Source organism: bacterium (assembly GCA_020444065.1).
Taxonomy (GTDB): domain Bacteria; phylum Sumerlaeota; class Sumerlaeia; order SLMS01; family JAHLLQ01; genus JAHLLQ01.
This window is the reverse complement of the sequence record JAHLLQ010000003.1, coordinates 461,374-692,059: the sequence shown is the minus strand read 5'-3', so window position 1 is coordinate 692,059 and position 230,686 is coordinate 461,374. Positions and strand designations below refer to the sequence as shown.

192 protein-coding genes, 2 tRNA genes and 1 pseudogene (2 of these 195 running past the window's edge) are annotated in these 230,686 nt (G+C 60.5%); 93 read left to right on the top strand and 102 right to left on the bottom strand.

Translation table 11 applies throughout. The annotated features are described in order from the left end of the window. Positions 1-1,190: the beginning of a PAS domain S-box protein gene (locus tag KQI84_10575; protein ID MCB2155321.1), read on the bottom strand. The gene continues 2,026 nt to the left of window position 1, outside the view; the window shows 1,190 of its 3,216 coding nt (coding positions 1-1,190); it begins with the start codon at positions 1,188-1,190; its stop codon lies beyond the left edge, outside the window. A gap of 309 nt (positions 1,191-1,499) precedes the next feature. Then, positions 1,500-1,573 (bottom strand) — tRNA-Cys (locus KQI84_10570). 330 nt (positions 1,574-1,903) lie between these two features. Here KQI84_10570 and KQI84_10565 point away from each other — a divergent pair. Genes KQI84_10565 through KQI84_10555 form a run of 3 tightly spaced genes read left to right on the top strand, consistent with a single transcriptional unit; the run spans position 1,904 to position 11,104 of the window. Then, positions 1,904-6,070, top strand: coding sequence for a hypothetical protein (locus tag KQI84_10565; protein ID MCB2155320.1), 4,167 nt, complete (start codon positions 1,904-1,906; stop codon positions 6,068-6,070). 19 nt (positions 6,071-6,089) lie between these two features. Further along, positions 6,090-9,053: a hypothetical protein gene (locus tag KQI84_10560; GenBank protein MCB2155319.1), complete on the top strand. Its 2,964-nt coding sequence runs from the start codon at positions 6,090-6,092 to the stop codon at positions 9,051-9,053. 17 nt (positions 9,054-9,070) lie between these two features. Beyond that, entirely contained in the window at positions 9,071-11,104 is a 2,034-nt protein-coding gene (locus KQI84_10555) for a chitobiase/beta-hexosaminidase C-terminal domain-containing protein (GenBank protein ID MCB2155318.1), read from the top strand. A 69-nt stretch (positions 11,105-11,173) separates the two neighbouring features. Here the strand turns inward: KQI84_10555 and KQI84_10550 are convergent, their stop codons facing one another. Beyond that, positions 11,174-12,253: a linear amide C-N hydrolase gene (locus tag KQI84_10550; GenBank protein MCB2155317.1), complete on the bottom strand. Its 1,080-nt coding sequence runs from the start codon at positions 12,251-12,253 to the stop codon at positions 11,174-11,176. A 199-nt stretch (positions 12,254-12,452) separates the two neighbouring features. On the opposite strand from KQI84_10550, the gene KQI84_10545 reads away from it, so the two are divergent. Further along, positions 12,453-12,917, top strand: coding sequence for a hypothetical protein (locus KQI84_10545; GenBank protein ID MCB2155316.1), 465 nt, complete (start codon positions 12,453-12,455; stop codon positions 12,915-12,917). A gap of 8 nt (positions 12,918-12,925) precedes the next feature. Here KQI84_10545 and KQI84_10540 read toward each other — a convergent pair whose 3' ends face one another. From KQI84_10540 to KQI84_10530, 3 genes are all read right to left on the bottom strand, one after another. Next, positions 12,926-13,576, bottom strand: coding sequence for a hypothetical protein (locus KQI84_10540; GenBank protein ID MCB2155315.1), 651 nt, complete (start codon positions 13,574-13,576; stop codon positions 12,926-12,928). A gap of 227 nt (positions 13,577-13,803) precedes the next feature. Beyond that, positions 13,804-14,238, bottom strand: coding sequence for a hypothetical protein (locus KQI84_10535; protein MCB2155314.1), 435 nt, complete (start codon positions 14,236-14,238; stop codon positions 13,804-13,806). A gap of 3 nt (positions 14,239-14,241) precedes the next feature. Continuing rightward, positions 14,242-14,565 carry a TRL-like family protein gene (locus KQI84_10530; protein ID MCB2155313.1) on the bottom strand — a complete coding sequence of 108 codons (324 nt, stop codon included), beginning with the start codon at positions 14,563-14,565 and terminating at the stop codon, positions 14,242-14,244. Positions 14,566-14,726: 161 nt separating this feature from the next. On the opposite strand from KQI84_10530, the gene KQI84_10525 reads away from it, so the two are divergent. Then, a complete protein-coding gene (locus KQI84_10525; GenBank protein ID MCB2155312.1) occupies positions 14,727-15,410 on the top strand; it encodes a heme-binding protein in 684 nt (227 codons plus the stop codon). A gap of 70 nt (positions 15,411-15,480) precedes the next feature. On the opposite strand, the gene KQI84_10520 is transcribed toward KQI84_10525, so the two are convergent. The 4 genes from KQI84_10520 to KQI84_10505 all read right to left on the bottom strand — a co-directional run bounded on the left by KQI84_10520 (position 15,481) and on the right by KQI84_10505 (position 20,194). After that, positions 15,481-15,903, bottom strand: coding sequence for a hypothetical protein (locus KQI84_10520; GenBank protein ID MCB2155311.1), 423 nt, complete (start codon positions 15,901-15,903; stop codon positions 15,481-15,483). A gap of 86 nt (positions 15,904-15,989) precedes the next feature. Continuing rightward, the gene (locus KQI84_10515) at positions 15,990-17,369 is read right to left on the bottom strand and encodes a right-handed parallel beta-helix repeat-containing protein (GenBank protein ID MCB2155310.1); all 1,380 of its coding nucleotides are present in this window, start codon (positions 17,367-17,369) and stop codon (positions 15,990-15,992) included. Positions 17,370-17,603: 234 nt separating this feature from the next. After that, on the bottom strand, positions 17,604-19,709 hold the full coding sequence (locus KQI84_10510) for a hypothetical protein (protein MCB2155309.1): 2,106 nt from the start codon (positions 19,707-19,709) through the stop codon (positions 17,604-17,606). Positions 19,710-20,117: 408 nt separating this feature from the next. Beyond that, positions 20,118-20,194: transfer RNA gene (locus KQI84_10505), tRNA-Cys, on the bottom strand. Between the two features lie 59 nt (positions 20,195-20,253). On the opposite strand from KQI84_10505, the gene KQI84_10500 reads away from it, so the two are divergent. Next, on the top strand, positions 20,254-20,751 hold the full coding sequence (locus tag KQI84_10500; GenBank protein ID MCB2155308.1) for a YraN family protein: 498 nt from the start codon (positions 20,254-20,256) through the stop codon (positions 20,749-20,751). Between the two features lie 292 nt (positions 20,752-21,043). Here KQI84_10500 and KQI84_10495 read toward each other — a convergent pair whose 3' ends face one another. Beyond that, positions 21,044-22,180 (bottom strand): glycosyltransferase family 4 protein, encoded by a 1,137-nt coding sequence (locus KQI84_10495; GenBank protein MCB2155307.1) that lies wholly within the window; start codon positions 22,178-22,180, stop codon positions 21,044-21,046. Positions 22,181-22,273: 93 nt separating this feature from the next. Beyond that, a complete protein-coding gene (gene efp / locus KQI84_10490; protein MCB2155306.1) occupies positions 22,274-22,837 on the bottom strand; it encodes an elongation factor P in 564 nt (187 codons plus the stop codon). Between the two features lie 262 nt (positions 22,838-23,099). On the opposite strand from efp, the gene KQI84_10485 reads away from it, so the two are divergent. The 6 genes from KQI84_10485 to KQI84_10460 all read left to right on the top strand — a co-directional run bounded on the left by KQI84_10485 (position 23,100) and on the right by KQI84_10460 (position 29,619). Further along, entirely contained in the window at positions 23,100-23,465 is a 366-nt protein-coding gene (locus tag KQI84_10485) for a hypothetical protein (GenBank protein MCB2155305.1), read from the top strand. 86 nt (positions 23,466-23,551) lie between these two features. Continuing rightward, complete coding sequence (locus KQI84_10480; protein MCB2155304.1) at positions 23,552-26,515, top strand: hypothetical protein; 2,964 nt, start codon at positions 23,552-23,554, stop codon at positions 26,513-26,515. 6 nt (positions 26,516-26,521) lie between these two features. Further along, positions 26,522-26,941 carry a nucleoside-diphosphate kinase gene (gene ndk / locus KQI84_10475; protein MCB2155303.1) on the top strand — a complete coding sequence of 140 codons (420 nt, stop codon included), beginning with the start codon at positions 26,522-26,524 and terminating at the stop codon, positions 26,939-26,941. A gap of 239 nt (positions 26,942-27,180) precedes the next feature. Continuing rightward, the gene (gene tnpA, locus KQI84_10470; GenBank protein MCB2155302.1) at positions 27,181-27,636 is read left to right on the top strand and encodes an IS200/IS605 family transposase; all 456 of its coding nucleotides are present in this window, start codon (positions 27,181-27,183) and stop codon (positions 27,634-27,636) included. Positions 27,637-27,832: 196 nt separating this feature from the next. Continuing rightward, on the top strand, positions 27,833-28,891 hold the full coding sequence (locus tag KQI84_10465) for a CDP-glycerol glycerophosphotransferase family protein (GenBank protein MCB2155301.1): 1,059 nt from the start codon (positions 27,833-27,835) through the stop codon (positions 28,889-28,891). Further along, entirely contained in the window at positions 28,888-29,619 is a 732-nt protein-coding gene (locus KQI84_10460; protein ID MCB2155300.1) for a phosphocholine cytidylyltransferase family protein, read from the top strand. The genes KQI84_10465 and KQI84_10460 overlap by 4 nt, the downstream gene beginning before the upstream one ends. Here the strand turns inward: KQI84_10460 and KQI84_10455 are convergent. From KQI84_10455 to KQI84_10445, 3 genes are all read right to left on the bottom strand, one after another. Next, positions 29,598-30,128 carry a hypothetical protein gene (locus KQI84_10455; protein MCB2155299.1) on the bottom strand — a complete coding sequence of 177 codons (531 nt, stop codon included), beginning with the start codon at positions 30,126-30,128 and terminating at the stop codon, positions 29,598-29,600. The two genes, KQI84_10460 and KQI84_10455, sit on opposite strands and share 22 nt — an antisense overlap. Before the next feature lie 152 nt (positions 30,129-30,280). Further along, positions 30,281-31,582 (bottom strand): hypothetical protein, encoded by a 1,302-nt coding sequence (locus KQI84_10450; protein ID MCB2155298.1) that lies wholly within the window; start codon positions 31,580-31,582, stop codon positions 30,281-30,283. A 63-nt stretch (positions 31,583-31,645) separates the two neighbouring features. Continuing rightward, positions 31,646-32,479: a hypothetical protein gene (locus KQI84_10445; GenBank protein ID MCB2155297.1), complete on the bottom strand. Its 834-nt coding sequence runs from the start codon at positions 32,477-32,479 to the stop codon at positions 31,646-31,648. Between the two features lie 327 nt (positions 32,480-32,806). Here KQI84_10445 and KQI84_10440 point away from each other — a divergent pair, with 327 nt between their 5' ends. The 6 genes from KQI84_10440 to KQI84_10415 all read left to right on the top strand — a co-directional run bounded on the left by KQI84_10440 (position 32,807) and on the right by KQI84_10415 (position 42,134). Beyond that, the gene (locus KQI84_10440) at positions 32,807-34,603 is read left to right on the top strand and encodes a phospho-sugar mutase (protein MCB2155296.1); all 1,797 of its coding nucleotides are present in this window, start codon (positions 32,807-32,809) and stop codon (positions 34,601-34,603) included. 47 nt (positions 34,604-34,650) lie between these two features. After that, positions 34,651-36,906: a PQQ-dependent sugar dehydrogenase gene (locus KQI84_10435; protein ID MCB2155295.1), complete on the top strand. Its 2,256-nt coding sequence runs from the start codon at positions 34,651-34,653 to the stop codon at positions 36,904-36,906. A gap of 241 nt (positions 36,907-37,147) precedes the next feature. After that, positions 37,148-37,501, top strand: coding sequence for a metalloregulator ArsR/SmtB family transcription factor (locus KQI84_10430; GenBank protein ID MCB2155294.1), 354 nt, complete (start codon positions 37,148-37,150; stop codon positions 37,499-37,501). Further along, the gene (locus KQI84_10425; protein ID MCB2155293.1) at positions 37,498-40,875 is read left to right on the top strand and encodes an efflux RND transporter permease subunit; all 3,378 of its coding nucleotides are present in this window, start codon (positions 37,498-37,500) and stop codon (positions 40,873-40,875) included. Before KQI84_10430 ends, KQI84_10425 begins: the two co-directional genes overlap by 4 nt. Further along, positions 40,872-41,927 (top strand): efflux RND transporter periplasmic adaptor subunit, encoded by a 1,056-nt coding sequence (locus KQI84_10420; protein ID MCB2155292.1) that lies wholly within the window; start codon positions 40,872-40,874, stop codon positions 41,925-41,927. The genes KQI84_10425 and KQI84_10420 overlap by 4 nt, the downstream gene beginning before the upstream one ends. An 18-nt stretch (positions 41,928-41,945) precedes the next feature. Further along, positions 41,946-42,134 (top strand): DUF2892 domain-containing protein, encoded by a 189-nt coding sequence (locus KQI84_10415; protein ID MCB2155291.1) that lies wholly within the window; start codon positions 41,946-41,948, stop codon positions 42,132-42,134. A gap of 120 nt (positions 42,135-42,254) precedes the next feature. Here the strand turns inward: KQI84_10415 and KQI84_10410 are convergent, their stop codons facing one another. After that, a complete protein-coding gene (locus KQI84_10410; protein MCB2155290.1) occupies positions 42,255-42,692 on the bottom strand; it encodes a 6-carboxytetrahydropterin synthase in 438 nt (145 codons plus the stop codon). Positions 42,693-42,934: 242 nt separating this feature from the next. On the opposite strand from KQI84_10410, the gene KQI84_10405 reads away from it, so the two are divergent. Then, entirely contained in the window at positions 42,935-43,399 is a 465-nt protein-coding gene (locus tag KQI84_10405; GenBank protein ID MCB2155289.1) for a hypothetical protein, read from the top strand. Here the strand turns inward: KQI84_10405 and KQI84_10400 are convergent. After that, the gene (locus tag KQI84_10400; GenBank protein MCB2155288.1) at positions 43,393-44,109 is read right to left on the bottom strand and encodes an HAD-IA family hydrolase; all 717 of its coding nucleotides are present in this window, start codon (positions 44,107-44,109) and stop codon (positions 43,393-43,395) included. The genes KQI84_10405 and KQI84_10400 overlap by 7 nt on opposite strands. 142 nt (positions 44,110-44,251) lie before the next feature. On the opposite strand from KQI84_10400, the gene KQI84_10395 reads away from it, so the two are divergent. From KQI84_10395 to KQI84_10385, 3 genes are read left to right on the top strand one after another with little or no spacing between them, the layout of a single operon-like run. Further along, a complete protein-coding gene (locus tag KQI84_10395; GenBank protein MCB2155287.1) occupies positions 44,252-44,809 on the top strand; it encodes a DUF177 domain-containing protein in 558 nt (185 codons plus the stop codon). Positions 44,810-44,838: 29 nt separating this feature from the next. Then, the gene (locus KQI84_10390) at positions 44,839-46,593 is read left to right on the top strand and encodes an ABC transporter ATP-binding protein (GenBank protein ID MCB2155286.1); all 1,755 of its coding nucleotides are present in this window, start codon (positions 44,839-44,841) and stop codon (positions 46,591-46,593) included. Then, positions 46,542-48,098 (top strand): methyltransferase domain-containing protein, encoded by a 1,557-nt coding sequence (locus tag KQI84_10385; protein MCB2155285.1) that lies wholly within the window; start codon positions 46,542-46,544, stop codon positions 48,096-48,098. The genes KQI84_10390 and KQI84_10385 overlap by 52 nt, the downstream gene beginning before the upstream one ends. Positions 48,099-48,880: 782 nt before the next feature. On the opposite strand, the pseudogene KQI84_10380 reads toward KQI84_10385, so the two are convergent. From KQI84_10380 to KQI84_10365, 4 genes and pseudogenes are all read right to left on the bottom strand, one after another. Further along, positions 48,881-48,979, bottom strand: a pseudogene (locus KQI84_10380) (prepilin-type N-terminal cleavage/methylation domain-containing protein). Positions 48,980-49,133: 154 nt separating this feature from the next. After that, positions 49,134-49,712 (bottom strand): hypothetical protein, encoded by a 579-nt coding sequence (locus KQI84_10375; protein ID MCB2155284.1) that lies wholly within the window; start codon positions 49,710-49,712, stop codon positions 49,134-49,136. A 72-nt stretch (positions 49,713-49,784) separates the two neighbouring features. Continuing rightward, positions 49,785-50,294 (bottom strand): DinB family protein, encoded by a 510-nt coding sequence (locus KQI84_10370; protein ID MCB2155283.1) that lies wholly within the window; start codon positions 50,292-50,294, stop codon positions 49,785-49,787. Positions 50,295-50,357: 63 nt separating this feature from the next. Next, positions 50,358-51,110: a hypothetical protein gene (locus KQI84_10365; GenBank protein MCB2155282.1), complete on the bottom strand. Its 753-nt coding sequence runs from the start codon at positions 51,108-51,110 to the stop codon at positions 50,358-50,360. Between the two features lie 278 nt (positions 51,111-51,388). On the opposite strand from KQI84_10365, the gene KQI84_10360 reads away from it, so the two are divergent. Together KQI84_10360 and KQI84_10355 are read left to right on the top strand one after the other, a co-directional pair. Further along, positions 51,389-52,345 (top strand): redoxin domain-containing protein, encoded by a 957-nt coding sequence (locus KQI84_10360; protein ID MCB2155281.1) that lies wholly within the window; start codon positions 51,389-51,391, stop codon positions 52,343-52,345. Positions 52,346-52,429: 84 nt separating this feature from the next. Further along, entirely contained in the window at positions 52,430-52,969 is a 540-nt protein-coding gene (locus KQI84_10355) for a TlpA family protein disulfide reductase (protein ID MCB2155280.1), read from the top strand. Positions 52,970-53,523: 554 nt separating this feature from the next. Here KQI84_10355 and KQI84_10350 read toward each other — a convergent pair. Next, the gene (locus KQI84_10350; GenBank protein MCB2155279.1) at positions 53,524-55,209 is read right to left on the bottom strand and encodes a peptide ABC transporter substrate-binding protein; all 1,686 of its coding nucleotides are present in this window, start codon (positions 55,207-55,209) and stop codon (positions 53,524-53,526) included. A 192-nt stretch (positions 55,210-55,401) separates the two neighbouring features. Beyond that, complete coding sequence (locus KQI84_10345; protein ID MCB2155278.1) at positions 55,402-56,634, bottom strand: DEAD/DEAH box helicase; 1,233 nt, start codon at positions 56,632-56,634, stop codon at positions 55,402-55,404. Positions 56,635-57,040: 406 nt separating this feature from the next. Between KQI84_10345 and KQI84_10340 the strand changes: the two genes are divergently transcribed. Then, positions 57,041-58,654, top strand: coding sequence for a YidE/YbjL duplication (locus KQI84_10340; protein MCB2155277.1), 1,614 nt, complete (start codon positions 57,041-57,043; stop codon positions 58,652-58,654). Between the two features lie 23 nt (positions 58,655-58,677). Here the strand turns inward: KQI84_10340 and KQI84_10335 are convergent, their stop codons facing one another. Beyond that, on the bottom strand, positions 58,678-59,361 hold the full coding sequence (locus KQI84_10335) for a phosphoribosylanthranilate isomerase (protein ID MCB2155276.1): 684 nt from the start codon (positions 59,359-59,361) through the stop codon (positions 58,678-58,680). A 229-nt stretch (positions 59,362-59,590) separates the two neighbouring features. Between KQI84_10335 and KQI84_10330 the strand changes: the two genes are divergently transcribed. Together KQI84_10330 and KQI84_10325 are read left to right on the top strand one after the other, a co-directional pair. Then, positions 59,591-60,388, top strand: a complete 798-nt coding sequence (locus KQI84_10330; protein MCB2155275.1) for a hypothetical protein — start codon at positions 59,591-59,593, stop codon at positions 60,386-60,388. A gap of 15 nt (positions 60,389-60,403) precedes the next feature. Then, on the top strand, positions 60,404-62,242 hold the full coding sequence (locus KQI84_10325) for a hypothetical protein (GenBank protein ID MCB2155274.1): 1,839 nt from the start codon (positions 60,404-60,406) through the stop codon (positions 62,240-62,242). On the opposite strand, the gene KQI84_10320 is transcribed toward KQI84_10325, so the two are convergent. The 12 genes from KQI84_10320 to KQI84_10265 are packed head-to-tail and all read right to left on the bottom strand — an operon-like array spanning position 62,243 to position 76,368. Continuing rightward, positions 62,243-63,076 carry an MBL fold metallo-hydrolase gene (locus KQI84_10320; GenBank protein ID MCB2155273.1) on the bottom strand — a complete coding sequence of 278 codons (834 nt, stop codon included), beginning with the start codon at positions 63,074-63,076 and terminating at the stop codon, positions 62,243-62,245. It abuts the gene before it with no gap. Further along, on the bottom strand, positions 63,073-63,612 hold the full coding sequence (locus KQI84_10315; GenBank protein ID MCB2155272.1) for a biotin/lipoyl-binding protein: 540 nt from the start codon (positions 63,610-63,612) through the stop codon (positions 63,073-63,075). The genes KQI84_10320 and KQI84_10315 overlap by 4 nt, the downstream gene beginning before the upstream one ends. Beyond that, positions 63,609-65,138: an acetyl-CoA carboxylase biotin carboxylase subunit gene (locus KQI84_10310; protein MCB2155271.1), complete on the bottom strand. Its 1,530-nt coding sequence runs from the start codon at positions 65,136-65,138 to the stop codon at positions 63,609-63,611. Before KQI84_10310 ends, KQI84_10315 begins: the two co-directional genes overlap by 4 nt. Before the next feature lie 8 nt (positions 65,139-65,146). Then, positions 65,147-66,697: an acyl-CoA carboxylase subunit beta gene (locus KQI84_10305; protein MCB2155270.1), complete on the bottom strand. Its 1,551-nt coding sequence runs from the start codon at positions 66,695-66,697 to the stop codon at positions 65,147-65,149. A gap of 12 nt (positions 66,698-66,709) precedes the next feature. Then, on the bottom strand, positions 66,710-67,564 hold the full coding sequence (locus KQI84_10300) for a 3-hydroxybutyryl-CoA dehydrogenase (GenBank protein MCB2155269.1): 855 nt from the start codon (positions 67,562-67,564) through the stop codon (positions 66,710-66,712). A 33-nt stretch (positions 67,565-67,597) separates the two neighbouring features. Further along, positions 67,598-68,785, bottom strand: a complete 1,188-nt coding sequence (locus tag KQI84_10295) for an acetyl-CoA C-acetyltransferase (protein ID MCB2155268.1) — start codon at positions 68,783-68,785, stop codon at positions 67,598-67,600. Positions 68,786-68,804: 19 nt separating this feature from the next. Beyond that, positions 68,805-69,584: an enoyl-CoA hydratase/isomerase family protein gene (locus tag KQI84_10290; GenBank protein MCB2155267.1), complete on the bottom strand. Its 780-nt coding sequence runs from the start codon at positions 69,582-69,584 to the stop codon at positions 68,805-68,807. Between the two features lie 14 nt (positions 69,585-69,598). Further along, positions 69,599-71,230, bottom strand: a complete 1,632-nt coding sequence (locus KQI84_10285; protein MCB2155266.1) for an acyl-CoA carboxylase subunit beta — start codon at positions 71,228-71,230, stop codon at positions 69,599-69,601. Positions 71,231-71,232: 2 nt separating this feature from the next. Then, positions 71,233-73,305, bottom strand: a complete 2,073-nt coding sequence (locus KQI84_10280; protein ID MCB2155265.1) for a 4Fe-4S dicluster domain-containing protein — start codon at positions 73,303-73,305, stop codon at positions 71,233-71,235. Between the two features lie 42 nt (positions 73,306-73,347). Next, a complete protein-coding gene (locus KQI84_10275) occupies positions 73,348-74,331 on the bottom strand; it encodes an electron transfer flavoprotein subunit alpha/FixB family protein (GenBank protein MCB2155264.1) in 984 nt (327 codons plus the stop codon). A gap of 39 nt (positions 74,332-74,370) precedes the next feature. Beyond that, the gene (locus tag KQI84_10270) at positions 74,371-75,156 is read right to left on the bottom strand and encodes an electron transfer flavoprotein subunit beta/FixA family protein (GenBank protein ID MCB2155263.1); all 786 of its coding nucleotides are present in this window, start codon (positions 75,154-75,156) and stop codon (positions 74,371-74,373) included. Between the two features lie 39 nt (positions 75,157-75,195). Then, positions 75,196-76,368 (bottom strand): acyl-CoA dehydrogenase family protein, encoded by a 1,173-nt coding sequence (locus KQI84_10265; GenBank protein MCB2155262.1) that lies wholly within the window; start codon positions 76,366-76,368, stop codon positions 75,196-75,198. Positions 76,369-76,745: 377 nt separating this feature from the next. On the opposite strand from KQI84_10265, the gene KQI84_10260 reads away from it, so the two are divergent. Both KQI84_10260 and KQI84_10255 read left to right on the top strand, forming a co-directional pair. After that, positions 76,746-77,435, top strand: coding sequence for an SOS response-associated peptidase (locus tag KQI84_10260; GenBank protein MCB2155261.1), 690 nt, complete (start codon positions 76,746-76,748; stop codon positions 77,433-77,435). Positions 77,436-77,667: 232 nt separating this feature from the next. Continuing rightward, positions 77,668-80,061: a glycoside hydrolase family 3 C-terminal domain-containing protein gene (locus KQI84_10255; GenBank protein MCB2155260.1), complete on the top strand. Its 2,394-nt coding sequence runs from the start codon at positions 77,668-77,670 to the stop codon at positions 80,059-80,061. An 80-nt stretch (positions 80,062-80,141) separates the two neighbouring features. Here the strand turns inward: KQI84_10255 and KQI84_10250 are convergent, their stop codons facing one another. Both KQI84_10250 and hydA read right to left on the bottom strand, forming a co-directional pair. Then, on the bottom strand, positions 80,142-81,467 hold the full coding sequence (locus tag KQI84_10250; GenBank protein ID MCB2155259.1) for an NAD(P)-dependent oxidoreductase: 1,326 nt from the start codon (positions 81,465-81,467) through the stop codon (positions 80,142-80,144). 53 nt (positions 81,468-81,520) lie between these two features. Next, positions 81,521-82,909: a dihydropyrimidinase gene (hydA, locus tag KQI84_10245; protein MCB2155258.1), complete on the bottom strand. Its 1,389-nt coding sequence runs from the start codon at positions 82,907-82,909 to the stop codon at positions 81,521-81,523. Positions 82,910-83,213: 304 nt separating this feature from the next. On the opposite strand from hydA, the gene KQI84_10240 reads away from it, so the two are divergent. From KQI84_10240 to KQI84_10225, 4 genes are all read left to right on the top strand, one after another. Further along, positions 83,214-85,049 carry a PAS domain S-box protein gene (locus tag KQI84_10240; GenBank protein MCB2155257.1) on the top strand — a complete coding sequence of 612 codons (1,836 nt, stop codon included), beginning with the start codon at positions 83,214-83,216 and terminating at the stop codon, positions 85,047-85,049. A 59-nt stretch (positions 85,050-85,108) separates the two neighbouring features. Next, positions 85,109-85,741: a hypothetical protein gene (locus KQI84_10235; protein ID MCB2155256.1), complete on the top strand. Its 633-nt coding sequence runs from the start codon at positions 85,109-85,111 to the stop codon at positions 85,739-85,741. Further along, positions 85,738-86,145 (top strand): DUF3788 domain-containing protein, encoded by a 408-nt coding sequence (locus KQI84_10230; GenBank protein MCB2155255.1) that lies wholly within the window; start codon positions 85,738-85,740, stop codon positions 86,143-86,145. The genes KQI84_10235 and KQI84_10230 overlap by 4 nt, the downstream gene beginning before the upstream one ends. An 89-nt stretch (positions 86,146-86,234) precedes the next feature. After that, positions 86,235-87,188, top strand: a complete 954-nt coding sequence (locus KQI84_10225; protein ID MCB2155254.1) for a hypothetical protein — start codon at positions 86,235-86,237, stop codon at positions 87,186-87,188. A gap of 22 nt (positions 87,189-87,210) precedes the next feature. Here KQI84_10225 and rfbD read toward each other — a convergent pair whose 3' ends face one another. The 4 genes from rfbD to KQI84_10205 all read right to left on the bottom strand — a co-directional run bounded on the left by rfbD (position 87,211) and on the right by KQI84_10205 (position 90,662). After that, positions 87,211-88,131, bottom strand: a complete 921-nt coding sequence (gene rfbD / locus KQI84_10220; protein MCB2155253.1) for a dTDP-4-dehydrorhamnose reductase — start codon at positions 88,129-88,131, stop codon at positions 87,211-87,213. Between the two features lie 262 nt (positions 88,132-88,393). Next, positions 88,394-89,101, bottom strand: a complete 708-nt coding sequence (rnc, locus tag KQI84_10215; GenBank protein MCB2155252.1) for a ribonuclease III — start codon at positions 89,099-89,101, stop codon at positions 88,394-88,396. 13 nt (positions 89,102-89,114) lie between these two features. Beyond that, on the bottom strand, positions 89,115-90,356 hold the full coding sequence (fabF, locus tag KQI84_10210) for a beta-ketoacyl-ACP synthase II (GenBank protein MCB2155251.1): 1,242 nt from the start codon (positions 90,354-90,356) through the stop codon (positions 89,115-89,117). A gap of 72 nt (positions 90,357-90,428) precedes the next feature. After that, positions 90,429-90,662, bottom strand: a complete 234-nt coding sequence (locus KQI84_10205) for an acyl carrier protein (GenBank protein ID MCB2155250.1) — start codon at positions 90,660-90,662, stop codon at positions 90,429-90,431. 411 nt (positions 90,663-91,073) lie between these two features. Here KQI84_10205 and KQI84_10200 point away from each other — a divergent pair, with 411 nt between their 5' ends. From KQI84_10200 to KQI84_10185, 4 genes are all read left to right on the top strand, one after another. After that, positions 91,074-91,850 carry a segregation/condensation protein A gene (locus KQI84_10200; GenBank protein ID MCB2155249.1) on the top strand — a complete coding sequence of 259 codons (777 nt, stop codon included), beginning with the start codon at positions 91,074-91,076 and terminating at the stop codon, positions 91,848-91,850. Beyond that, a complete protein-coding gene (gene scpB, locus KQI84_10195) occupies positions 91,840-92,598 on the top strand; it encodes an SMC-Scp complex subunit ScpB (GenBank protein ID MCB2155248.1) in 759 nt (252 codons plus the stop codon). Before KQI84_10200 ends, scpB begins: the two co-directional genes overlap by 11 nt. Positions 92,599-92,622: 24 nt before the next feature. After that, positions 92,623-93,360 (top strand): rRNA pseudouridine synthase, encoded by a 738-nt coding sequence (locus KQI84_10190; GenBank protein ID MCB2155247.1) that lies wholly within the window; start codon positions 92,623-92,625, stop codon positions 93,358-93,360. Between the two features lie 197 nt (positions 93,361-93,557). Then, positions 93,558-94,685 (top strand): DUF4388 domain-containing protein, encoded by a 1,128-nt coding sequence (locus tag KQI84_10185; protein MCB2155246.1) that lies wholly within the window; start codon positions 93,558-93,560, stop codon positions 94,683-94,685. A gap of 26 nt (positions 94,686-94,711) precedes the next feature. Here KQI84_10185 and KQI84_10180 read toward each other — a convergent pair whose 3' ends face one another. After that, on the bottom strand, positions 94,712-95,443 hold the full coding sequence (locus KQI84_10180; protein ID MCB2155245.1) for a glycosyltransferase family 2 protein: 732 nt from the start codon (positions 95,441-95,443) through the stop codon (positions 94,712-94,714). 497 nt (positions 95,444-95,940) lie between these two features. On the opposite strand from KQI84_10180, the gene KQI84_10175 reads away from it, so the two are divergent. Then, positions 95,941-96,552 carry a rubrerythrin gene (locus KQI84_10175; protein ID MCB2155244.1) on the top strand — a complete coding sequence of 204 codons (612 nt, stop codon included), beginning with the start codon at positions 95,941-95,943 and terminating at the stop codon, positions 96,550-96,552. Positions 96,553-96,675: 123 nt separating this feature from the next. Continuing rightward, on the top strand, positions 96,676-97,200 hold the full coding sequence (locus KQI84_10170; protein ID MCB2155243.1) for a hypothetical protein: 525 nt from the start codon (positions 96,676-96,678) through the stop codon (positions 97,198-97,200). Between the two features lie 7 nt (positions 97,201-97,207). Here the strand turns inward: KQI84_10170 and rtcR are convergent, their stop codons facing one another. Both rtcR and KQI84_10160 read right to left on the bottom strand, forming a co-directional pair. Next, positions 97,208-98,809 (bottom strand): RNA repair transcriptional activator RtcR, encoded by a 1,602-nt coding sequence (gene rtcR / locus KQI84_10165; GenBank protein MCB2155242.1) that lies wholly within the window; start codon positions 98,807-98,809, stop codon positions 97,208-97,210. After that, positions 98,806-99,549, bottom strand: coding sequence for a class I SAM-dependent methyltransferase (locus KQI84_10160; GenBank protein MCB2155241.1), 744 nt, complete (start codon positions 99,547-99,549; stop codon positions 98,806-98,808). Before KQI84_10160 ends, rtcR begins: the two co-directional genes overlap by 4 nt. Positions 99,550-99,773: 224 nt before the next feature. Between KQI84_10160 and KQI84_10155 the strand changes: the two genes are divergently transcribed. The 3 genes from KQI84_10155 (at position 99,774) to rtcA (ending at position 104,245) form a co-directional block, all read left to right on the top strand. Then, positions 99,774-101,324 (top strand): RNA-binding protein, encoded by a 1,551-nt coding sequence (locus KQI84_10155; GenBank protein ID MCB2155240.1) that lies wholly within the window; start codon positions 99,774-99,776, stop codon positions 101,322-101,324. 232 nt (positions 101,325-101,556) lie between these two features. Continuing rightward, entirely contained in the window at positions 101,557-103,059 is a 1,503-nt protein-coding gene (locus tag KQI84_10150) for an RtcB family protein (GenBank protein MCB2155239.1), read from the top strand. Positions 103,060-103,219: 160 nt separating this feature from the next. Beyond that, a complete protein-coding gene (gene rtcA / locus KQI84_10145; GenBank protein MCB2155238.1) occupies positions 103,220-104,245 on the top strand; it encodes an RNA 3'-terminal phosphate cyclase in 1,026 nt (341 codons plus the stop codon). Here the strand turns inward: rtcA and KQI84_10140 are convergent. Further along, complete coding sequence (locus tag KQI84_10140; GenBank protein MCB2155237.1) at positions 104,242-105,009, bottom strand: hypothetical protein; 768 nt, start codon at positions 105,007-105,009, stop codon at positions 104,242-104,244. The genes rtcA and KQI84_10140 overlap by 4 nt on opposite strands. A gap of 245 nt (positions 105,010-105,254) precedes the next feature. Between KQI84_10140 and rplM the strand changes: the two genes are divergently transcribed. The 4 genes from rplM (at position 105,255) to KQI84_10120 (ending at position 108,559) form a co-directional block, all read left to right on the top strand. Beyond that, positions 105,255-105,722 carry a 50S ribosomal protein L13 gene (gene rplM, locus KQI84_10135; GenBank protein ID MCB2155236.1) on the top strand — a complete coding sequence of 156 codons (468 nt, stop codon included), beginning with the start codon at positions 105,255-105,257 and terminating at the stop codon, positions 105,720-105,722. Positions 105,723-105,766: 44 nt separating this feature from the next. Beyond that, the gene (gene rpsI, locus KQI84_10130; GenBank protein MCB2155235.1) at positions 105,767-106,168 is read left to right on the top strand and encodes a 30S ribosomal protein S9; all 402 of its coding nucleotides are present in this window, start codon (positions 105,767-105,769) and stop codon (positions 106,166-106,168) included. Positions 106,169-106,469: 301 nt separating this feature from the next. Then, positions 106,470-107,468 (top strand): hypothetical protein, encoded by a 999-nt coding sequence (locus KQI84_10125; GenBank protein MCB2155234.1) that lies wholly within the window; start codon positions 106,470-106,472, stop codon positions 107,466-107,468. Further along, positions 107,465-108,559: a hypothetical protein gene (locus KQI84_10120; GenBank protein MCB2155233.1), complete on the top strand. Its 1,095-nt coding sequence runs from the start codon at positions 107,465-107,467 to the stop codon at positions 108,557-108,559. The genes KQI84_10125 and KQI84_10120 overlap by 4 nt, the downstream gene beginning before the upstream one ends. A 26-nt stretch (positions 108,560-108,585) precedes the next feature. On the opposite strand, the gene KQI84_10115 is transcribed toward KQI84_10120, so the two are convergent. From KQI84_10115 to thpR, 4 genes are all read right to left on the bottom strand, one after another. After that, complete coding sequence (locus KQI84_10115) at positions 108,586-108,768, bottom strand: hypothetical protein (protein MCB2155232.1); 183 nt, start codon at positions 108,766-108,768, stop codon at positions 108,586-108,588. 354 nt (positions 108,769-109,122) lie between these two features. Next, positions 109,123-109,662, bottom strand: coding sequence for a hypothetical protein (locus KQI84_10110; GenBank protein ID MCB2155231.1), 540 nt, complete (start codon positions 109,660-109,662; stop codon positions 109,123-109,125). Positions 109,663-109,761: 99 nt separating this feature from the next. Next, positions 109,762-110,628, bottom strand: a complete 867-nt coding sequence (locus tag KQI84_10105; protein ID MCB2155230.1) for a glycosyltransferase family 2 protein — start codon at positions 110,626-110,628, stop codon at positions 109,762-109,764. A gap of 69 nt (positions 110,629-110,697) precedes the next feature. Beyond that, positions 110,698-111,336, bottom strand: coding sequence for an RNA 2',3'-cyclic phosphodiesterase (gene thpR, locus KQI84_10100; GenBank protein ID MCB2155229.1), 639 nt, complete (start codon positions 111,334-111,336; stop codon positions 110,698-110,700). 276 nt (positions 111,337-111,612) lie between these two features. Between thpR and KQI84_10095 the strand changes: the two genes are divergently transcribed. From KQI84_10095 to KQI84_10085, 3 genes are read left to right on the top strand one after another with little or no spacing between them, the layout of a single operon-like run. Beyond that, on the top strand, positions 111,613-111,933 hold the full coding sequence (locus KQI84_10095) for an HPr family phosphocarrier protein (GenBank protein MCB2155228.1): 321 nt from the start codon (positions 111,613-111,615) through the stop codon (positions 111,931-111,933). Positions 111,934-111,973: 40 nt separating this feature from the next. Further along, positions 111,974-113,773, top strand: a complete 1,800-nt coding sequence (gene ptsP, locus KQI84_10090; GenBank protein ID MCB2155227.1) for a phosphoenolpyruvate--protein phosphotransferase — start codon at positions 111,974-111,976, stop codon at positions 113,771-113,773. Positions 113,774-113,815: 42 nt separating this feature from the next. Continuing rightward, positions 113,816-114,229 (top strand): hypothetical protein, encoded by a 414-nt coding sequence (locus tag KQI84_10085; protein MCB2155226.1) that lies wholly within the window; start codon positions 113,816-113,818, stop codon positions 114,227-114,229. 10 nt (positions 114,230-114,239) lie between these two features. Here the strand turns inward: KQI84_10085 and KQI84_10080 are convergent, their stop codons facing one another. The 5 genes from KQI84_10080 to KQI84_10060 are packed head-to-tail and all read right to left on the bottom strand — an operon-like array spanning position 114,240 to position 121,278. Continuing rightward, positions 114,240-115,511, bottom strand: a complete 1,272-nt coding sequence (locus tag KQI84_10080; protein MCB2155225.1) for a peptidyl-prolyl cis-trans isomerase — start codon at positions 115,509-115,511, stop codon at positions 114,240-114,242. 40 nt (positions 115,512-115,551) lie between these two features. Continuing rightward, positions 115,552-117,108: a hypothetical protein gene (locus KQI84_10075; protein ID MCB2155224.1), complete on the bottom strand. Its 1,557-nt coding sequence runs from the start codon at positions 117,106-117,108 to the stop codon at positions 115,552-115,554. Between the two features lie 41 nt (positions 117,109-117,149). After that, entirely contained in the window at positions 117,150-118,127 is a 978-nt protein-coding gene (locus KQI84_10070; protein MCB2155223.1) for a ketopantoate reductase family protein, read from the bottom strand. Beyond that, positions 118,124-120,397, bottom strand: coding sequence for a hypothetical protein (locus tag KQI84_10065; GenBank protein MCB2155222.1), 2,274 nt, complete (start codon positions 120,395-120,397; stop codon positions 118,124-118,126). The genes KQI84_10070 and KQI84_10065 overlap by 4 nt, the downstream gene beginning before the upstream one ends. After that, a complete protein-coding gene (locus KQI84_10060; GenBank protein MCB2155221.1) occupies positions 120,397-121,278 on the bottom strand; it encodes a hypothetical protein in 882 nt (293 codons plus the stop codon). Before KQI84_10060 ends, KQI84_10065 begins: the two co-directional genes overlap by 1 nt. Before the next feature lie 639 nt (positions 121,279-121,917). On the opposite strand from KQI84_10060, the gene KQI84_10055 reads away from it, so the two are divergent. Then, positions 121,918-122,571, top strand: coding sequence for a hemolysin III family protein (locus tag KQI84_10055; protein ID MCB2155220.1), 654 nt, complete (start codon positions 121,918-121,920; stop codon positions 122,569-122,571). A gap of 51 nt (positions 122,572-122,622) precedes the next feature. Further along, on the top strand, positions 122,623-123,228 hold the full coding sequence (locus KQI84_10050; protein MCB2155219.1) for a prepilin-type N-terminal cleavage/methylation domain-containing protein: 606 nt from the start codon (positions 122,623-122,625) through the stop codon (positions 123,226-123,228). 57 nt (positions 123,229-123,285) lie between these two features. Here KQI84_10050 and KQI84_10045 read toward each other — a convergent pair whose 3' ends face one another. From KQI84_10045 to KQI84_10020, 6 genes are all read right to left on the bottom strand, one after another. Further along, positions 123,286-124,152: a hypothetical protein gene (locus tag KQI84_10045; protein MCB2155218.1), complete on the bottom strand. Its 867-nt coding sequence runs from the start codon at positions 124,150-124,152 to the stop codon at positions 123,286-123,288. Further along, positions 124,149-125,048: a hypothetical protein gene (locus KQI84_10040; protein ID MCB2155217.1), complete on the bottom strand. Its 900-nt coding sequence runs from the start codon at positions 125,046-125,048 to the stop codon at positions 124,149-124,151. The genes KQI84_10045 and KQI84_10040 overlap by 4 nt, the downstream gene beginning before the upstream one ends. 25 nt (positions 125,049-125,073) lie before the next feature. Next, positions 125,074-126,198 carry a polysaccharide export protein gene (locus KQI84_10035; GenBank protein ID MCB2155216.1) on the bottom strand — a complete coding sequence of 375 codons (1,125 nt, stop codon included), beginning with the start codon at positions 126,196-126,198 and terminating at the stop codon, positions 125,074-125,076. Between the two features lie 98 nt (positions 126,199-126,296). Next, complete coding sequence (locus KQI84_10030; protein ID MCB2155215.1) at positions 126,297-126,983, bottom strand: hypothetical protein; 687 nt, start codon at positions 126,981-126,983, stop codon at positions 126,297-126,299. Positions 126,984-127,049: 66 nt separating this feature from the next. Further along, positions 127,050-127,520, bottom strand: a complete 471-nt coding sequence (locus KQI84_10025; GenBank protein MCB2155214.1) for a RidA family protein — start codon at positions 127,518-127,520, stop codon at positions 127,050-127,052. A 43-nt stretch (positions 127,521-127,563) separates the two neighbouring features. Next, positions 127,564-128,406 (bottom strand): hypothetical protein, encoded by an 843-nt coding sequence (locus KQI84_10020; protein MCB2155213.1) that lies wholly within the window; start codon positions 128,404-128,406, stop codon positions 127,564-127,566. A 484-nt stretch (positions 128,407-128,890) separates the two neighbouring features. Between KQI84_10020 and ugpC the strand changes: the two genes are divergently transcribed. After that, entirely contained in the window at positions 128,891-130,000 is a 1,110-nt protein-coding gene (gene ugpC / locus KQI84_10015; protein MCB2155212.1) for a sn-glycerol-3-phosphate ABC transporter ATP-binding protein UgpC, read from the top strand. 81 nt (positions 130,001-130,081) lie between these two features. Here ugpC and KQI84_10010 read toward each other — a convergent pair whose 3' ends face one another. Further along, entirely contained in the window at positions 130,082-131,728 is a 1,647-nt protein-coding gene (locus tag KQI84_10010; protein ID MCB2155211.1) for a tetratricopeptide repeat protein, read from the bottom strand. 193 nt (positions 131,729-131,921) lie between these two features. Between KQI84_10010 and KQI84_10005 the strand changes: the two genes are divergently transcribed. Continuing rightward, a complete protein-coding gene (locus KQI84_10005; protein ID MCB2155210.1) occupies positions 131,922-132,926 on the top strand; it encodes a TlpA family protein disulfide reductase in 1,005 nt (334 codons plus the stop codon). 3 nt (positions 132,927-132,929) lie between these two features. Here the strand turns inward: KQI84_10005 and KQI84_10000 are convergent, their stop codons facing one another. Then, a complete protein-coding gene (locus KQI84_10000; protein MCB2155209.1) occupies positions 132,930-133,892 on the bottom strand; it encodes an aminoglycoside phosphotransferase family protein in 963 nt (320 codons plus the stop codon). 183 nt (positions 133,893-134,075) lie between these two features. Here KQI84_10000 and KQI84_09995 point away from each other — a divergent pair, with 183 nt between their 5' ends. The 3 genes from KQI84_09995 to KQI84_09985 all read left to right on the top strand — a co-directional run bounded on the left by KQI84_09995 (position 134,076) and on the right by KQI84_09985 (position 137,058). Continuing rightward, positions 134,076-134,594 carry a DUF4920 domain-containing protein gene (locus KQI84_09995; protein ID MCB2155208.1) on the top strand — a complete coding sequence of 173 codons (519 nt, stop codon included), beginning with the start codon at positions 134,076-134,078 and terminating at the stop codon, positions 134,592-134,594. A gap of 16 nt (positions 134,595-134,610) precedes the next feature. Beyond that, positions 134,611-135,213 (top strand): hypothetical protein, encoded by a 603-nt coding sequence (locus KQI84_09990; protein MCB2155207.1) that lies wholly within the window; start codon positions 134,611-134,613, stop codon positions 135,211-135,213. Positions 135,214-135,339: 126 nt separating this feature from the next. Next, a complete protein-coding gene (locus KQI84_09985; GenBank protein MCB2155206.1) occupies positions 135,340-137,058 on the top strand; it encodes a hypothetical protein in 1,719 nt (572 codons plus the stop codon). Positions 137,059-137,106: 48 nt separating this feature from the next. Here the strand turns inward: KQI84_09985 and KQI84_09980 are convergent, their stop codons facing one another. The 7 genes from KQI84_09980 to KQI84_09950 all read right to left on the bottom strand — a co-directional run bounded on the left by KQI84_09980 (position 137,107) and on the right by KQI84_09950 (position 142,854). After that, positions 137,107-138,045: a phosphatidate cytidylyltransferase gene (locus tag KQI84_09980; protein ID MCB2155205.1), complete on the bottom strand. Its 939-nt coding sequence runs from the start codon at positions 138,043-138,045 to the stop codon at positions 137,107-137,109. Next, positions 138,035-138,706 carry a 1-acyl-sn-glycerol-3-phosphate acyltransferase gene (locus KQI84_09975; GenBank protein MCB2155204.1) on the bottom strand — a complete coding sequence of 224 codons (672 nt, stop codon included), beginning with the start codon at positions 138,704-138,706 and terminating at the stop codon, positions 138,035-138,037. Before KQI84_09975 ends, KQI84_09980 begins: the two co-directional genes overlap by 11 nt. Further along, positions 138,703-139,335 carry a CDP-alcohol phosphatidyltransferase family protein gene (locus tag KQI84_09970; protein MCB2155203.1) on the bottom strand — a complete coding sequence of 211 codons (633 nt, stop codon included), beginning with the start codon at positions 139,333-139,335 and terminating at the stop codon, positions 138,703-138,705. The genes KQI84_09975 and KQI84_09970 overlap by 4 nt, the downstream gene beginning before the upstream one ends. 17 nt (positions 139,336-139,352) lie before the next feature. Then, on the bottom strand, positions 139,353-139,658 hold the full coding sequence (locus tag KQI84_09965) for a type II toxin-antitoxin system RelE/ParE family toxin (protein ID MCB2155202.1): 306 nt from the start codon (positions 139,656-139,658) through the stop codon (positions 139,353-139,355). Next, positions 139,655-139,882 carry an addiction module protein gene (locus KQI84_09960; GenBank protein MCB2155201.1) on the bottom strand — a complete coding sequence of 76 codons (228 nt, stop codon included), beginning with the start codon at positions 139,880-139,882 and terminating at the stop codon, positions 139,655-139,657. The genes KQI84_09965 and KQI84_09960 overlap by 4 nt, the downstream gene beginning before the upstream one ends. Before the next feature lie 78 nt (positions 139,883-139,960). Next, positions 139,961-141,070, bottom strand: coding sequence for an NTP transferase domain-containing protein (locus KQI84_09955; protein ID MCB2155200.1), 1,110 nt, complete (start codon positions 141,068-141,070; stop codon positions 139,961-139,963). A 131-nt stretch (positions 141,071-141,201) separates the two neighbouring features. Next, a complete protein-coding gene (locus KQI84_09950; protein ID MCB2155199.1) occupies positions 141,202-142,854 on the bottom strand; it encodes a B12-binding domain-containing radical SAM protein in 1,653 nt (550 codons plus the stop codon). A gap of 396 nt (positions 142,855-143,250) precedes the next feature. Between KQI84_09950 and KQI84_09945 the strand changes: the two genes are divergently transcribed. Both KQI84_09945 and KQI84_09940 read left to right on the top strand, forming a co-directional pair. Beyond that, a complete protein-coding gene (locus tag KQI84_09945) occupies positions 143,251-145,773 on the top strand; it encodes an alpha amylase N-terminal ig-like domain-containing protein (GenBank protein MCB2155198.1) in 2,523 nt (840 codons plus the stop codon). A 169-nt stretch (positions 145,774-145,942) separates the two neighbouring features. Then, positions 145,943-146,773: a mechanosensitive ion channel family protein gene (locus tag KQI84_09940; GenBank protein MCB2155197.1), complete on the top strand. Its 831-nt coding sequence runs from the start codon at positions 145,943-145,945 to the stop codon at positions 146,771-146,773. A 155-nt stretch (positions 146,774-146,928) separates the two neighbouring features. On the opposite strand, the gene KQI84_09935 is transcribed toward KQI84_09940, so the two are convergent. The 9 genes from KQI84_09935 to KQI84_09895 form a co-directional block, all read right to left on the bottom strand. Continuing rightward, on the bottom strand, positions 146,929-147,393 hold the full coding sequence (locus KQI84_09935) for a hypothetical protein (GenBank protein MCB2155196.1): 465 nt from the start codon (positions 147,391-147,393) through the stop codon (positions 146,929-146,931). A gap of 72 nt (positions 147,394-147,465) precedes the next feature. Continuing rightward, positions 147,466-147,957: a hypothetical protein gene (locus KQI84_09930; protein ID MCB2155195.1), complete on the bottom strand. Its 492-nt coding sequence runs from the start codon at positions 147,955-147,957 to the stop codon at positions 147,466-147,468. Positions 147,958-148,000: 43 nt separating this feature from the next. Then, positions 148,001-148,480, bottom strand: a complete 480-nt coding sequence (locus KQI84_09925; protein MCB2155194.1) for a hypothetical protein — start codon at positions 148,478-148,480, stop codon at positions 148,001-148,003. 82 nt (positions 148,481-148,562) lie between these two features. After that, a complete protein-coding gene (locus KQI84_09920; GenBank protein MCB2155193.1) occupies positions 148,563-148,712 on the bottom strand; it encodes a hypothetical protein in 150 nt (49 codons plus the stop codon). Positions 148,713-148,801: 89 nt separating this feature from the next. Beyond that, positions 148,802-149,224 carry a hypothetical protein gene (locus KQI84_09915; GenBank protein MCB2155192.1) on the bottom strand — a complete coding sequence of 141 codons (423 nt, stop codon included), beginning with the start codon at positions 149,222-149,224 and terminating at the stop codon, positions 148,802-148,804. 52 nt (positions 149,225-149,276) lie between these two features. Beyond that, positions 149,277-149,843, bottom strand: coding sequence for a hypothetical protein (locus KQI84_09910; protein ID MCB2155191.1), 567 nt, complete (start codon positions 149,841-149,843; stop codon positions 149,277-149,279). A 337-nt stretch (positions 149,844-150,180) separates the two neighbouring features. After that, entirely contained in the window at positions 150,181-151,581 is a 1,401-nt protein-coding gene (locus KQI84_09905; protein ID MCB2155190.1) for a hypothetical protein, read from the bottom strand. Positions 151,582-151,590: 9 nt separating this feature from the next. Further along, on the bottom strand, positions 151,591-152,460 hold the full coding sequence (locus KQI84_09900; GenBank protein ID MCB2155189.1) for a TerB family tellurite resistance protein: 870 nt from the start codon (positions 152,458-152,460) through the stop codon (positions 151,591-151,593). 220 nt (positions 152,461-152,680) lie between these two features. Continuing rightward, a complete protein-coding gene (locus tag KQI84_09895) occupies positions 152,681-154,231 on the bottom strand; it encodes a YifB family Mg chelatase-like AAA ATPase (protein MCB2155188.1) in 1,551 nt (516 codons plus the stop codon). Between the two features lie 288 nt (positions 154,232-154,519). Here KQI84_09895 and leuS point away from each other — a divergent pair, with 288 nt between their 5' ends. After that, entirely contained in the window at positions 154,520-157,069 is a 2,550-nt protein-coding gene (gene leuS / locus KQI84_09890) for a leucine--tRNA ligase (GenBank protein ID MCB2155187.1), read from the top strand. 165 nt (positions 157,070-157,234) lie between these two features. On the opposite strand, the gene KQI84_09885 is transcribed toward leuS, so the two are convergent. Together KQI84_09885 and KQI84_09880 are read right to left on the bottom strand one after the other, a co-directional pair. Then, complete coding sequence (locus KQI84_09885; GenBank protein MCB2155186.1) at positions 157,235-157,912, bottom strand: type II secretion system protein GspG; 678 nt, start codon at positions 157,910-157,912, stop codon at positions 157,235-157,237. Between the two features lie 327 nt (positions 157,913-158,239). After that, the gene (locus tag KQI84_09880) at positions 158,240-158,704 is read right to left on the bottom strand and encodes a hypothetical protein (protein ID MCB2155185.1); all 465 of its coding nucleotides are present in this window, start codon (positions 158,702-158,704) and stop codon (positions 158,240-158,242) included. Positions 158,705-158,845: 141 nt separating this feature from the next. Between KQI84_09880 and KQI84_09875 the strand changes: the two genes are divergently transcribed. Beyond that, positions 158,846-159,835, top strand: a complete 990-nt coding sequence (locus tag KQI84_09875) for a hypothetical protein (protein ID MCB2155184.1) — start codon at positions 158,846-158,848, stop codon at positions 159,833-159,835. A 102-nt stretch (positions 159,836-159,937) separates the two neighbouring features. Here the strand turns inward: KQI84_09875 and KQI84_09870 are convergent, their stop codons facing one another. Together KQI84_09870 and KQI84_09865 are read right to left on the bottom strand one after the other, a co-directional pair. After that, positions 159,938-163,111 (bottom strand): pre-peptidase C-terminal domain-containing protein, encoded by a 3,174-nt coding sequence (locus tag KQI84_09870; GenBank protein ID MCB2155183.1) that lies wholly within the window; start codon positions 163,109-163,111, stop codon positions 159,938-159,940. A gap of 364 nt (positions 163,112-163,475) precedes the next feature. Further along, complete coding sequence (locus KQI84_09865; GenBank protein ID MCB2155182.1) at positions 163,476-165,353, bottom strand: glycosyltransferase family 39 protein; 1,878 nt, start codon at positions 165,351-165,353, stop codon at positions 163,476-163,478. Between the two features lie 154 nt (positions 165,354-165,507). On the opposite strand from KQI84_09865, the gene KQI84_09860 reads away from it, so the two are divergent. The 4 genes from KQI84_09860 to KQI84_09845 all read left to right on the top strand — a co-directional run bounded on the left by KQI84_09860 (position 165,508) and on the right by KQI84_09845 (position 170,957). After that, on the top strand, positions 165,508-168,012 hold the full coding sequence (locus KQI84_09860; protein MCB2155181.1) for an endonuclease MutS2: 2,505 nt from the start codon (positions 165,508-165,510) through the stop codon (positions 168,010-168,012). 44 nt (positions 168,013-168,056) lie between these two features. Continuing rightward, a complete protein-coding gene (locus KQI84_09855; protein MCB2155180.1) occupies positions 168,057-168,959 on the top strand; it encodes an ATP-binding cassette domain-containing protein in 903 nt (300 codons plus the stop codon). Continuing rightward, positions 168,956-169,747: a hypothetical protein gene (locus KQI84_09850; GenBank protein MCB2155179.1), complete on the top strand. Its 792-nt coding sequence runs from the start codon at positions 168,956-168,958 to the stop codon at positions 169,745-169,747. Before KQI84_09855 ends, KQI84_09850 begins: the two co-directional genes overlap by 4 nt. Positions 169,748-169,889: 142 nt before the next feature. Then, entirely contained in the window at positions 169,890-170,957 is a 1,068-nt protein-coding gene (locus KQI84_09845; protein ID MCB2155178.1) for a hypothetical protein, read from the top strand. Positions 170,958-171,040: 83 nt separating this feature from the next. Here KQI84_09845 and KQI84_09840 read toward each other — a convergent pair whose 3' ends face one another. From KQI84_09840 to KQI84_09820, 5 genes are all read right to left on the bottom strand, one after another. Continuing rightward, the gene (locus KQI84_09840) at positions 171,041-174,295 is read right to left on the bottom strand and encodes a S8 family serine peptidase (protein ID MCB2155177.1); all 3,255 of its coding nucleotides are present in this window, start codon (positions 174,293-174,295) and stop codon (positions 171,041-171,043) included. A gap of 229 nt (positions 174,296-174,524) precedes the next feature. Further along, a complete protein-coding gene (locus KQI84_09835) occupies positions 174,525-175,646 on the bottom strand; it encodes a hypothetical protein (GenBank protein MCB2155176.1) in 1,122 nt (373 codons plus the stop codon). 5 nt (positions 175,647-175,651) lie between these two features. After that, complete coding sequence (locus KQI84_09830; GenBank protein MCB2155175.1) at positions 175,652-176,347, bottom strand: hypothetical protein; 696 nt, start codon at positions 176,345-176,347, stop codon at positions 175,652-175,654. Continuing rightward, the gene (locus KQI84_09825) at positions 176,278-177,258 is read right to left on the bottom strand and encodes a lysophospholipid acyltransferase family protein (protein ID MCB2155174.1); all 981 of its coding nucleotides are present in this window, start codon (positions 177,256-177,258) and stop codon (positions 176,278-176,280) included. The genes KQI84_09830 and KQI84_09825 overlap by 70 nt, the downstream gene beginning before the upstream one ends. Positions 177,259-177,588: 330 nt before the next feature. Continuing rightward, positions 177,589-179,337 (bottom strand): Na/Pi cotransporter family protein, encoded by a 1,749-nt coding sequence (locus KQI84_09820; protein MCB2155173.1) that lies wholly within the window; start codon positions 179,335-179,337, stop codon positions 177,589-177,591. Between the two features lie 285 nt (positions 179,338-179,622). Here KQI84_09820 and meaB point away from each other — a divergent pair, with 285 nt between their 5' ends. The 5 genes from meaB to KQI84_09795 all read left to right on the top strand — a co-directional run bounded on the left by meaB (position 179,623) and on the right by KQI84_09795 (position 187,984). After that, positions 179,623-180,654 (top strand): methylmalonyl Co-A mutase-associated GTPase MeaB, encoded by a 1,032-nt coding sequence (meaB, locus tag KQI84_09815; GenBank protein MCB2155172.1) that lies wholly within the window; start codon positions 179,623-179,625, stop codon positions 180,652-180,654. A gap of 218 nt (positions 180,655-180,872) precedes the next feature. After that, entirely contained in the window at positions 180,873-181,895 is a 1,023-nt protein-coding gene (locus KQI84_09810; protein ID MCB2155171.1) for a hypothetical protein, read from the top strand. Positions 181,896-181,909: 14 nt separating this feature from the next. Beyond that, positions 181,910-183,043 (top strand): DNA-processing protein DprA, encoded by a 1,134-nt coding sequence (gene dprA, locus KQI84_09805; protein MCB2155170.1) that lies wholly within the window; start codon positions 181,910-181,912, stop codon positions 183,041-183,043. A gap of 582 nt (positions 183,044-183,625) precedes the next feature. Then, positions 183,626-184,576, top strand: a complete 951-nt coding sequence (locus KQI84_09800) for a hypothetical protein (GenBank protein ID MCB2155169.1) — start codon at positions 183,626-183,628, stop codon at positions 184,574-184,576. 294 nt (positions 184,577-184,870) lie between these two features. Continuing rightward, positions 184,871-187,984 carry a PHP domain-containing protein gene (locus tag KQI84_09795; protein MCB2155168.1) on the top strand — a complete coding sequence of 1,038 codons (3,114 nt, stop codon included), beginning with the start codon at positions 184,871-184,873 and terminating at the stop codon, positions 187,982-187,984. 105 nt (positions 187,985-188,089) lie between these two features. Here KQI84_09795 and KQI84_09790 read toward each other — a convergent pair whose 3' ends face one another. Then, complete coding sequence (locus KQI84_09790) at positions 188,090-188,845, bottom strand: hypothetical protein (protein MCB2155167.1); 756 nt, start codon at positions 188,843-188,845, stop codon at positions 188,090-188,092. A gap of 120 nt (positions 188,846-188,965) precedes the next feature. Between KQI84_09790 and KQI84_09785 the strand changes: the two genes are divergently transcribed. The 4 genes from KQI84_09785 to KQI84_09770 all read left to right on the top strand — a co-directional run bounded on the left by KQI84_09785 (position 188,966) and on the right by KQI84_09770 (position 191,539). After that, positions 188,966-189,562 (top strand): RNA polymerase sigma factor, encoded by a 597-nt coding sequence (locus KQI84_09785; protein MCB2155166.1) that lies wholly within the window; start codon positions 188,966-188,968, stop codon positions 189,560-189,562. After that, a complete protein-coding gene (locus tag KQI84_09780; GenBank protein ID MCB2155165.1) occupies positions 189,555-190,325 on the top strand; it encodes a FecR family protein in 771 nt (256 codons plus the stop codon). The genes KQI84_09785 and KQI84_09780 overlap by 8 nt, the downstream gene beginning before the upstream one ends. Continuing rightward, positions 190,325-190,990 carry a prepilin-type N-terminal cleavage/methylation domain-containing protein gene (locus KQI84_09775; protein ID MCB2155164.1) on the top strand — a complete coding sequence of 222 codons (666 nt, stop codon included), beginning with the start codon at positions 190,325-190,327 and terminating at the stop codon, positions 190,988-190,990. The genes KQI84_09780 and KQI84_09775 overlap by 1 nt, the downstream gene beginning before the upstream one ends. A 69-nt stretch (positions 190,991-191,059) precedes the next feature. Then, complete coding sequence (locus KQI84_09770) at positions 191,060-191,539, top strand: hypothetical protein (GenBank protein MCB2155163.1); 480 nt, start codon at positions 191,060-191,062, stop codon at positions 191,537-191,539. 104 nt (positions 191,540-191,643) lie between these two features. Here KQI84_09770 and KQI84_09765 read toward each other — a convergent pair whose 3' ends face one another. Together KQI84_09765 and KQI84_09760 are read right to left on the bottom strand one after the other, a co-directional pair. Further along, positions 191,644-192,078, bottom strand: a complete 435-nt coding sequence (locus KQI84_09765; GenBank protein ID MCB2155162.1) for a hypothetical protein — start codon at positions 192,076-192,078, stop codon at positions 191,644-191,646. Positions 192,079-192,097: 19 nt separating this feature from the next. Next, entirely contained in the window at positions 192,098-192,664 is a 567-nt protein-coding gene (locus KQI84_09760; GenBank protein MCB2155161.1) for an SMI1/KNR4 family protein, read from the bottom strand. A gap of 297 nt (positions 192,665-192,961) precedes the next feature. Here KQI84_09760 and KQI84_09755 point away from each other — a divergent pair, with 297 nt between their 5' ends. The 6 genes from KQI84_09755 to KQI84_09730 all read left to right on the top strand — a co-directional run bounded on the left by KQI84_09755 (position 192,962) and on the right by KQI84_09730 (position 198,583). Then, positions 192,962-193,834 carry a deoxyribonuclease I gene (locus tag KQI84_09755; protein MCB2155160.1) on the top strand — a complete coding sequence of 291 codons (873 nt, stop codon included), beginning with the start codon at positions 192,962-192,964 and terminating at the stop codon, positions 193,832-193,834. 134 nt (positions 193,835-193,968) lie between these two features. Further along, on the top strand, positions 193,969-194,928 hold the full coding sequence (locus tag KQI84_09750) for an ATP-binding cassette domain-containing protein (protein ID MCB2155159.1): 960 nt from the start codon (positions 193,969-193,971) through the stop codon (positions 194,926-194,928). Beyond that, complete coding sequence (locus tag KQI84_09745) at positions 194,925-196,169, top strand: ABC transporter permease (protein ID MCB2155158.1); 1,245 nt, start codon at positions 194,925-194,927, stop codon at positions 196,167-196,169. Before KQI84_09750 ends, KQI84_09745 begins: the two co-directional genes overlap by 4 nt. A gap of 48 nt (positions 196,170-196,217) precedes the next feature. Continuing rightward, positions 196,218-197,330, top strand: a complete 1,113-nt coding sequence (locus KQI84_09740) for a glycosyltransferase (GenBank protein ID MCB2155157.1) — start codon at positions 196,218-196,220, stop codon at positions 197,328-197,330. Between the two features lie 124 nt (positions 197,331-197,454). Then, the gene (gene crcB, locus KQI84_09735; protein MCB2155156.1) at positions 197,455-197,847 is read left to right on the top strand and encodes a fluoride efflux transporter CrcB; all 393 of its coding nucleotides are present in this window, start codon (positions 197,455-197,457) and stop codon (positions 197,845-197,847) included. A gap of 13 nt (positions 197,848-197,860) precedes the next feature. After that, positions 197,861-198,583 (top strand): DUF190 domain-containing protein, encoded by a 723-nt coding sequence (locus tag KQI84_09730; protein ID MCB2155155.1) that lies wholly within the window; start codon positions 197,861-197,863, stop codon positions 198,581-198,583. Between the two features lie 69 nt (positions 198,584-198,652). Here KQI84_09730 and KQI84_09725 read toward each other — a convergent pair whose 3' ends face one another. The 3 genes from KQI84_09725 to KQI84_09715 form a co-directional block, all read right to left on the bottom strand. Further along, complete coding sequence (locus KQI84_09725) at positions 198,653-199,072, bottom strand: hypothetical protein (GenBank protein MCB2155154.1); 420 nt, start codon at positions 199,070-199,072, stop codon at positions 198,653-198,655. A gap of 87 nt (positions 199,073-199,159) precedes the next feature. After that, positions 199,160-200,797, bottom strand: a complete 1,638-nt coding sequence (locus KQI84_09720; protein ID MCB2155153.1) for a sigma 54-interacting transcriptional regulator — start codon at positions 200,795-200,797, stop codon at positions 199,160-199,162. A 212-nt stretch (positions 200,798-201,009) separates the two neighbouring features. Then, on the bottom strand, positions 201,010-201,678 hold the full coding sequence (locus tag KQI84_09715; protein MCB2155152.1) for a prepilin-type N-terminal cleavage/methylation domain-containing protein: 669 nt from the start codon (positions 201,676-201,678) through the stop codon (positions 201,010-201,012). 514 nt (positions 201,679-202,192) lie between these two features. Here KQI84_09715 and KQI84_09710 point away from each other — a divergent pair. The 8 genes from KQI84_09710 to KQI84_09675 all read left to right on the top strand — a co-directional run bounded on the left by KQI84_09710 (position 202,193) and on the right by KQI84_09675 (position 214,448). Further along, complete coding sequence (locus KQI84_09710; protein ID MCB2155151.1) at positions 202,193-203,668, top strand: proline dehydrogenase family protein; 1,476 nt, start codon at positions 202,193-202,195, stop codon at positions 203,666-203,668. A gap of 59 nt (positions 203,669-203,727) precedes the next feature. Further along, on the top strand, positions 203,728-205,323 hold the full coding sequence (pruA, locus tag KQI84_09705) for an L-glutamate gamma-semialdehyde dehydrogenase (GenBank protein ID MCB2155150.1): 1,596 nt from the start codon (positions 203,728-203,730) through the stop codon (positions 205,321-205,323). A gap of 176 nt (positions 205,324-205,499) precedes the next feature. Then, the gene (locus KQI84_09700; GenBank protein ID MCB2155149.1) at positions 205,500-206,351 is read left to right on the top strand and encodes a hypothetical protein; all 852 of its coding nucleotides are present in this window, start codon (positions 205,500-205,502) and stop codon (positions 206,349-206,351) included. Positions 206,352-206,508: 157 nt separating this feature from the next. Further along, positions 206,509-208,602, top strand: coding sequence for a TIGR00300 family protein (locus KQI84_09695; GenBank protein MCB2155148.1), 2,094 nt, complete (start codon positions 206,509-206,511; stop codon positions 208,600-208,602). A 112-nt stretch (positions 208,603-208,714) separates the two neighbouring features. After that, on the top strand, positions 208,715-209,260 hold the full coding sequence (locus tag KQI84_09690; protein MCB2155147.1) for a hypothetical protein: 546 nt from the start codon (positions 208,715-208,717) through the stop codon (positions 209,258-209,260). 5 nt (positions 209,261-209,265) lie between these two features. Then, a complete protein-coding gene (locus tag KQI84_09685) occupies positions 209,266-210,954 on the top strand; it encodes a tetratricopeptide repeat protein (protein ID MCB2155146.1) in 1,689 nt (562 codons plus the stop codon). A gap of 81 nt (positions 210,955-211,035) precedes the next feature. Beyond that, entirely contained in the window at positions 211,036-212,142 is a 1,107-nt protein-coding gene (locus KQI84_09680) for an acyltransferase (GenBank protein MCB2155145.1), read from the top strand. A gap of 509 nt (positions 212,143-212,651) precedes the next feature. After that, on the top strand, positions 212,652-214,448 hold the full coding sequence (locus tag KQI84_09675) for a hypothetical protein (GenBank protein ID MCB2155144.1): 1,797 nt from the start codon (positions 212,652-212,654) through the stop codon (positions 214,446-214,448). Between the two features lie 653 nt (positions 214,449-215,101). Here the strand turns inward: KQI84_09675 and KQI84_09670 are convergent. Both KQI84_09670 and KQI84_09665 read right to left on the bottom strand, forming a co-directional pair. Further along, positions 215,102-216,226, bottom strand: coding sequence for a hypothetical protein (locus tag KQI84_09670; protein ID MCB2155143.1), 1,125 nt, complete (start codon positions 216,224-216,226; stop codon positions 215,102-215,104). 82 nt (positions 216,227-216,308) lie between these two features. Continuing rightward, positions 216,309-216,767 (bottom strand): hypothetical protein, encoded by a 459-nt coding sequence (locus tag KQI84_09665; GenBank protein ID MCB2155142.1) that lies wholly within the window; start codon positions 216,765-216,767, stop codon positions 216,309-216,311. Between the two features lie 188 nt (positions 216,768-216,955). Between KQI84_09665 and KQI84_09660 the strand changes: the two genes are divergently transcribed. The 4 genes from KQI84_09660 to KQI84_09645 all read left to right on the top strand — a co-directional run bounded on the left by KQI84_09660 (position 216,956) and on the right by KQI84_09645 (position 222,214). Further along, complete coding sequence (locus KQI84_09660) at positions 216,956-218,695, top strand: formylglycine-generating enzyme family protein (GenBank protein ID MCB2155141.1); 1,740 nt, start codon at positions 216,956-216,958, stop codon at positions 218,693-218,695. A gap of 74 nt (positions 218,696-218,769) precedes the next feature. Then, positions 218,770-219,855 carry an iron-sulfur cluster carrier protein ApbC gene (gene apbC / locus KQI84_09655; GenBank protein MCB2155140.1) on the top strand — a complete coding sequence of 362 codons (1,086 nt, stop codon included), beginning with the start codon at positions 218,770-218,772 and terminating at the stop codon, positions 219,853-219,855. Next, positions 219,750-220,103: a DUF3470 domain-containing protein gene (locus tag KQI84_09650; GenBank protein MCB2155139.1), complete on the top strand. Its 354-nt coding sequence runs from the start codon at positions 219,750-219,752 to the stop codon at positions 220,101-220,103. Before apbC ends, KQI84_09650 begins: the two co-directional genes overlap by 106 nt. After that, entirely contained in the window at positions 220,100-222,214 is a 2,115-nt protein-coding gene (locus tag KQI84_09645) for a glycosyltransferase (GenBank protein ID MCB2155138.1), read from the top strand. Before KQI84_09650 ends, KQI84_09645 begins: the two co-directional genes overlap by 4 nt. Positions 222,215-222,494: 280 nt before the next feature. On the opposite strand, the gene cysE is transcribed toward KQI84_09645, so the two are convergent. The 5 genes from cysE to pheS all read right to left on the bottom strand — a co-directional run bounded on the left by cysE (position 222,495) and on the right by pheS (position 227,832). Then, positions 222,495-223,151, bottom strand: a complete 657-nt coding sequence (cysE, locus tag KQI84_09640; protein MCB2155137.1) for a serine O-acetyltransferase — start codon at positions 223,149-223,151, stop codon at positions 222,495-222,497. 424 nt (positions 223,152-223,575) lie between these two features. Continuing rightward, positions 223,576-225,984: a phenylalanine--tRNA ligase subunit beta gene (gene pheT, locus KQI84_09635; GenBank protein ID MCB2155136.1), complete on the bottom strand. Its 2,409-nt coding sequence runs from the start codon at positions 225,982-225,984 to the stop codon at positions 223,576-223,578. Between the two features lie 87 nt (positions 225,985-226,071). Further along, complete coding sequence (locus tag KQI84_09630) at positions 226,072-226,404, bottom strand: hypothetical protein (protein ID MCB2155135.1); 333 nt, start codon at positions 226,402-226,404, stop codon at positions 226,072-226,074. A gap of 24 nt (positions 226,405-226,428) precedes the next feature. Further along, positions 226,429-226,722: a hypothetical protein gene (locus KQI84_09625; protein MCB2155134.1), complete on the bottom strand. Its 294-nt coding sequence runs from the start codon at positions 226,720-226,722 to the stop codon at positions 226,429-226,431. 27 nt (positions 226,723-226,749) lie between these two features. Continuing rightward, positions 226,750-227,832 (bottom strand): phenylalanine--tRNA ligase subunit alpha, encoded by a 1,083-nt coding sequence (pheS, locus tag KQI84_09620; GenBank protein ID MCB2155133.1) that lies wholly within the window; start codon positions 227,830-227,832, stop codon positions 226,750-226,752. Between the two features lie 453 nt (positions 227,833-228,285). Here pheS and KQI84_09615 point away from each other — a divergent pair, with 453 nt between their 5' ends. Continuing rightward, entirely contained in the window at positions 228,286-228,792 is a 507-nt protein-coding gene (locus KQI84_09615; protein MCB2155132.1) for a metallophosphatase family protein, read from the top strand. Then, positions 228,793-229,365, top strand: coding sequence for an FxsA family protein (locus KQI84_09610; protein MCB2155131.1), 573 nt, complete (start codon positions 228,793-228,795; stop codon positions 229,363-229,365). 2 nt (positions 229,366-229,367) lie between these two features. On the opposite strand, the gene KQI84_09605 is transcribed toward KQI84_09610, so the two are convergent. Then, positions 229,368-230,686 carry the 3' portion of an ammonia-forming cytochrome c nitrite reductase subunit c552 gene (locus tag KQI84_09605; GenBank protein ID MCB2155130.1) on the bottom strand. It continues 121 nt past the right edge of the window, so 1,319 of the gene's 1,440 nt are visible here — the last part of the coding sequence; its start codon lies beyond the right edge, outside the window; the stop codon is at positions 229,368-229,370.

The following is a 230,686-nucleotide window of genomic DNA, read 5'->3' as shown; positions in this document are numbered from 1 at the left end:
TCCATCGCAAAGAAATCGAGGACGAACAGCCCCTGGATGTTCTCATAGAGCAGGCTGCAGAGTTCGTCGGTGCTGAGCGTCCGCGTCAGAACCGTCGACACGCGCTGCACGGCTTGCAACTGGCTGATGCGGCTGGCGAGTTGCATTTCCTGCGCACGCAGATCGCTGATGTCTCGCGTGTGAACCAGCAGCAGATCGCGCCCCCCGACTTTGATTAGCGAACGCGTCAGGCTGATCGGGATCAAACGTCCGTCGCGGTGACGGTGATGAGTCTGGACGGTTTCAGATCCGGCGCTTCGGGGACGGAGTTTGCTCAGTAGACCGGCTGGAGACGTGCCCTGTTCCGGTGCGGCCAGGTCCTGGACCGTCATGCCGAGCAGTTCCTCGCGATGATAGCCGAGAAGGCGACAGCCGCGCGGGTTCACGTCATGAATACGACCGGTCTCCGGATCGACGAGAAAGATCGGATCGCTGGCGCCCTCGAAGAACTGGCGGAATCGAGTTTCGCTGTTCGCGAGCTCTTCGCGGATTTCCTCCAGCGCCACGACGATCGTCATCGCAAAGACGATCAGCGCGAAGGGAATCTCCGCAAGGAGAACGAAATGTGGAAACTGGGGACGGAGGGGCTCGAATTCGTCCATGTGGAATGCGAACGGATAAAGAAGACGCAGGAATCCCCAGAAGAAGAACCCCGCTCCGAGCAGACCGAGGCCGAATGTCCGCGCTTCCGTCCATCGATGGAGGAACAGAACGCCGATCCAGCAGGTGGCCAGTGCGATGAAGAGATAGAGCCCGAGCGTTGTCAGGAACGGGTCCAGCCCGATCGGCCCAACGACAGTGAAGAGCAGAAGCGGGGCGGCGACCCAGAGGATGATCTCGGTTGGCGCGCGCTGTCTGAGGAAGTGGTACACGCCCGCCAGGGTCACCAGCACCCCGGTCAGGAGGAAGTAGCCGCCGATCGCCTCGACCCAAAGTTCGAACTTCGCGGCCGCGGCGGCATCGAGGCCCATGTCGCCGGACTCGCGCAGCAGGGTGATCCTCGCCAGTGACCAGACCACGAGGCACAGCCAGCCGGACGTCCAGAGGAGGAAGTAGTACCGGCGCAGCAGTGTGTAGAGATACAGGAAGACGGAGGCGGCGACGAAGTACACCGTCGTGAGGAAGACCAGCGATGGGAAGTCCGCCTGCATCAATGACCTTACTCGGCAGAGTTAACCGCTAATCTCTGTTGGGAGGTCAGGGCTCGTCAATGCGGTTTGTGCATTGAGAGGGCTTCTGGGAGTCCCAAATCATCCCTCGGCAGCCTCGCCGCGCCGCTCCAGGCGTGTGTCAGGTACTTCGAACGCGTCGATCGGGGCCTTGGATGGCGCTGGGGACACGTCAGGTGAGTCGCTATCAGTTCGAAGCGGATGCATAAGGCGTGACTGGCTACTGCGCGATCGCGGACTCCGGGGAACCGGGTGCACCGACAGGGTTAATGATTCGATAAATATAGGGAGTGGAGGTGCGGGCGGGATTCGAACCCGCGTTGGAGGTTTTGCAGACCTCTCCCTAGCCTCTTGGGTACCGCACCTTGAGGAGGCAAATGTCTGGAGGGTCGTGTTCGCTGTCAATGAGATTGCGCCACCGTCAAGCCGATCTGATGCGCGAAATACACGCATGACTTGACTTGCATCCTAACGGTCTAAAGAACGTGCCTTCTTGCACACGAGAGGGCACATTCTGTGCTTTAACCGAGTTTACCCGCACGATTTCAGCCGGTTTCCCTCCGAAACCCGAAGCCGATTGAGTCCTCAATGGGTGTGCCTTTCTCTGCCGGCCTTCCTCATTGAGGAGCTACCGGTGAGTCCGCCGCTCTTGAGTGAATAGCGCTTCCATTTCTCTCGGGAGAGACAGTGCCGCAATGGTTACGAATGCCTCTTCATCTCGGGTGGTTCTCCCACCCATTGCACTCCTAATACTGCTGCTGGGATTCCTGCCCGATCGAACGCAGGCACAGCCTTTCACCCAGTTGCAGTTCGGTGAATCCGACAAGGCCATCCTTGCGGACATCACGTCGTTCGATTCGTACCTCGGCACGACGTTCAAAGGTTCCATTTCGTGGAGCGATGCCCTGGAAAATGTGCCGGTTACACTAGAGGTCACGCACTCCGGCGTCGCCTCCGATCCGGGCAAGGTCTTCTCGGGCAGTGTGCCCTTCGATCTTCCGCAGCCCTACAAGTCGCCGTCCGGAAACTGGGCGTGGTACACGACCAAAGCAACGCTCTCGTCGCTTGGCGCGAGGGCAGACTTCGAGCTGCAACTGCCTGAAGGCGTAATCGTGAAGCGACGCCTGACGGATCCGTTGTTCCGCGAGGAAAAGCTGCCCTTCGGTTTCGGCAACTTCGACCAGGAATTGCGGTACCTTGGTATTCGGAACTTCGCCGCTGAAGAACTGGATGTCCTCAAGTTGGAGAACGATCCGTTCTGGCTGCTGACCAACGGGAATGCGTGGTTCACCGACGTTGACGGCCTGCAGATTCCCCTGGGCGCGAACGATGTCCGCTATGTCTTCAAGGACGAGTTCGACAAGTCCCCCGGCACTCGCCCCGCCAATGGCGGATGGATGTATTACGCAACGCCGGTGAATAACCTGGCCGTCGTGCATCCGGATGGCCTGCAGTTACTGATCGAGGATTATACGGCGGAGAATCATCTGCCCGGCTTTCCGCAGGGCGTTGTGGCAGGCACGGTTTCCTTTGAAGTTTCATTCCTCAATAGCCAACTGACGACCGGCACAGTGACGTCGGCCGGCGGCCTTCTGAGCTACGGCGGCGAGATTTGCACGGATCCCAACGCCGTCACGCCGCAGTTCTTCGGCCCCAGCGAACTCGAGGTCGGTCCGGATGGGGCGATACTCGGAACCATCGACAATTCGGCCGCCGCGCCGATGGAATTCCCGTTCGACGCGTACGAAGTCGGTCCGCTGGAGGAAGATGCTTCGTTGTACTTCCCCGGTTGGAAGACGTCCGGAGCGTCGCTGAATGCGTTGCCGACAGAGTACCTCCTTGCGGGTCGTACCGATTCTGCCGATGACGATGCAGCACTGGTCATGTCCGGCGAAGAAGAGTATGCTGAAGGCGATGGCTCCTATGCCGGGTACACTCTTGGACGAACCGCGATGTCGGGCGTTTCGTTCTCGGTGGATTTGGCCTGCAACTCGGCACCATTCACATCGTCCAATGGCGGCAGCAAGATCTACGTGCGCAAAGGCGGAATCAGCGGAACGCTGGACGCCTCCGAAGCAGCAGTCGCCGCGCTTCCGCCGCTGATGTTGTTCAACGAGTACGAAACCGTGCTCACGAAATTCAACAACACGTTCCTCGACAATCACCAGCACCTCGATAGCGAAATCAACGGCGCGATTATTCTGCCTTTCCCGTCGGACACACAGCTCTCGTTCACAAACCTCGAGTTAGAGCCCTGCGGCCTGCCCGGCGCGGCGCAGTTGGCCGATGTCACGGATAACGTGCTGGCTTACTGGAACAGAACGTTCGATTTCTCGTCGCTTGAGTTCGTCGACGTCTCTCCGCCCGAGTCGATCTGTGGCGGAACTCCGAAGCGTACGCTCAAGACAACCAGTACGAACACGATTCCGGAACTCGGCGTGGCGCTGCTGGCGGAGACGGAATTCGCAGGCAACGGCGACATTCGCGATGTCGAGTTGCTCGGCGAGCCGGCGAACGACCTGCAGGAGTTCACGTTCACGGTTCGTTCCGCGTATTATTCAGCCTGGGATGGAACAAACAACTTGAACGGCCTCACAGTCGTTCGCGGCGATATCAAGTTGCCCTTCTGGGGTGCGACGCCGGTGACGGCGTTGTGGGACATCGGCGCGACTCCGCGTCTGTTCGATGGCCGCAAAGCCGCCGAGACTCCCCCTGTCGACATCGATCCCGATCACAATGGTTTCCCGGCAGGCATTTCCTCGATCCAGGAATACACCGACAGCCCGACGCAGCGTCCGGTGGTCTCGTCGAGTTTCGCCGGCATCGTCGATCTCGAGTACCCCGTCGCTTACAATAACGTGGCACGCCGATTTGCAACAGCACCAGGCGAAGAAAAGGACCGCGATCTAGTCGTGCTGAGTGTTGCCTCCAGCGTTCGCGGCATCACGCGCGACGATACGGAGATCGTCTTCGGTGCCGGCTATCAGGGCTTCCCCGCGATCAACCTTTCCAGCCTGCTCGATGACTTCACCGATCCGGTGCTGCAGGAGTTGCTTGGTCCGCTGAAGGATGGGATGGGCGATCTGAACGAGGCGCTCTCCGGAAACTTCGGTGAAGCCATTCGTTCCTCGATGGCCGACGTGACGCGTCCCATCGTGACCGATCTTGTGAATCAGTTGCGCGATGTCGGCGACCAGGCCGAAGGCGCGTCTGCCGACCTGGCAGCGATGAATGCGCGCATCGACACAGTGATGGCCGATCTCGATACGTATCTCGCGACCGAGTACGCGAAGGGGACCGGCCCGCTCGTGATGCAGATCGATCGCATGCTCTCCGCCCTGGAGAACATCGAAGCGAAGATCAACAATCTTAACATCGATCAATTGCACCAGGTTCTGGCTGCACTTGTCGACCTGGCCGGGGCAGAGCCGGACGGCATCGATCAGGTCTTTGGCGATGTTGAAGAAGCGCGCGCGTATATTGTCGATAACCTGATCAACGGGCAACTCAAGCCGCAGCTTGAGGAACTCCGTAATCAGATCGGCGAAGGCGCAGAGCTCGCGAATCTGCAGGAGATCGACAATCTGATCAGCGGTGGCGACTTTACGGCGATGGTCGCGACAGTGAAGCAAGGCCTGAAGGACATGGCCAATGAGATTCACTCGAACGCTGCGACGGTTCGTAACCTGGACCCGGAAGTTGTCAATCAACTCGTCGTCGATACGATCTACAACACAGCCTTCTTCCAGGCAGTAAACCAGGTCGTCGCACAGGTCTTCGAGCCTCTTCGAATGCAGGTTCAGGAAATCCTGAACGGCCTGTTCGATACGCTCAACAATCAGGTGAAGGCTTATTTGGATATTGCGGGTTCGGCGATCAACGACGTGACGCAGCAATTGAACGATGTGGTCGGCGTTTCGGCTGCAGAGATCAGCGGCTACGCCGTCTTTGGCGGGCAAACGTTGGATCGACTGCACATTGATGCGGAGTTTGCGTTCGAGTTCTCGGACAGCTTCGAGTTCCGCGCGTCGCTCGACATGGAGCGCCATAAGAACGATTCAGACAAACCCGTTTGCGGTACGCCAGTCGGCGCGGAATCGATCAAGGTAGAAATCGCAGTCTTCGATGTGCCATTGCGTGTTCCGCGCGGCGACCTGAAGGCGGAAGAAATCCAGGTCATGCTTCGCCTGAACCAGGATGGACCTGACCTGCCGTTCTTCCTGTCCGATATGGGCGGCAAGATTGAAACGTCCGGAGCGATCGACTTCGAAGCTGTGCGCATTGTCGCGCCGTTCTTCGCGATGGCCGTTGGCCTGAACGAGATCTACGTCACGTTCAAGGGTGGCGTCGTCTTTGAAGGCGGCAGCGCACAGGGCGGTATCTTCCTCGGCAAGACGTGTAACGGCATCGAGTTGCTGACGACACTCGATCCGGAAGTCGAAGGCGCGTTCAAGGAAGATGAGATCACGGGTATCTACTCGTTCGCGGAGGCCGTGATTCCCGTGTGGGATAATGGGTGTTTCCTGCGCCTGAGCGCCAACGTGGGTGCGGGCTTCTGGTTCCTTCTGGATGGCCCGTCGTTCGGCGGCAAGCTGACGGCAGGTGTCGTTGGCAAGGCCATCTGCCTGGTCAGTGCGAAGGGCAAGATGACGCTGATCGGCGGCAAGGAAGACGGTGGCTATTTCCTGAAGGGCATCGCCTGGCTCGGCGGCGGACTCGGATTCTGCGAACCGGAAGCCTGGTTTGAGCCGAAGGACGTCCTCAACGACAAGTGGTGCGCCTCCTGCGTGATGTACGCCGATGTGCTTTACCGAACTCTCAACTTCTGGAGTTTCAACCTCGATGCTGACTGCAGCCTCTGAGAATAGACGGAGAAACCGCATGCGATTGCCGCGCTTTCATGTACTGATCATCCTCCTGGCAGGCCTGTTCCTGCTCGGTCATGGGAAGCCCCAGGCGGATACGCCACCCACGATTTCGCCGCTTGTGTTCACGGGAATCGTCGGTGGCGAAGAAGATTGGGGACAACGCGTTCTGCTGCGTTGGTACGCGGTCGACGAGATTGTCGATCCGCAAACGACGGTGCTGTTTCGCACGGGCCAGGATGGCGTGCGCCACAAGATTTCCGTGGTGAAGAGCACGCGCAACGGAGCCTTGATCGCCAGCATCTTCTATCGCCCGGGCGAAGATGCAATTCTGCTCGATGCGCGCCATATTCTGGAAGACATCTACGGCACGGCCGGTTCGTCGAAGGAAGAATTCGCGCAGCGCGTGATCGATCTGCTCGAAGGACAAGATGCTTCCGACTACGCCCAATTGCGTCGGAAATTCCTGGAGCAGATCAACTACGGATTCGCTCTGGTCGAAGGCCACGGCTACCTCGATTTCGTCGATCCTCTCGACGGACCGTTCCTGTACGAGCTTTGGGAGGGCAACGCGTCCGGCAATGCCGTGAATGCGTTGGGCAAGGTGACCATCGATGCCAGCCAGCCCGATGTGCTCGCACCGCCGCAGGAACTGAAGGAGGTCTCCCTGATCAGCCGCGACCAAGTGAGCCCCTCGGTGAACAACAACCAACGCATTTACCTCGATTGGGCCGCACCGCTATCAGTCGACGAACGCCCGCTGACGTTTGGCTACAACGTGTATCGTCTGAATCGCGCGCTGCAACCCGGCGAGTTCTTCGAGGATGTTCAGAACGAAGTTGAACGTATCAACGACAATCCGATTCTTGCTCCGTCCCCAATGCCGGACACGCCCCCCGATCAGTCCTATGTCTACGTCGATGAGGGCGAATGGAGCGATACAGCAGACGATGCGGATCTTCTTCCAGTCGGACATGTTTATACGTACTGGGTCGTCGCGCGCGATCTGCTGGGCCAGGAAGGTTACCCGAGCGATCCGCTTCAGGCGGTCGTTCGCGATACCGTACCGCCTGCCGTTCCACGCGGACTGAATGTCTTCCCGGAGCAGTTGGAGGACGGCACGCCGTACCTGCGCGCTCGCTGGCCACATCAAGGCGGCGAGACAGTACTCTATCGCCTGTATAGATTCCAGGATTACGGGCACACGGGCAAGAACACGCCGTTCCCCGACATCAATGGCCTGACTGAAGGCCTGATTGCGGAAGTGCCTTCTCCTGAAGGCGATCCGACACCGACGCACGCAATGCACGACGACAAGGAAGTTTCCTCTGCCGACTTTGCCCGTGGATACTGGTATTGCCTGTCGGCGGTTGATGACTCCGGCAACGAGAGTCCGCTCTCTCCGCCGACTTACGCCGCGATTGACGATGTCGTCGGCCCGTCTCCCGGACGCGCATCGCTGATTTGCACGTCGCTTACCTCGATCAGCGTCCAGGGCACGCGCGAAGCCGAATCGACCGGCCGCGAGGAAATCTGGCGCCCGGCGTTCTTGCTGGTGAAGGAAGATCCGATCTTCGATCGCGTTCACATCTCGCGCGTGTACCCGGGACTGCCCGGGATCGCGGATGAAGTTGTTCCGCTTGGGCCGGTTGTCTTCGGCAACGTCGGCACGTACGTTTCCGGCGACGTGATTGAAGATGTTGTGGACCAGAACGACATCCCAACCTATCGCTTCAAGGTCTTTACAATCGATGGCCGCACGGAATCCGTTGACGTTGCACCACCGCCAGATTGGATGCCAGGTTCGACGCGTGAAGTCTACACAATCACGATGACGGCGCGCGGTTCCGAACAAATCTGCGACCAGGCGCCGCTCGTTCCGGGCAAGATCATCACGGCGATCCCCGGGGGGGACATTCCACCGTTCAAACTCACGTTCCCGTGCAGTGGCGACGTCGAGTCGTTGCGACTGTATCGCAGCGTCGATGGTGGGTCGACTTATCAACTCGTGAATGAAACGCCTTGCGATGGGGCGACGTTGGATCTCGTCGATCCCTACCATCCCGAGGGCCTGGCCGACGTGAAGTACAGCGTCGTTGCCATGGACAAGCACGGCAACCCGGGTCCGCCGTTCTATCTGCCCGCCCGCATTCTGTTCCTGGGCGATATTCCGACGCCAGTTCTGAAGTCCGTCGCCGCATCCGGCCTGCCCGGAAATCCGAAAGCTTCGTTGAAGTGGACCGGCCCGAAGTCGGGCATCCTCTTCTACCGCGTGCACTTTCTGTCGAGTCCCGATGGACTGCCCGATCCCGACAAGGCCGTCGAGTTGGCCGTCAGCGATCTGACCTACAACGAATCGCTGCGCGAATACTCTGCGCTGGTCGACAGCATCGACCGCGATGGGACCGCGATCAGCACATCGGAAGACTATTACGTTCTCGTGGAAGCCGTGACGATGGCGGGAACAAGCCGCTTCGCCACGAAGTCGTTGCCGCTGAACTGGGGCGCATCCAATGCATTCCAATCGCCGGAGTTCACCGGCTTGCGTTGGGCACCGCGCCCGATGCCGCCGGTGATGGCGCGCGGCAGCTACAACAAGGCGTACTTCACTTCCGAGCATGGCGGTGCGATGCTGGTGCTCTACAGCATTCCCAGCCAGGAGGCCGGCGTGGGCGGCGGTTACTATCCCGAGCCGCCCGTGATGGTCTGGCGCAAGCGCACCGATAAGCCGAACACACCGTTCGTGGCCGTTTCACCGTTCATCACCGAAGTGAACTACGTGGCGGACCTGCTCGATGATGCATTCTTCACGATCGAGTCTGTCACGCAGGGCTTGAACGGCGTCTACTTCATTGACAACTCGGGTCTCGTCCAGGGCGCGACTTACGATTATTACTTCATGGGGTTCGACCCGGATAATAACGAAATTACGAGCCTGGTGGGGCCCATCGAGGGCATCGCCGTCATCCCGGGCCGCTGACACGGAGACGCAACGCAATGAGAAAAGCCAAACGCTCGCTTCATCGCTCCACTTGCCTGCTCGGCGCACTCTTCGTATCGGGACTTGCCGTGGCCGATTCTCCGGTTGCGAATGTCGTTTTCTACGACAGCGATCCGCTGACGACGGACGATCCGTACGCGATCGTTGCACACACGGTTCCCGGATATACGGAATCCGTCGGTGTGTACGATGGGTTTTCTGTGGAAGTTCAAACAAGCGATACGGATGCATTGCTCGGATTCCTGATGGGCACGCCTCAGACAGTGAATCAGGAACTGCCGCTGCCCGCCGATCAATATCACATCTCGGTCAACCAGGTCGATTCGCGTCGTTCGTTGGCGTTCTTCGGATCGGTCGGTGTCTACGATCCTCTCGGCGTTCGCATCGATCCGCCGCAGGGAAGTTACCAGACAACCCAGCCGGTGACTTTTGTCGCGCGCGACGCAACGGCAGTGATCAAGTTCTCCATCGATGGCGCGCCCTTCGAAGCATACACGGGACAGCCGATCTACATCACGGGCGACACGACGATTGAGTATCAGGGTGAGACCCTAAATGTTACCGGACCTTTGAAGGCCGCGACGTACGATGTGCAGTTTCCCGATTGTCTCGACCAAGACGCCGATCAGATTCCGGATCGCCTCGAGGTGGAACTGACGCTCAATCCCCTCGAACCCGAAGGCGATGCAAACGACAACGGCCGAAACGACTTCGACGAAGTGATCCGCGGTGCCACGACGATCGCCCCGATGTCGATCGCGCCGCTGTTCGTCGACACAGACGGCGACAATTGGTCGGACTACGACGAAACGCTTCGCGGAACGGCCGATGACGATGCGGAGGACTTCCCCGCGGCGCCCAGCCTGTCCACCGTCGAGATTCACCGCACCGGGACGATCTCCGACTCGGCCGCGGGTGGCACTCCCCCACCGGGCAGCCCGACACCGGGCAAGCCGACGCCCACGAATTGGAGCGTCCAGGTCATTACGCCCGGTGGCACGGCGGCCGGTTCACCGCACGATTCCGACGGCACGTTCGATCTGCGCACGTCCGGCGAGCAGTTCCGCTACTACCAGGCGCTGGCTCTCGATGGCAGTGGCCGCCAGTTGCTGGCCGTGCAATCGCCGAAGACACTCTGCATCGACACGATGTCGTTCTGCGCCGATGCATCGGACCTGAATACGTGGGTGACGTCCTATCGCACCGCCTACGAAGCCGCCATCTACGACGAGCAGGCGAACGCGCTGATCGATCCGCGGACCACGGCGGAGGCGCTGCTGCTCAATCGCTACTACGAATTGCAGGAAGGCGACGGAGCGATCTTCGTCCCGGGCGAGGCAGGCAAGGGCCCCGCCGGTTCGTTGGTTTCGACATTGGCGGCCGGACGCGATGAGGTGGCGCTTTACGCAGATGTCTCCGGCGCGGTGACGACAGAGATGATCGACCTCGTGGCCGATTACTTCCGCTTCTACACAACGCCGCAAAGCCGCTCGATGATGGAACTGCTGTCAGATCACTTTGCAGGGCGCCCGGTCGATGCAGAAGACATTCCGCAAGGCGTTCGCACGGCGAACATCGCGCCGGTGGAAACGCAAGTCGACGCCTTCTTCAATGCACTGCCCCCCGGCTGGACGGAACTGAGCGGCACAATCACGCACGACGAGTTCGGGTTCTTGCTGGATGTCGGCGGCGACACATACCGCCTGCGTGGCCTGGTCGAAACGTTTGTCGATGGAACGCCGGTTGTTCTGCGCACGATCATCGATCGCGATCATTGCGGCGGCGATCCGTTGCATGCGTTCGTGACGGAAGTCGTTAGCCGCGGCCTTGCTCCCCTGCCGCCGATCAACGATTCGGACAACGATACGCTGGATGACGATTGGGAGTTCTTCTACTTCGGCAATCTGAACCAGAATCAGTTCGACAATCCGGATGGCGATGGGTTGAACAACGGCGAGGAACAAGACAATGGCAACAACCCGCTGATCCCAGACGATGTCATCCGCGGCATTGGTTGGATGCTGTATTGACGAAGTTGCAGGCTCGGTAAGAGAACGCCCTCCCGCGAAATACGGGAGGGCGTTCTGCATTCGGTGCACTTACTCTTCAGTCGCTTCGTCCTCGGATGCGCAGGTGAAACTCTCGTAGGAACTCATCAGGCTTTCCGCATCAGCCTGTGAAACCTGGATTCCCAATCGATCGAGACAGAGGCGGAACGTGCGCAGATTCACTTGGCGATCGTACGGCTTGAAGGCCTGGTCAACGTTTCCTTCCAGTGGTGCATGAACATCCAAAATCATCGTCGGCGTATCGCATGAGAAGTCGAACGCGTCGAAGGTGAAGTACTTCAGCTTCGGATTCCGAGAAGTTCCCCACCAGACCTTCTTGTTGGCCACATCGAACACAACGCTCCACTTGGTGTTGGATGCCAGGCACGGACCGGCAAGTGTCTCGATCGCGTAATCCGGCGCGGCCGTCTGTGTCTCAGGATCGAAGGCCGTCATTCGGTTTGCCGCGGTCATGAAGCGCTCCGCCGACCCGCCCGGGTTCGACCACCACCATTTCGGGCCGCCGCGCTCCAAGGACTCGACGGCGCGGTCGTAGGCAATGTTCGTCATCGCTCGAACGGGGAAGTCGTCGCCGGTGTAGCAAACGAACTCCCCATCGTGCCACTCGAACGCGGCCCCTTGGCCCGTTCCGTCGATCACAAACAAGTGACACGGCGAATCGCCGTCATCGACCAGGCGGGTGTGCTTGTTGGCTTCGATCGCTTCCTCGACGGTGCCGCATGTATCGAGAAGATACTGCGCCCACGCACCGACATCGAAAGGCGGACGCTCGTCCGCCCCCGGGTATTCCGATCCCTTCAACTCGAGCGTCGTCAGGCAGAGTCCGGCCTCGTTCATCCCGCTCCATGCGTACTCTCGCCCGGCCATACTGAAGGAGACACTGCCACACTTCGACGTCCACTTCGCCGTCTTTCCTGTCGTACCGGGTCGATAGCTCTGTTTTGCCAGTCCGCGCTTGTTCACTACGACGAGCCCATCGGCTGGAACCATCATGTCGAAGTTGCACGCATAGACCGGCCCGTCGGGACCATCCATACAGAACGCCGTGCAGGCACGCGCCGGGGCGGTCAGCAGCAACATCCCGAGCCCGAATAAGATCATGAATTTCATGGAACCTCTCCGCCGGCCATGTTGTGAGAACCACGCACTCTCGAAGTGCGGCCCAAGGCATGCCCGGCCGTCAAGGAAAGCTCGAAGCGTCAGATGTCGAATCAGGACTGGTTCTGCTTGCTCCGCGCCGGTCTGCGGCATCAGGTTTCGGGATTCATCAAATGGATAAGTTTGCAGCAAGACACGGGGGGAGCGCGAGATGCTCTTGATTTTCTTTGGGCCCAGCTGTTCGGGCAAATCCACCGCCGCCGATGCGATTGCCGAGCGGTGCCAGGCAGAGATTTCGACGGGCAAGGACTACCTTCGCCTCGCGAAGAATGAGACCGAAGCCTGGAGGGCTTTTGTGGAGAAGCTCTGCGCGGCAGCCGATTCCCCTGCTGCAAAGGGCAGCAACATCATCTACGTCGTCACGAATCCAACTCCGGAAATTCCAGAGCTCGCTTCGAAGCCGCACGTACGTCGCTTCGGCTTCACAGCCGATATCGAGACGCTGAAGGAACGCTTCGCGCCGCGCACGGGTGGCAAGGTGCCGCCGCCGGTCGTCGGAATGCTGGAGCGCGCGAAGCAATCCATGGACACCATCGACTGCGACGCGCGCCTCGATACGACAGCGAAGTCGTCGAGCGAGATTGTTGAGGAGATTGTCAGTCTGACCGGATTGTAGGCGCCGCGTTACTCCGCGTTCTCGGGCGGCTCATCCTCGGAGTACGCGATGGGTTCGGCGCCTTCGATGGGGCCGACCTTCGCGGAGTCGTGGACATAGAGCACGACCTTGCGCTTGAAGATCAGCGACCCCTTCACTTCGCAATCCGGGCCGATGATGATTATGGGATCGTGGGTCTTCGGCTTTGTTGTGTCTTCAACGATGAGGTCACCGTTCACAACGGTGCCATTCTTCAGTTCCATCCCGCCGTTCACGTTCTTCAACCCACCTTCGACGGTGGAGCTGTCCAGCGTGATCGTCCCATTCACCGTCGTGATATCGCCTTTCACGACGGACTTCGCTCCGGTTTCGACTTCCCCGTTCACCGTCCGCAGTGATCCATTCACGACAACCCCATCGGCCAGCGTGATGTCGCCGTTCACGGTGCTCAGGCTGCCCGTCACCGACGCCTCCCCCACCTTGACGTAGCCGTTGACCGTTTCGGCATCCTGCATCGTCACAGAGGAACCAATCCGGATGTTGCCATTCACCGTTCGGAAGTTCCCCTGAGAAACGGCGGCGCTGTCGCCAATGTCGATGTTTCCATTCACGGTAGAGCTGCCCTGGGTCACCTTCGCCCCGGCGGCGATCTTGATATTGGAGTTCACGCCAACGTTCATGTTGCACCCCACAATAAAGAGAACTGGAAGGGCGATAACCGCCCAGAGGGTCGTCCTGAAACTACGCAGCCTAGATATCATCGTTTAGCCGCCTTGATTTGATGTGCTTGTGGAGTTCTACGCACCGGCGGCAGGAGCATTCACGGCAAAGCGTTAATATTGGGCATGATCCATCATGCAGCAGCATTGGCTGTGGGAAGTGAGATCACCTGCCTCGGGTCAACCGATCATTGCTGCGACGAAGACCCCTCCGGTGGTCCGTATGCGATGATCTGGGCCTTTGTGAAGATCCGCAGAATCTGAAGCTGCCGTCCATCGGCATAGGTAACAGACTCCAGGTTCCCTTCACGCAAGGCTGTCTCGAGAGACATATCCCCCCATCCGATGCTGAAGCCACGCGTCCAATCAATCCCGGGCACGCTGAAATCCAACTGATAGGACTGTGACCTTCCCACATTCAGAGTCTCCGGGATCTCCGTTGGGGCGCCCGTTCGACGATCCCGATCAATGGTCATCGGTGCCGTTGTATCGCGGTATATCATTGCGGAGGGCAATTCGACGCCCACCCGGGCGCCGGTGCACCCGACGAACAGCATCGCCGATCCCGCCATGAGAATGGCTCTCGGCAGAGGCCCGCTAAGTCGTTTCGCAAGAGCAACCATGGGTCACTCTCCATGAACGATCGTTGTATAGCGCTGATAGAAAAGCATGTAATTCTGGATGCGGTAGTCCGTGTGATTGACGCGCTGAATACCGCCGTTCTCGATTGCCCGCGCCATACCCGAGTCGCCCCACCCCACCAGAAAGAGGATATTGTGGGAGGAGGCCTTGCCGATCTTCTCGCCAGGCGTGCCGCCCGGGAACAACGGCGAAGTCTGGTCGTTGTAGAGAATACCCCGCGGCGGGACCACCGGGGCAAACACACAACCTCCAAGTAGGCTCACCAAGCCAATGGCGAGAATCAAACTCATCAGGGAACGCTTCTTCATCGAGAATCTCCTTGGTGCGATCAATATGGGCTCTAATCGAAGCCCCACCTATAGAGCGGGGCACATGAACAGAAACACACGTTTATTGCTTCCTCACGAACCGCATTGGTCTAGGCTTTGCTCTATCCTTCAAGCAAAATCCGGACACAACGGGGAGCCACATGTCATTTACTCGTATCAAATTCGCTGTGCTCATCGCCGGCGCCTTGGCGACATCCGGTTGCGCGATCGCCGCCGGCGCCCTGGGCATCCGCAGCATCTACGAAGAACCGGAGTACAAGACTCTGGCACCGCAAGAGGCGCCGTTTGAGGTGCGAGAGTACGGCGAGCGCCTGGCGATCGAAGCAACCGTTCCCGTTACTTCCGATCGAGGTGACGATAATTCGGCTTTTCGCGTTCTATTTAGATATATCAGCGGCGAGAATCGGGTTCAGCAGAAGATAGATATGACGGTGCCGGTTGAAGTCGAGGAACCAAGGAGTGAGAAGATCGCCATGACGGTGCCCGTGGAAGTCAACGAATCCGGGGAAGAGTCCACGATGACGATGAAGTTCTTCCTTCCGGCCGAGTACACAATGGAGACGGCACCGGCGCCTGTGGATTCGCGCCTTCAATTGATCACGCTGCCGCCCCAGACTGTCGCGGTCCTGCGGTTCTCCGGCGCCCCCTCTCAGGAGGACATAGATCGGCGACAAGAGGAACTTCAAGCCGCCCTGGCCGCGTCGACGGACTGGGAGCCGGTGGGCGAACCGACCATCTACTACTACGACGCGCCCTTTACTCCCCCACTGCTGCGGAGAAACGAGATCATCGTGCCGGTCGAACAGAGTCAGGAAGAAGATTAGTCACGCACTACCGAACTGGAGAAGAGAGGTCTGGCAGGCGACTTCCAACCGTTCTCCACGTGCAATCGCCTTACTCGCTTGAAAGGCTTGCCCGGTACTCCAATACGACGGCGTTGAGTTCCTCCACCGAGATCACGCCGTCCGAATTTGCATCTGCGGATGATGGACAAGGGGCCAGTCCGCGAAAAGCAACGACAGCGGCGTTCATTTCAGCCAGCGTGACGTGACCATCACGATCCTCGTCTCCGGCGGCGAGGGGATCAGAAATCGCCGTTTCATCCACGATCGCATAAGAGGAAGAAGAACTTCCGGCAGCGCCCTCGACAAGAGTTACCGAGCTCGTCACGGTGAGCGTCGACGATTCAATGGTACCTCCTCCGTAATCGATGGAAGTGTCGCTCACGGAAAGCTCTGCCATGGCCGCGCCGACGGACAAAGCCGCCACGCAAACCATGAGGGCTATTGCTCGAACCGATGGGATTAGTTGCCGCATGGATATACCTCCTCATCCTTCGTCTTCGCTGTGTTGATGATGACTAGCATCCGAGCGCGGATCCGCGAACAAGCGGGAAGCGCAGTCTAGTTGACGATAATCATCCCATCGGAGCTGGTCTGCTGATTCGTTCCATTGCCGCTGAAGATGACGCGTCCGCTATAGTACTCGATGGTTCCGCGGCTGAGTCCCTGTAGGCCGTAATTGTTTCCCGTGATATTGATGGGAGCCTCACCCAAGAGAACATATCCGCCCCGCTGGGCACAGACGCCGGCTCCATTGTTGTTGCTGGATGTCATGCGAGAGGTCGTAGCAAAAGCGTTGGAGAAGCAGTAAAGACCGTGTCCCGTTCCCGCCGTACCGTTGTTGTTCAACACGCAATCCCATAAGTGGACCCGCGAACTGTCTGTGTATATTCCGGACATCCCTGAGTTTTGCGCAGTCGTGTCGTACAGTTCCACGGTGCTGGAATACATGATCTTGATTGCGTTCTGGGTCGTGTGATCGACAATGGAGTTCTTAACAATCGCGTAAGTGCCGTTCTGGAAGTTCATGCCGATCGTATTATCATCGACTGTGCAATCAATGATCAGGAAGTCGCTTCCGCGATCGGCGAATATCCCATTCGCCAGATTCCCAAAAGTGCAGCCATAAAGCCCAACGGTTGATCCGTAAGTGACGATTCCCGCGCCAGTCCCGCTTCCCTGCACGGTGATGTCGACGAATTTGATTCGATTTGTGGCGCAACCATCTACTCTGATTGCCCTGACGGAACTGGGGTGGAGAATGACATCGCCTGTCGTGGATGGGTCCTTCTGAACGGTCAACGAAGCCGAATCCCCGGAAATCAAGATGCCGAACATCAATACAGTCTCGGTATAGGTCCCGTCAGCGATCTGGATGATCGTCTCGCCAGTAAGAACAGGTGGCAGGGCGTCAACGGCGGCCTGGATCGTCTTCTTTGCGCGCCCCGGGGTCAGACCGGAGTACATGTCATTGCCCGAAGCGTCGTCGACATAGATGACGAGCCCGTCCTCAGACTCATAGCCAAATCCGGGTCCCAGGTGAATGGCCCGGTCGGGGTTCAACTGCTCGATTCCCTCGCCGGCGTCCACCCACACGCGCATGAAGAGGTGAGCTTGCTCGTTGAAAAGCGTCGACGGGAGGGCGGACATGTTCGTGAGCGTCGTATCCCCAATGTCGAGGGAGAACTGCCCATCTTCCACGGTCACAGGGACCGCTCCGGTCGGAGGCAAAGTGCCCAAATCTCCACCGTCATTGACCCAAAGGAACGTCTCGGTCGGACCGTCCTTGCGATAGATCGCGAAGTAGAAATCGGCTGTGCCGGTGTAGTTCGCACCATCCTTCTTCAGGTGCCCTTGATAGTTGAAAATGTTCGCAGCAGGGACAACCGACGTCATGGCGAACAGAAGTAGCAGTGCAAAGAGGTAAACTCGACGCGACATGAGAATACCCTCCCTCTCCGAGAAGTAGCCTGACAAGCAGCGCTCTCTTTGTGTAGCGCGTGGATGAACGGGTGGCAAGACAAAAACATGATCACATGTCTTTTTAGCATGTCGGAGAGATTAGTCTATGCCGACATTCCGATTCCGAGGTGTCGCCTGGACGCATAAGAAACGCGCGAATTGCAGCACGGTCGCCGCATCTTCATCGCGTGTTTGCAGTCCTCTGTCCCGCTTTTACGGCGCCGGCACGGAGAACACCTCCACACGCGAAAGGTAAATCGAGTCGCCGACGTTCAGCGACTGGATTTGCGGGTCGACCCGCATGTCAAAGCAGCAGAGCAGCTCGAAGCCCGTCCCGTAACCCGCCGGGAAGTACACCGTGTACTCCCGCGGCGAATCCGGAGTCGGGACGTTCGGGGCTGTGCCCGTGGCTGCTACGCTGGTGAACTGACCGGCACGGAAACGCGACTCGGTCAGGCGCAGGCGGAATTCAGGCACCTGGCGCGGCTCGGCGATGTCCGTCTCCACCGTGAACACCGCGTAGTACATGCGACCCGCCTCGATGGCGACATTGTTCGAGGGCTCCAGCGTCGATCCCCAGAAACCGAACTGGAAGTCCGGCGACTCACCGACGCCGATTCCCAGCCGGCTGTTTGCCTGATCGTAGGAGAACGTCGGTTCCGCATACTCGCCCGGCACCGTGTAGGAATCCCAGCCGTCCTGGTCGCCCACGAAGTCGTAGACGCGTTCGGACCAGGGACTGATGAAGGTCGTGTCCGACACCGGCTCGACCGAAACGGTCTCGAGCTGCACCTGGGCCGATGGCGAATCCAGCGGATAGAAGTTCAGCATATCGAAGTGCAGGCTGAAGATCGGGCTGCTGGCCGGCGGCTGGAACATCAACGTGTAATCCGTGCCGGCCGGCGTGGCCGAGTAAGCAGCGTCGTAGTTCGATTCGATGGCCAGCACTTCCGATTGCTGAGCGTTCACGGCCGTCGCGCGCAGACGAATCTGTGGTACCAGCGTCGGATCCGCTTCATCGGTCAGCACCCGATAGGTCGCCGCAAAGACAGCGGAGCCATCAGGCACGGCCGCCGCCAACGGAATCGTGTCCCGGCGCGCAGACACAAGGTCGGGCGTAACCAACTCGAATGCCGGCGACTGCCACACACCCGCCTGATCCGTATTCGAGGTGGCCGTCATGCTCAATGTCCCCGGGTCGGCCGGCGAACTGCTGAAGTCTGGCGCCGAGTATGGCGGAATGCCGAAGGGTTCCCAGCCCTCGCGACTGCCGACGAACGTGAACTCGATCGGCGTCGGACTGGCCGTCGGCGTGGACGTTGGTGTGGGCGTTGCGTCCCCGATTGGGTCGGTCAGTGAGTTGTCGTAGGTCCCCACGGAGATCGGTGAACCGTATGGACTAAGAAGTGGAAAGTCTGGCGGATCGGGGGCAACTCTCACGCTGTAGCTGGCCGCCGGCGAGGCCGTGTTGGAGAACAGGATCCGGCACAGCACAGGATTCAGTTGCGTTGAGGAGTGATCGCCAAGCGATTCGAATCCCATATATGTTCCCTGTGCATCGGTGACCGGATCGCCACCGTGGTTGAAGACGGGTGGATAGCCGCCCAGGGCGACGTCGCTGATGGCTATCGGCAGCGTCGACGCCGGATCATAGTAGATCCTCAGCGCGTATGAGGCGATGGCGGGTCCTGTGTTTCTGGAGACCGCAACATCCACAGACCACGAGGCATTGGGGGCGTAGGGATCGCCCTGGATATTGACCGTCGAGATCGTGAGCGCCGGTGAGCCCGAGGGCGTGGGGGTGGGTGTTGCCCCCCCGACCGGGTCTGTCAGTGTGTTGTCGTAGATCCCAACCGAGATCGGCTGAAAATCCACATTAATCAGGGGGACGTTTGGCGTGTCGGGGGCAACTTCCACACTGTAGCTGCCAGCGGGCGATGCCGTGTTGGTGAATAGGATCCTGCACAGCACAGGATTCTGCTGCGTCGAAGAGTAGTTGCCAAGCGAGTCGAACCCCATATATGTCCCCTCTGCATCGGCGACCGGATCGCCACCGTGGTTGAAGCCGGGCGGATAGCCGCCCAGGCCAACGTCACTGATAGCCGTCGGCAGGGTCGATGCCGGATCATAGTAAATTCTCAGACTGTAGGCGGCAATGTTGGGGCCTGTGTTGCCGGAGACTGCAATATCCACGGACCAGAAGCCGTTGGGAGCACAGGGGTCGCCCTGGATATTGGTCGTCGAGATTGTCACCTGCCCCAAGGCCGTCAGCGGGCTGAATACAAGCAGGGTAAACAGAAGAAGATAAAGTCGGCGCATTTCATTGCCCTCCCAGCAACTGAATCGCCGCGGCCGCCAACCTCCGGCGCTACCGCAGTCATTGGAATTGTCGATCTTCCGAACTGATCCCTGGTACATCCGGAACGGTCCGGCCGCTTGAGCAGCCAAATCCCTCTCCAAGTGAACTGGCGTGACAAGCCGCGCTCCTGTTGCCTAGCTCGCAGATGAACAGGTAGCAAGGCAAAAGATAACCAGGTGTCGCTTTGGCATATTGCCGGGGACAGGTCGTGTGCCGAGTACGACTCCGAGCTGGCGGTGTAGGACTCTTCTTGGCCGGACGCAGACTGCACAAGTGAGTCGCGCATCCCGTTTGCGCACCCCAAACGAAGAACGCGACCCGGAGAAAACTGGGTCGCGTCGCATAAGCGCAGTGAAACGAATTCTGTGTGGAGGTGCGGGCCGGATTCGAACCGGCGAATAGAGGTTTTGCAGACCTCCCCCTTAAGCCACTTGGGTACCGCACCTCGGGGGCGGTTAAGGTGTTCAAGTCCCCCCCGGCCCGTCAAGCGCAAAGCGGAGGCGAATGGCTGGGCTTGCTCCGGTTTCCGAGGTCGCGTCCAATCCCGCCATGAATGTGGGGGCAATGATCGGACGCGTTGTGGAACGTCTCGGCCGGCGGCCGGGAGCGTTCGATCCGTCGTGGTCGGCTCCGCAGGCCGGCGCGTGGGGCGAAGAATGGGCCGCGTGGCATTACTTCCACCGGCGAGGCGCGGCGATCCTGTCGCGTAATTGGCACGGCGGGGGCGGTGAGCTCGACCTGGTGGTGCGCGAGAAGGAAACGTTGGTGTTCGTCGAGGTCAAGTTGCGCGATCCGAAGAACCCGGACCCGCTGGCGGCCGTTCGGGATTCGCTGCGCAAGCGCCACTTCCGTTCGGCGGCGATGGCGTACTTGCGGAGATTGCCGAAGCCGCACCCTCCGTATCGTTTCGACGTATTGTTGGTGACGCCGAATCCGATGGATCCCCGCCGGCCGCAGTTGGATTGCCTGGAGGATGTGCTGCAGAAAAGCAGCGAGGGGTAGGCGGGGGCGTCTTGGCACCCTGATGTTGCGCACTTTCAGCGCGCGGGGATTCGCGTTCGGTTACCCAGGGCGGCGCTTCCCGTTCCGCCTTATCGGCGGTACAGGCGCTTGCCCTGGGCTATGTATGTTGAGTCCCGTTGGGACTCTCTCCAATGCAAACATCAAGTTATCGTGGGGCCCGGCGAAGTCCGAGCAGGCGTCGGGCGCCAAGTTGCGCTGCTCGGTTTCTTTCGCCTTGGGCTGCTACGTTGAGTCCCGTTGGGACTCCTTGTCGGAGAATGGGGCTGGCGATCTATCGCGCGTACAGGTCGAGCATCTTGCGGCCGGCGGCAGCCCAGGTGAACTCGGCGGCGTGCTGTAGGCCAACGGCGCGCTGGGCGTCGTGGGCTTCCTGGTCGAAGACCAGCGTGCGCAGCGCTTCTGCCCAGGCGTCGACATCGGCGCCTTCGACGAAGGCAACACCGTCGCCTCCGATCTCGGCCAGTGCGCTGTTTCGTCCGCAAACGACCGGCGAGCCGCAGGCCTGCGCCTCAAGAACCGGAAAGCCGAAGCCTTCGTGCCCGGAAGTGATAAACGTGGCGATGGCGCCGCTGTATAGTCCCGCCAGGTGCTCGTCGGGGACGGAGCGCAGGACGAGGACGTTCTTGTGCAGCTCGGGGCGCTCGCGCAGTTCCTGGGGGGGGCGGCCGCGCCAGCCGAGCACGGCGAGCTTCGGCGTGCCGGGTTCAAGCTCACGCAGGCGCGCGTAAACGTCCAACATCAGTCCGATGCGCTTTCGCGGCATGTGGTCGCTGACGGCGAGGATGTAATCCGGTGGCGTTATTGCAGCGTGCCGCGCGCGTTCCACCTCGGGTTCGCTGGCCGGCCGGAAGAGCTCGCGGTCGATGCCCCAAGGGACAACTTCCACGCGATCGGCGGAAATGCCGTAGCGATCAATGACCTGCTCGCGCACGAAGGCGCTGGGTGTCGCGATCAGATCGCACTGCGGCAGAAACTTCGGGAAAGTCTCGCGGAAGTAGGCGCCGCCGAGTTTCTCCAACTGCTCCGGTGGTTCGTCGATGAACGACAGGTCGTGCACCGTAATCACGCGACGCGCTGATCTGGCGGGGGGAATGTACGACGCCGGCGCGTGGAAGAGGTCGATGTTTGGACCGAGCAAATCCTCGACGGCCGGGCCTTTGCCCTGGCGCCAGGCCTGAACGAGCATGCCGCCGGGGCGGCGTTTCCGGAGGACCTTCACGCGGGGAGTTTTGAGGAAATCGTGCTCCGGCCCGGGCGACCGGCGGAGCGAGTTCAAGAGCACGCGGAACTGAAAACGCTCGTCGTCGGCCTCGACCATGGCACGCAGGAGTTGCAGCGCCGAGCGGCCAATGCCGCTTCGGGGCGCCAGGGTGCTGGATGCATCGTAGCCGATGGTCAGTGTGCTCATAGATTAAAGGGCAAGGCCGCCGCTCTTACCAGTCGATGCAGAGATCGTACCGGCTGAAAGCGGCGGCCGCAAGGTCTGAGGGCAGAGGCGCGATCAGGCGCGCTCGACGTACTCGCCCGTCTCGGTGCTGACGACGATCTTCTCGCCGATCTTGATGAAGGGCGGCACCTGCAGGACGTGGCCCGTTTCAATCGTGGCGTCCTTGGTAATCGCGTTGGCGGTGTTGCCCTTCACAGCTTCGACGGTATCGGTGACTTCGAAGACGGCCTTCGGGGGAAGCTCCACGCCGATCGGACGGCCTTCCCAGAAGGAGACGATCACTTCGGCGTCGGGCTGCAGGAACTTGGCGCCGTAGCCCAGCATGTCCTCGGGCAGGAAGAACTGCTCGTAAGAGCCGAGGTCCATGAAATTGTAGCCATCGGGATCGCTGTAAAGGAACTGGCAGGTGTGCTTCTGGAAGTCGGCGGTTTCGAGCATTTCACCGATCTTCCAGGTCTTCTCGAGCACACGGCCGTTCTGGAGATTCTTGATCTTGCATTTGACGAACGCCTGGCCTTTGCCGGGCTTCGTGTGGGCGAATTCGATCACTTCATAGATGTCGCCGTCGACGACCAGTTTGTTTCCCGGCCGGACCTTGGCAGGTTCAATGGGCGGCATAGTAGCACCTTCTTTGTGGAGGAGTTCAAAGCGTCGGGGCGCCCCTGGCGGGCGCAACGCGCGGAAGGATATGCAGGAACGTGAGGCGGGCCTGTCAATGGAAAGGGGATTTCGAGGCGTGTCGCGGCGTACAGGACAGGAGGATTTGGGGGAATTCAGGGGTTGTGATGACTTTCTTCGATTTTTGAGTTGCCAAATTTCCACGCCTGTTCAATAGTTATGGACAGATGTCGTCGCGGAGCCCATCCCAGGGGATTGTCTGATGTTGGTCTCAGGTCTTTCAAAAGGTGCGCATATTATTGAATTCACATCGGTTGGCATCCGGGTCATGGATGATTTCGGACGCGAAAGGTTTGTCGATTTCGCGGAATGCAACCGCAACTGGAAGCGATTCCTGGTGGACTCGGAGGATTTCCCCCTGATCACGCGGGAAACGGATCTGTCGGAGAGCTTTGGCGTGGGATGGCGCCGATCAACCGGCAAACCTCCGTTCGTGGAGTTCTTCTGCGACCCCCACGTGCGGATCGAATTCCCGAGGCGGTGGCCGTTCCATGATGCCGATGCGGATTTTCGCCGCCTGCATCGCCAGGTGGCTTCGGCTGGATGGTCGACCCTGGAGTTGGGGTAGTCCGCGCGTCTCACCGCTTGACGGCTTGGGGGGTAGTCGGTTGGGGTAGCCCGAATTGACTCCAAGTCGTTGCGCGGCAAGGCATCGTGTCTGATTCCCAGGACCAGAAAAATCAAGCATTCGGCCGTTTCGACGACGGCGGTTCGACCGACGATGCGCCGCTCGAAGGGGCGCTCGCCCGGTCTGCTGACGAACAATCCGAGCCGAAGCCTCCGGCCGAGCCAACGCCAGAGCCCGCTGCCTCTCTGGAACCTGCGGAAGAACAAGTCGCTGAGCCCGTCTCGGATGAGCCCGCGACTGCTGCGGCGGAGGCGCCAAAGGTCCGCCGCAACCCAGCCGAGTTGCTCCCGCCTGCCCCGCATCCGAAGCCGCACCCCAAGGGCGACTGGGTCGAGTCGCCGCTCCGCAAGTGGTGGGCGAAGTTCCGCGGCGCACAGAAGCGCGGAGGCAAACTGTACTCGGTTCGCGATCTCGGCGTGGGTGCGCTCGAATGCTGGCGACGCCCGACGACGTGGTACCTTGGTCTCGTCTTTCTGGTCTGTGCGGGGATCTACCTGGCGGGAATCTCGTACTACTGGCCTTCGATCATCGACGATTCGTACATTACGTTTCGATTCAGCGATAATCTGATTCACGGCCATGGGTTGCGCTTCAACCCGGATGGAATGCGCGTCGAAGGCTACACGAATTTCCTGTGGATGATCTTCATCGCTATCGCGCTGGTTCTGGGCATCGGAGCCATGTTCGCAGCGAAGGTGCTCGGAATTCTGTGCGGCATCGGGACGATGTTCGTCGCATGGAGATTCGCCGCCGCACTGCGCGGTCGAGACGATGTCTTCAACCTGCTGCCGGCATTCATCTTGGCAACAAACGCACACTTCCAGTTCTGGGCGGTACAGGGACTTGAAACGCTGCTTCAAGTTCTGCTGGTCTTCTGGTCGTACTATTACTTCTTCCTGGAAATGAAAGACGGCCGGCGCTGGTTGATCAGTCCACTGCTGGCGGCGCTGGCCGCGATGACTCGCATCGACAGCTTGTTCTTCCTGTCGCCGCTCGGCCTGTGGGGGCTGTGGCAAGTGCTCCGTATGGAGACGCGTTGGGTGCGCTTCGCATGGTGGGGCGCAATCGCGGCGATCGTCTTCGGCAGCTACTTCACGTGGAAGGTTGCGTACTTCGGAGACATCTTCCCGAACACGGTGTATGCCAAACTTGGGCGCGATCAAATCAACTACGAACGCGGGCACTCGCACCTTTACAACTACTACTTCAACCAGGCGGGATGGGATCGTCCATCGACAACGCCGAAACCAATTTCTGAGCTGTCGAAAGACGATCCGCGTTACGAGTCGATGGTGCGCGATCGGTTGCTGTATCTGCTGAGTGGCGGGCCGGTGAACAACTGGGCGTGGTTCAATCTTTGGCTGGGAGCGCTGCTGCTATGCGTCGCTATCTGGCGAGCACGCGTCGCAATGCTGATCCTCGTGCCCATCGCAATGCAGGCGTACTTTATCCATCACGTGGGCGGCGATTGGATGCCGGGATTCCGGTTCTTCCAGATCGTGCTGCCGTGGCTGGCGCTGAGTGTCGCCGTGGCAATCGGCCTTTGGCAGGAGCTGATGGAACGAAACTGGGGGCGGCGCTGGCCGGCGCGCCTGGCCGTGTGGCCCGTCGGGGCATTCTTCGCCGTGATGGCTCTGTCGACGGCCTTCGAGCAGGCGAAGATCAATACGGTCTATATCTTCGGCAAGGACCCTATGTGGCTGAAGAAGAGTGGCGATTGGTATTCCTGGGATGCGATCAAGGCGAACTATGCAAAGAGCTTCGCCGGTCCGCTGGGTGAAATCGCAGACTATCTGCTGCTGAATACACAGGATGATGCGTGGATTCTGATGAGCGATATCGGCCAGCCGATGTGGTTTGCCGAACACCTCAACCTCGTCGACGTCGATGGTTTGACCGACAAATACTTGGCGGATGCGCCGAGCGTTCGCGATGAGACATTCGGCGGGGAGCCTTTGATCTCGCGCGAGGAGATCTATCGCTCGATTCTCAAGGACCGCAACATCGTCGATCCGAAACCGGATCAGGAGAAGCAACTCCACGAGGAAGCGAATCGTCGCTACATGGAGCGCATGTGGGATCGCAACACGCGCTACATCATGGAGGAAGTGAAGCCGGAGTATATCATTGTCTTCATGCTCCACAACGGCAAGGGGCCGGACGTTTGGGGACGCGCCTATCCGGACGCCGTGATGTATGCGACGCAACATCCCGGCTTCCAGGATTACGAAGAAGACTGGCGCGGAATCAAGCAGCCGGGCGACGTCTGGAACCACATCTATCGCCGCAAGGACGTTCCGAAGACGGTCTCGAAGGATACACAGATTGCGCGTCTCAAGGGCGCCATTCGACGCAATCCGCGCATGCCGTACCTGGTGATGAAGCTCTATGAAGAGACGACCAAAGACGGCGCGAAGATCGATGATGAAACGCGCAAGATGGTCGTGAAGATGGCGGAGCGATTCTACTCCGACGAAAACCTGATCCGACGCATCGTGACGTTGGCGCGTAGCCACAACGACGCCAAGCTCGCGACGGATGTGCTTGAGCAAACATTGAAGAAGAGCCCTGAGAACACGGGCCTTCTGAAGGTGAAATCCGAGCTGCACGAACAGCAAGGTGAGTTCGAGGAAGCGGCAGAGACACTCGAGCAGGCGCTACTCTACCTGGACTCGAAAGACAACTCGCTGTACTACCACTTGGCGTACCTGTACGAGCAGCGACTGAATGATTCGATGCGCGCGCAGGAAATCGCCCGCGAAGCGACGGAGCGCAATCCGGACGACCCACGTGCGTGGAGCGATTACGCGAGTATCGCCGAGCGCGCTCAGAGGTGGGAGCAGGCTGTGGAAGGGTTCGAGAAGTTAGCCAAATTGCAGCGACCGACAAGCCCGGCGCTGAAGACGAAGCTGAATGCGTTGCGCCTGAGGCTTGAGCAGGAAAAGGGGACGGAGACAAAGAAAGAAGATTCAAACTCAGAAACGGAGTAAGCAAACATGGCAGTCGAAACAACGTTGGTCTTGATCAAGCCGGATGGCGTGCGTCGCGGCCTGATTGGCGAAGTCACCGGACGCTTTGAGCGCAAAGGTCTGGAAGTCGCCGGCATGAAGATGCTGCGCATGAGCGATTCGCTCGCGGACAAGCACTATGCCGCGCACGTCGAGAAGCCGTTTTATCCCGACCTGAAGGCCTTCATGACGGGCGGCCCGATCGTGGCCATGGCCGTGCGTGGCGAAAACGCCATCGCGCACGTCCGCAACATGATGGGGGCCACGAATCCGGTCAATGCCGTGCCCGGTTCGATCCGCGGGGACTTCTGCACGTTCATGACCGAAAACGTCGTGCACGGTTCCGACAGCCCCGAAGCAGCCGAGAAGGAATTGGCCCTGTGGTTCGCAGACGGCGAGGTGTTTTGATTAGTGGCGAGTGACGAGCACGAATCAGATTCCCGCCACTCCGCCAGACCAAGCGCCACAATGGCTTCTCGATAACCACGCATGGACCAAAAGCCCGAAGGGCTTTGACATTCGATAGCCCGGGGCAAAGCGGCTCGTCCGCCGGAGCTTCAGCGAAGGCGGAAGCGGCGCCCCGGGTTCCATCCGATGGAGGCATCGAGCCCTGAAAGGGCTCAAGACAGTTCCGAAGGAGTCCCGGCATGCCTCAGTCCCTGGTCCAGAATTACGTGCACCTGGTGTTCTCGACCAAAGGACGCCGGCCCTGGTTTCAGTCGGAAGAAGAGCGCCAGCGACTCCACGCGTATCTTGCAGGCGCCTGCCGGAATCTCGAATGCCCGGCATTTCAAGTCGGCGGAGCAACGGATCACGTTCACATCTTTTTCGCGCTATCGCAGAACGCCAGACTGAGGGATCTGGTCAGAGACGCGAAGAAGGAAAGCTCGAAGTGGTTGAAGCGGGAGTTCCGCAACGCCAAGGACTTCCATTGGCAGTCGGGATATGCCGCGTTCTCTATCAGTCCTGCCCACACGGCGAAGCTGAAGGAGTACATTCGGACTCAAATGGAGCATCATAAGAAGGTCTCATTTCAGGAAGAACTGCGAAGGTTGTTGGAGTTGTATGAGGTGCAGTACGACGAAAGATACGTGTGGGATTGACGATGTTGCACCCCTTCAGGGTGCGGGGTGTTGGGACCTTTTCCCCAGGGCGTCGCTTCGCTCGCCCTGGGCTATCGGTTGTCGAATCCCTTTGGGATTCTAATCGGATAGGACGAATGCAGGTCTCGAGGCAGGCCTCAAGCCAAGCTCCCAGAGGGGAGTCGGCAGTAATCACAGCAGAGCAAGCGGCGAAACCATGAAACACATCCTCCTCTTCAGCAAAGCCCCGATGAATTACTTGATGTTCGCGCGCGTGGCGGGGCGGTTGCTCGCGGACGAGCGCGTTCGCCTCGACATCTTCGCAGTCGGCGAAGAAGGGCAGGATGTGCGCGCGCTCTATGAAGGCATGGGCGTCGATCCGCAGCGGCTCGTTTCCAAAACGACCGCGCGATGGAAGAAGTACGACCTCTACGTCAGCCCCGACATGCGTATCGTCGGTAAGCGCGCTCGCAAGAAGGTCCACGTTTTTCACGGCATCTCGTTCAAGGGCAAAGCCTACAGCGAGCAGATTCGCGACTACGATCACGCTTTCCTGATTGGCCCGTATCAGCGCAATCAATTCGTGAAACGCGGGATCCTGACCGAAGACGATCCGCGCATGGTCAATATCGGGATGCCGAAGACCGATCCGATCGTGAACGGTGAATTCGTGCGCGACGAGGTGCTTTCCTCCCGCGGATTGCCGACCGACAAGCCCGTGGTTCTATACGCTCCGACGTGGCGCAAAGAGGCGTCGCTGAACACGATGGGCGAGGAAATCCTCCGGGCTGTCGGTGGCATGGGCGACGTGACATTGCTGCTTAAGTTGCACGACTGGTGCCTGGATCCGGCGCGCAATCGACGCGACTGGGGTGCGTGGCTGGCCGATCAGCAAGAGGCCAACGCCCCGTGGACGTGGATTCGAGAGCGCGATATCGTACCGTTCCTGGCAACGGCCGACTTGTTGATCAGCGATGCTTCATCGACAGCGAACGAGTTTCTGCTGCGCGATCGACCGATCCTGTTCATGGACGTGCCGGAGCTGTTTGAAAAATACGAGCAAAGCATTGACCTTGATACGTGGGGTCGGAAAACTGGGGTTGTGGTGCAGAGGCCGGAGGACGTTCCCGCAGCAATTACCGCGGCGTTGTCCGATCCCGGCACGCACAGCGAAATCCGTCGGGCGGCGGCTGCGGATTACTTCTACAACCCCGGCCAGGCAACCGACGCCGCCCATCGGGCGATCCTGAACCTGCTGGAGCTGACCCCGCCGTGACTTCTCCCGTTATCAACAATGCGATCATCCTGGCTGCGGGCCAGGGCAAGCGACTGAGCCCAAACGATGAAGGCGCTTCGAAGGCCCTGATCGACATGGGCCCGGAAACGTTGCTCGACTTTCAGATTCGCCAGCTCGAAGCAGCCGGCATCGAGAAGATCTCGATCGTGACGGGCTTCAAGGCCGACGCGGTGAAAGAACACCTTCGCGAACGCCGCGTGGTGACGTACCACAATCCGGACTTCGCAACGACGAACAGCCTGTACTCGCTCGGGCTGGCGGAACAGGCGGCGCGCAAGGGCGCCCTGATTGTAAACTCCGACGTGCTGTTTCACCCGTCGCTGCTCAAGAAGCTACTGAACGATCCCGCACCGAATGCGATCCTGGTGGATTTCGACAGCGATCTTGGCGAAGAGGAAATGAAGGTTCAGGCAGAGAATGGGGTGGTGACCGCAATCTCAAAGGAATTGGCTCCGGGACCACAGATGGGCGAGAACGTCGGCCTCATCAAACTCAGCGCCGAGACGTCGGGGCTCTTTTTCAAGCACGCGCGCGTTCACCTGATGACGGGCGGCCAGAAGGCGTGGGCACCGAAAGGCATCGCCCTGCTCTTTGGCAAGGCGACCTTCAACGCCATCCCTGTCGATGGCACTCCCTGGACGGAAATCGATTTCCCGGAGGACCTGGATCGCGCCCGGAACGAGGTCTATCCGCTCTGCACGTCCTGAGCGGTAGCCAGAGCTTCTCGCTTTTCGCGACGTCGGCTCAGGAACCAGATCACCAACACGTACAACGCAATCCCGGCAACAATCCCAAGCCACCCGGCCGACAGGTCTCCCCAGGACGCAACGCGGTCGGGCAGATCGCGCTGCTGCCACTCGTCGAGTCCCGCCCAGCCGAGCGCGCATAGCCCCAGCACGGGGAGCGTCAGCCACCGGAGTCGATCTCGGGCGCTCCCCCGCCACCACCCGCGGGCCAGTTCGGCGCCAATTCCCGCCAGCAGCCCAAACGGCAGGTAGAAGAGGAAGTGCTGGTACTGATCCATGTTCTTGGGGCGATTGCGCAGAATCACGTCCGGCAGAACGCGGGAAGAAACTTCGCGCTCCAGATTGGCGATGGAGAGATACGGCGCGCTCGTCAGACGCTCGGTCACATATCCCCAGGACAAGGCGGCCGCCAGGAAGAAGACGGTCAGGGAGATGAGAACCCATCGGGAGCGCTTTGAGGGCGTGGCCATCCGGTTTTTCCCCAATCCTGATGCCGAATCGCAAGGTTCAGTCGCGCCCAGGCAATGTTTTCATGGCCCGGGCGCTCTGTGCGTCCTCACAACAACAAACGTTCCAGAAGTAACATGCAAGGGCCTTGTGCGGCCCCGGACCCTAAATCAGGTCATTCCCCCAGCTTTGCCAGGTCCTCCGGTTCGCCAAAGACCAGGCGGTCCGGGCCTGTCCAACGATAGGACAGGCGAGTCGTGCGAGCGAGTATTCCCAAGACCTCGCGCGCCGGCTTGTCCTTCAGGACGATGGACGCGCGAGTCAGCCCAAGGTTATCATCCACTGCGATCGTGAGCCCGGGGACCGAGTTGCCGATCACCATCAGGATCTGGCGGATTTGGGCCTCCTGAAAGATTGCTGTAACGGGTGCATTGGCGTACTTGTCCGGAAACCCGACGATCCACGCGGTCTTGTCCCCGAGGCGAAATTCCACCTCGTAGCGCTCCGGACGCACAGCAACGACTTCCGCCAGGAAAGCTCCCCCACCAATGAGCGGGATGGGGATCCTTGCACCGACAGTGACCTCCATTGGCCCCTCGATTGTGCCGATGACGGCCTTGTCGGCATCAATCGAGATCAAGGTACATTCCTGTGACAGAGCTCTATTCAGATCAGGAGCCAAGGGATAGGCTCGAAGCAGCGCGCCCCCCTCAGTCAGATCGAAAGTCCATCCTTCTTTGAGGCAGATATTGCGAAGAATCGTGCCCGTCGGCACATCCTTCTGCACCACACTGACACGTCGCCCGGCGAGCGATGGATCCACGTCGATTCTCACCCCGGCGGCATTGGCGAGAACCTGGCAAACCTGCTCGACCTTGGCCTGCCGGAACATCGCCGTCGCGGGCGGTCCCCAGGATTTTAGCTCATCCAGGTGGCGGCGGCGGATGAGATCCAGTTCGCCGATCGTCATCGGCCGCGTGGTGCCGTCGCTGGACACAATCCAACGAAAATCGCCGGCCTGAACGATGGCTTCGGCGCGGATCACATCGAGCCGCATCGGAGGCAGGCCCTCGATCTGCACATCATCCACGTACGCGGGCAAAGTGACTTCAATACCATCGATCGCAACGGGTTTTGGGACGAAGCGCACCCGATCGATCAACGCTTCGACACCGCCCTGCAGGGCTGGATCTGCCTGCAAGTCTTCCTCAGTCATCGGAAGGGGCGCCTGCGGGATCGGCCGAGGAGGCAAATCGGGCAGTACCGGTTCGGCTGTCGCGGTCGAAACGGCATCGCCTTCTGCGAGGCGCTGCAGGCGTCGCTCTTCAATGATGCCGCGCACGCGCTCCTCGTGCTCCTTGATGCGCTCTTCCCGCGTCTTGCCGTTGATCAAAGTGGCCCCCGCAGGGCTGTAGGGCATGGCCGGCGCGAGGCCGCTCAGCAGGGTGATGCACAATGCGAGAAGAACTGGACGCATGATCCGCCTCCGATCTCGGGATTGTGATTTACATGAGATGATGATCTGGGGCGGCGCAAGCCTTCACTTGCGGCGAAAACGATCCGCGATGCGAACGAGCCGAGAGCCGAGAAGGCGGTCAAGCTGACGCTGCAGGCGGGCGGCGTCGGCCTCGCTCCGCCGCGCTCGAGCCCGCAGGCAGAGGCGCTCGGCCTTGGAATCGCGCGTGGTCCAATCGAGCATGCGGAAGTTCACGGCGGCCAATTCCCGGGCCACCCGCGGCGTGATCCGGTCCGGCTGAACGGCGGCACGGAAGACGATTCCTTTGTGAAGGCCGCGCCCGTGGAGGCGACGGGCGAACTCGCTCCAGCGAGCCGGATCGCCAACCAGCCGGTCGTCCACAATGCGAATGCTCTCGGGGTTCTGGTGCTTCCGGATGGCAGCCACCTCATCCACGAGGCGCCGCGGCGAGAAGGGGTGGCCGCAATGGTGAGACTGCATGTGCGCAATCTTGGGATCGTCGTCGCCGATCAGCTCGCGATCCGCGGGCGGCAGGCTATCGACGATCTCAAGACCGCCAGTGCCAGGATTGATCACGGCCTTGCCGTCGCGTCGCCAACGAAGCCCGGGGATGCCCTCGAGCTCCTCGGGGGAGGGGCTCTTTTTGTCGTTGAAGAGCCGGACGGCTTCCAGGAGCGCCCGGGCTCCTTCCGGGCCGACGCCGACACGCGCCGCAGCATGCAGATCGTCGAATATGCCTACTTCTACGGCAAGATCGGCGGCCGGGAGATCCTCGGCTGTTCCTTGCAAGCTGGCCTCGATCCACCAGCAGTGGGCCTTGACGTAAGCGGCCAGGTGGCCCGCTTCGAGGGGCGGGAAATCGGCGGTGGATTCGGGGATGATCAGGGCCAGTCGCATGGCGGTAGTTGGTGCCGAAAGCGGCAGGGTGTCAATGGGCGGGAGACGCCACCCTCTGTCGATTTCTGGGCCGGGAGTGCGAACGCCTCTTGCTCCTGCGGCGACGATATGCTCCTATGTGACAAGTTAGTCCCGCTTGAGAGGGGAGCTGGGATTCCGAATGCCACTTGTCTATTAAGTCCATCCTGAACGGCATCCTCCCGAAAACCATTGAGGGCGCGGCGGTTGCCAAGTTTAAAGGGGTGGGTTTTCGCATTGCGGCAAATCTCGATATTGGCATCGAAGGATAGATAACCCCTCGGAATACTTAAGGATACACTGGGAACCATGACGATTCAGGAATTGAACTTTTCCAAACCCGAAATCGCGCAGCGCGTCGAGGAGTGGACGTCGGACAAGTTCGACGCAAAGACGCGCGGCGAAATCCAGGCTTTGGTCGACGCCGGCGATGTGGCGGAGTTGGAAGATCGCTTTTACCGGACGTTGGAATTCGGAACGGGCGGACTGCGCGGCGTGGTAGGCGCCGGCACCAACCGCATGAACGAAACGATCGTGAGCTGGGCCACTCAGGGCCTGGCCAACTACGTCAAAGAAAACGCAACAAAGCCCGGCCCCTTGCGCGCGGCGATCTCGCACGACTGCCGCAACTTCTCGCGGGAATTCGCAGAGACGGCCGCGGCGGTGCTGGCTGCGAACGGCATCATCGTTCACATCACGCGCGAACTGCGCCCCACGCCGTTTACTTCGTTCGTGTGCAAGGAACTGGGCTGCCACACGGGCATCATGGTCACGGCCAGCCACAACCCGAAGGAATACAACGGCTACAAAGTTTACTGGGATGACGGCTCGCAGGTCGTGCCGCCCCACGATAAGGGCATCATCGCCGAGGTCGCCAAGATCACGGACATGAGCCAGGTCCAGACGATGGACTTCCAGGAAGGCATCGCCAAGGGCATGATCAAGATTATCGGCGAGGATCTGGAAGATGCCTACCTGGCAGCCGTGAAGCGCCAGCAGTTCTCGCCCGAGCTTTGCAAAAACTCCGGACTGCGTGTCGTCTACACGCCGCTGCACGGCGTCGGGTCGACGATGGCCGTGCGCGCGCTGCGCGGATGGGGTTTCACCGAAGTCTTCCCCGAGGAAGAGCAGATGAAGCCGGATGGGAATTTCCCGACGGCGGCGTCGCCGAATCCGGAAGAAGGCGCCGCGCTCGGCCGTGCTATCGAACTGGCCAAGAAGGTTCGTGGAGAGCTCGTTCTGGCGACCGACCCGGACGCGGATCGCCTCGGCATCGCCGTGCAGCACAACGGTGAGTATGTCCTCGTCACCGGCAATCAACTGAGTGCAATGGCCTGCGATTTCGTTCTGGCTCAGCACAAGCGCACCGGCCGCATGCCGAAGAAACCGGGCACCGTGACGACGATCGTCACGTCGCCGCTGGTCCAGGAAGTTGCCGAAAGCCACGGCGCGCTTTGCCCGCTGGTGCTGACAGGATTCAAGTGGATCGCCCGCCAGATTCGCCAGTGGGAAGCCGAGGATCCGGAAGTCGAGTTCCTCTACGGAACCGAGGAGTCCTACGGTTACATGATCGGCGGTCACTGTCGCGATAAGGACGGTATCGTGGCCAGTTGCGTCGTCGCCGAAATGGCTGCCTGGGCAAAGAGTGAAGGCATGACGCTGATCGACTATCTCGAGAACCTCTACCTGCGGTTCGAGCCGCGTGTGGAGTGGCAGAAGTCGGTCGTGATGCCGGGCCAGGAAGGCGCCGGCAAGATCAAGGCGATCATGGATCGGATTCGCAACGATCCGCCGAAGGCGATCGGCTCCGACAAGGTCGTCCGCCGCACGCGCATCGACGTAGGCAAGATCTACGACGGCCAGACGGGCGAAGAGATTGGCACGGTGGATCAACCATCGAGCGACGTTGTTCTGTTCGATCTCGAAGACGGATCGAAGGCCATCGCCCGCCCGAGCGGCACCGAGCCGAAGATCAAGTTCTACTTCTTCCTGGCCGCCGAGAAGCAGCAGGACGAAGACGGCGTGCGCGCGGCCTTGAGGCAATTGAACGAGCGCAAGCCGCAGTTCCAGAAGGAGTTCTTGAACGCCATCGGCGTCGACGTCTGATCGCGCCGTAGACTCATTCACGCCACCCCGGGAGGAGGAGGCCGAGAATGTTGAGACTGAAGACTCTGCTCGCTGCATCGATGTGCTGCGTCGCCGGCTGGGTAAGCGCCCAGCCGTACGGCATCGATACGCGGGTGGAGAACACGTCTCTGCTGATCGATTCGCTTCCAAACGACAATCCCGGGACGATGCAACTGGTCGAGGCGTTCCCCGATCTTTCATTCACCTACTCGGTGCTGCTGGTGGAGGCCCCGGACGGTTCCGGTCGCCTGTTCCACGTCAGCCAGGGCGGAGTGATTTCGGTCTTTAATAAGTCCGGTAATCCCACGTCTACGACCCCATTCCTTGACATTGCCGATCGCGTACGGAACTCCGGCGAAGAAGGCCTGCTCGGTCTCGCCTTCGACCCGGACTACGCAACGACGGGCGAGTTCTACGTGTACTACTCGTGGAACGGGTCCTATCCAGGCACGTCGCGGGTCTCACGCTTCACGAACGACGATCCGACAGACAATTCGGTCGACCCCTCGACGGAGGAGATTCTGCTCTCCGTCCCGCAGCCCGCGACTAACCACAACGGCGGGATGCTCGTGTTCGGCCCGGACGACATGCTGTATGTGTCGCTGGGGGATGGCGGCGGCGGCGGGGACACTTATAACAACGGCCAGGATCCGACAACACTCCTGGGTACGATCCTGCGCATCGATGTCCTGGGGACGCCGGACGCAGGAAAGCCCTACGCCATTCCGCCGGACAATCCGTTCTACGCGGGCGCCGGCCCGGCCGGTGCGCGTGAAGAGATCTTCGCATACGGTCTGCGCAACCCGTTCCGAATGAGTTTCGATCCGGTCACGGGTCTGCTGTACGCCGGCGACGTCGGGCAGGGCGCATGGGAAGAAATCGACATCATCGAATCCGGCGCAAACTGTGGCTGGAACATCATGGAGGGCACGCACTGCTATCCGCCCTCGACAACGACTTGCGACCAGACCGGTCTGACCCTGCCGATCGCCGAGTATCCCCACGCGGACGGCGATTTGTCCGTGACGGGCGGCTACGTGTATTACGGCACGGACGTGCCGGACCTGTATGGGACCTACATCTACGCCGACTACGGCAGCGGCCGGATCTTCGGCCTGAAGTACGACGGCGAGAATGTGACCGCCGGGCCGTATACGCTGGTCGAGAACTCCGGCATCACGCCGACGGCGTTTGGCCAGGGATCGGACGGTGAGGTCTATGTGCTGGACTACTTCGGCAAAATCTACGTGCTGCGCCCCGCGACGCCCGGCGGAACCACGGACTTCCCGACGAAGCTGAGCGACATGCCTGCGCTGCTGGCCGTCGGCAGCGGTGAGGACCTCACGACTTCCGGCATCATTGCTTACGAGCCCAGCACGCGCCTGTGGTCGGACAATGCGGAGAAGGAACGCTACTTCGCAATGCCGGGCCTGGAGCAGATGGGCTATCAGCAGTACCGCGGTTGGGACTTTCCGGAACAATCGATTTTGGTGAAGAACTTTCTGCTGTCCCTGGACGAACGCGATCCAGCCGGCACGCTCCAGCGCATCGAGACGCGTTTGCTGATTCGCAATGGCGGCGCGTGGCACGGGTTCTCCTACGAGTGGAACGAGGCGGAAACGGACGCAACGCTTCTGACCGGCAGCAAGTCCCGCCCCTTCATGATTACCGACAAGAACGGCGATTCATTCGCCTACTCGTGGGAATACCCAAATCGGAACCAGTGCCTGCAATGCCACACGGATGCGGCCAATGGAGCGCTGGGGCTGAATACGCCGCAAATGAACTGGAACTTCGAGTTCCCGAACTCGGGAATCGTCGACAACCAGTTGCGGACGTACGATCACATTTCACTGTTCACGGAAGCACTGCCGGACGATCCGGCGAATCTGCCCGCCATGCCGCGGGCGAAAGGAACGGAGGGAACGCTGCAGGACCGAGCGAGAGCCTACCTGGCCGCAAATTGCTCGATGTGCCACATTCCCGGTGGCACAGCACCAACCGTGCTGGACCTGAGATGGGAGATCACAAACGCGGAAATGGCCGCCATCGACATGGTGCCGGACCGCGGGGACTTGGGCATCACCGATGCACGGATTATCGCATCCGGAGACCCGGACCGCTCAGTATTGGTCGAGCGCATGGAGACCCTGGATTCGATGAACCGCATGCCACCGCTCGGAACGAGCCGAGTGGACGAGGAGGGCGTGCAACTGATTCGGGACTGGATCGCGACGCTGGAGCCACCGGCGGGCGCGGCTGACACCTGGATGATGTACTGAGACGCGGAGGAACCGCCCCGCCATCGGGGTCATTGTGACGAGAGGGAGGACTCTCGTGGAGGAGAGAACGCCTGGGACTGTGCAAGGGTCCCACAGGCCGATTCCGACGAACCTGAACCTGAAGCCGATCCTGGCGTAAGCCAGGTATCCACGCCTGTTTTTTCGGGTATAGAGCTTTTGGCTTGACCCCGGCACGCCTGTGTAGGCAATATTGCAATATAACACTATGGGAATAACTGAGATGACTATTAACAACTGCGAAGCATTCCACATCATTGCTGCTCATCTGAAGGCCCTGGCCGATCCCCTTCGGCTCCAGATTCTGGACTTCATCCGCTTTGAGGCCCACTGCGTCAAAGACATCGTGGAGGAGACCGGCGTGTCTCAGCCGACGGTGTCGAAGCACCTTGGGATCCTGCGTCGTGCGGGTGTCGTATCAACGGAGCGTCGGGGAACGCTGGTCCTTTACCAGATTCGTGACCCGCGGCTCTGCGATCTGTGCGATCTGCTTGAGGAAACTGTCCTGAACCGGATCAACAAGGATCGTAATGCGTTCTCCGCCGAGCTGCACGCGGCGGAGGAAGCGCACGTATGAGTGAGAAGGCAGCGCCGTCTCCGGAGGGCGAGCCGCAGGAACGCCTGGATTGGGGCTCGAAAGTTGTCGCGTCATTCCTGACCGGTTTCGGTCCGGCCATCCTTGGCTTCCTTGCGCTCGCCGCCGGGATCATCGCTCTCTACATCATCCCCCGCGAGGAGGAACCGCAGATCGTGGTTCCTCTTGCGGATGTGTTCGTGACTGCACCGGGACTGAGCGCCGAGCAGGTTGAGCGCCAGATCTCGACTCCTCTCGAGAACCTGCTCTACCAGATCGACGGCGTGGAGTACGTGTACTCCATGTCACGGCCGGGCCAATCGGTCGTGACCGTGCGCTTTTACGTGGGCGAGGACCGCGAGGATTCGCTGGTCAAAATCTATAATCAGATTCACTCGAACTCGGACAAGGTTCCATCCTCTGTCTCCGGCTGGGTTGTGAAGCCATTGGAGGTGGATGACGTTCCAATTGTGATCGCGATGTTGTGGAGCGAGGACCCGGAGAAGACCGGCGACCATGAATTGCGCCGCCTCGCGGAAGAAGTGGTTCTGAAGCTACACAGCATTCAGAACACGAACCGCGTCGAGGTGACCGGTGGCCGTCCACGTGAGATCCGTGTGGAGCTCAATCCGGAAGCCCTGGCCGCGCGCCGCACGACTCCAATGGACGTGGCGTGGGCGCTGCAAGTTTCGAATGATGAATTGCCCGCCGGCCAGATTGATCGGATGGACGAGGCAATTCTGATCGAGACGGGCGAGTTCTTCCACAATGCGACAGAGTTGGGAAATGCCGTCGTCAATGTGGTCGACGGCGTGCCGGTGTATCTGAACGAAGTCGCCACGGTGATCGACGGCCCGATCGAGCCAGACAATTACACGTGGATGGGCTTCGGCGCGGCGAGTGGTGAAAACGATCCGAAGACGGGCATCTACCCCGCCGTGGCGCTGTCTGTCGCGAAGCGCAAAGGCTCCAACGCCGTTTGGGTCGCGAACGACGTCGTCGAAATGATGAAGCAACTCGACGACGAGTTGTTCCCGCCGGAAGTTCACTATCGCATCATTCGCAACTACGGCGAGACGGCGAACCAGAAGGTGAATGATCTGGTTTCGAGCCTTCTCGTCGCGATCATCACAGTCGTGATCTTCATCGGCGTGGTGATGGGCTGGCGCGCCGCGCTGGTTGTTGGCCTAGCCGTTCCGATCTGCTACGGCGCGACGTTGGGTTTGAATATGCTGACGGGTTATACGATCAATCGTGTGACTCTGTTTGCCCTGATCCTGGCGCTCGGTCTGCTCGTCGACGATCCAATCACAGGTATCGACAACATCGATCGCTACCTGACGATGGGCAAATACAAGAAGCGCAAGTCGGTACTGCTGGCAATCCAGGAAGTGCGCAACGCGCTGATCATGTCCACGATCGCCATCGTGTTGTCCTTCATCCCGATGTCATTCATTACGGGCATGATGGGACCGTACATGGGACCGATGGCGGCAAATGTTCCGCTGGCCGTCGTGATGAGTACCTTCGTGGCGTTCCTGATCACGCCATGGATGTCGATGAAGCTGTTGCGACCCAAGGCTCATGACCAGAAGTGGGATATCCGCAACACGATGCTCTACAAGATTTACAATCTCTTCGTGCGACCCCTTGTGAAGTCACGCAAACGCGCCTGGCTCTTCGTCGGCATTGTCGTCATCGCATTCTTCGCTTCGGCGGCGCTGCCCGCGTTCCGACTGGTTCCGCTGAAGCTGCTGCCGTTCGACAACAAGAACGAATTCCAGGTCATCGTTGATATGCCGGAAGGCACGACGCTGGAACGCACGCAAGCGGTGACGCAGGCCGTGTCTGACTACTTACGCGAGGTTCCGGAAGTCGTCGAGTTCGCCGGCTTCGTAGGCCTTTCCTCGCCGATCGATTTCAATGGCATGGTGCGGCACTATTACTTGCGGCATGGTGGAAACGTCGCCGATCTGCGTGTGACGCTGCTGGACAAGACGCAGCGCAAGCATCAGTCGCACGACTTGATCCTGCGCATTCGCAAGGACATCGATGCGATCTCCGAACGAGAAGGGGCGAACATCAAGCTGGTCGAGGTGCCGCCCGGACCTCCCGTGATTTCAACAGTGACCGTGGAGCTGTACGGCGAGCCGGCCACACCCTACGAGCAGATCGAAGAGGCAGCGTTCACTCTGGCGGACCGCCTGAAGAAGGAACCGCTCGTGGTGGACATCGACACGTCGGTCGAAGCCGATCAGAAGAAGCTGATCTTCGTGACTGATAAAGAGAAGGCATCGCTTTCCGGCGTGGCCACAGAGGACATTTCGGGCACGGTGAACCTTGCCATCGATGGTATGGTCGCCAGCGACCTGGAAATCCCGTCGGAAGCGAACCCGCTGCCGATTCGCCTGCAGCTCCCGGTCGATCGACGCTCGACGCCACACGATGTGCTGACGTTGTTCGTGCGCGGGCGTCCCGGCATTGTGAAGCAGCGCCAGAACGGCGGGCTCGTCGATGCGCCCCAGCCGCTTGTGCAATTGGGCGAGATCGGCGAGTTCCAACAGACGGTTGAAGACAAAACGATCTACCACAAGAACCTGAAGCGTGTTTCGTACGTATTCGCGGAACTGGCTGGTCGTGCGCCGGCCGATGCGATCCTCGACGTAATGGCCGACAAGGGCCGCACCGAGGCCGTCGACATTCCGCTGGAGGGCCGCAACTACCTCGTGCGCGGCAGCGGCATTCCTTGGGATCTGCCATCGGACGTGAATGCGAAGTGGAACGGCGAAGGCGAGTGGAAGATCACGCTGCGTGTGTTCCGCGACCTCGGCATCGCGTTCGGCGCGGCGCTGCTCGGCATCATGGTTGTCCTGATGATCCAGACGGGCTCCGGCGTGATTTCATTGATTATCATGACCGCGATTCCACTGACGATGATCGGCATCATGCCAGGATTCTGGCTGCTGAATTCCATTGGGCCGGGCCCGGAAGAATTCGGCGGATTCCCGAATCCGACGTTCTTCACGGCAACAGCGATGATCGGCATGATCGCGCTCGCCGGCATCGTTGTTCGTAACTCGCTCATCCTCGTGGAATTCATCCATCAAGCATTGCGCGAAGGTATGGAACTTGAAGAAGCACTGGTGCAAGCCGGAGCCATCCGCATGCGCCCGGTGTTCCTGACGGCCGGCACGACGTTGCTCGGCAACCTGGTCATTACGCTGGATCCGATCTTCAATGGCCTGGCGTGGTCGATCATCTTTGGCATCGCTGCTTCAACGTTGTTCACGTTGGCGGTGATTCCAGTGGTTTACTACCTGGTCTACGGACGCAAGGAAGGCCACGGCCTTCCGGTTGAAAGGAAGGAAGAAGAATGAAGATGCTCGGGCGAATCATCGTTGTACTGCTGGCCCTGGCATTCCTGGGCGCAGTGATGGGTTACCTGGCGGGCTGGTTCACGCCGTCGGTGGCGCCGGAGCACGTCGCTCCGCCAATTCGCGCCGCGGCTGACGAAACCGTCGCCGTGGAACACGTCCAGGAGCCGGTGATCGAGCAGGCGACGGGAACGATGCGGGCGAAGAACGAGACCTCCGTGTCGCCACGCATTACGGCATCGATCGTTTCCATCAACGTGCGGTCCGGCGATCGCGTGGAAGAAGGCGACGTTCTGATCACCCTCGACGACCGCGACCTTGTTGCGCGCGTTCGGCAGGCCGAGAAGAGCGTCATGGCCGCACAGGCGAAGCTGGACGACGCAAAGAGCGAGTTCGAGCGCAAGCAGGCGCTCTTCGAGCAAGGCGTTGCGTCCGAGTCGGAACTGGATCGCGCGCAAGCCGACTACAAGGCGCTGCAGGCGGAAGTCGCTCGCGCAGAACGCGGCATGGATGAAGCCGAGGCGTCGCTATCCTACGCGACAATCAAGTCGCCGATCACAGGACGTGTGATCGATCGCTATGCAGAACCTGGCGATACGGTCACGCCCGGCCAATCGATCGTGAAGCTGTACGATCCGAAGAGCCTTCGGCTGGAAGCAGACGTCCGCGAATCGCTGGCGACGAAGCTGGCAACGGGCGATCAGCTCGATGTGCGCATCGATGCGCTAAACCAGACGGCCGCCGGCGAGGTGGACGAGATTGTTCCGCAGTCGCAGAGCGGCTCGCGCTCATTCCTGGTGAAGGTCTCGCTGCCGCCGGTGGAGAACCTTTACCCCGGAATGTTCGGACGGTTGCTGATCCCCACGGGCGAAGTCGATCGCCTGTATGTGCCGCAGTCGGCGATCGCGCGCGTAGGACAGCTTGAGTTTGTGTTGGTCGAGGAGCAGGGCGACCTCGTGCGGCGGTTTGTTCGCACGGGGATGGAAGAAGACTCGCGGGTTGAGGTCCTGAGCGGCCTGACCGCGGCGGAACGCATTGCCCCGAAAGTGCAGTAGCAGAAAGAGGATCGAACCATGACCAATGAGAACATCATCCGTGCAGTTGCCGGAACATTCGTGTTAGTGAGCCTCGCGCTGGCGTACTTCGTCAGCCCGTGGTTTCTGCTCTTCACGGCGTTCGTCGGATTGAACCTGCTTCAGTCGGCCTTCACGCACTTCTGTCCGCTGGAGATCATTCTTCAGAAAGTGCGCAAGGGAGCTTGACCCGCATCCCTCACGGGGGATCACAATAGATTACCACCCCGGAACGCGTCGCAATCAACTCTGCCTGCTCAGTGCATGAGAAGTCGCGCGAATCCGGGGTGGTTGTGTTTTTAGGCGCCCTCAGACGGTCGCTGACTTCTCCATCGCGAAGAAGTTATTCTCCGTTTCCTGGATCTCGACGGTGATGGTGTAGGCAATACCGTGATCGGGGTACTTCTCGGTGATGTGCGCCACGACGCCATCGTAGATGAAGGCGGCGACGTTCTCAACGCTCGGTCCCTTGCCGGGAATAACGACGACGCCTTCCTGCTCGAAGATCTCCGGATCGTTGAAGGCCTTGTCGCCGGGGACGACGATCATCTTGTGATCGAACTGGCGCATGATCTTCTTCAGATCTCCGAAGTCCAATGCCATGTCCAGCTCGTCGCGCGGGAACTCGTCGCATTCGACGCGGATCGTTCCGCGCCAGGTGTGGCCGTGGACAAAGCGACACTTGCCCGGGTAGCCGAGTTGGCGGTGGCCGGTGTGGAATTTGGCGTGGACGACGATTCTTTCCATAACGAGTGTTCATTCCTGTCTGGTGTGTTAATACTCCTGCTGGGCTTCGTTTCTTGCCAAAGCAGTGCCATCCCGATGTGCGCTTCATCTTGCCCCGCCCGTCGGCCCCGGCGAAACCTGGAAATCATAGGATTTGTGAAGAAAGCGAAGACTTGGCCGTAGAGGGTACAAATCGCGTCGGAGGGAAATTTATGTCCGATAACCAGCATCCATCCTATCCACCGCCCCCCGAGGGAGGAGGCATGCCTCCCAAGCCCGTAGGTGGGACCGGACCTCAGCAGCCCGCCGCGCCGCCGCCTCCCGGGTATGCGAACCCGATTCCCAACGCACTGCCCCCTGCGCAAGGGAACGTGCCCCCCGCACAGTACGCAGCGGGCGCCAAACCAGGCATGGTGACGGCGATCGCCGTGCTCTATCTGGTCGGCGGCATCTTCAGCACGCTCTCGGCACTGATCTGGGCGGTCAGTTCGCTTTGCATTTGGATTCCGTGGGTTCTGGAAATCGTGGCCGGAATCTGGTCCCTCACACTCGGCATTCAGATGCTGAACAACGACAAGTTGCCACCGAACCGACTGGTCGGCGCCCTCTTGATCGGGGCGATTCTCGACTGCAATCCGGTTTCGATGACGCTGGGGATTCTGATCGTTGTCTTTGCTGGCAGCCAGGATGTGCGAAACTACTACCAGGCGCACGGGATCTACTACTGAGTCCTCTGCCACTGCTGCAGGTGCGGCAGTAAATCGGCGATCGTCGGCACAACCAGAAGACGGTCGAGTTCCTCCGGCAAGTCGTGTCCGCGGCTGATCCAGACGCAATGCCAGCCGCGTTCGTGGCTGGGCTGAATATCGCTGCTCCAAGAATCGCCCACGTAGAGGATCTGTTCGGGCTGGGGATGGCCGGCGCGCTTCTCGGCCATTTCAAAAAACTCGGGACGGGGCTTCAGGCATTGGGTTTCGTCGATCGTCAGCATCCACTCCACGCAGTGCCGCGCATCGAGATGCGAGAGCTTGATATCCTGCGTTTCGTGCGGCGCGTTGGTCAGGACCGCGACACGGCCGATGCGCGCGGCCTCGCGGAGGACTTCAGAAGCACCTGGGAGTTCGCTTTCGCGCGAGAGGTAGATGGAGAGGTAATCCTCGCTCATCTGATCGGGGCGGCCGACTTCCCCGTTTGCGAGGATTTCACGCAGCGTATCGCGAAAGCGCTGGATGCGGAGCGTCGCCACGTCGATGCTGCCGTGGGCGAGTTGTTCCCACAGGGCCCGATTCGCTTCGTGGAAGATGGGCATGAATTCGTCGAAGTCGCATCCGTGCTTCTCGCAGGCGGCGCGCAGGGCAAACTTCGACGCAGAGGAGTGATCCCAAAGCGTCTCGTCGAGATCGAAGAAGATCCACTGAATGTCATCGGGCAGGGGCATGGCGAGAGGCCTCCGGGGAGTTTGAAGAAGGACTATGCCCGACGGTGGGTGTGCCGTCAACGAAGGGACGGCGCCAAAACGTCCATTGACGGGAAGCCCCCGACTTTCCGAGCCTCCACCCAGGTTCGAGGAGGAACCGCAGATGCCTGTTCTGACGATTGAAGTCGAGCAACTTCATCACGGCCCGATGGAGCTGTCGGCGAAGATGACGCCCGCCCAGTTCGAAATTGCCGAAGATCCGGAATTCCGGTTCGACCAGCCCATCGAGGTCGCCATCACAGCGCGCCTGGTGGGTAAGGATAGCGTGGGCGTGCGCGGAACGGTTCGCACGTCCGCAGTGGCGGAATGCGTGCGTTGCCTGTACGAACTGCGCATCCCATTGGAAGCCAACGTCAACCTGGTCTTCCTGAAGCGTCCGCCGGCCGGGACGGAAGAAGCCGAGGGGCTGGATAAGGACGACGAGAAGCTGTACTACCGCGGCGAGGTAGTCTATCCATTGTCCCAGTTGCGCGAGGAATTGCTGGTCAACCTGCCTTACTTGCCCGCTTGCGAGTTGGAGGATGGCAACTTCTGTCCCGTTCGCAAAGAACGCGTGAAGCTGGGCGCCGGCGAAGAAGCGGCGGATGAGAAGTCGGAGTCCACGAACTCCTGGCAATCTCAGTTGGCAGAATTGAAGAAGAAGCTGGATAAAAGCGAGTAGTCAGCGGCCGGTCAAAGGCGCCCGCGTTCATGATCACAATTCAAAACGTCAGCAAGAAGTTTCGACTCTACCGGCGCCCGGCGGACCGCATGCTGGAGTGGGCCGGTTTCGGCCCCCGGCATCAGGAATTCTGGGCGCTGCGCGACATCGACCTTGCGGTTCCGAACGGGCGAACGTTCGGAATCATCGGGCCGAATGGCGCGGGCAAGTCGACGTTGCTGAAGCTGATTACCGGAACGCTGATCCCCACGACCGGCAGCATTGACGTGCAGGGGCGGGTGGCGGCGCTGCTGGAGCTCGGCACCGGATTTCATCCGGAATTCACAGGCCGCCAGAACATCTGGGTGAATGGTCAGATGCTCGGCCTTTCCGCGGATGAAATCCGCGAGCACGAACGCGAGATCATCGACTTCTCCGAATTGGGCGGTTTCATCGATCAGCCAATCCGGACGTATTCCTCGGGCATGATCGTCAGACTGGGCTTCTCGATCGCCGCATCTGTGAATCCGAAGGTGCTGATCGTGGACGAAGCGCTTTCCGTCGGCGATGCGCGCTTCGCGCAGAAGTGCATCCGCCGCATCCGGCGCTTTCGCGAAGCGGGCACGACGATCCTGTTTGTCAGTCACGATCCCTCCGCCGTTTCGACATTGTGCGACGAGGCGATTCTGCTCGAACAAGGTCGCGTGATCAGTCGCGGTCTCCCCTCGGATGTGCTCGACGAGTACAACGCGTTGTTGGCTTCGAAGGGTGAAGGAAACGTCGAGATGCGGATCCATCGCTCGCACGATAGTGTGGATGATGGCCCGCGGCGTTCGGGCACATTCCAGGCGCTGGTCACGCGATTGTCGCTTCTGGATTCGCGCGGCGAACCAACGGAGATCTTCACGCCCGGCAGCGCCATGTCGCTGCGCATGAGAGTTCTCTTCTTTGCGCCGGTCGAGAATCCGACCGTGGGTTTCCTGATCAAGAACCGTCTCGGGCTCGATGTGTTCGGAACCAACACGGCGTTGCAGGACTTGCAACTGGGCTCGTTCCAGCCGGGTGAATCCGTCGAAGTCACGGCCGAGATTCCATTGGAACTGGGAGAAGGCGAGTACACGCTGACGGTCGCCGTTCACCAGGACGAAACCCACCTGGAAGAATGCTACGATTGGTCCGACCGCTTTGCGCTGTTCCGGGTACGCTCGGCGGAGAAGAACAAGTGGTCCGGCATGGTGCGACTGGCACCCCAGCTTTCTGCAGAACGCTCGACCAGTTCGGCGGGCGATATTCGCGCGGCGCTGGCGGAGGTCTTCTCCGAAGTGGCCGATCCCCTGCTGCCCGGCGCGCACGTGCCGTCGCCCTTTCTGCGCGGCTTCTATGCCCTGGAAGAAGCGCCGGACGGACCGTTCCGGTGGACGGCGGACGAGGCAGTCTTCGTCTTCCGGCCGGAGCACAACCGAATGGAACTGGCGATCGGCGCGTTTGCCCGGGAAGGTGGCCCGAGCGACGTCAAGGTCCGCCTGCACTCCCAGGAATTCGGGGCGATCGGCGAGGTGCAGCTCGAGAAGGAGCGATCGGTCGTCGAATTCCTGCTGCCCCAGGAAGCGATCGGACGGTTGGGAATCTTCGAGATTGTCGTCGACCCGCCCTTCCAACCCATGGAGGATTGTGTTCCTGGACGCACACCGCGCGAGCTTGGCGTCGCCATTTACGCGATCCGTACAATCCCTGATTGGGAGGAGAATCCGACGTGGCAGACTATGATCCGCAGCAACTCGCAAGAAACATCGAAAACTTCGTAAAAGGCGACGGCTCCTCGCAGGCAGAGCCGGACGAGTCGATGGAAGAAACGCTTCTGCTGACTCCGCCTGACGGCGGGGCGGAAGAGGAAGAGCTCCCATCGGCAGCCGCAGAATTCGCCGGCTCCACACTGCCTGAAATGCGGCGTGTCCAGGAAGTCAGTCGCCCGGTCGCCGGGTCTCGGCTGCAGTTCTTCAAGAAGGTGATTCTGCGCCTGATGGCGCCGATCGCGCGCCGACAGCACACGTATAACGAACTGAACACGCTGGCAATCGAGTCGCTGGCAGATCACGTGGATCGACTGTCGCGCGACATGTCGAGCATGCACAAGCGCAGCATTCGGGAACTCGATGAGTTTCACAAGGAATTGTCAGGCACGGTCGAGCAATTGCGGGAAGACCTGCAGATGCGCCTGAACGCCGACAATCACCAGATGCGTGCGTCGCTGGAAAATTTGCAGACGCAGTTGAGTGACAACATCCAGGGTATCTGGAAGGCGTTCGAGGACATGAACGCTCGCCTCGAGCAGGCGCGAACAGAAGCGCGAGACGGCGATCTCGGCATCTGGAAGGGCATGGAGTCGATGCGCGACGAGTTAGAAGACACTCGGCAGATGGCCTGGAAGGTTCAGGAAGATCTGCGCGAAGTGCGCGCGCGTCTGATCACGAATTCGGAATCGTTGAGCAAGCTGGTCGATCATCTCGAGAAGCTGGAAGAGCGCGTCGCGAAGCAAAAGACCGCGCCGCCACTGTCGCGTCCTTCGATGTCTGCGGCCGACACGATCGTGGAACAGAAGGGGCTGTCCCCACTCGTGCAGCACCAGCTCGATCTGGCGTACTTGCGCTTCCAACGCCAGTTCCGCGGCGAAGAAGAGGATCTCCGCCGTCGCCAAACGAAGTACCTGCAATTGATTCGACGACATCTCGAAAGCCAGGACTTCGAATCTACACCGAGCGTTCTCGACGTGGCGTGCGGCGATGGAATCTTCCTGGCAATGCTTGTCGAAGGCGGATTCGCCGCGAAGGGCATCGACATTAATCCTGCGATGGCGAAATACGGACGCGACAAGAAGTTGCCGATCGAAATCGGCGACGGTATCGCCTACTTGTCCGAAGGCCCTGAAGATCATTGGAGCGCAATCACGGCATTCCAGTTCGTCGAGCACCTGGAACCGCCGACACTCCTGCTGTTCCTGCGTGCCGCACGGCGAGCTCTTGCCCCCGGCGGAATCTTGATTCTCGAGACGCTGAACCCGAACACGCTGATGGCGCACAAGTGGTTCCATCTCGACTTGTCGCACGAGAAGCTCGTCTTCCCGCAAATGCTGCAGTTGCTTTGCGAAGTCGTCGGCCTGCGTCATGTCGAGACGAAAGAGATCAGCGAAGTGCCCGAGCACGAACGCCTCGTACGCGCGGGCGATCCGGCATCGCAGGCAAACTTCGATCGGCTCAACACGCTGCTGTACGGGCCGCAGGATTACTTCCTGGTCGCGCGCAAACCCAGCTGAAAAGTGCGACCCTCCCGGCGCCTGCAAGACCGGGAGGGAGCACACGAGGGTGAAAGCGCCTGTCCCGCAGGGGAACGGGACAAACTACCTGGAGCAGAGTAAACTTACCAAACGGGCGATCCAGGCGACGTCTGGGCGCCGATTGTCTCGCCGTCCAGCATGAAGCGGCCAGAGGTATACATGCCGCCGAAGCGGTAAATGTCGCCAAGCGACACGGTGCCGTTCGTCGGATCGTAGCTGGTGTAGCAAAGGGGCTGTTCTTTGCCGGGGCGAAGAGCCGTGCTGGCCCCGCCCTCGTACATCGACATGAACGGGAAGTTCTTGTATCCCATGCGGGCGCGCGCGCCATCCGGGCCAACGCCGATCATTACGTACGCAGGCACGGGACCAGTCACGGGGAACGTCAGGTGAGAGTCCTGGTGGTCATCCTGGTTGGGCGGGGCCTGTCCACCGTCCCACGCGCCGTATGACCAGGAGCCGGAACCAATGCGGTATCCCTGCGCACCGGCGCCTTCGATAGCAACCTGCGTCACGAATGGGTCGTGCAACAGTGTCGTCATGTAAGCGATCGGCGTGGTGAGCTGCAGAGCGCCATTCGCACAACGCGGAAAGACGGCGCTGTTCGGGTTGAGAGCGTCGGGGCCGACGTCGATCTGGTCGAGCGACGAATCGCTGTCGCGTGTGTAGGAATTGTAGTCCACGAAGTACGATTCCATGGCGGTGGCCTGCGTGCGCAGATCGTTCTGCGTGCGGGCGACTTTGCTTCGCGTCTGGGCTTCGAGGAAGTTGGGAACGGCGATGGCGGCGAGGATCGCAATGATCGCGACCACGATGAGTAGCTCGATGAGAGTGAAACCTTTGGGGCTGCGGGCAGAACGCATTTCGGAGAACCTCCGGAATTGTGAGTCGGGCGCGACAATGCGCGCGGCGTTTCTCAGGCTGCGGCCGGAGGAGTAATTCGAAGTTGTTAAGAGAGAATTAGCGATCTAAAAAGAGTTCGCAAACGCAGTGTCTTAATTCGTTTGGCGATCTGTGTTAAATCGTTGAGGATGAATCGGCCTCGCGGAAGTCATGCGCGAACGCGTCCATGCGTTCCGACTGCGGATCGTACCAGCCTTCTTCATGCTGAATGCGAACGATCTCCATCAAGCCCGTCAGAAACCAATCCGGCGGAGACAGCACCGTGCATCCGCGGTTCCCATGAAAGACGATAAAGCGCACAGAATCCTGATGGCTGAGGTCGACGACCCAACTGCGCTGGTAGTTGGAGTAGGCAAGCACAACGGGCTCGCGTCCCGTCTGGTGAATCACAAGCCGATCGCGTGTGAAGCGGATCTCGCGAGCCAACGTCAGGTGGGAGATCAGAAGAAGAACGAGCGACCCGCCGGCCGCGACAATCATCAGGAGACCCGTCGTCAGCTCGGCGAGATTGGATTGCGAGAGACTGTCGCGAATGAGTGCAAGACCACCGACCATAACACCGATCGATACAAGCGGTACAATCCAAGTCAGGCGATCGATCAATGCCGGCCACCGGTACACCTGCGTGGAATCCTCGGCGACTTCGGGAGTCGCCCAACTGCGGCGGCGGGGCTTCAGGAGCAGAAAGGCCATGCGTTGGTTCTCTTGAGGCGATCTCGTTCCTCGAAGAGAACCAAAGCATGAATCCTGCCGGGGGAAGGTGGCTTACAGGAGGCCGGGAGGGGTCACGCCCAGCGCGCGCAGCACCGTGTAGAGTTGGGCGCGATGGTGGATCAGGTGCAGAAATTCCAGCATCGCCATCGTGCGGGCGGGCATGGGTCCGCGCGGACCGTTGACCGTCTCGCTCAGTTGCTCGCGGGTCAACGCATCGATCTGACGGACAGCCCAATCGGCCTTCTCGCGCCCGATGGCGGCGATCTCCTCGAGGGGCTTGGATGCCAGCTCATCGCGGCTTGTCCGGACGTTGGCGAAGCTATCCGGGGTGAGCTCCATCTCGCCATTAGCGATGGCACAGAAGAACGTCATGGCGTTGACCACGTCGGCGGCCAGTTCGGCGGGGGTCATGGCGGCCATCGGCGCATCGTTGCCCTCTGCGTCCTTGAAGGTGCCCTCCCAGATCTTGAAGTCGCGCTGCTCCTCGGGGATCAGCTCGATTGCTTCCATCATGCGTTCGGCCACGGGGCGGAACATCTCGCCGGTGATTTCCAGAGCCATACGTAGTCTCCTCGGTGGGAAAGATTTCCACCGCTCTGTGCAAGTTTTGTGCTTATCGGGGGGTCAAGGCTTCTTGCCGAGCAGGTGCCCCAGATTCTGGTCGAAATCGCCGGGGCTTTCCATCAGCTCCGCCAGGCGATTCTGCAGGCGAGACAACACGACCACATCCCCGCTGCCGGTCATGGCAATGACCATATCGAAGCGCTTTGTCATGTGGGCGATCGCGGCTTCGGACTCCATCCGCGGCAAAAGCAGCACAAGGCCGCCCTTGCAAAGACGATAGATCAGCCCGTCTGGCGGAACCGCCAGGGGCACGCGACCTTCCAGATCGGTGATGACCTTTAAAGTCGATAGGCGGCGCACAAGTTCATCGAGATCCTGGGGCGGTGCGTCGAAACGGCCCGGTCCAGTGGCTGGGGGTGTAGGCGGCCGCTCCGGGGGGTACATGGGGACCGGTTGCTCGCCGGGCTCTGGCAGGGGCTGTTCGTTCTCGATCTTGATCCAGCGTTCTTCCTCCGCCGCAGGCTCCTCCATCAGACCGAGCTGTCGCAGGACGCTTTTCTCGAAGGCCTGCTCGGCAGCCTCCATGTCGCGGTCACGGACCTCCAATTGGCGCTTCGTCTTCATCAGCACCAGGAGAATCGCGCCAATGCCGAGAAGAACGATCAGGCCGAAGGCAATGGTCAGCATGAAGTTTGTGGATGAGGAGCCCTCGGGCGGCGGATCGCCGAGGGTGGCGGCCGCAGAGGAAACCAGTGCGACAAAGGCGCCCAGCGCGAGCGAGCGGACAACAATCTTGGAGGCAATGCGACCCATCGTCGTCTCCCGGGGGTTCTGGTGAGAGAATCGCTGCCGTCCAGGATCGGACTCAAGCCTCTTTGGCGGCGAAAAGCAGGCAGCCAGCCGGTTTTCGAGCCAAAGACAAGTGTCTGTTGATGGTCGAATCGGGCGCAAGCCCCGGTTCTTAATGTTCTGATTGTTGAACTTGCGGATATAGGCATGATTCGGCCGGAATTTTGCTCCATCGTCCCCCAAGCAGAATTCTACTGCCCGGAACAGTCCGGAAGAAACACCCAGACAGAGGAGTCTAAGTGATGGTTCGGAAACTAAGCGTACTGTTGATGGCAGCCCTGATGACGATGGGCAGCGTTGCCCTGGCCGACGGCCACGGCGATGGAGAAGGGGCCGCATGCAAAGAGAAGGCAGCCCAATGTGCTGAGGGCATGAGCAAGTCGGCCTGCAGCGCGGCGTGCAAAGAAAAAGCCGCCGAGTGTGCCGAAGGCAAGATGAAGGGCGACTGCAGCGCCGAGTGCAAAGAGAAGGCGGGCGAATGTCCCGAAGGTAAGGAAAAAGGCGCTTGTTGTGCCGAGGGAATGAAGGCTGGCGAGTGTGCTGAAGGCAAGGCGAAGGCCGATTGCTGCAGCGCGGACATGAAGGCCGGAATGAAGAGCCTCGAAGGCAAGGGCGAGATGATGCGCGAGCACGCCCATCAGATGGTCAAGAACACAGCCGCCAGCCCGTACCGCCTCGGTTCGCAGGTCGAAGATTTCTCGCTGACGAACGCCGCCACCGGCGAGTCGGTTGACTTCAAGTCCGTCGCCGGCGAGAAGGCCACCGTCGTGATCTTCTGGAACCAGGAATGCCCGTACGTGAAGGAAGCCCAGGATCGCATCGCGCAGTTCCAGAAGGACTATGCAGCGAAGGGCGTGAACGTGGTCGCCATCGACTCCGGCATTAACAACGCCTCGGCTGACCTGGCTGAGCACGCCAAGTCGAAGCCGTTCCCCGTTCTGGAGAACAAGGACAGCCAGATCGCCGCGAAGTTCGGCGCTTCCCGCACACCGGAAGTCTTCGTGCTGGATGGCAACATGAATGTTCAGTACCATGGCGCGTTCGACAGCGGAAAGTTCAACGAGGACGGCGAGTTGAAGTCCTACGTCGAGAACGCTGTGAACGATCTGCTGGCCGGCAATGCACCGAGCGTGAAGGAAACCCGCGCGTTCGGCTGCGGCCTGAAGTACGCCCGCGGCGTCCGCCCCACCAAGAGCTGATTGCCGAAGGTACGTAAGTCTCTGGCGCCCGGATCGGCAATTGCCGTCCGGGCGCCTTTTCACATCTTCCCCGGAGTTCTCGATATGCTGCGCCCGCTCGCGATTCTTGCACTGGCTACGATCTTGTTCCTGCCCGGTTTGGCGCAGGCGGATGATTCGCCGACGTCGCCGACGGTGACGCTGCCCGCGGCGGGCGAATCGGCATTGATCCATATGGACGAAATCGAGGCGCTGCTGGCTGGTCACGATCACGACCTGCTGGTCGTGAACTTCTGGGCAACGTGGTGTGCACCGTGCGTCGCGGAACTGCCTGGCTTCGTGGCGGTATCGAACGAGTACAAAGACGAAGGCGTGCTATTCGTCGGCCTTTCTGCGGACTTTCCCAATGAATGGCAAGAAACAGTCCCCCCGTTCCTGAAGAAGAAGGGGATTCCCTATCCCAACTTCGTCGTCAGCGCAGATCCCGACAAGCTGATCTATGCGTTCTCGAAAGAATGGTCCGGCGCGTTGCCCGCGACGTTCATTTACGACCGCGAAGGGAACCAACTCGAAGCACGGCTCGAGCCCCTGCACGAAGAGGAACTCGAGGCGCTTGTTGAGAAGCATCTTCCCAAAAACAAATAGAGTGAATTAGACCAGATCTGACCCTGTTGCACGCCTTCAGCGTGCAGATTGACGGGCCCGGTGCCCCAGGGCGGCGCATTCGCTTGCCCTGGGCTGTCGGATGTTCAAGTCGTTCGGACTTGTCAGTAGAACAGTCCGCCCGCAGGCTTAACAGAATCCCAGAGGGATTCCACGTCACACAGCCTGGAGCCAGTTGTCCCAGGGCGGAGGGTTTGCTTGCCCATAGCTTCTGGATGTTCAAGTCCTTCGGACTTATCGACAGAGTATGCGGCCCGCCCGCAAACCGAGATCCCAACGTAACTACAAATCAGATAGCCTGGGGTACCCATCCCAGGGAGGAGCATCCACTTGCCTTGGATTTCCGGATGTTCGAGTCCATCGGACTAATCGCCAGAATGCACTTGGCGTCGCCATCTTTGAATCCCAACGGGATTCCACATCAGATAGCCCAGGGTCAGCGAACAACGTGAGCGCCACCCTGGGTGTGCGATTCGTGGAACTCAGGCACCCTGAAGGGGTGCAACAACAAGAACACGAAGGCCTCCGTCCCTCTTTTACGTCTCCCCCACTCGATAGGCGCGCGAAACGTCCAGGTCGCCAAGCGCGTTGCGCACCCAGTCCTTGACGTCTGTGCGAATCAGGAAGGGTTCGCGATAGAAATAGATCGGCGCGACGACACAATCCTCTTCGACCAGAATTCGTTCCAACTCGATCATGTACTCGAGGCGCTTGTCTGGATTCGTCTCCTGGCGCGCCTTCTCGAGCAATTCGTCGTAACGCGGATTTGAATAACCCGCATCGTTGTTGCCGCCGCCGGTTTCGAAAATATCCAGGAATGTCATCGGATCCAGATAGTCACCGATCCAACCGGAGCGCATGAACTCGTAATCCTGAGTATTGCCGCGATCGATTTTGACCTTCCATTCAACATTCACCAGATCGACGTTCGCGCCAAGCGATACCTGCCACACCGCCTGCATCGCTTCGGCAATGATTTTGTGCTCGTCCGCTGTATTATACAGGTAGGACACGCGCGGAATCGATTTGCCATTTCCGTATCCAGCCTCGGCCAGTATGCGCTTGGCCTCGGCGAGATTCTTCGCAAAATCGCCCGTCGGAATGAACTTCGGAGCAACCTCGCGATAGTCCTTCCCGTTCGGAAGAGGAATGCCCTCCGGTACGTAACCGGTGGCGGGTGTTTCGCCGCGCCGCGTCAGCTTGTTCACGATCATATCGCGATTGATTGTCAGCGAGAACGCCTTGCGCAGCGCCAGATCGTCGAACGGTGGCTCGGTCACGTTGTAGCAGACGTAGTAGCAGCCCAGGTACGGCGGAGCGGCCCACTCGGGCGTCTCGCGCAGGCGCTTCACTTCCGGCAGAGGGATGCGATCGATGATATCGAGATCGCCGGCTTCGAAGGCAGCGAGCGCGGTGGATTCGCTCTCGATCATGCGGAACACGATCTTATCAAAATTCACTTCGTCCGCCCCGTAGTAGTTCGGATTCTTCGTGACGATGATGCGATCCTTCGGCGCCCAGTCTTCCAGAATGTACGGACCGTTTCCAACATAAGTGTCTGCGCTCAATGCCCAGCGATCGCCGTTCGCTTCCACGGCGCGACGATTCAGCGCGTACCAGCTCGGGTGGTTCACAACAGTCGGGAAGAACGGCGTCGGCGCCGTCAGACGAATCTCCAGCGTGTGATCGTCGATCGCCCGAGCACCGAAGTTCTCGTCATCTTCACCGTTGGATGAATAGAACTCGCGGCCACCTTCGAGGAAACCGAAGACCATCTGCGCATACTGCGCCTGGGTCGCGGGCGTCAGAATTCGCCGCAGGGCAAACACGAAATCACCGGCCACGACTGGATCGCCATTCGTCCAGGTCATCCCGTCACGCAAATGGAACGTCCAGACCTTGTAGGCATCGTCGTGCTCCCAACTCTCCGCGACGGCAGGTTTCGGCTGCGCGTCGCCGTCCAATCGAATCAGCCCCTCCTGCAGGTGACGAATGACCTTTGAGGACGGGATGTCGTTGGCGGTGTTGGGATCGAGGCTGAAAGGCTCGGCGCCAAGATTGATGCGGATGGTGCCCTTTGGCGCAGGCGGGAACGTGCGCTCATTTTGCTGTCCGGCGTTAGCGGATTCCGAGGAGCCACCGCCATTATCACCGGCTTCCTGGGGCGAGCAGGCCACCAGCATTCCGATCATAAGTAGCCCGAAAAGGCGCGTGAGTTTCATAGATGCCCGTCCTTCAGTAGTGTTCAGTCCCCGACTCTCGGGTGCGAGGACGACTCTGAGAGTCGGACAGCGAGTCCGTGAAAGACAAGGACTTTGACCGCCACCACGCCAGTTCTCGCCGGTTCCGGGAGCCCCAAAAGAAATCCCGGCGCCTGGGTGGGCGCCGGGAGAATGATTGCGATGTTGGTCGGCTTAGTAGCGACGAGGGCGATTGTCCGAGCGGCGTTGGCCCTTGGGCTTGAAGCTCTTCCTGGCGGGCGCAGGTGCCGGCCGGCGCCTGCGAACCGAGGATGCCTGGTAATCGAGCATGGCCTCGCCATCCCACGAAATCCGTTCGATCTGGCGACCGATAGCCCGCTCGAGCAGCGCCAAATCGCGGCCTTCGTCGGGACAGACGAACGTAATGGCATTACCTGTAGCGCTTGCGCGGGCGGTGCGGCCGATCCGATGGACGTAGTCGTCCGAGGTTGCCGGAAGGTCGTAGTTGATCACGTGAGAGATGCCCTTCACGTCCAGGCCACGTGCGGCGACGTCGGTGGCGACCAGGATCTTGTGGCGCCCCTTGCGGAAGCCATCGATTGCGCGCTGGCGGCGGTTCTGCGTGTAGCCGCCGTGAATCGCGGCCGCGCGGTAGCCCTGGCGCTCCAGCGTCTTGGCAACGCGATCGGTCGAGCGCTTGGTGCGAACGAACACGACCGTCGAGGTGACATCCTTCTCTCGAAGAATATCGGCCAGCAGTTCGGACTTCTGGTCCCGGGCGACGGCGTACATCGTCTGGTGCACCGCATCCACGGGCTGAGCAACAGCGCCGATTTCAATCCGGTGGGGGTTGTTCTGCATCGACTTGGTCAGATTGGCGATTTCGTCAGGGAACGTGGCGGAGAACATCATCGTCTGGCGCTGCGCAGGCAGTTCCGCCATGATCCGGCGAATGTCCGGCAGGAAGCCCATGTCGAGCATGCGATCAGCCTCGTCCAGGACGAGCTCCGAGATCTTGCTGAAGCGCGTGTTGCGGCGCTGGATGTGATCGAGCAGCCGTCCGGGCGTGGCGACGACAATGCTGACGCCGCGGCGCAGGGCCTGCTCCTGGGGAGCCATGCCGACACCGCCGTAGATACAGGCGCTGGTCAGCTTCATGGCACGCGCAAGAGGCGCGAGTACGTCGTGGACTTGCTGCGCAAGTTCGCGTGTGGGGGCCAGCACGAGCATGCCCGTGTGGCCGCGGGGGGTGTTTTCAAGCCGAGCAAGCGCGGGCAATCCAAAGGCGAGCGTCTTGCCCGTTCCAGTTTGCGCGATGGCGATCAAGTCCCGACCACTCAAAGCGACGGGAATTGCCTGTTCCTGGATGGGCGTAGGTGTGGTGATCCCCTGCTTCTCAAGAATTCGGAGACAGCGGGGGTCGAGGTGCATTTCAGTAAACGTCATATATGTGGAAGAGTCCTTCCGGGGATTTTGTCTTCAGTGCGAATGGCGACTGGTTCAGGTGCTCGCCAGCCGCATCGCGCAGGCGCGAAGACGGAACCCGGAATTCGGGGGAGGAGAGCGGTACGCAGGAGTGAGGAAGGGGAAGAAAGCAGAACCTGCATCAATCATACGTCAGAACAACGACGGACGGAGGGTCGGCGGCCGCGGCCCCCCTGGCAAGGGAAAACATTCGCAAACGCTTAATCTGCCGATTTAGAGCGTCCGAATGGCGACAAAGCGGTGATTTTGGACCGATGATGTCCAGGTCAGGGATTGCACCCGTGCCCCGAAATGCACTATCGATACGCGTCGGCCGCGAGAAGGACAGGCCGCCGCTGAAAACCCTCTTGGAGTTTCCTCTCCTCCCTTGAACGTCATCGAGTTTTTGCAGGGCAACACCACCCTTTCTCTGTTTCTCATCATCCTTCTGGGCACCTTGATCGGCAACCTCAGCATCCGAGGTGTGTCTCTCGGCGCGTCGGGCGTTCTGTTTGTGGCGCTGGTGTTTGGGCACTTCGGGATCGCAATCCCGGGAGCGATTACGACGCTTGGCGTGGCGCTATTCGTCTACGCCGTCGGCCTGCAAGCAGGGCCGCGCTTCTTCAAGGCCTTCCGAAGCCGGGGAATCGCGTTTGCCATGCTGGCTATTGTGACGCTGGCTGCGGGCTTCGCTGCGACGGTTGCAATGGAAATGATTTTCCACTTCGGCGCCGCGCTCTCTACGGGTCTGTACACCGGATCGTTGACGACGACGCCGGGCCTGGCCGCCGCGCTTGAAGCCCTGAAGGATCCGAACGTCTCCGTCGGTTATGGTGTCGCCTATCCATTCGGCGTCGTGGGTGTCGTGCTGTTCGTTCAGTTGATGCCGCGTTTCCTGCGAATCGATCTGAAAAAGGAAGCGAAAGAGGTCGAACGCAAGATGAAGGGACCGGGCGTCAAGGTCGTGTGGCTCGAAATGAAGAACCCACAGTTGCACGGCAAAACGGTCGACGAACTGTCCTCCGCCCACCTGACGACAACGGCCATTTCACGCATCACGAAGCTCGGACACACAATCCCCGCTCGCAACGAAGCGGAACTGCAGTTGGGCGATCGCGTGCGCGCAATCGGCACCGACGACAATCTGCACAAGCTTGAGATGCTGATAGGCCCACAGATTGAGAATGTTGAAGAGCCGCCGTCGAACATCGTGTCGCACACGCTGATTGTGAGCGAAGACGCCGTGGCCGGCAAGCGCCTGGATGAACTGCACATTCGCGAGCGCTACGGCATCGTCGTCACGCGGTTGTGGCGCGACGAGATCGAGATGGTACCGACCGGTTCGTCGACCCTGGAATTCGGCGATACGATTCGCATCGTGGGCGATAGCGCTGATTGCCAGCGCTTCATGCCGCTGGTCGGTCACCAGGAGCGCCGCCTGCAGGAAACACGTTTCCTGCCGTTGTCGCTGGGACTGGCGGTCGGTGTGGCGATCGGCCTCATTCCATTGCCGTTCCCCGGCGAGTTGCGCGTTGCGCTCGGCATGGCCGGCGGCCCCCTGTTTGCAGCACTGATCGTCGGTCACTTCGGGCGCATCGGTCCGCTGTCCTTCCGCATGCCGCTGGCAGCCAAAATCTTCATCCGCGAAATGGGCCTGATCTTCTTCCTTGCGGGGGCTGGGACGAAGGCAGGGGCGAACTTCGTCGAGGTGTTGAAGGCACAAGGGGTCCAGCTCTTCATCGCAGGCGTTGTGATCGCCGCGGTTCCGCTGGCCGCTTCCTACATCTTCGCGCGCTGGGTCCTGAAACTCGACATCTTGAGCACGCTGGGCGCGATTTGCGGCGGCATGACCAGCACGCCGGGCCTCGGCGTCGCGAGCAACGCCGCCGACTCAGACGTGCCCGCGGTCGCCTACGCTACGGTGTATCCGGTGGCGTTGATCCTCGTCACGATTCTGTCACAAATTCTGGGACTCGCGTTGAAGGCCTTGGGTGGAACGTAAGTGGGGAGCGGCTCTGTTTGTGCCTACTGCAGAGCACGCTCCACTTCCGCAAAGAACTTCCGCATCTTCTCCGGCGACTTCACGCCTGGGCTTTCTTCCAGGCCGCTCGAAACATCGAATGCGTAGGGCAACGCGCCACGGGTTCGGAACTCCGAAACGATCGAGCCGATATTCTCCGGATTCAATCCGCCGGCAATGAACACTGCACCCTGGCCAAGGAATGGCTGCGCGATCGCATGATCGAACGTCTTGCCGGTTCCGCCCATCTTGCCCTTCACAAACGTATCCAGCAGCACAGGTCCGATCTTCAACGCCGTCTCAATCTCCTCTTCGTTCTCTGTCCCGCCAACTCGTACGGCTTGAATGACCGGCACGGGAACCACACCGATCTCTTCCGGCAAGCGCTCGGAGTGCATCTGCACGCCGGCCAGACCCAACGTTTCAACGAGGTCGACGATCTCTTCGATCGGTTCATGAACAAACACACCGATGGGAAGAACAGGGTTCTCTTCGGACGTGCGAAGGCCATCGAGAACCGCCTTGGCTTGCTCTCGTGTGACGCGACGAGGGCTTTCGGCGGCGAAGATCAAACCAATAAATGACGCACCCAGATCCAAGGCCAGTTGCGCATCCTCCGCTCGCGTCAGACCACATACTTTGACATGAGCAGAACCTTTCAGGAGGGGTGGGAAACTGGTTGGGAGCATGCGAAATCCTTTCAAATCAGGCCATTGGATGAATATCGGCCCGTGTGTATGCGTAGAATGGAGCAAGGGGCGCAGGTCGCTCAAGGGAAGTTCCGGGCGGTCTGTGCCATCACGCCGGAGGGCGCAATGACTCTTGCCGCCCCCTGGAGATCAGGGGTAAGGGTGTCCGAACCCTCCGAAGACTCACAGATGGTCGCACCGAATCGTGCGGCCAAGGGAGATAGAGACCATGAAGAAATTCCTGATCGGTTGCGGCGTCCTGGCGCTCCTTCTCATCGTGTTGGCTGTCGGCCTGGCTGTATTCGTCGGCGTGAAGATCAAGGGAATGGCGAACGCATACGAACAGGCCGCAAACGAGATCCACCAGGTGCAGGAGGACTATCCGTTCGATGCACCGGAGGATAGATCCATGGATCCGGATCGGTTCGAGGCCTACCTGATTGTCCGCGACAAGACGGTCGACCGTTTCCTGCAGATCCCGGCCATCGGCGAAATCGTTGCGGCGGCCCAGGAAAAGCGCAAAGCGGATCTTTCCTTCGGCGATGTGGTCAGCCTAGCGATGACGAAACTGCCCCCGGCCATGTCGGATGTGGCCCTTATCATGCGCGAGCAGGAGATGTCTCCTATCGAGTTCAATTACTACTCGGAAACGACCCTACTGACCATCAAGTACGCTGCCGACAATGGGAACGAGGAGATGATCGATCTGTGGGAGAATCTCACAGAGATGATTTACAAGGTCGACGATGAACTGCGGAACAACCAGAACGCGGACGTGAACATCAACCTGGATCGCGCTCTACGTGATCTCGATGATTCGGGTATTCCACAGGCCAACATCGACATGATTCTGCAGCATCGCGACAAACTGGAAGAGCGGCCGATGGTCATCGTCATCGAAATGGTGATTCGCGAGGCCTTCAAGGATTGGCAGCGCCAGCAACAGCGCCAGATGCAGTATCAACAACAGAATTCGGACTCATCGACGAGCGATGCCGATGCAGGCGAGCCGGCGCTTGCCCAGTAGCAGGAGGAAGAAAGCGTGAGCGAACAGCGGCGAGGATCGACTGGTTGGATTTACGCGGTGCTCGGGGTTCTGGCCCTGAGCGCCGCGCTCTACTTGGTGTTCTCCGGCGGCGGGGATGAAACGGTACGCTCCGGAGTGATATCGACGCCGCACACGCAAGCGCAGGCAGTCGCCACGCCAGTGCCGACTCCGCAGGAGCCGGCCGCTCCGACGGCCACTCCGACCGAATCCGCCACAGCAGAACCTGCGCGACGCGACGAAGAATCCAAGCCGGAGTTGAAGCCGCAAGCTCTGCGTCTGACGGCGACGCTTCTTCCTTCCGGCGGAGCCGATCGCAAATCGCTGCGCGCACAAGTGGGCATCACGGAAGTCTCTGCGGAAGATCTGGCCGAGTACAACTCCTGGGTGGAAGCCGGCCGCGAAGGCGCCGGCCCGGAGAGCGCTCTGGACCTGGCGAATGTGGTGCGCTGGATCAATGCGCCGGTCGAGATTGAGGAAGATGGTTCGGCAATTCTCGGCCCCGTTGAAGTTCCCGAAGCGCCCGCCTATCGGATTCTGGCGTGGGAATCCGATCTTCGCTACTACATGGGAACGGTCGCGTTGCCGGATGCAAAGCCGGAGGATGCACTGATCGATGCCGGCGAGTTGAAGGCTCACCTGCCGACTGGGCTGCGAGTGCAATTGATCAACAATCCGAATCCGATGCCGCACTACCTAGCGAACTTCAGCCGCGTGACCGGCGCGAATGCAGAGGAAGCATCGCGCATCGCTCCCTTGATGGAAGCCGCCTCGAAAGACCTCTACGATGCACTCCAGAACAACCTGATGTACTTAATGACGGCCGATGAGGACGCGGAGCTGATTCCGTTGTTTCCCGACGATGCCTTGCGCATTCGCCTCTCCACGCTGGAGGGCCTGGAAGCGCAGCCGATCGAGATCGAATTGGACGCCGAGTCCGTACGCACGGTGCAGTTGGATCTGAGCAAGCTGTTCTCTGAGGAGGACATGAACGTCTACGATCTACATGGGCGACTGGTGCTCGAAGCCGGCGATCAACCTCTGCCGGATGTTCCCGTTCGTTGGATCGATGCGCCCATAGCATCCGTCCAGACAACTGACGCGAATGGCGATTTCCTGTTCCAGGATCTGCCGATGGATCGGGTGGCGCGGTTCCAGGCCACCATTTCGCAGCCGGAAGGCAAGCGCCCCCTCACGCAGACGGAATTCCGATTCGACTACAACCCTTCGCTGCGCCGCGACGATCTGGAAGATCGTGATGCGTCCGCAGAATACACGGTCCCCGTCTATCGATGGCTTGTGTTGGATATCCCCGACGACTTGAAGGGCACGCTGGAATCGCAGAGCGCCGATCGCTATCCGATCTACTTGCTCGAGCGCTATATCGAGCCAATCGAGACCTGGCGTGCCGTTGGTGCGGACGAGTTTCTAGCCGAGCCGAATTCCATGGCCGTATCGATCATTACGCCTGGCACGTATCGCATCTCGACGGCGGTCTCGCCGGTCGAGGTCTTCCCCAGCGACGCCGCGGACATTTCAAAAGACGATCTTGAGAAGCACGTCGAGTTATCGCTGAACGCCGCGCAACCGCCACGAATGATTCGCGTGGAGTTGAATCCGCCTGCCGCAGGACGCCCGGCGTTCGTATCCGGCAGCTTCGGATCGTTGCCGCCGATCACGAAGCAAACCGACGCCGACGGCGCGTTTTACCTGGATTCCGTCAATGTGCCAGAGATTTCTGTCGAGATCACTCCGCCGAACGGAAAGGCGATCGAACGGCAAGTTTCCATCGAGGAAATCCCCGACGATGGGATCGTCACGATCGATTGGGAATAGTCAAACAGGCTCGGCCCAGACTTTCTTGCCCTCGCGCTTCAACCGCCCGAGCGCGGTCTTCGGATCGTGCTCGAACACGCACAGCCAATCGCCCGCAACAATCTGGTCGATGATCTTGATGCGATTTTCGATCACCCACATGGGGTACAGATCGAAGCCCATCGTGTAGTTCGGCCGCACATGGCTGGTCGTTGGGATCAGGTCGGCAAGGAAGATTGCAGCCTCGCCGCCGGATTCGACGATGATACTCTGGTGGAACATGGTGTGACCAGGAGTCATGATTGTCCGAACTCCCGGAAGGATCTCCGTGTCGCCGTCGATGATCTCCAACTGCCCACTTTCCTGCAGCGGAAGGAAGTCCTGCCCCATGTAGCTGGGTTTGCTACGGATGTCGGGATTTGTAGCAACATCCCATTCGCCCTTCTGCACAACGTAGCGCGCCTTCGGAAAAGTCGGGACGCAGGAGCCATCTTCGAGTGTCCGCGTGCTGCCTCCTGCATGGTCGAGGTGCAAATGGGACTGGATAACGATGTCGATGTCTTCGGGCTCTAAATCGAGCTTGGCGAGTTCGCCTAGCAGTCCGTCACCCGGACGGAAATCATAGATGCTGCGCATCTTGTCGTCCCACTTGTCACCCATTCCAGTGTCGACGAGGATGTTCTTCTCGCCGGTTCGAATGAGCAGACAATTGAGCCCGAGTTCGATGCGGTTCATGTCGTCCGACGGGTTTGTCTTCTGCCAGATGATCTTCGGCACAACGCCGAACATGCTTCCCCCGTCGAGCTTGAACAAACCGTCCGAGACGACGTGGATTTCGAATTCTCCCAGTTTCATTCCCCGCTCTCCTCTCCATCTGCTTCAATAATCACGAGTGGCTGATCCTTCTTCACCGGCTGGCCGGACTCAACGAGGACTTTCGTCACGGTGCCAGCGCATGGAGCCTTGAGTTCGTTCTCCATCTTCATGGCCTCGACAGTGACGACGCCTTGTCCCTCTTCGACGCGGTCCCCCTCCGCGACTTCGATCTCGAGGACAAGCCCAGGCATCGGCGAACGCACCTCGGCAACGCCCGAAAGGGCCGACTTCTTGGGCGCGAACTTTCGCAACAGCAAGTCTCGCTCGGTCGCCACATCAAGTCGCGTGTTCCGCCCGTCAAGCTCCAACACCATTTCGCCGGCGCTGCGAACGAGCACGGCGCGATGCACAACGTTGTCGATCAGCAAAGACCACAGGGGGGTCCCGCTCGTGCGCACCATATCGATCGCGTATTCGCGGCCGTTGCATTCAACCAGCCAACGTCCCTCGTTCTCGCGGATCACGACGGGGATCTGGTGCCCTTCGACCGTCACGACATAACGCGCGTCGCTCATCGAACGCCTCCCCGCCCGGACATGCGCCAGGCCAACCCCTTGGTGTCGACGGGACCCGAGTGAGTCGACTTCCCGTTTTTGCCGTTCTTCTCGTTGTGAAAGAGAAGCGCACCAGCAACCGCCAGAAGTTCCTCATCGATGTTCGTCTTGATGTCTTCAGGGTGATAGTGCTCGTCCACGAACTTTGTGCTGAGGCGCCCGCCGAGGAACTCCTCGTTCTCCATCAGCCAGCGATGAAACTCGAGGCTCGTATCCACACCATCCACCTGCAACTCGTTGAGCACGCGCCGCATTCGAGCAATCGCGTTCTCGCGGTTCGCTGCCCAGACGATCACCTTTGCAAGCAGCGAATCGTAGTAGACGCTGACTTCGCTGCCGGCACGAACAGCGCGATCGACGCGAACGCCAGGGCCATCCGGGACTTTCAGGAATGTAATCCGACCCGTTGAGGGGGCAAAATCTGCGCGCGCATTCTCGGCCGTCAGGCGACATTCGATCGCATGACCGTGTGGACGCGGGTTATTGCTGTAGTCGATCAGATTCTGACTGATCGGCAGCCCCCCCGCGATACGCAGTTGCTCCTTCAACAGGTCGGCGCCGGACACCAGTTCCGTCACAGGATGTTCAACCTGCAGGCGAGTGTTGACTTCCAGGAAGTAGAAGTTTTTTTCGGGATCGACGATAAACTCGAACGTCCCTGCATTCTGATAGTCCATCGCGCGTGCCGCATTCACGGCCGCCTCGCCCATGCGGCGCCGCAGCGCGTCGTCCACAAATGGGGACGGAGTCTCCTCAACCAGCTTCTGAAAGCGCCGCTGGACGGAACATTCGCGCTCGCCGAGATGGATGTAATTGCCGTGCGAATCGCCGAGTATCTGAATCTCGATGTGGCGTGCGGGCGAGACGAACTTCTCAAGAAAGACGCTCGGATCGCCAAAGGACTTCTGCGCCTCGCTCGTCGCCTGGCGGAAGGCCGTCGCGATGTCCTCGTCGCGGCGAACAATGCGCATGCCCTTGCCACCGCCTCCGGCTGCGGCCTTCAGCAAGACCGGATATCCGAACTCGCGCGCGAAGGATTGCGCCTCTTCGGCCGAAGAGATGCTCTCCTCCGTGCCCGGGATCGTCGGCACGCCGAACTTCTTCATCATATCGCGTGCGGAGACCTTCTCGCCCATCTGGTCGATCACTTCGGGCGATGGCCCGATGAAGATCAAACCGGCGTCCGCGACAGCGCGAGCAAACTCCGCGTTTTCCGCGAGGAAACCATAGCCCGGGTGGATCGCATCCGCACCGGATTTCTTCGCCACGTCCAAAATCGCTGCGATGTTCAGGTAGCTGCGCGCGGGAATCGCCTCGCCGATGCAGTAGGCCTCATCGGCGAACTCGACGTGCATGCTGCCGCGATCTATGTCGGAGAACACGGCGACGCTGCGAATGCCCATCTCGCTGCAGGCGCGCAGGATGCGAATGGCGATCTCGCCACGATTCGCGATCAGGACTTTGCGAATGGTTCTTTGAGCAGTCATGCGAAGTCCTAGAGCGGAATGTTGCCGTGGCGCTTTGCCGGCAAGGTCTTACGTTTGTTGCGGAGCATCTCCAGCGCCGCGATCAGCCGCGGGCGCGTATCGCGCGGATCGATCACCGCATCCAGGAAGCCTCGCGATGCCGCGACGTACGGATTCGCGAAACGATCGCGGTACTCTTCGACCTTCTGTTCAAGCATCGCATCCGGGTCGTCGGCCTCGGCCAATTCGCGGCGGAAGATAATTTCTGCGGCGCCCTTCGGCCCCATGACTGCGATCTCCGCCGTTGGAAACGCAAAGTTGATGTCGCTACGAATGTGCTTCGAGCTCATCACATCGTACGCACCGCCGTATGCTTTGCGTGTAATCACGGTTAGTTTTGGAACCATCGCTTCGCAGTAGGCGTACAACAACTTTGCGCCGTGCTTGATCAAGCCGCCGAACTCCTGGGCGGTTCCCGGCAGGAAGCCCGGCACGTCCACGAAAGTCACCAGCGGAATGTTGAACGCATCGCAGAAGCGCACAAACCGGGCCCCCTTCAGCGACGCATCGATGTCGAGCACGCCGGCCAGGTTCGCCGGCTGGTTTGCGACGACTCCAATTGACCTTCCGTTCAGCCGCGCGAAGCCGGTGACGATGTTGCCGGCGTAGTTCGGCTGCACTTCCATCAACTCGCCATCGTCCACCACGCGATGAACAACCTCGCGGATATCGTACGGCTTGTTGGGATCGGCAGGAACAACGTGAAGCAGCTTCTCATCGCGCCGATCGATGGGGTCTTTGCATTCGCTGACGGGGGGATCGTCGAGATTGTTGCTCGGGAGAAAGGAGAGCAGCCGCCGAATCGCCGCTAAGGACTCGACCTCGTTGGAGTGCGCGAAGTGCGCGACGCCGGATCGGCCCGTGTGAACATCCGCGCCGCCCAACTCGTCGAATGTCACTTCCTCCTGCGTCACCGTCTTGATGACGTTGGGTCCGGTCACGAACATGAAGCTCGTGTGCTCCACCATGAAGATGAAGTCAGTGATCGCCGGCGAGTAAACAGCGCCACCAGCGCATGGCCCCATGATCGCAGAGATCTGCGGCACAACGCCGGAAGCCATCGTGTTGCGATAGAAGATCTCCGCGTACCCGCCGAGACTCGCAACGCCCTCCTGGATGCGCGCGCCACCGCTGTCATTCAGCCCGATCACAGGTGCGCCGTTGTCGAGCGCGAGGTCCATGATCTTGCAGATCTTCTGGGCGTAAGTTTCAGACAACGCTCCACCGAAAACCGTGAAGTCCTGCGAGAAAACATACACGAGCCGGCCATCGATCGTGCCCCAGCCGGTGATCACGCCATCGCGCGGATACTGCTGCTTCTCCAAGCCGAAGTCGCGGCAGTTGTGCGTGACGAACATATCCAACTCGTGAAAAGAACCCGGGTCCAGCAGCACATCGAGACGCTCCTGGGCGGTCAGCTTGCCCTTCTTGTGCTGAGCTTCGATGCGCTTCTCGCCGCCGCCCAGGCGGGCTTCGGCTTCGCGGGCGCGCAATTGCTCCAGCTTCTCCTCGATGTTCATCGGCGCTTTTCCTTACTCGCTGTAATCGTAGAATCCCTTGCCGCTCTTCCGTCCCAGATAACCGGCGGCGACCATCTTCTTCAGCAGAGGACACGGGCGGTACTTCGGATCTCCCAGGCCATCGTGCAGAACCTCCATGATGAACAAGCACACATCAAGCCCGATAAAGTCGGCCAGCGTCAGCGGCCCCATTGGGTGATTCATGCCCAGCTTCATCACGGTGTCGATCGCCTCGGGCTCGGCCACACCCTCCATCACCGCGTAGATGGCCTCGTTGATCATCGGCATCAGAATACGGTTCGACACAAATCCGGGGAAGTCGTTCACCTCCACGGCGGTCTTGCCGAGCTTCCCCGTCAGTTCCGTGATCGTTGCGCAGGTTTCGTCGCTTGTGGCGATACCGCGGATGATCTCGACGAGCTTCATCACCGGCACGGGATTCATGAAGTGCATCCCAATGAAACGATCCGGTCGGCTGGTCGCGGCGGCCAGTTCGGTAATCGAAATCGAAGACGTATTGCTGGCGAAGATCGTCTTCGCATCGCACAACTGGTCGAGTTCGGCGAAAATCTTCTTCTTCAGATCGGCATTCTCGATGATGGCCTCGACAACCAACTGCGCATCCTTCGCGTGGCAAAGGTCCGATTCGCCATGAATGCGCCGCAGGGTCGCCGCCTTGTCATCCGTGGTGATCTTCTCCTTCTTCACCATGCGATCGAGATTCTTCTCGATGGTACCAAGCCCGCGCTTCAGCGCGTCGTTATTCACGTCAATCAGGTGCACGTCGAATCCGGCCATCGCGAACACATGCGCGATGCCGTTGCCCATTGTTCCGGCGCCGAGGACGGCGATTTTCTTGATAGTCATGTCTCTTACCTCCCGGTCGGAGAGTGTGAATCGTCAGATGAGTTCAATTGCCATGGCCACGGCACCGCCGCCACCGAGACAAAGGGACGCGAGGCCGCGCTTCTGTCCGCGGTCCTTCAGTGCATAAATGAGCGTCGTCAGAATCCGCGCGCCGGTTGCGCCGATCGGATGGCCGAGCGCTACGGCTCCGCCATTCACGTTCACTTTCTCCCGATCGAGGCCAAGTTGATCGGTGCAGGCCAGCGCGGCGCAGGAGAAGGCCTCGTTGAGCTCCACGAGATCGAAGTCGGCGGCGGTGAACCCGTTCTTTTCCATCAGCATCTTCACGGCATTCACCGGCGCCAGCATAACCCACTTCGGTTCGCGCGCGGCGGAACTGTACGCCAGCACACGCGCCAGCGGCTTCACGCCGAGTTCCTCGGCCTTCTTGGCACTCATCACGACAGTCGCAGCCGCGCCGTCCGTGATTCCGGGCGCATTGCCGGCCGTCACGGTGCCGTCCTTCACAAATGCGGGACGGAGCTTCGCCAACTTCTCTGCGGTTGTACCTTCGCGCACGCACTCATCCGTATCGAAGACGATCGGATCGGCTTTGCGTTGGGGAATCTCAACTGGGACGATTTCATTCTGGAACTTGCCGGAGGCAATTGCGGCCGCCGCACGGCGATGGCTCTCGGCCGCATACGCATCCTGGGCTTCGCGGCTCACGTTGCAGGTGTCGGCAACCAACTCCGCCGTGTTGCCCATGTGATAATCCTCGTACGGATCCCACAGGCCATCGTGCACGCAGGAATCCAGCACCTGGCCGTGACCGAGACGGAAGCCCATGCGGCCTTGCTTCAAGAGGTACGGCGTGTTGCTCATGCTCTCGCATCCGCCGGCTACCACGATATCTGCATCGCCGCAACGAATCGCCTGCGTTGCAAGCATCACCGCCTTCAGACCCGATCCGCAGACCTTGTTGATCGTCATCGCCGGAACGTTGTCGGGAATGCCGCCTTTGATTGCGGCTTGGCGCGCCGGATTCTGTCCGAGCCCTGCGCCCACAACATTGCCCATGATGACGTCTTCGACCTGGTCGGGTGCAATTCCCGCGCGCTTTACGGCTTCGCGGACTGCGATTGCTCCGAGATCCGTCGCGCTCATCGGCATCAGTGTTCCGCAGAACTTCCCGATCGCCGTACGGCATGCGCTCGCGATGACTATTTCTGTTCGTTCCATTTCTCGCCTGCCTTCCTGGCTATTCGTCCTTGAAATTCGGGCGACGCTTCTCGATGAACGCCGCGAAACCTTCCTTCATGTCATGCGTCTTCGAAATCTCGCCAAATGCGACTGATTCCATCTCGCTCGCCTCGGCAAAGGGCGCCTGAGTCCCTTCCTGCACGAGGCGAAGAATTCTCTCAACGACCATTCGACTGTAGCGCGCCATCTTGCCCGCCAGCTTCGTAGCTTCCTCGATCGCGTCGTCCGCCAACACGTCTGCGAGTCCAAGTCGGTGCGCTTCCTCCGCATCGACCTGATCGCCGGTCAGGAGAAGACGAATCGCCTGCGGGCTGCCAATCAAGCGCGGCAATCGCTGCGTTCCCGCGAAGCCGGGACAGATTCCGAGCTTGACCTCGGGCTGGCCGAATACGGCTGTCGCGTCGGCCACGCGCATGTGCGCCGCCATCGCCAGTTCGCACCCGCCCCCGAGGCAAAAGCCCTTCACCGCGGCGACGACGGGAATCGGACAATCGGCGATCCTCATGAAAGCGCGCATCCCAACGCGGCTGAACTCCGCAACGGCTTCGCCTTCTTCGAGGGCAGCGATCTCTTTGATGTCGGCTCCGGCTGCAAAGTTCTTTCCTTCGCCACATAGGACAACCGCACGGGCGCTCTTCTCCCCCGCAAGTTGCGTGAAGGCGGCATCGATCTCCTCTAGCAGTTGCCGATTCAACGCATTCACCGGAGGGCGATTCAGCTTCACAGTCGCGACGCCGTTCTCTGCGATTGCGATGTCCAAAAGTTCGAAATCAGTCATGGTCGGTCAACCTATCAGGTTTGGATCACGCCCGTGGGAAAGTCGGGACGCAGTTGCGCGTGGTTGCAGAGACGAATCAGATGCGACGCCATTTCGCGCGTTCGCCTCGGATCGATGATTCCGTCGATCCACAATCGCGACGCTGCATGGTAGGGATTCGTCGTCGATTCATAATGCTCGCGCATGTGATCGAGGAAGGCCTTCTCCTCTTCTTCGGTCATCGGATTACTTTTGCGCTTCTGCTTTTCGAGCGAAAGGAGAGTGCGGCTGGCCTGCTCGCCACCCATCACGGCAATGCGCGCCGTCGGCCAGGCGAACAGGAAGCGCGGCCCATAAGCCCGGCCGCACATGGCGTAATTGCCGGCACCGTTGCTGTTTCCCATCACGAAACTGATCAGCGGCACGCGGCTGTTCGAAACGGCGTTCACCATTTTCGCGCCGTCCTTGATGATGCCGCCTCGTTCGGCGCGCGAGCCAACCATGAACCCGGTCACGTCGTGGAAGAACAAGATCGGCAGACTCTTCTGATTGCAGTTCAGAATGAAGCGCGCCGCCTTGTCTGCGGAATCGGAGTAGATCACCCCACCGATCTGCATCTCGCCTGTCTTTGTCCGAACAAGCGTGCGCTGGTTCGCCACGATCCCGCAGGCCCATCCATCGATGCGCGCCGTCGCGCACAAGATCGTCTTGCCGTACTTGGCCTTGTATTCGACGAGACTGCCTTCGTCGACAATACACTCAAGCACATCGCTGACTTCGTATGTCGCGCTGCCATTCGCAGGGAAGTGCTTCAACACGTCGTCGGCCAGTCGTGCGGGCGCGATGCTCTCTTCGCGAAGAAGCCCGGCGCTCTCACCCTTGGGCAGGGAACGCACAATCTCTCGCACGCGCGCGAGGCAACTCTCTTCGCTTTCTTCTTCGTAGTCGCAGACGCCGCTGACTTCGCAGTGCGTTTCCGCGCCGCCGAGTGTCTCTTTGTCAACCTTTTCGCCGATTGCCGCTTCTACAAGAAACGGTCCCGCCAGAAAGACGCTGCCCGTTTGCTTCACGATCAGAATCTCGTCCGAAAGGACCGGCAAGTACGCCCCACCGGCAACGCATGGGCCGACTATCGCCGCGATCTGCGGAATGCCGAGCGCCGACATGCGCGAGTTGTTGTAGAAGATCCGTCCCGCGTGCTCGCGATCGGGAAAGATGTCTTCCTGCATCGGGAGGAACACGCCCGCCGAATCAACGAGATAGATCGTCGGCAATCGGTTCTCGATGGCGATCTCCTGCGCGCGCAGCATCTTCTTGATCGTGATCGGCAGCCACGCCCCGGCCTTCACCATCGAATCGTTCGCGACGACCAACACGTCGCGCCCTTCGATTTGACCGGCTACGGTTCGCACACCGCCACTCGTGATACCGCCACCAACTTCTTCGTACATGCCGTCGCCAACAAGAGCTCCGATCTCAACACGCGGAGCTCCAGAATCGAACAGCAAGTCGAAACGTTCCGGGATCGTCAACTTTCCCTTGCTGTGCTGGCGTGCGATCGCCTTCTCCGTCCCTGCTTTTGCATTCTCAGAGAGACGACGCTGCAGTTCCTCGCACAGTTCGAGGTACTTTGCTTCGTTCGCTTGCAGTTGGGCTTCAGTCGGCATGGCTATTCCGCGCCCTTCTTGTCGGTTGCGGCCAACATCTCGGCGATGTCCATCACCTTGACACTGTCGTCCTTGCCGCACGCCTTGACACCATCACTCAGCATCGTCTTGCAGAACGGGCAACTGGTCACGACCGTGCTGGCCCCTGTGCCCAGAAGCTCTTCGGTGCGTTCGATGTTGATGTTCTTGTCGCCGAGATTCTCTTCCATCCACATGCGCCCGCCGCCGGCACCGCAGCACAATCCCTTGTCGCGATTGCGTTCCGGATCCACGGGGAGAGCCCCGGTGGCTTCGGCCACGACATTGCGCGGCTGCTCCGTCACACCGTTGTGACGCGCCAGGTAGCACGAATCATGAACCGCGGCGACGCCCGGCACCTTCTCCGTGCCGGCTTTCAAGCGACCGGTCGCGATCAGTTCCTCAAGCAATTGGCTATGGTGAATGACCTCATAGTCGCCGCCGAGGCCCTTGTAGTCTTTCCCAAGCGTCTGGAAGCAGTGCGGGCACGCGGTGACGATCTTCTTCACGCCAAGATCGTTGAGCGTCTCGATGTTCTGCTGCGCCAGAATCTGGTAGAGGTACTCGTTGCCGGCCCGTAGAGCGGAATCGCCCGTGCAGGTTTCCATTTCGCCAAGAACGGCGTACTTCACGCCGGCCTTGTTCAGCAGACGCGCAAAGGACTGTGTGATGCCGCGCGAACGGGCATCGTACGCTCCGGCGCATCCCACCCAGAACAGGTACTCGATTTCCTTCGCATTGTCCTCATCGATGATCGGGACTTCGAAGTCGAGATCGTTGGCCCAATCGAGACGTTCCTCGGGGGATTTACCCCACGGATTTCCCGACTGCTCCAGATTATTGAACAGGATCTGCAGTTCTTCGGGGAATTCTGCCTTCATCAGCACCTGGCCGCGGCGCATGTCGACGATCTTCTCGATCTGCTCGATCATCACGGGGCATTCCTGCTCGCACGCGCCGCAGGTCGTGCAGGACCACAGCTCGTCCGCGGTAATCAACTCACCGACAAGTTCCGGGCGATCGTCTTCGCCGGGAAGTTCCTGGCCTGCCAACGCCATTTCGGCCAGCGGCCGCCATCCCTCGCGGATGGAACGCACAATCTTCTTCGGCGAGAGGGGCTTTCCTGTCGTCCACGCCGGACAAACAGTCTGGCAACGTCCGCACTCGACACAACTGTCGGCATCACGAAGGTGCCGCTGGTTGAATTGCTCCAGCGTCAGAACGCCGTACGTCTCCGCCTCCTCGATATCCTCGATGGGGGACGGAGTCGCGCCGGAGGGAATCTCCCGCGCCATAAAAACGGAGACGGCCGTCGTGAAGATGTGTCCCATCACGACAGATCCGAATGTGCACAGGAACGCGATGCTGATTGCCAGGTGGAACCACCAGAGCATTCCGTGCAGCACTGGCGCGGAGCCCTGCGGAATCGCCAGCGAGAACGCGTAACCGACGAATGACCAGATCTTCTCGTACGTCTGCTCCGGATGCGACGCGATGCGGGCTCCCTCGATCACGAATCCCGTGATCAGAATGACGAGCAGGATCCAGATCGACGGAATCCACTTCAACAGCCCACCAAGCGAATCGGGCTTGGTGACATAGCGCCGATACAGCGCCATCACACAGCCAATGATTCCCGCGATTCCTGCGAGTTCCAGAACCAGCGAGAAGATGCGATAGAAGTTGCCTTTGAAGAAATTCCAACCAAGGAGCGGACGCACGAGATCGTGCTGGATCGCAACGATGATCGTGCCGATGAAGAGCAGCAGGAAGCTGTAGAAGATCGCCGTGTGCATCGTGCCGGCATAGCGTCGCCGCGTGATGCGTTTCGTAGCGAAAACGTGCTTCAGAACGCGTTGCGCGCGCCGACCCCACTCTTCACGCGGCGGAAACTTCTCTTCGACGCCGATTGCCTGCCACAATTGCCAGCGTCGCCGCAGCGCCATCGCGATGAACACGATCGGGATGATGGACAACACGGCCATCAAGATCGTGCGATAGGGCTCTGCGATGTCGATATTCCACAGAATGTCGCGTGTTGGCACGGTCGGGTCCATGGGCTAATCCGTCGATGGGGCTGGTCGAACGGGGTGCGGCTTTCAGGAGGTTTTGACCTTCTTGATCTCCTCCGTCATGACCGGCACAACCTTGTGCAGATCTTGAACGATTCCGTAATGCGCGACCTGGAAGATCGGCGCCTCGGGGTCTGTGTTGATGGCGACGATACACTTGCTGGTGCGCATGCCTGCCTGGTGCTGGATCTGGCCGCTGATGCCGCACGCAACGTAGAGCGAAGGGCTGACCGTCTTGCCTGTCTGTCCGACCTGGTGATCCGGGTCGATCCAACTGGCATGTACGGCCGCGCGCGATGCGCCAAGAGCCGCGCCCAGTTCCTTGCACAGCGCCTTCAACGGCGCGTAGCCTTCGGGGCCACCAACGCCCATACCGCCGGAGACAACGATGTCCGCTTCGGTCAGTTCCACCTTGTCGAGGCCGGTGCTTTCGATGCACTCGCGAATGCGGGAGCGCTCCGACGCGCCGGTGGCGCTACACTGCTCCACAGCCACGTTGCCCGCGGCCGCATCTTCGGGCATCGGGAAACTGTTCGGGCGCAGCGTAATGAAAGTGGTGTCGCTCAGCATCTCGACAAACTCGGTTGCCTTGCCGGCGTAGATCGGGCGCTCCCAGTGGACGGCATCGCCGGCCTGCGCGTAACCCGTCACATCGCCAAGATAGCCGCCATCGAGCTTCTGCGCGAGGCGCGGAAACAGGTCGCGCGAAAGGCCAGTGGCACTGCCCAGAAACAGGCAGGGCGTCTTCCCGGCAAAACACTCGGAGATCAGTTTGCACCAGGTCTCTCCGAGGTAAGTCCCAAAGGCGGCATCGTTGGAGATAATCGCCTTGCCGATTCCATATCGGCCGAGTTCCTTCGAAACGTCGTGCGATGCCGCGCTGAGAACGACGGCCGCGACGTCCGTCCCTAGTTTCTTCGCCAAGTCTAATCCGACAGTCAGAGCCTGCAGCGAGCCCTTGCGGAACGCGCCGTCCTGCTCTTCCATGAATACGTAAATTGATCCCTTCATATCTTCATCCCGTTGCTGAGAGTCGATGCTGGCGCGTGCTCAGACGACGCCTTCCGTTTCGCGGAGAATGCGAACGAGTTCGGCCGCGGCCTGCTCGGGCGGGCCTTCGATGAATTTGCACGGCCCCTTCTCCGGCGGCAGCGCATAGCGCAACGTGCGCCGTGCGGGCTGCGGTTCGCCGCCCAGGACATCCCCAATCGGAACCGTTTCCATCGGCTTCTTTTTCGCCTTCATAATGTTCGGCAGCGTTGGATAGCGCGGCATATTCAGGCTCTTGTCCGCACCGATCATTGCGGGCAGATCGACTTCGACGACTTCTTTTCGTCCATCCGCTTCGCGCTCGGCGACGACCTTGTCGCCCGCCGGCTCGACCTTGCCAACCGCGCTGACAAGCGGAATGTCCAGCACTGCGGAAACGCGCCCGGGAACTTCCATCGAGTTCGAATCGACCGCGACCTTGCCGCACAGAATCAAGTCATACGACATCTTCTGCAACTGCGCAGCGAGCGCCTTCGCGACGACTGCCTCGTCGATCTTCGCGGCGTCGATATCGGTCGTATCGACGACGACGGCCTGGTCGGCACCCATCGCGAGTCCTTTGCGCACGGAATCGCGCACGGCTTTCTCGGCACCGACGCAGAGCAGCGTCACTTCATCGACGTTGCCGGCTTCGCGCCATTTGATCGCCTCTTCAATCGCGAATTCGTCGTAGGGATTCACGACGAACTTCACGCGATCCTCGGCGATCGTGTTTTCATCCTTCAGATTGATCTTCGCTTCCGTTGCGAAGGTCTGTTTCAGTAAGCAAATGACTTTCAAGCCCATGAATGGTCCTCGATCATCAAGAAAGTGGGGACGCAGTAGTTAGTGATTCAACAACTCGCGCGCGATCAGCATTCGTTGCACTTCGCTGGTCCCTTCGCCGATAGTGCACAGCTTCGAATCGCGCCAGAACTTCTCGACCAGAAAATCCTTCGTGTATCCATACCCGCCATGAATCTGGATCGCTTCCTCGCAAACCGCAACGGCCATTTCGGTCGCAAATAGCTTAGCCATATTCGCCGCCGCACGCAAGGGCTTGCCGGAATCTTTCAACATCGCCGCGTGGTGGATCATCAGGCGGGCGCCATGAATCTTCGTCGCCATCTCTGCCAGTTTGAAGCGAATCGCCTGATACTTCGAGATCGGATGGCCGAATGTTTCGCGTTCGTCGACGTATTTCAGCGACGCATCGAGGGCGCCCTGCGCGATCCCGAGGGAAATCGCCGCCACGCCGATTCGCCCGCCATCCAGAATCGTCAGAGCCTGCGCGTAACCTTCGCCTTCCTCGCCCATGCGACAGGAAACCGGCGCGCGGCAGTCCTGCATGACGAGGTCGCCGGTCTCGCTGGCACACATACCCAGCTTCTCCTCGTGCTTGCCGGGGCCAAACCCCTCGAGGCTCTTGTCGAGCACAAAGGCCGAAATGCCCTTCCCCTTCTTCTCGGGGTCGGTGGAGGCCATCACCACGGCGACATCGGAGAGGATTGCGTGCGTGATCAGCGACTTACGGCCGTTGAGGACGTAGTGATCGCCATCGCGACGGGCACGTGTCTTCAGGGCTGCCGCATCCGTGCCGCAGGAAGGCTCCGTCAGCCCCCAACAACCGATCAGCTCGCCGCTGCAGAGCTTCGGGACGAAGCGCTGCTTCGTCTCTTCGTCTGCGTACTTCAGAATGTGACTGGTAGCGAGGCCGTTGCTGGCGGAAACGGACAGCCCCACGCCGGCATCGATTCGCGAGACTTCCTCGATCACCCAGGCGAGCTGCAACATTCCGGCGCCGCCCCCGCCATATTCCTCCGGCACGGTAATGCCGAGCAGCCCCATCTCACCGAACTTGCGGAACAGTTCGCGCGGCATGCGGCCGGCCTTTTCCAGGTCCCGCGTGATGGGGAGCACTTCTTCGAGGCAGAATTCGCGCACGGCCTGACGCAGGGTCGCTTCCTCTTCGGAAGCGAACGGGTCCTGGCCGATCTGTGTATCTTCCAGATTCGTCATGGTGGTCACTCGTCGGGAGAAATCCGTGAAGCCGAACTGCCCTCCCTCGCGGGCAATCCTCCTCCCGAGCTCAACCACACCTTCACGGGCCACAACCCGCAGCAAAGCAAGCCATGGCTGGCAACACGTCTGTGGTCAAGCGCATTATGACAAAGCGAAATCTGGACCGCTCCACACCAACACCTACAGCACTGATTAGACAAGGATTAGACACTTTTCCACCCGCCGAAGCCTCGTCGTTTTGCCGCGGTTTTTCAGAGGAATTGCGACGAGAGTTCGGCGGCGCGCGGAGAAGCCAAGCCTGAGCCGATTAAGAGGCCGTTCACTGGCCCAAAACATGCACCCGCTTCTGCCATCCCCCACCGGAGCCAATCAGCATGTGCGGACGTTTCACCTGGACCGAAGACCTCGAACAAATGGTCGCGTCGATCCCCGGCTTCAAGTTGGCCGAAGGCGCACCCGCGCGGTTCAATGCCGCGCCCAGCCAGCAGGTGCCGACGATTCTGAATGACGGCTCGCGATCGGTTACGCTCAGCCAGTGGGGGCTGATCCCGTCCTGGGCGAAAGACCCCGCGATCGGAAACCGCATGATCAACGCACGGGCGGAAACGATCGCGGAGAAGCCCTCGTTTCGCGTGCCGCTGCGGCGGCAGCGTTGCCTGATCCTGGCAGATGGCTTCTTCGAGTGGTTTCAGCCCGCCGGCGAGAAAGGCAAGCAACCCGTCTACGTCCGACTGAAATCGCGAAAGCCCTTCGCATTCGCCGGCCTGTGGGATCGGTGGCAAACGCCATCGGGCGACAAATTGACGTCCTGCACGATCATCACGACGACTCCGAACGAGCTGATGGCGCGCTTTCATCACCGCATGCCGGTGATTCTGCCGGAGGAGAGCTACGAGGCGTGGCTCGCGCCTGGGGAACAGCCGGTCGAGGACCTGCTCCCGCTGCTGACGCGCTACCCGGCCGAGCTGATGGAGGCCTTTCCCGTCTCGCGCCAGGTCAACAACCCGATCCACGAAGGCCCGGATCTCGTCGAGCCGATCCAGATGGAACTGCCGCTGGAGTAGGTCTCCTCAATTCCGATTTTCCCCAATCTCTGCCTTTCCATTTGACCATCGCCGCCGAAGGTGTGCCCTATTGAGCCATCAACGTTCACGATAACGTTGCTTGTCGGGATTGGGGAGACAACGTATGAAACACCTGAAGACAATCGGGCGTTGCATGGCTGCCGCCTTGGCAGTCCTGGGATTTGTGGGATGTGCAAGCACGCCAATCAATGATGACATCGGAGCAGAAAGTATGATCGAGAAACGCGCAAATGAGATCCTCGGGCAGATGACCCTGGAGGAGAAGATCGATTACATCGGCGGCGACCGGGAGTTCTATATCCGCCCGATCGAACGGCTCGGTCTGCCGGAAATCAAAATGGCGGATGGACCTATCGGCGTTCGCAACTACGGCAAGGCGACCGCCTATCCCGCATCGATCGCATTGGCATCGACGTGGAATGTGGATCTGGCCGAGCGCTTCGGCCGCGCGATCGGGCGGGACTCGCGTGCGCGCGGCGTGCACATCCTGCTGGCGCCGGGTGTGAACATTACGCGCAGTCCGCTGTGTGGACGCAATTTCGAGTACTGCGGCGAAGATCCCTTTCTGGCCGGTCGCATAGCGACGGCGACCATCCGCGGCGTGCAAGGCGAGGAGGTGCTGGCCACCGTCAAGCACCTTGCCGTCAACAATCAGGAATACGAACGCCATCACGTCAGCAGCGAAGTCGACGAACGCACGCTTCGCGAAATCTATCTGCCCGCGTTCGAGGCCGCCGTGCAGGACGGCGAAGTCGCGTGCGTGATGAATGCGTACAACCTGCTCAACGGCGAACACTGCACAGAGAACAACTGGCTGAACAACGTGTGGCTCAAGAGCGAATGCGGGTTCGATGGCATTCTAATGTCCGATTGGGTTTCGTGTTACGATGCGATCGGCTGCGCGAACGGCGGACTGGACCTGGAGATGCCGGACGCGCGCTACATGAATCGCGAGAATCTCCTGCCCGCAATCGAGCGAGGCCTTGTGAATGAAGCGACGATCGATGACAAGGTACTCCGAATCCTGAGGACAATTATCGGCGCCGGCTTTCTCGATCGTCCGCAATTGGATGAATCGATCCCGATGGACGATCCGGTGTCGGCGCAGGTCGCGCTCGAAATCGCCCGCCAGGGCATCGTGCTGCTGAAGAACCAGAACGAGACACTTCCGCTGAATGAGAAGACGCTGAAGAAGATCGCCGTTATCGGCCCGAATGCCGGCCCGGGAGTCCCGGTTGGTGGAGGCAGCTCTCACGTCGGAGCCTTCCACACAGTCAGCATGCTCGAAGGCATCCAACACCGAGCCGGCGATGCAATCGAAGTCGTCTACGAGTCCGGCAATGTCGTTCCGAATGTCGGCGCAATGGCGAAGGCCTGCGCATTCGAACACGAAGTCGATGGATCGACAGCGCCCGGACTGATGACAGAGTACTTCGCGAACATGGAATTGAGCGGCGAACCCGCCCGTCGGGATGTCACCGAAACGCTGAGTTTCAACTGGAACCACAAGGCGCCGGAAGGCTTGCCTCGCGAGAAGTTCTCCGTGCGTTGGACGGGCCGCATTCGTCCGACCGAAAGCGGAAACCACTGGTTCGTTGCACGCGCCGATGATGGTGTGCGCGTCTGGCTCGATGGCGAGCTGATCCTCGATGACTGGTCCGACCACGCGCCGCGGGTCTGCGAAACCTTCCGGACCCTCGAGGCGAACCGCGCCTACGACATTCGCATCGAGTTCTACCAGAACGCCGGCGGAGCGAACATGGAATTCGGCTGGATACCGGTTGTCGGCGAACGCGATTCGGCGGCTGTCGCCGCGGCGCGCGAGGCCGATGCGGTAATCGTCTGCGCCGGATTCGATTGGAGTTCCGAAGGCGAAGGCTCCGATCGCGAATTCATTCTGCCCGGCAAGCAGGATGAACTGATCGAGCACATCGTGGCCGCGAATCCGAACACGATCGTCGTGCTGAACTCCGGCGGCGCTGTCGACATGACGCGCTGGGTCGATCGCGTTCCGGCCGTCCTGCAGGCGTGGTATCCCGGACAGGAAGGCGGTACGGCATTGGCGCAAATCCTCTTCGGCGATCAAAGCCCGAGCGGCAAGTTGCCCCAATCGTTCGAACGCGAACTGAAGGACAACCCGAGCGCGCCGTACTATCACTCCGAGGATGGGCGCACGACCCACTATCGCGAAGGCATCTTCATCGGCTACCGCGGTTACGAGGCGAACAACGTCGCACCGCTGTTCTGCTTTGGGCACGGGCTCTCGTACACGAGCTTCGAGTACAGCGGCTTGGAGATCGATGGAAAGCGCGTGACATTCACGATCACCAATACCGGCTCACGTCCGGGGGCTGAGATCGCCCAGCTCTACGTCGCCGATCGCGAAGCCAGTGTAAAGCGTCCGCCGAAGGAACTGAAGGGCTTTGCACGCGTGGAACTGCAACCGGGCGAATCGCGCGAAGTCTCCATTGATCTCAACGATCGCGCGTTTGCCTTCTACGATGTTGACGCAAAGGACTGGATCGTCGAGCCGGGCGACTTCGAAATCCTCGTCGGCTCCTCGTCACAGGACATTCGCGCAAAGGGCACGCTGACGATTCAGTAAGACCAACGCTCGCAGGAACAAACAAAGACCGGCGGGTGATTGCCCGCCGGTCTTCTTGTTTATCGATTGTAGGGGAATGATTATCCGCGCAGTTTCTTGTCGATCGCGCGGGCGGCAAGCTTGCCTTCTTGCACCGCGTTGACGATTTCCTTGCCGCCGCTGGTGCAGTCGCCGCCGGCGTAAAGACCGGCAACGCTGGTCTGGAACGTGTTCGGGTCGACCTCGATCACGCCCTTCTTGTTGAGTTTCAGGCCGTCGATTTCCTTCAGGAAATCCACAAGCGCAACCTGGCCGAGAGCCTTGATCGCCATATCGCACGGAACGACGAACTCGCTGCCGGCCACTGGGTTGAGGCGCGCGCTGCGCCCTTCGCCGTCGAGTTCCATGCGCTGGAATTCCACGCCGGTCAGCTTGCCGTTCTCGCCGACAAAGCGCGTTGGCGCGGCGAAGAACTTGAATTGCACGCCGAGTTCCTTCGCGTGTTCCTGCTCGTGTGCGTAGGCCGGCATGGCGTCCTGGCCGCGACGATAGACCATGATGACTTCTTCGGCGCCGAGGCTGACCGATTCGGTCGACATATCGATCGCCGTGTTACCGCCACCGATCACGACGACTCGGCGACCAACCTTGATCTTGTCGTACGGTACGGTGTGCACGGTGCGAACGAAGTCGATCGCTTCCTTCACGCCTTCCAGATCGTTGCCCGGCAGATCGAGCGATGCCGTCTTGCCCAGGCCGATGCCCAGGAACACCGCGTCGTACTCGGCCATCAGTTCCTTCAGCTTCGCGCCGTCGACGGGGCTGTTGGTGCGGTACTCGACACCGATCTTCTTCACGAGTTCGACCTCGGTCAGAGCGAACTCGGTCGAGATCTTGTAGGGCGCGATCCCGAGCGTGTTCAATCCGCCCGGGACATCGTTGGCATCGAAGATCACCGCTTCGTGACCAAGGCGACGGGCTTCGTGGGCGCAGGCCATACCGGCCGGACCGCCACCGACGATGGCGACCTTTTTGCCCGTCGATTCGCCCGGCTCGAACATCGTCACGCCGCGTTCCGTGGCCGTATCGCAGGCGTACCGCTGCAGGCGACCGATCTTCACCGGATCGTTCAGCATCGTGTTGTCGACGCATGCGCCTTCGCAAAGGACCTCTGTCGGGCAAGCACGTGCGCAGGATCCGCCAAGGATGTTCGAACTCAGGATCGTCTCCGCCGCGCCGACCGGATTGCGGTCGAGGATCTGGCGGATGAAGCCGGGAATATCGATGCGCGTCGGACAGGCGCGCATACACGGGGCATCAAAACAATAGAGGCAGCGGGAAGATTCCTTCAGTGCTTCGTCGATCGTGTACTTGGGGAACAGGTCGTCGAAGTTTTCCCGTACTTTTTCCGGTGCCGGACTGATCATGCTCATTCTGGTGTCGTTCCTTTCGGGTTTTCTGAGGGGTCCTCCCGCCTCTTTCAGTAGCTAAATGGTTTGCGGGGCAGGAACTGGCCATAGCCGTTCTTGCCGACGAATTTGCCGTTCTCGACGATGACCTTGCCGCGGCAGAGGGTGTGCTCCGCAAAGCCGGCCAGATCCCAGCCCTGCACGGGATACCAATCGCACTTCGTCTGCAGCTTCTTGTGATCGACGCGCTTCTTCGCCTTCGGATCGAAGATGGCGATGTCGGCGTCGCTGCCGGGGGCGATCGTTCCCTTGCGCGGGTACAGGTTCATCGTCTTCGCGGGAGAGGTGCAGCACAGTTCCACGAAGCGGTTCAGGCTGATCTTCTTCTCCAGAACGCCCTTCGTGTAGAGGAGCGGCATCATCGTTTCGAGGCCGGGCATTCCCATCGGAATCTTGTTCCAATCGCCCTTCCAGATCGCCTTCTGTGCTCGCGTGAACGAGCAGGTATCGGTCGAGACGTTGCAGACGGTGCCGTCCGCCAGTCCCTTCCACAGGCGCTCGCTGTCCTCGGGTCGCTTCAACTGCGGCTGGCAGGCATACAGGTGGCCGTCCTTCGTCTTGAAGACGTCATCGTTCATGACGAGATACTGGATGCAGGTTTCAGCCAGCACCGGCACGCCGCGCTCCTGGGCCGCCTTGATAATGTCGGTCCCCTGGCGCGTCGACATATGAACGACGTACAGCTTGCCGCCAGTGACTTCGCTCCACGTCACGGCACGCTGGATCGCTTCGTACTCGATGTAGTGCGGGCGCGTCATGGTGTGCAGACGGGACTTGTACTTCTTCATCAGTTCGGGTGTGTGGTGTCGCTCGACCAGCACGTCGAGCACCTTGCTCGATTCCGCGTGAACCAGCAGCATGCCGCCGAGGCGACGGCAATCTTCCAATGTCTGGAAAATTGCGTCGTCATCCGACTGCCAGCCCATGTTCGCGTAGATCATGAACTCCTTGAACGTCGGAACGCCGCGCTCGATGATGGACTTCATTTCCTTGCCGTGGCGCTTGTAGTCGGAAATCGCGGAATGGAAGGCGTAGTCGACGCATGCCTTCTCTGCGCGCTTCATCCAGTTATCCAGCGCCTTGTTCAGGCTGTCTTTTCCGTAGGGCAGGGCAAAGTCGATGGTCGTCGTGACGCAACCCTTCGCCGCGCCGCGATGGCCGGTATCGTAATCGTCGCAAGAACACGAGCCCATGAAAGGCATGTCGAGGTGAACGTGAACGTCCATGCCGCCCGGGATCACGTACTTGCCCTTCGCGTCGATGACTTTGTCGGCCTGGGCGTTCTTGGCCAGGTTGGCGCCGATGGCAGAGATTTTCTCTCCCACGATTCCTACATCGGCCTTCATCGTCTCGGCGGCTGTCACAACGGTGCCGCCCTTGATGAGCGTATCGAATTTCATGGTTGGGGCCTCCAGCCGGAAGAATTCCACTCGGGGTGACTGCAATCAACCGGACATGCTCTCCAGGCCGCAACTCGGTGTCAAGGCAGAGCAGGAAGAAAAGAATAGTCACCAGTTTCGACCACCGCATTGAACCGGGAACCGGCCTGGAAAGGACCTCTCCCAGGGGAGATTCCTCCACCAGCCGCCGGACGCGGGGTTATTTTCCCGTGACTTTCTTGTGCAGTTTCGATTGCTCAACACCATGTTACACCCCAAGGTGACTATTGGATGGGGTAAACTGTGGGGATGTTGGATCCCAGGGATGGACGATCGCCCGATTTCTGAGAATCGCAAAACCATCGCCCAGCTTCTGGGTGAAATCGATGCGTTGCGCGCTCGGCTGTCCGAGGTCGAGCAGGCCGAGATCCGCTTCAAACAGAACGAGCAGGTCCTGCGCCGCCAGAGCCAACGCACCGAGTTGATCAACTCCCTGATCGTCTTGCTGAACGGCTGCCAGTCCGAGCGGGATATGTACGCCCCTCTGGTCGACACGGCTCTGTCCCTGTCGTCGCTGGAGACGGGGTGCCTCCTGATGGTCCAGTCCGGGCGCCTGGAGCTGCTGCACAACAAGGGCATGACCGATGAGATCATCGGTTACCTGATGGGTGGGCACCTGGCGCTCAGTTGCCTGGAGCGCTTCGAGGGCCGCTCCCGCGCCCTGCCGGTGCGAGAACTGGACGAAGCCCTCGGCGAGGCCTTCGAACACGGCGAGTTCCACCAGGCCTTCGCCGTCCCGGTCCAGAGTGGCGATACTGTACTGGGCGTGCTGATCATTGCCACACGGCGCGACGAGGACGCCGACCGGCATGCCATGGTGGCCCTCAGCAGCAGCCTGCGCATGGCCGGCGACATCATGCAGCGCCGCCGCGCGGAGTTGGAACTGGCCCAGAGCGAAACGCGCAACACAGCGATCTTCGCAGCCTCGCCGGATATCATGTTTTGCACCGACCGCGATGGGATGTATCTCGATTTCCGCTGCAGTCCCGGCAATCCGTACTATGGCCCGCCCGAGTACGTTGTCGGGCACAACCTCCGCGAGCTCTTGCCGGAGCACCTGCACGACCTGCTGCTCACGGCCATCAACAAGTCGCTCGATACACAGGAACTCGTCACGATTGAGTACGACATGGAGACTCGCCAGCAAGGGCCGCGCACGTTCGAGGCCCGCGTCGTGCCGCTGGAAGACAACCAGGTCCTTTCGATCGTCCGCGACGTGACCGAGCGCCGCCGCGCGCAGATGATCCAGCGAATGACCTACGAGATCACCGAGGCCGTCAATCGCGTGGAGAACCTGAGGGAGCTCTATTCCTCGATCCGCGAATGCCTCGGCACGGTCATCGATACGGAGAACTTCCACATCTGCCTGTACGACCCGATTACGGACATCTTCGAGGTCCCATACGATACGGACAAGTACGATCAGCAGGTGCGCTTCACGGCCCAGGAACTCGGCCGCGGCCTGTCGGCCTACGTGTTCCGCACGGGCAAGCCGCTGCTGGTCAATGAAGAGGACCTGGAAGAGCTGAACCGACAGGGCGAAGTGGAACTGGTCGGCACGCCTTGCGAGCAATGGCTCGGCGCCCCGCTGATTACCGACCGCGGCACGATCGGCGTCGTCGTGGTGCAGAATTACGACAAGGGCCTGTGCTACACGCAAGGCGACGTCGAGATCATGAGTTTCATCTCCGGCCAGATTGCAAACGCGATCGAACGAAAGCGCATCCAGATCGAGCGCCGCCGCCTGGCCGCCGCGGTCGATCAGGCGGGCGAAGCGATTCTGATCACCTCGACCGAAGGTATCATCGAGTACGTCAATCCGGCCTTTGAGCGCGTGACGGGCTACACGGAGAATGAAATTGTCGGCCAGACGCTCGCCATCGTGAAGAGCGGCAAACACCCGGAAGAGTTCTGGGTCGACATGTGGAACACGATCAAAGGCGGCGAGGTCTGGAAAGGCCACATCATGAATCGCCGCAAGGACGGTACGATCTACGAAGAAGTCACCACCATCGCCCCCGTCCGCGACGCCTACGGCCACATCGACAGCTTCGTCGAAGTCCGCCGCCTGATCAGAGAGAACGTGCCGGAAGACGAGTGAGATTTCCGGGGTAAGGATTACCACGAAGGCACGAAGAAGCGAAGGAAGAGCCTCAAGCGATGCTATCTGATGAATCTCAGCACGTCGCATGCATACTGTCCGAATGCCTGAAACTCCCACAGGAACACCTGCAAGAAATGCGGGAGTGGTTGGAAAGCCCTCCACTGCATGGGTTCGACATGCAATTGCTGCAGCTCTCCGCAGCTTACCGTCTGCTGCAGAAAGATGAGAAGTCTGCAATTCGTCGCAAGATCCGAAAGACTGGTTGGGAAATGGGGATGTTCTCCGCAGCGGGCACGCGACTTCTCTTTCATGCGCTCAAGACAGGAGATCGCACCTATCTCCTGGAAGGCCTGACGCTTCAGTCTATTCCCGAAGACAGCGAGGGTAATCCCATCAGTACAGGCGCGATCTTCGCAGGTTGTCAGTTCTGTCAAGCGATGGGAATGAACTTCGAAGAGCTCATCGAGCAATCCATCGGCATTTGCCTGGATGAACAGATTGTATTCATGAGAAAGCACTATGAGGAGATGAAGGATGAATACCTGGCGAGGAAGTGGGATGGCAGGCTCGATGTCGGGAACTTGACATTCGACCAGTTGCGCATGACGTCGCCAACCTATGTTTTCCTGTTCAAGGAACTCGAGGGTCGCTTCCCGTGGAAGCCGAAACCACAGAGCGAGAAGACATGACAAACCCATTCCTCGATCCATCCGCAACACCAACCGACGAATCCCTCAAACGCGAACTCGGTCGGGCTTACAAGGCCTTCGATCAGTTGATGAGCAGCATTGTTTCCGTGAAGCCGGAGTGGAAGTTCTACAACGCCAAGACGGGTTGGACGTTGAAGGCGATTGGGAAGAAGCGTGCAGCGTTTTATGTGTCGCCGAAGTCCGGCGAATTCGCGTTGGGCATGACGGTGAATGCCAAGGACCGCGAGGCGCTCCTTGCTAATGATTCCATCCCGGAGTCCATCCGAACGCCGCTGCAGACTGAAAAGAAGATCATGGAAGGGTTCCCCATCCAGCGCACTGTTCGCACACTCAAAGACCTGCAGCCACTCCTGGTCGTCCTGAAGGCACTCGATCGCCTGTAGAGATTGGCCTCGACAATTCGCCGCCCGCGGTCCTATCAGCCGGAACTGAACCAAACAACACAGCCATCTCTTCGGGAGGAGAGGTCCCTATGAACCGAGGCAGGTACTGGCTCGCCGGTTTGACGGCGGCGATATGTGTATTGGTCGCGAGTGTTTCGGCACAAACGACGGACGACATCATGTTCATTCATCATTCGTGCGGGGAGAACTGGCTGAACGGCGGACTGCGCAATGCGCTGCTGGCCATGGATACGATCGATGAAGTGAACGAAATCACCTATGGCACCGCGGTGGACCCAATGACGGGGCGGCCGGACAGTCTCGGCGCCGTGGACGGCGACAACACGGACATGGCGCATTGGTGCTACTGGTTCAACGACTACCTCGATTCGATCGAGTCCCACGACTGCGCGACCGGACGTAATCGAATCATCATGTTCAAGAGTTGCTTCCCCACCAGTCACGTCACTGAAGAAACGGGCACGGACCCGTGGGGCTGGGGCGACCTTGGGTCCTACCAGGCGGTCTATCGCCATCCGAACGGACCGGGAAACACGTACGAGAACGAGGGCGTGATCTATCACCCCCTTGAGGACATCTTTGCGGCGAATCCGGACATTCTTTTTATTCCCGTCACCGCGCCGCCGCTGACGCCCGCGGCGACGAATCCGGAGGCAGCCGCACGCGCTCGTCAGTTCAACAACTGGCTGAAGGAAGATTGGCTGGACAACTACAACACGGCCCACCCTGGGCTCGACAACGTTGTGGTCCTGGACTGGTTCAACTTCCTTGCCTACGCCGACGACTATCCGGGCACGGAAACATACGAGCCGGTCGACGGCCCCGGGCCGGGAGAGTACTCCGTGGCGAACATGCTGAAGGCGGACTACCGCCCCGAATCGGATCCGTCGGACTCCCACCCGAACGACACGGCGAACCAGGAGTCTACACAACTCTTCGCCACGGGACCCGGGAACTTCTTCGAACTGGCAATTGAGGACTGGCTGGACGCAGGCGCGCCCAGCAGTTGGGTTGTGCAATGATCTGAACGGCAGTGTGCGCGCGCTACTCGGCGCGTTTTGCGTCCGGGCTTGGTGCGCGGGATTCAGGGCGTCGAATGCTCTCTGCCAACCGGCGGCGGCGCCAGTACTCGACCAGGCTGTCTTCCCACTCCGGCAACTGCGGAATACCGAGCTTCTCGAACCGCGTATTCGCCAACACGGAAAACCGCGGGCGGCGCGCGATGCTCTGGAACTGATCGCTTGAGATTGGGCGAACCGTCACGTCGCGCTTCGCGAGTTCGAAGATCTTCTGCGCCAGGTCGTACCAGGAGCACTGTCCCTGGTTCGTAACGTGGAAGACGCCGTAGGCCTGCACGTCGAGCAAATTGATCAAAGCAGCCGCGAGGTCGAACGTGAACGTCGGCCGGCCGATCTGATCGTTCACGACGGATAGCTGGCTGCGCGTTTCGGACACGCGAATCATCGTCTCGATGAAATTGCGGCCGTGCATCCCGCCCAGACCGTTCAGCCAGGACGTGCGGATAATCTTGTGACGCTCGCAAAGGATGCGAACGGCTTCCTCGCCCTTCAGCTTCGAGTTGCCATACACATTGATCGGACTGGGCTTGTCCGTCTCGAGGTAGGGTTTTTTCTTCTCTCCGGCGAACACGTAATCGGTCGAGACGTAGATCATCTCGGCGCCGAGTTCGCGCGCGAAGAACGCCAGGTTCTTCGTCCCGCCCGCATTCACGCGATAGGCGATCAGCGGATCCTTCTCCGCCGTATCCACCTGGGTGAAGGCTGCGCAATGCACGATGTGCGTCGGGCGAATGCTCTCCAGCGTACGTTTGACGGCCTCAAGGTCGACGATGTCCATGTCCTTCTGCGTCAGCGCGTGAAGGCGGACACCCTTGATGCGGCGCAGTTGGCGCACCAACTCGCTGCCGAGCATTCCATCGGATCCAGTTACGAGAACTTCTTTCACCGTCAATGCCTCGTGTCGGAGAGTTTAGAACGGCCGGCCGGGAGAGCGCCGACGTTGTCGCGTGCCCAAAGACGAATCCAAGGGTGGGGACGATTGCAAGGTTTTTACGACAGGGTACTCTCATTGGCCCGATCTCTTCGTTGCCCGGCCGCTCTCCGCCTCGGTCACGTACAGAGGTACGCTCCCATCGGCTCCAACCTTGGGCGCCTCGATCTCGGCACAAGCAGAGTGCCCTGTTGACATGGGCAACGCCTGCGAATTTTCACTTGTCCTGGATTCTCGACAGCGCGTCGCGGGCGGCGTCGTTCTCGGCGGCTTTCTTCCGCGGGCCGGAGCCGCGACCGGCCAGCTCGCCGGCAATCCAGACTTCCGCCATGAAGATCTTGAGGTGCTCCGGGCCTTCCTCCCCCACCATGCGATACTCGGGCACCTCCTGGCGCCTCCGCTGGCTCCATTCCTGAAGGCGAGACTTGAAATCGTCCAGGGTTCCCTCCAGCGCCAGCTCCTCGGCCGGCACGACGATGCTTTCCCGCAGGGCCGGAGCCAACGTCTCCCAGTCGTATTCCAGGTAAACGGCGCCGCAGATCGCCTCGAGGGCGGACCCGAGGTTCGAGGCGCGTTCCCGCCCGCCGGTGGTCTCCTCGCCGGCGCCCAGCTTCAGCAGTTCGCCGATCCCAAGCTGGCGTGAGATGTCGCCCAGGATGGCGCGGCTGACGATCGCCGCCCGTCGCTTGGAGAGGTCGCCTTCCGACTCGGTGGGATTCTTCTGGTAGAGATACTCGGTGGCAGCCAGCCCGATCACGGCGTCGCCGAAAAACTCAAGGCGCTCGTTGTCGCCGTCGAACTGGTGCTCGGTGCTCCAGGAGCGATGCGTCAGAGCCAGGTCCAGCTTCTCGAAAATAGAAGGGCGCGCCGGAAGCCCAAGCCGCTCCAGCAGCGAGGCAATTCCGGCGCGCCGTGATTCGTTCATCGCTGGTCCAGGCCTAGACGAGCTTCCGGATCAGGATCGAGGCGTTGTGGCCTCCGAAACCGAGCGAGTTCGAAACGACCGCGTTGACGGTCATCTCGCGTTTCTCGTTCGGCACGTAGTCCAGATCGCACTCCGGATCCGGGGTCGTGTAGTTGATCGTCGGCGGAACGACGCTGTTGTAGATCGAGAGCGTCGAGGCAATCGCCTCCACGCCGCCGGCAGCGCCGAGCAAGTGCCCGACCATCGACTTGTTGGACGAGATCGCCAGCTTGGCGGCGTGCTCGCCAAAGACCGTCTTGATGGCAGCCGACTCGTTCTTGTCGTTCATCGGTGTGCTGGTGCCGTGCGCGTTGATGTGCGAGATTTCCTCGGGCTTGAGGCCCGAGTCGTCCAGCGCCATCTGCATCGAGCGCGCAGCGCCTTCGCCTTCCGGTGCCGGCGCGGTAATGTGGAACGCATCGCCGGTCATGCCGTAGCCGGCAAACTCGGCGTAGATGCGCGCGCCACGGGCCTTCGCGTGCTCGTACTCTTCGAGCAGCAGAATGCCCGCGCCTTCGCCCATGACAAAGCCATCTCGGTCCTTGTCGAACGGACGGCTGGCGCCCTGGGGATCGTCGTTGCGAGATGACAGCGCCTTCATGTTCTCGAAACCGGCCACGCCGAGCGGCGTAATGGCCGATTCGGTGCCGCCGGCAACCATCGCTATGGCATCGCCGCGCTGGATGATCTTGAACGCATCGCCCAGCGCATGAGTCGCCGTCGCGCAAGCTGTCACGACGCAGGAGTTCGGCCCCTTCAAGCCCAGCGAGATCGAGATCTGGCCGGGGGCCATGTTGCTGATCAGGCGGGGAATCAGGAATGGAGACACACGGCCGGGACCCTGGTTGTGCAGGACCAGGCTCTGCTCTTCCATCACGCCAAGACCGCCGATTCCGGAGCCCACGAGGACACCAATCTTCGTGCGGTCTTCGTTGTCCAGATCGAGACCCGAGTCCTCAACCGCCTGGCGTGCAGCCACGATGGCGAACTGAACAAAGGTCTCGAGCTTCCGTGCGTCCTTGCGATCGAAATGCAGGGACGGATCCCAGTCCTTCACCTGGCAGGCGAACTTCGTCTTGTGCTGCGAGGTATCAAACGAGGTGATCTCGCCCGCACCCGAACGGCCAGCCAGAAGGCCTTCCCAGTAGGTGGGCACATCCAGCCCGATAGGGGTCACTGCCCCAAGTCCGGTAATGACTACGCGTTTTTTTGTCATAATGAAAACAAAGGACCGCTCGACGGCAGAGCAATGTCAGCCGGCCGTCGAACGGTAAAGGGAGTGGGGTTCTTACTGCTTGCCTTCGATGTAGCTGATGGCGTCGCCAACTGTGCGGATCTTTTCCGCGTCGTCGTCGGGGATTTCGATTCCAAACTTCTCCTCGAAAGCCATAACCAACTCGACGATATCGAGAGAGTCGGCGCCCAGGTCGTCAATGAACGACGCTTCGGGAGAAACTTCTTCCATGTTCACGCCAAGCTGCGTGACGATCACTTCTTTGACTTTATCTGCAGTCGAAGCCATGTAACACAAGCCTCCTTCAGGTTGGGGAGCTCCAATGGGAACTCCTGAAAAGGGCGGGAAGGGATTCTCCCCGCCGGAGCGGGAAGGCCTATAGCCGCCGGTCGAAAACGCGCGCAAGCGAAAAGCCACCCTCCCAGCGTACTCCAACGCCTCCGGCTTGCCTTTCGCTCGAACGCGTGTTTTAAAGGGGGCCCCCTCGCACGGGCGCAAGCGGGAATGACGCCTGGACCGCTGTGCAAGTCCCCCTCGCCGATGAAACGCTCCACCTTCCCCGGCGGTCCACATTTCTTCCGCACGGCATTTTTACCCCTTGATGCTGTTCATTGTCCCTTGCAATCCGGGATGTGGTTAGGAAGAGTTCGGAAGCTTTTCCACAGATTCGAGACTTTTCCATAGAAAGCTGTTGATAGCGTGACCGCCGAGCCCATTTCAGAGTCCCTGCCCACCATCGAGCGCATTCAGCTACCCATCTTCGAGGGGCCGCTGGACCTGCTCCTTCATCTCGTCAAAGTCAACGAGATGGATATCTATGATATTGAGATCTCTACGATTACGCAGCAGTACATTGATTACATCACGACGATGTCGGACCTGAATCTGGAGATCGCCGGCGACTTCCTGGTCATGGCGGCGACCCTGCTCAATATCAAGTCCCGTGCTCTCCTGCCGAAGCTGGAGGAAGATGCCGGCCAGGACGAGGAAGAGATCGACGAGATCCTCTCCACCCAGGAGCTCATCCGTCGTCTCGTCGAGTATCGTAAGTTCAAGGAAATCAGCTCTAACCTCCGCGATCTGGAGGAAGCCAACAGCGGCGTCTTCTATCGCGCCCAGGTGGTTCCGATCATCCCGGGATCGGAGCAGGAGATCCCTCGGCAGGACATCCGGCTGCTGTACGATGCTTTTGTCAAAGTTCTGAAACAAGTCCGCGTACGCGCCGAGCACCACGTCTACCGCGAACGCTTCACTGTCGACGAGAAGATCCTGGAGGTGCGCGAGCGCCTGCGGGGCGAACGGCAAATCAACTGCGGCCGCCTTTTCGAGCGTTGCGTTGACAAGGAAGAGGTGATTTGCTTCTTCCTTGCGCTGTTGGAGCTGGCACGGCTCCAGGAAATCACCATCGCCCAGGCGGAAACCTACGAGGACATCCTCATCGCCCCCTGGGATGAGAATGTCGTCTATGTCGGCTGAAGAAACCAAAGAGACCCCGAAAGACCAGAAACCCGAGCAGCCCGTGGAGGAAGTCCTCCCGCAGCCGCGGCCCGATGAGTTACCGGCCGTGCTGGAGGCCTTGCTGTTTGCCGCCACGTCGCCGCTGAACATGAAACGCCTCAACTTTCTGACCGGCGGCGTGGACAAGGAACTGATCGACGCCGCCCTGGGCGATCTGCGCGAGCGCTACGAATCGCGCAGCTCCGGCCTGATGCTGATGGAAGTCGCCGGCGGCTATCAGCTCGCCACACGCCCCGAGGTGGCCGACTGGGTTCTGGCCCTGCACAAGCACCGGAAGAAGAATCCGATCAGCCCGGCTGTGATGGAAACGCTGGCGATCGTCGCTTACAAGCAACCGCTCGTCCGCGCCGAAGTCGAAGCGATCCGTGGCGTCGATTGCGGCGGCGTGATGCGCGCCCTGCAGGATGCCGGCCTGATCGAAGTCGTCGGGCACAAGGAAGTCGTCGGGCGCCCCTCGCTCTACGGCACCACCGAGACATTCCTGAAGACATTCGGCCTCAAGAATCTCGAAGAGCTTCCCTCACTTGCGGATCTGCAGCGAATCATCTCCACGCAGATGAAGGGCTCCGAAGAGGAAGGCATCGAGGTCGAGGAATCCCCTGCGGAAGAAGACGAGAGTCGCGCAGAGGCCCCCGTTGAGAACGAACAGCCTCCGCAGCAAGAAGAGCCAACTGAGGCCGAGGAAGAATCGCGCAACGACGGGTAAGTTGACCGCTCCTTGCTGAAGCCTATGCCCCCCTCCACGATGAGAATCTCACGGTTTCTTGCTCGGTGCGGCGTCGCATCGCGTCGCAAGGCCGAGGAGATCGTCCAGGCCGGTCGCGTTTCTGTGAACGGCGCCGTGGAAACAAACCTCGCAACGCAAATCGATCCGAAGACAGACAAAGTCGAACTGGACGGCCAACTGCTGCAATTGGCGCAAGAGCAACTGACGCTGATGGTCAACAAGCCGCGCCGCGTGCTGGTCAGTCGAGGCGATCCGCAAGATCGCCGGACGATCTACGACGTCTTGCCGGAAGAATACGCCGACGATGCAGACCGGCTGCTCTACGTGGGTCGTCTCGACTTCTTCAGCGAAGGGCTGCTGCTGCTGACCACCGATGGCGACCTCGTGCATCGCCTGACCCACCCATCGAATCACGTCGAGAAAGAGTACCTTGCCTGGCTGAATCGCGAGCTCACGCCCGAGGAAGAAACGCGCATCCGCGACGGTATCGATCTGGAGGATGGCCCGGCGGCGCCGGCGCAGCTCGATCGCCAGGAAACAAAGCGCGGCGTCCTCTATCGAATCATCATCCACGAAGGTCGCAACCGCCAGGTCCGCCGAATGTTCGAGGCCCTCGGTGTTCGCGTCGATCGGCTGCTGCGCGTCCGGATTGGCGGGCTCAGGCTGCGCGGCATGGAGCCCGGCAAGTGGAGGCCCTTGACGGGCGCAGAAATCCGAAAGAGCTTCCCCGAAAACAACTGACATCTTGTGCAGAACGGTAAGAAACAGGTGGACACTGTGCCGTCAGGCGACTTTGCTGCTTGGGATAGATTGTGGGTAGTCCATTGACATGCGGCGCCAGGACCCCCCACAGTACGCATTACTGCTTCGGTTTCGGTGGGAAGCCGGAGCAGTCTTGATGTGTCCGACGGCATCAGTCACTCCGACCCGGGGGCAGAATGGACCACGAAGCGGAACATGATCGGATTGTCGTGCTGCTCGCCTTGGGGAATCCCAACGAGGCGGTCCAACTCGAACATCATCTGAACTCGACCTTCCCCGAATTGATGGAAGTGTACCGTGCGCCGTCCGGCTTCGATGCAATGAGCCTGGCGATGAATCGCCCGCGCATCGTGTTGTTGGACCAGCGTCTACCGGACGTGATGGGCCTGGACATGATCGACCCGATCCGCGACCAGATCGGCAGCGACAATTTCCTGATTTTCATTGGCGGATCCGGCAAGAGCGGCATGCGCCCCGGCATGCGCGACGAAGCGTTGAAGCGCGGCGCCTCCGCCATCTGCGATCGCCCCATCGATGTGGACTGGCTGACGGATATGATTCGCCAGTTGCTCTTCCCCGAAGTGCCCAAGCACCCGCACTTGCACGGTCTTGAACTCCTCGATCTGATCCAGATGTTCTATCAGAAGCGCTGCAACCGCACGATGCGGATCTTTGCGCGCGACGGACGGGTCGGATCGATCTATATGCGCAAAGGCCAGATCAGCCACATCGAAGCCGGCGCCATGCATGGCTTCTCGGCGATCCTCGATTTGATGCAATGGAGCGAGGGCCGCATCGTCGTTTACGACGCCCTGCTTTCCTCCGAGAAGACGAACGACTCGCCGACGGAATCGTTGCTGCTCGAAGCCGCTCGTGTCATGGATGAAGGTCCCGCAAACCAGGCTCAAGAACAAGTGGCAGAGGTTCCGGAATCACAGATGCCGCCAAAGGGCAGCCCCCCTCCGGGCAAAGCAAAGGCGCATCCGGTCATGGAAGAGACGCCGCTGCCGACCGGCGGTGCACTCGATGCGATGGACGCTTTCGATTCGGACGGCGATATCGTCGGCGGCGCTCTCGAGGCCATGGAGAAAATGGAAGAGGAAGACGAAGCTCCTCCTCCCCCCAAGAAGACCCCGCCGGAGTTGGAGCCGCCCATGCCGCGCTCTACTCCCCCACCGATCCCATCCGGAGACCGGATTCCTCGCCAGACTTCAAAGAAGAAGAAGTCTGCCGATCCGGAAAAGGACGGCGACGATACGCTGAGTATCCCTGCGCTGGATCTGGATCTGGATTTCGATACGTGAGAAACAGACGACTTGAAGCTCGACCTTTAGTCTTCCACTTTGCGGAAGCGCAGCTTCATCACGTCGACGAACATCTTTGCCGAGTCGGATAGCGGCGAGACGCGCGACGCCGGGCTGTTGATCCAACGCACCGGCACCTCGACGATCTTGAAGCCCTTGCGTTGAGCCAGGAAGAGCACTTCGACGTCGAAGGAGAACCCGTCCATCTGCTGGCGCGGGAAAACGTACTCGGCAGCGTCCTTTGTGAAGATCTTGAAGCCGCACTGAGTATCTTTGATTCCTCGAAGCGCAAAGAGCTGCACGATCAAGTTGAATGTGCGCCCCATCCATTCGCGATAGAACGGTTGGTGGACCTCGACGTTCGCACCTTCGATGGCGCGCGAACCGACCGCGACATCCGCGCTTTCGGCCATCATGCGTTCAACGAGTTTCCCCGTCTCCTCGATCGGCGTCGAGTTATCCGCATCGGTGAACAAACGCAACTCGCCGCGGGCTTGCATCATACCGTTGCGAATCGTGGCACCCTTTCCCATGTTGCGCGGATTGCGCACGACGCGGCATCGCGGATCGCGGAAGACTTCCTCGGCCACCTCAATCGTCCGATCCTTAGAGCCATCATCCACCACAAGGACTTCCCACTCATAATCCTGTCCTGCCAGATAATCCTGCACCTGCTCGAGGGTCGCAGGAAGACGCTTCTCCTCGTTGTAGGCGGGGATGATAACGGACAGAAAGGGGCTGGCAGTCGAGTCGCTCACAAAAACGCCCTGGGTCGAATTAGACTCCACCGAGGAAAGTGAGGGACGGCTGGGGTGTCAATGCCAGGGAAGGGAGAGTGCCACGCAGCGCCCAATGTTCTGAATTCTGATCGCACGATCCATTCGTGCTCAGCGAAGCGGTGCTCGACATCGTAATCGAGATTTCAAGAAGAGCGTATTGACTCCTCAATTAACTCATTTGCCCTCAAAAGTGTGTAATTTGGATAAACCATTCCGAAACGGCAATGTAATTTCCCGCCGGTCGGCTCCAGCATTTCCTTCAACGCTCTTTCTGCATACTGCTCATTCCAATACACTTAGGCCCAAATCAGCCCGTGGCACATGGACTGCTCCCTCAGTGGCCCGACTGAAGAAACCAATTTCAGAATGACCAACTGGAGGAATGAAACATGAAGAAGTTCGCAACGATGCTCCTGATCGCAGCCGCCATTTTCGGAACCACTGCAGTCTCCCGCGCCGAAGGCGAAAACTCCCCGATGGCCGGCGACGATGTTCTGATCGAAGCCCCCGCCAAGACCGCCGAGTCCGATTTCAAACCGGGCACAACGCTCGACAATTTGCAGGCCGCTTTCAATGGCGAGATGAACGCCCACGCGAAGTACCTGGCCTACTCCAAGAAGGCCGATGAGGAAGGCTTTGGGGCTGTCGCCAGCCTGTTCCGTGCGGCTGCTCGCGCCGAGCAGATTCACGCTGAAAACCACGCCGACGTGATCCGTTCCCTCGGCGCCGAACCGACCGCCGATGTCAAGCTGCCGGAAATCAAGACGACCGCCGACAACCTGAAGGACGCCGTGGCCGGCGAGTCCTTTGAGCGCGACGTGATGTATCCTGCCTATCTGAATATCGCTCGCCGCGACCGGAACCGCGAAGCGCTGCGCACGTTCAACTACGCGCAGAGCGCCGAGGCGCAGCACGCGCAGTACTACACCGAAGCCGGCGAGAAGCTGATGAGCTACAAGGACTCTACCGGCGTGACATGGTACGTCTGCCCGACCTGTGGCGAGACCATGCGCGAAGATGAGATGAACGGCTTGAGCAAGTGCCCGGTGTGCTTCACGCGCACGAGCACCTTCATCGCCGTCAAGTAAGCCTCCACCTGTGCACGCGTTCCAATCGCGGAACGCATTACCCCCACGCGCCCGTGCCCAACACATTCCGGGCACGGGCGCTTCACATCCACACTCGCAAACAAAGGATCAGGGAGGAATATCATGCCACAGATTCCAACATGGGATGCAATGCATCCGTTGATTATCCACTTCCCCATTGCACTGCTGATGGTTGCCCCGCTGTTCGTTATAGCCGGATTGTTTTTCCCCAAGAACGGGAAGTGGTTTCACATCGCCGCACTCAGCCTGATGGTGCTCGGAAGCATCAGCACCTTCGTCGCCGCCTCGACCGGCGAAGCCGCCGGCGAACTTGCCATGCGCACACCGGCCATCTCGGCCACACTGGAACACCACGAAGAACTGGCCGAGAAGACCGAAATCGTCTTCGCAATCCTGACATCGATCTACGCGCTGTTGGTGATTATTCCGCTCGCCATCAAGCACCCGTTGAAGTGGAAGTTCGCCATCCCGTCTCACGGCGTGTTCGTCCTGCTCTACGCCGGCTCCCTGTTGCTGCTGGTCAACACGGCCCATCAGGGCGGAATGCTGGTTCACGAGTACGGAGTCCACGCCATGCTGCCCCTGCCCGCAGATCAACAAGCGGACGCCTGGGTGGATGAGGATTAGCGGAAGCTCATCGAGCGATCTGCTTCCACTCCAGGCCGAACTTGGCCAGGTACTTCCGCAGCCGATCCGCATCGTTGGAGGACTTCCGGCGAGACAGCGAAGCCTGGAACAAGGTGCGACCGGCGTCGGACAGGCTGCGTGACTGGCGACAAACGAGGAGCACATGCTCCAGTTGCACGCGGTCGAACAGGTCGAGCGCGTCGATTTCGTCGCCACTCAGGAAGCGCGGCAAGAGTGGGTCACCCGGACTGGTTGGAGTGGCGGCATCGCGCCACTGATCGCGCATTCGTCCGATTTCCTCCTCGACAATCCGCACGTTGATGCGGCCGCCGTCGCACAACGTCGCCATGCGCATCACGGCCGCGCCAAGATCTCGAAAGCTGGCCGGCCAGAGCGCATCCGGCGATTCAGCAAAGCGCAAGAACCGCGTACGCGCTTCCTTGTTGATCGTCACACGACTGCCTTGTTCGCGGGCGAATCGTTCGAGCTCATAGTCGAGGTTCGGCGCGATGTCCTCGCGGCGTTCCGCGAGGCCCGGCAGACGAAACGTCCACAAGTTAATGCGCGCGAAGAGATCCTCGCGGAACTGGCCCTTGCGACACGCCGCGGCAAGATCGCGATTCGTGCCGGCAATCAGTTGGAAGTCGCTGGTGACCGCGCGGTCGGACCCGAGCGGATAGAAACGCTTCTCCTCGATGGCACCCAGCAACATCGCCTGCTCGTCAGACCCGAGTTCACCGATTTCGTCAAGAAACAGAATACCTTTGTTGGCGGCGAGCAACATGCCGTCGCGCGAACCGGCGGCGCCGGTGAACGCGCCTTTGGTGTGGCCGAATAGCGCCGACATCGCGCCTTCGCCGCGGATGGTCGCGCAGTTGACTTCAATCAGCGGACCGTCCAAGCGTCGGCGTTGCTTCTTCAACTCGTAGATGCGCCGCGCGAGGCGCGATTTGCCCGCACCCGTCGGCCCCATCATCAGAATCGGTGCGCGCGATGCGATCGCAACGCGTTCGATGCGCTCGATCGTTTCGTTGAAGGTTTTGCTGCGGGTCTCAATCCCATCCTTCAGGAAACTCAATCCCTCGCGCCGTACCGTTGCGAAGCGCGACGCAATCGCGTCGTACTTCGACAAGTCGAGATCCACCGTCGAAAGCGTCCCGGCAATGTTGCGCGGCTCGCTCTTCGGGCTGCTCTGCAAGAGAACGCCGGGCATGTAGCGCGCCTCGGTCAGCAGGAAGAGGCAGATCTGCGCGACGTGACTACCCGTTGTGATGTGGACGAAGTACCGCTCCTTCTCGGAGTTGAACTTGTATTGCATCGCGAAGTCGAGCAGTGCCCCGTACACGCCTTCGAAGTCCCAAGGATTCGGCAATGGAACCTCAGTCAGCCGTACCTCCGTTTCCGGCGAGACGGATTCGATGTCGCGCACGACGACGTTTGCAAGATCGCGGAATTCCTCCTGGAAAAGGAGCTCGAACCGATCGACGAGAAAATCCTCGTGCTGGCAGATCGAAACCGTCGGGCGCCAGTGCGACCAGCGCTTGCGGTTCTTGCCCTGATCCAGCGTCACGCCCAGCAAACCGATCACGACATTGCGTTTCGCCGTCATGGCTTCCTCCCGACAAAGAGCCACGCCTGCCGCTCATCGTCATGGACGGGATACTCGCGGGTGGAGGCCTCGAAGCCTGCGCGCTCGAGCAGCGACAACCACATCGCGTGCGGAAACAGGCCCGTCGTGTGACGATCTTCAACGGTGTGGACCTGTCCCTGCTCCCTGATGATGAAGAAGAAGATCGTCTCGATGGCTGTGTCAGCCGGATCCGGGTCGTGGGTGTACTCGAGGTAAGTCAGCTCGGTCTCGGCATTGCGCCGCGTTGTGTGTTCCACGAAGGGAGGATGGAACGTTTCGCAGGTGAAGTCCGGCGACGTGATAAAGATGCCGCCACTCCGAAGATGGTCGAACGCGTTCCGAAACGTTGTCAGCAAGTCATCCTCGGTCGTGATGTAATTGATCGCATCGTGGATGATTACGGCGTCGAAGGTCCGGTCGACGCGCACCGTCCGCATGTCGCCAACATGGTGCTCGACGGAGGGATTGATGCGCCGCGAGTGCACGAGCATCTCCGCCGACAAATCGACCGCAACAACATCGAACTCCGCAGCGAAATGCGAGAGATTGTTGCCTCCCCCAACGCCGAGTTCCAACAACGCGTGCTTTCCCGGCCCAAGGTGATCGCGCAACGCCGCGAGCCAGAAGGCTGCCTCCGGCGCGTAGTCTTCCGGCGCGCTGATCAGCGGCCAGTACTTCGCCAGATCCGAATACATCCGAGTGTTTGGTGCCTGTTCCATCGGTTTTGCCCCTTCGTCCATGCGCGCGTCAATTTTCTAAAGTCTTATTTATTTCTATAAATCTTGTCGAGAGCCAAAGGTCAAGGCCAAGAACCCATAGCGCTTCAACCCGAATAATTTCAGCACTATTCAAGCCACCACTCATGACCCCAGATCATTGGCACCCTTCGCGCACTAGGGAGCGGCGTAAGAAACGAGATTGCCGCGAAAGGCGGATGATGATCATGGCAAGCACGACTCTCTTCTCGAATGCACTGCGGAAGGTTCTGCCGGCTCGCTCCCGCAACGAAGCGGGCGGCCGCGCCTACGCACTGCCTCCGAAGCACCAACTCGCGCAGTTCGCGGCGACGGGTTGCTTCAACCAAACGTACTACGCGTACGGCGCGGATCAGTTGGATCGTGTGAAGGCTCTGTGCCGAGAAGTCGAGCCGGAGTTCATCGCGAAGACGGCGATCTACGCACGCGAGCGGGGCTACATGAAGGATATGCCGGCGTTGCTCTGTGCGATTCTCGCCACAGAGGACGGCGAGTTGCTGGAAAGCATCTTCGCTCGCGTGATCGACAACGGCAAGATGCTGCGCAATTTCGTGCAGATTCTGCGCTCCGGCGAAACGGGCCGGATGTCGCTTGGCACGCGGCCGAAGCGCCTGGTGCGCGAATGGCTCGCTTCGCGAAAGGACGAAGAGATCTTCGAAGCCTCCGTCGGAAACAGCCCGTCGCTGGCGGATATTGTGAAGATGGTCCACCCGCGTCCGGCGACTCGTTCGCGCGAAGCGCTGTACGGATGGATGATCGGACGCGATTACGATGCGGCCTCGCTGCCGCAGATCGTGAAGAACTTCGAAGCGTTCAAGTCCGGCGAGTCGGCGAAGGTGCCGGCGGTGCCGTTCCAGATGCTGACGGCCCTGAACCTGGGGCGAGAGCAGTGGGCGGAAATCGCGGTGAACGCGCGCTGGCACATGCTGCGAATGAACCTGAACACCTTCGCGCGGCACGGCGTGCTGGAAGATCCGCAAGTTGTGAAGAAGTTGGCCGGTCGACTCGCAGATCCGAGGAGGATCAAGAGCGCCCGCGCGTTTCCCTACCAGTTGCTGGCCGCATGGCGAGCCACCGGCACGGAGGTACCAAAGAAGCTGAAGGATGCTCTCGAGTCGGCGATGGAAGCGGCCATCCAGAACGTGCCGCGCGTCGACGGAAAGGTCTACGTCTTCCCGGATGTCTCCGGATCGATGGGAGCGCCCGTCACCGGATTCCGCCCGGGAGCAACCAGCGCGGTCCGATGCATCGATGTCGCTGCCCTGGTGTCGGCGTCCTTCGTTCGGAAGAACCCGCAAACCGAGGTGATTCCGTTCGGCAGCAATGCCATGGAGTGGAAGCCGGAACGCGGCTCGACGGTCATGCAGAACGCAGAGGCGTTGGCCCGACTCTGGGGCGGCGGAACGAACTGCGCGGCTCCGCTGCGAAAGCTGAACGCGCGAAAGGCAAAGGCGGATCTGATCGTCTACGTTTCGGATTCGGAGTCCTGGATGGATATCGCGCGCGGTCGTGGAACGGCCACGATGGAAGAGTGGAATCGTTTCAAGACCCGTAACCCGCGGGCGCGCCTGGTGTGTCTGGATCTCCAGCCCTACGCCTCGACGCAAGCCTACAACCGAGAGGACGTGCTGAACATCGGCGGATTCGCGGATAACGTCTTCGAAATCATCGGCCAGTTCGCCGCGCGTGGAATGAACGCAAAGCAATGGGTCGAAGTCATCGAAGAAATCACGCTCTGAAAATGGCGGCGAATGCAGGCGAGACTACACCATTGCTGTATCGTCTCGTCCGGACCCTTGTCGCCCCCATTTTCTCCCAATCTTTCGGCGGCGAATGCCTGCGGAACTACATCTGGCACCAGTGGGTTCGAAACCCACCAGCGTTGCGGATTCCGCAATGTCTGAAGTTTCGCAACAACTTGTCGCCGCAGGAAAGGGCGGGAGAACTTACTGAAGAGAACTGGAGTTTGAAATGCAGTCCCTTAAAATGAATTCCCCGATGCTGGTCGATGTGGCAGAAGCCGAGGCGCTGATCCCGGTCGACGGCGCAACGCCGATCCGCGTATTCGCAACGCAAGCCATTCGCGATGGATTCGACGACTTGTGCCTGCGCCAGGCGATCAATACGCGCCGCGCTCCGGGCGTGCAGAATGTTGTTCTGAACCCCGACGCTCACGCTGGCTACGGTGCACCTGTCGGATGCGTTGTGGTCTCTCCGGATCATATCTACCCCGGACCGGTCGGCGTGGACATCAAGTGCTCGATGTCGTTGCTTCAACTGGACCTTCCGGAGGAAGCGCTTCGCGAGCGCCCGCTGCGCCGCGCGCTGATCAACGCGATCTGCGAACGCACACCGACGGGCGCCGGCCGAGGCTCGCGCCATGCGAAGAAAGGCCGTTACATCACGAACGATGTCGGGCGCCTCGTCGCGACGGAAGGCGCAACTCCGGAAGTTTGCGAAGCGCTCGGCATCCCGGTCGTATGGACCGCGCGGTGCGAAGACTCGTCCCATGCAGGCCACGACGGAACGGCGGATTCATTGCGCGAGCGATTCGCCCGCCTGGCCGCGTCGCTTCCGGCCGATCGCGTGTTCGGAAAGTTGCGCCAGCTTGGATCCTACGGCGGCGGAAACCACTTTGGTGAATGCAACGTCGTGCGCGTTGAAGACGAGATGCGCGATGTCGCCGATGCGTTTGGACTGCGCGACGGAAACGTCTCGTTCCTGTCGCACTGCGGCTCGCGCGGCTTCGGATACATGTTGGCCGACGCACAGTTTCGATCGCTGCAGGAGTTCTTTCGCACGTGGTCGATTCCGTTCCCCGGCGGCGATCGCGAGCTCGTCTACGCGCCGCTCGGAACGCGCCGAGCCAATGAGTATCTCGATGACATGGCGATGGGCGGAAACTTCGCGATCGTCAACCACTTGCTGATCAACGCGCTTGTGCTGGAGGCGTTTCAGGAAGTGTTGCCGGGTACGACGGGGCGGCTGGTCTACTACATCAGCCACAACTTCGCCCGACGCGAAGTCATCGGCAACCGCGAAGTGTACGTGCATCGCAAGGGCGCAACGCGAGCGTATCCGGCCGGGCACTTCTCGCTGAAGGACACGCCGTTCCACGAAACCGGTCATCCGATTCTCCTGCCGGGAAATCCGCGAGACGGATCGGTCGTCATGGTTGCACAGGACGGCGCAGAGCGAAGTTGCTTCAGCGTGAATCATGGTGCGGGCCGCGCGCTCAGCCGGACCGCTGCGATCAAGTCGCTCGACCAGGACACGATCGATGCGGAACTCGATGAGCACGACATCCTGTCGAATCGTCGCCGCTACCCGCGCGACGAAGCGCCCGCGGCGTACAAGGACTTCGGCGAAGTCGTGCGCACCGTCAAAACGGCAGGACTCGCGAAGACAGTTGCGCGATTGCGCGCGTGCTTCGTGCTGAAGGACTCGGACAGAAGTTTGCGCGGACAGGCATGACAAGCGGGAAAACCGGCGAGTGCAGATCCCGGCAGGAGGGGGCGATTCCCTCCCGCCGGCACTGCCGATTCTGATTGCCGCGAATTCGGATTGCTCCTACGGGCAATAATGACGAGGAAACCGGGGATTAAGCGCAGTGGGACGAAGGGATGGCGAGCCAATGATCACGATCGACGGTTCACAAGGTGAAGGCGGAGGGCAGATCATCCGATCTGCCCTCGCGCTTTCCATTCTCACGCAGCAGCCGATTCGGATGGTTCGCATTCGTGCGGGCCGCAAGAAGCCCGGTGTGCTGCGCCAGCACTTGACCGCGCTGAAAGCCGCGGCGCGCATTTCCAATGGTTACCTGGAAGGCGCCGCGATCGGCGCGTCTGAAGTGCAATTCCATCCCGGCGCTGTCGTTGCCGGCACATACGAGTTCGCCGTCGGCACGGCGGGCAGCACGACGCTGGTGCTGCAGACGATTCTTCTGCCGTTGCTGATGGCAGACGGACCGTCGCACGTCGAACTGCGCGGCGGAACGCACAACCCGATGGCGCCCCCGTTTCCGTTCATCAAGGACGTGTACTTGCCCTTGTTGGCGCGAATGGGAGCATCCGTCGAAGCGCGTCTGCTCCGTCCCGGGTTCTACCCCGCCGGCGGTGGCGCGATGCAGGTGACCGTGCATCCGGCGAAGGCACTGAAGCCGATTGCATTGCTCGATCGTGGCAAGATCGTCAGCCGCGAGGCGGAAGCCCTTGTGGCGGATCTCGATCCGGGCATCGGTGCGCGCGAGTTGAACGTCGTGAAGCGCGCGCTCCAGTTCAACGACTCGGAGTTACGCTTGACCGAGACACGCAAACGCCACGGGCCGGGCAACGTCTTGATGATTCGATTCGAGGCCGAGCATATCACCGAGATGTTCAGTGCGTTCGGCGAGCGGCGCGTTTCGGCGGAAAGCGTGGCACGCCGCGCCGTCGGCCGCGCCGAGCAGTGGCTGCAGGCAGACGTCCCTGTTGGGCCCTACCTGGCGGACCAGCTTCTGCTGCCGGTGGCCGTTGCGGGCGGTGGCGAGTTCGTGACGATTCCGCCGCTGCCGCACACAACAACCAACGCGGCGATCATCGAGAAGTTCCTCCCCGTCCGCGTGACGTTCGAGACGATGGAAGAAAACCGCGTACTCGTTCGCGTGCAACCACCCCGCTAAACCTCATCCCCCTCGCGGCGAACCGCCCACCACAGGGCACCCGCCGCGAGGGCGAGCTTTGCGGCGGTCATCAGGGACAATCCCAGTGGTTCGTCGAGCCAGAAGACGACGCTTCGCCCGAGCGATCCGAACATGAAGGCGGCGCTGATCATTCCCAGAAAGAACGGATGCACGGCCAGAAGGACCGGCGCCGCAGCGGCGACAAGGACCATCGGCGGCATGTGTTTCCAGCGGAGCGCGAGCGCTCCGAGGAGCACGCCCGCCGCCGCCATCTCCAGCGGGAAGTAGAAAAGGAACAGGAGGCTGGAAATCATCTCTGATCGTGCGAGCAGAAGGAGTGCGATGCCGACAGGCAGGGCACTGTATAAGAGAATGAGCGGCAGCAGCCGAGCCGCCAGCACCGCGAGAACCACGTGGCTCCACCGCAGCGGAGCGTGGCGCAGATCGGCAAGCAGGCTCTGCGTGCGGGGTTGGGTCCAGATCCGAGTGGCGGCGAGGGGCACATGAATCAGGTGCCCGGCCAGCCCGGCGAAGAGCGGAATGAGGAGAATGAGGCCATTCTTGATCAGCCGCTCTACGAAGAAGTCGAATTCGCGGCGCGGAGACCGGAAGTCCTCGAGGATCCCGCTCGGGCCATGGTTGCCGATCGAAACGGCGAAGAACAGGCCCAGGAAGGCGAGGATCGTCGCTCCCGCCGCGATCGGCAGGAGCCTTCGCAGCAGGCGACGGCGCTCGATCGCCAGAAGCTGGCGAGCAAGCGACACAATGGGTGTAGATTCTCGGCCTATGCTCTCCATGGCTGCAAAGAGGCGCCCCTCCGTGGCGGAACGGCAATGGAAATGCCCGCCCGCAAAATCCCCCCGAACTTCCCCTTGACGTGGGGGGGAGGGATGAAGAGGCTCGTGCGCCCTCGGGAAGGGTGGAACCCGGGAGCGGTGCGGCCTATTGCGCCCGCCGGATTGACGGAAGTCGAGAATCCACCCAATTGCCGTCGTAAGGACTGAATGAGATGAAAGCGCAAGCCTCCACGCTGCCGAAACCGGCGGAAATCCAGGAGAAGTGGTATCTGATCGATGCGGAGCACCAGGTCGTCGGCCGGCTCGCCGCCCGTATCGCCCAGCTCATCCGCGGAAAACTCGAGCCCACCTACTCGCCGCACCTGGACCCCAAGATCCACATCGTCGTGATCAACGCCGAGAAGGCGATCTTCACGGGCAAGAAAATGCAGGACAAGATTTACTACCACCACAGCGGATGGCGCACGGGCATCAAGTCCATCAACGCCGCCGAGCTGTTGGAGAAGAAGCCGGAGGAGATCCTCCGCACGGCGATCCACGGCATGCTGCCGAAGAATCGCCTCGGCACCAAGCTGCGCAAGAATCTGCGCGTTTACGCCGGGCCCGAGCATGAGCATCAGGCCCAGCAGCCGGAAACCCTCGTGATTCACACCCGCCAGCCGAAGGTTGAGAAGGACTAAGACCCTCGACTCGCAATCGACCGATTACGCCGGAGTAATGAAGAATGGCTGAGAAATTGGAGCAATACCTGGGAACGGGACGTCGCAAGAACGCGATCGCCCGTGCATACCTTCGCCCGGGCAAGGGCAAGATGGTTATCAATGGTGACGACGCCAAGAAGTACATTGGCAATCGCCCGACCCTTCAGGGGATGATCGAGGCTCCGCTGCGCGAGACGCAGATGCTGAGCAAGTTCGACGTGATCATCAACGTGGTCGGTGGTGGTGTCACGGGACAGGCCGGCGCCATGCGCCACGCCATCTCCCGGGCTCTGCTCGTCGCCTCGCCGGGCACGCGTCCGGTCCTGAAGAAGGCCGGCTTCCTGACCCGCGACCCGCGCGCCGTCGAGCGCAAGAAGCCCGGTCTCCACAAGGCCCGTAAGGCTTCCCAGTACTCGAAGCGCTAATTCTGCACGACTTACAGTCGACGGCATTCAAACCCCTTCCGGCGGACTCGATCTGCTGGAAGGGGTTTTCTTTGTAGTCGGACCGGTTTTTCCGTGCTCGTGCTCAGCGAAGCGGTGCTCGCAACTCGTAATCGGGCTAGCCGACCATCAACGAGCGATTGCGATTATGAGCACGAGATACGCATCAGAAGAGATTTGTCCCTGGAAGGAAGTTGCGCTCCCGCCTTCGTTCCCCACTTGCCTCGCTCCGCCCCGGTGCGCATCCTGAGAGGCGTAGAAGTTGCACGACCCTGAGGCTGCCATGAGCGACGAACCCCAAGATCAATTGCCTGCCGAGCGGGAATCGTGGGACGCGGTGTTGCACCGCGCCGGCGAACGCACGCTCGCCGAGGGTCGCGCGGCGTCCCGGCCCGGCGGCTCCGGCAAGCGCCCGTGGGCATTCTGGCTGCGAATCGCGGTGCCCGTCCTGATCCTCGGCGTCTACGTGACCTACAAGGCGGCCGGGTGGGACTTCTCCAGCCGACGCAGCCCGAAGCTGGAGGAAGTCGACTCGCTGACGGGAGTCGAGCGCCAGCAGGACGAACTGCCTCCGCTGGACAAGCCGACCCGCGACCTGGTGGGGCGCCTGGAGGCCCTTCTGGCGGCGAAGGACTGGCCCGCCATCCGAAAGGCCGTCGCTGAGGCTCCCAAGGCCGCCCAGGAACGCCCGGAGGTCGAAGCATTCGACCTGATCGCCCAGGTCGAGTCCGGCCAGTCTAATCCAAGCCTGAACAAGCGCATCGTAGATCTGGAGCCGTACTTCTCGCGCAAGAAGTCCCAGGAACCGATGCTGAATTACCTTCGCCTTATGCGGGCGGAAATGCTCTTCCGATCCTCCTCGAACGATCCGCAGGCACTGATTCGCAACATGGACGAGTTCCGTCGCCTCGTCGCGGACCAGCCGCTGACGGAGCGCGTCCTGCTGCTTCGCCTGAAATTGGCCGGCCGCTACGAGCTCATGGGCGCACGCGTGCAAGAGGAAGCCGGCGGGGTGCTGCGTCGTGATGTCCTCGAGCTGACGACCGCCCGAAGTCTCTACCAGCAGGGGCTCCGCTGGGTCACGACGCGCGAGGGCTGGATGAAGTTGCAGCCCATCAGCCCCGGCAAGGCCGCCGCCTCGATCGATCGCTTGATCACCCGCATGCGAAGCGTGAACGGCCAGCTTCACGGCCCTGCGCTCCCTTGGGAGAACAAGGACCCCGAGACCTGGACCGGCAAGAAGGGCGATCCGATTCACGACTACCCGGGAGGCACCTGGTGAGCGAGAACGGAGACCTTGAAGCCCCGCGCTCGGATGTGGAAGTACTGCCCGCCGAGCCGATCGTGCCCCCGCCGGAGCCATCCGAGGAAGAGCCGCATCCGTTCGTCGGCCCCGACGGCGAACTGCGCGGCGTCGAGTTGGCCTTCCGGATCGGACTGCTGCTCGGGGCTGGGCTGTTTCTGATCGAGGGACAGGGTTCGCCGTTCTCACGGGCTCCGCTGGTGATTGTGGGCGCTTTCGCGATGTCCGCCCTGATTGTCCTCACGATGGCGATGCAGTGGCGCGTCCTGGGCGACTGGCGGCGCGCGACCCAGCAGATCGTATTGGCGGGACTGATCCTCGTGCTGGCGATTCCGCTGGGCGCAATTCTGACGCCGAAGGTCGGCGGTGCGGCACTGCCCGAATGGCTGGCGCTTCCCCTGACGCAGGTCCTCTCCACGCTGCAGAAGATCCCCGGCCTGGACGTTGCCCTGGCGCTGCTCAAGGGCGTCCTCGTCTTCATGCTGTACGTCGTCGTGATGATTGCGCTGGTGGCAACGAGTTCCCCTGGGCGCTGGGGGGGATTCCTGGTCATCGCCGGGGGCGTGGCGGCCTTCAGCCTGTTCTTCTACCCCACCCCCGAATCCGCCGTCGGGCTGGCCCTGCTGGCCTTCTTCCTTCGCGTGCAATGGGAGCGCCCAGTCCTCGTCCCGGATCGATTGCGCGGGCACCTCTCGCGCCGCCAGATGGACTTCCTGGCCGAACTGACGGGCGCGGGCGCCTTGTCGCCGGGCGAAACGAAGCTGTATCTCGAGCACGACGCCCAGGCCTTCGCCGAGTTACTGGACTTCGGGCTGGTCGACTACGACCGCGTCCTGCGCGAGGTCACTCCCGGCCGTCGCCTGATGCACGACCCCGCGAAGGAGACCCTGGAGAAGGGCCTCTCGGCGGTTCGCCAGGGGCTGTGGTTTCTGGTGGGACTAGGCTACGTTCTGATGCCCGACATCATCCCCGGCCCGCTCGACGACATCGTCGTGATGCTGCTCTGCAGCGGCGGCGGACTGAATCTCTTGAGTTCTCTGTTCGGAAGCCGCGGGCGGCGAGTCGGATGAGCATCCCAAAGGACGACGAGTTGTTCTCAGGGTCTTGCTTCTGATTGGCCGCTGCCCAGCGGACGAATCACCTCCGTGGAGAGCTTTTCTTTCGAGTTGTCCGGGGATTCTTCCGTCGGATCCTTAGCCCCCCGCATGCCGATGGCTTCCGTTGGCAAGTAAATGGGGCTCTGTCGTTCGATGAACTTCGGCTCCCGCCCATCAGTCACGACCTGGAATCCTCTACATCCATACTTCTGCACAAGTCCGGGGAGATCCTCGCTCTTGCCGCAGTGTCTTCCATGCTCAGGGTCTTCATTCGTGCAACAGTATATGATGTCGCCGAGCGGAAAAGAAGGGATCGATTTCCCTCGAACCTCGCTTTGCATTGCCTCGGGGGCAGATAGCGAAGAGGCGGAGAATACGGCCGTTCTTGTCGAAGGAAGCTCATCCGCCTGAGTGAGTACAGTTGCGATTGCAGGATTCTCTGGGGCGGGATCGCCTCCAATTGCCGGGGCAGTTGAGGGTAGAACCAAACTCATTAATGTGGACAATGACAGGATGATGAAGATCTTCATCGATATCTACTCCTTTGCGCCCTTCTTGAACAGGCGAGTTGCGACGCGCTTGGTGAATCCCCAAGCAAGACTATGAAAGGCTCCGCCAAGAAAACAGACGGCCAGGATGAGCGGAGCATTCAGTTTCAACCCCCTGAATGGGAGAATATCCGGAATGCCCGCTGCCACAATGATCAGACTTCCTCCTGAGATCGTTCCCAAGATTGTAAGATTCCGCGTAGACCAGCGGTTGTTGAGAAAGCGAGAGCGGAGATCATACGCGCTGCCGCCTAAGAATGCCGCAGAGAAACCCAACAGGAGAACGGCCATCCAATCCTCCAGAAACCTGGCCCATGGATAGGCGGACGCTCGCTTGGTTTCTTTCAGGTAAATCTCAAGGTCGGCGCGGCTATAGAATGAGATTCCTTGATACTCGACATAGTTCGGAGCGTCGATGCTGTCCAGTTTGTCTAGACTCTTGATGAGAGTCAGTTCCGAATATGCGGCAACGGCGAGGTAACATGCAATCACCAACGCCAGGCTTTGGATGATCAATCTTCGATTCATGTGACGAGGAGCCCCAATAGAGGAGGTTCGCAATTGGAGTGCATGGGCGAATGTGCGATGGGAGAGTACTATTCGATCCTGCCTCCGACGCCGCTCCCATCAGCCCCGTCGATTGACCAAGTCCGCCAACAATCCAAGCCCTATCAATTGCATGCCACCTACAAGAAGAAACACGGTCGTCGCAACGGCAATTTCGAATCCGAGGAATCGCAATACCAGGAAAAGCACGCCGAGGCCCAGAAGTCCCAGGCCGGTCGGGCCGAAGACGCGCAGCGGCCGGAAGGCCATTGAGATTCGACAGATCAACGTCAGGAAGTTCATCGTATCGCGGATCGGGCGGATCTTCGAGCTTCCGATGCGGCCCTTGTAACGAATCGGAATAAAGGACACCTTCTGTCCCGCAGTCATCAGTGCCATCGTGATCGTGGTGGTGAAACTGAATCCGTCGGGGAGCAGCTTACGCAACTCACGCGCGTCCTCGCGGGCGAAGACACGCAGGCCGCTGTTCAGGTCCGGGATACGCCGCCCGGCCAGGTATGAAGCCAGCGCGCGCAGGAAAGCCTTGGGCGGACGTCGCAGCCAGAACAGGTCGCTGGCTCGCCGCGCACCGATCGCCATACGGGCGCCGGCTTCGATTTCGGCGATTAGCTCCGGCAGTCGGCCGATTGGATATGTGCCGTCCGCGTCGGCGATGGCGATCCAAGGATGACGCGCCTCCTCGATGCCGGTCTTCAAGGCCGCTCCATACCCGCGGTTGGTCGCATGACGGATCAGCCTCAGCGATCCATTGCTCGCGGCGACGACGGCATCCAGGCTCACCGCCGAACCATCCGTTGAGCCGTCGTCCACAAGGATGATCTCGCTGTCCGGCGTCAGCTTCTTCTGCACGCCGTGCAGTCGGCGCTTCAGATCGTCGATCGCGCCGGATTCGTTATAGACGGGAATAATCAGGCTGACGGGGAGCATTCGGACCTCTTCCTGGACTGGCTGCTGAGCACTGGACACTTCGCCCGCTGGCGCGGCAAGCGGAATGCCCTACGGGGTCGCCAGCGCACCGCGGCCGATGACGGTGTAGCGGGCACCCTCGGGATGAAGCACGCTCTCCATCAGGTGAACTGCCTCGAGGGGCGACTTGCCGAAGTTCGTGTACTGCATGTTATGCGCCTGCTTCACGAACATGCCCGTCCCCTTCAGGCCCTTGAAGCGGGCCAGCGTGACATGCGCGTGGAAATTGTCGTGCTGGAGTTCCAGGCCCTGCTTCTGAATCAATTCGGCAATGTTATCGTAGAGCTGCTTCAGGCCGGGCGGCGGATTGTGCACGCCCGCCCAGAGAACGCGGGGCTGCTTAGCGTTCGGGAAGTAGCCAATGTGTCGAACATCCAGGTCAAAACGATGCACATTCGCTACGGCCTCGGGGAGGCCTTTGATCAATTCCTGGACGATCGGTTCGGGTGTCCTGCCCAGGAAATGCAAAGTTACGTGGTAATTCTCGGACGAAACCCATGATGCCCGGAGAGGCATGAAGTGGGCCGCTTTTTGCATCCTCTGCGAAGTGTCCGCGAGCGCCTGGCGACAGGCTTCGCTGGTTGGAAGGGCAAAGAAGACCCGCCGGGAAGGGCCGCTTGCCGCGTCGGATTGAGGTTTGGCAGCGTCGTATGAGGCGGATTCTGTCATGGAGAAGTCCCTTTTCCATCGTTGACCCATCCGTTTGCCGGCCATAGGGTCGTCCGTGTCGGAATGTCCTTGTGTCAGACCTGCGGATGATGGGGAAGCGAAAACTGTCCCCCAGTGGGCCGCAGGAAACACCCGGAGAGTGATTGCACTTGACCGGTTGAATTGCAAATCCGATGCTGACCCGAGCATAGAAAAGGGCTCCTGGCCGGCATCGAAGCCCGAAACTGATGACAGGAGGGGGTCCGGACACTAGGCGGCGGCGGTGCGGCCAATCTGATTCGGACTGGAGAGGCAACATTGGATTCAACGCGTGTTGAACTCGAAGTCACGGTGATCAACCAGCAAGGCCTGCACGCCCGGCCGGCGGCTCAGTTTGTTCGTGAGGCAGGCAAGTACCCGGACTGCGAAATCACCGTCATTCGCGATGGGATGGCAGTGAACGGCAAGAGCATCATGGGCATGATGATGCTCGCCGCAGGACCCGGTACGATTCTCAAGGTCGTGGCCGAGGGTGATGGGGCCGAAGAAGCAGGACAGGGATTGGTGGGATTAGTGGAAACAGGTTTCGGCGAACCGATCGCCCCGGAATATAGCTGAGAAATCTCAGGCCAGCCAAGCAGGGACTCAAGACGACGCCATGGTGGGAAGGCGCACATTCTTCTTCGACGGATTGGGAGTTTCCGATGGAATTGCCATCGGACCCGCATACGTCGTCGAATCGCAAGGCGCGCCCTCCGAAGGCTATCAACTTTCCGACGATGAAGTCGAACAAGAGATTGAGCGGTTCAAGAAGGCTGTTCAAATGGCGAAGGATGAAATCCGCGCCATCGGCCGCCAGGTCGCCGAGAAGATCGACCACCAACAGGCTGCCATCTTCGACGCTCACCTGATGATGCTCGACGATCCGGTGATCATCGAACCAACGATCGATCGAATCCGCGACGAAAAGAGCAACGCCGAGTCCATCTTCTGGGCCGTGACCAAGGGGCTGGGCGAACAGCTCCGCACTCTCGACGAATACTTCTCCGAACGAAATCACGATCTGTATGATGTCGCGCGCCGCGTCATCAAGTTTCTGACCCAACTGACCGACGCGTCGACGCACGTGATGCCGCGCGAAGGCTGCATCATTGTCGCTCACGATCTCGGTCCCACGGAGACGGCCCAACTGTCCCGCGAGCACGTGCTGGGCTTCTGCACAAACGAGGGTGGTCCGACCAGCCACACGGCGATCATGGCTAAGGCGCTGGCTCTGCCGGCGGTCGTTGGACTTGAGTACGTCACGCACTACATCCGCAGCGGCGACATGATCATCATGGATGGGACCGAGGGGAAGCTGATCCTCAATCCATCCCTGCACCAGATCGAGTTCTACCGGCGCAAGGCGGACGACTATCGCAGTCTGCGGTTGTCGCTCGTTGAATTGCGCGATGAGCCCGCCGTCACGACCGACGGCACGCGCGTCAACCTCTACGCCAATATCGAGTTCCCCGAAGAACTGGACGCCGTCATAGAGAACGGCGCGGAAGGCATCGGGCTCTTCCGCACGGAGTTCCTGTATCTCAGCGACGGCGGACCGGCCGGCGAATCGGATCACTTGCGCGAGTACCAGGAAGTCCTGACCCGCATGGGTGACAAGCCGGTGGTCCTGCGCACGATGGACGTCGGAGGCGATAAGATTGCTGCCAACGATTACTCGGTTCCCGAGTTGAACCCATTCATGGGGCTGCGTGCGATTCGCCTGTGTCTGAAGAACCAGGACATTTTCCGTTCGCAGTTGCGCGCGATGCTCCTGGCCGGTGCGGGGCGCGATATCCAGATCATGCTCCCCATGATCAGCTCCATCGACGAAGTGCGCGCGTCGCGCCAGATCCTCGATGAGCTCATGACCCAGCTTGGGAAGAACGGCCATGACCTGCCGACGAATGTTCGGCTCGGTGCGATGATCGAGATTCCGTCGGCAGCCCTGCAGGCGCACGTCCTGGCAAAGGAAGTCGATTTCTTCTCCATCGGCACCAACGATCTGGTGCAATACACGCTCGCCGTCGATCGCGTGAACAAGAGCGTCGCCCACCTGTACCGCCCGGCTCATCCCGCAGTGCTCGGCCTGCTGAAGTACGTCACCGACTCCGCCCGGAATGCCGGTATCCCCGTCAGCGTTTGCGGCGAGATGGCCGCGGACCCGCGCTATGCCATTCTCCTCGCTGGACTTGGCATCCGTTCGCTCAGCATGGGCCCGTCCTCGATTGGCGTGGTCAAACGGGCAATCCGCACAATCGCCATCGCCGAGGCCAAGTCCTTGGCCCAGGAAGTGCTTACTCTTTCATCTACCGAGGAAGTGGAAGCGCACCTTCATCGGCGATTGGAGAAGCTCTTCGCCAAACCCGTGAGCCCCGTGGCGGCTCCGGAAGTGCGCGCCCCGGGCAATTCCGCCTGACCCTTCCCCTTCCCGCAAACAGTACCAGGAGTACGAGTGCCTATGGCTGTCGAAGTGCCGACAATTGAATCTTTGCTTGAGCGCAGCGCCGCGACACCCGAATTCGCGGAGGCTGTCCGGGCCCTCGCGGCGGGCGACACGAAGACCGAGCTGATCCAGGCAAATGCCGGCGCCCCCCCGGTCAAAGTCCTTCGCGTGATCTCTCAGTTGCTCGATCAACACCCCGACCTTCCCATCGAATCCATCCAACTCGAGGGCCAGTCAGGCTGTGCCGATTTCATCGGCCAGCTGACCGCCAACGCGAACGGCAGTTCGCTGCGAATTCGCTTCAATTGGAACTGTGCGTGGAAAGCCGCCGAGGAAGGCATGAAGACCTTCTGGGGCGATCCGGATCAGCAGGAGGCGGCCCGAGAGTTCGGCTATCAGTGCTTCAAAGAGTTTGAAACGATCGGGTAATTGCTGCCGGTTACTTCTTCATCTTCAACGACACCGCAGGTTGCGGGCGATTGCGTTCCATCGGTCCGGGGATTTTCTCCGGCGGGATGCCGCCCAGGTTGGTGATTACTTTGTGAGTCCTCGCATCCCGCAGCATCTTCAGCACCTGGATGCGGGCGTACTCGCGGGCATTCTCTCTCAACTTCGGCAAGGCTGATTCGAAGTTCTCTCCAACGGCCGGTTCCTTATCCAGAACCTTAACGACGTGATAGGATTCCGGGACGACGACACCGTCGCGCCTGACATATGACGTCAGCATCGGACTCGTCTCGCCGATCTTCATCTTCGCGAGTTCCTGGCGCACGACCGGCGGCAGGCCCTCCTGTTCGATGCTGAAGTAGCCCAGGTCGGCGCCGTAAATACCGAAGTCCAGGTCGTTCAAATCCGTGAAGACGCGGTCGTAGTTCTCGCCCTTCTCAAGGCGACTGCGCGCTTCCTCCGCCAGCTTCTCGAGCGAACGCCGGGTCTTGGCGGATTCGCTGCCGAGCAATGAAATCGAAAAGTGAGCCGCGCGATACATCGGCGGAGTGCGGTAGATCGATGGGTTCTGTTCGTAGGCAGCCTTCAGCGCATCGTCGCTGATGTTCAATTCCACAAAACGATCGAGCAACTTCTCGATCAGCAACGCGTCGTGCACGTAGGACTCCAACTCCTCGTTGGACATGCCCATGCGTTCGAGAACCGTCTGCACGCGGCTGTCGGAGAGATTGAACTCCGTCTCGATGATGCGCAGGCGATCTTTGAATTCCTGTTCGCTGATCACGAAACCCTGGCGGCGCGCTTCATCGGCCAGCATCATCTGCTCGGTCCACTCTTGAACGATGAGCCCTTCTTCCTTGCGCACGGCATCCTGGAATTCCATTTCCTGCTGTGCGTCGAGGAGCGCCTCCTCGGTCGGTGCATCCGACGCGAGGATGTTGACGCCCTTCTGAGTGAACTCCTTGAGCGCTTCCGGCGTCGTGCCGATGCGAGCCGTTACGCGACGGTCCAGTTGATCGCGCGTGATCGAATGCGAATTGACAATGGCAACGAGAACCGTCTTCGGATCGGGCGTAGGGGTCGGCGCGGGACGGCCGCGATCATCATCCGACGGCGTCGCGATCGGCGTGGGCGTACCGACGCGCACCTTGATCTCCGGCTCTTCACGGATCAGCGGAGCCACCGCCTGTCCTGCAGCCGACGAGACACAAGCCAGGAGTGCGGCTGCGGCCAGAGTGCCAGTGATCAAGTTACCGAACTTCATACTATCACCTCAGGGTGTCGATTGCGGGTGAGCCTACCTCTTACTCGGCGTCCTTGGGAGCCCAAGCGGGAGAGAGCACTTGAAAGAGCTGTGCCAGGTCGGGGACGCCCTCGTGCACGGTCAATTTCCTGCCATCGGCCGTCAAAAGCGCAATCGCCGGCGTAACGTCCGTTCCGATACGAGCCTGCGCGTCGGCAATCTCTTCCGGAGCGGGGCAGGATATAACCAGATCGCGGAGCATCTGCTTCGAGTTCCGGTTCACCATCAGGCGCCGCAGAGCCTTGTTGTCTGCATTGTGATCAATGACGACCACGACGTGGTAGCGATTCTCGCGCTGAGCACGGCGAAGGCCTGTCGTGTACTCCACCGTAGGAATGCCGATGGGGCCATTGCGAAGGCGACGCATCGCCGCGCCTCGCTCCGCCACCAACGCCTGCGAAGGGGCTGTCTGATAGGCACGGGCGATGGTCTGAACCTCAGGCGAACCCGCGGGATGTCCGCCCAACAGAATGAACTGAGACGAATCGGGTAGGCCCGCGATCAGAAACTCCTCCTGCATAGTGGGAACGCAAAAGGTAAGCTCGGTCCACATGGAAAGCAGCCCGCCCTCCAGCGCACCGGCACGCATCAGCGTCTCGCTGGTCAGATATTCGCCGTCCGCCGTCACAGGCGTATCGCCAGTGACCAGATGAACGCCATCCATCGAGAGGGTGCGAGAGCGCCCGACGCCGTAAGGCAGAAGCTGCACGGCAAGCTGCCATGAAGTCAGAGTCCCATCGTCGAGAATCTGAGCACGAACCATCTCGCGCGGGCGAACGGGCACGTTATTCACGATTCCTTCGCCGCCAACAACGTACAGGTAGCCGTTCTGGACGAAGAGAGAGATGCCCTCCCGTCGCTGCGGCAGGGGGAGAGTCAGTTGCCAATTGATGGCAATCCGAGCGCCGGACGAAGCCGCCGAAACAGCCGCGAGCGGAGCCGCCGCGATGCGCACTCCCCCGCTCTCCATCCCGCCGGCCAGGAAGAGGGTTCCTTCCGAAACCATGGCGGTCTGAATATCCGTCAGGGGAACGTTGACGCGCATCCGCGGCCGGGCACTCGCTTCCGGATCCAGCGGCACAACATACAAGCCTTCGCCTGCAGCCACCAGCCAGTAGTCCCCGCCGGCGAACACGGGCCCGAGCGTGGAGCCCTCGGCATCCAATTCCCCGGAAATACTGCGAACCCACTTGGGCTCCGGGGTCGTCTTGCTTCCCTCTTCCATCGGGGGCAGCTTCGGCCCGTCCTTCTCCAGAGCCACATGCGCCGCAACAAGGCGCGAGTCTTCGAGCCGTGCGATCCATAGCTGGCCGTCTCGGACCAATCCGGCTTGAGGACCGAAAGGCAGTTCCAACTCCCATAGTGGGTTCATGCAATCCAGCGACGACGAGGAGACATGGGAACGCTTATCAGGCTGACTCAGATCGAGTTCAAGCAAGCCGTCCTGCTTGAACGACTGGCCCGGCAAAGCCGCCACAAGAACCAACGGGAACAGAAAAGCCAGCAGGGCCGATCTCGCGGAACGCTGAAAAACTAGGAGTTTACGTCGTTCGATCATTGCGTTTCTTTCTGCTCAACTCGGAATGCCTGAATAAACAGTCAGACAATTATCTGAGCGGCTTTCTCGCGCACAAGTTTGGTGTAACGGGCGTTCACCGGCGTCGGGACGCCCGCTTTCTCGCCGAGCCGTGCGATCGCCCCGTTCATGGCATCGATCTCCGGCATCTTGCCGGCGCGGAAATGCACCAGCATCGAGGGGATGTGGTCTGCCGTTGCCGGGAAGACGCCCTCGAAGAACCACTGTTGGAACTCAGCCAAGGTGGGCGGGTCGAGGGGGATTCTCAGTGCCTCGGCGACGGCGTAGCATTCCGCGATGATCGCTTCCTGGTCCGCGCGGGCCTCCGGATCGCCCAGCAGCACGCTGTATTTTCCGTCCCGAACGGTCGCCGGGGCATTCAGCGCGCAGTTGTACATCAGCTTACGCCACTGACGGGCACGAATGTCCGGCGGATTCTCCACGGGCACCTCGGCCGCCTCCAGACGAGCGACCAAGTCCTCGATGCGGCTCTGGGCTGGAGCATCCGGATGTGGCGGGCGACCGATCATGACCGGGAAGCCCTGAACCGTCACGTTCACATGGCCGGGGGCGGCCAACTCGACGCCGGTGTTCAGAATGCCGCCGACAACGCGCTCCCAGCCGACGATCTCCGCCATGGCTTCCCAGTTGCCCAATCCATTTTGAATTGAAAGCAGCAGCCCGTCCGGCGCCAGAGCAGGAAGGGCAAGCCGCGTCGCCTCGGCCGTCTCGGTCGTCCTTGTCGCGATGACGATCAGGTCGAATGGCGCGGTGGAGCACTCCGCAATCGAAGTGGCCAGATCCGTGAAACCCGAGGCCAGACCTTCGTGCCAGACGATACTGACGCTGGTCATACGCAAGCCGTTCGAGCGGATCGCCTCGATGTGGGCGGGACGCCCAACCATCGACACGTCCAACCCTCCGGCCCTCATCTGGCCGCCAATCAGCGACCCGACGGCGCCGGCTCCCAGGATGCAGATCCGATACGGCGATTCGCTCATGGTACAATCTTCCTTCGAAGAGTGATGACGGAAAGGCCTGCAAACCAGATGCCTAATCCGATACCGGTCAAGAACAACCCCACGCGGTGGCTTTCCGGACGGAACTCGAGAACGGCGCGTCCGTCTACGAACGCCGAAGCCGGAACCCGCGCGTGGACGGCGTTCAGCCACTCGACGGGCTCGCCGGCAATCGTCCAACCGGGGTACTGCCCCATGGATAGAATCGCATCGCCGGGGATCGGGCCTGTCGATTCAACCACCACGCGATTTGGATTCGACACGTCGGTCGTCAAGACAGGTAATCCACGGTCCCACTGAACAGCCTTGCCGTAGTCGACCTTGTCGTCCTGATAGCCCGTCAGCGGCGGCTCACCGGCAAGCTGGTGGGGCCCGTCAAACTCCGTAAGATCGATACCCTCGGCCTGCTCTGCCCAGAAGGCAGCGCCGCCGGCCCCAGGGACCCCGAAGAGAGCACGAGTGCGACGCAGATCCACGGGAAGCTCCTGCAAGGCCTCAATGTCGATCGGAAGATCGGAGAAGATCCTCCCGATGCCGAGCAAGGCCAGAAGCTGCTGGTCGGGGCGGAATTGACGGAAGTGACGATTGAAACGAAGCAGGAAATCCTTCGTGCGAATTGTGGGAGCCAGGCCCTCCTCGTAGCCCGCCGCCGATGGATAATGGAGCACAACGTTGTCGTTCTCGAACAGCCGCATCCAACGCAACCAGACGGTATTCTCGATCGGTTCGGTATCGAGCTGACGATTGGCCTTCAGGAAGGCGTCGTCGTTAATCGTGAGTCGGAACAGGCGATTGTCGATCGTTTTTCCGGGATGCAGGTCGACGTCTTCACCCCAAGCAAGAAGCAGCGGCGCCGTCTCGACTGGGTAGTTGAATTTCTCGGCCCGCGCGGGCAGATAGAGACCGCACCAGGCGATGGCGATCGCACCGCCGGCGACACCGATGATCAGGTTGTTGGCCTGCTCCCGATGCCGGAGCTCGCGCAGAATCCGGTCCAGCGCCAGCCCGGCCAACGAAGTCCACGCCAGCGCCGTGATGACAATGATGCGCGCGGGAACGCGGAATCCAGCCGCCGGGGGGAAGAGCGCCACGTAGATGTCGTGAAGCGAAATACCATGCTTAGGATCCAGCCGCGCGGGCATTGGGAACTCGGTGAAGTCGGCATGAAGGATTCGCGAGAGACTGACATTCCCGCCCATCGCCATCAGCAGCGTCACGACGATCGCAACGGCCAACAGCAGCGGCGCACGGCGCGCCTTTCGGCCGGGCGCAACAAGCCGCCAGAGCTGGAACGCAACCTCACCGATGGCCAGAATCAAGATCGGCAAGCCAACGAACACACCGTACTCGTTGTACGCGCGCATGTCCTGGTAACCGGCAACGTAGCTGCCGAATCGGTGGGGCTGAAAGTACGTCAGCAATATGTCCGGCGGCATGCTGTAGCGAAACGACCACGGCGGATCGAACTGGTGGCGAGAAGCAAGCGGGGTGAGTTCCAGGCCCGGCAGCAACTGCACGCCCGTCAGCAGCATGGTCAGGATGCCGGCCGCGCCGAAGCACAGGACAGCGACGCCGAGCCGGCGCAGCCTGCCTTCGCCTCCGAACGCCACCGAGCCGATCGCAAGGATCGCCGCAGCCGCTCCGTGCGTGTAGAAGGCTGCCTGGGGGTGGCCAACGAGGAACTGCATGGCCCCGAGGCCAGTGTAGACCACGACGAATCGTACCGCCGACATTCGGCCCGCGGCCAGCATCCAGGCGGCGCCGAGCATCCACGGCATCCACGCCACGGCGGCGATCTGGTTGATGTGTTCCTGCGCACCCCAGAACCACGCGGTGCATGGGAAGGCCGCACCGGCCAGAATAGCTCCGGCGGTTCCGGATCGAAGTGCGAACCGCATCCACCACCACGCACCGACTCCGCACAGAATCAGGTGGAAGAGGTTGTAGAGATTCATCTCTCCCAACAGGGGCGAGAACCAGAAGAACACGTAGTCGACAGGATAGAAGATCGCGTGCTGCAGCGTTGCCGCGGCGGGCGCCCCAAAGAAGATGTAAGGATTCCAGAGCGCAAAGACTCTCTGCCCGAGGAGCGTCTCGGTGCGGAACTCCTTCATCGGCCAGAAGAGGTTCGCGTAATCGCCGCCGCTCTGCATGTGCGTCGGGTCGAAATACAACCCGTAGAACACCGCGACGGCAGCGGCCACGGCAAGGACTTCAAAGAGGAGTTGTTTCTTGGCAGAAATCGGCGCCATCACCCAACGCGGGATTGTTCCAGCGCCTGTTCAAGGACAGTGGCGATCTGATCGCAAGCGCGAACCGATGGGAACAGGCGCCGCATATTGTCCCGCAGCAGCGGCAGACGCGATTCGTCGGTGCTGATCCGATCCAGGTGATAAAACAGGTCCGACTCGTCCATGGCGATCAGGCCAGCGCCTTCTTCCAGCAGATGCAGCGCATTGCCAAAAGACGGATCGCCCGGATGCGTGAAGGCAAGCATCGGCGTGGCCGACGCAGCGGCCTCCGCAATGCGATGGAAGGTCGGATCGCCAACCACCAGGTCGCACCCGCCGATCGCATGCGCGGCTGCCCGACAGTCGTTTTGTTCGTCGATCTGGCGCATCTCTTCCATCGTCACCAGAGTGAACCGCGGGTCGTCGTCGATCCGGTGCATGATGCGCGAGAGGCGCGAGGAATCCTCGCGGCAGAAAATGGCCATGGCGCTGTCATTCACGCCCAGAATCTGGCGCAGCTCGCGCGTGTCGTCCTTGATGCGGAACTCGGGATGGCATGGCAGGCCGGCGCGCTCGACGTGCAAATCGGGAAACGTGCGCTTCAACCAGGAGAACATCTTGTCGCTGGCCGCAAAAACGCCTTCGACACCAGTGAACGATGTCGGACGGGCCGCGCGGTCCAGGAACGGCAGGTACAGCCAGAACGCCCCGTCGAGTGTCTCGAGGTCCGGCAGACGCGTCGCATCGAACGCCAGCACGACGGCGGCTCCGACGAGTTCCTCCCGCTCGCAAGCCGCACGGAACGTCGTCCGGGCAGCCTGGAGGGCTTCCGCCAGCTCCGTCTCTATTTCGTCGTGGGGGTCGTAGTAGACGGCGATGCTTCCCTGGGACAACGTTGACATAACCAAAAACGCTCCTTGGCGCGCGCGAGCTGAACTAGGGGTTCATGCCTAACACTCGGGTGAAGTCAAGCGCAAGAAAAGAGGCGAGGTCCTTGGCCCCCTTCGGGGACCGGAAGAAACTCGACCCCTTCCCCCGGGCTCCCACGGGTCGCCCGGGGCCATTCAACTGATCCTCCTCCGGAGGACAACTGCACCCGCCATGATCACCCGCAAGCACTGCACCGGTGCCTGAATCAGACGGAGAGTTCGAACAAGGTCGATTCCAACCAGCGTCGCCGCCACCGACAGACAGGCCGGAGTCCGGCTCATGCCCAGCAACAGTATCTCAGCTAATCGACTAGAAGCCCCGAACAGGCGCTCTGGAGGATGCTTCCGATGTGTTCTCGCAGACGGTCCAGGTTCCCCCCAGTCGTCCCCCGATAGGGGGGCGAAGCTGAATGGCCCCGGGTGACCAACGGGAACCCGAGGTTAGCGTGCAAGTACGGCCCGTCCCCGGAGGGGGCGAAGATTGTCAAACAAGATAGTCCAGCAATACACACAGGGCCACTTCGAGCCATTCGAATCATGCCCCTTGCCGTGGGGGCGGCGCCCTGCTAGGCAGACCGCGCACGCTGACGCGGACGCCGAAGTTCCCTCGCAATGAAAAAGACTCAAGCACACCCATACAGCCCACGAGAAGAGATCGCCAACTCGATCACACACGGGATTGGTGTCTTCCTGAGCATCGCCGGACTGGCGACGTTGGTGACGCTGGCCTCGCTGGGCGGCGACCCGTGGAGGATCGTCAGCTTCAGCATCTACGGCGCGACGCTCGTGGTGCTGTACCTTTGCTCGACGCTGTACCACAGCTTCAAGGCCCCACGCGTCAAAGCCGTCTTTCGCGTCCTCGACCACATCTCGATCTTCCTGCTGATCGCCGGCAGCTACACGCCGTTCGTGCTGGTCGAGCTACGCGGCCCTTGGGGGTGGTCGATCTTCGGCGTCGTGTGGGGCCTGGCGCTGGTCGGCGTGATACTCAAGGTCTTTCACACGGGCCGCTACGAGGCGGTCTCGATTACAATCTACATCCTGATGGGGTGGCTGATCGTCATTGCACTGAAGCCGCTGCTCGCCGCGGTGCCGGTGGGGTGCTTCGTCTGGATGCTTGTTGGAGGATTAGCATATACGCTCGGCGTGATCTTCTACGCCATGGAGCGCATTCCATACGGGCACGCGATCTGGCACCTGTTTGTGCTGATCGGCAGCGTCACGCACTTTGTCGCGATCGCGGTTTACGTGCTGCCCGTCGGGTAGGCCTGTCGGAAAGAGCCGACAGAAAAACAAGGTACCCTGGGGAGGGTCACAATGCAGGTTCAGCCACGGCGCGCGTTCACGCTCATCGAGCTTCTGATCGTCGTCGCCATCATCGCCATCCTGGCCGCCATCGCGGTCCCGAATTTCCTCGAAGCCCAATCGCGCTCGAAAGTCAGCCGCTGCCTGGCCGACATGCGAACGCTGCGCACAGGCATCGAAGCCTACGCCGTCGATTGGAACGACTATCCTCAGTATGGCGTCTTGAACGCAAACGGCACGATTCAGAATCCGCACATCTCGCCATCCGGCGCCCCGAGTCACAAGTTCCTTTCGGAATGCCTGACGACGCCGCTGGCGTACGTGACGCATTTGCTGGAAGACCCGTTCGTTCTCCGCAGCGACGCGCCGCAGTCAGACTGGCAGGAATTCTGGGCGCGTTACTTTTACACCAACCTGGATCAATTCGAAGCCCTCATGGGCCCCGCCGCGCCGCCCGTGATCGCGCAAACGCGCGACGAGTACGGAATCTGGATCCAGGCCGGCGCAGGCCCCGATCGCGATCGACTCGATCTGGCAAACGACACAGCGTACGATCCCACCAATGGGACAATCTCCGACGGCGATATCATCGCCAGCCAACGGTTCGCGCGGTTTTAGGGTTTCGCCGATGCGATCCGGGACGATCAGCCGGCTGGAAGCCGGCGCTCCCAGGAATCAATCTCCCAACAGTGTGTCAATATTATCGCTGACGCGAAAGATATCTCCGCTCGAAACCGTCCCGTTTGTGGGGTCGTACGTGTACTGTGGATTTGCGAGGAGTTGTCTCGCCACTTCCTCCGTACTGAGCGTTGGAACTTGATCGCCCTTCAGCAATGGCCAATCTATATCGCAGTCAGGACCACGACCTCCGATGATAAACCAAGTGGAATCAGAGTCTGTCGCGTACGAGACCGCTGGAAGAATTCGTGCGTTGTGGCCAGGCTTTGGAAATAGCATGAAGCCATAGGTCAGGACAGCGCAGATCATCGACGCAGCGAGGAGAGAATCGACGGCGAGATTGCGTCGCATTGTCGATCTGCAATCTGAATCGCTGAACGAATCCGGGGCTTCTTGATTGCCCGAACGGACAGCGAGCCAGTGCCCTCTTCTAAAAAGGACCCCAAGACCGATAATCTCTATTAGAAACAACGCTGGTACGAATGGCCAGAATGCCTCCAGCATGGATGACGGGCGAGTAATAATGCTCCGATCACGGGGCAGTGTTGCCATGCGTTCGTTGATGGGCGTGGGCAACAGCGTCAGCCCCCCGAAAGGAACCCCTGGCATCGAAGGAGGGTATCGCCCTAGATCCGAGCGGTACTGGTCCAGGGCAGTCTGCAGCACTCTGGCATCCGATCTGAGCCTCGCGACTGATGGGTATTGGTCTGCCTGCTCGGCCGCCATCGGATCGAGAGCCAGAGCATCGATGAGAATCATAAGAACGATGAGAGGTACAAAAACCCGGAACACGATCTTTGTCGCCGGAAGATACCACGGCAAGCTCGCGTTCGGTTCCCTTTCGCGTGGCGTGGATTCTTTCATCGTCCCATCCTCGACCCTTTCTCTCTGCCCTCATTCCTTTCAAGCTGATGTTTGGCCTCATGAATTCCTTCGCAGAGCCAGAGGATGTCTCCGCTCGATTCCATCCCATTAGTGGGATCAAAGATATACTGTGGATTTGCGAGGAGTTGTCTCGCCACTTCTTCCGTACTGAGCGTCGGAACTTGATCGCCACGGAACAACGGCAAGTCGATGTCGCGATCGAGCCCGCGCCCACCTAAGATGTACCAGGTGGAAGCCTCGTCCGTTGCATACAACATCGGAACTGGTTCACTGAAATCGTATCCGGGTGGGGGCCGGAACTTGAGGCAGTATCCGGCGATGCCGAGAAACATCAGCGCCACGAGTAGTGAGTCGATAGCGAGATTCCGTCGCAGCATGAACCGCAATCTGCGATCGAGGGGTGACAGTGTCGACTTCTCCAGGAACTCCTCTGTCATTCGTCGGTGGAATGGATTCGCAAAGTAAGCGGCAACGATCCAGAACAACAGAAGCAGACCTGCCAGGATGGCGCCGTTCGAAATCCTCGTCGCCTGTGGAGCCCCGCTTGCGTCTGGAAGCAAGTACGTCAAGTAGGCCGTCGGAGTTGTCAGTTGATTCAATCCGTTGCCTGGACTGCCGGGAAGCATCGGCGGGTAGTGCCCCGCGTCGACATGGAAGCTTTCCACGCTCGTTGCGATCGAACGCGCATCGGACAGCGTCCGCGAACAACGCCAACGGTAATATTGCCGGTGATGGTGTATTGGATTCCCGAAGAGATCATAGAGCAGCACCAGTGCGAAGACGGCCAGAGCGCGGGACCACACGGTTAGTGTCGCCGGAAGATACCACGGCAAGCGCGGCGCCGTTCTACCAACAATCGATTCCTCTTCCCGCAATGTTGCTCTCCCCCGCCGGGGGTGGCTAGATGCCGCCCACCGGGTTGTAGGTGGCTGTGATGCCGGCCTTGGTGGTGGCCCCGAGGACTTTGCCGAGATACTCGCACACCGCGCGGAACGGGTGCGTGTAGACGTAGATCTCGTCGCCGTCGCGCACGAGGAAATCGGGTTCGGAGCGCTTTGCCGTGCGGCGCGCATTCACGTAGTAAGACGTCGGATTGCCATCCTCGTCCATGCGCACGATTTCCACGTACGACGCCGCGCCGTAACGCATGCCGCCGCGCGCGCTGATCACGTGGTTGATCGTTCGCACCGACGGACCGAGAAATACCACGCCCGGCTTGTCGACACGGCCGAGCACGTTCACGCTGCCGGCCGGCACGACGTAAACAATGTCGTTCTGGCGCAGCGGAATGTTGTACTCCATCGTGCCACGGAACAGGAAGTCGGCGATCGGCACGTGATATTCGTCATGCGTGCGAATGCGCCCGTCTTCCTGCGTCAGTTTGCGAATCAGATCCTCAGGCTCCATCACGAGGCTTTCCTGCTGCGGGATGCGCTCGCGATAGAGAATCAACTGCGGCGCCGGCGCCAGGCCGCCGGTCTGTCCACCGAACGTCAGTCCGCCCGCTTTGTAGATGGCGTCGACGAGCGAATCGCCGGGCTCCAATGGATAGCGCCCCGGCTCGGCGACGCTGCCCACGATCGTGACCTGGTTCTGGTGGTGGTACTTGATCGTCACGACGATGATCGGATCGACGAAGTAATTGGTGTAGCGTTCGGTCAGCAGGCTCTGCAGTTCCGCGGCCGTCTTGCCATGCACGGCGACCGGCCCGACCAAGGGCAGAGTTAGCAGCGGACTTTGCGAAATCTCAAACTCGCCCGTCGTATCGGACGGTTTCTCGCCGAAGAGCTCCGGCTTGCCAACCATGCGGATGCTGATGATGTCGCCCGGGCCAATGCGGTAGGCGTCCGGCCGAACGAAATGAAGTTCCGGGTCATTGACCAGCTTGCGCAGACGAGCGCGCTCCGTGGGTTCGACCGTGCCCTGCGGCGGACCGACGTACGGACTGCCCGGTCCGCGCACGCAACCGGTCAGAACCACCGCCGCTAGAATCGTCAGCCAGATCAACAGCCCGCGCTTCGCCATACGAGTACTCCACGAAGATAGTATCATCCGTCGACATGGGACGATCCGAGAGCATCGGGCGTCAATGGGGATGGGGGAAAGCAGTCGGGCGTGTCGCGTCAACCTTCGGACTTCATCCGGATCGGCAGGGGCGTGTGCTGATCGGACATTTCCATTTCGATCAACTCGTAGCGCATCGCGCCACCGGTGGCGATGTGACAGACACCCTGCAGATCGTAGACGAGCTTGTGGTGGAACGGCCAGTGCCTCAGTCGCGAGAAGGAGGCGGTGAAGATCCGGCACGGCAGATCGCCTGTCGGGACGCGTGTGATGACTTCCTGGTCCAGGCGCATCATGCCGTAGCCAAACCGCCCGATCAAATCCTGGCCCGAGCGTGGCATCATGAAGACGGGGAAGCGTACCTCCTGGCCAACCTCCCAACGGTGCCGGCGCAAGGGCTCACTGAGCGTGCAAATGGAGTGCGCGTTGAAGACCGCATCCGTCGGCCAGTCCCACGGGCCGTGCTCGCTGCGATTGTTCAAGCGATCACGCGCGCTGGCGGTGAACTGCCCGTCGGCGAAGTCGTAGTTCACGCTGGAGCGCGTGCCGTCCGGCTGCGTGCGAGTCATGCTGGCGCGCACCAGATTTCCGTCGTAGTCTGCGGTCAGGTACGTCTCCGTGCGCACGTCATGACGCACAACGTCGGCCTTGTAATGAAACCCGTCGCCCTCGGGTTTGGCCGACCAGATTTCCCGGCCGATCTCTCGGCCGGCCAGGAAGTAACGATAGACGCCGCTCTTTCGCATGGTTTCGTCAGCTCCCGCGGGGGTCGGGTGTGAGAACACCTGCTGTTCGGTACTGCGGCTGTGGGGTCAGTCTTCTACCTCGACAGTCAGTTCCAGCTCCACGGGCGAGTTCAAGGGCAGCGCATTTGTGCCCACGGCGGATCGCACGTGCCGCCCGCGATCTTCGCCGAACAACTGCAGCAGCAGTTCCGACGCGCCGTTCGCCACAACGGGCTGAGAATGAAAATCCGCTTCGCACTGCACGTACACGACGACGCGGACGATCTGCTTGATCTTGTCCAGGTCGCCGATCACGCCCTTCACTGCTGCCAGTGCATTCAGGCAGGCGCGTTCCGCCTGGCGAGCCGCCCGCTCGGCCGGCAGCACTCGGCCACCCACGTGTCCGACATGATGGAGTTCGCCATCGATGGTCGGCAGTTGGCCGCTGGTCATCACGAGGTTGCCAACACGGATGGCAGGGATGTAGGCCGCCACGGGCTTTGCCGCCACGGGCAGCTCAAAACCCAAATCTTTCAGTTTCTCTTCGATCTTCGACATGAGCATGCCTCCAGAGGATCAGTGAGCGGGAACGAAGAAAACGTCAGTCGGTCTGCGGCTGGCTGACGGCATCCAGAGAGATGATCCGGCGATCGATCTTGTCCGCCATCTTCTCCTGAAGAGCCTCAAGACTCCAGACACCACCACGCACATCCAGGAAGTTGGCAACGGCCTGCAAGTAATCCTCGGCATTGTCCGAGTGATCCTTGCCGTCCATCCACTTCTTGATCGACTCAAGCTCCTTGACGTCGGTCGGCGGGCCGTGAAGGCGCTTCGCGATCGCGCCCAGCAGCACCTGCAACTCGTCCAGGGTGCGTCCTTCTGGCAGGAACGGTGCAAATGGTGCGACATCCGGGATATTGTCCTCGGACGTCGAGGAATCCACGAATTTCTTGAACTCGCCGCTGCTGCGGGCCTGCGAGACGTACTTCTCCTGATCTTCCGGCGACAGGTCCCAGAAAGTCTTCTTGCGCTTCTCGGTGACGGCTTCGTCGCCCTCGCCATCGGCGGGCGCGGCGACCTCGATTTGCTCGGCGTCGCCATCCTGTTCCTTCTCCCAAAGGCCGGAGGCGATCTCCAGCAGCTCGTCTTCTTCCTCACCCACGTCGCCACAACCGCTCTCGAACATAAACGCAATGCGGTCAGAGGTAAAGAGGCGCACATCCAGCCCTTCGCTGTCGTAGCAATTCAGCTCGATCGCGGTGCTGGTGGGCAATTCAGGGATGTCTTTGTAAGAAAGACCGAGGGGCAGGTAGACGTTCATCCAGGACCCGTAAGGGGGCGTGAACACCAGGGAATGGGGGCTCTTGAGCATGGCCCCTGCGATAAGTCGACCTTGGTCCTTATCGCTGATGTAAAGAACTGTCGAATGGGCGAAAACTCCCACCGGATCGATCCTCCTTTCGGCCTTTTTCGATGTGCTCGGTCGCGGGATCGGGTACCTCTACGAATTGGAGCATGACATAATGATGCCCGATTGAAGCAGGAATCGAGCAAGGCCACAACACGATTATTCACAACCGGCGAGCTTCTAGGGCCTCTTGGTCCCCTTCCTCCTTCGCGCTTCGCGCTTCGGCGGACAAGCCGAACCACCTGGGCCGTCCAACTGATCCCCCGCGTAATTGGCCGCGTCCCCGGAGGGGGCGAAGGGGTCGTACACACTCGTAAACGCCATTTCTGGGATTCGATAACAACCCCGGATGTCGCAGATTCCCCTTCAGGAATGCCCCAGGGGCGTTGTTCTGCTTGCGTCGCCCCCCGTCTGTCGTCTTGATTGCCTTTTGTACGCTCCAATCGGGCGCCCAGCCACCTGGAGCAACGTTCCTTTCCCTCGGGCGACCCGGCAACTCCACAAGCGTCTAGGCAGACTCATGGCATCAGTTACCCTGACGAACGTTTCGAAGGTCTATCCCGGCAACGTGAAGGCCGTGGATAACGTTAACCTGGAAATCCAGGACAAGGAATTCCTCGTTCTGGTCGGCCCCTCCGGCTGCGGTAAGTCCACCACCCTGCGAATGGTGGCCGGACTGGAAGAAATCAGCGAAGGCGAGATCCGCATCGGCGACCGCGTCGTGAACGACGTTCCGCCCAAGGACCGCGATATCGCGATGGTCTTCCAGAATTACGCCCTCTACCCGCACATGACCGTTTACAAGAACATGGCTTTTGGTCTGAAGCTGCGGCGTTTCCCGAAGGCGGAGATCGACAAGCGCGTGCGCGACGCCAGCAAGATTCTCGGTATCGAGAACCTGCTGGAACGTAAGCCGAAGGCCCTGTCCGGCGGCCAGCGCCAGCGCGTCGCCGTCGGCCGCGCGATCGTCCGCAAGCCTCAGGTGTTCCTCTTCGACGAGCCGCTCTCCAACCTGGACGCCAAGCTCCGCGTGCAGATGCGCGTCGAGATCAGCAAGCTTCACGCTCGCCTGCAGTCCACGATGATTTACGTGACCCACGACCAGGTCGAAGCCATGACCATGGGCGACCGCATCGTCGTTATGAAGGACGGCATCATCCAGCAGGTGGCCGACCCGATCCAGTTGTACGATCACCCGACGAACAAGTTCGTCGCCGGCTTCATTGGCACCCCGCCGATGAACTTTATGGACGGCGAACTGCTCGAGGAAGACGGCAAGCTGAAGTTCAAGGAAGAGAGCTTCACGATCGACATCCCCGAGGAAAAGGCAGCCATGCTGCGCGAGAAGAACGTGCCGAAGGGCCCGATGACCATGGGCGTGCGGCCGGAAGACTTCCACGCGCCCGACGAAGCGCCTGCCAACTCCCCGGTGGCCGAGATCCAGGCCCGCATCGAAATCATCGAGCCGATGGGCAGCGAACTCTACCTCTACCTGACCACTGGCCGCAGCCCGTTCGTCGCCCGCGTCGGCCCGCACGTCGAAGCCGAGATCGACGAGATGCGCCCGCTCTTCATCAACATGAGCAAGGTCCACTTCTTCCATCCGGAAACGGAAGAGACCCTGACCTGATCCAGGTGCACATCACTGCAAACAAACATCCGGGGGCGCCATTGGTGCCCCCGGTTTCATTTTGAGATTCTGTTTGGGAATCTACCAGTCCGACGTTGCGGCGGCCATGCGACAGAGTTCGTCCGCATCGACCGGCTCTGCATGATGCGCGAAGAGCAGCCACAGGTTGTACTGATCGAACTCCGCATCGTTGGGGAATTTCTGCGGCTTCATGTTCCGGCCGGTCAGGAAGTTCTCCACGGTGTGTGAACGAATCGCGTTCGGACAGCGGAACGAAATCGTGTCGAGCAATTCGCGATAGGCCATGTTCTTGTCGGACGGCGGTTCGATTCCGGTCGTGCGGAAGTTGAACGTCTCCGAGTAAAGCCTGTAGTGCTTGCACGGCAGGTTTGAGAAGAGATCGATCGTTGGCTTGCGGTTCAAACGCGCGGTGCTGATCAACTGCACGTCTTCCCAGCGGGCCTTCTTGATGCCCTTGTTGGTTGTCAGCTTCAGACCCGGATCCAGAATCTCCATCCCGAGCACATCGAAGCGCTCGTACGGCCGCAGCGCGCGATCCACGGCGACGAATTCCATCTTCTGGCGATAGCCCTTGATCTTCGGCCAGACCTCCACGAGGTCGTCCAGCGTCAAGGCATCCATGATCACGCCCTTGCGCACGATGACGGCCTTCTTCGCTTCCTCCTCTGTGATGCCTTCGATTTCCTGCAGCATGTCCGCGACGACATCGAGATGGATGCGCTTGCCCGACGGCAGGATCAGCGCGAACTGCGAACTTCGCAGGCGGTAGTAGCGCTGCTCTGGAGTCTCCGGCGCATCCGCGTCCCGCAGGTTCAGCGGCATCGGCGTCCGAGCAGGCAGCGGCGCAGTTTCCTTCGGCTCCGGCTCTTCTTCCTTTTCGAAATCATCCCGTTTGACGGCATTGGGCGAAGAGGGATTCGGCGATCCCAGCCGACGCGATGTGATCGAGAGCGGCGGCGTCTCGCCGTAGGGATCGGCAGAAGGCTGCCAGGTATCTTCCGGTTTGAACTCGAACAGGCTCGGCGCCTCGGCCTTCTCCGGTCGGCTCGTATCGTCGTCGCCTTCCCGTTCGGTGTCCGGAGTTCCAAAGAAATCTGTCTGGGCGTGCGGCCGCGCGGCCGGCGGAGCGGCCGGGGCTTTCTTGGGCGCCGGCTCCTCGGGCCCGGAGTCGAACGCGATCACGGAATCGCCGCTGGGATCGTCCGACTCGCGCAAGACGCCTTCGACGTCGCGTACGCCACGCTCGGTCGACGCGGAGGCAAAATCGCGCTTCTTCTTGGACGGAACGCCCTTACCGTCGGGCAACCGCTGCAGAATCTCCTCGGCGTCGCGACGTTCCGGGGTAATCGGATCGCTCTCCAGGAAGCGCTCCAGGTACATCCGGCACTTGTGATACTGGCGCAGGCGATGGGCCAGGTGCCCCGCGCCCTTCAGGCTCGGGTTGTAGGCCTGGTGCTCGGGGTTGTTGGCGATGATCTGCTCGTAGGCGTGCAGGGCCAGGCGGGCCTCGTTGCCCAGTTCGAGAAGCCGCGCGAGGTCGTATTGCAGCGGCCCGCTGAGGGCAAATCCCGGCCGGATAGACAACAGTCGCTCGTAGGCACGCGCGGCCTGCTGGCTTTCGCGCATGAAAACCGACCGATTCAGGCCCGAGAGGACTTCCTCCAACTCGGGATCGTGTCCCTGGGCTTCGGGATCGAACGTGCTCATCGCCTGGTCCCAACGTGGATTGATTCAGTATTCTCTCTGAGACACGATTGCGCCGGGACAAACCCAAATCAAGGCAAATCAAGAATCCGATGACGCAGACCCACCGCCGATGGTGACGAGCTCGAATTCCACTTGGCCGATGCGTTGACATCTGGTTCAAGACACACAGGAGTCCAGAACGGGAGTGCGCCCCATGAAATATGCCTGTCTCGCTATTATCGCGTTGTTGATGGCGCTCTCCGCCTCCAGCGCCAGCGCCGCGAAGCGCGATTTCCTGACAACGGTCGGGGAACCCATTCCGCAATTTAAGGCCGAGACGGTTGCGGGCGATGACTTCGTCAGTCGCGCCGGGGCCCAGGCGACACTGATCCATGTGTTCGCCTGCGAGAGCGACCACTGCAAAGACTCGCTGAAAGCGCTGGAGGAATTCCTGTGGGTGCCGTTGCAGGAGAAAGGCCTCCGCGTCGTCGGCGTTGCGCGCGATGCCACGCCGGATGAGGCTCGCCAATACGCGGCCGATTATGGTCTGACATTCCCAATCGTCCCTGACCCGGATCGGACAATTGCGGAGCTGTTCGCAGAAGACGGCGTCGGAGTCCCGCGCACGATCATTTTGGATTCGGCGGGTAATGTCGTCTACCAGCACGCGGGCTTTCGCACTGGCCGCGAAGCCGAATTCCGCCTTGTCGCCGAAAGCGTCCTGGCGGGCGAGGGAATTCCCGAATCGCTGACAAAGAGCAAGCGCCTCGCCGCGTCGGGCGAAGATCAATACGCGCGAGATATGATCGGCGAGAAGGCCCCGGAACTCATTGTCGAAACCTGGGTGAACAAGCCGCCGGAAGATGTCGAAGGCAAATTCATCCTGATGGAATTCTGGGCGACGTGGTGCGGGCCGTGCGTCGCCTCGATGCCGCACCTCGAGGAACTCTCGAAGTCCCACAAAGACAGTCTGGTGATCTACTCGGTCTCGGACGAGCCACTCGACAGGGTGAAGCCGTTCGTCGAAAAGAAGGGCTTCACGTATCCGATCGGCATCGACGAACGCGCGCGGACAAAATCCGAACTGGAAATCACGGCAATCCCGCAGGCCTTCCTCGTGAATCCCGAGGGCATTGTTGTCTGGCAGGGCCATCCGATGACGCTGGCGCAGGATGGTGTGCTTGACGATTTGCTGGCGGGGAAAACGCCGCAGGAATAGGCGCTACTCCACGGACGCCACGACTTCGCGCATCCGCTCAGCGTGCATCTCGGCGACGGCGCGCTGCGGAGTATCCCCACGTCCGAGTTTGCGCAGCGCTGAGCGGACTTTCTTCAGACAGTGCTCGGCATGAAAGAAGGGCTCGATCGGCGTATAGTCGTATCCGGCCGGCAACGTCTTGCGGCGCTTAAAATACTCTCCCTTCAGAGCCTCGCGCTCTAGCTTGCCGTCTTCCATTCCCCACGCCAGAACGTCTTCCAAATCGTGCGCGAAGTGCCCAAACCGGAGCGCGCCATTGTCGAGGAACATCGCACGCTGCTGGTCCAGCGAAATCATGATATCGTCCGGCGCCAGGTGATGATGCACGGGACAGAAGTCCTCCGGCTCGGGCAGGTTGCGCCATTGCACGCGGACAAAGCCGGCCCACTTGTCGGCCTCGCCTGGCTGCAGGATTTCCGAGTCCGCTGGTATGCCTGCCAGAATTCGCTCGACGCGGCCGAGACACTGGTTGCGGTAGCTGCCGGTCTTCAGATTCTTCGGATAGCCCCATCGCTGCACACGCACATCGTGCATCCGGGCGAGTGAATCCAGGACGGGCGCCATCGTTTTGTCCGAAACTCCGGCCTCCATCAGCAGCTCGCCGGTCACGAATTCCTCCAGCAGGAACGTGCGGCTGTATCGCATGCGGATCAACAGGCCCTGCTCCGACGCCACCATCCGCGGCATCGGCAACTCGTGCCGCGCCGCCAGCAGCATCACCGTGCGGTAGGCCGAATGGAGACGGGGACGCTCGAAGACTCGCAGAACATAATGCCCGCCGAGCGGATAGCGCAGAATGTAGCACTCGCTGTTTACTCCGGTCGCCGGGATCACAACCTCGGGCGCGCCCGTGTCGCCGACCAGCGCGGGCAGGCGCTGGTCGATATAGCGTTGGGCTTCCGGCGTCACAAACTGTGGACGGGCCATGCGGGCGCTCCGGCAGAGAAGTGAGGGCATCATAAGGAGATCGTTTGAAGAGCGTGAAGCCGAATCATTATCGGGGCCAGAAAAAGACGTCGCCGAAATCGGCGCGATGACGACCTATTGCACTTGCGCCGTGTTGACTGCCCGGAGAAATCCTCTATTACATTCCAAGAGGGAGATGTTCCAATGAAGAAGACCTTTCTGGGCCTCGTGGCCCTTGCGATTCTGATGATCGGGTGCGCCTCTGCACCGAACACCGCCGACTACGCTGCCTTCGGGGCCCCGCTGGTCGTGGAGAAGCCGGTCGCCTTGGCCGATGCGATCGCAATGGTCGACGAAAGCGGACCGCAGGATCTTCTGGTCGATGCGGAAATCGCCGAAGTCTGCGCCTCGATGGGATGCTGGATGATCCTGAAGGACGGCGAGCAGACGGCGCGCGTGCGTTTCACGGCTTCCGATATGTGCTCGACCGGGTACCTCGTCCCCCGCAACGCCGCGGGGCATCGCACGTTTGTGCGCGGCACGCTGGAAGCCACCGAGATTCCGGAAGACTGGGCCCGTCACTACGCCAAGGACGGCGGCGCTTCTGCACAGGAGATCGCCAAGATCATCGGCCCGCAGAAGGAGTACGTCCTGATCGCGGAAGGCGTCATGATCTCCGACGGGGCAACACTCGATCCAACGGCAGATCAAATGGAGGAGTGAGGGAGTCGGAATTGAGATGAGTCTAGTCGGGTGGGGGGATTGGTTTACATTCTGGGTTTTGCCGCTCGCGGTAGTGGTCGCGATGCCTCTTTGGGCTGCCATTCTGCGCGGCATGGAAGCAGCCCGCGATCCCGCACACCGCGCGACTCTCACGCCGGCGTGGGTCTTCTTCCGCCGCAAGGTGATCTCTCGACTGAAGTGGTGGTTCTTTCTGTGGGGTCTGATTGGCGCTGCGTTCACGCTATGGAATTCCATCGAGATCATTGTGTACAAGGCGTACAATCCCGAACTCGATACGATCACCTGGATCATTCTTTGCGCCGATGTGCTGACACGCGGAATCGGGGGGTACTTCTCGCTGGCTACCATCTGTCTCATTTTCGCCAGGTCCATTCGCAGCTACGGAGGCCTCCTCGCTTCGACGTGGGGATGCTTTGCGTTGCTTGAGGGGATCTATCTCGGCGCAATGCCAATCCTGATGATGACAGGCTTAGCAAACAGCATCCCAGGCTATATCTTCCAGTGTGTTGTTCTGCCATGGCTTCCGTTCTTCGCCTTCTACATCCTGATTCAACATATCAAACACAAAGGGGATGATTGGTTCCAGATCGAGGAATAAAAAGGCGGATCGGCCTTCTTGAGAATTTCTTCACAATTAATAAGCACTTGCAATTGGCTGTCCCGGGCGCGAAACAGAAGAACGCTGAATAATCCTATTCGATAACGCGCTAAGGAAGGTATATCCATGCGTTCTTCAACACTTGGCGGCTTCGCGCCGTTGCGGTGGAATTGTTTGTCTGTGTGGTTGCTGTCTGCCGCTCTCGCTTTGAGCATCGGCTGCTCGTCCGTTCCGGCGGAGAAAGCCCTCCCTGATCCGATCCCCGGCTCAACCGGATCGCAGCTTCTCGAGTCGCTGACGACCTACAATTTCCCGATAACAACATCGTCCAAAGAAGCGCAGGCATGGTTCAATCAGGGCCTCGTGCTGCTCTATGGATTTAACCACGGCGAAGCGATTCGTTCGTTCACCGAGGCCGCCGCGCTCGATCCCCACGCCGCGATGCCGTGGTGGGGAATTGCGTATGCGAACGGCATGCACATCAACGTTCCTCAAATGACGGAAGAACAATGGAAGGCATCCCGCGAGGCTGCCCTGCGGGCGATCGCGGAACTGGATAACGAATCAGAGCTTGAGAAAGCCCTCGTGCATGCTGTGGCCGCGCGAACCGCATGGCCCGTTCCGCCGGAACAGCGTCCTTACGACGAAGCATTCGCCGCCGCCATGGAAGACGCCCACAAGCAATACCCAGACAACCCCGATGTGACATCGCAGTTCGCCGAGTCGTTGATGAACCTGCAGCCGTGGGATTACTGGACGTCCGACGGCGATCCCAAGTTCCGGACCGCGGAATTCGTCGGCGCGCTGGAACAATCGCTCGCGCAATACCCCGATCATCCGCAGGTCGCTCACTTGTATATTCACGCGATGGAAGCCGGTCCTCACCCGGAGCGGGCGGAGGCCGCTGCTGATCGCTTGCGGGCGCGCGTTCCCGGAGCCGGTCACCTGGTTCACATGCCGTCGCATCTGTACGCGCGCGTTGGACGTTATGCCGACGCAGTGACGGCGAATGAAGATGCCTTGGAAGCCGACGCGGAGTTCTTCAGCGTCGGAACGAATCCAGGAGTCTACTACGTTTATCACGCACACAACCTGCATTTCCTGTGTTTCGCCTCGATGATGGAAGGACGTTACGAGCCGGCCCTGGAATCGGCGCGCAAGCTGGAGAAGGCCATTCCCGATCCGGTGCTGGATGAATTCGCTTTCCTGATCGAAGGCATCGTGCCGTCGAAGTATCACGCCATGATTCGCTTCGGAAAGTGGGAGCAAATCCTGGAAGAAGAAGCGCCCGGCGAAAACCGTCCGCTTTGTCTGGCGATTCATTACTATGCGCGCGGAATTGCGCAGGCTGCGACGGGTCATATCGACGAAGCACGTCTCGAACAAGTGCGATTCCAAGCGCAGGTGAAGAAGGTCCCGCAGGATTGGTGGATCTTCTCTAACAAGGCGCACGACGTGATCCCGATCGCGCACCAGATGCTGGAAGGCGAGATCGCGTACCGCGAAGGCAGGTTCGATGACGCGTGGGCTGCGCTGGCAAAGGGCGTCGAGTATGAAGATCAACTCGTCTACGACGAACCGCCGGGATGGATGATCCCCGTGCGCCACGCGATGGGCGCGCTGCTGATGGAACAGGGCGAACATGAATGGGCGGAACGGCTTTATCGCGAAGATCAGAAAGACCACCCCGGCAATGGCTGGTCGCTTCTCGGACTGAAGCTGGCGCTGGAAGCGCAAGATAAAGACGACGAGGCCGCAATGATCGATGCAAAACTCGCCAAGGCATGGAAACGCGTGAATGAAAAGCCTACAAGCTCATGCCTCTGCGCTCCGGGACAGAGCTGAGAGCAACCCAACAACGCGCCGGCCCCCAGAGGCCGGCGCGATTCCTTTTTAGGTGTAGAAGTACCGCACGAGATGGAAGAACACCGGCGCGGCGAAGACGAGTGAATCGATTCGGTCAAGCATCCCGCCGTGGCCCGGCAGGATCGTGCCGAAATCCTTCAATCCGGCATCGCGCTTCAATGCAGAGAAGACAATCCCACCGAAGAATCCCATCAATGTGATGATCGCTGCCAGCAACAACGCCGAGACGGTGCTGAACGGCGTGATAAAGTGCAAACACGCGCCAAGAAGCGACGCCGAAGCGACTCCGCCGACCAGGCCTTCCCACGTCTTGTTCGGGCTCAGCTTTGGAATGAGTTTGTGTCGGCCGAAGACCTTGCCGAAGACGTACTGCAAAACGTCGCTCATCTGCACGACAATGACAAGGAAGAGAAACAGCTTCGGATTCTGTCCCGCGTATCCTGGCATATCGAGCATCAGCAGTGCGGGCACGTGGCTGATGCAGTAGACGCAAATCATCAGGCCCCACTGCACACGCGAAGCACGGCCAAGAAAATCGCGCGTCTCCCCCGCCAATGCCTGGCGAATCGGAAGAAACAGGAACGCATACACCGGGATGAAAATCGCGAACAATCCGTACCAATGAACGCCGATCAGCAAATAGTGAATCGGCATGATGACGAAGAACACCCAGAAGAGCGCGCGGTGGTCTTCACGACGAGTCGGCGTCATCGTAAAGAGTTCGCGAAGCGCCTGGAACGAGATCAAAACGAATAGCAGGATCGTACCCGTCGGGCCGATGAGACTGGTTGCGAAAACGACCGCCACCATCATCCACCATGCAAAGGTCCGCGCGTTCAGATTCTCGATCGACTTGCGCTTCTCCGGCGCGCGCGTCGTGCGACGCAGGATCTGCCCTATCACCGTGGCGACCACGAGCACCGCGACGATGCCGAGGAAGAGGAGGCGAACTTCGCTATCCCACACGAGAAGTCTCCTTCCCCAGTGCGCCGTCCATCAATTCGAGCAGCGATGTGTGGGCCTTAGCCAGAAAGGCCTCCTTGGACTCGCCGGAGTTGTACGCGATCGGGGCCCCGAAGAAGACGCTGCCCATGATCGGTACGGGAAGGAATTCGCCCTTGGGGAGAATGCGGTTCATGTTGTTTAGAAAAACGGGGACGCAGACCACACCTTTGCATCGCCGCGCCAGGTGGTAAATGCCCGGCAGGAAGTCGCCGAGTCCCTCCTCGATGCGGCGCGTTCCCTCGGGGAAGAGGATGAGCGATCGATCGGCTTCCAGAACGCGCGACATGACATCGAGTTGCTTGCGCAGCCGCTTCAGCGATTCACGGTCGATCGCCTGCCGCTCCATGCTGCGCCGATCGATCAGAATTGCCTTGAAGATATCGCGTGCCAGATAACGCCGCAGCCGGCCCGTGCGCCAATAGTCGCGAGCAGCAACAGGATGGACGCGATTGCGAAGGTCTCGCGGCAAGCACGCCCAGATCATAAGCGGATCCAGGTGACTTGAGTGGTTTGCGTAGTAAATGCGCGGTCCGTGCTCCGGCTCGCAACCGACCCAGCGTGGCGTCACGCCGGTTAGAAGGCGAGCCGTGAACGATGCAACATCGCCAGCCGCGCAACTCATGACCGCTCCATCAGTTGACGATGAATCCGGGCTGCCCTCCGCCCAATTGTCAGCAAACCACCGACGATGATAATCCAAAGCGCCCAAGTCAGGATATTCGCGGTGAAACTGGTGACCGGCAGAGCCGCGCACAGCAAGCACGCCAGTGTCACGACTGCCATGCGGTGTTGCTTCGCCATGGGTCCGAGGAATTCCTGGTTCAACCCCGTCGATCCGCCGAGCACGCGCACGTACGCGACAAGCAACGCAACGATCGCAGCGATCCAACCGACCACAGAATGGCCTGCGGCATAGCCAAGCGGCACAAGTATGAAGACGTCCGAGAATCGATCTGGCAAATCGTTGAACAACTCGCCGGCAGGCGTGCCTTTGCCACCCTCGACCGCAACCATGCCGTCCATGAGATTGCAGATCAGCCGCATTTGGATGCCGGCTGCGGCGACGACAAACAAGACACGCCTGAGAACGCCGTCCGAATCAGGAATCGCCAACAATGCGAGTCCGACCAGACCGGCAAACGCGATGGAAAGCATGGAGATTGAGTTTGGCGTGAACCCCTTTCGAGTCAGCCACGCCGCCAACCCACGCGCCCACCATGTTCCCCGCGATGTCAACTCTCGGCGCTGCATGGGACTCCCCCCGGTACTCACTCGTCGCTTTCAATCCGCTCTTTCCAATACTCAGGATCTCGCCGCAACGGCATCACAGCCAATATGTGAATCCGATCGGCTTCGACGTGGTACAGGATGCCGAACGGGAATCGGTTAATCAGACAACGGCGAATGTCTCCATCAAGTTTCGGCCACATCGTGGGATGAATGGTGAGACCTCGTATGGCATCATGCACCTGGCGCGCGAAGTCCAATCCCAATCCAACGCGGCATTGCTCATAGTAGTGAACGTTCCGGAGCAATTCCTCCTTTGCGTCGGGATGAAACTCGGCAACGTTCATTGGCCGTACTTGTGCATGATCTTCTCAAAGACTGCTTCAGCGGGTACGCCCTCGACGCTACCGGACTGCAAGTCCTGCAGACGTCGGCGGGCCACCTCCGCCCACTTACGATCAGTCTCCGGATCGGAGGAATTGAGCGTCTTCAGGAGAGATTCGACAATCCGGGCGCGATCCTCCACTGGAAGAGACTCGGCATCGCGGATGATTTGAGTGATGTCGGGCATGAGAGACCTCTTGGCGAACTGGAGGTAGAATCCCACTAAGGAGTCAACTCTGCCAATGGGAAAAGACAGCAGCCTCCCCTACACCTGCTTGGCGCCGCGTTCTTTCAGCATGCGGACGACTTGTTTCACGTCTTGCACGCGGTCTTTGTGAACAACCAGGACACTGTCGTCAGCGATGACGATGACGAGGTCTTCGGCGCCGACAATGGCAACGGCTTTCTTGTCCGCGCCGGGCTCGTTGTAGACGATGCAGTTCTGCGTATCGATCAGTACGGGATTGCCGAGCGCGACGTTGTCCTCGCCATCCGGCTGGCAAGTGCGTTCCAACGCATCCCACGAACCGACGTCGTCCCACTCGAATTCCGCGTCGACGACGAGAACGTTGCGCGCGCGTTCGAGCAGTGCGTAGTCGATGGAAATGCTCTCGAGTTCTTCGAAGACGCGACAGGCTTCATCCGCGCGGCCATCGCGCAGGGCACCGGCGATTCGGCGTGTGGCCAATGCCATCTCCGGCCGGGCCTCGGCCAGTTCCTTCAGGAAATACGAGGCGCGCCAGAAGAACATGCCGCTGTTCCACAAGAAACGCCCGGTGGCGAGGAACTCGCGCGCGACGGCGCGGTTCGGCTTCTCGCGGAATCGGTGTACGCGGTGGACGCCTTCGATGCCCGCGGCGGTGCCTTCTTCAACTTCGATGTAGCCGTATCCGGTGTCCGGCCGGGTGGGCTTGATGCCGAGCGTCACGAGCGCGTCTTCGTGCTCCGCGGCGTCCATGGCCTTGCGCACGGTTTCGCGAAAGCCGTCGGGGTTACGAACCAGGTGGTCGGCGGGCAGCAGCGCGAGGATCACCTCCTCGCCCTCCTTGGCCTGCGCCATCAGACTGGCGGTCGCCCAGATGATGCCGCCGGCGGTGTTGCGCTTGGCCGGCTCGGCAAAGACGTGCTCGTTCAGAACGCGTGCGTCGGCCTCGCGGATGACCTTCAGAATCGCGTCGGTGGTCGCAATGAAGACGTTCTTGGCCCCGACCAGGGGTTCGATGCGGGAAATGGACTCCTGCAGAAGGCTCTGGTCCTGGTGGGTCAGACAAAGGAGCTGCTTGGGGCGCTTGCTGCGCGACAGCGGCCAGAAACGTTCGCCGCTTCCCCCTGCCATGATCACCGCAACACGTCGGGCATTTCGTTGGGCAGTCATTCGATTCCTTTCCGTCTGCAAGCCGTGGTGAACAATTAGCACCAGTCCGCCGCGGGGCAAGCCGTATCCGCCTTCAAATGGAACGGACCGCCCAAAGGCGGCCCGAAGTTCCATCGTTGTACGGAATGTACTTACGCCGGCACGGTCGACCCCTTGGGGTTCTCCTTGGACACGCCCTTCAGGCGATCCGCCAGACGCGTTCCGTACTGCACCACGCGGCGGCCCTTCAGACTGTCCAGCTCCTGGCGCAGCTTCTGGTTCTCGCGTTCCAGGTTGGCCTTCTGCCCGCGGAGGACCTCGACCTGATGCGGCATCATCGACAGTTCATCGTACTGCTTCAGGATCGCCCACAGGATCTGTGAGTTCTCCATCAGGAATTCGTCCTTCGTCAGCGCCACCAGTTGCTCCTCGGTGGCGAGCTTCAGGTGGGCCATCTGGTAGAGCGCGTTCCAGAAGCGATACAGCTTCTCGTCCACGGCGTTCAGCATGCCTTCCTTCTCGGCGCGCTGCGTCAGCGTCGTGCCCGGGAACCAGGCCAGCTTGCCCATGTGCAAATTGTAGCGACCGGGGATCCGCGCCAGCAGCGTCAGCGTCTCCATCCGGTCTTCGTCCTTCTCGTACGGGTTGTTCGTGATGATGTCGTAGTTGGCCAGGATATCGTGCTTGGCGATCGTATCCATGGCGGCGATCACGCGATCACGCTCGGTCCGACGATCGAAGACTTCGTAGTTGATCCGATCGCTGCCGCTCTGGACGCCCATCGTGATGTAGGCGATCCCCATGTCCTTCAGGGTCTCCAGGTTGTCGTCGCTGACGTAATTCGGGTACGTGTAGCACCAGAAGGGCAGGCCGATCTGTTCTTTGTAGAGCGGCGCAAACTCGTCCAGCCACTTCTTCTGCACGGTGAAGATATCGTCCTCGAACTCGATCATCCGGACCTGCGGATTCTTCTTCAACACGCCGAGGATCTCATTGATCACGCTCTGGGGCGAACGCCTGCGCAGCTTCTTTGTCTTCGGCATGTCGCGCTTGATGGTGCTCCAGACGCAGAACGAGCAGAAGTACGGGCACCCGCGGCCCGTGTTCATCTTGTAGGTCCAGTGGATCTGGCTGAACGTCAGCGGCTCGTTGTGGTAAACTTTGTCGTCCTCGATCAAGTACTCAAGGGTCGGATCGTACTGCGGCAGCGCCAGGTCATCCAACTCCGCCGGCGGCATGCGCTCGGGCGGCTTGCGGAAGGTTCCGTCCGGCTGGCGCACGCAGAGACCGCTGATTTCGATCTCGTGATGCGGCGTGCCCTTCTCGAGCTCCTTCATCAGGTCCAGGATCAGTTCCTCGCCTTCGCCGACGCAGACGAAATCCGCGGCGCCACGATCGAGGCAGTCCTGCGTCGCGATCGTCGCATGAACGCCACCCCAGATGACCGGAATGCCAAAGCGCTCCTGCACCCGGCGCGTGAAGTCCGCCGCGATGTGCGCGTGGTAGGAGGGCACGCTGAACCCGACCAGCGCGTAGTCTTCCTTCGACAGGATGTCGAAGAGGTAGTCCTCTTCCTGCTGGCTGATGGGGGACGAATAGTCGAGGTAGACCTCGCCGCGGGGCAGGATGCCGGTCAGATAGCCGTTGTCGATGTCCTTCGGGACCTCTTCGCGGGCCTGTTGGGTATAGCGCTTGAAGTTGACGATCGTTGTCGTGTGGCCATTTGCGGTCAAGTGCCCGGCAATGTGCCGGAGCCCGATGCAGAACTCATCGTACAACGAAATCAGCGCGACTTTCCTACCCATGGTGAATCCTTTGCGGCTTAATTCGTGGGAGCACATACCTCCCACGACAGGAAGCAAGTACCGAACCGACCGTCCAGGCAGGCTCGCCAATCCCTCTCCCACGCATCACCGGCGGTTGGAGCGTTTCCGGTCAAGGGTTTTTCGGAATCCGGGGGAAGGCGTGACCGACTGTCCAACATGCTGGGATGCGCCTCAATCCTGACTCGAACTCGGCCGGCGCCGGTCTGAGAACCGGGGTCGGCTGATGGGGACGAGCATCCCTTCGCGACTTTGGAGCGTGGCATGGGCATGATAAACCTGCTTTATTCAATCATCCAGCTCCCGCAGCCAATCCCCCTTGCGATGAGGGCGGTCATGGGTAAGGGAAAGAAAACTTCAACACTCAGAGGCTTCTACATGCGCGCAGCGAAATGGGTACTGACCGGATTTCTGGCGGCGGGGCTGGGGATTTGCGGGGGCACGGCACTGGCCGGGCCTGTTCCGGGAGTCGAAGATTTTGACCGCTCTCCCGTGGAGTTTCCCTACCCGGAGCACATGGAGGTCTGGGATATCGGCAATGACGAGTACCTGGTGACGTTCACCTGGAAGCCCGAGGAGCCCGTGAAGGACCCGGCCGTCGCGGGTACGTTCAACGGCTGGAACCGAACGGACCTGCCGATGGAAGGCCCGGATGCGGACGGCGTCTATCGCGTGACGGCGCGCATCCCCGGCGGCGATCACAAGTACAAGCTGGTCGGCAACGACGACGGCTGGTATCGCGACACTGCCAACCCGAACTTCGAGCCGGGAATCGACAATTCGATCCTGCTGCTGGGCCTGCCGGCGCTCCTCCAGGGCCGCACGGCCGAGATCGGCGACGGCGAGATTGAAACCCGCGCCTTCCTGCACCGCCCGGACGAGGCGATGTACTTCGACGTCTTCTCCCCCACCGAGGTGACGATTCGTTTCCGCACGCTGGTCGGCGACGTGGAAGGCGTGGACTTGAATGAAATCGCGCGCGATGGCTCGGTCACGCCCCAGCCGATGACGCGCGTTGCCCACGACGAGATGTTTGATTTCTGGGAAAAGACCGTTCGCCTGGGCGACGACACGACGAATATCCTGATCGGACTGGCGGTCGAGAAGAAGGAACTGAACGAAGGTCCGGTCGCGTACTCCTTCACCGCGCACGACGGCTATGCGTCCGAAACGACGGAGGGCCGTCCCTACTCGCTGATTATCGACCCGTCGCGGATTCCGCAAACGCCCGCATGGGTGAAGGACGCGATCTGGTACCAGATCATGGTCGAGCGCTTCCGCAATGGGGACCCGTCCAACGATCCGAAGCCCACCCACCCGTGGACCAGTGAATGGTATAAGCTGCAGCCGTACGAGAAGCAGGTGGCGGATGAAACCGGCCGGACGTTCTGGGATTGGATCGTCTTCGATCGGATGTACGGCGGCGACTTCCAGGGCGTGAAGGATGAGCTCGATTACCTGCAGGATCTCGGTGTGACGGCGATCTACTTCAACCCCGTCTTCGAATCGCAGGGCCACCACAAGTACAACGCGCGCACCTACGTGTATGCCTCCGACGATTACGGCGTGCAGGGCGAATTCGAGAAGAGCATGGAAACGCACGACGCGTTCGATCCCTCCACGTGGGGCATGAACAAGTCGGACCAGATGCTGGTCGATCTGATCGCAGAGATTCACAAGCGCGACATGCGCGTGATCTTCGACGGCGTTTTTAATCACCTCGGCGACGACTCGCCGTACTTCCTCGACCTGAAGGAAAATGGGAAGGACTCCAAGTTCGCACCGTGGTACGACGTGATCAGCTACGAACCGTTCGATTACAGGGGCTGGGCGGGCTTCAAGGGCCTCCCGGAATTCAAGAAGTCCGAAACGGGACTGGAGAGCGAATCGCTCACGAAGTTCATTTACGACGTGACCGAACGCTGGATGGATCCGAACGGGGACGGAGACCCGAGCGACGGCATCGATGGCTGGCGCCTGGACGTGCCGGGCGAACTGCCTGCGGAGTTCTGGGTCCACTGGCGTGATCACGTGAAGTCCATCAATCCCGATGCCTACATCGTTGGCGAAGAATGGAATCCGCGCCCGGACATGCTGGACGGCAAGAAGTTCGACGCCGTGATGAATTACCCGTTCGCCAAGGCCGTGTTGAAATGGGTCGCGAACAAACAACGCAAGATCACGCCGACGGAACTCGATAATGAACTCGCGCTCCTGCGCATCACTTACCCGCGCGAGATCACGTACGTCCTGCAGAACCTCTACGACAGTCACGACACCGATCGGATCGTTTCGCAGATCGCGAATTCCGATCGCGACTTCGATGTCGATAACCGCGTGCAGGACGGCGCGGAGAACTACGATGAAACCCGCCCGAATTCGGAAGACTACGCGCGTCTTCGCCTGATGGCCGTGTTGCAGAACACTTACATGGGATCGCCGATGATCTGGTACGGAACGGAAGTCGGCATGTACGGTGCAGACGATCCGAACTGTCGCCAGCCCATGTGGTGGCAGGACCTGATGCCATACGATGATCCCTCGAATCGCATCGATAATAACCTGCGCGCGTTCTATCGCGAGCTGTTCGAAATGCGGAACGATCACCCGGAACTGCGCACGGGCGAGTATCTGACGTTGCTGACCAATGACGAAGCAGACAGCTTCGCATTCCTGCGCTGGGCGCCGGGATCGAAGAACGCCTTCGTCACCTTGCTGAACAACAGCAGCGAGGAACAGACGCTCCAGATCCCCGCGCCAACGGCCGATGCGCTGCCGAACGGATTCGTGAATCCGAAGATCATCTTCGGCGAGGCGACCACCGCCGCCGGGGAATTCGGGGACAGCCTGACCGTCGCCGTCCCGCCGATCACCGGCGTTGTGGTACAGGTCCAGCGCTAACTCCAAACAGGTATGACAAATCGCGCCCCGGTTGACAGGCATTTGCCCGCGGCCGGGGCGCCTCTGTCACAACATTCCGCTTGTGACATCCCGCAGTGAAATCACAAAAACACCCCCGTAACGTGCGGATCGAAGCACCCGCGCCACATACCACACAAGGATTGAAACGATGGACGGAGAAACAACCTATATGGACACCATGATGCAGTGGTTGGTGGAAAATGGGGCGGATTTTGCAGTGAAACTTCTGGCCGCGCTGCTTATTCTTCTGGTCGGAAAGATCATCATCGGGATCGTCATCAGCGTCCTGCGCAAGTCGCTGCAGAAAGCCGGTAAGTTCAACGACCTTCAACTCGCCTTCCTGCTGAATATCTCCAGCAAGGCACTCTGGATTTTCGTCTGGGTCATCGTGCTGGCGCAGCTTGGCATCGCCGTCGGACCGATGATCGCCGGCCTCGGCGTCGCCGGCTTCATCTTCGGCTTCGCTTTCCAGGACACGCTGGGCAACTTCGCAGCCGGCATCATGATCCTGCTGAACGATCCGTTCCAGCCTGGGCACTACGTTGAAGTCGCCGGTCACGCGGGCGTCGTGAAGGAAGTTCACCTGATGGCGACCACGCTGACCACGCCGGACAACAAGCGCATCACCATCCCGAACGGCGGGATTTGGGGAACCAGCATCGTCAACTACTCCGCGATGGATACACGCCGCGTCGACATGACGGTCGGCATTTCCTACTCCGCCGACATCGACAAGGCCCAGAAGATCGTTCGCCAGGTTCTGGATTCCAACGCACAGGTTCTGAAGGACCCCGCGCCGACAATCGAAGTCGTCGAAATGGCCGACTCCTCCGTCAACCTCGTCGTTCGCCCCTGGGTCAACACGGCGGACTACTGGGCCGTATTCTTCGCCACACAGAAGGCCGTCAAGCAAGCCTTCGACGCTGAAGACATCGAAATCCCGTTCCCGCAAGTCGTCGTGCACAAAGCCGACGCATAAGCGCAAAACACAAGCAGGCAAACAAACACACCGGCCGACAGGAACCCCCTGTCGGCCGGTTTTGCTTCAGTGCGAGGGAGATGTTGCGTGCTCTTATCCTGATCGGATTTCTCGGTGGCACTCTTTCGTGTCCTTCGCCCCTCTGTGGTGCATTACTACTCCCCAGCCATCGGATACGGATGCTTGTCCGGGCAAGTATTACAGTACACCGGCGAATCCGCATCGTCACTGTCCGCGATCGAGTAGTCATTCAGCTTTTTGAACTTCCACCAGGGCGAGCGAGGATGAGCAGGACAGTGCGGCGGATGTCGAAGATACAAGCCCTTCCCCACGATTACTGGCGACCAGTCCGGCTGCTCCGTACCGAACAGCGCCACGAATTCCTCCTGGCCCTTTAAGCCGTATTCCAAAATGTACTGCTGCACCGCTGAATTGATCATCATCTGATTCTGTGGACAACGATTGACGTGAGGGTAATAAGGCGCTTCCAGAAACGCAGGCAATGCGAGTGCTACGATGATCAAGACAATGAAAAGGCACACCAGAAAACCTCGCCGATTCCTCCGAAACCACCCCTGCGCCTCTTGCACTTCCGGCTGCTCGTCCTGGCTAACGTCCATATCCTCCTCCACCTTCTTCGTGTCCTTCGTGCCTTCGTGGTGAATTCCTACTCTCCAGCACTGCTACTCTCCTCAGTCGGGGTGGGCGTCGGATAGCATGGGGAACGTATGCCCCGGTTGGCCGGAGTTGCAATACACTGGCGCCGGCCAATCATAGTTTGGTGCGATGAAGTAGTCGTTCAACTTCTCTCCCCAGTGCCAGAACTGCCACCACCGCGGGTGAGGCTGAGCAGAGCACTTTGGTGGATACCGGAGGTACAGGTCTTTCCCGACAAGCACAGGCGACCAGTCCGGCTGCTCCGTTCCGAACAGCGCGACAAACTCCTCCTGATCCTTCAGGCCATATTCGAGAATATACTGCTGCACGGCGGAATCGATCTTGGAAAGATTCTCCTGGCAAGGTTTCCAGGGATACGCCAAGTGGGGCTTGAGAAGAAACTGCCATCCGAGAATTGCACCAACCACTATTGCCATCACGCCGCCGAGGATCCAACCTCGCTTCAACTTCCGTTTCCATCCTTCCGAAACGGCGTCCGGCTTCTCCGGTTTCGCGTCGTGATTCATCGCTCCACCTTCTTCGTGTCCTTCGTGCCTTCGTGGTGAATTCCTACGAACCCGATGCCGTCGGATAGTAATGCCTCCCTCCGGAAGCGTTGCACACCACTGGCGAAGCGACATCAGCGCTTGTCGCGATCGAGTAGTCATTTGACGGTTCCCACCACCGCCAGAACTTCCAGAATGGTGGCGACTTGTGTAGCGGGCACCTCGGGGGGTATCGAATGTACAGATCCTTCCCCACAAGCACAGGCGACCAGTCCGGCTGCTCCGTTCCGAAGAGCGCCACGAACTCCGCCTGATCCTCCAAGTTGTACTCCAGAAGATACTGCTGCACCGCCGAATCGATCTTCGTCATCGTCTCCTGGCACGAGTTCCGAGCCGAGGTCTCGCGAGGACGAAACAGGTAGGAACCGAGACCATACGCAAGAAACCCGATCAGAAACAAGCCACCCAAAATCACCAGCCCCTTCACGAGCCACGCCCACACGGGCGACTCCAACTCAGGCTTCTTCATCCGGTGGATGTTCACAACCTCCTCCTGCTCTTCCCCCTTCGTGTTCTTCGTGCCTTCGCCCGCGCCGCAGCGTTTCGCGAAGGCGGGTGGTGAACTTCTACGAACCCGCCACGGGTGCAGATGCAGCAGCCCCCGGATCAATACCCAACAGCATCGGCACAACGATCATCGCGAGCAACACGGCGATGACGATCAGGATTTGCTTCTCCGTCCGTGACAAAGGCCCGGCGGCCAGGATCTGTTTCATCGAATCTTCTCCGTGATTGCACCCATCCGTCGCCCCTTTCTCTCACCCACTGTCTATAAAAATCGTCGTCCCCCGACAAGCTGATTGTTCTACGATCCTGCGAACGCCTTCATTCGGTGCGATTCAATCCCCGGGTTGCAGATCACGACAAGATGCCCATCTTCGATACGCAGGCTGAAGTCGCTTTCGCCATGCGAGGGACCCATTGGACACCTCGGATTATATCGCATGAACTTCCCTGGCCCGACCAGCTTCTCGCTCCACTGGGATTGCTCCGTTCCCAGGATCTCCATAGCCGTATCGAGGTCTTCAATGCCTTCCTGCTCCATGAACTGGAGAACGGAAGAATAAATGGCATTCTGATTCTGGATACATGACTTGATGATCGCTTGGCGCCGTTTGTAATCGCTGCGGATTTCATAAACAGAAACTGCCAGGCTCAACAGAAATAGGGAGAGGAGAAGCGCGAGGACGTATTTCCTCCAGAACCGCCGCGGACAAGCGGGTGGCATCTTTGGTTTGCTCGGCCTCGCCAATGTCACTCCCCGTTTTGCATGAGTCGACTCAATCGCGCCCAACGCCATTCTGAGATGGGGCAATTGCGATTGGGTCTTGCGGAATCGTGAAATCCTTACCCTCAAGGTGATAGAAGAACCTTCGATGCCCTGATCTCTGACCTGCTGGAACGGTCTCCATTGATCGCATCAACTCCCCGTCGTACATGAGCCAGACGCTCACAATGTCATCTGAATCAAGAAGCAAGGTCAGGCTTGATGGGTAATCATAATCAGCCAGATACAGGTCGCGATATTCCGATTGAGTCAGTGCTGAATGCCCATTTGCGCCTGGGTAGAGAAGAATCAGCGTCTCCGTCGTGCAGAACGCCTCGATCGGATAGTCCAGCCGATCTTTTTCTCGAGGCTCCCACTCGGATCTGATCCTTGACGACAAATCACAGAGATCCTCCTCTGAGGAATTGTAGCCGGAAGATATTCTCCATCCAAGATGCGCGATTTGGCTCATAGCCCTGCGAAAGACAGGGGCAGGGTGGGGCTTAGGCACGACAAGAGGGAGGCACACAAATACACCGAACACCAAGCCGGCCGCTGCTAGAACTGTGGCCACTTTCATGGATCGTCGCTTCAGACTCAATGTGACTCTCTCTTCCTGCCGTCTGGGTTTCCGAGCATACGAGCACAGGATACTCTATTCATCGAACGTCATCTCCATCCGGCCGAAAGACTCCCCCTCGCTGGGTTTCTGCCGTAACCGTCCTCGCTGGGTTTCTGCCGGCTCTAAAATCCTACACCCAATTCTTGCGATCAAGATTGCGGTGAGAGAGAAGTGTCCTGTCGTCGTTTTGCCCGCAGTGGATTGCGGAAGTAGGGCGAGTAACGACTCCTTCAGCAGAAAGAGGGCGATGATGCTCTACGCGTCCTCCCTGGTTCGAAATGCTCCTCAGGCAGATCTATGTTGGAGCCTCCTCAGCACCGAGCACAAAGACAGCGTCTTCCTTCTGATATGTCTTCGTGAGGAGCTCGTCTGATGCAGCAAGTAGCTGATCCCAACCTTCATCATTCAGTCTTCTCATATGTTCCAACTCGAGTTTGCGCCGATCAAAAACCCAATACTTGAGCGATGGCAGTAAGTACCGAATCAAGGCAAGCCATTCGGCATAGTTGATAGCCAGAGGGTTTCCCTGCAACAGAGAGATTTTCCCTGCATTCCCTGCACAGGCGATAGCATGCGCGGACAGAAGCATACTCCGGTATTTGGGGTTATCGGCGAGGAGGAATTTGATCTCCCCCTTCTCGACATAATGCCGAATCATGATATATGCGCGAAGGATGATCTCAATAGTGGCGGGAGTAATGCTCATCGTCATGAAATGCCTGAGATCATATCCGTGATGGTACATCCATCGAGTCAGATCACTGATGGTTCTGGACTTTCCGGACGGTCCAACAAAACTTCCACTATTGAGGGCGCGTAAAACGGAGGAAAACGGAATCGGCAACCCCTTCTTTGTGAAAGCGTCCGATAGCAAGTGCAGGATCTGTATAATGATGGATTCCGTCAGTCCAAGGCCGGGAGTTCCCGCCACTGACTCGGAAGTAATTGTGCCCCCCTTTATAGTCGTTGCAGTCCCTCTGAAGATGTCCAAGACACCCACAATCAACCCGATGACCGGATCATGTCCAAACGTATCAATTCGATGGTTTGGGCCACCGGTTCGATCATACGGCACTTTAGCCAGTTCCAACCAGTCCTGGACGTTCTTGGGGAGGCGTATTTCATGGAGACGTTTCGTTATGACGCTTCCCTTCTGCCCTGCAAAGATACCTGATGTCATGTCAGCAGGAATGGTGACGAGAAAGCAATCGGTGAGGAACGCAAGTACTCCTGCTGCTCCAACGAGGATGTAGTCCCACTTGTCCCAGCGATACTGTTCCGAGTAGGACTCGCTCTTGAGAGAAGCGAAGTCGTCATCCGTAAGGAAGGCCTCCCAGGGAAGAATCAACTCGGTCTTATTCGCAAGGCAATAGGCCTGGCTGTCACGAACGAACTGGTTCCAGTTGCTATATTGGAAAGCTTCAATCGCCTTACTGTGGGACTGCCTCGAACGTTCTGCCCGCTCAAGAAGTGCTTCATCGTCTTCCCAGCCGGCCATGTCACTCGCTTCAAGGAGATGGGCATTCTCCTCGATTCTATTCATGGCTGTATTCAGATCTCTCAGTTCTTGTGCTTGTGAACTTGTACAGGCCAACTCATCTTCGATGAGCGAAAGCCGTTCTTTCACACGATCCAGCAGGTGATGCTGGGCCGTAAGAACTTGCCGCAACTCAACAACACAGTCATGATGTGTCATCGAAGTCTCCTACACGTTGGCTTTCTTCTGCTCAAGAATTCGATTCAGAGAGTTCATTCGTGCACGAAGGACCCTGATCATCTCTCGATTTGCCTCGCTTTCCGCTGCCTTCTCCTCCATCGCCGCAATGCTCTGAAGTACACCATTGATCGTATCCTGTAAATTCCTGATCACACGCTGTGCCTTTTGCTCCCGCTCCTCTCTCAACTTCTTCTCCTTGGTTGCCCTTGAGTCACCCAGGGCCTTTCTCAATCCAAAGTAGACGGCTGTCCCAATAAGGACGGCCACTCCGATACCTGGTACCATTCCAACTCCTAGACCAACGGCGGCCAGTCCTGATGTGATTCCTGCCGCGCTCAATCCGACCACAGAACCACTGAAATAGACGGCAGTAATAGGAATACCCACGGCAGCAAGTCCACTTGCGGCACCCTTCAAAGCCCTCTCGGCGTTGTTGTCATCGACTCCCTCCCGTGCGATGCGCCGAGAAACCTGGACAAAAGCAATGATCGCTTTCTGCTGCTCATTCGTCACGATCAGACGCCTGCAAACTTCATCCAGGAACTTCTCCTCTTCTGGTGTTATAACGTCATCCGCTAGCAGAACCTCGATAATCCTGACAGCCACTGAATAGCGGAATTTCTCTGATCCTCTTGCGATTGTATCAAGCATCGCACCGGCTTCGGGAGGCTTGATGATGAATCCTCGAACCCTTTCCCTCTGAGATTCATTGAGCGTTGACAATTCGAGCGTTTCGAAAATGCTGGTCAATTCATCTTTGTCTATACTGCCATCAGTCTCTGCTGCGGCGAAGTTCAGTCCGTAGAAGGCAATGAGTTGATCACCGGAGACCTTTGTGAGATCAAACGACTCAGACATGTTGCGATTCCCTTCGCGTTCTATAGGAACGAATGATAGTGTACTTAACGGTCACTCAAGCGTGAAAAGAGAGCTAGTCGACTGCTGGCAACATTCCCCTTCCGTTGTTAGGCTGATAGAAGCAGAGGTAATCCGGGGACCGGACACTCTATTCATCGATCCTCATCTCCTCTGGCCGGGAGACTCCTCCTCTCTCGGTTCCCGCCCCTGCGCCAAAATCCTACACCCAATTCTCGCGATCGAGGTTGCGGTATTGCACCGCCTCGCTGATGTGCTCGGCGGAGATCGCTTCCGCGCCGTTGAGATCGGCGATGGTTCTCGAGACTTTCAAAATCCGATCGTACGCGCGGGCGGAGAGGTTGAGGCCCTTCATTGCCTGCTCGAGAAGCTGGCGACTTTCCGGCGAAAGCGCGCAGTAGCTCTTTAGATCCGCGCTCGTCATTTGTGCGTTGCAGAACATGCCGGGGCGATTGGCGAAGCGTCGCGTCTGTACCGTGCGCGCCCGATTGACGCGTTCGCGTACAACGCGGCTCGGTTCGCCGGGCTTGCGATTGTGAATGTCCTCGATCTTCACCGGCGCCACGTCGACATGCAGATCGATGCGATCAAGCAACGGTCCGCTGATGCGCCCCATGTACTTCTGTATCTGCATCGGGTTGCAGATACAGCGCTTTTCGGGATGCGTTGCGTAGCCGCACGGGCACGGATTCATCGCAGCAACCAGAATGAAGCTGGCGGGAAATGTGAGTGACATCTGCGCGCGGCTGATGTGAACGACGCGGTCTTCGAGCGGTTGCCGCATGACCTCGAGCACCTGGCGCGAGAACTCCGGGAACTCGTCCAGAAACAAGACCCCGTTGTGCGCCAGGCTTACTTCGCCGGGGCGCGGCATCACGCCGCCGCCGACCACGGCCACGTGCGAAGCCGTGTGATGCGGCGAACGAAACGGCCGCGTACGCACCAGGCCGTTACGCGAATCGAGTCGGCCGCTGATCGAGAAGATCTTCGTCGTCTCGATCGCTTCTTCGAATGTCATCTCGGGCAGAATCGACGGCATGCGCTTGGCCAGCATCGTTTTGCCGCTGCCTGGTGCACCAATGAGAAGGAGATTGTGTCCGCCGGCGGCGGCGACCTCGAGCGCGCGCTTCGCGTTTTCCTGCCCGCGCACATCTTCCATGTCGGGCAAATGCAACGCGCGTTCGCCATCGCGATCCGCAGGAGGCGGTGGCGGCGTGGGAGACAGCTCGGCCTCGCCGCGCAGGAATCCAACCGCGTCCGTCAGCCGGCGCACGCCGTATACGGGGAGGCCTTCGACGTAGGCTGCTTCGGCGGCGTTCTCCTCCGGAACAATCAGGCCATCGAGGCCCTCATTGCGCGCACCGATCGCCATCGGCAGCGCGCCCGAGACCGGCTTCAATCCGCCATCGAGGCCCAACTCGCCGAGGGCGGCGAATCGCCCGGCGCGCCGTGCATCCAATCGCCCCGTGCTGGCCAAGACGGCGAGCGCGATACTCAGATCGAGATGGCTGCCTTCCTTGCGCACATCCGCCGGCGCGAGGTTCACCGTGATGCGTTTCTGACTGACGGCATAACCGGAATTCTTGAGCGCCGCCTTCACGCGCTCGCGGCTTTCGCGCACCGCGGCATCGGCCAGGCCAACAATGCTCCACGTCACGCTGTCCATCGAGTTGACGCTGACGCAGTCAACCTCTACCCGAACGAGAAGGGGATCGATTCCAAACACGACAAAGGATGGGAGACTCGCGTGCATAACGTGTTCTTGAAGCCAATCACGCCGGTGCGCAAGGGAAAGGGCGGACGCCGCAGCGCCCGCCCAGGATTTCTTGCACTTCCGGCGAAGGAGATTAGTAGAGCGCCCCGTTGGTGCCGGTGTCTGCTGTTTGGTGTCTCTTCTCGGAGGTCGATTCAGTGGTAGGAAGACCTACGCGGATGACCGGCGGCCTGCCGCTCCCTGCCTCCCCCTGATTCCTCCTTGCCACCCAGCGCCCCGATTCCGTACCCCTTAGCGCCACAGATTAAGCCTCAGGTGACATGGAAAATGGCCGAAAACATCTACGATCCAACGCAAGTCGAATCCAAATGGCAGAAGTGGTGGACGGAGGCCGGCACGAATGAAATCGATGTGCACGCCGCAAAGGACCCCTACTATGTCCTGATGATGTTCCCCTATCCGTCTGCAGAGGGCCTGCACGTCGGCAACGTGTACGCCTTCACCGGCGCGGATATCCAGGGGCGCTACCGTCGCCTGCGGGGCAAGGATGTCTTCGAGCCTATCGGTTTCGATGCGTTCGGCATCCACAGTGAGAACTACGCCATGAAGGTCGGCCGCCATCCGCGCGAGTTGATCCCAAGCAACGTCGAGAACTTCCGCCGGCAGCTCCGCATGATGGGCTTCATGTACGACTGGCGCTACGAGGTCGATACGACCTCACCGGAGTACTACAAGTGGACCCAGTGGATCTTCCTGCAGCTTTACAAGCACGGCTTCGCCTATCGCGACACCAAGGAAGTCAATTTCTGCCCGGCGTGCGGCACCGTGATCGCCGATGAGCAGAAGAACCCCGACGGCACCTGCGAACGCCACGGCGACACGATGGTGGAACGCCGCAAGATGCCTTGCTGGTTCTTCCGCATTACGGCCTTCGCCGATCGTCTGCTGGACAACCACGATTGGCTGGACTGGTCGGAGACGACCAAAACGGCACAGCGCTTCTGGATCGGCCGCAGCACCGGCGCGGAAGTCGACTTCCAGGTCGCCGGTACCGACGAGAAGATCCGGGTCTTCACCACCCGTCCGGACACGCTGTTCGGCGCCACGTTCATGGTTCTGTCGCCGGAACATCCTCTGGTCGACAAGATCACCCTCCCGACGAAGCGGGACGACGTCGCGGCCTACAAGGCTGCCTGCGCGAGCAAGACGGAAGAAGAGCGCACGACGGACGAGAAGGAAAAGACCGGCGTCGACATCGGGGCGCGCGCTATCAATCCGGTCAATGGCCAGGAAATCCCCATCTTCATCGCAGATTACGTTCTGATGGGCTACGGCACGGGCGCCATCATGGCGGTTCCGAGCGGCGATCATCGCGACTTCGCGTTCGCCACGAAGTACAATCTGCCTGTCGTCCCGATCATCGCCCCCGAGTTTGGCAATTCCTTCGATGATCAGCAGCTTTCCGGCTACGCGGGCGAACTCGGCAAGCAGCCGACAGCCGACGAGCTTGCCGGCGTCCGCGCCGCCATCGAGGCCGGCAACGCCTCCTGGTCCGGCTCGGGCATCATGATCAACTCGGCGAACGAGGAGATCAGCCTGAACGGCTTGCCGAAAGAAGAGGCGATTCCCGCCATCACAAAGTGGCTGGAAGGTCGCAACGCCGGGACGTCATCGCGCCAGTATCGCCTGCGCGACTGGGGTATCAGCCGCCAGCGCTACTGGGGACCACCGATCCCTGTCGTTTATGATGAAGAAGACAACGTTCACCCGGTCCCCGAGGACCAGTTGCCGGTCACATTGCCGGACTTGGACGACTTCCGCCCGAAGGGCGACGGCCGCGGCCCGCTGGCGACCGCCGAGGACTGGGTCAACGTCGAGATCGACGGCAAGAAGTACCGCCGCGAAACGGACGTGATGGACAACTTCCTCGACAGCGCCTGGTACTATCTCCGCTACCCATCGGCCCGCGATGCCTCGCAGCCTTACGATCCCGAATTGATGAAGAAGTGGCTGCCCGTCGACCTGTACGTGGGCGGCAACGAGCACGCCGTGCTCCATCTGCTCTACACGCGCTTCATCTGCATGGCGCTGCACGAGGCCGGCGTCCTGGAGATGGGTAACGACCCGAAGATGAAGGATCCTGCGGAGCCGTTCCGGAAGTTCCGTGCCCATGGTCTGCTCGTCAAGGAAGGCTCGAAGATGAGCAAGTCCAAGGGCAACGTGGTGAATCCCGACGAGTTCGTCGAGCGGCACGGTGCCGACACCCTGCGCATGTATCTGATGTTCCTCGGGCCGTATACCCAGGGGGGCGACTTCCGTGACAAGGACATCATGGGCATCCGCCGGTTCCTGAATCGTCTGCACGGCTGGTACTTCGACGAGAAGCCGGCTGCAGGCGAGATGCCGAAGGAGTCCGCGGTCAAGTTGCACCAGACCATCAAGAAGGTGACCGAGGACTTCGAGAATCTGAGCTACAACACGGCGATCGCGGCACTGATGGAACTGCACAATACGCTCCGTACCGGCGGAGCAGTCGATTCCTTCGCCCAGACCGCGTTGTGTACGATGCTGGCGCCGTTTGCGCCGCACCTGGCCGAGGAGATCTGGCACGAGGCTCTGGGCAATGAAGGAAGCGTCTTCCAGGCCGAGTGGCCCACTTACGACGAAGCCCTGACCGTCGCGGATACCGTGGAGATCGCCGTCCAGGTCAACGGCAAGGTCCGCGATCGAATCATGGTCCCGGCCGGCGCCTCCAAAGATGAAATGGAGAAGGCAGCCGTGGCCACCGAGGCCGTCCAGAAGCCGACCGAGACCGGCGCTGAAATCCGCAAGGTCATCGTCGTTCCCGGGCGACTGGTGAACGTCATCATCAAGTAACCTCGACTCTTCCAGACAGGCGATTCGAAGGGGCAGATCCGGTGTGATCTGCCCCTTCTTCCTTTCGATCGAAGACAACGAAGTCGGATGGGATAAAAAGTGACCGGCCGCCTCGCGAAGAGGCGGCCGATCGATACTGCTGCGTGAACCACTAAGTGGTCAGGATTATTCCTTCACGCGCCAAACGTCACCCTGCGAAACGGTGCCGTTCGTCGGGTCGTAGGTGTAGGCACCAATGCCCGTGCCCGAGCCTTCGCCGGCAAGCAGAACGGTGGAGGGCTGGGAGACGGAGCTGATGTAGACGGACTCGACGCCGGCTTCACCGGTCTCGCGGACGAGGTTCGTGCCGTCGCCGTCAGCCGGAACGGTGATGTCGCCATTGTTCCACTGCAGGTCACCACCGGCGGCCTGGTCAGTGTCCGGGCCCCAGGAGCCAAGAATCCAGCCCTGGTTGTCACGGAAGTAACGGAACGTCAAGCCACGGGTATCGGCGAACGGGTCGACGAAGTAGCTGGTGACGTAGGCGATCGGGGTGGTCAGGGTGGAAAGATCGGGCGCCTGGCTATTGCGAAGCTGGAAAGTACGGCCAGCAGAATTACCCGAAGCGATGAGGGCGCTGTCGGCGGACTCGTTGAGAGTCAAGGTCATCGCGGGATAAACGTTGTTGTCAACGTAGTAGGACTCAATGGCGGTGGCCAGAGAGCGCTGGTCAGACTTGACGCGCGAGACCTTGGAGCGCACCTGCGCCTCCAGGAAGTTCGGCACGGCGATCGCGGCCAGAATCGCGATAATCGCGACCACGATCAGAAGTTCGATGAGGGTGAAGCCCCGAAGTTTCTTCATGGACTGTTCTCCCCTTTCTTCAGTTTTGGAATGTCTGCTCACCACGGAGCAGGTTCGAGTAGGGTTGTGCATCCATCTCGTTGGTGAGGCCGAAGTGGTCAAGTCAAAACCCGGAACGATTGTGAGGGTTTTTCGAGTCCTCTCAGGAGAATAGTGTAAGAATTTGCACTGTTATCCCGAGAATGACAAGTCCTAGAAGGAATTTACCCCATCGACGACCCGTGTGATGCCAAAATCCCTTTCCTATCCCTTGCTCCAGCAAGGAGATTACCAAGGCGACGAGGAAGGTCAAATAAATCGCTGTACCGATGTAGATGAGTCCAGAGGTCATGATGCTTCCGCCTCCTCGGCAGCCTCATCTGCTTCCCCGTGGGAGGGGTCGCCCGCCAGCAGATCGTACAACCGCACCGTGGCGAAGTAGTTCAGCCCGCCAGCCACCAGCAAATGAAAAGTCCCCAGATCGGCGTAAGCCCAGCCGGGATCCCGCAGCAGCAGGCCCGCCAGCGGCCCGCCGACGTGCTGGACCGCCAGCAGCAAGAGCGTTCCCCCACCGTGCCAGATTTGAACGAGGAAAGAGAGTACGGCGACAATGTTGAACGTCGGGCTGCCCCAATGGAAGGAAGGCAGGTTCGCCGTGCCGTGCAGCGCCAGTCCCAGGACAAAACACCCATTGAGCAGCGCGAACAGAAGCCACCCCCGCCGATAGTCCTTAGCGAGCAGGAACCCCGCGCCCGGCACAAGCCAGTTCACGAGGCAGTAGAGAAGAGCTACGGGTACTGATTGCCGTTCCATGTGGCCTTCTGGCAGAGTCTCAGCCGGAAGTTGCAAATGCTGCTCCTCACGGGGGACCCAATGATCAAGACTTTGAGACGCTACGCCATGACCCATGAGGGTCAACGGCAAAACCGGATTCCGTCACTCCGGATAGTGCAGATGCTTGCGATGGCTGTGCTTATCGCCACACCTGCTCTCTGTCAGGAAGACGATGTGCATCGCACCCTGATCCAGGTGCCCAGCCGCGTCGTCTCGGTGGGGCAAGCACATGGACTGATCTTCGCCTGCCTGGGTTTGGAGGGAGTTGCCTGGTTCCCAACTGACATCGATCCGTCACAGCAGGCGGTCACCAGCCGCCCCGAGTGGCCGACTCTGAACATTCTCGAACTTCCGGATGACCGAGTTCTCCTCTCCGGACGCGAGGCGCGCCTTCGCGTCGTTCGCATCACGGAAGAAAAAGAAGTCGAGTTCTTGTACGACTGGGAGTCCGAGGGCCTGTGCAATGCATCGGCTATCCGAGGGAACACCCTTGCCGTCGCCGGGGGTGGAGCAGGGGTCTCCTTCTGGGATTGGCCGGATCAGGCGACCAAGCCCAAGCTCGTCGGGAGATACCCATTCAACGACTACACAAAGCGCGTTCATTTCCTTCGGGATGACGTCCTCATCGCGGCAGACAATTACGAGACCGGCCTGCTGGTGCTCGATCCATCCGTTCCCCTCAAACCCAAGGCGCACACGGTCTTCAACGTCCGTGGCTTCTGCGACTCTGCCGCGGCTATCGGCAACGTCGTCTTCGCCACAGATCGCGTGCGAGGCACACAGGTCATTCGCCTGGGCAAGAATCCCACAGACGTAGAACCAGTGGGCTACATCCCTCGCAGAGCCCCCTACGATGAACGCGGGATCGTGCAACACGTCACTTCCAAAGGCTCCGATCTCCTGATTGCCGAGGGCCACGCCGGACTACGGTGGTGGCATACCGCCGAAAACGAATTCGGCTTCGAGGAAGTAGCAACCTTCGACGGATTCGAAAACGTCGTTGAGGCAATCTTCCTGGACGAGAATCGGATCGCTGCCGCGGACTTCACACGCGGCGTCGTCATCCTGGAATTCGATCGCGAAGCGCTGCTCAACAAGCCTGCGAACTGAACGCGCAGGATTTACCACTCTCAGGAAATGCAAGAGCCCGGAGCTGTTCGCTCCGGGCTCTCGCCTGCACTCCCCAGGCAAAGGGGTAGATGAGGGTACGCGTTACTGGGACATGATGATGACGGAGTAGGGGCCGATTCCAACGTTGCCGTTGTAGCCCATGCCATCCTTGGCGCCCGAGTAGGCCGTGGTGTTGTACGAGTTCCAGTTGCTGAAGTCGCTCGAGTAGCCGTTCCAGTCGCTGTTGAACCGCACGTACCAGGTGCCGCCCGACGGGAAGCCGATGTTATAGCTCGACCAACCCTGGTTCTTGAAGTTGGCAACCACGATGACGTCGTCGCCGGCTCCACCCTGGTCGTAGCGATGGAAGGCGATGATCTTGTCGCTGTTGTTGACGTGGAACACGTTCACACCGTTGCCGCGCAGGCCGCGGGTGTTGTTATACCAGTTGCGGCGCAGCTTGATCATGTCGGTGTACATGGCCTTGATGCCGCTGTAGGTGCTGTCCTTGCTCCAATCGAGCGGATCCGCATCGCTCCAGAAGCCATCTTCCAGGAATTCCTGGCCCATGAAGATCATCGGGATGCCAGGAGCCGTGAAGACCATCGCGGCACCAACCGTCGAACGCTTCTTCGAGTACCAACTGCCAGCGTTACCGGGCCAGATCTCTTCCGGAACGCGGCTGTGGCCGTTGTTCACTTCGTCGTGGCTTTCCGTGTAGATGACGCGCTGGAAGGCGCTGCCGTTGTAGTAGTGGGTCAGGGCGTCGCGCACGGCGTACATGTCGCGGTTGTTGTCGTCGCCTTCGATCACTGCGGTGCGAATCGGGTGAACGAAGCCGGCATCCCACTGGGCGTCGAAGCCTGCGCCACCGGCGCCGGTGTCCTTGGTGATGTACTCGTTGTTCTGGAGGTCCTCAGCGATGGAGATCTTCCAGCCGGCGTTCGAGTTGATCTCATTGTTGATGTACTGCATCAGGCTCCAGCCGTCGGCGATGTCGCCGCCGCTGCCGTTGTTCTGCGTGCGGATGTTAACCGTCGAGTCCCAACGCAGACCGTCCAGGTGATACTCGTTCAGCCAGTACAGCGCCGAGTCCTTCAGGTAGGAGCGCACTTCGCCGCGGCCGTAGTCCGGACGAGACCAGCCCCACGGGGTTTCCTTCTTCCAATCGGTGTAGAAGTAGATGCCGCCGTTGCCGTAGCACTCGCCATCGTAGCACCAGATGGGAATGTCGGACTCGGTCGGGCTTGTGCCCATGTGGTTGTAAACGACGTCGTTGATGACGGCGATGCCGCGCTTGTGGGCTTCGTCGACCATCGTCTTCAGATCCTGCGGCGAGCCGTAGGCGGTTTCCGGAGCGAACTGCGAGTGCGGGTTGTAGCCCCAGCTCTGGTCGCCGGGGAACTCGGTGATCGGCATCAGCTCGATGCAGTTGATTCCAAGGTCCTGCAGGTGGTCCAGCTTGGCGGTCACGCTGTTGTACGTGCCGACCGCGCCGCCGGGCGAGTCGTTGTAGGTACCGACGTGCATCTCGTAGATGACCATCTCATTCCAGCTCGGCGACGAGTAACCGGTCGCCGTCCAGTTGAAGTACGGGTCCATGACGATGCTGTTGCCGGCCGAGTTGGTCACCTGGTGCGCCTGGGCGTCCTGGCGCCAGAAGGTTCCGTAGCTCGGGTGGGTGATCACGTACTTGTACTGATCGTTGATCGAGGCGCCCGGGACGTCCACTGACCAGTGGCCGTTGCCTTCGCTGGCCATCGGGTTGGCGGAGGAGCTCCAGCCGTTGAAGTCGCCCGCGACTGCAACTGCAGAGGCGTTCGGTGCCCAAACGCGGAAGCCGGTGCCGCCGCTGTAGACGAGAGCACCCATGCCACCGTGGGCGGAGGGCACCGGGCCGCTCGGGCCGCTGTAGGTACCGGTCACGACGACATCGTCGATGCCCCAGCCGTCGGAGGACAGCGGGTAGTTGTCGTACTGCTGCCAACGGACGACCGTATTCGCACCAAGAGTCTGGCCGAGGTTGGCCGCTTCCTGGGAGAGGTTGATCGTGTAGGAGTACCAGGTCGATCCCGCGGACGGCATCGTCCAGGATGTCTTGGCGAACGTCGATCCGTTGCCGGCCAGATAGATGCCATCGCTGGAGTGCGACTCGTCGCCGACGTTGCGCAGGTAGAACGTCATCGAAACGTCGGTGTAATTCTCAAGGTTGAGGCCGAGATCCAGGCGCGTCGTCGAGTAGTTGCCGCCGCTGACCGAATCGTCCAGCGTCACGCCGTAGGAGCCGTTCTTCTTATAGGAGCTGCTGATCTGCACGCGCCACTGGTTCGTGCCGCTGGAGGACCAGGCGCTGCCGAGGCTGCCGGACTCGAAGTTATCTGAGAAGATCGTGTCGCCGCCGCCACTGGGCGTCGGGGACGGAGTCGGCGAAGCAGTCGCTGTGGCCGTCGGCGTCGGAGAAGGCGTCGGGGACGGAGTCGGCGAGGTGCCGGAGACCGTGGCCGTCAGGCCGTATGCCGCTGCCGAGTAGCCATAGACGCTGATGTACCAGCGGCCCGTCTGGAACGCCGGCGAAGAGCTGCTGTTGACTGTCACCGTCTCGTTGGAACCGCCAACGTAGGGGCGGAAGTCCCAGTTGCTGAGATCCGGCTGAGCGCCATAGCGAACGTACAGGTCGGCGTCGCCGCTGTCCTGAGACGTCATCGCAACAACGAGCTGGGTGCCGGAGTTGGCGTCGATGTAGTAGTGTTGCCATGCGTGGTAGGCAACCGAGCCGCTAACGCCTGTGCCGCTGGCCAACGCACCGCTGCCGCTCGTGGCGGTCGGCGAAGGCGTCGGAGATGGCGAAGGGGAAGGCGACGGGGTCGGCGAAGTTGTGCCGGAAACCGTGGCCTTCAGGTAGTAGGAAGCGGCCGAGTAGCCGTTCACGCTGATGTACCACGTGCCGGTGGAGAACACCGGGCTGGAACTGCTGCTGATGGTAACGGTCTCGTCGCTACCGTATAGGTAAGGACGGAAGTCCCAGCTCGACGAAGTCGGCTGGTAGCTCTTCCTGATGTACAGATCCGCGTCGCCGGATCCGTTTGCCGTCATCTGGACGACCATCTGCGTGCCGGAAGGAACGCTGATGTAGTAGTGATTCCAGCCGCCCGAAGAGACGGAACCACTGACCTGGACGCCGCTCGTCAACGCTGTCTGCGCGCACACGGGTGCGGCAGCAGCGAGAAGAAGCAACGCTGCCAGGCACGACATTAAATACCGAAGCTTGTGACTCATGAGGGGTACCTCCAGAATGTACCACATTCGTCAGGGGGTGCGAATGCTCGATCGAAGCCGGTTCGGTGGAAAAGTTTCTCTCCCTCCGGTCGAATCAACTTCCAGAGGTTTCCCGACAGGCCTTTTCCCTTGGGGGCCAGCTTCAATGCTTACCTTTTGGAGTGCTCCAAATGGAAAGTCAACCATATGGTAGGGCATGTTTTTTTGAAAATATCCGAGCGGGGCGCGCAAAACCGCTAAAATTCGCGAAATTATGCGCTTTATAGGTTTTATTGATTATTTTTTCGGCGACGGGTTTTTTGGCAAATATGACAAGGAGCGCATAACTCTTATGACACGACCGCTAAAGCTCCAATTGCCAATACTACATCTCCGAGTCGGCGCTGCACCGCCCGGCCAGGCGCTCGCGTGAAAGCGCTCTCACTTCTTTGTCCCCGCCAAGGTACAGCATGCACATGTCCCGGAAGTACAGATTTCTCATCCAGAGATTATCCGGGATCGGAGTGGATGGGTCCTCTACGCGGTACTCCACGATCGAGACCCCAGTGTCGCCAATCCCCCAGCGACGCGTCTCCGTCCCTCCTTCCGGAATTTCCGGAACGGGCGAATCGATATTTTTTGGCGCTTCGAAGTAAGGGGAGTGCAGCAGCCATCGCAGATGCGGGTCCGGCGCGGGATTCGTCCAGGCCCGTGTGTCCTGACTGATCACCCAATCAAGACTGGTTTCGCCGAAGAAGAGATCGGCAAAATACTGTGTGTGAGTGTGTTCGAAGTAGGCGTCACGATCCAAGCCTGCCTCTCCGAGCAGAATATCCTTCACGGCAAGCACGGTGCGCGTATTGGGGACGCAGTTGGGTCGCGTGTAGACGCTCATGCGGCCGCTGCGCTCCAGCACTTGTATATAGAGGATGTCGAACACAACGTGCGATGCGACCATGCCCGCCGCCAGCACGAAGACAACGCGTCGGCTCAGGAGGGCTCTCCCCCACTGCATCCCCAGCCCTGCCAGCCACACGATCCCAAGGCCCGAAGTCATAAAGGGAAGGGGATACGAAACAACATAGTAGCGGATGGGAATCAGGGCCGGCGGTTCCCCTGCTTTGCCGTGGAAGTTGAAGAAGGCAAGCGCCAGTGGCGGCGTCAGTTGCCACAAGATCATGATCAGGCCTGCGAGCATGCGATTCCGATCGCTGTCGGTGCGGCTCTCTTTGCCCATACGCCAATAGCGCACGATCCAACTTCCCAACAGCCCCATTCCGGCCAACCAGAAGACCAACTGGATCTTGCCGTACGCATTGATAACCTTCGCGAGCAGCATCTTCCGCGGCCCGATCCAAGTGTCGCCAATGTACGGAACGATCGAGAGATACTCGAAGCCAAGGGCGGAGCGCTCGTACATGTCGAGCTGCAGGTGATAGAGGAAGTTCCGCGGCCCGTTCGGATTGAAGGACCAACGCTCAAGGGCGCCGCGTCCGCTGACGGGCGCCTCGACTAACTCCTCGACGGTCTTCTCCTGCGCGGTGATCTCGTGGATGATCAGCGGTGAGAAGAGCACGAGGATCAGGGCTCCGGACGCCGCGAGGGGTTTCCAGCGAATGCCGGGCTTCGCCAGTGCAATCGCCGCAATCGTCGGCACAAGCAGGTGCAACGCGGAGAAGTGGAACTGAAACGCGAGACTGATGAAGAGCACCACCGTCACCAGGTGCCAGCGCTTTCGCCCGATCGTCAGCGCGAACAATGCCATCAGCGCCGCCGTCGACATCAACGGCAGGAAGCAAGGGTTCCAATTGTAGCGAAGCTGGGCGATCTCCAGCGGAAACGCCGCATAAACGGCCGTCGTCCACAGGGCCGGCCATACGCCGAAGTAACGCCGGACAAACCACCACACGATCCCCAGCAGAATCGTATTCACGATCCCGATCATGATCGCGAGCCCCAGCGGGCTGGTGCTGAACGCCATCGGGATCGCCGAGATGATATACATGATCGGCCCGAAGGCTCGGCCGCCGTACTGCAGCTCGCTGCCGAGCAGGGGGAACTCGATCCCGCGCAGCAGAAGCTGCGAGCGGTACAGGTCTCGGGTGGTGTGAATGGAGAGATAGCTGAGGTCCGGATCGTAAAGCCGCAGCACGGCCGCCACGAGGAGAATCCCCGCCAGGAGGAACCATTCGAACCGTGCGATCTTGCCGGGACGAATGGGAAATTCGCCTGAGCTCAATAGTGATGTCTGGGATTCGGCCATTCCGGCTCCTCTCGCGCGGCCAAAGCTAGTTTCACCGTTTCCGCACTGACAAGGGCCATTTCGCCCCAAGATCGGGCGGACCTCGCATCATCTCCGAGGTTCGCCTTGATTTGTTGCGCCGCTCGGTTTCACTTGCCGCGGGAGTTTGACGACGATGGATGCACGAACACGCGAAGTCCTGGAACTGGACGCGATCCTGAATGAACTGGCCGGTCAGGCGCTCTCGCCGCTCGGGTCGGAGTACATCCGCGCCCTGGAGCCGGCAACGGATCTGGAAGAAATCGAGGGGCGGCTCGCGATCGTTCGCGAGTTCATCGCGCTGCTGGAGGTCAACCGCCGCGTGCCGCTGGCAGGGCTGGTGGACGTAACGGAGTTGCTGGCCCGCGCAGACGTCGAAGGCTCGGCACTGGACGCCGAGGACTGGCCACAGCTCCGCAAGTTCCTGACGGTGATCGCGAATCTCGTCCACTTCGCCGACGAGAACGACGAGGACTACCCGCACCTGGCGGACTACTGCCGTCGGCTGCACCCCAACGCGGACCTGCGGCACGCGATCGATCGCGTGTTCGACGAGAACGGTCTCGTGCGCGACAATGCCTCGCCGGAACTGGCCAAGGCGCGCGGACAGTTGCGCCGCGCCGAGCACGCTCTCGAGCGCACAATGAACCGCATCCTCGGCAACCTGCGTGGGGGCACAGTGCTGCAGGATGACTTCTCGACGATCCGCAATGGGCGCCACGTGTTGCCGGTGCGCGCGGGATCGCGCGGCAAGATTCAGGGCATCGTCCACGGCACCTCCGCATCGGGCGAGACGCTGTATGTCGAGCCAACCGAGGTCGTCGAAAGCGCCAACGAGGTCGAGCTCTGCCGCGAGCGCGAGAAGCTAGAGATTCACCGCATTCTGCTCGAACTGACCCGGCTGCTGCGTCCGTTCATCGAAGAAGCGAACGAGGACCTGACGACCCTCGGGGTCCTGGACGGGATGGGTGCGCTGGCGCGGAACGCCTTTCAGCGGGGCTGGAAAATCCCGGTGCTGTCGAAGGGCGCCGCGCTGAAGCTGTTCGACGCGCACCACCCGATGCTGCACCTGACGCGCGCGGCCAGCAGCGTCCCTATCGCGATCTCGCTGGTGCCGGGGGATCACACGGTGATCCTCAGCGGCCCGAACGCTGGCGGGAAGACGACCGCCATGAAGACGTTGGCGCTCAGCGCGATTCTGCTCCAGTGCGGGAGCCCCATCCCAGCGTCGCCCGACTCGCGACTGCCGGTCTTCCGCGGTTTCCACGCCGACATCGGAGATCAACAGGACCTGGAAGAGGGCATCTCGACCTTCTCCGGTCACGTGCGCCGCATCCAGAACATCCTGCGCATCGCGGACGATCGATCGCTGGTTCTGCTGGATGAACTCGGCACGGGGACCGATCCTGCGGAAGGTGGCGCGCTGGCCCAGGCGATCCTGGAGGACTTTGGCAAGCGCGCTGCGCTGACGATCACCACCAGCCACCTGGGCGGCGTGAAGAAATGGGCCGGCGAGACGGAGGGCGTGCGCAACGCGTCGTTCAGCCTCGACCCAAACACGCACCGGCCGACGTATCGGCTGCGCCTCGATCTGCCCGGCGCGAGCGAAGCCCTCTACATCGCGGAGAACGAGGGCCTGCCGAAGCGCGTCCTGGAGCGCGCTCGCAGCCTGGTCGGCGACCAGCACCTGGCCATGGGCGAGTTGCTGCGCAATATCGAGGAGCGCGAACGCACCCTCGGCGAGGCGCTGCGCGATGCAAATGCTCGGGCGAAGGCACTGGAGGAGCAGGAGCGGACGGCGCGTCGGCACGCAGATCAGTTACGCGACGAGCGCAAGAAGCTGCGTCGCGAGGCGCTCGAGCAGCGCGAGTCCGCAGCCCGGGAAGTCCGCGAACGCGTCGAGCGCATGATTGCCGACCTGCCGGGCGAGGAGGAACTTCGCCAGCGCAAGGATCGCCTGGCCGAGGCTCGCCGTGAGCTGGTACGCGAACAACACCGCATCGGCCAGGAGCGCGACCTGCTTGAGAAGACGGACGAACGGCCTGCATCCGACGTCGAATCCGGCAAGCGTGTCTACATCGCTCCCTTCGGCGCGTGGGGCGAAATTCTGGAAACCTCGCGCGATGGCAAGCGCGCCGAGGTGCAGATGGGCGCGATGCAACTGAGCGTCGCCACGTCCGACTTGCTCGATCACGAGCCGGAAAGCCCATCGCCGTTGGTCGAAGAGAAGGATGAGAAGGCCGAGGATCCGAAGTCGAAGGGCAAGCGCAAGAAGAGCCGCAAGGTGAAGGCCGCGCTCGAGGTGATCGAGAAGCTGCCGGCGGATCGCGGGCGCTCGACACGCCACCGCGCGATGTCCGGCCCGAGCGGCACGGTCGTCCAGAAGGGAGGCAGCGGCGGGATCAGCCTTGAGCTCGACCTGCACGGCTTCCGTGTCGAGGAGGCGCTGGCGGCTGTGGACAAGTACCTGGATCGCGCGCTGATGGCCGACGTGCCGTACGTCCGCATCAATCATGGGACCGGCACGGGCAAGCTCTACCGCGCCGTGCACGACTACCTGCGCAGCTATCCGTCCGTGAAGAAATTCCGCTTCGCGACGCCCGACGAAGGCGGCGGCGGCGTCACAATCGTCGAGTTTTGAAGGTTCCGCGTCTCCGCGCGCATAATAGCCCGGAGCGACTGAACATGCCCAGCCTGACAATCCAGAACGTCACGAAAGTCTACCCCACCGGCCGTAAGGCACTGGATGGAGTGGACTTGGAGATTGGCGAGGGCGTTTTCGGCCTGCTCGGGCCAAACGGCGCAGGCAAGTCGACCCTGATGGAAATCCTGGTCGGCTCGCTGGGATTCGAGGCCGGGCGCGTGACGTTCGATGGGAGCGATGTAGGCCGGCACCCGGTGGCATGGCGCCGCCGACTGGGCTACATGCCCCAGACGCTCGATTTCGTCCCGAACCAAACCGGCGAGGAGTACCTGCAGGAGTGCTGCCTGCTGTCCGGCTTCACGCCCAGATCGGCGCGGCACCGGATTGCGGAGTTTCTCGAGCGCGTGAACCTGACCCACGCGGCGAAGCGCGCCGCGACGGGCTACTCGCGCGGCATGAAGCAGCGCCTTGCGATCGCCGCAGCCCTCGTGACGGACCCGCCGCTCGTCCTGCTGGATGAGCCGACGAGTGGCCTCGACCCACGCGAACGCGTCTTCTTCCGCGAACTGCTGGCGTCGGTCTCTTCCGGGCGCACCGTGATTCTCTCCACGCATATCGTGAACGATGTCGAGCGCTGCTGCGGGCAGATCGGCGTCCTGGCCGATGGGCGGATTCTGTTCACCGGCGCACCGCAGGAGTTGATCCGCGGCGTTGAGGGACGGGTGTGGGAGACAACACTGCCGGCCGACCAGATCGACGAGTGGGTCGAATCCGGACGCGTCGTGACGATGCGCGAGGAAGCCGGCGAAGTCCGCGCGCGCCTTGTGTCCGCCGATCAGCCGTTGCCAGGCGCACGACAGGTCGATGCCGGATTGGAAGATGCCTACATGCACGCGGTTGGGCCCGAAGGCCTCCGCGCGCCGGCCATGGAGATCGCCGGATGAGCGAACGCGAAGCCATGACTGAACCGCCTCGCGTCAGCGCCTGGCTGCGCCGCACGGGCCGACGCATCGGCTTGTGGCGCGACCCCGCGTACCGGCGCGACATGTTCCGCCTGGTCATCCTTGGCCTGCGCGGCATGGTGGGCGTACGGCTCGGCGTGGCGCTGGTGCTGCTGGGGGCGGCAGGCTTGTATCTGCTCTGGCAGGCCGTCGATTCCGCAACGGGCGGTTACGATCTGTTGGCGCGCTTGTTCGGCATCGCGACGCTCCTGATGGCCGCGCCGATGTACGCCGCCGAGCAGAAGCAAGGCACATTCGAACTTCTCTGGCTCGCGACGGGATCGCGGCATGGCTTGATTCTCTACAAGGCCGCCACGCTGCTGTTCGGCCTCGGACTACTGATGGTTCCGTCGGTCTTGTTCGTTTCCTGGTTCATGTACGGAACGCTTCCGCCTGTGCAGGCCCTCTTCTTCCTGATCACGAACTCGCTTTTCATCGTCGCGCTGATGGCGCTGGTGGGAACGTACCTGCCGCAGGCCTGGGCCGGCGGCCTGATGGGTGCGGCCATCGTGGTGGCACTTTATCTGGCGATGGGCCATGCGGTCAGCGTCTTCAACCCGTTCCTGAATCCGCTGCAGAACGTCGGCCCTCAAACGGTTGGCGGCGGCGCGTTCGCCACGCATGTCTCCGCAGCACAGTTGGCCGGACCGAACCGGATCGTTGTGCTGATCTTCTCCTGGGTGATGCTGAACATGGCCGGCAAGCGCCTGCGCCGCGCATTCCGGGATTAGCATAACCCCCTCTGATCGCCTGCAAACATCCGTTTCTCCCTGTTTCTCTTGAGCCACATCGCGTCGCCGGGTCTATATTGAGGATGGAACGTGTGCGTGTGTGCGGACGTTCCGACTCCTCGTAATGGAGACGTTCGCCTCGATGCCCGAACCCACACAGGAAGACATCAAGCTGCTCGGCATTCTCGTCAGCCGAGGATTGGTCACTCCGGATCAGTCGAATCGCGTGAAGCGCGTTCTCCACACAGGCATGGAGTTGATCGATGCGCTGCAAACGACGCCGCTTGTCGAGCCGCTGCAATTCATGAAGGCACAGCAGATTCATCAGGCGCAGGATTCGGCCCCAAAGGATCCCGTCGAGCGAGACGATGAGGGCGTCAACGTGATGGACTTGGAAGTCGACTCGGAACTGGACTTCGAGTCGTGGAAGCCAACCCCCGTCATTCCGAATACCGGCGAGGAAATCGTCGAGCCGACACCCGAAGCGGCAGAAATGACCGATCAGGCGAAGCTGGTCGAATCGGATTTCGATCTGGACGAAGAAGACTTCCACGATATTCAAACCGGCCCATCCGCGCATCCGCCGGTCTCTTTGGTCGACCCCGATCCCGAGCCTGAAGAACCGAAGTATCAAAGATTGGACACCGACTTCGATATCGAGTTGGAAACTCCCGCGGTGGAGGTGCTGGAGGACGCGCTCGACGACGAGTTGGAACTTCCCGGCATGTCAAAGGAAGCCGTACCGAAGTTAGATTCCGCGGAAGTCTCCAAGCATGCTGCGACGCAGGAACCGATCGCATTGCCGCGAGACAGCACTGGGTTTATTCGGCCGGGCGTGTCGGCGGGCGTGTTCGATCTGGCCAACGATGAAGGCATCGCCGTGATCGGCCAGGCCAACCATCTGCTGATCGGTGTGATTCAGAAGAAACACGCCGCGGTGCTGCTTCACCAGGCCGGCAACGACAGTCGCGTCGATCACGTAGATTCCGCTGGTCATGTTGCGGAAACCGAAAACATGGGCCCGGAAGCGATGAGCAAAATCATCAATCGCCTGAAAGTCATGGCACGCATCGAACCTTGGAGAAAGACGTCCCTGCAGGGCGGCTTCTATATGCTGGATAAGGGGATCGAATACACGGCGATAGTGGAAAGCGGATCGGGAGAGAACGAAGAGACGCTGCAGATCACGATTCGCCCCGGGCGTGTATAAGTCGAACACACCAAGCGCAAAGAACGAAGACGGGTCCGACACACGGACCCGTCTTCTTGCTTCTGAGGCCTTCAACTTCATCCTTACCAGACGATGAAACCAACGGGCAGAGGAGGAGCCTCTCCCATCTCGATGATGTCAACATCGTCGATGTACCACCCGTCGTCGCCGAAGGAAACATCGGCACCAACGCGCCAACGGAACTTCACATTTTGGCCCGCGTAGCCCGAAAGATCCACGAGCACGCGCGACATGTCTCCCTTGGTTCCATTGATCCAAGCTTCACGGGAATCGGCACCGCCGGGCAAAGGATTCTGATACTGAGAGGGAACAGCACCGTTGTATCCTCCGATGACGATATCTGTACCGAGATCGGTCCAGGTCGCGCCGTCGTTCGTCGAGATTTCCAACACGCCGCCATCCCATCCGCCTGACTCGAATTCATACGTGTGCCAGAATGAGAGGTAGGGATCCGTCGTCGGAATAGCGACTGACGGAGAGATCAACGATGTATCTGTTGTTTCTCCAAGGTCCGGGCCGAAGAACACATGGGTCGGGCTGTGCGCAACTGCACCATCGTCCAGCCGAGCCCAATCGGCATTGGTCCCCTGATCCACCTGGGTGATGAATCCCTGCTCGCCTGGCTCGAAATCGAAGAACGCGCTCGATGTCGAAGCAAGAGTCTTGAACGTGTAGCAGCTTCCTCCATCGTCGTCGATGCCGGAGTTCCCCGCAGCGTCGGTGACCTCTATGTTCACGAAGTAGTTTATGCCTGGCAATAGATTCACCAGTTCTGCCTGATAGGTATTGGTACCAATGGTCGTGTAAGCGAATGGATCGACCTTTCCGCCACATGACATCATGACATTCACAACGCCCTGGGAGGGCTCGCTGGTCGTGAAGCGAATGACCGCCGCTGTGTCGACGATGCTCGGGAATGCAACCGATGTGACTTCCGGCACAGAGCAATCATAGTCCGCGAATGCCTGCAATTGCGAGGATTGTCCAGGGGCTGGATTCGCGTCGACATACGTCACGGTGATCTGCGTTTCGCCATTGATCTCGATGATTCCATTGGAGGGAGTCGGCGCGGACTGCGAGACCACGATAGAGGTCGAGTAAGTATAGTTCGTTGTCTTGAAGAGTGTAACGACTTCCGACTCACCTTCACCGGTCGTCAGTGTCACAGTGAGTTGGGTATCGGTCGTGTTGCCATCGAACAAACCGATCTGTGGATTCGAGGCGCACGAGTAAAGCGGGCTGTCCAGTGACAACTGCGCATCAATCGGCGCACTCATTCCGCCGGACGCCACAACCGCGTAACCCTGGTTGCTCGACATCGCATTCACAGTCGTGCCCTTGACGCGAATGGTATAGGTTCCTGTTGCCGGCGTGTTCCGCAGGAACATCTCGACATTGTTGATCGTGTCGGCACTTCCATCTGTTGCGGATTGCCCACCGGTAAAGACATTACCTTTGAAAACCGAGGCGTCGGGAGCAACCACTTCAAGGTCCAGGTTGTTCACTGGAACCGTGGAGGCGTTGCGCGCCACCGGCGGATCCATCCACACGAGCGTCACGCGCAAAGGCTCTGCGCCGTTGGTGACTTCGATCTGGAACTCGTGTTGTCCGCCCTGCGTGACTCCTTCGTTCGCCGAACGACGTGCATCGTGCAACCACGTCCGTCTCGTATCGCCCTCGAAGTACAGTGCGTTGTCGAGAACCAGACGTCCCCATCCTTCCGTGTCCGACGGATAGCCGGTGATTCCGGTCATGTCGACGGCACCGTTCAGGATCGTCGCCTTCAACAGAGCGCCGGACGGGACAAATTGAAGGGAAGGCGTCGCAACTCCTCGCGGATAGAAGCCTTCCGTGTAGTACTGGCGAGCCAACGCCGCTTCGCCGGTGATGGCGGGCGAGGCCATGCTCGTGCCAGTCATCGCAAGTACGTTGCACGTGCCGGGATAAGCACTGATCGTCGACGTACCAGGTGCGTAGATCTCGGGCTTCCTGCGACCATCGGCCGTCGGGCCGCTGCAACTTCCACCTATCGTTTCGTTGTTGAAGTTCGGAGCCCGATTCGCGTTGCCCACTGCGAGAACATTCTTCGAGTTCTCCGGTGTATAAAGAACGTTCGAGGCGTTGGTGCTGGCGAACGCCACCATTCCATTCTCGTTCTCCCAGGTGAACGTGTCGATATCTACGCAGAAGTACGTGTAGTTTGTGATGTTGTCGTCGCCGTAGGAATTCGTGTGAACGAAGGCGCCGTCGTTCTGCGCGGCGGTGAACAGATCGGCCAGGTTCGTGGGCGTGTCGCCGATACCGAGCAGAATATTGTCGGCCGTGTGAGACAGCTTCGCCATGTAAGCGTGCCCGGCGTTGTCTGTGCTTCCGCTCACGTTCAGGCCGGCTGCTGTGCCGGCCGTGTGCGTGCCGTGCCCGTTGCCACCCATGGAACCGCGATACGCGACGATCTTTCGATGCGAAGGACCAGGCGTGTTATTCGTCTCGTCGCGAAAGTAGCAACTGCCGATGTCTATGGATCCGTCGATGTGCCCAATCACTTGGCCTTCACCGTGAAGGCCATGCGCCCAGATCGAACGATTCCCATCCTCGCCGGACTGGACAACTCCCGTGCAGGAGTTGTTGCGGCGAGTCACTTGCGGACGCGGCTCGATCCACTCGACCTCGCCGAGCGACGCCGCCTTCGCCAGGAGACCAGGCGACATGCGAACGAGCAGGCGCTGCGCGCCGGAGGACTTTGGAACCTGTAGAATCTCCGCACCAAGCAAGCGCAATTCCTTGATCGCCACGTCGCGCGATTCGCCCTGCCAGACGCTCACGAGGACATCCATGTCGTCGTTGCGCTTCGTGCGGAGGGCGGCTTCGTCCATGACGAAGGGATCGACCTTGAAGCCGGGAAGGAAGTCCGACGTCCATCGGACGTTTGCGCGAGACGCCGCACCGGCAGCGTTCTTGTTCGATGACCGGACGGCGTAGGCATTGTTCGGAATCGGAGCGAGGAACTCGTAGCCGTCCGCCTCCCACCGATCCAGGTCGGCCGGGGTCGGCTGGTTCGCAAACTGAACGATCATGTAGTGCCGCCCGGAGGCAGAACGCCGCGCCGGTGCGTCGAACCCGGCGGGCAGTTTGAACTTCTCGGTCACCGGATCGATCTCGCCCGCCGAGAGCATCAGCAGATTCTTCGAACGGGCAGCATCCTGGTAATAGGTCGTGACGGCTTCCCGATCGATAATGGCAAACGAGGGGGAGGCGGTGAGTGTGCCTATCAGAAGGGCCAATCCCATAGCCCCGGCACGAACGGTCATTTTGCGCATACGAATCATCACTCCAATAAAGTGGGGCAGATTTCCCCTATTGTAAAGTGGAGTGGAACTCAGGCCGGACGACACGTCAAGCCGATGAGTCCGGGGCAGGATAGTCGCTATCGTTGGCTGGCCGCCACGGCCGCGCCCCTGCTCGGAGACATAAAGCCAATGGATTCAACAAAGAAACGGCCGAGCCTCAAAAGGCCCGGCCGTTCAAACCAGACTGCCAGAATTCAGCTTACGGCCTCGGCAACGTGCCCGGATCGTCCAGATTGATCTCGGTCGGGCCGGAAGGCGTGCTCTCTGTCGGCGCGCTATCTTCCTTCGTCTCGGGCGCACTGATGAACTCCATACGCGGCTCGTCGTCCGGGCCCCCTCGGATGTCCGTATCGATCGTGCCGTCGGAGCGCTGCTCGATAATGAACGAGTCCATGTTCCAGATATGCAAGGTGCCGCTTGGGTCCTGCTGACGAATGTCCGGATCGACGGTCAGGGTGATCTTGCCTGTCGCGAGGTCGTAGAGCATGCGCCCGCAGTCGGCCTCGATGCCTTGCTTCTTGATGTAGACATTGTACAGCGCCTCAACCTCGCCGGCTGCGGCATCGTAGGTCAGCTCATCGCAGCGAAGATCAAAGGTCTCGCTATTCAGGCGGATGCTGCCGGTCGCGTGGAAACGCCCCATCTCGCCCTCGCCGGCGGATGCCATCGAGACTTCAGGCTCCACCGTGCCGCGCGGCGCGGCGTAAATCTGCACTGTATCGCCCAGGCCGGCGAATCCCTCGGTCGGATCGCCGGAGGCAGTCGTGCCGGACTTGGTTTCGATGTTGATCGAGATCTCGCGCGGGCCGCGCAGCATCATCAGCGCGCCGCCGTCTTCGTCCTTGTCCAGTTGGAAGCTCTGCATGCCGTCGAAATGCAACCGGTTGTCCTCGGTTGCGTAATCGACCTTCGGGGTGCCGGTCAGATTCGCCGAACCGGTATCGATGTGGAACAGGGCCTCGTCGGCGCTGGCGTTCACGCCCTCCTGGCGGATCACGACGCGATCCTGGGCGAAGATCGTCTGCGCCGCGGCATCGAAGACCAGGTGCAGGCACTCCAGGTAGAGCTGCGGGCTCTCGAGCGTCAGTTCGCCGTGCGCTTCCAATTGGCGAAAGCCGCCTTCGGGACTGGTGCTGGCCTTCACGCTGGCCGGTTCGCCGGATTCCGGGTGCGGACCGGTGACGAAGGTCACCTTCCCGCCTGGCCCGGCAAGCTGGTTGAAGATGCCCGGACTGCCGGACGCCTCCTGGGCAGGAACCACAGCGGCCAGCCCAAGGCTCAACGCCGCACCGAGAATCGTCGCTTTCAATCGTAGGGTCATCCGGGTCACTTCCTGTCGCTTTCGAATTCAACCGTCACGGGATCGTCCTTCAGAACGTAGTACACCCACTCGGCGAAGTTCTGGTCGGTAGAAAACGCGTCGCCGCTGATATCGATGCGGTCGGACCCAACGAGGGCCCGCTGCTCGAACTCGCCGAGAGAAATGAACTGCTTTTGCCGTTCACTCCAAAGGAGGTTCGACGTGCTGAGCTGCCCGCGCATCTCAAAGCCGAACCGCACGCGGCTCTCGTTCATCGGATCGGCCAGCAGCAGATCGCCACGCGTCGGGTCGATGATCGCAGGACCTTCCTCGTCGCCGCCGAGACCGCGAATCCAGCTCTTGATCTCGTCGTGAGTCGGCGCAACGGGAGCGATCTCCTCAACGGGAGGAGCCTCGCCGTCGATGTAGTACCGACTCATCGGGGCGGTGACACTGATGGTCTCGCCGGAATCGGGAAGGAGAATCTCCATCGTGATGTCGTGCGCGATCAAGGACTGGCCCGTCTCATCCATGCGGGCGGTGTCGGCTTTGACATGCTGGAGCACCAGCGTCCCGGAGGTGTTGAGGATCTCCAGGTCGTTAAAGTGCAGGCTCTGCCAGAGGGACGTGTCCTGGGCGGCGGCTGTGCCGCTCAGGAGGAGGAATCCGGCAAGGAGGGCAACTGCTCCAGCGGAATGCTGTATTTCTTTCGTTTGTGCCATCGGCGATGCATCCACATCCATTGGTCCGGGTCTCTGCGGATGGCGGCTTCGATCCGGGCCGTGTATTTTCTGGTCAAATCGACCGCTTGAGCAGTCAGAACGTCGGGGTCCTTCGATGCGGCCGGGACCTCCAGTGGCTTGTCCACATGGACCCGATAGGTGCCATCCTCCGCCCGGGTGCAAAAAATGGTGGTGGTAATGGCCCTGGACTGCAAGACAAGACGCGCTGGCCCAAGCAACGTGTGCGCCGGATGGCCGAAGAAGTCGATCTCCGCCCCTTCGCCGCGAAGGTTCTGGTCCACCAGCATCGCCACCAATCCGCCCTTGCGCAACGTCCTGTAAACCGATAGCCCCGCGTCTCCGCGATAGATGATTCGGGCGCCGTGGAACTCGCGCCACTTCTTCATCAAGTCGCTGATCAGTTGTTGATCCGACTCCCGCGCAACGACCAGGAAATCCCCCGGAAGCTGCCGCTGGGCCAACTGAAGCAGCAGTTCCCAACTGCCATGGTGCCCAGTCATCAGCAAGCAGCCCCGCTTCCCGCGATCGCTGATGACGTCGAGGAACTGGGCCATCCCCTCCTCGCATGGCCAGTACTTCGCGTCCCACTTCTCGTCGAGCGAGGGAATCCAGAAGAACTCTCCCAGGATCGCGCCGGCGTGCTTGAACGAGTTGCGGGCCCACTTCCGGCGCTGCTCGGGATCCACGTCCGGGAAGGCCATCTCCAAGTGTTTCAGTACTCGACGGCGCCGTTCGCCCACCAGATACCAAGCCAAGAGGCCAAGCGTCTGCGTCGTCCCGCGCACCAGTCGGAACGGCAGTTTCGGCAGAATCGACGCCCCGAGAGCCGCCGCGCGAGCCACCATGCGCTTGCGGAAGGCGCGAGTCTTTGTCTTTGGCTTGACCGCCATCGGTCCCTTCCCATGCGAAGTGGGCGAAAACGTAGAGGACCCCCGGCCACGGGCACAAGCGCCGAGTGATGGGGAGAGTCCTTGGCCCCCTTCGGGGACTGCCGGGAGCCGTTCCTGTCCCCGGGCTCCCATGTGTCGGCCGGGGCCATTCAACTGATCCTCCTCCGGAGGAATGTGGGGGGCAAAAACCTGCCATCTGTACCGCGGAGACACTCGTCCGCCCATTCCACCCTCGAAGGCAAGAACACTGGCCGAGCGGACAGGGTGACGCAGGATGGACCTGAACCCATCCACTCGTCCCCCGAAGGCGGCGAAGGCGATGGGTGGTGTCTAACTCTGGGATGTGCCGGTTGTCCCCGTCTTGCGGGGCTGGTCCCGGTCTTCGGGCGGCTTGCGGATCGGTTCGGCGGGCTGCGCGATGCGATCCAGCTTGTGGGTCTTGATATAGAAGGTCGGCTGCAACTCGGCGCGGGCCAGCCCGCGGATGTGGCGGATGACGCGATCGAACACGGTCAGGTACCGCATGAAGAACATGCCGTTGATCGCATCCTCGCTGCCTTCGAAGATTCGGCTGTTGAACTCTTCCTTCAGCTTCGACACGCGCCGTTTGTAGTCCTTGCGCATGACGAGCAGCTTCTCCGCGTGCTCGCGGAACTGCTCCTGCGTCGGATCGAGCGACTCGACGGCGACCTTGAGCATCTCAGAAACCAGCGCACCCAGTTCGATCAGGCGATTCATGCTGTCGTCGTCGAACCAGATTTCGCGCTTCACCTTCGCGCGCGTCAGAACGGAAATTGTCTCAATGTGATCGGCGATGCGCTCGACGTCGTTGGAACTGGAGATTAAGTGCTGCAGCAACACGGACTGGCGCTTCGAGAGTTTGCGGCTGGCAATGAGAACGAAGAAATCGTCCAGCGCGTGCTTGATCTGGTCGACGGCGGCTTCGTCCTTCCGAACGCTTTCGAACTCGCCCAGGTCGAGAGACACGGTGGCCTCCATAGCCTTATCGAGCATTCGCCCGCAGATGCGCATCTTTCGGCGCATTTCCTGGATCGACGCGAGAATCGCCAGTTCGGGCGTGCGCACCAGGGACGGGTCGAGATGACTGGTTTCGTCGGGAACTTCTTTCGAGGGAACCATCAGCATGATCAGCTTCGAAAACGGCCCGGTCATGGGAAGAACGACGAGCGAGTTGAAGACCTGGACGAAGGTGTGCACGTTGGCGATCTGGCGCACGAGACTGTCGCTCGTCATGGGGATAATCTTGAAGTATATTGGCGACATCGCAGCCGCCAATATTGCACCCAAGACATTAAATGCCAAGTGCGAGACCGCCGCTCTTCGCGCATTCACGTTCGTGCCGATCGCACCCAACAGCGTGATAAACGTCGTTCCGATGTGCGCGCCCAGGACGATCGGGAAGGCTTGCGAGATGCTGGTGATGACACCGGCGTCCGCCAGCGCGTACGCGATCGCCACGGTCGCTCCACTGCTCATCAGGACGCCGGTAATCACCGTGGAGATCAGAATGCCCAGAATCATTCCGAAGAGCACCTGACCATCGATCTGAGAAAGAAGCGTCTGGAAGAATTCCGAGTGCTTCAGCGGCGCCAACGCATCCTTCATCAGTCCGAGGCCGACGAAGAGAAGGCCGAACCCAAGCAGCACGGTACCGGCGTGCTTGATTTGTTCGGACTTCACGAACATGCGAATGACCGCCCCGATCGCGATGGCAATCGGGGCGTAGGCCACCAGGTCGAACGCGACCAACTGCATGGAAACGGAGGTGCCAACGTTCGCGCCGAGCATCACTGCGATCGACTGCTGCAGGTTGATCAAGCCGGCGTTGATGAAGCCGACGATCATCACCGTCGTCGGGCCGCTATGGATCGCCGTGGCGATGGCTGTGCCGCCAATGATGCCGAGAATTGGATGTGCCGTCAGCTTCTGGAGCGCCGTCCGCAAATGATGGCCGAGCGACTGCTGCAGACTCTCGGTCATCAGATCCATGCCAAAGATGAAGAGCCCGATCCCGCCCAGGGCAGTCAACATCATCATCATGGATTCGGCAAACGTCACTCTCGGCACTCCTGGAGTCAAAAAAGTCGGCAGAGACAGACCCCTGCCGCCAGCGCAACCAAGTACCTTCGCGAAACCGCCCCCGAAGTGCAAGAGGAAGAATTCCCCCATGCGACTCAGGGCGACTCACTGTTTGGAACAATCGTGTCATCCCGCAATGCGTTTCAGGTACTCTGCCGCATTCTCCTCCACCCCGATTGACAGCGCCGCCGTGTCCGAACGTAACATGGCGATGCGATGAAACACAGCGATGCGCCAAAGAATCCCGAGTCCGCACTGAACGTCATGCCCGGCGTCAGCATCGATCCCGCGCGCGTGGTTCAGCCCCGTGCAAAGCGCCGCCAGTTGTCGGTCGACGAGCACGTGCATGGCGTTCTGAACGGCGATCGCATTGTCCTGGCGCGGACGATTACGCTGGTTGAGAGCTCCAACCCCGAGCATCGCCTGAAGGCGCGCGAGGTGCTCGATCGCCTGGCACCGCACACGGGGAGGGGCTATCGCGTCGGCATTACGGGCGTGCCGGGCGTCGGCAAGAGCACCTTCATCGAAGCGCTGGGAATGCAGCTCGTCGAAGCCGGCAAGAACGTCGCCGTACTGGCCGTCGACCCTTCCAGCCAGGTTTCCGGAGGGTCCATTCTTGGCGACAAGACGCGCATGGCGCGTCTGGCAACCGAACCGCGCGCGATGGTGCGACCATCGCCATGTGGCGGTTGGGTCGGCGGTGTGGCGCGCGGAACGCGCGAGGCGATGCTGGTCTGCGAAGCCGGCGGATTCGACGTGATCCTGGTCGAGACGGTCGGTGTCGGACAGTCGGAGACCCAAGTGGCCTCGATGGTCGACTGCTTCCTGCTTCTGATGCTTGCGGGCGCCGGCGACGAACTTCAGGGCATCAAGCGCGGCATCATGGAGTTGGTCGACGTCATGGCGATCAACAAGGCCGACGGCGAAAATCGCCTCCGCGCCCAGCAGGCTCGCTCCGAGTACCTCGCGGCGCTGCGCATGTTGCCGCCCGCGACGGCGGACTGGAAGACGCCCGTGCTGGCGTGCTCGTCGGTGGCCGGCGAAGGCGTCGCCGAGATCTGGAGAGCCGTCGAGCAACACCGCGAGCACCTGGATGATCGCGGATTGCTGGACGAGAAGCGCCGCCGGCAGGATTTGTACTGGATGACGCAGACCCTCGAGCAACTCGTCCGCGATCGCTTCTATGCCCGCCCGAATGTTGCCGAAGCCCTGCCCGGCGTTCGTGAGGATGTTCTGGCCGGCCGTATCTCCCCCACCGGCGCGGCCGAGCGCCTCCTGGAGCTCGGGGACGGCTGACCGCCCCCTCAAGAACCCCAGTTATCCCTTGCCATCTCAGGCCTTTAGGTGCTCCCCGGCACCTGGTCCACCGCCCCCGGGGTGGTTCTCCTTGCGCCCCTGCCTGCTGCAGCCGAGACTTCCCCCGGAGGTGGGCGTGCGCATTGGTCTGGACACCCGCCCCGTGGTGTTTCTATAGGTCGCTATTGTGAATTGTCTGGCGAGAGGCCCTCGAAACAATGATTAATCCCGACGTTGAACGGCGGTACGCGGACTGCTCGGAACTGGTCGATGCGTGGAAGAACTTCCTCGACCTGTTCAACAAGGCAGTCCACAAGACCGTCGAACTGAACCCGCAAATCGAGCAGGCCTTCATGGATGTGAAGGCTCGCATCGCGATGCTCCACGACTCGTTCATGGAGGCGGTTCGGCACGACAAGAACGTCGCTCAGAACATGCTGACAATCGTCAACCGCTCGATCACACTCCGTCACCTGCAGCGCATGGGACAGGCGGATATGAAGAAGATCGAGATCGAGTGGCACGAAACTTATCTGCTGCTGAATGAAACAGTCAGCCACCTGGGCGAAGAGCGCGAGCGTCTGGCCAATATCAATGAATTCAAGTACAAGATGAGCAAGGTCACGGAGCGTGCGAAGCTGAACGTCAAGCACTTCGTTTCCTCCATCTACTTCAAGATCCTGGTCGTTATCATTGCGTTGATTTTCATCATCTGGGGCATCCCGGCCTTCGACATCTACGATTACAACAACCTGCGCGACATGAAGTATGTGGGTAAGCCCTATAGCGCGCTGCTGGATCTGAAGCGCGACCTGCTCCACCTCAGCGGCCCCTACAGCACGATGCAGAAGTTCGAAGACAAATACTTCGCGACCCCTCCCGATGGATTCACCATCGAGGACGGTCTGGAGGCCTCCCCCCAGGTCATGCAGTTGTTCCAGACGATGGACGTAAACGGCCAGTCCGGTATGCAGGTTCTGCAAGGCGCCAGTTCCAGCGCCGCGCGCAATATCACACCGCCATCGGGCCCGCCCCAGGTACAGACCTATGCCTTCTACTGGAAAAATGCCGGTGTGCCGGCTCAATTCGCGTTGGCATATAATGACAACAATCAGCCCAGCGATGTGCGCCAGTACCGGACGCAGTACACGATGTTCTTCGACAACAACGTGCTGATTATTCTGCGCATGGGAACCGACTCCGCCCAGAACATGATCCGCCAGCAGGTCTTCAAGAAGTAAGAGACAACGCCACGATGAATGATCGAATCGCCGCATGGATGACCCTCCTGGACTCGGGAGTGTCCCATGCGGTGATTTCGCGTCTGACGACCGCTTTCGGCGGACCGCAGGAGGCCCTGGCCGCTCGAGATTTCGATTGGGCTGAACGAGTCAACCTGCGTCCCGAGCAGATCCGTCGCCTCCGCGATTCGCAGAACGACGCCGCGCGCCTTCGCCGCCAGATCGAAGAGTTCGAACGCCACGAAATGCACGTGCTGGAGCTCGGAACAGATGGCTATCCGGCAGGCGTCGCCCGCCTGACGCATCCCCCGCCAGTTCTGTTCGTCCGGGGAGAACTCGTGCCAGAAGATGAGTTGGCGATCGCACTGGTTGGTCCACGAATGGCCACGCCGTACGGGCTCGAAGTCGCCCGTCGTCTGGCGACGCAGTTGGCACCGGTCATGACGGTAATCAGCGGCCTGGCCGTCGGGATCGACTCGGCCGTTCACGCCGCCACAATGGACGCGGGCGGACGAACGATCGGCGTCGCGGCCTGCGGGCTGGATCAGGATTATCCGAAGGGCAACAAGGACCTGCGCGAGCGCATTATCACGGAACGGGCCGGAGCGATCGTCACCGCATACCCGCCACTGACCAAGACCGCAACGCACCAGTTCGCGCCGCGCAACTACGTGGTAGCGGGACTGTCGCTTGGCGTCGTTGTTGTGGAAGCCTCCGAGAAGAGCGGCGCGCTCGTAACAGCGCGCGCGGCGGCCGATGAAGGACGCGAAGTCTTCGCCGTGCCGGGCGATATCACGCGCCGCAACAGCCGAGGGACGAACGCATTGATTCGCGACGGCGCCGCGCTGATCACGACCGCGGACGAGATCCTGGTCGAGTTGGAACCGGTTCTGACGGCAGAACTTTCTCGCCTCCGCAGGGATCGGGAAGAGGAAGTCCCCGGCGCAGAACCACCGCCCACGAATCTCTCCCCCGCCGAGGAGTTGGTCCTCGAATTCATCCGCCACACGAATCGCCAGTACGACGAGATCGTCGGCGAGTTCGTCCCCGACCAACTCAGCCTCGGCGAACTGACCGGCGCGCTGCTGACGCTTGAGTTGAAGTCCCTGATCAAACAACTGCCCGGCAAGGTGTTCATGCCGCGGTGAGAGGGGCGTCTTGGCCCCCTTCGGGGACCGGAAGAAGCGCTCTCTTCTACCCCGGGCTCCCTGCGGTCGCCCGGGGCCATTCAACTGCTCCTCCTTCGGAGGATTCGGTGAACACGAACCCAAGCCGCAGAGGCAGAGGCTCAATCAATCATCTGTGAACCTCCTCCCGGAGGACGCAGTCTCGAAGCAGCCCATCTTCCCGGAAATAGCCCCCGATAGGGGGGCTTCTACCTCGGGCCATTCAACTGCTCCTCCTTCGGAGGATTCAGGAGACACAATCAAGGCGAGATCTTCGTCAACAGTCTGTGGCTCTTCTTCGTAGTATTCCATTTCACCTGTGGAACCGGCGACATCCGGAGAGATGTCCCCCGATAGGGGGGCAAAGCTGAATGGCCTCGGGTGACCGGCCATCCGCCGCAGCTTCAGCGGAGGCGGAAGGGCGGGAACCCGAGGTAGACAGAGAAGAGCACGCCGTCCCTGAAAGGGGCAAAGATGGCTTCTGCCAGCCATCCAGTCCGCGTCGGTGCCCCCGCGCCAGACATTACCATTGACACTCGTCATTCCGGCCTGTAACGAATATGCATGATTTGTCGCGTGCTCGTGACATCCCTATCTATCATCACCATCTGGCTATGCGGCTGCTTCGGCCCGACGCCGATGGAGCCCCTTGTGCTGCGCGGAGTCCATCCGACGCGCATTGAGTCGCCGGATGGGCTGGAGATCGAATGTCGACTCTACTCTGACAGCCCGCCGAGCATAAGCATCTGGGTGAGCACCAGAGATTCGTCAGCTATTACGACGTGGACGCTGATCCAGCACACAGGACATCCCGGTGGGGTGGGCGAGCCAACTGCATTTCTGACCTACTGGTGGCAGGAGATAGCTCTTCAGAAGCCGGATGCAACTGTCCCGCGGGAAGGCAGGCGCTTTGCCAAAACGCTTCTGGAATTCCGCCGCGTCGGCAGTCCCCGTCCAGCGGTCGTGCGATACCTGGTTTCGTGGGCGCGGTTTGATGTGATGGATGATCCACCTGGTCCGCCCATTCGTTCTTGGTGGATGGCAACCACTTATCCGGCGTGGGGACTGTGGCGGGATATTCTGGATGCGCCAGTGACGTTCTTGAGGCGAGGCGGCTTCGATGAGAATCATGGTCTCAAGAATGCAGCAGAGACTCCCGTCATGGTGGGGCTATTCCTGATCCTCGGCGGATGCACGATCGGCGCACCGGTGGCGGCGGCTGTGCTGATCTCTCCCTGGTGGGTCGCAGTGCCGGCGGCGATCGTGGCTCTGCCTATCGGTGCTCTGACAGGATTCACACTTGGAGTCTGGTACACGCTGGCGACCGGTCCGCTATTTCGCCTCCTCGTCGATCCTCCTCAGAATCATCTCCTCCGCGGCGGGGTCGACTCGAAGGACTACTTCCCCAACTGGCGTTTCGGAGTCTTCGACCGCACCCGCGCGCCGATCAAACGCATGCCCAGCGTGACCGGCGATACCCACTGGGTGGTCACCGAAATTCGCAGGATTCCGTAGGACATCGAGTACGAGTTCGAGTGCCGCTTCGCTGAGTACGAGTACGCCCCCTGAGACCGCCACCACCGCAGGGCGTTCTGCTTGTTTCAAGATCGAGGCGCGCAAGGCGGGGCTTGAGGGAGCGTACTGAGGTACGTGGCCGAGAGACGCGACCGCAGCGCAACGAAGAGATTGGAGCAATGAGAACGCCCTGACATGCACTTCGGTTGTTGACATTGTTCCGCGCGACACGTCATCGCGGAGGGCGTGACTGTGGCGTTCTCCCCACGGCAATCCTGCTGACGAGCGCATCCGATGTTCGACCGATTCGTGCACCTTGGAGGGCGAAGCGATTTCAGCCTGGGCGAGAGCCTGGCGCGCGTGGAGCATTTGTGCCGTGCGGCCGTGCGGCACGGCCAGGACGCCATGGCGCTGGTCGACACGATGACCGTGGCTGGAGCCCCAGGGTTCGTGGCCGTGGCAAAACGCCTGGGAATCCAGCCGATCCTGGGTCTCGAAGTCGAAGTGCTCCCCTTTGGGACAGACACATTCGCAGGCCGCACGATGCGCGTGCGGTTGCTCGCGATGGATCAGACGGGATGGCAACGCCTCGTCGCGCTGGTGAACCGCGGGCAGGATCGCGTGCTGGAGCGTTTTCCCGCGCACCTGACGTGGGAGGAGTTGCTGGCTGAACCCGCCGGATTGCTTTACCTGGTCGGCGGCGAAAAGGGCGAACTCACCGAACTCGTTCTCGGCAAATGCGTCGAAGAGATCGAAACGTTCGTCGACGGATTGCTGAGCGCGGTCCCCGCGGAACAGATTTTCCTGTCCTTGCCCGCGCCCACGCCGGAGATCGGCAAGCGCGCCGCAAAGGGTCTGTGGGCGGTGGCAGCGCACTATGAACTGGCCCCCGTGGCTGTGCCGGAGATTCACTGCGCGGGACCGGAGGATGATGCGGCGTGGCGTTTCTACCGCCAGGAAGTCGTCGACCTGCCGAATCGCCCGCGAATGCTCGGCGAGTTGCAGCGCCCGCTGCATGAGCGCGCCCATGTCGCCAGCACCGAAGCGATTGCCGAGTGGTTTGCCGATTACCCCGAAGCCATCGAGAACACTGGCCGCGTGGCCGGCCTTTGTGATTTCGATTTGCCGCGCGCCGCTCGTCGCTTTCCGCGATTCGATTTCAGCCGCGGCGTGGATGCCGAGTCGTTTATCTGGAACCAGGTTTTTGCCGTGGCTGGCGAGCGGTACGGCGATCTGCCGAGCAGGTGGCGCGAACGTCTGAATCGCGAATTCCGCGACATCGAAGCGGCCGGGCTGGCGCCGGCCATCGTCTGCCTGGCGCGATTGAACGAAGAGTTCCGCGATCGCGGCGTGCTGCGCGGTCCGGGAGCCGGCTTCCTGACAAACAGCCTTATTGCGTCGCTGCTGGGCCTGACCCGCGTCGATCCGCTGCGATTCGATCTGCCGTTCGCACTGCCCGAAGGAACCGAACGCCAGTTCCCGCTATTGGAGTTCTGCGTCCCGCGCACGCAGGCCGACGAGGCCGTTCAGGCGCTGGACGATTTGTTCGAAGGCCGCGTCGTGTCGGTCGGCAAATGGAAGCGCTGGACGACGTCGGCGGCGCTCGAGCGCACGCTCGAACTGGCCGGCATGGACAGCAAGCGCGCGCGCCACCTGGTTCGCAGCACCGAGTGGACGACCGCGAAAGAGGCGGCCGATCTGGCCCCGCCGAACGAAGAACCGGATCCCGATCTGCTGCTGACGGATGTGCGGGCGCTCGCGTGGATGACGCGCCGGCTGGATGGGCGCGCGCGAATGCTGCGACCGGTCGAGAACGAATTCACATTCTGCGTCGAATCGATCGAGAAGACCCTGCCTCGCACGGCGCTGCCGGGCGGCGGTGTTGTCAGCCAGTGGGACGCCGAAGCGCTGGAAGGCGCGGGCTTCAGCCGCATCGCGCTCAGCCACTCGCGAATGCTCGACCTGGTGGATGAGGCGACGCGCTGGGTTCGGGAGCAGGGCAACCGGCACTTCGATCCCGAATCGATCCCGCACGACGATCCGAAGACCTACAAACTGATTCGCGAAGGCAACACCCAGGGCATCTCGATCCTGGAGCCGCCGACGGTGAAGCGGCGCCTGCGCAAGCTGCAGCCGTCGGACCTGACGAGCCTGATCCGCGTGCTGAACACCAAGAGGCGCAGCGTCGACTTCGGCGATTTGCTGATGGCCCACTCCTGCGCGGGCATCAAGGCCACCGACACGTCCGCGTACCTGGCGGCCGCGCTTAGCGATGCCGGCGATGACGGCCGTCGGCGCACGGCACTGCTCGGCGAAGCGCGCGCGCTCGGTATCGAAATCCGACCCGTGGATCTGAATTGTTCCACCTGGCGATGGGCCCCCGAAGACAACGCCGTGCGCGTCGGCTTCCAGGCGATCGACAGCTTCTCCAAGATGGCCGCGGATGAACTGGAAACCGTTCGGCGCGAAATGACCTACAACGATCTGGCCGACCTGCTGCGCCGCACCGATCCCCGTCGCCTGCGCACCAGCCACATCGAACGCTTGATCCGCGCGGGCGGACTCGACTCCGTCGGCGAGAGCCGCAAGGAGTTGCTCGCGCAGCTCGAAAAGCTCGATGGATTGCTGCGCCCGCGTCGGCGTCGCTCGGCTACGGAAGATCCGCTGCAGTTCTTCGGCCACGGCACGGAATGGTGGCTGGAGAATCAGGAAGACGGGGGACCGGTCATCGCGGAACCGGAAGCAGAAACCGAGGAGTGGCTCGCGGCAGAAGAGCGCGAGGTTCTCGGGTTCGAAACGGCCATCGACCCCTTGCTGCTGCACGAAGACTTCATCGAACGCGCCCAACTGCGCCCGCCGCGCGATCTGGCCTTCCGCGATCGAGGCCAGGACGTTTGCCTGGTCGGCACGATCGACGCCGTGGAAAAGGAAGAGGACGACGAGTGCCTGGCCGATCTGGCCGGATGTCTGATCGAAGCCTCCGGTGCGCGCGCGCAGTTCCTGACGTCGGACAATCTCGCCGGTCGCCTCGTTGTCGTCACCGGACGCCTGCGCCGCGAAGACTTCCAATGGGTGCTGCGCGCACACGCTGCGGAAACGCTCGAAGCGTGTGTGATTCGCGCCGAACGCGCCACGGAACTCGAGATCGATGTCAGCCGTCTCGAAGGCAAACACCTGAAGCGACTGCTGACATTGTTGAAGGACTTCCCAGGCCACACCGGCCTGCGGCTCCGCGGCGAACCGCTCGACCCGCCGCGCATCTACCAACGCATCGCCGGCCGCAAGATCACTGTGTGCCCGCTGCTCGAAGCCGGCCTCGACGCCACCGCCGGCCCCGGCCGCTGGCGCGTCTACTGCCCCCCCGCCGAAGCACCGACAGAGGATGCGGTGGAAGTGGCCGCGCGCTGATCGCATCTGATTCCGGCAGTTCCCGCTCACCACCAACAACAAACCACCCGGGCACCATCGCATCGGTGCCCGGGTGGTTGTCTTCCTCAACCCCAATTCGGGGTGTTACTCGTACGCGTGCCAGTCGGTGACGGCGGAGAATGAGGTGATCGTGATGGTGCCGCGCATAGCGCCTGTGTGGATTTCGCAGCGATAGCCGGGGGATTGGCTGGCGGTGCCTTCCAGGGCCGCGATCAGCGAGGCGGACACGGTGAAGGTCACGTCGTTGCCGTTGTCTTCCCACTGCACGTCGACGTCGGCTTCCATCGAACCGGAGTTGCTGCCCTGAGCAAGGAGCACGGTGTCGCCGGCCGCGGTGGAGCCCTTGGCGATCAGCGCGAACGGATGCGCACCCGCCGCGGAGTTGGTGAACGTGTAGCGCTGGCCTTCGACGAGCACGATGTCCGGGTTGGGATTGCCGGATCCCGTCTGGCCGATCGCGGGGTCCGTCGTGGTCTGGATGAACCACGACGGACCGGAGCCGACGCCCATTACAACCTGGTCGTCGGACACCACGATGCTGGCAGAGGGCGTGAGCAGGATGACTTCGTCGGCAATCAGCGTGAAACCGTCGGTGTCGATACAGCCGGTGGCGCGAAGTTCATCGTCGAAGGTGAGGCCTTCGAGCGAGAACGGGTTGCCGTTGATGTCCTCGAATACGGTGGTTTCGGTGGTCTGGATGGGCCAGCAGGTCAGGAAGAACTGGGTGGGGTCGTCCCAGTGGGGAATGAACTGTCCTTCGTAGGTATCGGTGCAGGTCCCCGCGGCGGCGGAACCGATCATTGTCAGCATCAAAACGGCCATCACAAGCATTCGTCTCATCGGGTGAGTGTCCTTTCATCGTGGTGTTTGATCCTGTTGTGGCGGCGAAGTGGTGTTTTTTTCGCGTAGGTCGAAAAAAAACCGCATGACCGGCCACAACAGGGATGAAAGGGACGGTGGATGAATCAATCGCCGCACGAATCGCCCGCTCCGCAGATGGACCAGGGCACGTTCGAGCGCTTTCGCCAAGGCGATAGCGAGGCGGCAGAGTATATGGTGGATCTTTACGGGATGCAGCTCTTTCACTACGCGCGGCTCCACACGTTTCAGACGGAAACGGCGGAGGATATCGTTCAGGACACGTTCCTGGAGGCCTTTCGGTCTCGGGAGAAGGCGCGATCGGCCGAGACGCTGCGTGCGTGGCTGTTCACGATCCTGCGGCGGCGCCTGGCGAAAGAATACGAGAAAGGCCGCACGAACCGCGAGTTCAGCTTCGGCGAAAAGGCCCCCGATTCGCCCGAGCCTGCGCGCCAGGGCTCCCGCATTCTGGAAGGCCAAAGCCGCAAGTGGCTGGAGGACGCCGTCGCTTCCCTCCCCCCGCGGGATCGCGAAGCCGTGGCGCTAAAGTACTTCGCCGGCCTGAAGATCCGCGAGATCGCCGATGTCCTGCGCATCCCCCAGGGCACGATCGGAGGAATCCTGGCCCGCGGTCTGCGCGATATTCGCGCGTGGTTCGACGAACGCGGGGTCCAGATGGAGGATTTGCTCAATGACTGACAACCGCGACAAAACCGAGCGCCTCCTGGAGCGCGCCGCTGAGGAATGGGCGCAGGAATCCCGCCCGTCCAAGGGCTTCTCCATGCGGATGAAGGATGCGCTGCGCGAAGAGGCCGAGAAAGCGCCCGCGCCCAAGGCGCGCGTGATTCCGATCGGCTGGAAGAGTTGGGTCGGCATCGCCGCCGTCCTGATGCTGATGGCGACGGGCATCGTTCTGATTCGCCAGTACGGCCGGGAACGCGCCGATCTGCTCTATGCTGCCGGCAGCGTGGAAGGAGCGCAGAAGGTTCTGCGTGAAGGCGATTCCATCACCACAAAGGCCGACGGAAAGGCCATCGCGCAATTGGACGACGGCCGCGTGGTGGTCCTGCTGGCGGCGGATTCGAAACTGGACATCGTCGGCGAAGATCGCCTGCGACTCGAACACGGTGACCTTTGGGTCAACGTGGAGCCGGAGTCGGGCTTCTTCGAAGTCACCACGCCCAACGCTCGCGTCACCGTGCAGGGAACGAAGTTCGGCGTCTCGCACGGCTCTGGCGGAACGCGCGTGATCCTGCAATCCGGGCGGATCAGCCTGGAGGCCGGCAGCTCGCGCCAGACGCTGTCGCCGGGCGAGAGCGCCCTCGTCGAACAAGCCGACCGTCCGCCGATCGTCGCGGACAAGGTCGCCGACGTGCCCGCGTGGGTGCGGGACTTGCAGGAGGAGTTTATGAAAAACGCCGCGGCGCAACGCTACCCCTCTGGATGGAGCACAACCCAGTGATGCGAAGAATACGCTCTGGATTCACCCTGATCGAGCTACTGATTGTTGTCGCGATTATCGCGATTCTGGCGGCGATCGCGGTGCCAAACTTCCTCGAGGCCCAAACGCGCGCGAAGGTCAGCGCCGCGAAGGGCAACATCCGCACAGGCAAAACGGGGCTGATGTCCTTCTATGTCGATCACAACCGCTTCCCCGCGGCGCAGCCGATCTTCCCAACTGATCCTCTTGGAATTCTTGCCTCGGAGCAGCTCGTTCCCCTCACCACGCCGGTTTCATACATCGGCCCGTCCGCGTTTCGCGATCCGTTCGGTGCACAGAAAATGTACTCTTTCCTGCAGCAAATCCCTGCTGCAAATCCAGGAGTGGTCGATCCGAACGGAACATTGGACAACGGCGATTACTCGCTGCTCTACATCCACTATCCCTCGACGGCGGTGAAGTTCTTCGATCCGCGGCTGAATGTGCCGCTGGCCGCGCTCGTCTCCGTCGGGCCCGACCTGGAAGACTCCCTCGGCGGCTACGCCGCGCTGCCGGAGGACGTTTTCTTCATGCACTTCGCCTACCTGCCAAACGCCTCCCCCATCTCCACGATCTACGACCCGACGAACGGCACCGTCAGCATCGGCGACATCGCGGGCTTTACGAACAACACGGAGCCGTGGTGAGGGTGCGCCTGGAGTTGACGACCGCGCGCCAACGTGATCGAATTGGCCTGTCATCTGGAGCCGACACCCATGATCGATCGCACATCACGACGCCAGGCGGCTGGGACACTCCGTCGTTATGCGGCGGGCCTGATCGAATTTGACGAGTGCAATGACTCTCTCCAAGCTCTGCCCGTGGACGGTGATCTCGCGATCAAGAGGACTCAAGACGCTGCGTGGTGGCTGGAAGAAGATTTCTGCCCGCGGGGCGAAGACTCCATTCGCGCAGAACGTAGGGAAATGGCGCTTTGGGTGCTCTTCCTCCTGAGAGATGAGGAGTACATCTGGCCGACTGATCGGAAGTTTCATTTCCTCCTTCTGATCTTCATGCTTCTGTCAGGGCTAATCATCATCGAGTACATTCGGGCGATATCAGATTCCCCATCTCCGACGCTCATGGAGAAGATCGAACGCTGGCGCGCGCGCCAACTCGGCGGCGATCTCGATCTGTGGCCATTCTTCAACCAGCAACAACTCGCCCGCGCATCGGTGGGCAATCCGTTTGGGTAGGTAGGGCATCGCATCCTCCGTAATTTGCGCGCCCATTTGGAGTGCGGCGGCCGTGCTGCCGCTTTGTTGGTGCGAAGCCGTGCTTCGTGCCAATGCGTGTCATGTTATTCCTTGTTGGGTGAGATCTTTTCACAGAGCGCAACACACTCCCTCAACTCACTAATGGTCTGGGGAAGGAACGTCTGATCGAGCTGGAAATTGAAGATGAGTCGATTCCCAATGCCGAAGTCGTCTCGGAGAGAGCCTTGCACGGTAATGTGGCCAACCCGATCTGCTTCCAGCTCGACATGGAGTCCGCCACAGAACGAGTCGAATTCGGCCTTTCCGCGCAGTTCTGTGTAAACGGCTCCTAGCTCCTTCAGGAATTGCTTCATCTGATAGAGAGTAATACCCTCTGTCCTTGTGCGACCGCTAAACCCAACCACATCGATAGTCACTCGAGTGGGATACCAGAATACCTCACCAGTCGGATCTGAAGTTGGTGTGAATTCGACAACGAGTTGTTCCTTTTCAGGATGCCCGATGGACCAGGATGCCATTCTCTTGCCTTTTGATCGGTTAGGTTAATCTATCTTCCCATTCGTAGATGGAATCATCAATCAAGCCGCGAATGAACGTCTCGAAGTCCTCTGCCAGTACCACGATCTTCCAGTCGTCCTCCTGGTCGACATGAACAACTTGGGGTTCGCCGGTTGGTCCGCATGCCCTGTAGTCCAAGCCTACCATGTCGTGTCCTCCTGAAGGAGTATCGGCGAAGTACACACCGATGTGGGGGTACAGCCATTCCCTTTCCCAGAACCTGCTCCCGAATTCGCCGAGCAGGGAGTTGGGTTTATCGCCACCGATCGAGTAGATTCCGCAGATGCCGATATAGACATCGGGGAAATTGCTATACGCCGGAGAGTAGTGATTTCTGCGGCACGGGATTCCGCCATTCTGGAACCGCAGCAATTCGACGTAAGCTGCCGGCAGTTTGTAACCAAGTTCTCGCTCGACGGCCGCAACGACGTCGTCCGCCAAAGGCGCGCTGACGTATTCGTTCGTGGCGTGTTCGGACTGTTCCCAGAATTCTTCGATATCAAAGTCCGACCAGATCCCTACGGCTGCGACTCTCCTCAAATTCATAGCCTGCGTCAGATTGGATTCGGCAAAAGCGACCCTCGTTCAAGAGCACTCCGCTCATGGGAAGTAACCGGACGAATCCTGTTGTCCACCTGGAAATGAGACGATGGCAGCGCTGGGGCGATCTCCCCCCGCCCTGGTGGACACTATCCCGCATTTTACCCACGTGGATTTTTTGTTCGTTAAGCAACTGAATGCTCTTGACGCGGAAATTCATTTCGGCAAATCACGGCGCCTGAAGATTCATTCATCTCGTCTTCATAGAAGGAGTCGAGCCCCCATTCAGAAGGAGGAGCTTTAATGAAAGCTCGCTCACGTGTTCTTCTGGCCGTTCTGTTTGTCGCTCTCGTTCTGCCCGCCAATCTGTTCGCCGGTGCGTACATGCGCACGGTCTCCTGGAACGCCCGCCACATGGGCTGGAGCGGCGAGACCGATTGGTCCGGCTACGCCAATCAGGTGTGGCAGGATTATGGAACCAGCAGCACATCGCCCAACGGCTGCGACATTATCTTCCTGCAGGAAGTGATGTACAGCAGCAGCGCCTCCAGTTTTGCCTCCGCCCTCTCCAGCGTCAGTGGTGTGACGTGGAGCTACAAGGTCACCTCTGCCGTCGGCCGCAGCAGCTACAAGGAGTGCTACGCCGTCGTTTATCGCACGGACCGCGTGACGATGCTGTCCTCAACTCTATGGACCGATACAGGCGACAAGTTCGAACGCGAGCCACAGATCGTCAAGATCCGCGACAAGAGCACCAGCGCCGACTATACGTTCATCAACTGGCACTGCATCTGGGGAACAACTGCTCAGCGTGAGGCGGAAATCAGCGCCATCGCCGATGTCTTCAAGAGCGTCCAGAACGCAAGTAGCACCGACCAGGACGTGATCCTGCTCGGCGACTTCAACCGCGATGCGACCTCGTCCTACTTCAGCCGTCTGAAGAGCACGTCGGTCATTTCGCCCGTCGTCGGTTACAAGGTGAACGACAAGACGACGATCAACTCGTCCTGCGCCTTCGCCAGCCCTTACGACCACTACTGGTACCAGGCCAGCTACGTGACGGAGTACTCCAGTTCCGGCCGCGACTACATTGCCAACATGTGCACGTTCTACAGCGGCCTGTCGGATCACGCGCCGATCTGGCTGAAATTGTACTCCAGTTCCGACACGGATTAGCCCGCGTCGCGAATACCCGTTGTGCCATCCTCCGCCCCGGGGCCACCTGGGGCGGTTCCTTTTTTTGAAGGAATCGGCATATTCCCCGTAAGATGATGGAAGTATGTACACCTCATCGGCGATTGGATCCCGATATGGCGAATGATGGACCATTGATTAAGATCGAACACGTCCGGAAGACATACGACGGCGTCACGGCGGTGGAGGACCTGTCTTTCGAGCTCTATCCCGGCCACGTGCTGGGTCTGCTCGGGGCAAACGGCGCCGGCAAAACCACGACCATCCGGATGATCCTGAACATTATCGCCCCGGACTCGGGCGAGATCGAAGTCCTCGGGCGCAGGATCGACAATCAGACCAAGGACCGCATCGGCTACATGCCGGAGGAGCGGGGTCTGTATAAGAAGATGAAGGTCGAGGAACTCCTCCACTTCTTCGGCGCGGTGAACGGCATGAGCCGCTCGGATGCGAAGAAGGAGACGGAGTATTGGCTGAAGCGGCTGGACCTTTGGGATCGCCGCCAGTCCACGCTCGAGGACTTCTCCAAAGGCATGCAGCAGAAAGTGCAGTTCGTGGCGACGGTGATGCACCGGCCGCCGCTGCTGATCCTCGACGAGCCGTTCAGCGGCCTGGATCCGGTGAACGCCCGCCTGTTCGAGGAACTGATCGGCGAATTCGGCGAATCCGGCACCGGCGTCATCTTCTCCACCCACGTGATGGAGCAAGCCGAGCGGATGCTGGACGACGTCATTATGCTGCGCAAAGGCGAGGTCGTCGTGCAGGGCGCGCTTGACGAGGTGCAACATCAGTTCGGCGCCGGCTGGATCGAGGTCCGCGGCGAAGGCTGCGAGGCCGCGCTGGAGGGCTTCGACGGCGTGAAGGCGAAACGTCCCCACGGCAAGTCGTTGCGCTATCAGTTCGAGAGCCAGATCGAGCCAAAGGCGGTGCTGCAGCACCTGGTCGGCGCCGGTGTGGAGGTCGAACGCTTCGTGCAGCTCGAAGCATCGCTGAACGACATTTTCCTGGCGCGCGTCGGCGGGTTGGAAATCGATACGATCGGCAACCTGGCCGAACCCACGGAGGCGCACGCATGAGTCCGAAACTCTTCAGCCTGATTCAGCGCGAATACATGCACGTTGTGCGCCGCAAGGCGTTTGTGATCGGCACGTTCCTAACGCCGGTGTTCTTTGCGGTCGTGATGTTGCTGCCGGCGTACCTGGCCGAACGCGACACAACGCAGTTGACCATCGCGGTGCAGGATGCCTCTGGCCAGTTGACGGACCAACTGTCCGAGGCTCTCTCGGAGAACAAACTCGAGAACGGCAAGTCGAAGTACGTGGTCGAGAAAGTCGACAATACGGAAGAGGCCCTCGAGGAAGCGAAGAAACGCGTCGAGGAGAAGAAAGTCCGCGGCCTGATGGTCATCCCGAAGGATGTTGTGGCCGGCAATAAGATCGATCTCTTCATGCGATCGGTGACGGAGTTCCGCGTGCGCGAGGAGTTGCGCAACGCGGCCACATCGCTTCTGAGGCAAATGCGCCTGGACGAAAAGGGAATTCCCCCATCGGTGATTGGCGAAGTCATGCGCCGCGTCGACCTCAACGTCTCCAGTGTTGTTGACGAGGAACAGAAGGACGAGACATCCGTCGTAATTGTTTCCGCCGTGTTCGTGTTCCTGCTCTACATGACGCTGATCATGTACGGCACGTCGATCATGATGGCGGTGATCGAGGACAAGACGACGCGCGTGTACGAGGTGATGCTCTCCTGCGTCACGGCGCGTCAGATTCTCTTCGGCAAAGTCCTCGGCGTCGGCTTTGCGAGCCTCACGCAGTATGCAGTGTGGGCCACGGCGTTTTTCGTAATCAAATCCGTGCGCCCGATCGAGAAACTCGAAGGCATCACGATCGAGCCAACCGTCATTGGGATGCTGCTGCTTCTGTTCCTGCTCGGATACCTGGTCTACGCGTTGCTGTACGCCGCGCTGGGATCGATCTGCAGTTCCACGCAGGAAGCCCAGCAGGTGCAGTGGCCGTTGCTGATGTTCCTGATCGTTCCGATGGCCATGATGATGCCTCTGATGATGAACCCGGACGGAACATTGGCTCTCGTGCTCAGCCTGTTCCCGATGACGGCTCCAGTCGCGATGCCCCTTCGCCTGGGTGTCACATCGCCGAGCCCGGTCGAATTGGGCATCTGCGTCGCGCTGCTGGTCGGCATGGCCTACGTGGCCTACATCGTCTCCGGCCGCATCTTCCGAATCGCCATTCTGGTTCACGGAAAACGCCCGAAGTGGAAGCAAGTTATCGGCTGGCTGACGACTAGCGAAACGTAAAACTCCCCATTGCGGCACAGGGCGGGGCGCGGATTTCATCGAACAACGATGAGCGCCCCGCCTCTTCATATCCTGTGCCTTTCGCACCTTGTCTGGGAACGCCGCCTGTTTCAGCGGCCGCAGCAGTTGATGGCGTGCTTCGATCGGCTCGGGCACCATGTGCTGTATGAGTCGCTGATGAGTTCTCGCCGCTGGTTGACAACGCCCGAAGATCGCGAAGCGCGTTTCGGCGAGCACGGCCGCGCGGTGAACCGGCCGTTCCTTCCGTTGTCCGGGCGATCGGTGGCGGTGAATCGCCTGTCGCGCCGAGGCCTGCTGTCGCGGGGGGCAGACTTTCTGAACGGCGCTCCCGCCGGCCGACGCGTGCTGTGGCTGCAGCACCCGGCGTTCGCGACGCTGCTGGATCGCCTACCGCACGATCTGCTTGTGTACGACATCATGGATCCGTTCGAGTCCTTCCGCCGCACTGGGGCGGACGTCGCAGAGATGGAAGCGATGCTGCTCGATCGCGCGGATCTCGTCTTCACGGGCGGACGCAGCCTCCACCGCCAGCGGGAAGCTCGTCGCCCGGACGCGCACTGCTTCCCGAGCGGCATCGATTTCGAGCACTTCGCCCGCGGCGCCGACGACGGTCCGATCCCCGATGACTTGCAGCCCATCAAGCGACCGATTCTGGGATACTTCGGAGCGGTCGACGAACGCATCGACTGGCCGCTGGTGCGCGCGTTGTGCACGCATCGACCGGACTGGAATATCGTCTTCCTGGGACCGCTGGTGATGATTGATCGCTGTCCCGTCGACTCGCCGAATTTCCACCATCTTGGCGCGAAGGATTACGGCACCCTCCCGGACTACTTGCGTGGCTTCGATGTGTGCCTGATCCCGTGGCTTGTGAACGAACTGACCTGCACGATGAGTCCCACGAAGACGCCGGAATACCTCGCCGCCGGCCGGCCGGTTGTCTCAACGCCGATTCCCGACGTGCAATCCGACTACGGCGACGAGGTCGCCATAGCGGCCGATCCCGAAGAGTTCGCCGCACGTTGCGAAGAAGCCCTCGCCACCGGGATCGGCCCCAGCCGAAAGCCTCCCCAAGCCCGCACCTGGCAGGAAACCGCCGAAGCCATGCTTGCGCTCATTCAGGGGAAGCTGGAAGGTTGAATGCGACGGTCGACGCCGCCAATGAGGCAAGACACCGACAAGGTTAGGTTGATGGTTCTTACTCGCCACTAGCCACTCGTCACTTGTTCTAGAAGGCCACCTTCGAACGACAGTCCAGCGCACTATGCTCAAAAACCTCATCCCTTACCTGCTTGTCGCGCTCGGCGGTTCCGCCGGGGCGGTGGCGCGTTTTGCGACTTCGGCGTGGATCGGGAATCTTTCCGAGAGCCGGTTCCCATGGGGGACTTTCGCCGTCAACATCGCGGGGTGCTTCTTCCTGGGGTTTGTGGGAACGATGGTGGCGGAACGACTGACCGACACGCCGACGATCTGGCGCTACGCCGTGGCGGTCGGTTTCCTGGGATCGTTCACAACGTTTTCAACGTTCAAGTTCGAGACACAAGGCCTGCTGGATGACGGCGCCTGGATCCTGGCAACGCTGAACGTGACGCTCAGTATCTTCATCGGCCTGGTCGCGGTGCGGCTGGGAACATTGGCCGCCCGCGGATTGCTCTGAAAGGACTCGACTCGTGGAAGAGCAGGTCCAACTGCGATTCTACCTGACGAACTTCGTCCAGTGGCACCACGAGCCGCTCTACGAGGCGCTGGTGAAGCGTGCTCGGCATGACGGCCTCGCGGGCGCTACGGTGCTGAAGGGCCTCATGGGTTTCTCGACGCGCGACGGCAAGATCCTACGCGAGAAGGCCCTCGCGTTTGCCAACGAGTTGCCCGTGATCGTCGAGATGATCGATTCAGCGGAAGCCCTCGCGGCCTTCCGCACCGACATCGCCCCGATGCTGAAGGGCGCGCTGTTGACCTACGAACGCGCACGCGTGCTGGCTCGTCGAGCCCGAACCGATGAACCCGGCGCCGTGCCGCTGGCCGCTGCCGCTCCCCCACCGGAAAAGGAGGCACCCTGGATGGAATTCGGTGAAAAAGGAACGCTGCTCCGCCTCTTCCTGGGCGACGAAGATCGCGACGAGGACGGCAAGCCGCTCTTTGAAGCGATCGTCTACCGAGCTCGCAACGCCGGCCTGGCCGGCGCGACGGTCCTGCGCGGCCAGATGGGCTTTGGCAAACACTCGCACCTGCATACGGCGCATTTACTGACGCTCTCCCAGGACCTTCCCATCGTCATCGAGATCGTCGATACGGAAGAGAACATCGAAGCCTTCCTCCCCGAAGTCGATCGCCTCGTGAATGAAGGTCTCGTGACCGTTGAAGAGGTTCGAATCGTCAAGAACGTCGGCTGAGTCTGAAATGAAATCGGCCGCCTCGGAATCCCGAGGCGGCCGCCAGTCTTCTCTTATTTTCGACGCTTCTTATTTCGCCTGCTGCTTCCGGACTTCTTCCAGCTTCTCACAGGTCGGGTCTTCGTTCAGATTCTCTTCCTGCAGCCACCAGTCCTGGCTCACGGAAGATTGGCTCGTGATATAGGCATTGAGGAGTAGGCGAATCCCTTCCTCGACGCCGGCGCAGGAATTCAGATCCACGACCATCGAGGAGCTGTCATTGCGGCACTTGGAGCCTTCCTGGATGGCGTCCGGATCTTCCATGACCTGCCGCTTGATCGAGCCGCAGAGGACGGCCTCGAGGGTGTGCTCGTCAAGGAATCGCGCGATGGGCTTGTCCCTGATCAGGACGGTTGCCGGTGCCCCGTTGGCATCCTTGACGGTCACGCCGCACCATGTGCGGACGCGCGCCAGGAGCTGGTTCATCGGTGATTGGCTCGTCTTGCTCATTGTTGTCTTTCCCTAATAAATCGTGCCGAAGACGCGTCTTCTGCCTCGTTCACTGGCAAATGCCGGGCCAGCCACAAAGGGCTGTGGTCAGGAATTTGACCCCACGGGCTCGCTTTTCCCCTTATTCATGGGGATTCCCAGCTTCTTGATCTTCGATTGGAGAGTCTGGCGCTTCAGCCCAAGCATTGCCGCCGCGCCGTTCTTGCCCCCGATTGTGTAATTGCATTCCTCCAGGGCGTGGATAATCGCCGAACGTTCGGCTTCGGCGAAACTATCCTTCAGAGAGACCTTCTTGCCCTCTGCGACTTCGCGTGCAGGCTGGGAGACATCAGGCATCTGCAATGTCGCCATCGGGCTGGGCGGATCGCTCGGAAACGCCAATGTCGCAGGGTTCGGCATCAACAGGGCCTTCAGGTCTACCTGGTTGCCCTGAGCCAGGATAATCCCTCGTTCAACAAGATGCTCGAGCTCCCGCACGTTCCCAGGCCAGGAGTAGTTCGCTACGGCCTGGACGCTCTCTTCGGTCAGTTGGAGCCCCTTGCGCCCGATGCGCTCGGCGAAGCGCTGCAGGAAATACTTCGTCAGCAGCACGGCGTCCTCCGGCCGGACGCGCAGCGGCGGCACATCGATGGGAAAGACATTGAGGCGATAGTACAAGTCCGCCCGGAAGCGGCCGGCGGCCACTTCCGCCCGCAAGTCCTTGTTTGTCGCGGTGATCACGCGCACATTCACCCGGATCGGCTTCTCACCGCCGACCCGCTCGAATTCGCGCTCCTGCAGGACCCGGAGCAGCCGGACCTGCAGCGACATCGGCATCTCGCCGATTTCATCGAGGAAAATCGTACCGCCGTGGGCCAGCTCGAAGCGCCCGACGCGGCGGTTCATGGCCCCGGTGAAGGCGCCCCGCTCGTGGCCGAACAGCTCGGACTCAATCAGGTTCTCCGGCAAGGCGCCGCAGTTGACCTTGATCAGCGGCTTGCGGGCGCGGGTGCTGCGTTCGTGGATCGCGCGGGCCAGCACCTCCTTGCCGGTGCCGGTCTCGCCCTGGATCAGAACGGTGCTCTCGGTCGGCGCCACTTGCTGGACCTGGGCGATCACCGACTTCCATAGCCGCGAGCGACCGATCAGGCCGTCTGCCGGGAAATTCTCTTCAATCTCGGAGCGCAGGTACTGTCCCTGCAGCTCGGCCTCCTCCTTCATGCGATGCAGTTCGTCGTAGGCCAGAGCGTTGTCCACGGCCAGCGTCACGACCGTGCGGATGAGGTCGAAGACGTCCCGGTGATGCTCGTCCCAGGCGCTCTTCTGCATCGACGTGATGTACATGTAACCGATCAGCTTGTCGCCGTGCTCAAGCAGGGCACCGATTGCGGACTGGAACGGGCGGCGGAATTTCTCGCGCATCCGGGCGCCCAACTGCTTCTCGAACGCGTCCATGTCGTTGACCATCGTGGTGCGACCGCGCTTGAGCAGGAACCCGCCTGGGGTGTGTTCCCCGCGGCCGCTGCGCACGCCCATGTTCGTTGTCGCTTCATCCTCGACAATCGTGGCGATGATCTCGAACTCCTCGCGCTCGGCCCGATAGCGGGCGATCCCGAAGTCGTCGACGTTCGGAAGGAGTTCCTTCATGCAGTCGGCGACGGCCTGGAAAAAGCCCCCGAAGTCGTGGTGCGCAAGCACCGCCCCGGTGACTTTAGTCATGATGCGAAGCCGTTCTTCAGCGTTCATAGTGGGGTTGCTCCCGATCTGGCGGTCCGTTCTTGCAAAGCTCTGCCCTAACGCCGCCAAGGCGTATCGTTGCGCCGACACACGGCGGATGCAAGCCAGAAGCGCCGTAATTTCGGCGCAAATCGCGTCCAGGTTCGATCGCCAGGGTCACAAAAAAAGCGGCCATCCTGGTCTCGGATGGCCGCCATTGTCTTGGATTTCGCCGATTCCGATCAGTCGGTTATCAAGGCCGTGCGAACGATGTCGCCCACTGAAACCGTGCCATTCGTCGGGTCGTAAATGAAGTTGGCTCCCACGCCATCCTGAGGATCGACCAGGAAGTGATAGGCGTTGTTGAAGCCCTGGTCGGGGTATTCGGCGGGACTTGCCAGTGCGAAGTTGGTGACATCCGGACCAACGCTTTGCAGGACCCACCGGTGGTTGTCGAATCGCGGCTTATTATCCACGGTGGCATAGCTTGCGCCGACAGCGGAGAGATCTGGATTCAGGAGTGCGGCGTCGCAGTTGGCATATCCGTAGTAGCGTGTGTTTGTCGAGCCGACCGCGAACGGATCGATCAGCAGAGGGCTGGTGATGTAGGAAACTGGCGTCGAAAGCAGCGTCAGTGCGGGGCGCGAATACTCCAGACCCAACTTGATCGGAGGAGAGATTGTCGTGCGGTCGACGTCCGGATAGTGATTGTAATCGATTACGTAAGATTCCAGGCCCGTGGCCAGCGTCCGCATGTCGGACTTGGCGCGGGAGACCTTGGAACGAACCTGTGCTTCGAGGAAGTTCGGAACAGCGATTGCCGCCAGGATGGCAATGATGGCGACAACGATCAGGAGCTCGATCAGTGTGAAGCCTCGGCGGTCTCGGGAAATAAGATGTGTTACGTGCATTCGACGTCCTCCGTCATATAGTGAGCATGGGCGGTGCGCCGCCTGATTTGGTGCGAACGGCGCCCCAGTCTCGTCCCTCTGCCCGGGCGCGCGGCTATAGGGCAAGCACTTTCGCTCCAAAAAAAATGAGGACTTCTCGAATCCCGATTATGACACCTCGATAAGAACAAGCGTCCAAAAATATCCCGCAGGGCGGAGAGAAATGCTCGGATGGGACCAGGGAAAGTGTCATAGAAACTCCTTGCTTTCCCCGTTCCGCGTGAGGATTTTCGCCCCATGATTGCATCCAGGACTTCCATTGCGAGACGGACCAGGGAACGGACGGGCGAAGAACGCCTGGCTCGCCAGCCGGGCCGTTTCCGCTTTCGTCGCGGCCGCCCGCCGGACCTGTGAACACCGACCTCGAACAAGCGAACGCAGGGCACGCCGTGGATAGGCTTTCCTATTCACGTTGCACTGCTGTGCCCCGGTGGGTAGAAAGTATCGACGTGAATTCCGCCGAACGGAGGTGCTAGTGAGCACGACGATGGCGACTGAAACCAAAAATCCAAGCAAGCACAACGGCAAGGTAGCCAGCCAGCCGATCAAGCCGAAGCCCCGCCGACCGAGCCCGGAGCTGCCGACGTTCAATCTCGAACGCCTTCGGGTGGAGGAATCCACACGCCGGTTCGGGCGCGAGATCTTCCGCCGCGTCCGGGCACGCGAGAGCAGCGGCATCGGCCGCGAACGCATCGAGAAGGAACTGATGCGCGCGATGATGCACGACGAGGAGTTGAAGTTCCGAATGTTGCACTTCGTCGACGTGTATCCCGCGCTGCGCGATCCGAAAATCCTGGCGGAGCACCTGGAGGAATACCTCAGCAGCACGTCCTTCGCACACGGCGGCGGCACGAGCCTGCTATCCATCGCGCGATTCCTGGGCCGCGGTCGGGGGTTCACGCAGCGGCCCCTCGCATGGGCCAGCCGCAAGGTGATCGCCACGATGGGCAAGCAGTTCATCGCGGGCGAGAATCCGCGCGTCGTGGCACCCCGAATTCGCAACATGGAAGAGCGCGGCTTCATGTTCTCGCTCGATCTGCTGGGCGAATTCGTGATCAGCGATTCCCAAGCGGATGCCTACGCGAAGCGCTACAAGGATATGATCGAGAACCTGGGCGGATTGCTTGGATCCTGGCCCGAGAAGTCCCGCCGCTTCAAGTGCGGCCCCCGCGTGAATATCTCGATCAAGCTGAGTTCCCTCACCGCGAAGTACGACGCCATGGATATCGATGGCACGGCGGAGAGCGTTCTCTCGCGCGTGCGTCCCTTGCTACGTGCCGCAAAGAAGTCCGGTGCGTTCGTGAATATTGATATGGAGAAGTACGAGCACCGCGACATGACGCTGGAAATCATCAAGCGACTGCTGAGCGAAGAGGAATTCCGCGGCTACGAGAACCTTGGCACAGTATTCCAGGCTTACCTGCGGGACGCGGAAGATTCGGCGCGGAAGTTCCTCGCATGGATTCGCGAGAACAATCAGCCGATCACGATTCGCCTCGTGAAGGGCGCGTACTGGGATAGTGAGCAGATCTGGGCGCGACAGAAGAATTGGCCGGTGCCGGTCATCACGGAGAAACGCGAGACGGATGCGATGTACGAGCGCATCACGCGACTGCTGCTCGAGAATCACGACCTGGTTCGCACCGCGATTGCCAGCCACAACGTGCGCTCGATCGCGCATGCGCTGGCGTTGCGGAAAGAGATGAAAGTGCCGCCTTCGCGTTTTGAAATCCAGATGCTCTTCGGCATGGCAGGCCCGATTGCTGAAGCTCTGCGTACCATGAAACTGCCTGTACGGATTTACGTTCCGTGCGGCGAACTGATTCCGGGAATGGCGTACCTGGTACGCCGCATCCTGGAGAACACTTCGAATGAATCGTTCCTCCGCCAACGCTTCACCGAGCACGTGGCGGAGAATAAACTCTTGGCGGATCCCAAGGAGACAGAATGATGCTGAAGGTTAAGAAGCAGAACGGCAAGAAGCTGGAGACCCCGGCTGTTGGCTATCCGATGCGCAAGCCGGTGACGGAATTCCGCAATGAACCGCTGCGCGATTTTTCGAAGGCCGAAGTGCGCGAGGCCTTTCAGAAGGCCATCGACAAGGTAAAGGCGTCCTTCCCGATCAACGCGCCGTTGATCATCGGCGGCAAGGAAGTGAAGACCGAGCGCAAACTGAAAGTTACCTGCCCAAGCGACACATCGATCGTCCTGGGCGAGTGCGCGTATGCCGGCGAGAAAGAGGCGGACAAAGCGATTGAAGTGGCCCAGCGAGCCTTCAAGACGTGGTCGATGACAACACCCGCCGAGCGCGCCCAGTTGCTGCTCGACACGGCGGCGAAAGTGCGCGAGCGCCGCGATGAGATTTCCGCGCTTATGGTCTTCGAAGCGGGCAAGCCCTGGCGCGAAGCGGACGCTGATACCGCGGAAGGCATCGATTTCCTCGAGTACTATGCGCGCGAGATGATGCGCATCGGCGACCGCGAACACCTGCAGCCGTATTTGCTCGGCGAGAAGAATGAACTGTACTACCTGCCACTTGGCGTCGTCGGCGTGATCGGACCGTGGAACTTCCCCATGGCAATCCCGACGGGCATGATGTCCGCCGCACTTGTGACGGGTAACACAGTGATCTGGAAGCCCAGCCGCGAAACGCCTTTCGTCGTTTACCGGATTATGGAAATCATGATGGAGTGTGGACTTCCGGCCGGCGTGGTGAACTTCCTTCCGGGCTCCGGCGCGGAAATCGGCGAGAAGCTGACGCGCTCGCCGAAGGTCCAGATGATCGCGTTCACGGGCAGCCGCGAAGTCGGTCTCCACATCATCGAAGAAGCCGCGAAGACGCAGCACGGCCAAGCCTTCGTCAAGCGCGTGATCGCCGAGATGGGCGGCAAGAACGGCCTCATCATCGACTCGAGCGCGGATCTCGATGCCGCCGTGCCGGACATTCTCTACAGCGCCTTCGGCTTCAGCGGCCAGAAGTGCTCCGCGTGCTCGCGTCTGATCGTTGTCGAGGACGTCTACGACGAACTGATGGCGCGTCTGAAGGAAGGCGTCGCGAGCCTGAAGATCAGCGAGTCGTGGGACCCCGGTTGCCAAGTCAACGCCGTGATCGACCCGGCGGCTCAGAAGAAGATCATGAGCTACATCGAACTGGGCAAAAAAGAAGGGACGGAGTCGTTCGTTGGCGAGTGCAAAGATCTCGCCAAGAAGGGGCACTACGTCCCTCCCGCACTGTTCGGCGATATCGATCCCGACAGCCGCATGGCACAGGAAGAGATCTTCGGCCCTGTGCTCTCGGTAATCAAAGCGAAGAACTTCGAGCATGCGGTTGAGATCCACAACAACTGCGAATACGCGCTGACGGGCGGTCTGCATTCGCGCACGCCGAGTCACCTGGAGAAGGCCAAGGTGCAACTCCGGTGCGGCAACATGTACCTGAACCGCCACATCACGGGAGCCATCGTCGGGCGCCAGCCGTTCGGCGGCTTCCAACTGTCAGGCATCGGCTCGAAAGCCGGCGGACCGGATTACCTGAAGCAATTCCTGGTCGCCCGCGCCTGTGCGGAGAACATCATGCGCCACGGCATTGCGCCGCTGGACGAGTAAGAGAAGCAGGGACGAGTAGTGGGGACTGAATGGAGAGGGGAGTCGGTCGCCGGCTCCCCTCTCCACCGCCCTAATCCCGTCATCGCTACCGCAAAGGCTGCTTGCTTTTTGGCGGGCCCGTGGGTCCGATGAAGGAAACTGCGCATCTTATACCCCTCCTCCGAAGGAGCCAGACCATGTTTCCGTGCCGGATTTTGTCGATGATCGTGCTCGCCACCCTCGTTATTGCGTGTGGCGGAAAGGACAAGGACCTCGTGGATGGTGAGAATGCACCATGGCGGGCGACTCCTCCTGCCGGAGCCGTGATCCTGGCTGGTTCCATCGATGCCGCCGATGGCCTCGCGGCCGCGGCTTTCGCGGAGCGCCTGGCGGGTGGCAGCGCAGCTCTCGTCCCGACCGATTCGATCTCTCCAGCCGATCCGCTGCGCGAGGCAGCGTCGATTCTCGAGAAATCCGCCGGCCGCTCTGATTTTGTGAAGGCGGTCGATGTGCCGTACACGAACTGTGCACGGACGGAATCGCGCGAGAATGGCGACATCCTCTACGGCGCGGCGGGCGTCTGGTTCTACTCCGGGCTGGCGGGCTCGGCCCAGTTGCTGCCCTGCCTGGTTCGTGAAGATGGAACCCCCACCGAGGTCTGGGAACAAACCCTGGAACTCAGCGCTCGCGGCGGTGTGATCGCCGGATCCGGCGCCGGCGCCGAGATGCTCGGCGCGGTGGTGCTCGATGCGAAGCGCAAAGACTACACGCCCCCGGCCGAAACGCGTTGGAAAGCGCGCGAAGGCCTGGGATTGTTGAACGATTGGATCATCCTCGTGATGAACGATCCGATGTCCGACCAGGAATGGCTGGCGCCGCAGTTGGGATTGAACCCGGACGCAAAGGCACTGGCGATTTCGCCCGACGGCGCCGTGCTGGTCGAGGAAGGCGGACAGAAGCTGACGCTGCTGGGTGGCAAGGCAGCGGTCATGCATCTGAACGACAACCCGAGCGCACTGGCGGCCGTCGTTATCGAGCCGCTGATGTAACACTGTGGAGTGCGACAGCCCCGCTTCGCGCTCCCCCACCCGAGAATCGCATGCCGATCCTCCCGGCCCGTCCCGGCCGGATGGGGTGAGCATCGCTTGCCCCCATTGAATGCTGGAGCCCTGCTTCAGCGGTCCAAATTCTCCGAGGAGCGCCCCCATGGCCCCGAAACGTCACTCCATCCTCATGTGCCCGCCGACGTATTTCGCCGTCGACTACGTGATCAACCCTTGGATGGAAGGGAACACCGAACGACTCGATGTGCAGAAAGCCCGCGCGCAATGGCAGGCGCTGCACGCCCAGGTCGGCCAACGGACCACGGTCAAGATTCTCGATCCGGCAGAAGGCGTGCCCGACCTCGTCTTCACGGCGAACGCGGGGCTGGTTCACGGTAAGAAGGCGGTGAATTCGCACTTTCGCCACCCGGAACGCCAAAAAGAAGAGCCGGTCAACAAGGCCTGGTTCGAGCGCAATGGCTTCGAGGTCATCGAGATGCCGCGCGGGCTCCACTTCGAAGGCGCCGGCGATGCGCTCTTCGATCGCGGGGCAGAGCGCCTCTTCATGGGCTACGGCTTCCGCACGCGCCTGGAAGCCTGCGAATATATTGCCGAGCAACTCGACATCGAAGTCGTCCCGCTGCGGCTCGTCGACGAACGCTTCTACCACCTGGATACGTGCTTCACGCCACTGACGGGCGGGTACCTGATGTACTACGCGCAGGCCTTCGAAGAGCACGCCCGTCGGCAGATTGAGGAACTTGTGCCTGCCGAGCGACGCTTCGAGCTCAGCGAACGCGACGCTGTGCATTTCGCCTGCAACGCGATCGACACGGGCAATGCCGTCATTCTGAACAACTGCACGCAGGAGTTGCAGCAGAAGCTGAACGAGTGGGGCTTTGAAGTCGTCCGCACGCCGATGACCGAATTCATCAAGGCCGGCGGAAGCTGCAAATGCCTCAGCCTGCGCCTGACAGAGGAGCCCTTCAAGCGGCACCCGGCGCACAAGACGGATCTGGTTCGTCGCATCGTCACGATGGAGGGCCATCTGCTCGACACAGGGCTCCTGCCGATGGTGATGGATATGATTCACCAGAACGGCGGCAACTTCGAGACGCTCGAATTCCACGCCGGCCAGACCCGCGGCGACAAATCGCGCATTCGCTTGGCCGTCAGCGCCCCTTCGCCCGAGATTCTGAACGAGATCGTGCCACAAATGCTCGAAAAGGGCGGCAATCTGGAAGATCCGGAGCATCGCCCCGCTCGCCTGGTGTCTGTCGAGAAGGACGGCGTGGCCCCGGAAGATTTCTATGCAACGACGATTTATCCCACAGATGTCCTGGTCGGGGAGGAGTGGATTCGCGCCACCGGCCAGCGCATGGACGGCGTGATCGTCGTTCGCGATGGCCAGGCAGCCGTGACATTGATCCGCGACCTCCGAACCGGCGACATGGTCGTCTGCGGCATCGACGGCATCCGAATTCACCCGAAGACCGAGGTCCAGGAAGACCCGAGCGAGTTCCGCTTCATGTCGGGGATGGTGTCGAGCGAGCGCCGCGTCGAGGTCGCCGTGGACGCGATCGCCTGGGAAATGGACCAGATCCGCGGGCGCGGCGGCAAGATCGTGCTCGTTCCCGGGCCGATCGTTGTTCACACCGGCGGTGTGCCCCATGTCTGTGAATTGGTACGAAACGGCTACGTCGGAGCCATGCTGGGCGGCAACGCGGTCGCCGTGCATGACGTCGAGCGCGCCCTGTTCGGTACGAGCCTGGGCGTGGATCTCCAGCGCGGAATCACCGTCAATGGCGGTCATAAGCACCATCTGGCCGCGATCAACGCGGTGCGGCGTGCCGGTTCCATTGCCGCTGCAGTGGATCAGGGCCTGATCAAGCGCGGGCTGATGTATGAGTTGGTCCAGGCCAGCGTGCCCTTCTGCCTGGCGGGCTCAATCCGCGACGATGGCCCCCTGCCGGACACGCGGATGGACCTCGTGGAGGCTCAGGCGGAGTACGCCAGGCTTCTCGATGGGGCTGACATGATCCTGATGCTTTCGACGATGCTGCACTCGATCGGCGTTGGAAATATGACCCCAGCGGGAGTGCGGATGGTCTGCGTCGACATCAACCCTACAGTCGCGACGAAGCTGGCCGATCGCGGCTCGATGGATTCGACGCCGGTCGTTACGGATGTGGGCCTGTTCCTGAACCTGCTGGTCCGGAAGCTGGCGGAACTGCAGATGGAGCCGGTGGAGTTGTAGCCTGAATCGCTAAAAAACCCCTTCCGTGCTTGACCTCCCCAGGGCCGTGGCATCAATCATCCCTTGTCAGTCCGTCAGGGCCAAATCGCCGGACTGAACCAAGGAGCCTGAGATGTACCGACGCATCGTCCCGATCCTCGGGGTCGTATTGCTGGCCGTTCTGATGGCTGGCTGTAACACGAACCGTGTGCCTCGCTTCCAATGGGCATCCGGCGAACCGGAGCAGTTCCGCCGCTACACCGGCCGTCCTGCCGTTGACTACTTCTACCGCTGGAACGATCAGGCATTCTTCAAGGTCGAGGCCCATCAGGACGATCTTCTGACAGGCGACAAGAAGAGCGTCCTGCAGCGCCACGGCCAGCCCGACTACATGCGCGAGGGCATCGACGCCCGCAGCGATGAGACGTTCACCGAGTGGGTCTACTGGGATCGCAACGTCCTTTGCCAGTTCATCCAGAACGACCTGGTCTTCGAGGGACCGCTGATGGACAGCGATCGCTACCTCGTCCAGTACGGCTACCCGTCGGAGGCCTTTTTCCAGCAGTACGAAGTCGGCCCGGCCCGCGAGATCTGGATCTACAAGAAAATGTTCGAGAAGGGCGACTGGTCGGTGTCTTTCAGCGACGGCGCGCTCGTCTACAAGGCTGACCACAGGTAATCTTCATGAAGCTGACATTTCGCGCTCGGGCGCTTGGATGGGTGCTGCTGACGGCCGTCGGGTTTGCCGGCCTTACGGGCTGCGCCGCCGATCGCCAGCGCATCTACGAGGAACGCCGCACACTGGCCTTCGATCTTTTCACCGAAGGCCAGGATCTTGAAGCGGTGGGCGAATACACCGCCGCCCAGGAAAAGTACCTGGCGGCGCTGGAGCTTTCGCCCCGCCCTGCCTTCTACTATAAGGTGGGCCACTCGTACAACCTGCTCGGCGAACCCGAGCGCGCGATGATCTACTTCGACAAGGCACTGGAAGTTGCACCGGATTACGAGCAGGCCGAGGCCGAGCGGGAGCTCGCTCGCCTGCAGTTGATCGAGAAGGGACTGCTGGCCCGTGAGGATCAGCCGCCCAGCCTGAAGCTGCCTATCGACGAGGAACCGGTCGTGGCGGAAGCCACGCCAGAACCCACGCCGACACCGATCAAGCGACCGACGATCGAGAGCTCGCGCCGCACGCCGGCGCCGACTCCCACGCCGGAACCCACAGAGATTGCAAGGCCGAAGCCGGTAAAGACGCCGGCCGTGGAATCGACTCCGGTCGTGGAAGAAACACCGATCGAAGTGGCCGAAGTCCCAGCGACTCCCTCAAACCGCGACGATCAGACTGAAGAGCAGATGACTCTGAGGCCGACCCAGGAGAAGACGCCGGCCCCGACGCCAACGCCTCGCCCCCGGGTTGAGTCGACACCGATGGCGCCTCCGCCGCCGACCTTCGACGAAGATGAAGCCCGCGAAATGCCCAAATCTTCTCCGGAAGATCGGCCGTCGGACGCGGCACGCGAAGCAGTGATGGAAGGCATGAAGGACGAGCCGAGGCCCACGGCGACTCCCGTCCCGACTCCTGAGGCAACGCCGGAGAAGACGCCGGAGCCCACGCCCGAAGCGACGCTGGCGAAGGACGAGAACCCGCCTGAGGCGGAAACGGGCACAAGGTCGGGGGCCGGCGATATCGGCTCCTCGCTGGCGAGCCTGATTCAGGGCGGCGACAGCCCCGTGGGTCAGCGCGCAGAGAGCCTGGATCCGGAAGAAGTCCGCGCGGCCGTGTTCCCGGAGCTGACCGGCGAGCAGGTTCACGACGTGGAAAGCCTGCGCGAGGCCGGACTTCTGGCTGCCGAGCAAGGCCGCTGGAGCGACGCCGTTCTGGCCTGGTCCCAGGTGGCCAACATGGAACCGGAGAATGCCGAAGCCCATCTGTACCTGGCGGAATCCTTGGCGAAAACAACGCGGACGCGCCGAGCCCTCGAGGAGTATCGCCGGGCGGCCGACCTGGATCCGAACAACGCAGATATTTACCTGAAATGGGGCAACGTGCTGGCTCGAATCGGCCGTGAATTGGCCGCCGAGGGTCGCTATCGCGATGCCATGGGAGTCGACCCCAACGATCCGCGGGCCCAGAACAACATCGGCGCGCTCTTCCTGCGCCAGAAGGCCTACGGCCGGGCCCTCGACGAATTGCGGCCGCTGGTTGAAAGCCATCCGGAATTCGCCCCGGCGCACCTGAACCTCGCCCTGGCTATCGACGGATCGCACGGCGATCTGGACGAAGCCATTGAGGAACTCGAGACCTACCTGCGTCTCGGCGGAGTGCGCGAAGCGGAAGTCGAGAGCTGGCTCGTGGAGATGCGTTCGCGCCAGTAAGCCCCCAGACCTGACTTCACCCGGGTTCGCGCCGTGCTCGTGCCCAGCCGCAGCGGGCTCGACAGCAACGACGAGGCCCCCATGCCGCAAAGGAACGATCCGTCGGAATTGATGGCCCTCGACCGCCGGGTCGCGAGCCTGGACGGTATTCGCGGCATTGCGGTTCTGCTGGTTCTTGTCCACCACGCCTCGCACCATCTGCTGCCTTTCGGCTGGATCGGCGTGGACTACTTCTTCGTCCTCAGCGGCTTTCTGATTACGCGCCTGCTGATCCGGCGGCGCGAGAGCCCGATCTACTTCCGGGACTTCTACTGGCGCCGAGCCCTGCGAATCCTACCCATCTACCTGATGTGCATCACGGTGCCCTACTTCGCTGGGGTCTCAAGCTGGGAGGAATTCCGCTACCAGCTCATGTCGCTTCAGAACTTCTATTATGCAAGAGGCCCTCAAAACCCACTCGCTATCCACACGTGGTCACTTGCGGTTGAGGAGCAGTTCTACGTCTTCTGGTCGGTGCTGATCTTCATAACGGCTGCCGCCTGGCGGCCCCGAATCTGCCTGATTCTGATCTTTATGTCGCCCATCCTCCGGGCAATTCAGCCCCCGGAGGGAAGTTTCGCCTCTCTGCAAATGTTGCTCCCCTATCGGATGGACAGCTTCGCCTACGGCGGCCTGCTGGCCTCGCTGCCGACAAGCTTCTACGGCAAGGCCTGGTTTCGAATCTTTTCCCGGTACATCCTGCTCTTTGGGGCGGCCTGCCTGTTCGCGGCGATGCTCTACGACTATGCCGGAGTACAACCCTACGCGGTCACGCCTTTGGCGAACCACCTCTCTCTTGGACTGTTGTATACAATCGTGGCGTGGGTGCCATTCGGGATGCTGGGAACGCTGCTGACGGACAACCCGGAGCGCCCCGGCGTGCTGGCGCGGAGCCTGAACTGGCGCCCGCTGGTCTTCGTCGGACGGATCAGCTACGGCCTGTACCTCTACCACTTCTTCGTTTCCCGGTCTCTGGATTTCCTCTGGCCGACGCTGTACGACCTGCCGTGGCTGAGGGCGATTGTGCTCGCGGCGATCTCGATCCCGGTCGCGACGATCTCCTGGAAACTGATCGAGGAGCCGCTGTTGGGCTATCGCTCGGTGATCGCTCAACGCCACCATGTCAAGCAGCCTGGGGGCGGAGTGTGATGCGAGAATCGAAGAGAAATTCCGGATTGATTGTCCGGGAACGGGGACGGCGGGAATGGGGGTCCGGAATTCTGAAGCGGATCTGGATCGGCGGGTGGGCGGCCCCCTGGTATCTACATGTGGAAATAATTGAAAATGCTTGAAAAAACGGCTCTCTCGGAAGATGCGTTGAGGCCGCTGGCAGGCATTCTTCCCACCCAAATCGCGGTTGACAGGCGGGGCGGAAGGTGCTCAAACAGAGGATAGACTCGTGGAAAAAGGCGCGGGTTTGGTCTATGGAGTGCTCCGAAGCTATTTTGGAGTTGACGATGGCGGAGCCGAAGAGCGAGCACTCTCAGCTACACTGAGTCCGGTGGAAGGACCACAAAATCTATGACTTTCGGAAATTCCCACGCGAGGAGGACGTTCCCCACAACGAACAGGCTATTTGGTGAAGTGCACCCCCTGCTCTTCCCCGAGGTTCAGAGGAACCTTGGAGATTCCTTCCTAGAGAAAGGAGAACTGTCCTAATGCGCAAAGGGTTCACCAAAACAACCCTAGGTGTCCTTGCTGCGGCCCTGGTCAGTGGTAGTGTCTTTGCAGTCGGCCCCACAGTCGACGAGATCCCCACTGTATTCATGACCGACAAGATGACTTCGGACACCTTCGACTTCAATACGGACACGACGCAGAACCTCTTCCGGTTCAGCGACGCGTTTGAATTGGCGTCGTACGTATCAGATGCCGACTCTCCGGCGTCTGAACTGAAGTACCTCTTCACAGAGTCGACTGTTGCTTCTCCGTCAACCCCGTTGACGGGTGGCGCGCAGACGATCTCGATCGACGGCAACCTTGGCTACGCCACGCTGCCGCCGACCACTGCCGACATCCTTCTGGATGGCTACAATGTGGACACGGGCGATGCCCTTGACTTCCGCAATGTGCAGTACAGCCCCGAGCCGAATGCGACTCCGTATGCGGATCCGGGCTCGATCAATGACGAAGCCATCATCACGATGTTCGTCACTGACCAGGAAGAAAGCGGTCTGGGCTTCAAGTCCTTCTCCGTTATCACCACGAACGACGGCACGCTCGATCGTCTGTCCGAGTCCACTGGCGTCTTCACGCCGGTCGACTGCTACGACACGTTCGACGGCTGGATCTTCGCAGGCGCCTCGACGTTCCTGACCGCCGGCTATCAGTTGCCGACCGTCAGTGGCGACGCCAACGACCTCACGCAGAGCCCCGCTACCAGCCCGGCTCCCGCCGCCACCGCCTCCGTCACTGCCGGTACCGGCAATGGTGGACAGGTCGACGGCACGAACCTGCTGGCTGACTGGGCACTGCCTTCTGGCAACCTGACCCTGACGCAGGGCAACCTGTACATGTTCCGTTGGACGATCGCGGGCGACAACGCCCCCGGCAACGAGCTGAACAACGCGACGCTTCGTGTCCGCGTTGGTCCGAACTCGACCGACGGCATTGGCCAGGCCCATGAGTCTTGGGTTGAAGGCCAGTTCAACAACAGCGGCCCGAACACCACGCCGAGAGCGTTCCGTCAGTATGCGTACGCGCATGCCACCGGCGACGCCCAGTTGTTCTTCGACGTTTATGACTTCACCCCGACTGTGGCCCTCGACGCCACTCTGAGCCAGGTTGAAATCTTCACGGTCGATACGAACGGCCTGACCGGCGAGACCATGGTGTACAACGCTGGTAACCCGGCGATGGTCGCAGCCAGTGGCCAGCCGACTCCGGCTGCCAGCCCGACCACCTTCGATATCGGCGGTGTGTGGCGCTTCCAGAATATCAACCCGACCCGCTCGATCACGACCACGGGCTCCGGCACGACGGCTCTGATCCAGAACCTGAATGGTACCGGCACGGCCATGACCTATGGCACGTGGATCTCGGACGGCGACGGCCTCCAGAACTTCCTCAGCGTCGGCAACGACAAGCTGCTGTGGGTTGATATCTGGATGTCCGCACCGACACCGAGTGTCGACCTTCCCGAGCTTCGCTTGGGTGTCAACGGCAGCCAGACCGATGTTGGTGGCGCTGGCGCGGGACGTACGTCGCACTTCAACTTCCGTTCCGACAACGCCGCGAGCGTGCTCAACTCACTCGAGACCTCCTCGAAGCGCTTCTCCATCGTTATGGAGCCGCAGATGCTGACAGGCTCGACGTGGCTTGGCAACATCACGTTCGACGTCTTCGCCTTCCAGCCGTTCCTGAGCGGCGTCAACGACAGCGGCATCACCCGGATCGATCAGGTGACCGTCCGTACGTTCGACTCCCCGGCGGCCCCGGCGAGCGCTTGCCCCTGAGGCAGGTAACAACCACTAACCCTTGACCGAACGAAGGGCGGCTCTCCGGAGCCGCCCTTCTTCTTTGGGTCTTGCTGTGTCTCTCCATCCAAATGAGTATGGGGACTAAAGAGACCTGCCGATGTCTGTGATCGTCATCATCGCACCTCACAAAGCGTGACTTGGAGAAATCCCCACTGATCGTCTTCTAACCTGAGAACAGACAAATCAACTGCATCGTTGCGGAACTCAACGGGCAAGGCTCCCTTGTCCTCATATCAAGATATCCATCTCCTATCCGAAAGAGGCCCGCCGGTCACATGGCATGGGTTGCAGACTGGGAAATATGCGTACAGAGCGAGATCGTCTTGCTGATCTGCTTGCCCCTGGACTCTGATCCGCCTTCTCCGGGGGACAGTTCCTATTGCAAAGAGTCACGGTCGTGGCCTAGCAACGGAGGCCGAAATGACGAGAGTCATTCGCGGCTGAACGTCTTTTAGAAGTGAGGCGCCGGGCTCGGCAAACGGGTAGAAGCGAAGGCATCCCGAACTCAGTCGATCCAAGACTCTTGTCCTTCCAGACCTCCTCTACAGGGCGCTCCTCCGAGTCGTCAGCCCAACTACCAAGATGGCCAGAACAGGCTCGCCAAGAACCGAGCACCTGAAGAGTGGATCCTACTCATCTAGCTGGAAAAGGTGGGCGCCTCGTTCTTGCGCATCGCTCTTATAAGTCTCAATCAAACCCAGCGACTCTTCCGGAGTCAGCGGAGTGGAAAGGAACTCAATGGAGAAAGCCTCCTCCTGCTGAGTGCTCACACGCCCATCGATTTTGGTGGTGTAGCACCGCGATATCGGCAGAACAGCGGATTCTCCATCAGGATGCACGAATACACCGTAGTCCCACGACCCGGAATCAACCACCCCTTCTCCCGGCACTCTGAAGTCCCAGGCAATCAAATACCAATGCCCAAGATATGAACGATATCGGTACCGTTCCTGGGAGTTCATCTTTCCTTGATCTGTCGTCACGGTGATTTCGAACTCCACTTCGCCGGTGAGGCCCGGGAGAATTCTGACAGCGGTATTCTCGGAGAATGGCGCGCCTGGAGAAAGAAAGCGTGCGATGTAGTCATCCAAGCGCAGATGAATCGGACTGCGAGCGAAGCATCCCAGGGCAAGTGGATCGCCCAATCTCTCGCTATCTATGATCAGGTTTCCCTGAAGTCTCTCCAACTCGTTCACATCATCGAAGGGTGACAACTGACTGATCCCGGCTCTGTAATTGGGCATAAGACGGATCGTGTTTCCTCTCATCTCAGCATGCAGGACCTGCGTGGAAGCGGTCTGGACGGGATCGGCTCCAAATGACTCCGCTACCCGAGAAATCAGTGATACTATGCACCCTTGACCTCGATCTAGGTGCGTCTCGATCAAATACTCCCTGACCCAAGGAACTTCGACTTCGGGGGCTGAACCATCCTTGCTGGAGAAAGTCAGCACTGCAGAAGATGATTCAACAAGATGGATAGATGCCTTAAGCGGTTTGGAGCATGTCTGGATGGATCGCTCACATTCTGATGCGTCCAGGAAGACCGCCAGGGCAGTCTCCCGTGCGGTCTCTCGATCTTGTCTCGATTCATCCTGCCCACCAGGAACGGATTGAAGGCCCTTGTCGGTATCGACCTGCGAAAGCCCTGTCACGGGTGCGAATCCGACGCTAATCCCCAGAGCCAGTGCCCACATCAAGCCACCCTTATTCACTCTTACCCCATACAAGCTTCTGTAAATGTGCTTCAGCATTGCATTCCTCCCAATTGGCGCATTGTCCGATTGCTTCCCGCCGTCCGGGAATACTGCGCGGGAAGCAATCGCTTGATCTCAATCAGTCACAGCAGAAATCCGGCCCGTAGACCGTCGAACTGTACGTGGCATCGTCGAACTGGCGGCAATAGTCCACGACAAGAATATTGCATCCAGCCGGATCACAACGTGCAACGGCAGGACTCAGGTAGTTGCACTGGTACACATCGTAGCAGGTTACGGCAAGGGACCCCTTGCAATCACCCGATCCCATGAACAGGCCGGTGCATTCATGCAGAACATTGTCGGTGAAGTTGACCTTGATGGTCGGTGGAGTATCTGACGCGGTGATGCAGGCTGGACACGTCTCGTCCTCGCCCTGGCAGATTTGATCTTGCGCTGACTTCTCCTGGATACCATCGCAATTCCAGGGAGTCTGGGGCGCCTTCGGAGGGCAACTGGCGCGTATGTGGAGCGGCGGCAGCATTACTGCCAACAAGCCAGCACACAGCACCAGCAAAAGCATTGGTCTATATCTCATTCCGCTGAAACCTCCATTGCATAAGTTTTCCCCGGACAGAGTCACATGAACATTATACCGCATGTCACTCAAGTCAAATCTTTGCAAACTCGCATTACAATACCCCTTTTCGCTTTCGTTCTTGCCCCCCTGCTCCTAATCTCGTGGGCGATGCTTGGTCGAGAAACCGCCCCCAGGATGCCATTGCTATGAAAGCCCTGCATAGAAGCTCCGCGATTCTCATTTCTGTCGTGATGTTGATCTGCGGCGCAGCCTTCGCCCAGAAGCCTGTCCCCGGCACGGAAATGGTCGAGACATCCGACTTTGGAAAGCTGCCCCGCGAGATCATCTGGCAACGGGATAATAGTGTGATGATCCTGATTCCTGCCGGCGAATATCAGATCGGTATCGATGATCCCACGGATGTCGGTTTCAAACCCGATGAGGGACCCGCCGTCACCGTCGAGATCGGCTCTTACTACATCGACAAAACCGAAGTCTCCAACGCGCAGTACAAGCAATTCGCCCAGGTGACGGGCGCGAGCTTGCCACGTACGATTTACGGCCGAGAAAAGCTCCTCGACGACGGCCGCCCCGTAGTCGGAATTCCGTACTACGATGGGCTTCAGTACGCCGAGTACATGGCCAAGGACCTGCCGACCGAAGCCGAGTGGGAAATCGCCGCTCGTGGCAAGGAGGCGTTTCTCTATCCATGGGGAAATCAGCCCGACAAGGAAGCGGCATTGATCGGTGCCGGAGGCAGCGCCATGACCCTGGAAGTCGGCACTCAAACGGCGGATGAATCCCCCTTCGGTGTCTTGGACATGGCGGGCAATGTGTCCGAGTGGACAAAGGACTTCTTTGACCGCGGATACCACGAGGCGGCTGCCGGAAAGAAGAACCCGCGCGGCCCTGAAGAGGGGGAGTCGATGGTCGTGAAGGGTGGGAACTACTACGAAGACGGCGATGGCCGCGCAACGGCCCGTCTTCCGCGCATCCCCGGCCAGACTCGTGACGAAATCGGATTCCGCACCGTCTACCGACTGAAGCCCTGGCCCACACCCACGCCGACTCCAGAGAAGCGCGTCACTCCGACACCAACCCCTGGAATCGATGATCGAGCCCGAGTGCTGAGCGAAAAGGTCGAGGAGTACTTCCGCGATCCGACCAGGGGCCTGCCGACGGCGATGACCGGGTCGATGACGAATCAGACCAGCATGGTGCCGGTCATGAATGCGACCCCACACATGGTCCTGCTGACCTTTGCGGACATCGATCAGGAACTGCTCTACAATTTCCCGGTTCGCATGTTCCCCGGCCAGATCACCATCGTTCGCCCACCTGCGGATCGGAACCTTGCCATTCTAGCCTATGCAGACGGATCGCAGTTGGATCGCGTTGCCTATCTTGGAATGGTGTACACCGACTCTCATCCGTTTACCATTATCAAACCGGAGACCTTTAATACGGTCACGACCCAGGATGGTGAAGTCCTGTCGCCGATGGAGAAAGACGTCGAGGCTCAGCAGATCTACGACATCCTCAACTACACGGCGATGTGGAATATTTTCGAAGTCTTTAACGACACGCGCCTGCCGGTGGAAGTCACCGTTTCGTCGATCCCGGCAGGTACGGTTCCGGCGAAGCAGCATAAAGCGACCATCCCAGCGGGTGAATCCCTGCAGGTCGACGATTTCGGCGGAGGCAAGGTGCGCATCGAGGTGCGCTACGTCGGTGCAGAAGACCCAAGCGGGCCGGCTTGGGAATTCGACAACTCCGGACTCCGGGATCATCGCGTCGTCGTCATGAAGGAAGACACAACACGAGATGATTTTGTGCGCGTCCTGACACGTCGAATGCCCCTGATCACGATGACGACAGTGGAGACCGAGATTAACCGGAGTCGCTACTATGTTTCCCCGGACAACGATCAGAAACGGCGCCGGTAACAGGCCTTGACGACTGCCCCGCAACCGGTCGTGCTTACGGACCAATTATTATGGATGGATGGAGTACTTAGAGAATGACCGATATGAAGCAACGCGTCATGGAAGCCCTGGCAACGGTTGATGATCCTGACCTGAAGAAAGACCTCGTCACACTGAATATGGTGAAGAACGTCGAGGTCGACGACAACGGCAACGTCTCCGCTGAGATCGAACTGACGACGCCGGCCTGCCCCTTGAAGGATCACATTCGTCGCGAATGCGAGAACGCGATCGCCAAGATCGAAGGCGTCGGCGAGATCACCATTACCATGTCCGCGAATGTGCGCCAGGGAGCCGTCGGCGAAGGCAAAGCCCCGATCCCCGGCATCAAGAATATTATCGCCGTCGGTTCCGGCAAGGGAGGCGTGGGGAAGACCACGACCGCTGTGAACCTGGCGGTGGCACTGAAGGAGCTCGGCGCAAAGGTGGCCCTTCTCGACGCCGATATCTACGGGCCGAACATCCCCGCGATGGTTGGCGTGTCCGGTCGTCCGAAAGTTGTCGAAAACCGAATCGTCCCCATCGGCGCGAACGGTGTGTCGGTGATGTCGATGGGCTTTCTCGTCAACGAGGATCAGCCGATCGTCTGGCGCGGACCGATGCTGCATGGCGTGCTGAAGCAGCTCCTGAACGACGTCGTCTGGGGCGAACAGGATTATCTCGTCATCGACCTCCCGCCTGGAACCGGCGATGTGCAGCTTTCGCTCTCGCAGATGGTTCCGGTGACGGGCGCCGTCATCGTCACGACCCCGCAGCACATCGCCCTGCAGGACGTGCGCAAGGGCATCGCGATGTTCCAGCAGATTCAGATTCCGATCCTCGGGATCGTCGAGAACATGTCCTACTACCTGTGCCCGCAGTGCGGTCATCGGGACGAAGTCTTCGATAGCGGTGGCGGCGAACGCACGGCCGATGCGATGGGCGAGGACATGTTCCTGGGCGCCGTGCCCTTGAATTCCAACATTCGTCGCTCGATGGATGGCGGAAACCCGATCGCCGGGCAGAAGGACTCCGAATACTACGACATCTATCGGAAGATTGCCGAGAAGGTGGCGCAGAAGGTCTCGATCCGCAATGCACAGGGACCGGGCGCCCCAATTGCCCCGATACCTGGCCAGTAATCACACGGAAGCGCCCACCCATGCCCGACGCAGAGAGCCCCATTCCCGCGACCGCGGATGAACCCAAACGCCAATCGCGCAGGCGATTGGGGATGGCTCTGGAATTCGTCGGGCTGGGTGGGGTTCTTCCCGCCCTGACTGTCACCGTGTTCGTCGATGAGTGGCGCATTGCAGCGGCCATCGCGTTTGTCTGCTTCTGGCTCGTGTGGTTCGTGGGCAAGACACTGGTGAAGGTTAACCGCTCGTGACTGCGCCGGATCGTCCCCGGATTTCCGTCGTTATCCTGACAGCCAATCGCATCCACCTGTTGGCCGAGACGTTGAAGACTCTGGCCAAGGGTACACGCATACCCGACGAGGTCGTGGTCGTCCTGAATAGTCCGGAAGACGGCACGCGAGAGTCCCTTGAAGGCCAGAAGCACGCGTTCCCCCTCAAGATGATCGAATGTCCCCAGTCCGGGTTCGCCGAGGCGCGTAATCGCGGAGTCGCCGCGGCCGCCGGGCCGTTTGTGGCATTCCTGGACGATGACTGCGATGCAGATCGCTGGTGGCTGGAGCGCCTTGCCGCAGCCTTGGAAGACGCGGAAGCGGTCGGTGGTGCTGTCCTGCCCGCCGAGCACCATGAGGTGCCGCCGGATTACTCTCCGGATCTGAATTGGCTCGTCGGGCTGTCTCCGCCTGCATTCTTCAGCGATCTGGCCGGACGACTGATTCTGCCGCAGACCGCCAACCTCGCGTTCCGTCGCGACGTCTGGGAGCGCTTTCCCTTCCACGAAGTGGGCGGGCGTCTGCACGGCAGCGAATCTCGCCAGAACTATGCGATCGGCCGCGAGGACGCCCAGTGGTGGCGCCGGCTGCGGCGCGAAGGCGTTCGTTGCACCGTCGAGCAAACAGCCATCGTGTGGCACAAGATTCCGACGGAGCGCTTCGCCTCTGAAGCGATCGCCTCGCGAGCCCGCCACGATGGCGCGGCGCACTGGCAGCGCGAGGAGCCGCGCGCGGATCTGCCGGAAGCGGCCGCCGATCTGGCCAGCCTTCCCTTCCGCATCGGGCGCGACTTGCTCTTTGAGGAGTCGCTGACACAGGGCCAGGCAATCGCGCGACACATGCCGTGGGCGCGCCGCCAGTGGTCGCTCCTGAAATCGGCCCGCGAAGCCGTCGGCCAGCCGGTGTCCGTGCCGGAACGAGCGGCCCTACTGGGTCGTGCGGCCGCCGGAGTGATCGCCAGCCAGGCGAAGCCGCTGCTGCGCCAGCCGGCTGCCTTTCTGCATCACGCAATGAAGCCCATCCCGCCGCTGCCGACTGTCGATGACCCGCCGGGGCGTCTGCTGGTTGTCTGTTACGATTTCCTTGGCGATGCGGTGCTGGCGATGCCCCTGCTGGAGCAACTCCGCGCGGCGTTGCCCTACACGCGAATCGAGCTTCTGACCGGCGAGGTTGCCGGGCCGCTCTTCCGAAGCCGCCGCGAGATCGATGAACTCACCGTCTTGCCGAGCAGCCTCTCGAAGCGCTCGCCGGATGCTGTCCGGCGGGTCTGGAAAGCCGTCCAGGATTCCCAGCCGGATGCAATCGTGGTGACGTACTTCCATGGCGCACCGCCGCTCGGACTATTCGCTGCGACCAACGCCCCTGTGGTGTGCTGGGATCGCGACGGTGGGCTTGAGCAGCAGTTGTGGTACGATCTGGCCTCGAAGCGGGTTCTCAAGTCGCTTCGCAAGGCGGAGGTCGCCGCGCTCCTCGACCTGGCCGCACCGTTCGGGATCGAAACAAAGATCACTCGCCCGACATACAAGCCCTCGAAGAAGGCCGGCCGCCGCGTCGATTCCGTGCTCGATAGGCTTGGGCTGAAGGCGAACAAATTCGCCGTCATTCACCTGGATGGTCCGGATGGTCATTGGAAGTCATGGGATCTGGAGCGCTGGGGCGAGATCGCCCGGCGCCTCTGCGACGAGCACGGCCTGCGTGTGCTCCTCGCTGGAACGCGCCAGGGACGGCGATTGGCAGAGAAGCTCAATCTGCCGACGGACGTGGCCGTCTCGGTGCATGGCATTTTCGACAGCGCGGAACTAGCGGCACTGCTGAAGCGCGCACGGATTTTCCTTGGCCCCGATTCCGGACCGGCTCACTTGGCGCAAGCCGTGCGCACGCCTGCGGTCATCCTGTTCGGCCCAACGGAGGAATTCCGGTGGGGACCGATGCCGCGGTTGAAATCCGATGGGGAGACGGCGTTGCCGTTCCGGACGGTTCGGTGTGCGCCGGACGATCTCTTCGACAGCGAACGCCGCGGTCTGCCGGCAAACGTGCAGGTTCTGGCCATTCAACCGGATGATGTGATGCGAGCGGTGGCGGAGTTGCTATAATTGCACCCCTTCAGGGTGCATCGGGCATGGGGTCGCGTACCCAGGGTGGCGCTCGCAAAGCTCGCTGACCCTGGGCTGTGTGATGTCGAATCCCGTTGGGATTCTTCGGCGGGGAACCATCTTGGCAATGTGAGGAAAGTCCGAAGGACTTGAACATCCGACAGCCCGGGGCAAGCGACGCGTTCGGTCTCGCTTTGGCGAAAACGGGCGCAGAAGCGTCGCCCTGGGATCTCAAGTGAAACACGCCGCACGCTGAAGGCGTGCAACACCGCGAGTCGACCTAACCCTCTTCCGAGGGCGGCTCTCCGGATTTCAGCGATTTCACTTCTTCAGACAACTTGTCGACCCGATCCTGCATATCACGCAGCAGATCGCGCACGGGATCCGGAAGGTGAATGTGATCGAGCGCGGCCGCCGGGTGGAGACGTTTGCCCTTCTGGCGAACGATGCGGCCGGGGATGCCAACGACAGTACAGCCGTCCGGCACATCGGTCAGCACAACGCTGTTTGCGCCAACATATACGTCGTTGCCAATCGTGATGTTTCCGAGGATCTTGGCTCCGGTACCGACGACCACGTAGTTCTTCAGCGTCGGGTGGCGCTTGCCGGTTTCCTTTCCGGTACCGCCGAGCGTCACCTGGTGGAAGATCGTGCAGTAGTCGCCAATGATGGCCGTCTCGCCGATCACGACGCCATTTCCGTGGTCGATGAAAAACCCGCCGCCGATATTCGCCGCGGGATGGATCTCAACGCCGGTCATCAGGCGATTCAGCCAAGCCAGGACCTTTGGCAGCACGGGAATGTGCAGGCGATAGATCTGGTGGATGATCCGGTGACAGAGGATCGCGTGGAACCCGGCGTAGGTGAGCAGGATCTCGATGGGTGCAAACGGCCCGCGGGCGGCCGGGTCGTTTGTCAACGCCGCCTTCAGGTCCATCTTTACTTTCTGCCAGAACGGCCGCCGATGAGGCATCGTTGCGTTCCTCCGCCGAGATCGGTTGCCAGTCTCGTGCCGAGGTCGGTGCGGCTCAAGCGAGGGTTTCAACCGTGTGGGTCATCGGGGGGGGCATCTTGGCCCCCTTCGGGGACCGGGAGCCCAACCATGATCCCCCCAGGCTCCCTCCGGTCGCCTGGGGCCATTCAATGGCCCTCCTTCGGAGGGCAACGCGGAAGGAGAACAAATCCAGCCGAGGGACAACCATCCGGGCGCCGAAAAAGGTCGCCGGGAGGCGGCCAAGCTGAATGGCCGTGGGTGACCGACCGCATCGCTGGAGCGTGAAGCGCGGATGCGCTAGGGAGGGAGCCCACGGAAAGCAGGAAAGTGATATCGTCCCCGAAAGGGGCGAAGAGGGGGCGCCCTGTTACCGCAGGCGCGCCCCGTGTTTCTTGTCCAGGGCCGCGATGATGGCTTCGAAGGCCTTGTTGACCTCGTCATCCGTCAGCGTTCGATCGGCCACGCGGAACGTCAGCGAGAAGGCCAGCGAGCGTTCGTTCTCCGCCAGGTTCTTGCCTTCGTAGAGGTCGAAGAGCTGGACGTCCGCCAGAATCGGCCGGCCGGCGGAGCGAATCGTGCGCTCCAGATCCTGTGCCTGCGTCGTCTTCGGGACGAGAACGGCCACGTCGCGCTTGGTCGCTGGGAAGCGCGGCAACTCCTGGAACTTCGGCTCCTCGGAAACTTCGAGGATCGCGCCCTCGATGGGGCACTCGATCAGGAAAACACGGCGCTTGATGTCCAGCTCGCGAGCCAGCGCCGGGTGCAGTTCGCCGAACCAGCAGAGGCGCTCGCCACCCTTCAGGATGGCCGCGCAACGGCCCGGGTGGAACATCCCGAGGTCCGAGGCCGGCTCGATGACCGTGCGGCGAATTCCGAGGCGATCGAGCAGGCGCTCGGCGACGCCTTTGATGTCGTAGAAGTCGAGTTCGCGGGCCGGCGTGCGCCAGTCGGCCTTGCGCGTTCCGCTGATGGCGGCGGCGAGGAACAAGTGCTCCTCGGTTGCCGGCTCAAGCGACTTCGGATCCTCGTCCTCCGGCTGCTCCGCATCTTTCCACGCGTAGGTGTGACCGATTTCGAAGATCTGCACGGGGTCGACACCGTGGTTGAAATTGTGAACGACATTCTCGAGCAACGACGGCAGCAGTGAACGGCGCATCACGGTCTGCTCCTGCACGAGCGGATTGAGCACGCGCACGGTTCGCCCGTCATCGCCGACGCCGGCGGCGTGGTTTGCCTCTTCGCTCACGAAGGAGAAGTTCACCGTCTCGCTGTATCCCATGCCCATCATTTCGCGAACGATGCGCTCGCGCAGAGACTGTGTGGTACTGGCCGGGGTGTAGGCAATGTCCACGGCGGGCAACACGGACGGGATCTGATCGTAGCCATGAATGCGGGCGACTTCTTCGATCAAGTCCGCTTCCTGTGTGACGTCCGGACGATGCGACGGCACGGCGACGAGCAGTTCCTTCTCGTCGGCGCGCTGAATCTCGAAGCCGAGCCGACCGAGAATGTCGGTGATCTCGCGACCGGTCAGTTCGACGCCCGAGAGACGACACACACGATCGATGCGCAGCGTGATCGGCTCGACGTCCGGCAGCTTCGCGACAACATCGAGGTGCGTCTTCAGGACTTCGCCGCCGGCCAATTCCGCGATCAGTTGCGCGGCGCGATGCAAAGCATTGATCAGACGCTTGGGATCCGTACCGCGCTCGAAGCGATAGGATGCGTCGGTCGACTTGTCGAGGCGCTTGCTCGTGCGACGAATCGTGGAGGGCTTGAAGTAAGCGGACTCCAACAGCACGTCTGTCGTGTCGTCGTCGATTTCGCTGTTTCCACCACCCATGACACCGGCCAGAGCAACCGGCTTCTCCGGATCGCAGATCAGCAGATCGGTCTCCTGCAGCTCGACGGTCGTTTCGTCGAGCAGTTCCATCTTCTCCCCCGCCTTCGCGTTGCGAACGATGATGGTCTTGTTGGCAATCTTATTGAGATCGAACGCGTGAAGCGGATGCCCAAGCTCCAGCAGCACGTAGTTCGTAATATCGACGATGTTGTTGCGCGGGCGAAGGCCTGCGCCTTCGAGGCGACGCTGCAACCACAGCGGGCTGGGGCCGATCTTCACACCGCGAATCACGCGCGCCGCGTATCGCGGGCAATCTTCGCGCGACTCGACAATGACCTTTGCGACCTTCTCCGTCTTCGTGTCGGATTCGCTGAATTTCACTTCCGGCAGGCGCAGCTTTCCGCCGTTCTTCGCGGCCAGGTCGCGCGCCAGTCCGACCAGCGACAATGCGTCGGGGCGATTCGGTGTGACCTTGATATCGATGATCGCGTCGAACGGTTCGCCGACCTTCATCGACTCGGGCTGAATCCAGATTCCGGAATGATCGTCCGCTACGCCGAGTTCCTTTGCCGAGCACATCATGCCGCAGCTCTCAACACCGCGAATCGCGGTGGGCTTCAACGTCATGCCGTTCGGCAGCGTCGCCCCGGTCTTTGCGAACGGAACATGCTGGCCGACTTCGATATTCGTCGCGCCGCAGACGATGGAATGCACCTGGCCGTCGGCTTCCTCAACCTTGCAGACGTGCAGCTTGTCGGCGTTCGGGTGCGAGTTGATCTCGAGAATCTTGCCCACAACAATGTTGCCGTGGCCGGCGCCCAGATCGGTCGTCTCTTCAACCTCGTGTCCACAGGTCATCAGCCCATCGAGCACTTCCTCGTAGGTCAGATCGGCGTCCAGGTATTCTCTCAGCCAGCGAAGCGAGAATTTCATTGTGTCGTCATTCCTTGCTTTGTATTCGATGCCGCCCACCCTCGGGGGCAGGCGGTCTGTTTAGTCTCAATCTTCTGCGCGAAACGATCAGTATCGTTCCGGTGCATCCTCCCCCGCGGATTCGCGGAGATCTTCCCGTGCGCGCTCGATGTTATTCAGTCGCTCGCGCGTCCTTGTGACTCCGGGCACGACGTTCATCTGCATCGCCTTGTGCGTGTCGGCCCTTGTGGGCTGCTTTGCAACGGGCTGTTGCGCTTCGTACGTGTCCCAGTTCTCCTGCAGCCCCGCGGTGGGCTGTTCGTACTCGGGTTCAGGCTCGGTCGGCATGATGCGATCGCCGAACTTAATCAGCAGCACGAACATTCCTCCGGCGAGCAGAAGCGTCGCCGCAATGGCCAGAATCCAGTGGCGGGCTTTCATTCGTCAGCGCCCCCAGGCCTTGGATCAGTTTCCTCCCCCGAATCGCTCCCGAATCTTCGCCTTGGCGTCGTCGAGATTCTCCTGCTGCTGATCGACAACGGCGCCCGGGTCTTCCGCGTCCGCGGGATTTTCCATCGGGTCGATGGATTCCTCCATCTCGGCTCGCGTGGGCGGACGACGCGTCGACTGATCGGTCGCCTGGACGGCGGACTTCCGAACCGGTGAATCGTCATCAGGCACCGTCAGCAGACGATAGCCGGCCGCTCCGAAGAGCAGAATGTCGAGAATGAGCATGATGAGGCAGGCCCACTTGAGCATGGCACACCTCCCGTTTCCGGGGCGAATTTAGAACTGCGACAAGAACCGCAAATCGCCTTCGTACAGCAGGCGAATGTCGTTAATTCCGTACTTCAACATTGCAATGCGATCCAACCCCACGCCGAACGCGAAGCCGGACCACTTGTCTGGGTCGATCCCGCAATTGCGAAGAACAACCGGGTGAATCATCCCACAACCAAGGACTTCCAGCCAACCGCTATCGGAGCAGATGCGGCATCCGTCGCCGCCGCAGAAGACGCATTCGATATCCACTTCTGCGCTAGGCTCGGTGAACGGGAAGAACGAAGGCCGGAAGCGCGTGCCGATCTCCGGTCCGTACAGCGCGTGCAGAAACTCGTTCAGCACGCCCTTCAGATGCGCCATCGAGATATCGCGCCCCACCATGTAGCCTTCCGTCTGGAAGAACATCGGCGAGTGCGTGACGTCTGAATCACAGCGATAGACCTTGCCGGAGCTGATCACGGCCAGCGGCGGCTCCATATCGATCATCGTGCGAATCTGGTTGCCGGACGTGTGGGTGCGCAGCACGCGGCCGCGCTCCGTGAAGAACGTGTCCTGCATGTCGCGCGCGGGGTGATCGGCCATGAAGTTCAGCGCGTCGAAGTTCACCCACTCGCTCTCGACTTGTGGGCTCTCAGTGATCTGGAAGCCGAGCGCGCGGAAGATCTCTTCGACCTGGCGCTGCACCTGGAGAATCGGATGCGCGTGCCCGCCGGCCGGAGCCGTGCCCGGCAGCGTCACATCGATGCCTTCCGCCTTCAGACGCGCGTTGATCTCCGCCAACTCGAGCGCCTCGCGGCGCTCCTTGGCCAGATTGATGATCTGCGCCTTGTGGCTGTTCAGCAGCTTGCCGGCGATCGGCTTCTCCTCGTTGGAGAGCTGGCCGAAACGCTGGTTGATCTCGGCGAGCTGGCCCTTCTTGCCGAGGTACTTGATGCGAAGCTCCTCGACCGCAGCCGTCGAGCCGGCCTTCTTGAACTCGTCGCGCGCGGCCTCGCCGACGCGCTTGACGTCGGCCAGCAGCCCGTCGAGCGCCGATGGGGCGGCCTCAGGCTGAGGGGTCGAATCGGTTGTTGTGGGTTCAGACATTCGTGAGTCACCGACACAAAGTAAAGTGTTCCCCGGCTCTCGTGAGCCAGGGCCCCGAATGGTCCCGGCCCGCGCCGGTTTACGTCAAGGGAAGGTATGGGAGAGATCACTTGCTCCACCGCTCGTACACGTACTCGAACTCGTACTCGCACCCACCGAGGTGACTTGGGCATCCTTGCCCAAGAAGCAAGCCAACGATCCGAGAACGAGTACGAGTGCCGCTCCGCTGAGTGCGAGTACGCCACCCTCGGGTCCGCCGAAGTGCGAAGCGCGTAGGAAGATGGGAGCGCCGTCTTCCAGTCTGCAACCGACCAGCGTTCCGATTTGGCGCTTCCGAACGGCCCCATCCCCCTTGCTGCTGTGGCCCGGGACTGGCAAACAAGGTCCTGAGGAAGCGGATGTTGTGTCCCAATACCCCATTCTGGAGCTCGCGACCCTCCGCCGATCACGATAATGACCCGATACGGCCTGATCTCCGACACACACGGCAATCTTCACCCCCAGGTTTTCGAGCTCTTTGAGGGCGTGGAGGCGATTTTCCACGCCGGGGACGTCGTCGGGGAGCACATCCTCGACGAGCTGGAAGCCATCGCGCCAACCCACGCCGTCCACGGAAACTGCGATCTGATGAGCCCGCGGCTGCCGGCCTTGCGCGTGATCGATGCGGCGTTCGGCAAGGTCGTGATCACCCACAGCCATTTGATCCAGTCTGGGATGGCACACCCCAAGACGTTTGTGAGGCATTTCGCCGCACAACAGCCGCGGCTGATCCTGTTCGGGCACACGCACCAGCGCTACCAGGCGCTGCACGACGGCGTCTGGGTCGTCAATCCGGGCTCCGCCGGCAAACCGCGCTTCCGCGACGTGCCGTCGCTGGCGATTCTGGAATGGGACGGCGAGCGCAAGCAGTTCACCTTCGACTTCATCGCCCTCGACTGGTCCAGAAAGGGACTCGCCTAGATGCCAGCTCAACGCCGACGCCTGCCGATCGGAACCATTCTGTTCTTCCTGTTCGCCACTTTCACGCTGCTGGAGATCTGGCTGATCTTCCTGATGGCGAGCCTGATCACCTGGCCCGCCACGATTGCCGTCGCGATTGTGTCGGCGATCGTCGGCTCTGCGATGGCGAAGCACGAGGGCCTCGCGGTGTTGCGCAAGGCCCAGACGGAATTGGCAGCCGGACGCTTTCCCGCGCAATCGCTCGCCGATGGAGTAATGATCCTGATCGGTGGGGCATTGCTGATCACGCCGGGCATGATCACAGATCTGATCGGATTCTCGACGCTGGTGCCGATCTGCCGCCGAGTCTATGCGCGGGCGCTGATGCGATGGGGCAAACGCGCCTTCAAGATGCGCCGCACGGGAATGGGCCCGGGAGGGTTCCAGGCCCATTTCGGGACTCGTCCGCCATCCTCCGGCCCGGCATCTCGTCCGGGAGTCTTCGACGCCGAACCGGGCACGTACGGCCACCATGCGCCGGATGAGGAAGAGGAAGAAGAAGCCATCGACGTCGAATTCCGGCGGACGGAGTAGTGCTAATCCGCGGGAATAACCTCGGCAATCGTATCTGTTTCTGTGCGCTGGCCTTCCCACCAATCGGCGAGAGTCATCCAACCTCGCCGGGAGAAGTCCATCGACTTACTCAATACGCGGGCAGCCTCCTGGTCGGCGTGGAAGCCGGCTGAGTTCTCTGCCTCCGCAAAGTCCAGGAGGAACGAGGCTTTCCGCTGGTAGTTCAACGCATCCGCTAGCTCGTCCTGTGTCGCCCCTGCATCCTGAGCCTTCTTGATACCGTCGATGAGCTCCACAAGCGCATCGAGCGCCATGTCCCGCATCTCAATATGACGGGCCTGAATAGTCTCTGCGCGGTCCAGCATCTCGCTCTCGCTTTCGCGGTGGCAAGTCTGGCAAGCGTTGTTGATGTTCAGCAAGGGGCTACGAACGTGATGGTCACTGACCTTCTGAGCGCCAACTCGCATGTACGGCATGTGACAGTCGGCGCAAGAAACGCCTGCCTTCGAATGAATTCCCTGGCTCCACATTTCGAACTCCGGATGTTGAGCTTTGAGCATCGGTGCGCCGGTTTCTTTGTGCGTCCAGTCTTTGAATCCAATCTCTTCGTAGTACTCCAGAATCTCATCCGCCTTACGGCCGTTGTGCCAAGGGAACGTGAGCCGCTTCTCATCGCCGGCAAAGTAATATTCCACGTGGCATTGAGCACAGGCGTAGGTGCGCATCTCCTGGCGAGAGGCATCTCGATTCACATCGTAGTCATCGAGTCCCTCGGCGGCCTTAACCAGGCGGATGCCTTCGATGAAGGCGGGCCGCGTGACCCGTAGGTGCATCGTGTCTGGATCGTGGCAATCCAGGCACGAGACCGGGTGATCGACGTGCTCGCGGGCTTCGGCATAGGACATCTGATTGATCTTCGCGAACCCCTCCATGATGTCGCCATCGCCGAGCTCTTTGTAGGCGGTATACGTGGAAGCGTGACAATTAATGCAAGTGCCAGGTTGCGGAGCCGCCTGCTGGCGGCCGGTGTAGGTCTGGTCCACAAGCATGTACGCGTGGCCACGCTCCTCGCGGAAGTCCGCGGAGAACGAGTAGCCCGCCCACATCCGCTTCATGCGAGGATCTGCTTCGATCTTGCTCTGAGAGACTTCAGTCCGTGGATCTGTTTCAGTCGGTTCGTGGATCACGGCTTCGCTGCCCCCATGACGCGTCCGCACCATGTCGACAGTCTTCTTGTACGAATCGAATTGGAGCGGAAAGTTCTTCCCCCAGATCTCTGGATCCACTGTGTCATCGTCTAACTCGACGACACGGTAGAACGGGTTCCGCGCTTCCTGTTTGT

Bases quoted from the DNA above. Each gene is read 5' to 3' on its own strand.
- KQI84_09935 (MCB2155196.1), bottom strand. From the start codon at position 147,393: ATGGACGTTAGCCAGGACGAGCAGCCGGAAGTGCAAGAGGCGCAGGGG.
- KQI84_09950 (MCB2155199.1), bottom strand. From the start codon at position 142,854: ATGGGTAGGAAAGTCGCGCTGATTTCGTTGTACGATGAGTTCTGCATC.
- pheS (MCB2155133.1), bottom strand. From the start codon at position 227,832: ATGTCTGAACCCACAACAACCGATTCGACCCCTCAGCCTGAGGCCGCC.
- KQI84_10105 (MCB2155230.1), bottom strand. From the start codon at position 110,628: ATGCTCCCCGTCAGCCTGATTATTCCCGTCTATAACGAATCCGGCGCG.
- KQI84_09665 (MCB2155142.1), bottom strand. From the start codon at position 216,767: ATGAGATATAGACCAATGCTTTTGCTGGTGCTGTGTGCTGGCTTGTTG.
- KQI84_09900 (MCB2155189.1), bottom strand. From the start codon at position 152,460: ATGTCTGAGTCGTTTGATCTCACAAAGGTCTCCGGTGATCAACTCATT.
- KQI84_09850 (MCB2155179.1), top strand. From the start codon at position 168,956: ATGAGCGAACGCGAAGCCATGACTGAACCGCCTCGCGTCAGCGCCTGG.
- KQI84_10315 (MCB2155272.1), bottom strand. From the start codon at position 63,612: ATGAGCGACGCGCGTTATGTCGTGACGGTCGAAGGGCACCAGATCCCC.
- KQI84_10280 (MCB2155265.1), bottom strand. From the start codon at position 73,305: ATGGACCCGACCGTGCCAACACGCGACATTCTGTGGAATATCGACATC.
- KQI84_10075 (MCB2155224.1), bottom strand. From the start codon at position 117,108: ATGATCGAACGACGTAAACTCCTAGTTTTTCAGCGTTCCGCGAGATCG.
- crcB (MCB2155156.1), top strand. From the start codon at position 197,455: ATGCTCAAAAACCTCATCCCTTACCTGCTTGTCGCGCTCGGCGGTTCC.
- KQI84_09830 (MCB2155175.1), bottom strand. From the start codon at position 176,347: ATGGCACAAACGAAAGAAATACAGCATTCCGCTGGAGCAGTTGCCCTC.
- KQI84_10420 (MCB2155292.1), top strand. From the start codon at position 40,872: ATGAAGATGCTCGGGCGAATCATCGTTGTACTGCTGGCCCTGGCATTC.
- KQI84_10330 (MCB2155275.1), top strand. From the start codon at position 59,591: ATGAAGAAATTCCTGATCGGTTGCGGCGTCCTGGCGCTCCTTCTCATC.
- KQI84_10360 (MCB2155281.1), top strand. From the start codon at position 51,389: ATGGTTCGGAAACTAAGCGTACTGTTGATGGCAGCCCTGATGACGATG.
- KQI84_10300 (MCB2155269.1), bottom strand. From the start codon at position 67,564: ATGACTATCAAGAAAATCGCCGTCCTCGGCGCCGGAACAATGGGCAAC.
- KQI84_10370 (MCB2155283.1), bottom strand. From the start codon at position 50,294: ATGGCTCTGGAAATCACCGGCGAGATGTTCCGCCCCGTGGCCGAACGC.
- rplM (MCB2155236.1), top strand. From the start codon at position 105,255: ATGAAAGCGCAAGCCTCCACGCTGCCGAAACCGGCGGAAATCCAGGAG.
- KQI84_09995 (MCB2155208.1), top strand. From the start codon at position 134,076: ATGAAGAAGACCTTTCTGGGCCTCGTGGCCCTTGCGATTCTGATGATC.
- KQI84_10185 (MCB2155246.1), top strand. From the start codon at position 93,558: ATGGACCACGAAGCGGAACATGATCGGATTGTCGTGCTGCTCGCCTTG.
- KQI84_09785 (MCB2155166.1), top strand. From the start codon at position 188,966: ATGAATCAATCGCCGCACGAATCGCCCGCTCCGCAGATGGACCAGGGC.
- KQI84_09765 (MCB2155162.1), bottom strand. From the start codon at position 192,078: ATGGCATCCTGGTCCATCGGGCATCCTGAAAAGGAACAACTCGTTGTC.
- KQI84_09615 (MCB2155132.1), top strand. From the start codon at position 228,286: ATGACCCGATACGGCCTGATCTCCGACACACACGGCAATCTTCACCCC.
- KQI84_10515 (MCB2155310.1), bottom strand. From the start codon at position 17,369: ATGTCGCGTCGAGTTTACCTCTTTGCACTGCTACTTCTGTTCGCCATG.
- KQI84_10270 (MCB2155263.1), bottom strand. From the start codon at position 75,156: ATGGGCTTGAAAGTCATTTGCTTACTGAAACAGACCTTCGCAACGGAA.
- KQI84_10160 (MCB2155241.1), bottom strand. From the start codon at position 99,549: ATGGAACAGGCACCAAACACTCGGATGTATTCGGATCTGGCGAAGTAC.
- thpR (MCB2155229.1), bottom strand. From the start codon at position 111,336: ATGACAGAATCCGCCTCATACGACGCTGCCAAACCTCAATCCGACGCG.
- KQI84_09725 (MCB2155154.1), bottom strand. From the start codon at position 199,072: ATGAGCAAGACGAGCCAATCACCGATGAACCAGCTCCTGGCGCGCGTC.
- KQI84_10550 (MCB2155317.1), bottom strand. From the start codon at position 12,253: ATGAAATTCATGATCTTATTCGGGCTCGGGATGTTGCTGCTGACCGCC.
- KQI84_10060 (MCB2155221.1), bottom strand. From the start codon at position 121,278: ATGTCAACGTTGTCCCAGGGAAGCATCGCCGTCTACTACGACCCCCAC.
- KQI84_10175 (MCB2155244.1), top strand. From the start codon at position 95,941: ATGGCCGGCGACGATGTTCTGATCGAAGCCCCCGCCAAGACCGCCGAG.
- KQI84_10290 (MCB2155267.1), bottom strand. From the start codon at position 69,584: ATGACTGATTTCGAACTTTTGGACATCGCAATCGCAGAGAACGGCGTC.
- KQI84_10305 (MCB2155270.1), bottom strand. From the start codon at position 66,697: ATGAACATCGAGGAGAAGCTGGAGCAATTGCGCGCCCGCGAAGCCGAA.
- KQI84_10050 (MCB2155219.1), top strand. From the start codon at position 122,623: ATGCAGGTTCAGCCACGGCGCGCGTTCACGCTCATCGAGCTTCTGATC.
- KQI84_09670 (MCB2155143.1), bottom strand. From the start codon at position 216,226: ATGCTGAAGCACATTTACAGAAGCTTGTATGGGGTAAGAGTGAATAAG.
- KQI84_10425 (MCB2155293.1), top strand. From the start codon at position 37,498: ATGAGTGAGAAGGCAGCGCCGTCTCCGGAGGGCGAGCCGCAGGAACGC.
- KQI84_09780 (MCB2155165.1), top strand. From the start codon at position 189,555: ATGACTGACAACCGCGACAAAACCGAGCGCCTCCTGGAGCGCGCCGCT.
- KQI84_09860 (MCB2155181.1), top strand. From the start codon at position 165,508: ATGGATGCACGAACACGCGAAGTCCTGGAACTGGACGCGATCCTGAAT.
- KQI84_09690 (MCB2155147.1), top strand. From the start codon at position 208,715: ATGTACCGACGCATCGTCCCGATCCTCGGGGTCGTATTGCTGGCCGTT.
- KQI84_10275 (MCB2155264.1), bottom strand. From the start codon at position 74,331: ATGAAGGGATCAATTTACGTATTCATGGAAGAGCAGGACGGCGCGTTC.
- cysE (MCB2155137.1), bottom strand. From the start codon at position 223,151: ATGGACCTGAAGGCGGCGTTGACAAACGACCCGGCCGCCCGCGGGCCG.
- KQI84_09630 (MCB2155135.1), bottom strand. From the start codon at position 226,404: ATGAAAGCCCGCCACTGGATTCTGGCCATTGCGGCGACGCTTCTGCTC.
- KQI84_09955 (MCB2155200.1), bottom strand. From the start codon at position 141,070: ATGACTGCCCAACGAAATGCCCGACGTGTTGCGGTGATCATGGCAGGG.
- KQI84_09970 (MCB2155203.1), bottom strand. From the start codon at position 139,335: ATGCAGCGCCGAGAGTTGACATCGCGGGGAACATGGTGGGCGCGTGGG.
- KQI84_10405 (MCB2155289.1), top strand. From the start codon at position 42,935: ATGCCTCCCAAGCCCGTAGGTGGGACCGGACCTCAGCAGCCCGCCGCG.
- KQI84_09680 (MCB2155145.1), top strand. From the start codon at position 211,036: ATGCCGCAAAGGAACGATCCGTCGGAATTGATGGCCCTCGACCGCCGG.
- KQI84_10555 (MCB2155318.1), top strand. From the start codon at position 9,071: ATGAGAAAAGCCAAACGCTCGCTTCATCGCTCCACTTGCCTGCTCGGC.
- KQI84_10230 (MCB2155255.1), top strand. From the start codon at position 85,738: ATGACAAACCCATTCCTCGATCCATCCGCAACACCAACCGACGAATCC.
- KQI84_10310 (MCB2155271.1), bottom strand. From the start codon at position 65,138: ATGACTGCTCAAAGAACCATTCGCAAAGTCCTGATCGCGAATCGTGGC.
- KQI84_10250 (MCB2155259.1), bottom strand. From the start codon at position 81,467: ATGATCAGTCCGGCACCGGAAAAAGTACGGGAAAACTTCGACGACCTG.
- KQI84_10440 (MCB2155296.1), top strand. From the start codon at position 32,807: ATGACGATTCAGGAATTGAACTTTTCCAAACCCGAAATCGCGCAGCGC.
- KQI84_09800 (MCB2155169.1), top strand. From the start codon at position 183,626: ATGATTTGTCGCGTGCTCGTGACATCCCTATCTATCATCACCATCTGG.
- KQI84_10030 (MCB2155215.1), bottom strand. From the start codon at position 126,983: ATGCGAAAGAGCGGCGTCTATCGTTACTTCCTGGCCGGCCGAGAGATC.
- KQI84_09940 (MCB2155197.1), top strand. From the start codon at position 145,943: ATGGACGGAGAAACAACCTATATGGACACCATGATGCAGTGGTTGGTG.
- KQI84_10240 (MCB2155257.1), top strand. From the start codon at position 83,214: ATGGACGATCGCCCGATTTCTGAGAATCGCAAAACCATCGCCCAGCTT.
- rnc (MCB2155252.1), bottom strand. From the start codon at position 89,101: ATGAACGAATCACGGCGCGCCGGAATTGCCTCGCTGCTGGAGCGGCTT.
- KQI84_10110 (MCB2155231.1), bottom strand. From the start codon at position 109,662: ATGAATCGAAGATTGATCATCCAAAGCCTGGCGTTGGTGATTGCATGT.
- KQI84_09660 (MCB2155141.1), top strand. From the start codon at position 216,956: ATGAAAGCCCTGCATAGAAGCTCCGCGATTCTCATTTCTGTCGTGATG.
- KQI84_09835 (MCB2155176.1), bottom strand. From the start codon at position 175,646: ATGACCCTACGATTGAAAGCGACGATTCTCGGTGCGGCGTTGAGCCTT.
- ptsP (MCB2155227.1), top strand. From the start codon at position 111,974: ATGGTGGGAAGGCGCACATTCTTCTTCGACGGATTGGGAGTTTCCGAT.
- KQI84_09790 (MCB2155167.1), bottom strand. From the start codon at position 188,845: ATGAGACGAATGCTTGTGATGGCCGTTTTGATGCTGACAATGATCGGT.
- rpsI (MCB2155235.1), top strand. From the start codon at position 105,767: ATGGCTGAGAAATTGGAGCAATACCTGGGAACGGGACGTCGCAAGAAC.
- fabF (MCB2155251.1), bottom strand. From the start codon at position 90,356: ATGACAAAAAAACGCGTAGTCATTACCGGACTTGGGGCAGTGACCCCT.
- KQI84_10535 (MCB2155314.1), bottom strand. From the start codon at position 14,238: ATGGTTGCTCTTGCGAAACGACTTAGCGGGCCTCTGCCGAGAGCCATT.
- KQI84_09685 (MCB2155146.1), top strand. From the start codon at position 209,266: ATGAAGCTGACATTTCGCGCTCGGGCGCTTGGATGGGTGCTGCTGACG.
- hydA (MCB2155258.1), bottom strand. From the start codon at position 82,909: ATGAAATTCGATACGCTCATCAAGGGCGGCACCGTTGTGACAGCCGCC.
- KQI84_10410 (MCB2155290.1), bottom strand. From the start codon at position 42,692: ATGGAAAGAATCGTCGTCCACGCCAAATTCCACACCGGCCACCGCCAA.
- ugpC (MCB2155212.1), top strand. From the start codon at position 128,891: ATGGCATCAGTTACCCTGACGAACGTTTCGAAGGTCTATCCCGGCAAC.
- KQI84_10000 (MCB2155209.1), bottom strand. From the start codon at position 133,892: ATGGCCCGTCCACAGTTTGTGACGCCGGAAGCCCAACGCTATATCGAC.
- KQI84_10205 (MCB2155250.1), bottom strand. From the start codon at position 90,662: ATGGCTTCGACTGCAGATAAAGTCAAAGAAGTGATCGTCACGCAGCTT.
- KQI84_10125 (MCB2155234.1), top strand. From the start codon at position 106,470: ATGAGCGACGAACCCCAAGATCAATTGCCTGCCGAGCGGGAATCGTGG.
- KQI84_10235 (MCB2155256.1), top strand. From the start codon at position 85,109: ATGCTATCTGATGAATCTCAGCACGTCGCATGCATACTGTCCGAATGC.
- KQI84_10010 (MCB2155211.1), bottom strand. From the start codon at position 131,728: ATGAGCACGTTCGATCCCGAAGCCCAGGGACACGATCCCGAGTTGGAG.
- KQI84_10450 (MCB2155298.1), bottom strand. From the start codon at position 31,582: ATGCGTCCAGTTCTTCTCGCATTGTGCATCACCCTGCTGAGCGGCCTC.
- KQI84_10520 (MCB2155311.1), bottom strand. From the start codon at position 15,903: ATGCGGCAACTAATCCCATCGGTTCGAGCAATAGCCCTCATGGTTTGC.
- leuS (MCB2155187.1), top strand. From the start codon at position 154,520: ATGGCCGAAAACATCTACGATCCAACGCAAGTCGAATCCAAATGGCAG.
- KQI84_09720 (MCB2155153.1), bottom strand. From the start codon at position 200,797: ATGAACGCTGAAGAACGGCTTCGCATCATGACTAAAGTCACCGGGGCG.
- KQI84_10085 (MCB2155226.1), top strand. From the start codon at position 113,816: ATGGCTGTCGAAGTGCCGACAATTGAATCTTTGCTTGAGCGCAGCGCC.
- KQI84_09625 (MCB2155134.1), bottom strand. From the start codon at position 226,722: ATGCTCAAGTGGGCCTGCCTCATCATGCTCATTCTCGACATTCTGCTC.
- KQI84_09895 (MCB2155188.1), bottom strand. From the start codon at position 154,231: ATGCACGCGAGTCTCCCATCCTTTGTCGTGTTTGGAATCGATCCCCTT.
- rtcR (MCB2155242.1), bottom strand. From the start codon at position 98,809: ATGACGGCGAAACGCAATGTCGTGATCGGTTTGCTGGGCGTGACGCTG.
- KQI84_10055 (MCB2155220.1), top strand. From the start codon at position 121,918: ATGAAAAAGACTCAAGCACACCCATACAGCCCACGAGAAGAGATCGCC.
- KQI84_10375 (MCB2155284.1), bottom strand. From the start codon at position 49,712: ATGGCCTTTCTGCTCCTGAAGCCCCGCCGCCGCAGTTGGGCGACTCCC.
- KQI84_10540 (MCB2155315.1), bottom strand. From the start codon at position 13,576: ATGAACGTTGGCGTGAACTCCAATATCAAGATCGCCGCCGGGGCGAAG.
- KQI84_10390 (MCB2155286.1), top strand. From the start codon at position 44,839: ATGATCACAATTCAAAACGTCAGCAAGAAGTTTCGACTCTACCGGCGC.
- KQI84_10400 (MCB2155288.1), bottom strand. From the start codon at position 44,109: ATGCCCCTGCCCGATGACATTCAGTGGATCTTCTTCGATCTCGACGAG.
- KQI84_09795 (MCB2155168.1), top strand. From the start codon at position 184,871: ATGTTCGACCGATTCGTGCACCTTGGAGGGCGAAGCGATTTCAGCCTG.
- KQI84_09760 (MCB2155161.1), bottom strand. From the start codon at position 192,664: ATGAATTTGAGGAGAGTCGCAGCCGTAGGGATCTGGTCGGACTTTGAT.
- KQI84_09975 (MCB2155204.1), bottom strand. From the start codon at position 138,706: ATGAGTTGCGCGGCTGGCGATGTTGCATCGTTCACGGCTCGCCTTCTA.
- KQI84_10465 (MCB2155301.1), top strand. From the start codon at position 27,833: ATGAAACACATCCTCCTCTTCAGCAAAGCCCCGATGAATTACTTGATG.
- KQI84_09920 (MCB2155193.1), bottom strand. From the start codon at position 148,712: ATGAAACAGATCCTGGCCGCCGGGCCTTTGTCACGGACGGAGAAGCAA.
- scpB (MCB2155248.1), top strand. From the start codon at position 91,840: ATGTCGGCTGAAGAAACCAAAGAGACCCCGAAAGACCAGAAACCCGAG.
- KQI84_10345 (MCB2155278.1), bottom strand. From the start codon at position 56,634: ATGACGTTTACTGAAATGCACCTCGACCCCCGCTGTCTCCGAATTCTT.
- KQI84_09915 (MCB2155192.1), bottom strand. From the start codon at position 149,224: ATGCCACCCGCTTGTCCGCGGCGGTTCTGGAGGAAATACGTCCTCGCG.
- KQI84_10080 (MCB2155225.1), bottom strand. From the start codon at position 115,511: ATGAAGTTCGGTAACTTGATCACTGGCACTCTGGCCGCAGCCGCACTC.
- KQI84_09855 (MCB2155180.1), top strand. From the start codon at position 168,057: ATGCCCAGCCTGACAATCCAGAACGTCACGAAAGTCTACCCCACCGGC.
- KQI84_09885 (MCB2155186.1), bottom strand. From the start codon at position 157,912: ATGAAGAAACTTCGGGGCTTCACCCTCATCGAACTTCTGATCGTGGTC.
- KQI84_10395 (MCB2155287.1), top strand. From the start codon at position 44,252: ATGCCTGTTCTGACGATTGAAGTCGAGCAACTTCATCACGGCCCGATG.
- KQI84_10445 (MCB2155297.1), bottom strand. From the start codon at position 32,479: ATGCGACTGGCCCTGATCATCCCCGAATCCACCGCCGATTTCCCGCCC.
- KQI84_10510 (MCB2155309.1), bottom strand. From the start codon at position 19,709: ATGCGCCGACTTTATCTTCTTCTGTTTACCCTGCTTGTATTCAGCCCG.
- apbC (MCB2155140.1), top strand. From the start codon at position 218,770: ATGACCGATATGAAGCAACGCGTCATGGAAGCCCTGGCAACGGTTGAT.
- KQI84_09905 (MCB2155190.1), bottom strand. From the start codon at position 151,581: ATGACACATCATGACTGTGTTGTTGAGTTGCGGCAAGTTCTTACGGCC.
- KQI84_10430 (MCB2155294.1), top strand. From the start codon at position 37,148: ATGACTATTAACAACTGCGAAGCATTCCACATCATTGCTGCTCATCTG.
- KQI84_09610 (MCB2155131.1), top strand. From the start codon at position 228,793: ATGCCAGCTCAACGCCGACGCCTGCCGATCGGAACCATTCTGTTCTTC.
- efp (MCB2155306.1), bottom strand. From the start codon at position 22,837: ATGCCGCCCATTGAACCTGCCAAGGTCCGGCCGGGAAACAAACTGGTC.
- KQI84_10070 (MCB2155223.1), bottom strand. From the start codon at position 118,127: ATGAGCGAATCGCCGTATCGGATCTGCATCCTGGGAGCCGGCGCCGTC.
- KQI84_10225 (MCB2155254.1), top strand. From the start codon at position 86,235: ATGAACCGAGGCAGGTACTGGCTCGCCGGTTTGACGGCGGCGATATGT.
- dprA (MCB2155170.1), top strand. From the start codon at position 181,910: ATGAATGATCGAATCGCCGCATGGATGACCCTCCTGGACTCGGGAGTG.
- KQI84_10170 (MCB2155243.1), top strand. From the start codon at position 96,676: ATGCCACAGATTCCAACATGGGATGCAATGCATCCGTTGATTATCCAC.
- KQI84_10455 (MCB2155299.1), bottom strand. From the start codon at position 30,128: ATGGCCACGCCCTCAAAGCGCTCCCGATGGGTTCTCATCTCCCTGACC.
- KQI84_10435 (MCB2155295.1), top strand. From the start codon at position 34,651: ATGTTGAGACTGAAGACTCTGCTCGCTGCATCGATGTGCTGCGTCGCC.
- KQI84_10565 (MCB2155320.1), top strand. From the start codon at position 1,904: ATGGTTACGAATGCCTCTTCATCTCGGGTGGTTCTCCCACCCATTGCA.
- KQI84_10045 (MCB2155218.1), bottom strand. From the start codon at position 124,152: ATGAAAGAATCCACGCCACGCGAAAGGGAACCGAACGCGAGCTTGCCG.
- KQI84_09740 (MCB2155157.1), top strand. From the start codon at position 196,218: ATGAGCGCCCCGCCTCTTCATATCCTGTGCCTTTCGCACCTTGTCTGG.
- KQI84_10320 (MCB2155273.1), bottom strand. From the start codon at position 63,076: ATGAAACTGGGAGAATTCGAAATCCACGTCGTCTCGGACGGTTTGTTC.
- KQI84_10355 (MCB2155280.1), top strand. From the start codon at position 52,430: ATGCTGCGCCCGCTCGCGATTCTTGCACTGGCTACGATCTTGTTCCTG.
- KQI84_10035 (MCB2155216.1), bottom strand. From the start codon at position 126,198: ATGGCGAAGCGCGGGCTGTTGATCTGGCTGACGATTCTAGCGGCGGTG.
- KQI84_10560 (MCB2155319.1), top strand. From the start codon at position 6,090: ATGCGATTGCCGCGCTTTCATGTACTGATCATCCTCCTGGCAGGCCTG.
- KQI84_10295 (MCB2155268.1), bottom strand. From the start codon at position 68,785: ATGGAACGAACAGAAATAGTCATCGCGAGCGCATGCCGTACGGCGATC.
- pruA (MCB2155150.1), top strand. From the start codon at position 203,728: ATGCGCAAGCCGGTGACGGAATTCCGCAATGAACCGCTGCGCGATTTT.
- KQI84_09700 (MCB2155149.1), top strand. From the start codon at position 205,500: ATGTTTCCGTGCCGGATTTTGTCGATGATCGTGCTCGCCACCCTCGTT.
- KQI84_10260 (MCB2155261.1), top strand. From the start codon at position 76,746: ATGTGCGGACGTTTCACCTGGACCGAAGACCTCGAACAAATGGTCGCG.
- KQI84_09865 (MCB2155182.1), bottom strand. From the start codon at position 165,353: ATGGCCGAATCCCAGACATCACTATTGAGCTCAGGCGAATTTCCCATT.
- KQI84_10255 (MCB2155260.1), top strand. From the start codon at position 77,668: ATGATCGAGAAACGCGCAAATGAGATCCTCGGGCAGATGACCCTGGAG.
- KQI84_10190 (MCB2155247.1), top strand. From the start codon at position 92,623: ATGCCCCCCTCCACGATGAGAATCTCACGGTTTCTTGCTCGGTGCGGC.
- pheT (MCB2155136.1), bottom strand. From the start codon at position 225,984: ATGAAATTCTCGCTTCGCTGGCTGAGAGAATACCTGGACGCCGATCTG.
- KQI84_09845 (MCB2155178.1), top strand. From the start codon at position 169,890: ATGCCCGAACCCACACAGGAAGACATCAAGCTGCTCGGCATTCTCGTC.
- KQI84_09810 (MCB2155171.1), top strand. From the start codon at position 180,873: ATGATTAATCCCGACGTTGAACGGCGGTACGCGGACTGCTCGGAACTG.
- KQI84_09715 (MCB2155152.1), bottom strand. From the start codon at position 201,678: ATGCACGTAACACATCTTATTTCCCGAGACCGCCGAGGCTTCACACTG.
- tnpA (MCB2155302.1), top strand. From the start codon at position 27,181: ATGCCTCAGTCCCTGGTCCAGAATTACGTGCACCTGGTGTTCTCGACC.
- KQI84_10065 (MCB2155222.1), bottom strand. From the start codon at position 120,397: ATGGCGCCGATTTCTGCCAAGAAACAACTCCTCTTTGAAGTCCTTGCC.
- KQI84_09870 (MCB2155183.1), bottom strand. From the start codon at position 163,111: ATGAGTCACAAGCTTCGGTATTTAATGTCGTGCCTGGCAGCGTTGCTT.
- KQI84_10525 (MCB2155312.1), top strand. From the start codon at position 14,727: ATGTCATTTACTCGTATCAAATTCGCTGTGCTCATCGCCGGCGCCTTG.
- meaB (MCB2155172.1), top strand. From the start codon at position 179,623: ATGCCCGGCGTCAGCATCGATCCCGCGCGCGTGGTTCAGCCCCGTGCA.
- KQI84_09960 (MCB2155201.1), bottom strand. From the start codon at position 139,882: ATGCCCGACATCACTCAAATCATCCGCGATGCCGAGTCTCTTCCAGTG.
- rtcA (MCB2155238.1), top strand. From the start codon at position 103,220: ATGATCACGATCGACGGTTCACAAGGTGAAGGCGGAGGGCAGATCATC.
- KQI84_09965 (MCB2155202.1), bottom strand. From the start codon at position 139,658: ATGAACGTTGCCGAGTTTCATCCCGACGCAAAGGAGGAATTGCTCCGG.
- KQI84_10335 (MCB2155276.1), bottom strand. From the start codon at position 59,361: ATGCTCCCAACCAGTTTCCCACCCCTCCTGAAAGGTTCTGCTCATGTC.
- KQI84_09755 (MCB2155160.1), top strand. From the start codon at position 192,962: ATGAAAGCTCGCTCACGTGTTCTTCTGGCCGTTCTGTTTGTCGCTCTC.
- KQI84_09770 (MCB2155163.1), top strand. From the start codon at position 191,060: ATGATCGATCGCACATCACGACGCCAGGCGGCTGGGACACTCCGTCGT.
- KQI84_10530 (MCB2155313.1), bottom strand. From the start codon at position 14,565: ATGAAGAAGCGTTCCCTGATGAGTTTGATTCTCGCCATTGGCTTGGTG.
- KQI84_10005 (MCB2155210.1), top strand. From the start codon at position 131,922: ATGAAATATGCCTGTCTCGCTATTATCGCGTTGTTGATGGCGCTCTCC.
- KQI84_09985 (MCB2155206.1), top strand. From the start codon at position 135,340: ATGCGTTCTTCAACACTTGGCGGCTTCGCGCCGTTGCGGTGGAATTGT.
- KQI84_09930 (MCB2155195.1), bottom strand. From the start codon at position 147,957: ATGAATCACGACGCGAAACCGGAGAAGCCGGACGCCGTTTCGGAAGGA.
- KQI84_10025 (MCB2155214.1), bottom strand. From the start codon at position 127,520: ATGTCGAAGATCGAAGAGAAACTGAAAGATTTGGGTTTTGAGCTGCCC.
- KQI84_10545 (MCB2155316.1), top strand. From the start codon at position 12,453: ATGCTCTTGATTTTCTTTGGGCCCAGCTGTTCGGGCAAATCCACCGCC.
- KQI84_10285 (MCB2155266.1), bottom strand. From the start codon at position 71,230: ATGCCGACTGAAGCCCAACTGCAAGCGAACGAAGCAAAGTACCTCGAA.
- KQI84_10150 (MCB2155239.1), top strand. From the start codon at position 101,557: ATGCAGTCCCTTAAAATGAATTCCCCGATGCTGGTCGATGTGGCAGAA.
- KQI84_09875 (MCB2155184.1), top strand. From the start codon at position 158,846: ATGCTTGCGATGGCTGTGCTTATCGCCACACCTGCTCTCTGTCAGGAA.
- KQI84_09880 (MCB2155185.1), bottom strand. From the start codon at position 158,704: ATGGAACGGCAATCAGTACCCGTAGCTCTTCTCTACTGCCTCGTGAAC.
- KQI84_09775 (MCB2155164.1), top strand. From the start codon at position 190,325: ATGCGAAGAATACGCTCTGGATTCACCCTGATCGAGCTACTGATTGTT.
- KQI84_09750 (MCB2155159.1), top strand. From the start codon at position 193,969: ATGGCGAATGATGGACCATTGATTAAGATCGAACACGTCCGGAAGACA.
- KQI84_10155 (MCB2155240.1), top strand. From the start codon at position 99,774: ATGGCAAGCACGACTCTCTTCTCGAATGCACTGCGGAAGGTTCTGCCG.
- KQI84_09945 (MCB2155198.1), top strand. From the start codon at position 143,251: ATGCGCGCAGCGAAATGGGTACTGACCGGATTTCTGGCGGCGGGGCTG.
- KQI84_10265 (MCB2155262.1), bottom strand. From the start codon at position 76,368: ATGACGAATCTGGAAGATACACAGATCGGCCAGGACCCGTTCGCTTCC.
- KQI84_09990 (MCB2155207.1), top strand. From the start codon at position 134,611: ATGAGTCTAGTCGGGTGGGGGGATTGGTTTACATTCTGGGTTTTGCCG.
- KQI84_10415 (MCB2155291.1), top strand. From the start codon at position 41,946: ATGACCAATGAGAACATCATCCGTGCAGTTGCCGGAACATTCGTGTTA.
- KQI84_09910 (MCB2155191.1), bottom strand. From the start codon at position 149,843: ATGAAAGTGGCCACAGTTCTAGCAGCGGCCGGCTTGGTGTTCGGTGTA.
- KQI84_10350 (MCB2155279.1), bottom strand. From the start codon at position 55,209: ATGAAACTCACGCGCCTTTTCGGGCTACTTATGATCGGAATGCTGGTG.
- KQI84_09840 (MCB2155177.1), bottom strand. From the start codon at position 174,295: ATGCGCAAAATGACCGTTCGTGCCGGGGCTATGGGATTGGCCCTTCTG.
- KQI84_09695 (MCB2155148.1), top strand. From the start codon at position 206,509: ATGGCCCCGAAACGTCACTCCATCCTCATGTGCCCGCCGACGTATTTC.
- KQI84_10495 (MCB2155307.1), bottom strand. From the start codon at position 22,180: ATGAGCACACTGACCATCGGCTACGATGCATCCAGCACCCTGGCGCCC.
- ndk (MCB2155303.1), top strand. From the start codon at position 26,522: ATGGCAGTCGAAACAACGTTGGTCTTGATCAAGCCGGATGGCGTGCGT.
- KQI84_09745 (MCB2155158.1), top strand. From the start codon at position 194,925: ATGAGTCCGAAACTCTTCAGCCTGATTCAGCGCGAATACATGCACGTT.
- KQI84_10365 (MCB2155282.1), bottom strand. From the start codon at position 51,110: ATGGGTCGCATTGCCTCCAAGATTGTTGTCCGCTCGCTCGCGCTGGGC.
- KQI84_09825 (MCB2155174.1), bottom strand. From the start codon at position 177,258: ATGGCGGTCAAGCCAAAGACAAAGACTCGCGCCTTCCGCAAGCGCATG.
- KQI84_10485 (MCB2155305.1), top strand. From the start codon at position 23,100: ATGTTGGTCTCAGGTCTTTCAAAAGGTGCGCATATTATTGAATTCACA.
- KQI84_09675 (MCB2155144.1), top strand. From the start codon at position 212,652: ATGCGCAAAGGGTTCACCAAAACAACCCTAGGTGTCCTTGCTGCGGCC.
- KQI84_10500 (MCB2155308.1), top strand. From the start codon at position 20,254: ATGGCTGGGCTTGCTCCGGTTTCCGAGGTCGCGTCCAATCCCGCCATG.